Annotated in this window: 192 protein-coding genes and 1 pseudogene (2 of these 193 cut by a window edge); 129 read left to right on the forward strand and 64 right to left on the reverse strand. The window is 62.2% G+C overall.

The annotated features are described in order from the left end of the window. From ACOSV0_RS05830 to ACOSV0_RS05860, 7 genes are all read left to right on the forward strand, one after another. Window positions 1-600: the 3' portion of an ABC transporter ATP-binding protein gene (locus ACOSV0_RS05830; RefSeq protein WP_434109299.1), read on the forward strand. Its footprint begins 471 nt before the window's first position; only the last 600 of its 1,071 coding nucleotides appear in the window; its start codon lies beyond the left edge, outside the window; the stop codon is at window positions 598-600. A gap of 1 nt (window position 601) precedes the next feature. After that, on the forward strand, window positions 602-1,261 hold the full coding sequence (locus ACOSV0_RS05835; RefSeq protein ID WP_434109300.1) for a GntR family transcriptional regulator: 660 nt from the start codon (window positions 602-604) through the stop codon (window positions 1,259-1,261). A 22-nt stretch (window positions 1,262-1,283) separates the two neighbouring features. Next, entirely contained in the window at window positions 1,284-2,252 is a 969-nt protein-coding gene (locus tag ACOSV0_RS05840; protein ID WP_434109302.1) for a hydroxyacid dehydrogenase, read from the forward strand. A 38-nt stretch (window positions 2,253-2,290) separates the two neighbouring features. After that, window positions 2,291-3,091 carry an HpcH/HpaI aldolase family protein gene (locus ACOSV0_RS05845; protein WP_434109303.1) on the forward strand — a complete coding sequence of 267 codons (801 nt, stop codon included), beginning with the start codon at window positions 2,291-2,293 and terminating at the stop codon, window positions 3,089-3,091. Continuing rightward, window positions 3,078-3,887 carry a maleate cis-trans isomerase family protein gene (locus ACOSV0_RS05850; protein WP_434109304.1) on the forward strand — a complete coding sequence of 270 codons (810 nt, stop codon included), beginning with the start codon at window positions 3,078-3,080 and terminating at the stop codon, window positions 3,885-3,887. The genes ACOSV0_RS05845 and ACOSV0_RS05850 overlap by 14 nt, the downstream gene beginning before the upstream one ends. 225 nt (window positions 3,888-4,112) lie before the next feature. After that, a complete protein-coding gene (locus ACOSV0_RS05855; protein WP_434109305.1) occupies window positions 4,113-5,282 on the forward strand; it encodes a porin in 1,170 nt (389 codons plus the stop codon). A 226-nt stretch (window positions 5,283-5,508) separates the two neighbouring features. Next, window positions 5,509-6,771, forward strand: a complete 1,263-nt coding sequence (locus ACOSV0_RS05860; protein ID WP_434109306.1) for an MFS transporter — start codon at window positions 5,509-5,511, stop codon at window positions 6,769-6,771. 42 nt (window positions 6,772-6,813) lie between these two features. Here ACOSV0_RS05860 and ACOSV0_RS05865 read toward each other — a convergent pair whose 3' ends face one another. Continuing rightward, window positions 6,814-7,725, reverse strand: coding sequence for a DMT family transporter (locus ACOSV0_RS05865; protein WP_434109307.1), 912 nt, complete (start codon window positions 7,723-7,725; stop codon window positions 6,814-6,816). Between the two features lie 122 nt (window positions 7,726-7,847). On the opposite strand from ACOSV0_RS05865, the gene ACOSV0_RS05870 reads away from it, so the two are divergent. Together ACOSV0_RS05870 and ACOSV0_RS05875 are read left to right on the forward strand one after the other, a co-directional pair. Further along, entirely contained in the window at window positions 7,848-8,768 is a 921-nt protein-coding gene (locus ACOSV0_RS05870) for a LysR family transcriptional regulator (protein ID WP_434109308.1), read from the forward strand. Window positions 8,769-8,820: 52 nt separating this feature from the next. Then, the gene (locus ACOSV0_RS05875; protein ID WP_434109309.1) at window positions 8,821-8,928 is read left to right on the forward strand and encodes a hypothetical protein; all 108 of its coding nucleotides are present in this window, start codon (window positions 8,821-8,823) and stop codon (window positions 8,926-8,928) included. A gap of 122 nt (window positions 8,929-9,050) precedes the next feature. On the opposite strand, the gene ACOSV0_RS05880 is transcribed toward ACOSV0_RS05875, so the two are convergent. Together ACOSV0_RS05880 and ACOSV0_RS05885 are read right to left on the reverse strand one after the other, a co-directional pair. Beyond that, window positions 9,051-9,830, reverse strand: a complete 780-nt coding sequence (locus ACOSV0_RS05880; RefSeq protein WP_434109310.1) for a hypothetical protein — start codon at window positions 9,828-9,830, stop codon at window positions 9,051-9,053. Between the two features lie 1,185 nt (window positions 9,831-11,015). Continuing rightward, entirely contained in the window at window positions 11,016-11,999 is a 984-nt protein-coding gene (locus ACOSV0_RS05885) for a chemotaxis protein (protein WP_434109312.1), read from the reverse strand. A gap of 400 nt (window positions 12,000-12,399) precedes the next feature. Here ACOSV0_RS05885 and ACOSV0_RS05890 point away from each other — a divergent pair, with 400 nt between their 5' ends. From ACOSV0_RS05890 to ACOSV0_RS05900, 3 genes are all read left to right on the forward strand, one after another. Beyond that, a complete protein-coding gene (locus ACOSV0_RS05890; RefSeq protein WP_434109314.1) occupies window positions 12,400-12,951 on the forward strand; it encodes a DUF4142 domain-containing protein in 552 nt (183 codons plus the stop codon). Between the two features lie 289 nt (window positions 12,952-13,240). Continuing rightward, window positions 13,241-14,971 carry a tetratricopeptide repeat protein gene (locus tag ACOSV0_RS05895; protein WP_434109316.1) on the forward strand — a complete coding sequence of 577 codons (1,731 nt, stop codon included), beginning with the start codon at window positions 13,241-13,243 and terminating at the stop codon, window positions 14,969-14,971. Between the two features lie 44 nt (window positions 14,972-15,015). Beyond that, window positions 15,016-16,041 (forward strand): aldo/keto reductase, encoded by a 1,026-nt coding sequence (locus tag ACOSV0_RS05900; protein WP_434109317.1) that lies wholly within the window; start codon window positions 15,016-15,018, stop codon window positions 16,039-16,041. Between the two features lie 51 nt (window positions 16,042-16,092). Here ACOSV0_RS05900 and ACOSV0_RS05905 read toward each other — a convergent pair whose 3' ends face one another. The 3 genes from ACOSV0_RS05905 to ACOSV0_RS05915 form a co-directional block, all read right to left on the reverse strand. Continuing rightward, on the reverse strand, window positions 16,093-16,536 hold the full coding sequence (locus ACOSV0_RS05905; protein WP_434109319.1) for a hypothetical protein: 444 nt from the start codon (window positions 16,534-16,536) through the stop codon (window positions 16,093-16,095). Between the two features lie 192 nt (window positions 16,537-16,728). Further along, window positions 16,729-17,625 carry an SDR family NAD(P)-dependent oxidoreductase gene (locus ACOSV0_RS05910; protein ID WP_434109321.1) on the reverse strand — a complete coding sequence of 299 codons (897 nt, stop codon included), beginning with the start codon at window positions 17,623-17,625 and terminating at the stop codon, window positions 16,729-16,731. Between the two features lie 88 nt (window positions 17,626-17,713). Beyond that, complete coding sequence (locus ACOSV0_RS05915) at window positions 17,714-18,457, reverse strand: SDR family oxidoreductase (RefSeq protein ID WP_434109322.1); 744 nt, start codon at window positions 18,455-18,457, stop codon at window positions 17,714-17,716. Window positions 18,458-18,595: 138 nt separating this feature from the next. Between ACOSV0_RS05915 and ACOSV0_RS05920 the strand changes: the two genes are divergently transcribed. The 20 genes from ACOSV0_RS05920 to ACOSV0_RS06015 all read left to right on the forward strand — a co-directional run bounded on the left by ACOSV0_RS05920 (window position 18,596) and on the right by ACOSV0_RS06015 (window position 51,293). Beyond that, on the forward strand, window positions 18,596-19,504 hold the full coding sequence (locus ACOSV0_RS05920) for a LysR substrate-binding domain-containing protein (protein ID WP_434109323.1): 909 nt from the start codon (window positions 18,596-18,598) through the stop codon (window positions 19,502-19,504). A 263-nt stretch (window positions 19,505-19,767) separates the two neighbouring features. Continuing rightward, a complete protein-coding gene (locus ACOSV0_RS05925) occupies window positions 19,768-20,073 on the forward strand; it encodes a single-stranded DNA-binding protein (protein WP_408220842.1) in 306 nt (101 codons plus the stop codon). Window positions 20,074-21,542: 1,469 nt separating this feature from the next. Further along, window positions 21,543-23,054 carry an aspartate/glutamate racemase family protein gene (locus ACOSV0_RS05930; protein ID WP_434109324.1) on the forward strand — a complete coding sequence of 504 codons (1,512 nt, stop codon included), beginning with the start codon at window positions 21,543-21,545 and terminating at the stop codon, window positions 23,052-23,054. 342 nt (window positions 23,055-23,396) lie between these two features. Then, a complete protein-coding gene (gene uvrA / locus ACOSV0_RS05935; RefSeq protein ID WP_434109325.1) occupies window positions 23,397-29,282 on the forward strand; it encodes an excinuclease ABC subunit UvrA in 5,886 nt (1,961 codons plus the stop codon). Between the two features lie 1,017 nt (window positions 29,283-30,299). After that, window positions 30,300-30,962: an energy transducer TonB gene (locus tag ACOSV0_RS05940; protein WP_434110177.1), complete on the forward strand. Its 663-nt coding sequence runs from the start codon at window positions 30,300-30,302 to the stop codon at window positions 30,960-30,962. Window positions 30,963-31,038: 76 nt separating this feature from the next. Continuing rightward, window positions 31,039-31,944 carry a MotA/TolQ/ExbB proton channel family protein gene (locus ACOSV0_RS05945; RefSeq protein ID WP_434109326.1) on the forward strand — a complete coding sequence of 302 codons (906 nt, stop codon included), beginning with the start codon at window positions 31,039-31,041 and terminating at the stop codon, window positions 31,942-31,944. 12 nt (window positions 31,945-31,956) lie between these two features. Next, a complete protein-coding gene (locus ACOSV0_RS05950) occupies window positions 31,957-32,379 on the forward strand; it encodes an ExbD/TolR family protein (protein ID WP_434109327.1) in 423 nt (140 codons plus the stop codon). Between the two features lie 153 nt (window positions 32,380-32,532). After that, on the forward strand, window positions 32,533-32,964 hold the full coding sequence (locus ACOSV0_RS05955; RefSeq protein WP_211617340.1) for an ExbD/TolR family protein: 432 nt from the start codon (window positions 32,533-32,535) through the stop codon (window positions 32,962-32,964). 9 nt (window positions 32,965-32,973) lie between these two features. Further along, the gene (locus tag ACOSV0_RS05960) at window positions 32,974-34,179 is read left to right on the forward strand and encodes a tetratricopeptide repeat protein (RefSeq protein WP_434109329.1); all 1,206 of its coding nucleotides are present in this window, start codon (window positions 32,974-32,976) and stop codon (window positions 34,177-34,179) included. A gap of 303 nt (window positions 34,180-34,482) precedes the next feature. Next, window positions 34,483-35,058, forward strand: a complete 576-nt coding sequence (locus tag ACOSV0_RS05965) for a helix-turn-helix domain-containing protein (RefSeq protein ID WP_434109331.1) — start codon at window positions 34,483-34,485, stop codon at window positions 35,056-35,058. 378 nt (window positions 35,059-35,436) lie between these two features. Further along, entirely contained in the window at window positions 35,437-38,178 is a 2,742-nt protein-coding gene (locus tag ACOSV0_RS05970) for a TonB-dependent receptor (RefSeq protein ID WP_434109332.1), read from the forward strand. 223 nt (window positions 38,179-38,401) lie between these two features. Then, window positions 38,402-40,363: an extracellular solute-binding protein gene (locus ACOSV0_RS05975; RefSeq protein WP_434110179.1), complete on the forward strand. Its 1,962-nt coding sequence runs from the start codon at window positions 38,402-38,404 to the stop codon at window positions 40,361-40,363. Window positions 40,364-40,371: 8 nt separating this feature from the next. Further along, window positions 40,372-41,424, forward strand: coding sequence for a microcin C ABC transporter permease YejB (locus tag ACOSV0_RS05980; protein WP_434109333.1), 1,053 nt, complete (start codon window positions 40,372-40,374; stop codon window positions 41,422-41,424). Continuing rightward, the gene (locus tag ACOSV0_RS05985) at window positions 41,378-42,493 is read left to right on the forward strand and encodes an ABC transporter permease (protein ID WP_434109335.1); all 1,116 of its coding nucleotides are present in this window, start codon (window positions 41,378-41,380) and stop codon (window positions 42,491-42,493) included. Before ACOSV0_RS05980 ends, ACOSV0_RS05985 begins: the two co-directional genes overlap by 47 nt. Further along, a complete protein-coding gene (locus tag ACOSV0_RS05990) occupies window positions 42,490-44,151 on the forward strand; it encodes an ABC transporter ATP-binding protein (RefSeq protein WP_434109336.1) in 1,662 nt (553 codons plus the stop codon). The genes ACOSV0_RS05985 and ACOSV0_RS05990 overlap by 4 nt, the downstream gene beginning before the upstream one ends. Then, window positions 44,144-45,580 carry a TldD/PmbA family protein gene (locus ACOSV0_RS05995; protein WP_434109337.1) on the forward strand — a complete coding sequence of 479 codons (1,437 nt, stop codon included), beginning with the start codon at window positions 44,144-44,146 and terminating at the stop codon, window positions 45,578-45,580. The genes ACOSV0_RS05990 and ACOSV0_RS05995 overlap by 8 nt, the downstream gene beginning before the upstream one ends. Then, window positions 45,580-46,941: a TldD/PmbA family protein gene (locus ACOSV0_RS06000; protein ID WP_434110181.1), complete on the forward strand. Its 1,362-nt coding sequence runs from the start codon at window positions 45,580-45,582 to the stop codon at window positions 46,939-46,941. Before ACOSV0_RS05995 ends, ACOSV0_RS06000 begins: the two co-directional genes overlap by 1 nt. A gap of 4 nt (window positions 46,942-46,945) precedes the next feature. Then, window positions 46,946-47,527, forward strand: coding sequence for a GNAT family N-acetyltransferase (locus ACOSV0_RS06005; protein WP_434109338.1), 582 nt, complete (start codon window positions 46,946-46,948; stop codon window positions 47,525-47,527). Between the two features lie 4 nt (window positions 47,528-47,531). Continuing rightward, complete coding sequence (locus ACOSV0_RS06010) at window positions 47,532-48,080, forward strand: GNAT family N-acetyltransferase (RefSeq protein ID WP_434109339.1); 549 nt, start codon at window positions 47,532-47,534, stop codon at window positions 48,078-48,080. 12 nt (window positions 48,081-48,092) lie between these two features. Continuing rightward, the gene (locus tag ACOSV0_RS06015) at window positions 48,093-51,293 is read left to right on the forward strand and encodes a multidrug efflux RND transporter permease subunit (RefSeq protein WP_434109340.1); all 3,201 of its coding nucleotides are present in this window, start codon (window positions 48,093-48,095) and stop codon (window positions 51,291-51,293) included. A 54-nt stretch (window positions 51,294-51,347) separates the two neighbouring features. Here ACOSV0_RS06015 and ACOSV0_RS06020 read toward each other — a convergent pair whose 3' ends face one another. Further along, a complete protein-coding gene (locus ACOSV0_RS06020) occupies window positions 51,348-51,698 on the reverse strand; it encodes a DUF4148 domain-containing protein (RefSeq protein ID WP_434109342.1) in 351 nt (116 codons plus the stop codon). A 360-nt stretch (window positions 51,699-52,058) separates the two neighbouring features. Between ACOSV0_RS06020 and ACOSV0_RS06025 the strand changes: the two genes are divergently transcribed. From ACOSV0_RS06025 to ACOSV0_RS06040, 4 genes are all read left to right on the forward strand, one after another. Further along, entirely contained in the window at window positions 52,059-52,736 is a 678-nt protein-coding gene (locus tag ACOSV0_RS06025; RefSeq protein ID WP_434109343.1) for a response regulator transcription factor, read from the forward strand. Window positions 52,737-52,749: 13 nt separating this feature from the next. Then, window positions 52,750-54,147, forward strand: coding sequence for an ATP-binding protein (locus ACOSV0_RS06030; protein WP_434109344.1), 1,398 nt, complete (start codon window positions 52,750-52,752; stop codon window positions 54,145-54,147). Window positions 54,148-54,182: 35 nt separating this feature from the next. Further along, complete coding sequence (locus ACOSV0_RS06035) at window positions 54,183-54,899, forward strand: response regulator transcription factor (RefSeq protein ID WP_434109345.1); 717 nt, start codon at window positions 54,183-54,185, stop codon at window positions 54,897-54,899. A 1,287-nt stretch (window positions 54,900-56,186) separates the two neighbouring features. Then, the gene (locus tag ACOSV0_RS06040) at window positions 56,187-57,302 is read left to right on the forward strand and encodes a porin (protein ID WP_434109346.1); all 1,116 of its coding nucleotides are present in this window, start codon (window positions 56,187-56,189) and stop codon (window positions 57,300-57,302) included. Between the two features lie 247 nt (window positions 57,303-57,549). Here the strand turns inward: ACOSV0_RS06040 and ACOSV0_RS06045 are convergent, their stop codons facing one another. Both ACOSV0_RS06045 and ACOSV0_RS06050 read right to left on the reverse strand, forming a co-directional pair. Then, a complete protein-coding gene (locus ACOSV0_RS06045) occupies window positions 57,550-57,807 on the reverse strand; it encodes a DUF4148 domain-containing protein (RefSeq protein WP_434109347.1) in 258 nt (85 codons plus the stop codon). A gap of 7 nt (window positions 57,808-57,814) precedes the next feature. Continuing rightward, window positions 57,815-58,090 carry a DUF4148 domain-containing protein gene (locus tag ACOSV0_RS06050; protein ID WP_434109349.1) on the reverse strand — a complete coding sequence of 92 codons (276 nt, stop codon included), beginning with the start codon at window positions 58,088-58,090 and terminating at the stop codon, window positions 57,815-57,817. Between the two features lie 326 nt (window positions 58,091-58,416). On the opposite strand from ACOSV0_RS06050, the gene ACOSV0_RS06055 reads away from it, so the two are divergent. Beyond that, on the forward strand, window positions 58,417-59,595 hold the full coding sequence (locus tag ACOSV0_RS06055; RefSeq protein WP_434109350.1) for a porin: 1,179 nt from the start codon (window positions 58,417-58,419) through the stop codon (window positions 59,593-59,595). Window positions 59,596-59,835: 240 nt separating this feature from the next. On the opposite strand, the gene ACOSV0_RS06060 is transcribed toward ACOSV0_RS06055, so the two are convergent. From ACOSV0_RS06060 to ACOSV0_RS06085, 6 genes are all read right to left on the reverse strand, one after another. After that, entirely contained in the window at window positions 59,836-61,320 is a 1,485-nt protein-coding gene (locus tag ACOSV0_RS06060; protein WP_434109352.1) for an efflux transporter outer membrane subunit, read from the reverse strand. Further along, window positions 61,313-62,527 carry an efflux RND transporter periplasmic adaptor subunit gene (locus ACOSV0_RS06065; RefSeq protein WP_434109353.1) on the reverse strand — a complete coding sequence of 405 codons (1,215 nt, stop codon included), beginning with the start codon at window positions 62,525-62,527 and terminating at the stop codon, window positions 61,313-61,315. Before ACOSV0_RS06065 ends, ACOSV0_RS06060 begins: the two co-directional genes overlap by 8 nt. After that, a complete protein-coding gene (locus tag ACOSV0_RS06070; protein WP_434109354.1) occupies window positions 62,517-65,798 on the reverse strand; it encodes an efflux RND transporter permease subunit in 3,282 nt (1,093 codons plus the stop codon). Before ACOSV0_RS06070 ends, ACOSV0_RS06065 begins: the two co-directional genes overlap by 11 nt. Before the next feature lie 248 nt (window positions 65,799-66,046). Then, the gene (locus ACOSV0_RS06075; RefSeq protein ID WP_434109356.1) at window positions 66,047-66,721 is read right to left on the reverse strand and encodes a response regulator transcription factor; all 675 of its coding nucleotides are present in this window, start codon (window positions 66,719-66,721) and stop codon (window positions 66,047-66,049) included. A gap of 16 nt (window positions 66,722-66,737) precedes the next feature. After that, window positions 66,738-67,661, reverse strand: coding sequence for a LysR family transcriptional regulator (locus tag ACOSV0_RS06080; RefSeq protein WP_434109357.1), 924 nt, complete (start codon window positions 67,659-67,661; stop codon window positions 66,738-66,740). Between the two features lie 355 nt (window positions 67,662-68,016). Then, window positions 68,017-68,391, reverse strand: coding sequence for a hypothetical protein (locus ACOSV0_RS06085; protein WP_434109359.1), 375 nt, complete (start codon window positions 68,389-68,391; stop codon window positions 68,017-68,019). Window positions 68,392-69,155: 764 nt separating this feature from the next. Here ACOSV0_RS06085 and ACOSV0_RS06090 point away from each other — a divergent pair. Together ACOSV0_RS06090 and rfbC are read left to right on the forward strand one after the other, a co-directional pair. Next, window positions 69,156-70,151 carry a GlxA family transcriptional regulator gene (locus tag ACOSV0_RS06090; RefSeq protein ID WP_434109360.1) on the forward strand — a complete coding sequence of 332 codons (996 nt, stop codon included), beginning with the start codon at window positions 69,156-69,158 and terminating at the stop codon, window positions 70,149-70,151. A 171-nt stretch (window positions 70,152-70,322) separates the two neighbouring features. Further along, the gene (rfbC, locus tag ACOSV0_RS06095) at window positions 70,323-70,874 is read left to right on the forward strand and encodes a dTDP-4-dehydrorhamnose 3,5-epimerase (protein WP_434109361.1); all 552 of its coding nucleotides are present in this window, start codon (window positions 70,323-70,325) and stop codon (window positions 70,872-70,874) included. 29 nt (window positions 70,875-70,903) lie between these two features. Here rfbC and ACOSV0_RS06100 read toward each other — a convergent pair whose 3' ends face one another. Beyond that, window positions 70,904-71,794, reverse strand: coding sequence for an EamA family transporter (locus ACOSV0_RS06100; protein WP_434109362.1), 891 nt, complete (start codon window positions 71,792-71,794; stop codon window positions 70,904-70,906). 103 nt (window positions 71,795-71,897) lie between these two features. Here ACOSV0_RS06100 and ACOSV0_RS06105 point away from each other — a divergent pair, with 103 nt between their 5' ends. Together ACOSV0_RS06105 and ACOSV0_RS06110 are read left to right on the forward strand one after the other, a co-directional pair. Next, entirely contained in the window at window positions 71,898-72,800 is a 903-nt protein-coding gene (locus ACOSV0_RS06105; RefSeq protein WP_434109363.1) for a LysR substrate-binding domain-containing protein, read from the forward strand. A 149-nt stretch (window positions 72,801-72,949) separates the two neighbouring features. After that, window positions 72,950-73,579: a GNAT family N-acetyltransferase gene (locus tag ACOSV0_RS06110; protein WP_434109365.1), complete on the forward strand. Its 630-nt coding sequence runs from the start codon at window positions 72,950-72,952 to the stop codon at window positions 73,577-73,579. A 247-nt stretch (window positions 73,580-73,826) separates the two neighbouring features. On the opposite strand, the gene ACOSV0_RS06115 is transcribed toward ACOSV0_RS06110, so the two are convergent. Then, window positions 73,827-73,988 (reverse strand): DUF1328 domain-containing protein, encoded by a 162-nt coding sequence (locus tag ACOSV0_RS06115; RefSeq protein ID WP_434109367.1) that lies wholly within the window; start codon window positions 73,986-73,988, stop codon window positions 73,827-73,829. A gap of 416 nt (window positions 73,989-74,404) precedes the next feature. Next, window positions 74,405-74,863 (reverse strand): diacylglycerol kinase, encoded by a 459-nt coding sequence (locus tag ACOSV0_RS06120; protein WP_434109368.1) that lies wholly within the window; start codon window positions 74,861-74,863, stop codon window positions 74,405-74,407. 363 nt (window positions 74,864-75,226) lie between these two features. Here ACOSV0_RS06120 and bcsB point away from each other — a divergent pair, with 363 nt between their 5' ends. From bcsB to ACOSV0_RS06165, 9 genes are read left to right on the forward strand one after another with little or no spacing between them, the layout of a single operon-like run. Continuing rightward, on the forward strand, window positions 75,227-77,596 hold the full coding sequence (gene bcsB / locus ACOSV0_RS06125; RefSeq protein ID WP_434109369.1) for a cellulose biosynthesis cyclic di-GMP-binding regulatory protein BcsB: 2,370 nt from the start codon (window positions 75,227-75,229) through the stop codon (window positions 77,594-77,596). Between the two features lie 3 nt (window positions 77,597-77,599). Continuing rightward, window positions 77,600-78,901, forward strand: a complete 1,302-nt coding sequence (gene bcsZ, locus ACOSV0_RS06130; RefSeq protein WP_434109370.1) for a cellulose synthase complex periplasmic endoglucanase BcsZ — start codon at window positions 77,600-77,602, stop codon at window positions 78,899-78,901. Then, window positions 78,880-82,788, forward strand: coding sequence for a cellulose synthase subunit BcsC-related outer membrane protein (locus ACOSV0_RS06135; RefSeq protein ID WP_434109371.1), 3,909 nt, complete (start codon window positions 78,880-78,882; stop codon window positions 82,786-82,788). The genes bcsZ and ACOSV0_RS06135 overlap by 22 nt, the downstream gene beginning before the upstream one ends. A 32-nt stretch (window positions 82,789-82,820) precedes the next feature. After that, complete coding sequence (bcsE, locus tag ACOSV0_RS06140) at window positions 82,821-84,731, forward strand: cellulose biosynthesis protein BcsE (protein WP_434109372.1); 1,911 nt, start codon at window positions 82,821-82,823, stop codon at window positions 84,729-84,731. Next, window positions 84,731-84,937 (forward strand): hypothetical protein, encoded by a 207-nt coding sequence (locus ACOSV0_RS06145; protein ID WP_434109373.1) that lies wholly within the window; start codon window positions 84,731-84,733, stop codon window positions 84,935-84,937. The genes bcsE and ACOSV0_RS06145 overlap by 1 nt, the downstream gene beginning before the upstream one ends. Beyond that, complete coding sequence (gene bcsQ / locus ACOSV0_RS06150) at window positions 84,934-85,734, forward strand: cellulose biosynthesis protein BcsQ (RefSeq protein ID WP_434109374.1); 801 nt, start codon at window positions 84,934-84,936, stop codon at window positions 85,732-85,734. The genes ACOSV0_RS06145 and bcsQ overlap by 4 nt, the downstream gene beginning before the upstream one ends. Further along, a complete protein-coding gene (gene bcsA / locus ACOSV0_RS06155) occupies window positions 85,731-88,322 on the forward strand; it encodes a UDP-forming cellulose synthase catalytic subunit (protein WP_434109375.1) in 2,592 nt (863 codons plus the stop codon). The genes bcsQ and bcsA overlap by 4 nt, the downstream gene beginning before the upstream one ends. Before the next feature lie 13 nt (window positions 88,323-88,335). Further along, on the forward strand, window positions 88,336-89,892 hold the full coding sequence (bcsG, locus tag ACOSV0_RS06160) for a cellulose biosynthesis protein BcsG (RefSeq protein ID WP_434109377.1): 1,557 nt from the start codon (window positions 88,336-88,338) through the stop codon (window positions 89,890-89,892). Continuing rightward, window positions 89,889-90,158: a hypothetical protein gene (locus ACOSV0_RS06165; protein WP_434109378.1), complete on the forward strand. Its 270-nt coding sequence runs from the start codon at window positions 89,889-89,891 to the stop codon at window positions 90,156-90,158. The genes bcsG and ACOSV0_RS06165 overlap by 4 nt, the downstream gene beginning before the upstream one ends. Window positions 90,159-90,194: 36 nt before the next feature. Here ACOSV0_RS06165 and ACOSV0_RS06170 read toward each other — a convergent pair whose 3' ends face one another. Further along, window positions 90,195-90,830: a LysE/ArgO family amino acid transporter gene (locus tag ACOSV0_RS06170; protein WP_434109380.1), complete on the reverse strand. Its 636-nt coding sequence runs from the start codon at window positions 90,828-90,830 to the stop codon at window positions 90,195-90,197. A gap of 97 nt (window positions 90,831-90,927) precedes the next feature. Here ACOSV0_RS06170 and ACOSV0_RS06175 point away from each other — a divergent pair, with 97 nt between their 5' ends. Next, window positions 90,928-91,821 (forward strand): LysR family transcriptional regulator ArgP, encoded by an 894-nt coding sequence (locus ACOSV0_RS06175; RefSeq protein WP_434109382.1) that lies wholly within the window; start codon window positions 90,928-90,930, stop codon window positions 91,819-91,821. A gap of 190 nt (window positions 91,822-92,011) precedes the next feature. Here the strand turns inward: ACOSV0_RS06175 and ACOSV0_RS06180 are convergent, their stop codons facing one another. Then, entirely contained in the window at window positions 92,012-93,520 is a 1,509-nt protein-coding gene (locus ACOSV0_RS06180; RefSeq protein ID WP_434109383.1) for a heavy metal sensor histidine kinase, read from the reverse strand. Beyond that, window positions 93,517-94,200, reverse strand: coding sequence for a heavy metal response regulator transcription factor IrlR (gene irlR / locus ACOSV0_RS06185; protein ID WP_434109384.1), 684 nt, complete (start codon window positions 94,198-94,200; stop codon window positions 93,517-93,519). Before irlR ends, ACOSV0_RS06180 begins: the two co-directional genes overlap by 4 nt. Before the next feature lie 950 nt (window positions 94,201-95,150). Between irlR and ACOSV0_RS06190 the strand changes: the two genes are divergently transcribed. Continuing rightward, on the forward strand, window positions 95,151-95,372 hold the full coding sequence (locus ACOSV0_RS06190; protein WP_434110182.1) for a DUF4148 domain-containing protein: 222 nt from the start codon (window positions 95,151-95,153) through the stop codon (window positions 95,370-95,372). 73 nt (window positions 95,373-95,445) lie between these two features. On the opposite strand, the gene ACOSV0_RS06195 is transcribed toward ACOSV0_RS06190, so the two are convergent. Then, window positions 95,446-96,786 carry an NAD(P)/FAD-dependent oxidoreductase gene (locus ACOSV0_RS06195; RefSeq protein ID WP_434110184.1) on the reverse strand — a complete coding sequence of 447 codons (1,341 nt, stop codon included), beginning with the start codon at window positions 96,784-96,786 and terminating at the stop codon, window positions 95,446-95,448. Between the two features lie 233 nt (window positions 96,787-97,019). On the opposite strand from ACOSV0_RS06195, the gene ACOSV0_RS06200 reads away from it, so the two are divergent. The 3 genes from ACOSV0_RS06200 to ACOSV0_RS06210 all read left to right on the forward strand — a co-directional run bounded on the left by ACOSV0_RS06200 (window position 97,020) and on the right by ACOSV0_RS06210 (window position 101,455). Further along, the gene (locus ACOSV0_RS06200) at window positions 97,020-97,976 is read left to right on the forward strand and encodes a LysR family transcriptional regulator (protein ID WP_434109386.1); all 957 of its coding nucleotides are present in this window, start codon (window positions 97,020-97,022) and stop codon (window positions 97,974-97,976) included. A gap of 288 nt (window positions 97,977-98,264) precedes the next feature. After that, complete coding sequence (locus ACOSV0_RS06205; protein ID WP_434109387.1) at window positions 98,265-99,905, forward strand: purine-cytosine permease family protein; 1,641 nt, start codon at window positions 98,265-98,267, stop codon at window positions 99,903-99,905. Window positions 99,906-100,063: 158 nt separating this feature from the next. Further along, the gene (locus ACOSV0_RS06210; RefSeq protein WP_408445313.1) at window positions 100,064-101,455 is read left to right on the forward strand and encodes an NAD(P)/FAD-dependent oxidoreductase; all 1,392 of its coding nucleotides are present in this window, start codon (window positions 100,064-100,066) and stop codon (window positions 101,453-101,455) included. A 148-nt stretch (window positions 101,456-101,603) separates the two neighbouring features. On the opposite strand, the gene ACOSV0_RS06215 is transcribed toward ACOSV0_RS06210, so the two are convergent. Next, window positions 101,604-101,975, reverse strand: coding sequence for a cupin domain-containing protein (locus tag ACOSV0_RS06215; protein WP_434109389.1), 372 nt, complete (start codon window positions 101,973-101,975; stop codon window positions 101,604-101,606). Between the two features lie 226 nt (window positions 101,976-102,201). Between ACOSV0_RS06215 and ACOSV0_RS06220 the strand changes: the two genes are divergently transcribed. Next, complete coding sequence (locus ACOSV0_RS06220) at window positions 102,202-103,638, forward strand: aldehyde dehydrogenase family protein (protein ID WP_434110185.1); 1,437 nt, start codon at window positions 102,202-102,204, stop codon at window positions 103,636-103,638. A 233-nt stretch (window positions 103,639-103,871) separates the two neighbouring features. Then, window positions 103,872-104,330 (forward strand): hypothetical protein, encoded by a 459-nt coding sequence (locus ACOSV0_RS06225; protein WP_434109390.1) that lies wholly within the window; start codon window positions 103,872-103,874, stop codon window positions 104,328-104,330. 32 nt (window positions 104,331-104,362) lie between these two features. Here ACOSV0_RS06225 and ACOSV0_RS06230 read toward each other — a convergent pair whose 3' ends face one another. Together ACOSV0_RS06230 and ACOSV0_RS06235 are read right to left on the reverse strand one after the other, a co-directional pair. Further along, complete coding sequence (locus tag ACOSV0_RS06230; protein WP_434109391.1) at window positions 104,363-105,754, reverse strand: hypothetical protein; 1,392 nt, start codon at window positions 105,752-105,754, stop codon at window positions 104,363-104,365. Between the two features lie 216 nt (window positions 105,755-105,970). Continuing rightward, window positions 105,971-106,921, reverse strand: coding sequence for a LysR substrate-binding domain-containing protein (locus ACOSV0_RS06235; protein WP_434109392.1), 951 nt, complete (start codon window positions 106,919-106,921; stop codon window positions 105,971-105,973). A 118-nt stretch (window positions 106,922-107,039) separates the two neighbouring features. Here ACOSV0_RS06235 and ACOSV0_RS06240 point away from each other — a divergent pair, with 118 nt between their 5' ends. The 3 genes from ACOSV0_RS06240 to ACOSV0_RS06250 all read left to right on the forward strand — a co-directional run bounded on the left by ACOSV0_RS06240 (window position 107,040) and on the right by ACOSV0_RS06250 (window position 109,928). Beyond that, on the forward strand, window positions 107,040-108,212 hold the full coding sequence (locus ACOSV0_RS06240; protein WP_434109393.1) for a M20 aminoacylase family protein: 1,173 nt from the start codon (window positions 107,040-107,042) through the stop codon (window positions 108,210-108,212). 75 nt (window positions 108,213-108,287) lie between these two features. Continuing rightward, complete coding sequence (locus ACOSV0_RS06245) at window positions 108,288-108,473, forward strand: hypothetical protein (protein WP_434109395.1); 186 nt, start codon at window positions 108,288-108,290, stop codon at window positions 108,471-108,473. Window positions 108,474-108,575: 102 nt separating this feature from the next. Continuing rightward, on the forward strand, window positions 108,576-109,928 hold the full coding sequence (locus ACOSV0_RS06250; RefSeq protein ID WP_434109396.1) for an MFS transporter: 1,353 nt from the start codon (window positions 108,576-108,578) through the stop codon (window positions 109,926-109,928). Between the two features lie 915 nt (window positions 109,929-110,843). Here the strand turns inward: ACOSV0_RS06250 and ACOSV0_RS06255 are convergent. Together ACOSV0_RS06255 and ACOSV0_RS06260 are read right to left on the reverse strand one after the other, a co-directional pair. Next, complete coding sequence (locus ACOSV0_RS06255; protein ID WP_434109398.1) at window positions 110,844-112,097, reverse strand: MFS transporter; 1,254 nt, start codon at window positions 112,095-112,097, stop codon at window positions 110,844-110,846. Next, on the reverse strand, window positions 112,094-113,065 hold the full coding sequence (locus tag ACOSV0_RS06260) for a PRC-barrel domain-containing protein (RefSeq protein WP_434109399.1): 972 nt from the start codon (window positions 113,063-113,065) through the stop codon (window positions 112,094-112,096). Before ACOSV0_RS06260 ends, ACOSV0_RS06255 begins: the two co-directional genes overlap by 4 nt. Before the next feature lie 503 nt (window positions 113,066-113,568). Between ACOSV0_RS06260 and ACOSV0_RS06265 the strand changes: the two genes are divergently transcribed. The 4 genes from ACOSV0_RS06265 to ACOSV0_RS06280 all read left to right on the forward strand — a co-directional run bounded on the left by ACOSV0_RS06265 (window position 113,569) and on the right by ACOSV0_RS06280 (window position 116,728). Next, window positions 113,569-114,951, forward strand: coding sequence for an NCS2 family permease (locus ACOSV0_RS06265; RefSeq protein WP_434109401.1), 1,383 nt, complete (start codon window positions 113,569-113,571; stop codon window positions 114,949-114,951). A gap of 256 nt (window positions 114,952-115,207) precedes the next feature. Continuing rightward, window positions 115,208-115,615 (forward strand): ArsR/SmtB family transcription factor, encoded by a 408-nt coding sequence (locus ACOSV0_RS06270; protein WP_434109403.1) that lies wholly within the window; start codon window positions 115,208-115,210, stop codon window positions 115,613-115,615. After that, the gene (locus ACOSV0_RS06275) at window positions 115,522-115,950 is read left to right on the forward strand and encodes an SRPBCC family protein (protein WP_434109404.1); all 429 of its coding nucleotides are present in this window, start codon (window positions 115,522-115,524) and stop codon (window positions 115,948-115,950) included. Before ACOSV0_RS06270 ends, ACOSV0_RS06275 begins: the two co-directional genes overlap by 94 nt. A 43-nt stretch (window positions 115,951-115,993) precedes the next feature. Continuing rightward, window positions 115,994-116,728 carry a DUF899 domain-containing protein gene (locus ACOSV0_RS06280; RefSeq protein ID WP_434109406.1) on the forward strand — a complete coding sequence of 245 codons (735 nt, stop codon included), beginning with the start codon at window positions 115,994-115,996 and terminating at the stop codon, window positions 116,726-116,728. A gap of 107 nt (window positions 116,729-116,835) precedes the next feature. Here ACOSV0_RS06280 and ACOSV0_RS06285 read toward each other — a convergent pair whose 3' ends face one another. After that, window positions 116,836-117,018 (reverse strand): hypothetical protein, encoded by a 183-nt coding sequence (locus ACOSV0_RS06285; RefSeq protein ID WP_434109407.1) that lies wholly within the window; start codon window positions 117,016-117,018, stop codon window positions 116,836-116,838. A gap of 208 nt (window positions 117,019-117,226) precedes the next feature. Further along, a complete protein-coding gene (locus ACOSV0_RS06290) occupies window positions 117,227-118,129 on the reverse strand; it encodes an NAD-dependent epimerase/dehydratase family protein (protein ID WP_434109409.1) in 903 nt (300 codons plus the stop codon). Between the two features lie 115 nt (window positions 118,130-118,244). On the opposite strand from ACOSV0_RS06290, the gene ACOSV0_RS06295 reads away from it, so the two are divergent. The 8 genes from ACOSV0_RS06295 to hutG all read left to right on the forward strand — a co-directional run bounded on the left by ACOSV0_RS06295 (window position 118,245) and on the right by hutG (window position 127,913). Then, complete coding sequence (locus tag ACOSV0_RS06295) at window positions 118,245-119,141, forward strand: LysR substrate-binding domain-containing protein (protein WP_434109411.1); 897 nt, start codon at window positions 118,245-118,247, stop codon at window positions 119,139-119,141. Window positions 119,142-119,580: 439 nt separating this feature from the next. Beyond that, window positions 119,581-121,104 carry a histidine ammonia-lyase gene (gene hutH / locus ACOSV0_RS06300; RefSeq protein ID WP_434109412.1) on the forward strand — a complete coding sequence of 508 codons (1,524 nt, stop codon included), beginning with the start codon at window positions 119,581-119,583 and terminating at the stop codon, window positions 121,102-121,104. Between the two features lie 37 nt (window positions 121,105-121,141). Further along, on the forward strand, window positions 121,142-121,837 hold the full coding sequence (gene hutC, locus ACOSV0_RS06305; RefSeq protein ID WP_434109414.1) for a histidine utilization repressor: 696 nt from the start codon (window positions 121,142-121,144) through the stop codon (window positions 121,835-121,837). 80 nt (window positions 121,838-121,917) lie between these two features. Next, the gene (gene hutU, locus ACOSV0_RS06310; RefSeq protein WP_434109416.1) at window positions 121,918-123,606 is read left to right on the forward strand and encodes a urocanate hydratase; all 1,689 of its coding nucleotides are present in this window, start codon (window positions 121,918-121,920) and stop codon (window positions 123,604-123,606) included. Between the two features lie 2 nt (window positions 123,607-123,608). Then, window positions 123,609-124,229, forward strand: a complete 621-nt coding sequence (locus ACOSV0_RS06315) for a HutD/Ves family protein (protein ID WP_434109417.1) — start codon at window positions 123,609-123,611, stop codon at window positions 124,227-124,229. A 143-nt stretch (window positions 124,230-124,372) separates the two neighbouring features. Further along, complete coding sequence (gene hutI, locus ACOSV0_RS06320; RefSeq protein ID WP_434109419.1) at window positions 124,373-125,596, forward strand: imidazolonepropionase; 1,224 nt, start codon at window positions 124,373-124,375, stop codon at window positions 125,594-125,596. A 10-nt stretch (window positions 125,597-125,606) separates the two neighbouring features. Further along, window positions 125,607-127,004, forward strand: coding sequence for a formimidoylglutamate deiminase (locus ACOSV0_RS06325; protein WP_434109421.1), 1,398 nt, complete (start codon window positions 125,607-125,609; stop codon window positions 127,002-127,004). A gap of 87 nt (window positions 127,005-127,091) precedes the next feature. Beyond that, a complete protein-coding gene (hutG, locus tag ACOSV0_RS06330; RefSeq protein ID WP_434109423.1) occupies window positions 127,092-127,913 on the forward strand; it encodes an N-formylglutamate deformylase in 822 nt (273 codons plus the stop codon). 285 nt (window positions 127,914-128,198) lie between these two features. Here hutG and ACOSV0_RS06335 read toward each other — a convergent pair whose 3' ends face one another. Next, on the reverse strand, window positions 128,199-128,336 hold the full coding sequence (locus ACOSV0_RS06335) for a hypothetical protein (protein WP_434109424.1): 138 nt from the start codon (window positions 128,334-128,336) through the stop codon (window positions 128,199-128,201). A gap of 318 nt (window positions 128,337-128,654) precedes the next feature. Between ACOSV0_RS06335 and ACOSV0_RS06340 the strand changes: the two genes are divergently transcribed. Further along, a complete protein-coding gene (locus ACOSV0_RS06340) occupies window positions 128,655-129,320 on the forward strand; it encodes a hypothetical protein (RefSeq protein ID WP_434109426.1) in 666 nt (221 codons plus the stop codon). Window positions 129,321-129,381: 61 nt separating this feature from the next. On the opposite strand, the gene ACOSV0_RS06345 is transcribed toward ACOSV0_RS06340, so the two are convergent. Beyond that, the gene (locus tag ACOSV0_RS06345; protein ID WP_434109427.1) at window positions 129,382-129,927 is read right to left on the reverse strand and encodes a hypothetical protein; all 546 of its coding nucleotides are present in this window, start codon (window positions 129,925-129,927) and stop codon (window positions 129,382-129,384) included. Window positions 129,928-130,036: 109 nt separating this feature from the next. On the opposite strand from ACOSV0_RS06345, the gene ACOSV0_RS06350 reads away from it, so the two are divergent. Both ACOSV0_RS06350 and ACOSV0_RS06355 read left to right on the forward strand, forming a co-directional pair. Next, window positions 130,037-130,936, forward strand: coding sequence for a helix-turn-helix domain-containing protein (locus ACOSV0_RS06350; RefSeq protein WP_434109428.1), 900 nt, complete (start codon window positions 130,037-130,039; stop codon window positions 130,934-130,936). Next, a complete protein-coding gene (locus ACOSV0_RS06355) occupies window positions 130,933-132,909 on the forward strand; it encodes a DUF3857 domain-containing transglutaminase family protein (RefSeq protein WP_434109429.1) in 1,977 nt (658 codons plus the stop codon). The genes ACOSV0_RS06350 and ACOSV0_RS06355 overlap by 4 nt, the downstream gene beginning before the upstream one ends. Before the next feature lie 72 nt (window positions 132,910-132,981). Here ACOSV0_RS06355 and ACOSV0_RS06360 read toward each other — a convergent pair whose 3' ends face one another. From ACOSV0_RS06360 to glgC, 5 genes are all read right to left on the reverse strand, one after another. Further along, complete coding sequence (locus ACOSV0_RS06360) at window positions 132,982-134,133, reverse strand: branched-chain amino acid ABC transporter substrate-binding protein (protein WP_434109430.1); 1,152 nt, start codon at window positions 134,131-134,133, stop codon at window positions 132,982-132,984. Between the two features lie 495 nt (window positions 134,134-134,628). Continuing rightward, window positions 134,629-135,090 (reverse strand): hypothetical protein, encoded by a 462-nt coding sequence (locus ACOSV0_RS06365; protein ID WP_120293155.1) that lies wholly within the window; start codon window positions 135,088-135,090, stop codon window positions 134,629-134,631. 318 nt (window positions 135,091-135,408) lie between these two features. Beyond that, complete coding sequence (gene pdxY / locus ACOSV0_RS06370) at window positions 135,409-136,275, reverse strand: pyridoxal kinase PdxY (RefSeq protein ID WP_434109432.1); 867 nt, start codon at window positions 136,273-136,275, stop codon at window positions 135,409-135,411. Window positions 136,276-136,590: 315 nt separating this feature from the next. After that, window positions 136,591-138,051 carry a glycogen synthase GlgA gene (gene glgA, locus ACOSV0_RS06375; RefSeq protein WP_434109433.1) on the reverse strand — a complete coding sequence of 487 codons (1,461 nt, stop codon included), beginning with the start codon at window positions 138,049-138,051 and terminating at the stop codon, window positions 136,591-136,593. Between the two features lie 157 nt (window positions 138,052-138,208). Then, window positions 138,209-139,474 carry a glucose-1-phosphate adenylyltransferase gene (gene glgC, locus ACOSV0_RS06380; RefSeq protein WP_434109434.1) on the reverse strand — a complete coding sequence of 422 codons (1,266 nt, stop codon included), beginning with the start codon at window positions 139,472-139,474 and terminating at the stop codon, window positions 138,209-138,211. Window positions 139,475-140,051: 577 nt separating this feature from the next. Here glgC and ACOSV0_RS06385 point away from each other — a divergent pair. Next, the gene (locus ACOSV0_RS06385) at window positions 140,052-141,194 is read left to right on the forward strand and encodes an alpha/beta fold hydrolase (protein ID WP_434109435.1); all 1,143 of its coding nucleotides are present in this window, start codon (window positions 140,052-140,054) and stop codon (window positions 141,192-141,194) included. A 371-nt stretch (window positions 141,195-141,565) separates the two neighbouring features. Here the strand turns inward: ACOSV0_RS06385 and ACOSV0_RS06390 are convergent, their stop codons facing one another. Continuing rightward, window positions 141,566-142,561 (reverse strand): LLM class flavin-dependent oxidoreductase, encoded by a 996-nt coding sequence (locus tag ACOSV0_RS06390; protein WP_434109437.1) that lies wholly within the window; start codon window positions 142,559-142,561, stop codon window positions 141,566-141,568. Between the two features lie 83 nt (window positions 142,562-142,644). Here ACOSV0_RS06390 and ACOSV0_RS06395 point away from each other — a divergent pair, with 83 nt between their 5' ends. The 6 genes from ACOSV0_RS06395 to ACOSV0_RS06420 all read left to right on the forward strand — a co-directional run bounded on the left by ACOSV0_RS06395 (window position 142,645) and on the right by ACOSV0_RS06420 (window position 149,040). After that, on the forward strand, window positions 142,645-142,917 hold the full coding sequence (locus ACOSV0_RS06395; RefSeq protein WP_434109438.1) for a hypothetical protein: 273 nt from the start codon (window positions 142,645-142,647) through the stop codon (window positions 142,915-142,917). 709 nt (window positions 142,918-143,626) lie between these two features. Beyond that, window positions 143,627-144,706 carry an LLM class flavin-dependent oxidoreductase gene (locus ACOSV0_RS06400; RefSeq protein ID WP_434109439.1) on the forward strand — a complete coding sequence of 360 codons (1,080 nt, stop codon included), beginning with the start codon at window positions 143,627-143,629 and terminating at the stop codon, window positions 144,704-144,706. 248 nt (window positions 144,707-144,954) lie between these two features. Beyond that, window positions 144,955-145,734 (forward strand): class II aldolase/adducin family protein, encoded by a 780-nt coding sequence (locus tag ACOSV0_RS06405; RefSeq protein WP_434110186.1) that lies wholly within the window; start codon window positions 144,955-144,957, stop codon window positions 145,732-145,734. 61 nt (window positions 145,735-145,795) lie between these two features. Further along, a complete protein-coding gene (locus tag ACOSV0_RS06410) occupies window positions 145,796-146,800 on the forward strand; it encodes an ABC transporter substrate-binding protein (RefSeq protein ID WP_434110187.1) in 1,005 nt (334 codons plus the stop codon). A gap of 33 nt (window positions 146,801-146,833) precedes the next feature. Further along, entirely contained in the window at window positions 146,834-147,442 is a 609-nt protein-coding gene (locus ACOSV0_RS06415) for a cysteine dioxygenase (RefSeq protein WP_434109440.1), read from the forward strand. Beyond that, entirely contained in the window at window positions 147,439-149,040 is a 1,602-nt protein-coding gene (locus ACOSV0_RS06420) for a rhodanese-related sulfurtransferase (RefSeq protein ID WP_434109441.1), read from the forward strand. The genes ACOSV0_RS06415 and ACOSV0_RS06420 overlap by 4 nt, the downstream gene beginning before the upstream one ends. 79 nt (window positions 149,041-149,119) lie before the next feature. Here the strand turns inward: ACOSV0_RS06420 and ACOSV0_RS06425 are convergent, their stop codons facing one another. Beyond that, window positions 149,120-150,031, reverse strand: coding sequence for a LysR family transcriptional regulator (locus ACOSV0_RS06425; protein WP_434109442.1), 912 nt, complete (start codon window positions 150,029-150,031; stop codon window positions 149,120-149,122). Between the two features lie 275 nt (window positions 150,032-150,306). Here ACOSV0_RS06425 and ACOSV0_RS06430 point away from each other — a divergent pair, with 275 nt between their 5' ends. Both ACOSV0_RS06430 and ACOSV0_RS06435 read left to right on the forward strand, forming a co-directional pair. Then, entirely contained in the window at window positions 150,307-151,218 is a 912-nt protein-coding gene (locus tag ACOSV0_RS06430) for an ABC transporter substrate-binding protein (RefSeq protein ID WP_434110188.1), read from the forward strand. Window positions 151,219-151,300: 82 nt separating this feature from the next. After that, window positions 151,301-151,591: an acyl-CoA dehydrogenase family protein gene (locus tag ACOSV0_RS06435; protein ID WP_434109444.1), complete on the forward strand. Its 291-nt coding sequence runs from the start codon at window positions 151,301-151,303 to the stop codon at window positions 151,589-151,591. 639 nt (window positions 151,592-152,230) lie between these two features. Here ACOSV0_RS06435 and ACOSV0_RS06440 read toward each other — a convergent pair. Continuing rightward, window positions 152,231-152,800: a hypothetical protein gene (locus tag ACOSV0_RS06440; RefSeq protein ID WP_434109446.1), complete on the reverse strand. Its 570-nt coding sequence runs from the start codon at window positions 152,798-152,800 to the stop codon at window positions 152,231-152,233. Continuing rightward, on the reverse strand, window positions 152,790-153,278 hold the full coding sequence (locus ACOSV0_RS06445) for a hypothetical protein (RefSeq protein WP_434109448.1): 489 nt from the start codon (window positions 153,276-153,278) through the stop codon (window positions 152,790-152,792). The genes ACOSV0_RS06440 and ACOSV0_RS06445 overlap by 11 nt, the downstream gene beginning before the upstream one ends. 440 nt (window positions 153,279-153,718) lie before the next feature. Here ACOSV0_RS06445 and ACOSV0_RS06450 point away from each other — a divergent pair, with 440 nt between their 5' ends. Both ACOSV0_RS06450 and ACOSV0_RS06455 read left to right on the forward strand, forming a co-directional pair. Next, window positions 153,719-154,270 (forward strand): hypothetical protein, encoded by a 552-nt coding sequence (locus ACOSV0_RS06450; protein WP_434109449.1) that lies wholly within the window; start codon window positions 153,719-153,721, stop codon window positions 154,268-154,270. A gap of 21 nt (window positions 154,271-154,291) precedes the next feature. Continuing rightward, a complete protein-coding gene (locus ACOSV0_RS06455) occupies window positions 154,292-155,245 on the forward strand; it encodes a patatin-like phospholipase family protein (RefSeq protein WP_434109450.1) in 954 nt (317 codons plus the stop codon). A gap of 359 nt (window positions 155,246-155,604) precedes the next feature. Here the strand turns inward: ACOSV0_RS06455 and ACOSV0_RS06460 are convergent, their stop codons facing one another. Continuing rightward, window positions 155,605-155,844 carry a hypothetical protein gene (locus ACOSV0_RS06460; RefSeq protein ID WP_434109452.1) on the reverse strand — a complete coding sequence of 80 codons (240 nt, stop codon included), beginning with the start codon at window positions 155,842-155,844 and terminating at the stop codon, window positions 155,605-155,607. Window positions 155,845-156,734: 890 nt separating this feature from the next. Here ACOSV0_RS06460 and ACOSV0_RS06465 point away from each other — a divergent pair. The 10 genes from ACOSV0_RS06465 (at window position 156,735) to astE (ending at window position 167,587) form a co-directional block, all read left to right on the forward strand. Beyond that, window positions 156,735-157,424 (forward strand): ABC transporter permease, encoded by a 690-nt coding sequence (locus tag ACOSV0_RS06465; RefSeq protein ID WP_434110189.1) that lies wholly within the window; start codon window positions 156,735-156,737, stop codon window positions 157,422-157,424. A 4-nt stretch (window positions 157,425-157,428) separates the two neighbouring features. Further along, window positions 157,429-158,142: an ABC transporter permease gene (locus tag ACOSV0_RS06470; protein WP_408389138.1), complete on the forward strand. Its 714-nt coding sequence runs from the start codon at window positions 157,429-157,431 to the stop codon at window positions 158,140-158,142. An 87-nt stretch (window positions 158,143-158,229) separates the two neighbouring features. Continuing rightward, the gene (locus tag ACOSV0_RS06475) at window positions 158,230-159,021 is read left to right on the forward strand and encodes an ABC transporter ATP-binding protein (protein ID WP_434109454.1); all 792 of its coding nucleotides are present in this window, start codon (window positions 158,230-158,232) and stop codon (window positions 159,019-159,021) included. Between the two features lie 28 nt (window positions 159,022-159,049). Continuing rightward, window positions 159,050-160,099, forward strand: a complete 1,050-nt coding sequence (locus ACOSV0_RS06480; RefSeq protein WP_434109456.1) for a GlxA family transcriptional regulator — start codon at window positions 159,050-159,052, stop codon at window positions 160,097-160,099. A 243-nt stretch (window positions 160,100-160,342) separates the two neighbouring features. After that, a complete protein-coding gene (locus tag ACOSV0_RS06485; protein ID WP_434109457.1) occupies window positions 160,343-161,578 on the forward strand; it encodes an aspartate aminotransferase family protein in 1,236 nt (411 codons plus the stop codon). Between the two features lie 55 nt (window positions 161,579-161,633). After that, a complete protein-coding gene (gene aruF, locus ACOSV0_RS06490; RefSeq protein WP_434110190.1) occupies window positions 161,634-162,689 on the forward strand; it encodes an arginine/ornithine succinyltransferase subunit alpha in 1,056 nt (351 codons plus the stop codon). Beyond that, on the forward strand, window positions 162,689-163,726 hold the full coding sequence (gene astA / locus ACOSV0_RS06495; protein ID WP_434109458.1) for an arginine N-succinyltransferase: 1,038 nt from the start codon (window positions 162,689-162,691) through the stop codon (window positions 163,724-163,726). The genes aruF and astA overlap by 1 nt, the downstream gene beginning before the upstream one ends. Window positions 163,727-163,728: 2 nt before the next feature. Then, entirely contained in the window at window positions 163,729-165,192 is a 1,464-nt protein-coding gene (astD, locus tag ACOSV0_RS06500) for a succinylglutamate-semialdehyde dehydrogenase (protein WP_434109460.1), read from the forward strand. Window positions 165,193-165,201: 9 nt separating this feature from the next. After that, on the forward strand, window positions 165,202-166,542 hold the full coding sequence (gene astB, locus ACOSV0_RS06505) for an N-succinylarginine dihydrolase (protein ID WP_434109461.1): 1,341 nt from the start codon (window positions 165,202-165,204) through the stop codon (window positions 166,540-166,542). Then, entirely contained in the window at window positions 166,526-167,587 is a 1,062-nt protein-coding gene (astE, locus tag ACOSV0_RS06510; protein ID WP_434109462.1) for a succinylglutamate desuccinylase, read from the forward strand. Before astB ends, astE begins: the two co-directional genes overlap by 17 nt. 100 nt (window positions 167,588-167,687) lie before the next feature. On the opposite strand, the gene gstA is transcribed toward astE, so the two are convergent. Next, complete coding sequence (gene gstA, locus ACOSV0_RS06515; protein WP_434109463.1) at window positions 167,688-168,308, reverse strand: glutathione transferase GstA; 621 nt, start codon at window positions 168,306-168,308, stop codon at window positions 167,688-167,690. A 126-nt stretch (window positions 168,309-168,434) separates the two neighbouring features. On the opposite strand from gstA, the gene ACOSV0_RS06520 reads away from it, so the two are divergent. Together ACOSV0_RS06520 and ACOSV0_RS06525 are read left to right on the forward strand one after the other, a co-directional pair. Further along, window positions 168,435-169,343: a LysR family transcriptional regulator gene (locus ACOSV0_RS06520; protein ID WP_434109464.1), complete on the forward strand. Its 909-nt coding sequence runs from the start codon at window positions 168,435-168,437 to the stop codon at window positions 169,341-169,343. Window positions 169,344-169,611: 268 nt separating this feature from the next. Then, a complete protein-coding gene (locus tag ACOSV0_RS06525; protein ID WP_434109465.1) occupies window positions 169,612-170,406 on the forward strand; it encodes an ABC transporter substrate-binding protein in 795 nt (264 codons plus the stop codon). A gap of 192 nt (window positions 170,407-170,598) precedes the next feature. Here the strand turns inward: ACOSV0_RS06525 and ACOSV0_RS06530 are convergent, their stop codons facing one another. Beyond that, window positions 170,599-171,357, reverse strand: a complete 759-nt coding sequence (locus ACOSV0_RS06530; RefSeq protein ID WP_434109466.1) for an acetoacetate decarboxylase — start codon at window positions 171,355-171,357, stop codon at window positions 170,599-170,601. Window positions 171,358-171,631: 274 nt separating this feature from the next. Here ACOSV0_RS06530 and ACOSV0_RS06535 point away from each other — a divergent pair, with 274 nt between their 5' ends. Then, window positions 171,632-173,026, forward strand: coding sequence for an EAL and HDOD domain-containing protein (locus ACOSV0_RS06535; protein ID WP_434109467.1), 1,395 nt, complete (start codon window positions 171,632-171,634; stop codon window positions 173,024-173,026). Between the two features lie 159 nt (window positions 173,027-173,185). Here the strand turns inward: ACOSV0_RS06535 and ACOSV0_RS06540 are convergent, their stop codons facing one another. Continuing rightward, complete coding sequence (locus ACOSV0_RS06540; protein WP_434109468.1) at window positions 173,186-174,643, reverse strand: HDOD domain-containing protein; 1,458 nt, start codon at window positions 174,641-174,643, stop codon at window positions 173,186-173,188. A 90-nt stretch (window positions 174,644-174,733) separates the two neighbouring features. Further along, the gene (locus ACOSV0_RS06545) at window positions 174,734-176,548 is read right to left on the reverse strand and encodes a putative bifunctional diguanylate cyclase/phosphodiesterase (RefSeq protein WP_434109469.1); all 1,815 of its coding nucleotides are present in this window, start codon (window positions 176,546-176,548) and stop codon (window positions 174,734-174,736) included. A gap of 298 nt (window positions 176,549-176,846) precedes the next feature. On the opposite strand from ACOSV0_RS06545, the gene ACOSV0_RS06550 reads away from it, so the two are divergent. From ACOSV0_RS06550 to ACOSV0_RS06560, 3 genes are all read left to right on the forward strand, one after another. Further along, window positions 176,847-178,184 (forward strand): EAL and HDOD domain-containing protein, encoded by a 1,338-nt coding sequence (locus ACOSV0_RS06550; protein ID WP_434109471.1) that lies wholly within the window; start codon window positions 176,847-176,849, stop codon window positions 178,182-178,184. Between the two features lie 211 nt (window positions 178,185-178,395). Then, window positions 178,396-178,959 (forward strand): peroxiredoxin, encoded by a 564-nt coding sequence (locus ACOSV0_RS06555; RefSeq protein ID WP_434109472.1) that lies wholly within the window; start codon window positions 178,396-178,398, stop codon window positions 178,957-178,959. A gap of 102 nt (window positions 178,960-179,061) precedes the next feature. Continuing rightward, on the forward strand, window positions 179,062-179,526 hold the full coding sequence (locus tag ACOSV0_RS06560) for a hypothetical protein (protein WP_434109473.1): 465 nt from the start codon (window positions 179,062-179,064) through the stop codon (window positions 179,524-179,526). An 872-nt stretch (window positions 179,527-180,398) separates the two neighbouring features. On the opposite strand, the gene ACOSV0_RS06565 is transcribed toward ACOSV0_RS06560, so the two are convergent. The 4 genes from ACOSV0_RS06565 to ACOSV0_RS06580 form a co-directional block, all read right to left on the reverse strand. Further along, a complete protein-coding gene (locus ACOSV0_RS06565; protein ID WP_434109474.1) occupies window positions 180,399-183,698 on the reverse strand; it encodes an efflux RND transporter permease subunit in 3,300 nt (1,099 codons plus the stop codon). Window positions 183,699-183,701: 3 nt separating this feature from the next. Beyond that, window positions 183,702-186,836 (reverse strand): MdtB/MuxB family multidrug efflux RND transporter permease subunit, encoded by a 3,135-nt coding sequence (locus tag ACOSV0_RS06570; protein WP_434109476.1) that lies wholly within the window; start codon window positions 186,834-186,836, stop codon window positions 183,702-183,704. A gap of 18 nt (window positions 186,837-186,854) precedes the next feature. Further along, entirely contained in the window at window positions 186,855-188,282 is a 1,428-nt protein-coding gene (locus tag ACOSV0_RS06575) for an MdtA/MuxA family multidrug efflux RND transporter periplasmic adaptor subunit (protein WP_434109478.1), read from the reverse strand. Between the two features lie 379 nt (window positions 188,283-188,661). Then, window positions 188,662-189,498, reverse strand: a complete 837-nt coding sequence (locus ACOSV0_RS06580) for an IclR family transcriptional regulator (protein WP_434109479.1) — start codon at window positions 189,496-189,498, stop codon at window positions 188,662-188,664. Between the two features lie 793 nt (window positions 189,499-190,291). On the opposite strand from ACOSV0_RS06580, the pseudogene ACOSV0_RS06585 reads away from it, so the two are divergent. After that, window positions 190,292-190,612: pseudogene (locus tag ACOSV0_RS06585) on the forward strand (DDE-type integrase/transposase/recombinase); the annotation flags it as partial. Between the two features lie 89 nt (window positions 190,613-190,701). On the opposite strand, the gene ACOSV0_RS06590 reads toward ACOSV0_RS06585, so the two are convergent. The 6 genes from ACOSV0_RS06590 to ACOSV0_RS06615 all read right to left on the reverse strand — a co-directional run bounded on the left by ACOSV0_RS06590 (window position 190,702) and on the right by ACOSV0_RS06615 (window position 195,566). Then, the gene (locus ACOSV0_RS06590) at window positions 190,702-191,037 is read right to left on the reverse strand and encodes a hypothetical protein (protein WP_434109480.1); all 336 of its coding nucleotides are present in this window, start codon (window positions 191,035-191,037) and stop codon (window positions 190,702-190,704) included. A 44-nt stretch (window positions 191,038-191,081) separates the two neighbouring features. After that, complete coding sequence (locus ACOSV0_RS06595) at window positions 191,082-191,516, reverse strand: MaoC family dehydratase (RefSeq protein ID WP_434109482.1); 435 nt, start codon at window positions 191,514-191,516, stop codon at window positions 191,082-191,084. Between the two features lie 20 nt (window positions 191,517-191,536). Beyond that, window positions 191,537-191,941 carry a MaoC/PaaZ C-terminal domain-containing protein gene (locus tag ACOSV0_RS06600; protein WP_434109483.1) on the reverse strand — a complete coding sequence of 135 codons (405 nt, stop codon included), beginning with the start codon at window positions 191,939-191,941 and terminating at the stop codon, window positions 191,537-191,539. A 46-nt stretch (window positions 191,942-191,987) separates the two neighbouring features. Beyond that, window positions 191,988-193,151 carry an acyl-CoA dehydrogenase family protein gene (locus ACOSV0_RS06605; RefSeq protein WP_434109485.1) on the reverse strand — a complete coding sequence of 388 codons (1,164 nt, stop codon included), beginning with the start codon at window positions 193,149-193,151 and terminating at the stop codon, window positions 191,988-191,990. 45 nt (window positions 193,152-193,196) lie between these two features. Continuing rightward, entirely contained in the window at window positions 193,197-194,408 is a 1,212-nt protein-coding gene (locus tag ACOSV0_RS06610) for a CaiB/BaiF CoA transferase family protein (protein ID WP_434109487.1), read from the reverse strand. 213 nt (window positions 194,409-194,621) lie between these two features. After that, entirely contained in the window at window positions 194,622-195,566 is a 945-nt protein-coding gene (locus tag ACOSV0_RS06615) for a LysR family transcriptional regulator (RefSeq protein WP_434109489.1), read from the reverse strand. 351 nt (window positions 195,567-195,917) lie between these two features. Between ACOSV0_RS06615 and ACOSV0_RS06620 the strand changes: the two genes are divergently transcribed. From ACOSV0_RS06620 to ACOSV0_RS06665, 10 genes are all read left to right on the forward strand, one after another. Further along, the gene (locus ACOSV0_RS06620) at window positions 195,918-196,664 is read left to right on the forward strand and encodes a transporter substrate-binding domain-containing protein (protein WP_434109490.1); all 747 of its coding nucleotides are present in this window, start codon (window positions 195,918-195,920) and stop codon (window positions 196,662-196,664) included. Between the two features lie 13 nt (window positions 196,665-196,677). Then, window positions 196,678-197,358 (forward strand): amino acid ABC transporter permease, encoded by a 681-nt coding sequence (locus tag ACOSV0_RS06625; RefSeq protein ID WP_434109491.1) that lies wholly within the window; start codon window positions 196,678-196,680, stop codon window positions 197,356-197,358. A 63-nt stretch (window positions 197,359-197,421) separates the two neighbouring features. Next, on the forward strand, window positions 197,422-198,333 hold the full coding sequence (locus ACOSV0_RS06630) for a dihydrodipicolinate synthase family protein (RefSeq protein ID WP_434109492.1): 912 nt from the start codon (window positions 197,422-197,424) through the stop codon (window positions 198,331-198,333). After that, window positions 198,330-199,076: an amino acid ABC transporter ATP-binding protein gene (locus tag ACOSV0_RS06635; RefSeq protein ID WP_434109494.1), complete on the forward strand. Its 747-nt coding sequence runs from the start codon at window positions 198,330-198,332 to the stop codon at window positions 199,074-199,076. Before ACOSV0_RS06630 ends, ACOSV0_RS06635 begins: the two co-directional genes overlap by 4 nt. A 216-nt stretch (window positions 199,077-199,292) precedes the next feature. Further along, complete coding sequence (locus ACOSV0_RS06640; protein WP_434109495.1) at window positions 199,293-200,513, forward strand: porin; 1,221 nt, start codon at window positions 199,293-199,295, stop codon at window positions 200,511-200,513. A gap of 117 nt (window positions 200,514-200,630) precedes the next feature. Then, window positions 200,631-202,193: an acyl CoA:acetate/3-ketoacid CoA transferase gene (locus ACOSV0_RS06645; RefSeq protein ID WP_434109496.1), complete on the forward strand. Its 1,563-nt coding sequence runs from the start codon at window positions 200,631-200,633 to the stop codon at window positions 202,191-202,193. Window positions 202,194-202,230: 37 nt separating this feature from the next. Continuing rightward, window positions 202,231-202,872 carry a tautomerase family protein gene (locus tag ACOSV0_RS06650; RefSeq protein ID WP_434109497.1) on the forward strand — a complete coding sequence of 214 codons (642 nt, stop codon included), beginning with the start codon at window positions 202,231-202,233 and terminating at the stop codon, window positions 202,870-202,872. Then, window positions 202,869-204,026 carry an acyl-CoA dehydrogenase family protein gene (locus ACOSV0_RS06655; RefSeq protein ID WP_434109499.1) on the forward strand — a complete coding sequence of 386 codons (1,158 nt, stop codon included), beginning with the start codon at window positions 202,869-202,871 and terminating at the stop codon, window positions 204,024-204,026. The genes ACOSV0_RS06650 and ACOSV0_RS06655 overlap by 4 nt, the downstream gene beginning before the upstream one ends. A gap of 55 nt (window positions 204,027-204,081) precedes the next feature. Next, entirely contained in the window at window positions 204,082-204,540 is a 459-nt protein-coding gene (locus tag ACOSV0_RS06660; RefSeq protein WP_434109500.1) for a MaoC family dehydratase, read from the forward strand. Between the two features lie 71 nt (window positions 204,541-204,611). After that, window positions 204,612-205,469 carry an ABC transporter substrate-binding protein gene (locus ACOSV0_RS06665; protein ID WP_434109502.1) on the forward strand — a complete coding sequence of 286 codons (858 nt, stop codon included), beginning with the start codon at window positions 204,612-204,614 and terminating at the stop codon, window positions 205,467-205,469. Window positions 205,470-205,764: 295 nt separating this feature from the next. Here the strand turns inward: ACOSV0_RS06665 and ACOSV0_RS06670 are convergent, their stop codons facing one another. Together ACOSV0_RS06670 and ACOSV0_RS06675 are read right to left on the reverse strand one after the other, a co-directional pair. Continuing rightward, a complete protein-coding gene (locus tag ACOSV0_RS06670) occupies window positions 205,765-206,658 on the reverse strand; it encodes an alpha/beta fold hydrolase (protein ID WP_434109503.1) in 894 nt (297 codons plus the stop codon). 434 nt (window positions 206,659-207,092) lie between these two features. Further along, window positions 207,093-208,100, reverse strand: a complete 1,008-nt coding sequence (locus ACOSV0_RS06675) for a zinc-dependent alcohol dehydrogenase family protein (protein ID WP_434109505.1) — start codon at window positions 208,098-208,100, stop codon at window positions 207,093-207,095. 93 nt (window positions 208,101-208,193) lie between these two features. Between ACOSV0_RS06675 and ACOSV0_RS06680 the strand changes: the two genes are divergently transcribed. Then, the gene (locus ACOSV0_RS06680) at window positions 208,194-209,111 is read left to right on the forward strand and encodes a LysR family transcriptional regulator (protein ID WP_434109507.1); all 918 of its coding nucleotides are present in this window, start codon (window positions 208,194-208,196) and stop codon (window positions 209,109-209,111) included. Between the two features lie 230 nt (window positions 209,112-209,341). On the opposite strand, the gene ACOSV0_RS06685 is transcribed toward ACOSV0_RS06680, so the two are convergent. Beyond that, a complete protein-coding gene (locus ACOSV0_RS06685) occupies window positions 209,342-210,388 on the reverse strand; it encodes a 2-dehydropantoate 2-reductase (protein WP_434109508.1) in 1,047 nt (348 codons plus the stop codon). A 27-nt stretch (window positions 210,389-210,415) separates the two neighbouring features. After that, a complete protein-coding gene (locus ACOSV0_RS06690; RefSeq protein ID WP_434109510.1) occupies window positions 210,416-211,324 on the reverse strand; it encodes a LysR family transcriptional regulator in 909 nt (302 codons plus the stop codon). Window positions 211,325-211,421: 97 nt separating this feature from the next. Between ACOSV0_RS06690 and ACOSV0_RS06695 the strand changes: the two genes are divergently transcribed. From ACOSV0_RS06695 to ACOSV0_RS06765, 15 genes are all read left to right on the forward strand, one after another. Next, entirely contained in the window at window positions 211,422-212,198 is a 777-nt protein-coding gene (locus ACOSV0_RS06695) for an HpcH/HpaI aldolase family protein (RefSeq protein ID WP_434109511.1), read from the forward strand. Window positions 212,199-212,220: 22 nt separating this feature from the next. Further along, the gene (locus ACOSV0_RS06700; protein WP_434109513.1) at window positions 212,221-213,099 is read left to right on the forward strand and encodes an amidohydrolase family protein; all 879 of its coding nucleotides are present in this window, start codon (window positions 212,221-212,223) and stop codon (window positions 213,097-213,099) included. Between the two features lie 51 nt (window positions 213,100-213,150). Next, window positions 213,151-214,302 carry a DUF5624 domain-containing protein gene (locus tag ACOSV0_RS06705; protein ID WP_434109515.1) on the forward strand — a complete coding sequence of 384 codons (1,152 nt, stop codon included), beginning with the start codon at window positions 213,151-213,153 and terminating at the stop codon, window positions 214,300-214,302. A gap of 83 nt (window positions 214,303-214,385) precedes the next feature. Continuing rightward, window positions 214,386-215,705 carry an MFS transporter gene (locus tag ACOSV0_RS06710; protein ID WP_434109517.1) on the forward strand — a complete coding sequence of 440 codons (1,320 nt, stop codon included), beginning with the start codon at window positions 214,386-214,388 and terminating at the stop codon, window positions 215,703-215,705. Beyond that, window positions 215,692-216,798: a hypothetical protein gene (locus ACOSV0_RS06715; protein ID WP_434109518.1), complete on the forward strand. Its 1,107-nt coding sequence runs from the start codon at window positions 215,692-215,694 to the stop codon at window positions 216,796-216,798. Before ACOSV0_RS06710 ends, ACOSV0_RS06715 begins: the two co-directional genes overlap by 14 nt. Before the next feature lie 122 nt (window positions 216,799-216,920). Continuing rightward, window positions 216,921-218,027, forward strand: coding sequence for a porin (locus ACOSV0_RS06720; protein WP_434109519.1), 1,107 nt, complete (start codon window positions 216,921-216,923; stop codon window positions 218,025-218,027). Between the two features lie 47 nt (window positions 218,028-218,074). Next, on the forward strand, window positions 218,075-219,265 hold the full coding sequence (locus tag ACOSV0_RS06725) for a hypothetical protein (RefSeq protein ID WP_434109521.1): 1,191 nt from the start codon (window positions 218,075-218,077) through the stop codon (window positions 219,263-219,265). A 121-nt stretch (window positions 219,266-219,386) separates the two neighbouring features. Then, window positions 219,387-220,193 (forward strand): COG4705 family protein, encoded by an 807-nt coding sequence (locus tag ACOSV0_RS06730; protein WP_434109522.1) that lies wholly within the window; start codon window positions 219,387-219,389, stop codon window positions 220,191-220,193. A gap of 131 nt (window positions 220,194-220,324) precedes the next feature. Continuing rightward, a complete protein-coding gene (locus ACOSV0_RS06735; RefSeq protein ID WP_434109523.1) occupies window positions 220,325-221,428 on the forward strand; it encodes a porin in 1,104 nt (367 codons plus the stop codon). A gap of 152 nt (window positions 221,429-221,580) precedes the next feature. Continuing rightward, a complete protein-coding gene (locus ACOSV0_RS06740; protein WP_434109524.1) occupies window positions 221,581-221,829 on the forward strand; it encodes a hypothetical protein in 249 nt (82 codons plus the stop codon). A 210-nt stretch (window positions 221,830-222,039) separates the two neighbouring features. Beyond that, a complete protein-coding gene (locus ACOSV0_RS06745; RefSeq protein ID WP_434109525.1) occupies window positions 222,040-222,507 on the forward strand; it encodes a rhodanese-like domain-containing protein in 468 nt (155 codons plus the stop codon). A gap of 42 nt (window positions 222,508-222,549) precedes the next feature. Further along, on the forward strand, window positions 222,550-223,542 hold the full coding sequence (gene epsC / locus ACOSV0_RS06750; RefSeq protein ID WP_434109526.1) for a serine O-acetyltransferase EpsC: 993 nt from the start codon (window positions 222,550-222,552) through the stop codon (window positions 223,540-223,542). Next, window positions 223,539-223,814, forward strand: coding sequence for a helix-turn-helix domain-containing protein (locus ACOSV0_RS06755; RefSeq protein ID WP_434109527.1), 276 nt, complete (start codon window positions 223,539-223,541; stop codon window positions 223,812-223,814). Before epsC ends, ACOSV0_RS06755 begins: the two co-directional genes overlap by 4 nt. Before the next feature lie 108 nt (window positions 223,815-223,922). After that, window positions 223,923-224,855: a family 2A encapsulin nanocompartment shell protein gene (locus ACOSV0_RS06760; RefSeq protein WP_054040017.1), complete on the forward strand. Its 933-nt coding sequence runs from the start codon at window positions 223,923-223,925 to the stop codon at window positions 224,853-224,855. After that, window positions 224,830-226,911, forward strand: coding sequence for a family 2A encapsulin nanocompartment cargo protein cysteine desulfurase (locus ACOSV0_RS06765; RefSeq protein WP_434109530.1), 2,082 nt, complete (start codon window positions 224,830-224,832; stop codon window positions 226,909-226,911). The genes ACOSV0_RS06760 and ACOSV0_RS06765 overlap by 26 nt, the downstream gene beginning before the upstream one ends. Before the next feature lie 70 nt (window positions 226,912-226,981). Here ACOSV0_RS06765 and ACOSV0_RS06770 read toward each other — a convergent pair whose 3' ends face one another. The 5 genes from ACOSV0_RS06770 to ACOSV0_RS06790 all read right to left on the reverse strand — a co-directional run. Then, window positions 226,982-227,263: a DUF971 domain-containing protein gene (locus ACOSV0_RS06770; RefSeq protein ID WP_434109531.1), complete on the reverse strand. Its 282-nt coding sequence runs from the start codon at window positions 227,261-227,263 to the stop codon at window positions 226,982-226,984. Further along, complete coding sequence (locus ACOSV0_RS06775) at window positions 227,260-228,255, reverse strand: HEAT repeat domain-containing protein (RefSeq protein ID WP_434109533.1); 996 nt, start codon at window positions 228,253-228,255, stop codon at window positions 227,260-227,262. Before ACOSV0_RS06775 ends, ACOSV0_RS06770 begins: the two co-directional genes overlap by 4 nt. Window positions 228,256-228,319: 64 nt before the next feature. After that, window positions 228,320-229,105: an ABC transporter ATP-binding protein gene (locus ACOSV0_RS06780; RefSeq protein ID WP_434109534.1), complete on the reverse strand. Its 786-nt coding sequence runs from the start codon at window positions 229,103-229,105 to the stop codon at window positions 228,320-228,322. Beyond that, window positions 229,102-229,956, reverse strand: a complete 855-nt coding sequence (locus ACOSV0_RS06785) for an ABC transporter permease (protein ID WP_434109535.1) — start codon at window positions 229,954-229,956, stop codon at window positions 229,102-229,104. Before ACOSV0_RS06785 ends, ACOSV0_RS06780 begins: the two co-directional genes overlap by 4 nt. 83 nt (window positions 229,957-230,039) lie before the next feature. Beyond that, window positions 230,040-230,686: the end of an ABC transporter substrate-binding protein gene (locus tag ACOSV0_RS06790; RefSeq protein WP_434109537.1), read on the reverse strand. Its footprint extends 784 nt past the window's final position; only the last 647 of its 1,431 coding nucleotides appear in the window; its start codon lies off the right edge, out of view; the stop codon is at window positions 230,040-230,042.

Genomic DNA, 230,686 nt, shown 5'->3' on the forward strand with positions numbered 1-230,686 from the left:
CCTGCCTGCATTCTGTTCGATGAGCCGCTGTCGAATCTCGACGTGCTGCTGCGTGACCGCATGCGTTTCGAAATCCGCGAACTGTTGAAGGCGGCAGGTATCACCGCGATCTACGTGACGCACGACCAGTCGGAAGCCATGGTGATTTCCGACCGCGTGCTTATCATGAACAAGGGCAAGCTGCTGCAAAGCGGTTCGCCGACGGAGTTGTATACGCATCCGCGCTGCCGCTTTGTCGCGGAGTTTTTTGGTCGAACAAATTTCTTTGCTGTGGATCACGAACGTTCGCGTCCGGGGCTTGTGAAAACACAGGACGGTCTGGAGTTTGTGTGCCGGCCTGATCTGCCGGTCTCGCGTGGCTCGCTGGTGGGTTTCCGTCCGGAAGCCGTCGAACTCGCGTCCGACCGTAGCGTCTGCAATGTGTTGAGCGCGCGCACCGATCGCGCGGTCTATCTGGGTGGCGTCACGCAGATAGACGGAAAAGTCGGCAACATTCCGGTCACCGCCATGCTTGGCGGCTTGCACACCATGTCGACGGATGCACCCCTGCATCTGCGCGTGGCCCCGGAAAACATAATGATATTGGAAGGAGAACAGTAGCGTGACCAACGCTGAAATCATGAACATGCCGTCGAAGCGGCTCGTGGAACAGATCCGCGAGCAGGTTCTCGACCGGATTCTCACCGGTCAGCTCAAGCCGAACCAGGTGATACAGGAGCGTCCACTATCGGTTGAACTGGGTGTATCGCGCACACCGCTGCGCGAAGCCTTGCGACAGCTCGAAGGCGAACGTTACGTGGGCCGTCGCGAAGACGGCACCTTGATCGTACAGGGTGTGACGGTACAGGAAATCCTCGAAGTGCTGCGCGTGCGCTCGCTGCTCGAAGCCGACGCAGCACGCGCCGCGTGCGGGCAGCTCTCCGCCGATCAGCTTCTCGGCTTGCGCCAGCGTCTCATTGCTGTGCGCGACGCGGAACAACCTTCGATCGACGAGCACAAACTGATCGACGAGGAATTGCATGGCCTCGTCGCGCGCGCCGGCGGCGGTCCGCTAATGCAATCGATGATCGCCGACCTGAAGCTGCGCACACGCATGTTTTCCATGCAGCGCATCCCGTCGCGCTTCAAGCCGGTTTGCGAGGAACACCTTGCGCTGATCGACGCGCTGCTCGCAGAAGACGCACAGGCAGCGGAAGCAGCGACCCAGAAGCACATCTACAACATTCGCGAAAGCATTATCCAGTGGTTGCAACGCAGTTGATCCCGTATCAGGAGTTGTCATCTTGAAGTGTCTTCTCATTCAGCCGATTCATGCCGCGGGCACCGACATACTGCAGCAGGCCGGCATCGAAGTGTCCCTGGCAAGTGCCGCCGACATGGCAACCGTCGTGCGCGAAATCGGCCCGGTCGATGCAGTCATTACGCGTAACGCAGGCCTCGACGGCGCGGCGATGGAAGCGGCGCCGAATCTGAAAGTGCTCGGCGTGCATGGTACCGGTTACGACCGCGTGGACGTCGCGTGCGCCACGCGTCGAAATCTGCCGATCGTGTACACGCCATACGCGAATGTGCAGTCGGTCGCCGAGCAGGCGATCGCGCAGATGATGGCGATCAGCAAACGCATTCGCGAAGCGGACAGGGCGGTGCGCGACGAGCGTTTCGGCTATCGCTACGAGAGCGTGTTCCACGAGCTCTCCGGACGCACACTTGCGGTGATCGGGTTCGGCAAGATCGGCCGGCGCGTCGCTGAGATCGCGAGCACCGCGTTCCAGATGCGCGTTCGGGTGTTCAGCCCGAGCGTGCCACGCGCGGAGATTGAAGCCGCTGGTTTCAGCGCGGCCGCGAGTCTCGACGAGGCGATCGCAGGCGCGGACGTCGTGTCCCTGCATCAACGACTCACCGCCGAAACGCGTGGCTCGATCGACGCACGACGGCTCGCCAGCATGAAGCCCGACGCAATGCTGGTGAATACCGCGCGCGGTGGACTCGTCGACGCGGCCGCGCTTATCGCCGCGCTGAACAGCGGTCACCTGATGGGCGCCGCGTTCGACGTGTTCGAGCAGGAGCCATTGCCTTCCGGGCACCAGTTCATGGGCTGCGAGCGGCTTGTTTTGTCGCCGCACATCGGCGGCGCGACTGGCGAGGCGATGCGCCGTACCGCGATCGAAGTGGCGGCCCAGGTCGTTGACGTGCTCGTCGGTCGCAAGCCCAAGTACCTGATCAATTCCGACGTGTGGGCCGAGCGCGTCTGATTTTTCCTGTATCCATCCGTTCAACCGAGAAAGACCCTATGATCAAATCCAATCCACTCAGGGCGTTATGGGAGGCCGGTAAGCCGGCGTTCGGCACCTGGATCACACTGTGTCCGCATCCGCGTGTCGTCAAGATATTCGCGGCCGCCGGCTTCGATTTTGTGATCATCGAAATGGAGCACACCGATTTCTCGTTCGGGACCGTCGGCACGCTTGCGATGCTCGCACGCGAAGCAGGTCTGTGCCCGATTGTGCGGCCGCCCGGCACGTTGAAACCGCACGACCTGACACGCCCGCTCGACGCGGGCGCGCAAGGCCTGCTGCTACCGTCTATCGACAGCGCAGAGCAGATGCGCGCGATTGTCCACGCGACCAAGTACTACCCGATGGGCATGCGACCAATGAACCTGCGCGGCCCGCATACCGATTACGTGACGGCGAAGCCAGCCGAGATCATCGAGCACGTCAACAGCAACACAGTGCTCGTGATCATGATCGAGACGCAACGCTCGATCGACAACCTCGACGAGATTCTTCAGGTGAAAGGCGTCGACGCCGTGATGATCGGCCCCGACGATCTGTCGCAAGATCTCGGGATTCCCGGTGAATTGCAGCATCCGAAGCTGATGGAGGCTTACGAGCGCGTGTTCGATATCTGCCGCAAGCATGAGGTGCCGTTCGGCCTGTCCGCGCAGAACCCGGATATGGCGAAGAAATGGGTGGATAAGGGAGCACGGTGGATTCCCTACCAGAACGACGCCGCGATGGTGTTCAACACGGCGAGCGCCGCCGTTCCACAACTGAAGACGATTGGAGGTCGCAGCGATGAACTCAAGTGAACGCCCTTTGCCGCCTGGGATCGGCGTCGCGCCGCAGGCGATCGGCGGCAAGACGATGAAAGCCGTTCAGATGTATAGCCCGTACGGCTATCGCGGCAAGATCGGCTTGATTGTGCCGTCGACCAATACCGTGATTGAGCCGGAATTCAATCGCATGGCGCCTAAGGGCGTGTCGGTGCATTCAGGTCGCATCATGCTGCTCGGCAAGGCCACGGAAGAGTCGTACATCAAGATGGGTGCGGAAACCGGGCGCGCTGCCGCCGAACTTGGCACGGCCGAAGTGGACGTGATCGCCTGGGGCTGCACGTCGGGTTCATGCGTGGTGCCGCGCGAGCAACTCGAAGGTGCGATCGTTGAAAACTCAGGCATTCCCGCCGTCTCCACGATGACGGCCGTGTTCGAGGCGATGCAGGTGTTCGGCGCGAAGACGGTGTCGCTCGGCACGCCGTACGTGCAGTTTGTCAACGAGACGGAAGTCGAAGTGATCGAGCGCGGCGGCGTAAAGGTTGCGGCGTGGTACGGGCTGGAGCTCGGCGAAACGCAGGAGGAACGCCGTGGCATCGGCCGTGTCCCGCCGGAATCGTTGTTCCGTCTCGTGCGGTATATCGACCGCCCGGAAAGCGACCTGATTTTCCTCAGTTGCACGAATCTCGCGACCATCGACATGCTCGACGCACTCGAACGGGAAGTCGGCAAGCCGGTCATTTCCAGCAATCAATGCACCTTCTGGGCGAGTCTGCGCCGCCTTGGAATTAAGGATCACATCGAGGGCTTCGGCAGTCTGCTGATGCGGTGATTTTTCGCGCCGGCCGCTCGCCGCACGATAGCCGGCTGTTCTATTTGGACACAAAAATTCTTCTCGCAGCGCCGTTCGCTTCGCTGTAGGGGATCGCTTTGCCTGCTGATTTTTAACGCTGTATCTGAAATAGATTTTTCATTTGATATTTAGGGTTTTTATATTTGTTAGTACGACTATTTGAAGAAATTGGGTTGATTTCCTTAATTTGACGAGAGAAGACCGATGAAGAACAAACTGATTGGCATAGCCGCATTTGCGGCCGTTTCTGGTGTTGCGCATGCGCAAAGCAGCGTGACGCTGTACGGCATCATCGACGTGGGCCTGAACTACAACTCGAACTCGGGCGGTCACCCGAATTACTTCATGAGCAGCGGAGTGAACAATGGCAGCCGTTGGGGCTTGCGCGGCGCGGAGGATCTCGGCGGTGGTCTGAAGGCGGTCTTCGATGTTGAAAACGGCTTCGACGTGACGAATGGCAAGGCCGTACAGGGGGGGCTCGAATTCGGCCGTCAGGCTTGGGTCGGCTTGTCGTCGGCGACATGGGGCACGCTCACGCTAGGGCGTCAGTACGATTTTGCGGTCGACTATATTGGTCCGTTTGCTGTGGGCGATCAGGGCGGCGGCAACGTTGCGGCACACCCCGGCGACATCGACAACCTGAACAACAACTTTCGCGTGAACAACGCGGTCAAGTATCAGTCGCCGAAGTTCGGTGGTCTGAAGTTCGGTGCGCTGTACAGCTTTGGTGGCACCGCGGGCTCGACCGGCCGCAACCAGATCTATTCGGCAGGCGTGCACTACGCGTACGGTCCGTTCTCGGCCGGTGTCGCGTATCTGAACGCGAAGAACCCGAACATCAGCTTCTTTGGCAATAGCTCGACGAGTACGGTGACGGCCGCGGCGACCAACTTCAGCACACCAATTTACAGCGGTTATCTGTCTGCGAACACATATCAGAACATTGCTGCGGGTGCGATGTACGAGATCGGCAAGCTGAGCGTGAGCGGCACGTACACGAACATCCAGTTCCGCGGTCTCGGCGATCTGTCCTCGGGTCCGAATCCGTATCACTACAGCGGCAACGCTGTGTTCAACAATGTCGAACTCGGTTTGCACTACAAGCTGCGTCCGGACATTGAATTTGGTCTTGCCTACGACTATATGGCCGGTTCGCACGTGAATTCGAATTCGGGCGCGACGTACAATCAGGTCGCGGCGAGCGCCACGTATGCGCTTTCCAGGCGTACGGTCGTGTACGGGCTCGCGTCGTATCAACACGCGTCAGGCACGGATTCGAAGAACGAACCAGCGGTCGCGGCGATCAACCTGCAATCCGCTTCGACGTCGAATAATCAGACGTTCGTGCGCATTGGTATCCGCACCAGGTTCTAGATGCTATGGAAGGTCAGCGACAGAACCGGCTCTGATGCTCGTCGACTACAACCCTGGATAGGTTAACAGCCTGTCCGGGGTTCGACTCATCGTCCCTCAGCCACGAATCAAGCAACCGGTCGCCTGCTGTTAGACAGAAAACGCCTCCGCGCGTAAAAAACAAAACAAATAAACTTGCTCTAAACTAGCTGCCGCCCAAACCAGCCTAGTCGAGAGCAAGAAACCGATGCCCCCAGCCCCAGCCGATTCCGCCGGCGACCCAAGCTTCAGTTTGCCCAAACATCCTGCTTTCCAACGCTTCTGGTGCACCCGCATCCTCTCGTCGCTGTCGTTTCAGATGCTCGCCGTGGCCATGGGGTGGCACATCTACGCACTAACGCATAGCGCCTTCGCATTAGGCCTCGTGGGTCTCGCGCAATTTCTGCCGATGTTCGTGCTGACGCTCGTGGTCGGCCACGTCGCCGACCGCTACGACCGCCGCCGGATCGCGGCCATCTGTCAAAGCCTCGAAAGCGTCGCTGCATTGTTATTCGCCTTCGGCACCTTCGGCGGCTGGATCAGCGCGCCGGTCATCTACGTGCTGGCCGCATGCGTGGGCGCGGCGCGCGCCTTCGAATCGCCTGCGGTTGCGTCGCTATTGCCGGGCGTCGTACCGCGCGGGCAATTGCCCAAAGCCACGGCATGGGCCACCTCCGCAAATCAAACCGCGCAGATCGCGGGTCCTGCATTGGGCGGCCTGCTATATGGCATCGGTCCTGGCGCGGCCTACCTCGCGTGCACGCTGTCGTTCGCGGCCGCTGCCGCCTCTGTGTGGGCCATCCCCTTGCAGACGACGCTGGCGCGCCGCGCGCCGGTCACACTCGAGTCGGTGTTCTCGGGTATTGCCTTCATCCGTAAGGAACCCGTGATACTCGGCGCACTATCGCTCGATCTGTTCGCGGTGCTGTTCGGCGGCGCGACCGCGTTACTGCCGGTCTTCGCACGCGACATCCTGCACACAGGGCCGCTCGGTCTCGGTCTGTTACGCTCGGGCACCGCCATCGGCGCGCTCGCGGGTACCGTTTGGCTCGCCCATTTCCCGCTGCGCAACCGGCCTGGCGCCGCGATGTTCGGTGGCGTGATTGCGTTCGGCGCGGCCACTGTCGTGTTCGGCCTGTCGCATCAATTTTTTCTGTCGCTCTTTGCGCTCATGGTGCTGGGCGCATCGGACACCATCAGCGTCGTGGTGCGCCTGTCGCTCGTGCAACTGCGTACGCCGGACGAAATGCTGGGTCGCGTCAGCGCGGTCAATTTGCTTTTCATCGGGACGTCGAATCAACTGGGTGAATTCGAATCCGGCGTGACGGCAGGGTGGTGGGGCGCACAACCCGCCGTGCTGGTGGGCGGCGTTGCGACGATCGCCGTCGCCTTGCTGTGGATGCGGTTCTTTCCGGAACTCAAGCGTACGCGCTCGCTGGAGCGGGAAGAAGAGTTGGCGCCAAACCCTTGATCGAAGCGCGTGGCGCGTTGCTGGAGTGAGACGTCAAACTTGTCAGGCGCCCGCGGCGCTTACACGCAGCGCCGTCCATCGCACGGTCGCGAGAATCGATGCCGCGACGATCAACGCACCGCCGATCCACGCTGCCGTTGAAATCCGTTCACCTAACCAGATGCAGGCGAACAGCGCGCCGAAGGCGGGCTCGCTGCCCATCAGCAACGACACGCGCGTCGGGCTGCTGCGTTTGATGGCGAAGTTCTGCGCGAAGAACGCGAACAGCGTGCACGCGATTACCAGATAACCGATGTAGCCCCAGAACATGGCGTGCCCGGCGAACGACGGCACCGGCTGCCATTGCTGCGGCACGAACAGCACGGCCACCGCCGCACTGCCGAATGCCACCACCCCCGACTGAACGGCGGTCACCGACAAAGGCGGCAACGTGGAGTCGCGCATCACGCGCTTGGTCACACACACGTTCAGCGCGCGCAGCAGCGCGGCGAGCAGAATCAACGCATCGCCGGGATTGAAACTCAGCGCGCCATCGCCCGCCAGCAGCCAGGCGCCGAACAGCGAAAGCGCCACCGCCGCCCATTCGATGCGGCTCGGCCTGCGCTTGAGCAACCACCATTCGACAAGCGGCGTCAGCACCACACATAGGCTGATGAGAAACGCCGCATTGGCCGCGCGTGTCAGCAGAATGCCGAAGGTTTCGCAAAGAAAGATGCCGAGCAGCAGGGCTCCCGCGATCAGCACGCCACGCAGCGTACGGACATCGGCGGCGCGCAGATGGCGTAAGGCGGGCGACAGGATCACGAAGGTGATGCCGAAGCGCATCGCCAGTAAACCCAGCACCGGATAGAACACCAAGGCGCTCTTGACGACGCCATAACTGGTGCCCCAGACCACGGCGACCGCGAGCAGCATCAGATCGGAGAGCAGAAGCAGGCGTTCTTGTTTCGACATGGCGGACCTCCCGTACAGGTCGCGTATTGTCGAACTTTGCTTGCAAGGCGATAATTGGGTCGCTGCGCACATCATTTATGTCGCAAATGCATTAATCGGTTAAGCCCCGCGAGTACTCGACGATGAACCCAGCCGACCTTTTCGCCTTGTTGCCGGACATGGCCGTTTTCGCGCGCGTTGTCGACGCCGGCAATTTTTCGGTAGCCGCGCGTCAACTCGGCAGTACGCCGTCCACTGTCAGCCGCCAGATCAAACGGCTGGAAGACGCATTGGCGACACGCCTGCTCGAACGCTCTACGCGCACGGTGCGGGTCACGGAATCGGGGGCACAGGTGGCGCGTTTCTGCCGCGACATGGTGAGCGCCGCATCGGGCGCGGTGGATGCCGCCGGCCAACTGGCCGGCCGACCGCAAGGCAAGGTGAGCGTGAGCGCGCCGACCGCGTTCGCGAAGACGGTGATTCATCCGCTGATTCCCGGTTTCCTGCGCGCCTACGATGAAGTCGACCTGCAACTGCTTTTCACCGATCACGACGTCGACCCGCTCGCGGACGATGTCGATCTGGTCATCCGGCTGACCGAGCATCCGCCGCAAGGGCTCGCGGGACGCAGGTTGGGCGCGGTGCGCTGGCTGCTGGTTGCCTCGCCGGCTTATTTGCGTGAGCGCGGCACGCCGGCGCAACCGCGCGATCTGCTTAAGCACGATTGCCTCTACCTTGGCGAAACGACCGACGACAACCGCTGGCGCTTTCGCCGCGGCACGGAGACGCAAACCGTCGATGTGAAGGGGCGTTACATTGCCAATCACGCCGGCGCGCGGCTCGAAGCCGCGCAGCAAAATTTCGGCATAGCGAACTTGCCTGAATTTGCCGCCACCGATGCATTGCTCAGTGGCGAGCTCGTGCAAGTGTTGTCCGACTGGAAGCTTGAGGCGCGCGCTTACGTGGGCTCGGTATGGCTGCTGTATCCGCCGAACCGTTTTTTGCCGCCGAAGGTGAGGGCGTTGATCGACTATCTCGTCGAGCACATTCACGAGGAGGCTTAAGCGTCCGCGCGGCCTGTGCGCAGACGGCGCAGATGGCGCACCCGGCATTGCAGTGAAGGTTGAGGACGGCAACATTGGCGTGTTGTACGCCGTGCTTGCCGAACTGCTCACGCGGCTCGATATCGGTAGCCCTGAGCAACGTGAGCAACTGAGCAACTGAGCGCGTTTCGTGCGCTACCGATGTTCAACACCATGGGCATTGAAGTCAGCCATCTGGCATTTTCGCTTGCGCTTGATGCGCATAAGCACCGCCAGGCGTGAAGTGGCACAGGGCGGGACTCGTTATGCGTCGTCTTTCTTGAAGCGATCCTGTATGGCGACCAGTTGATCGTCGCTGGTGGCCACGATCCACAGACGGGCACGCTCGACCATCAGGCGATTGTGATCCTTCAGCGCGCCCATCGACACCGCGGTTTTCCATGCGACCGGTGCGGCGCGGCTGGTTCTTCCTGACGGCGTGCCGACCAGCAGTGCGTAGGGGCCGAGAGGCAGCGAGACGAACGGCAGGGCCGGTTTAATGCGCACGCGCCAGTCGATGAATGGCGAATCGCTGAAGAGAAGCGGCGTGGGCAGACCGTGCAGCACAGTGAAGTCATAGAGTGCGAGTTGTTCACGCATGGGCCCGTAGACCTGGCGAATATCATTGACGAGCGCCGCGCGGATTTCGTCGTCGAACATTGCTTCCTGGGTGTAGTGATCGACTGCTTGAAGCGCGTCGTGCTGATAGGCGCTGAAGATCGCCAGGTCGAGGCAATCGTGAACGGCGCGCTGGACTTCCGCGGCGGAGCCGGCTTCCTCGGGTTTGCCGAGTTGCGCGGCGCGCAGGAAGCGCGCGAGGGCGGCATCCTGGGTTGAAGGGCCGGTGGTTAGCGGATCGTCGGTGGCGTCTTTGTCTAGTGGGACGTAGAGGTATTTTTCTGCCGCGAAGCGGGACTTTTTGCCGTCGTCGAAGCTGATTTCGCCGGTGGCGCAGTTGAGGTAGCGAGTGCCGATGTGGCCGTGTTCCCACACGTAGTTTTTCAGGAAGGGACGTAGGGGATGGAGTGGGTCTGGTGGTTGCATTTCTGCTTTGCACTCCGTGCGGGTTGGGGGTGTGGTTTGGGTATGGTCACATAGAATTGGGGTTTTATTTGGGTTTTTTTGCCTGCTCGGCGCTTGTTTGTCTGCGTGCCTGCGGTATTGGTCTTTGTTTGATCTGGTTGTCTGCGCGACGCTTATTGTTGTGTGCCTATGGCGTTGGGGTTTGCTTGATTTGTTTGCCCGCGCAGCGCTTGTTGTCTGTGTTTTTATGGTGTTGGCCTTTCCTTGAATTTTTCGTGGTCTATTAGCGTTCGCCCCTGTGCGGGGCAGGCACTTACTTTCTTTGCCGCCGCAAAGAAAGATAAGCAAAGAAAGCGGCTCACACCGCCAGCTTATAAGCGGGTCCCCCGCGCAGCCACGGTAGTGGTGCATCTGGAATCCGTGCTCTCGCACATTCAACGTAAGTGACAAAGCACTCATCAGTTCCCACTTCGCACTGCGTGCGTCGCGGATGGGTCTGCTTGGGAAATCAGGGGCTTCGTTTGAATGCGGAGCGATGCCTCGTTTGGGGCAGTGGATGCCCTCGGCTTCACCTCGGCGAACTGCCCAAGCATTCAAAAACAGGCGCATCCAACAAATGGACGTCCGAAACTCGGGCCGATAAAACACCACTGCGCCACAGTTGCAATCGCAATCGCAATCGCAATCGCAATCGCAATCGCGGTGGCCTGTGGCGGCAGTGATAAGTGCTGGCAACGGCAACGGCAACGGCAACGGCAATGGCAGTGGCTGGCTACGATACTGAGCGAAACGTGAATACGAAAACGTAGTGATTGGTTTAGTGAAGTGCCCTTCGGCGCGCGTAGCGCCGCCGGAAGCATGACGGCCTTGTCACGAACGCTGAATGTGCGAGAGCACGGATTCCAGATGTACCACTACCGTGGCTGCGCGGGGGACCCGCTTAAGAGTTAGCGGTGTGAGCTGCTTTCTTTTGCCTACTTTTCTTTGCAGCAGGCAAAGAAAAGTAGGTGCCTGCCCCGCACAGGGGCGACGCTAATAAACCAATAACAAAACAAGGAAAGGCCAACGCCGTAGGCAACCAGACAAGAAAAGGCCAACGCCATAGGCAACCAGACAAGAAAGCGCCGAGCAGACAACCAGATCAAGCAAAGCCCAACACCGCAGGCATAAAGAACCGCGCCGAGCAGGCAAAAAACCCCCGTCACTTCAAACCCCAACCCCTTCCCCCACAGGCACCCCAGCCAAAACATTCCGAATAGCATCAGCCAGCTCCCCGGCTGCAAACTTCGCCACATACCCATTCGCCCCGGCATTCTTCACGTGCGCCTCATTAGCGGCGCCAGTCAAAGAAGAATGAATAATCACCGGAATATCCCGGGTCCGCTCGTCAGCCTTGATCTGCCGGGTCAACATGAACCCATCCATCTCCGGCATCTCGAGATCGGTCAATACCAGTGCAATGCTGTCCTTCACCCGTGTGCCGCTAGCCTGCGCTTCACGCGCGATCTGTTGCAACGTATTCCATGCCTCTTCGCCAGTCTTGGTCATCACGTAGTCCGCGCCGATTGCGCTCAACGCCTGCTCGATCAGCTTGCGTGCAAAACCGGAATCGTCAGCGGCAAGAATCTTCGCGCCACGGCGAATGCCAAGCGCTTCGCCTACCGAGGTCGGGTCGACGCTCGGATGCTGTGACGGAAATACGTCGCGCAGTACCTGCTCCACGTCGATCACCTGAGCGAGACGCGAGTCGCCCGTGTTGCCGTCAATGCGCGCGATGCTCGTCACCAGATTGCCGCCGGCCGCGCCCTCGGCGGAGAGCACCTGATTCCATTCGAGCCGAACGATGTCGTCCACTTCTTCGACCGCAAAGGCCTGCGTCGAGCGCGCGAATTCCGTCACCAGCAAAATGTTCAGCCCGCGCGTCGGCTCGCAACCCATCAGGCGCGGCAAGTCGATGACGGGAATGATCTGCCCGCGAATATCTACAGCACCCATGACGTAGGGCGAAGAACCCGCAATGGGCGTCACCGGCGGCATCGTCGAGATTTCACGCACTTTGAAGACGTTGATTCCGTAAAGCTCATGTGCGTCGCTGCCAGGAACGGAACCCAGCCGATACAGCAACAGCTCGAATTTGTTGGAACTCGTCAGGTTGCTGCGTTCGTTGTTCACGCGGTGATCTACTGCCATCGAAATTCTCCGGGGATTGCGGTGCGATGGTGCGCCATGCATATCTTTCGCTTGGCCCTGGCGCGAGCCCTACTTTCAGTTATCGGCGCAACTGCCGAAAAGTTCAGCGAAATCAGGGGTTTTACCGATGCTTTCCGATGATCGGCCGGTCTCTATTCGGGGCAGAAGAGAGAAGTGGGCGTACAGCAAAACGAGGTAATTCGTATGAAGGTTACCTAACGTTACAGAAGCGACAGCATGGTTTCACATGCTGGCTAACACGCCTCCTAGAATGCACAGCGATAAGAGCGCGGCGCCGTTAGCCAGTCGCAAGCGACCTGCAAGGTATCAATGCAATCGCACGCAGTGGCCAAGGCGTACACGCATCGCTGTCGTTTCGCTTCCACCTCAAGGAGAACGTATGATCCGCTTGCCTCTCGCCGCTATCACCAGTGCCTGCATGGCCAGCCTCATGGTTGTCGCCACCGCGGCCAGTGCTCAAACCGCACCGGCCGCGCCGGATGCGGCCCGTCTTCATGCCGCCGACCAGGCTTTCATCGCCGACGCCACCAGAGGTGTCGCCACTCAACGCGATGCCGCACGCATTGCCACTTCGCGCTCCAGCGACCGGGACGTGAAAGCTTTCGCGGAACGCGTGTCGAACGACAACGCAAAAATCTCGGACGCGCTGCGCGCCGCGAGCCCGCGCGGTGTCGACGTGCCGAAGAACGATCCGGACGCAGCGGTGCTTGCGAGCATCAATAACCTGCGTGGTGCCGACTTCGACAAGACCTACATCGAGCAGGTCGCGCTCGCCGGCGAACAGAAAACGCTGTCGGCATTCCAGGCGGAAATCGCCTCGGGTCGCGACGAGCAATTGAAGGACGTCGCGAAGAAGTCACTGCCGACCATCCAGGAGCATTACGCAATGGCTCAGGAGCTCGCCAAGCGTAAGCATCTGGCTGCCCAGTAAGCCGTACGCCGGACACAATCCGGCATTCAACGCGCGTCACGTTGCGGCGTGGCGCGCGTCGTCATGTAGCACCAGACAGCATCAGACAGCATCAAAAACACCTCCAGCATCAGCAGCAACCAATTCGCTAGCGGACAATCCGGGCCGCCCGCATACTGCAGACTCAATGCGTTCTTTTCGGCGATAATCGGTTTCGTTCTTTCGGGCCTGGCCTGCGCGGCTTCAGCGCAATTCAGGCAGTTCGAAAGTGGTCTCCCGATTCCAAGCGCATTCAATCAAAGCTCACCGCATGAGCAAGCCTGCCAATCTCCCGCAACAGTTGGACCATATGCTTCGGCAAGCCGTCGCGCTTCAGCAGAACGGCGCGGTCGCCGAGGCCGAAGAACTCTATCGTGAGATTCTCGAACTCAAGCCCCGTCATTTCGATGCGTTGCAATTGTTGGGCTCGCTCGCGCTGCAGGCGGGGCGTGTTCAGGAGGGGATCGATCTCCTCAGAAAAGCACTCGCCATCAATCCCAGACAGGCGCCGCTTCATTCGAATCTCGCCTATGCGCTTAACGCCTTGCACCGTTTCGACGAAGCGCTCAGGAGCGCCGATCGGGCGCTCGCCTTGCAACCCGGATTCCCGGACGCACTCAACAATCGCGGCAATGCGCAAGCCGGCCTGAATTTGCCGCGCGAGGCGCTCAGCAGCTTCGATCGTGCGATTGCGTCGATGCCGGAATTCGCGCAAGCCTGGAATAATCGCGCCTGCGTGCTGCGCGATCTGGGCCGCCCCGCCGATGCGCTCGCAAGCTGCGATCACGCGCTCGCCTTGCAGCCGAACTATCCTGACGCATGGAGCAATCGCGGCAATGCGCTCAGCGATCTGAACCAGCCTAACGAAGCGTGGCAAAGCTATCAGCGCGCGCTGGAGCTCGACCCTGCGTTTGCCGATGCCTGGAACAACCTCGGCCTGACCCAGGTCGATCTCGACGAGCACGCAGAAGCCTTGCAGAGCTATGCGCGCGCGCTGGCGATCAATCCCACCGCTGCCGAGACGCATTGGAACCAGTCGTTGTGTCTGCTGCAACTGGGGCAACTGGAAGCAGGGTGGAAGGAATACGAATGGCGCTGGGAGCGCAGCCGGATCAAAGCAGGCCGGCGCACTTTTGCGCAACCGCTTTGGCTGGGCGATTTTTCAATCGATGGCAAAACGATTCTGCTGCACGCAGAGCAGGGCCTTGGCGACACGCTGCAATTTTGCCGCTATGCGAAGATGGTGTCCGCGCTCGGCGCAAAGGTCGTGCTGGAAGTCCCGCGTGAGTTGATGCGGCTCATGTCCACGCTCGACGGTGTGGATCAATTGATCGAAGCAGGTCAGGCATTGCCGCCGTTCGATTGTCACTGCCCATTGTTGAGTCTGCCGCTCGCGTTCAAGACCGATCTCACGAATATTCCCGCAAATACGCCTTATCTGTTCGCCGACCCGCAAGCCACGCGTGAGTGGCACGAGCGCGTCGCTGCACAGGCGGAGGGGCGCCTGAAAGTCGGGCTCGTCTGGGCGGGGGGGAATCGACCGCATGTCGCCGAGCTCCGCAAGAACGACGCGCGCCGTTCGATTACATTCGAGCGGCTAGCGCCTATTCTCGATGTGCCGAACGTGCAGTTCTTCAGCCTGCAAAAAGGACCGGCCGCGTTGCAAATGCCTCGTGGTGACGCCGCCGTGAATGTCGTCGATTACACGGAAGAACTCGACGATTTCGCCGACACGGCCGCGCTGGTAGCCAACCTCGATCTGGTGATTTCGGTGGACACCTCTACCGCGCATCTGGCCGGTGCACTGAACAAACCGGTATGGATTCTGAACCGCTTCGACACATGCTGGCGCTGGATGCTTGAACGTACCGATACGCCCTGGTACGCGCAAGCAAGGTTGTTCCGGCAACCGGCACTGGGCGATTGGGACAGCGTGATTCGAAGTGCCCATGACGCGCTGGCCGTGTTGAGCGCCGAGGCACGTTTGCCCAGACACGCGTAGACTGAATGTCCGTTTATCGACGGCTAGGCCACGGAGAATCATCAATGGAATACAGACATCTGGGTGCATCCGGTTTCAAGGTGCCGGTACTGAGTTTCGGCACGGGCACATTCGGCGGCAAGGGCGAATTTTTCCAGGCATGGGGCGCCACCGACGTCGCCGAAGCACGTCGCCTGCTCGACATCTGCTTCGATGCGGGCGTCACGATGTTCGACAGCGCGGACATCTATTCGAGCGGCGCTTCCGAGTCGGTGCTCGGTGAAGCGCTCAAAGGCAAGCGCGACAAGGCGATCATTTCAACCAAGGCGACTTTCCGTTTCGACGACGGTCCGAACAATGTCGGCTCGTCGCGCTTTCATCTGATTCAGGCGGTGGACGCGGCGCTCAAGCGCCTGCAAACCGACTATATCGACCTGTTCCAGTTGCACGGCTTCGACGCGAAGACGCCAATCGCCGAAGTCATGTCGACGCTCGACGATCTCGTGCGCGCCGGCAAGATCCGCTACACGGGCGTGTCGAATTTCTCGGGCTGGCATCTGATGAAATCGCAGGATACCGCGGATCGTTACGGCTATCCGCGCTACGTCGCGAATCAGACTTACTATTCGCTGATCGGTCGCGATTACGAGTGGGAGTTGATGCCGCTCGGCGTCGATCAAGGCGTGGGTGCGGTGGTGTGGAGTCCGCTCGGCTGGGGGCGTCTCACCGGCAAGATCAAGCGCGGTCAGCCGCTGCCTGAAACGAGCCGTCTGCATAAAACCGCCGACATGGGGCCGCCGGTGCCGGACGAGTATCTGTTCCGCGTGCTCGATGCAATCGACGAGGTCGCGGCCGAAACCGGCAAGACGGTGCCGCAAATCGCGCTGAACTGGCTGCTGCAGCGGCCTACCGTATCGACCGTGCTGATCGGTGCGCGTAACGAGGAGCAGTTGCGGCAGAACCTCGGTGCAGTGGGCTGGAATCTGACAGCCGAGCAGGTCGCGAAACTCGACGCTGCCAGCGCTGTGCGTCCCGCGTATCCGTACTGGCATCAGGAAGGATTTGCGGAGCGTAATCCGAAGGCGGTTTAAGCGCGCGGGTTTGGCGTTTGCGCAGCGTAACAACCCGCTCCGGCCCGACTGCTATTTGACGAGTTCGGCTGGAGCGGCGAACAGGTCGCGGTAGTAGCGGCGGCCCGCATCGAGATGTGAGTCGAATGCGAAACCCTGTTCTAGCATTGCGTCGAAGTCGGCGCGTTCGATCTTCATGACATAGCTATGGTCGGTGGTGACGAGGCTGCAAGGCCGATCGGTCACCGCTGCGCTAAACCATTTTCCCGCACTCGCATGGCCCGCCGGATACGTATGATGGTCGTATTCGATTTGCCAGCCGCCGTCTAAAAGAATCCACATGCCCTGGTCGCGTGCGACGCCGTTTACGCCGTCGCCGCATTGTGCGACCACGGTCCCGGTTTGCGCTTCCCATTCATGCGAATGGCCGATCACCCAACGCAATTGTTCGGTCGTCAGACTCGTGAAAAAGGGCGTGTGCTTTAGCAAATGAAGGTAAGTCACTGAGGGTTTCATTTCCGTGCTCCGTGTGGTGACGGATGAGCCCGGAGGCTGCGGTTGCCCATCGCATGCCGCGATCAGAAACGGCAACATCGCGGCGCAAGCAATGAGGATTGAGGGTTTCATGAGCGCGTGTGTTCAAAGCAGTAAAAGAACGATGGGACGTCAAGGCTCGGCTATCACCTTTGACGTCCTTCGTTGCCATGCTCAACGCTTGATCTTCGCTTCGAGCAGGTCGCCCATGCCGATCCGCCTGGCAAATTCGATGCGCACGCGCTCCGAGACTTCGAGCACTTCACGCGCACCGTCGCCGACGAAGTCGATCACCGAGCGCATCGGCCGCTTACCCGAAGGCAGCGCGACGATCCGCACGATTTCATCGGCCACGGCTTGCGGATCGGCGTCGTCCGGTGTGAGTTCGGACAGACGCTCGCCGATCTGATCCATCACACCGTCATAGCGTGCATACGCGGCGGCGCGCCCGGCATCGGCAGGTTTGCCGGCGCTCGGAAAGTGTGCGGTGCCGCGCGTGAAGGCGCCCGGCACCACGATCGAGGTTTCGATACCGAAGCGCGCAATTTCGTAGGCGAGGGTGACGGCCAAAGAATCCATCGCGGCCTTTGCAGCTCCGTATGGGCCGAGGAAGGGAGGAAAGCCGCCCTTGGTCGTCGTGCTGCTGATCCACAACATCAAGCCGGCTTCCTGCCGGCGCAGATACGGCAGGACTGCACGGTTCACACGTTGAGCGCCGAACAGGTTGGTGTCGAACACCTTCACCATTTCTTCGGGCGTGAATGCCTCGCTCGGGCCGACCACAAGATGACCCGCGTTCTGCATCACCACGTCGAGGCGTCCTTGCTCGCGGACGATCGTCGAGGCGGCTGCATCGGCGGATGCTTGCGACAACACGTCGAGTTCGAGCGGATACAACGGGATGTCCTTCGCTTTGGCGAGCGTGCGTATTTCGTCGGCGCGCGGCTTGTTGCGTCCTTCGATATCGCGCATCGTCGCGTAGACGATATGACCGGCTTCGGCCAACGATTGCGCGCTGAGCTTGCCGATGCCCGTACCCGCGCCCGTCACCAGGATGACGTTCTTCTGCATTTTTCTTCTCCGATTCGTGAAAGTGATGCGACGTTCGTAAGTGCTATGAGAAAGGCTCTTTACGTGCTTTCAAGCTGGATTAACTGGCTTAAGCCACGCCGCCGTTGGCGCGCAGGATCTGGCCATTGACCCAGCCTGCATCGGGACCGGCGAGGAAGGAGACCACCGAGGCGATGTCGTCCGGTTGTCCGAGGCGTTGCAGCGGCGGCATCTTCGCGAAGGTCTGGATCTGTTCTTCGGTCTTGCCGTCGAGGAACAGCGAGGTCGCGATCGGTCCCGGCGCCACCGCGTTGACGGTGATGTTGCGGCCGCGCAGCTCCTTGGCGAACACGTGCGTGAAGGCTTCGACGGCGGCCTTGGTGCCGTTGTAGATTGCGTAGCCCGGCATGTTCAGCGCCAGCGTCGTGCTCGAGAAGTTGACGATGCGTCCGCCGTCGTTCATTCGTGCGGCCGCTTCGCGCAGGGTGTTGAAGGTGCCGCGCACGTTGATGCCGAAGGTCTGGTCGTAGAGCGCGTCGCTGGTGTCGGCGAGCGGCACTGTCTTGAGCACGCCGGCGTTGTTGACCAGCACGTCCACTTTGCCGAGTTGCTGTTCGGTGATCTCGAACATGCGACGCACGTCGTCGGCTTTCGAAACGTCGGCCTTCACCGCGATGGCCTGGGTGCCTGCCGCTGTGAGTTCCGCGACGAGCGCATCGGCTTCCGCCGAGCTCGACGCGTAGTTGACGGCGAGTGCGAAGCCGTCCTTGGCGAGGCGGCGCGCAACCGCTGCGCCGATGCCGCGGGATGCGCCGGTGACGATAGCGACTCGAGCGTTCCTGATCGTGTTCATGATTCGTTTCCTTCTGTGTGGTGAGTGGGTGAAATGAATCATGGTCGCTTTCGTCGCCGAGATAATCGGGCTAGACTTGCCATCATCATTCCATTTGCTTCAACAATTAGCCGGCAGATTGCCGTAAAGGCCGCAACCATGGATCGCTTCGAGGAAATGCGGGTGTTCATACGGATCGCCGAGCGGCAAAGCTTCACGCGCGCTTCGGATGACCTGCAGATTCCGCGCGCCACCGTCACCAATCTGATGAAACGCATGGAGAAGCGGCTCGGTGCGCGGCTTCTCGAGCGCACCACGCGCACGGTCCGGCTCACGCACGACGGCGAAGCGTATTACCGTCGCTGCGTGCGGCTGATTGCCGATATGGAGGAAGCGGAGGGGTCGTTTTCCAACATCGCGCCGAAAGGTTTATTGCGCGTGAATCTGCAGGGCACCCTGGCTCGTCACTTCGTCGTGCCGGCGTTGCCGGCGTTTCTCGCGCGGTTTCCGGACATCGAACTGACGATCGGCGAGGATGACCGGCTGGTCGATCTGGTGCGAGAGGGGATCGATTGCGTATTGCGGGCGGGCAATCTGCAGGATTCGTCGATGGTGGGACGTCGCGTCGCGCAACTGCCGCAAGTGACGGTGGCGAGTCCGGCCTATCTGGAGGCATATGGTGAGCCGGCCGATCCGGCGGCCTTGTCCACGCATCGGGCGGTTAATTACCTGTCCAGCGCGACCGGCAAGCCGGTGCCGCTCGAATTCAGCGTCGACGGCCGCGAGACTGCGATATATCTGCCGTCGGCGGTATCCGTGACCGGCGCCGATCTCTATACAGGTTCGGCGGTGGCTGGGCTCGGCATCGTGCAGGTGCCGCAATACCGGGTGGCGAGTGAACTGGCGTCGGGTCGGCTGAAGATCATTCTCGCGGACTTCCCGCCGCCGCCGATGCCGGTTTCGGTGCTCTATCCGCAGAATCGCCAGTTGTCGTCGCGTGTGCGGGTGTTTGCGCAGTGGTTGCGCGATATTTTCGAGGCGGCTGGGGCGCGGACGGGTTCGCGGTGAACGTGTGAATCTGGCGCAGGTGCGTGACGCATCGCATAGGGTGCGTGTTGCGATGGTGGCTTGAGCAATTGTGGCAATTGCAGTTATCGCGGCAATTGCGGTTAGCGAGGAGTCTGGCGTGCGGTGTGGATTGAGGGCGATTGGTGAGTAATGCGCGAGCGGTTTGTGCTTTCGTGTAAGCCGCGCTGCGTATCGTGGGATCATACGGGCCGTGCTGGGCGATATTGCTTTTTGCACGGTATGGAATAACAGGAGCGGGACCGATGATCGATGGACTGGTGGGCGGGCGCTTGTACGGCGAGGCGCAGATTCGCACGGGGCAGAATGGCAAGCGCTTTGTGACCTGCAAGGTACGGGCGGCCACCAATGATGGCGATACGATTTTCGTCAACGTGATTGCGTTTGATGATGAGGTGCAGACTGCGCTGCTTGCTCTGAGTGACGCAGATAGCGTTGCGCTTAGTGGGGCGTTGACGCCCAAGGTGTGGACCGACAAGAATGGGTTGATCAAGCCTGCTGTGGATATGGTTGCGCATAAGGTGCTTGTGGGGTATCGGGGGGAAGGGTAAGGGGTGGTTTTTTTGCCTGTGCGGCGATTGTTTGTCTGCGTGCCTGCGGTATTGGTCTTTGTTTGATCTGGTTGTCTGCGCGACGCTTATTGTTGTGTGCCTATGGCGTTGGGGTTTGCTTGATTTGTTTGCCCGCGCAGCGCTTGTTGTCTGTGTTTTTATGGTGTTGGCCTTTCCTTGAATTTTTCGTGGTCTATTAGCGTTCGCCCCTGTGCGGGGCAGGCACTTACTTTCTTTGCCGCCGCAAAGAAAGATAAGCAAAGAAAGCGGCTCACACCGCCAGCTTATAAGCGGGGTCCCCGCACAGTTGCGGTAGTGGCGCATCTGGAATCTGTGTTCTCGCACACTCCGCGTTCGTGACAAGGCCGTCATACTTCCGGCGGCGCTGCGCGCGCCGATGCGGTACCTCAGTAAATCCCCGCCCGCCGTTTCATGCGTAGCTGCACCTCACCAGCCGCATGCCGTAGTTGATGCCCGTGGCACTCCATCAGGTCGTTTGCCGTACTCGATGCCTGCGGCACTTTGCCGAGCCACTGGTCATGCTTGATGTCCGTGACATTTCGAAGGGTGGCCTGCTGTTATGAGTGCCTTGGTGCACTTCGTATGCCGTTGGTCCTCGACCCGGATACGTTGGCATTTCGCCAAGGCGAAGCCGATGGCGCCCACCGTGCTCAAAGAGGCCGTGGGTTTGCCCGATGGACCCTTCCGGCGAGCACGTAGTGCGAGGCGGGAAGCATGACTGCTGTGTCACGAACGCGGAGTGTGCGGGAACACCGATTCCAGATGCACCACTACCGTGGCTGCGCGGGGGACCCGCTTAAGAATTAGCGGTGTGAGCTGCTTTCTTTTGCCTACTTTTCTTTGCAGCAGGCAAAGAAAAGTAGGTGCCTGCCCCGCACAGGGGCGAACGCTAATAGACCAATAAGAAAACAAGGAAAGGCCAACGCCACAGGCACACAAAAAATAAGCGTCGCGCAGACAACCAAACCAAACCAAACCAAACAAAGCAAATCCCAACGCCGTAGGCAAACAACAATAACCGCCGAGCAGGCAACCAGACGAGGAAAGGCCAAAGCACCTATCTCAAGGAAATCCCAACACCATAAAAAGCAAAGCGCCGCAGGCAAAAAAAACCATCACCCCCCACCTCTCATGGCGAATCAACGGACTAAAACCGGCCCCCACACACTGCGCAATGATCAAATCGTGATAATGCGGCGACACGGCGCGCGGTATTGTCGAAGTGGCCTAGGTTCGGACGTTCTGCAGTATGGCGGCAGCCCATCTCCATGCCCTGAATAGGGGCAACGCGAATCCCCCATTACAAAATGCGGGCAGGCGTCGCCGTAAGCAAACATTTAGTAAGGACCCAGCCAGGCATAAACCCGCTATTTCGTAATTAACGACATCCGGAAGCCTCAAAAGCGTCCTAATATAGGGCGAAATAAAAACGACGGGGGGAAGCCACTATGTATCGTCATCGTTCGCTGGGCGTTGTGACAGGCGCGTCGCCACTCGCCGGCGTCGACGTGTTGAGCCGGATGACCGCGGCCTGGCGCCGGCGCGGTGCGGCCAGGCCATTCGATTTCGTGCTCGAGCCACAATCGTGGGCGGGACCGGCTTCGCCAGGCGTAGCGAGTGCGCCATTCAAGATCCACGTGCTCGACACGATTCGCGCCTTCGAGAAGCGCGGTGTCGACGCGATCGTCTTGCCGTGCTTTCTCAGTCACACCTTCATCGACGAACTGTCGGCGAACGTGACGCTGCCGATCGCCAACATCATGACGGCACTCGCGGCGCATGTGCGGCAGGCTTTCCCGTCGGTCCGCCGCATCGGCGTGCTGACTTCCGACACGATCCGCGCGAACGGTCTCTTCGAACGCTATTTCGACAGCGCGCAGTTCGACGTGCTGCATCCGCGTAACGAACTGGGCATCGACTGCGTCACGAGCGCCGTGTACGGCGACGGCGGCATCAAAAGCGGTCATCTGTATGGCCGGCCGGTCGAGTTGCTGCGCGCGGCTTGCGCGGATCTCATGGCACAAGGTGCGGAGATCATCCTGCCGGGACTCGCGGAAATCTCCATGGTGTCGCGCGCGCTCGACGCACTGGGGGTACCGTTCGTCGATACCAATCTGGTCTACGCGCGCTATGTGGCGGCAGCGCAATATTCGCAGCCGGAGCGGCGTTTCAAGGTAGGCGTGCTGGGCGGTGTCGGCCCGGCGGCAACGGTCGATTTCATGGCGAAACTGGTGCGCAATACGCCGGCGGCGTGCGATCAGGACCACATCAAGGTGATGGTCGAGCAGAATCCGCAGATTCCGGATCGCACTGAAGCGCTGCTGGGTAAAGGCGACGATCCGACACTCGCGCTCTATGCCGGCTGTAAGGCGCTCGAAGAAGGCGGCGCCGATCTTATCGCGATTCCGTGCAATACCGCGCATGCGTTTGTCGAACGGATTCAGCCTTCGTTGACCATTCCGATCGTCAATATGCTGGCCTGTACCGCCGATTATCTTCGTGAGACTTTTCCTGACCTGCGCGAAGTCGGCGTGCTGGCCACCTCGGGCACGCTTGCGAGCCGGGTCTACGAGAAGGCGCTCGACGCGTGCGGCTTTGTGCAGATCACACCGGCTGCGCCCGCCCAGATCCGGCTCATGAACGCGATTTACGGACCGGCTGGTGCCAAGGCGGGCTACAGGTCCGGCGAGTGCTGCGACGACGTTGCCGCAGCGGTAGACGACCTGGTCGCGCAAGGCGTGCAGGTCATCGTGCTGGGCTGCACCGAGTTGCCGCTGCTGCTGCACGGTTCGACGCTGGCGCGGCCAGGCGAGCGGGCCGCGCGGTTTGTCGACCCGGCCGAGGTGTTGGCAAAACGCTGCGTGGCTTATGCGCTGGGCGAAAGCGGGACGACCCGGGCCGCTTCGGCTCCGGCGGTGCCGGCGATGGGCCGGTTTAACGTGGAAAGCGTCTTCGGCTAGGCACGGCCAGATCCGCCCGATCCAGCTGGTTCCGGCTTGCGCGCGGCGCGGCGGCGCGCAGGAAAACCTTGTATTTCCCCCCCGCCCGCCGCGACTCCCTCCTGAAATGACACAACGCCTGCCGAGCGGCTGATCGGGGCGCGCTCAGCGCCGCCATGCTTGGCCCAAAGCGCTACGAGAACGCAACCGTGCCGTGTCATGGAAAACTGTATAAATATACAGTATAGTATCCCCCCTACAACCCGGTTTTTGGCGTGTCCTTCCGCTAGCCGGGTGTCCCGAACTTGCGCGGTCGCGAGGCGTCCGTGAGAGGTGCTCCACTCATTCAGACGGTCGGAAAAATTGGCATCTAACGGAATTATCCGCATTCGCGGCGCGCGCCAGCACAACCTGAAGAACATCGATCTCGACGTACGAACCGGCGAAATGACGGTCGTTACCGGTCCATCCGGTTCCGGCAAATCAAGCCTCGTGTTCGACACGTTGTACGCGGAAGGGCAGCGGCGCTACGTCGAAACCTTCAGCGCCTACGCCCGGCAGTTTCTCGATCGCATGGACCGGCCGCAAGTCGACCGGGTCGACGGCGTGCCGCCCGCCATCGCGATCGACCAGACCAACCCGGTGCGCAGTTCGCGCTCCACCGTCGGCACCATGACGGAACTCAACGATCATCTGAAGCTGCTCTACGCGCGCGCAGCCGAACTGTTCGATCGCAAGACCGCGCAGCCGGTGCGTCACGACACGCCCGAAACGATCTATGCCGAGTTGCTCGAGCGCACCGCGGAGCATGATCCGCGGCTGGTCGTCACGTTTCCAGTCGAGTTGCCGGAGACAGCGTCCGAACAGGAAGTGGAGCAATGGCTCTCCGCGAGCGGCTACACACGTGTGCAGGCGCAGCGCGAAGTCGATTCGCCCACCGGCAAGCGCAAGCTGCTCGATGTGGTGGCCGACCGCTTTCGCCTGACTTCGGTCGACAAGCAACGCGTGGTCGAGGCCATCGAGGCGTCGCTCAAGCGCGGTGGCGGCCGCGTCAACATTTACGTGCTGCCTGCCGCGCCGGAAGCGCCAGAGACGAAAGAACCCGAGCCGCAAATCTGGCGCTTTTCCACCGGCCTGCACAGTCCGGAGAGTGACCTGCGCTATGCGGATCCGCAGCCGGCGCTGTTCTCGTTCAACTCGGCTTACGGCGCGTGCGAAGTCTGCCGCGGTTTCGGCCGCGTGATCGGCGTCGACCTCGGTCTGGTGATTCCCGACGCGCGCAAGACGCTGCGCGACGGCGCGATCAAGCCGATGCAAACACCGGCCTGGAAGGAGTGCCAGGACGACCTGATGCGTTATGCGGCGAAGGCGGATATCCGCCGCGGCACGCCCTGGGGCGAGCTGACGGACGCGGAGCGCGACTGGGTCATCAACGGCTCGCCGGATTGGAACGGCAAGTGGCAAAGTCATTGGTACGGCGTCAAACGCTTCTTCGAATACCTCGAATCGAAAGCGTACAAGATGCACATCCGCGTGTTGCTGTCGAAGTACCGCAGCTATACGCCATGCGAGACCTGTGGCGGCGCGCGTCTGAAAACGGAATCGCTGTTGTGGCGCCTCGGCAGTAAAGCGAATGCGGACGAGGGGCTGGCGCCGGAAAAGCGCTTCATGCCGCGCGGCGTCGACTGGACGCGTGCGCAACTGGAGTCGTTGCCGGGTCTGACCGTGCACGATCTGATGCTGATGCCGATCGAGCGCATCCGGCGTTTCTTCGACGAAATCAGCCTGCCGAGCGCATTGCTGGACGACGCGCTCAAGCTGCTGCTCGCCGAAGTGCGTACGCGCCTCAAATATCTTTGCGACGTCGGGCTCGGGTATCTGACGCTCGACCGGCAAAGCCGCACGCTGTCGGGCGGCGAGGTGCAACGGATCAACCTGACCACGGCGCTCGGCACCTCGCTGACCAAAACGCTGTTCGTGCTCGACGAGCCGAGCATCGGCCTGCATCCGCGCGATCTGAACCGGATCGTCGAGGCGATGCATCGGCTGCGTGATGCGGGCAACACGCTGGTGGTGGTCGAGCACGACCCCTCGGTGATGCTCGCGGCGGATCGTCTGATCGACATGGGTCCGGGCCCTGGCGAGCGCGGTGGTTCGATCATTTACGACGGCGCGCCGGAGACGATCCGCTCGTCCGGCACGCTGACGGGCGAGTATCTGGGCGGCCGCCGGCATGTGGCGGACGCGGCGCACTGGTCACAACGTCCGGTGGATGACAGCACGCCGCGCATCGTGCTCGAAGGCGCGACCGAACATAATCTGCGCGATGTCACGGTTGAGATTCCGCTGCAGCGGCTCGTCTGCGTCACGGGCGTGTCGGGTTCCGGCAAATCCACCTTGCTGCAGGATGTTTTGCATCCGGCCATGGCGCGACACTTCGGTCTCGCCACCGAATCGCCCGGTGCATTCAGGAGCCTGACGGGCGCCGATCAGGTCACAGACGTGGTGTTCGTCGACCAGTCTCCAATTGGCAAGACCGCGCGTTCGAATCCGGCCAGCTATGTCGGCGCATTCGACGAAATCCGCAAGCTCTTTGCCAAGGCGCCGCTTGCGCAGCAACGCGGCTACGGCCCTGGCATGTTCAGCTTCAACTCCGGCGACGGGCGCTGCCCGACCTGCGGCGGCTCGGGCTTCGAGCATATCGAAATGCAGTTCCTGAGCGACGTCTACCTGCGCTGCCCGGATTGCGATGGGCGCCGTTATCGCGCAGAACTGCTCGAAGTGAAAATCGAGCGTGGCGAGCCGGCGCGTGCTTTGAGCATTGCCGACGTGCTGGAACTGACGGTGAGTGAAGCCACCGCCTACTTCTCGAAGGATGCCGAAGTATTGCGCGTGTTGCAGCCAATCGTCGACGTGGGTCTCGAATACGTGAAGCTCGGCCAGCCGGTGCCCACGTTATCCGGCGGCGAAGCGCAGCGCCTCAAGCTCGCCGGCTTCCTCGCGGAATCGGCGCAGGCGCGCACTGCGCGCAGCGCGAACCAGCCCGTCGCCAAGCGTCTGTTCATGTTCGACGAGCCGACCACCGGCCTGCACTTCGACGACATCGCCAAGCTGATGCGGGCGTTCGGCAAGCTGCTGGCGAGCGGCCATTCGCTGATCGTGATCGAGCACAATCTCGACGTGATCCGTGCGGCCGACTGGCTGATCGACCTCGGCCCCGAAGGCGGCGATGGCGGCGGCAGGGTGCTATGCGCGGGTACGCCGGAAGACGTCAAGCTGTGTCCGGAGTCGCACACTGGCGAGGCATTGCTGCAATACGACCGGGCCATGAACGCGGCGGCCGAACCGGAATCGCAGGGCATTCCGCTGCAAAAGGCACTGACCGCGGCGCGTGCGCGGCGAGTGATCGAAGGCGAGGACGTGGTGCGCATTGTCAATGCGCGCGAGCACAATCTGAAAGCGCTGGACGTGGATATTCCGCACGGCAAGTTCAACGTGATTACCGGCGTATCCGGTTCGGGCAAGTCCACGCTGGCCTTCGACATTCTGTTCCACGAAGGGCAGCGCCGTTATCTCGAATCGCTCAACGCCTACGCGCGCTCCATCGTGCAGCCGGCAGGGCGGCCTGAGGTCGACGCGGTATATGGCATTCCGCCTACCGTCGCGATCGAGCAGCGGTTGTCGCGCGGCGGTCGCAAGAGTACCGTGGCGACCACGTCTGAAGTGTGGCACTTCCTGCGTCTGCTGTATGTGAAGCTCGGTCTGCAACATTGCATTCACGACGGTACGCCGGTCACGTCGCAAAGCGTCGAATCGATTGCGGCGCAATTGCTGCGCGATCACAAAGGGCAGCACGTCGGTTTCCTCGCGCCACTGGTTGTGAACCGCAAAGGCGTCTATACCGACCTCGCGAAGTGGGCGAAAGCGCGCGGCAATACACATCTGCGTGTGGATGGCGAGTTTGTGCCGGTGGACCCGTGGCCGAAGCTCGATCGCTTCCGCGAGCACACCATCGAATTGCCGGTGACCGATCTTGTGGTATCGCCGGACAAAGAAGCGGAGCTGCGCCAGGCGCTCGACCAGACGCTGGAAATCGGCAAGGGCGTCATGCATCTGCTGGCGCCGCTCGACGGTTTGCACGACGCGATCAGCGGCGGCCGTCCCACCGCAAAACTCGGCACAGTAAAGGTACTGTCCACCAAGCGCGCCTGTCCGGTATGCGGCACGAGCTATCCCGAACTCGACCCGCGCATGTTCTCGTACAACAGCAAGCATGGCTGGTGCACCACGTGCGTCGGCACGGGTCTCGCATTGACCCGCGAACAACGCGCGGCATACGACGATACGGTGATGGTGGACGACAACCGCGGCCGCGAGCAGAGTCTGCCTTCCGAGGAGCAGGAACCGGAGGGCCTCGTCGACGAACCGTGTGCGGATTGTGCCGGCACGCGTCTGAACCCAACCGCACGCGCGGTCAGGTTCGGCGAGCAGGCCATTGTCGACGTCGCGCAATGGACGGTGTCAGACACGCGCGCATGGATCGACACGCTGGAGATGAGCGGCCGGGATGCGGAAATCGCGCGCGACGTGGTCAGCGAAATCGGCAGCCGTCTGCAATTTCTGGAGGAAGTCGGGCTCGGTTATCTGAGTCTCGATCGCGCGGCGCCGAGCCTGTCGGGCGGCGAAGCGCAGCGCATCCGGCTCGCCGCGCAACTGGGCAGCAACCTGCAGGGCGTGTGTTATGTGCTCGACGAGCCGACCATCGGCTTGCATCCGCGTGATAACCAGATTCTGCTCAATGCCTTGCGTAAGCTGGGCGAAAAGGGCAATACGCTGGTCGTCGTCGAGCATGACGAGGACACGATCCGGCGTGCCGATCACATCATCGATATCGGGCCGGGCGCGGGCAAGCGTGGTGGCACGCTGGTCGCGCAGGGCAGCGTGGCTGATCTGTCGGCGCAGCCCGACTCGCTGACCGGGCAGTTTCTCGCCAATCCGATCGTGCACCCGTTGCAGCCGCGCCGCGAAGTAGTTGCGCCGACCAAACGTGTGGCGGCGGTGCCGGAGAACTGGCTGACGGTGCATGGCGGCAAGCTGCACAATCTGCAGAACGTCACCGTCGGTATTCCGCTTTCACGGCTGGTGGCGGTGACGGGGGTGAGCGGTTCGGGCAAATCGACACTCGCTCGCGACGTGCTGATGGCCAATTTGCTGGATGCGGTGGGGCGCTCGGTGTTGTCGTCGCCGGCCACACGGCGTGCGCGTGCAGCGGCCGAGACTCAGCCGGCGGCGAACCGGCGTTCGAGTGTATTGGCGCGTACGGCGCCGCGCGCACCGCTGAACGTCACGCATGCATGGCAAGGGTGCGACGCGATCACAGGCTGGGAAACCATCGACCGGGTGCTCGAAGTCGATCAGACCCCGATCGGTAAAACACCGCGGTCATGTCCTGCAACCTACATTGGTGTGTGGGATGCGATCCGCAAGCTGTTCGCCGGCACGCTCGAAGCGCGTGCGCGTGGCTACACGGCATCGCGTTTCTCGTTCAATACCGGTGAAGGTCGTTGTCCCGCCTGCGAAGGGCAGGGCGTGCGCACCATCGGCATGAGCTTCCTGCCCGACGTGAAGGTGCCGTGCGACGTGTGTCACGGGCAACGCTTCAACCCCGAGACGCTGGCTGTCACGTGGCGCGGCAAGAATATCGGCGACGTGCTGACCATGGAAATCGACGAAGCCGTCGAGTTCTTCGCGCCGATCTCGAACATCGCGCATCCATTGCAATTGATGAAAGATGTTGGGCTCGGTTATCTGACGCTTGGGCAACCGTCGCCTACATTGTCGGGCGGCGAAGCGCAGCGTATCAAGCTTGTCACCGAACTGAGCAAAGTGCGCGACGACATCACGCGGCGTGGTCAGAAGCCACCGCACACGCTGTATGTGCTGGACGAACCGACTGTCGGCCTGCATATGGCGGACGTCGCGAAACTGATTCGCGTGCTGCATCGTCTCGCGGATGGCGGTCATAGCGTGGTTGTCATCGAGCACGATCTCGACGTGATTGCCGAGGCCGACTGGATCATCGATCTCGGTCCGGAAGGTGGCGTGGGTGGCGGCACAATCGTCGCTGCTACGGATCCCGAAGGACTATCTCGCGTCGCCGCCAGCCATACAGGCGCCGCGCTGCGCTCTGTACTCGCGCGAACGCAGAACGACACGACTGCGGTCGCGGGCGAAGGAACCAACGGTTGAGGCGGTGAAGCGGTGCAACGCAACGGACTTTGCGCCGCTTCACACCAATCGGCTGGGTTGTTGATTCGCACGCGCCCGCGTTACTCGAATCCAACTGCCGCCTGAATGCCATGAGCGCGTTGTCGAGGTGCCCGGAATGCCAAAGCTGGGCATTATCGATTGCGTCGGCTTTATGTAATATTTAGAATGAATTTGTAATATTAAAATGGCGTAATTGAAATGCGTATTTAGAGGTGTCGTAAATACCGCTAAAAAGAGTTTCAAACGCTGTTTTCCTTCTGCTATCTTCTCGCCGTCGACGTCGGCCTTTGGTCGGCGCTCGATCATCACACTAGACGACCTGTTCGCGATCCGCCCCGGTTCCTATGAAACTGGTGCGAAAGGCCCGCCCATCGGGCTTTTGCGCCATGTGCCGCGGGTGATCCGTCCACAGTTCATGGCGTGTCACGGAATGCCGCAACAGCCGCGGCGTCCCGATTGGCGAGCCGCGGAAGGCGCGCTCGTATCTGCTCGGCACACGCTTATTCTTTTAAAGCGACGCGAATACGGCATTAGTTAGAGTGTTCTCTCTAAACTTAGTATGCTCCCATCAAAAAAAGTTTGACCGTACATTTTTTGTCCTGCTATTGTTGCCTCCCATGAAACGCAGGTGACAATCGCGCAAAAAGTTCAGAAGCCGCAGCGCGCTTCGATCAAATTGTCTCCAGCTGTTTATGCCAGACGGAAATGAACGAGTCGAAATTAATCTATTAGTAGTTCTACTTAGATGGCCGTTCAACTACTGCGAAGTGCCGCCATGGCGTCTCACCGCCGTACCCATGCCATTGCACCAGGTTTGGGCCAAGCAGCATAAATTTTGGACTACAAATCAAAAGCCTGGTCGATGGACGCGGTTGTCTGAAGTGAACGTTGTTGCCGTATGCAAGCGCGCTGCAGTTACAGAAATGGACGGTTCACGCCGGAGGAGTAAAGGTGGGTACGAAAGTCGAAGGGCAATTCCCGGCAGCAACGGCCCGTATGGAGAGGCCAGGACGCCCGCGTGAGTTTGGGCGCAAGCAGCAAAACCCAGTACGCCGCTTCGGCGGTATCGCAGTTGTTCTTCTTCTGCACGTTGTGCTGATCTATGCACTCATCAATGGGCTTGCCACCAAGGTCGTGCAGGTCATCCAGCATCCTATTGAAACGAAAATCATCGAGCCGGTAAAGCCGCCGCCTCCACCGCCTTTGCCCACCGTGCAATTGCCGCCGCCGAAGTTTGCACCGCCCCCGCCGCCGTTCGTGCCGCCGCCGGAAGTGCAGGTTCAGACGCCGCCGCAGCCGACCATCACACATCAGGCCGCACCGGTCGTATCGGCACCCGCAGTGGCGCCCGCGCCGCCGGCACCGCCCGCGCCGAGCAAGCCTGTGAGTGCCGAAGTAGGGGTTGTGTGCCCGAACTCGGATCAGATCCGTTCGTCGATTCGCTACCCGAAGGAAGCGCAGGAAAACAACGTGACGGGTGATGTGCTGATTGAATTCGTAGTCGATCCGCAGGGCCATATTACGAATGAACGTGTTGCCAAGTCGGCGGACGATTCTTCACTCGATCGCGCTGCGTTCAACGCGGTCAAGCAGTTCACGTGCGTTTCCCAAGGCCAGGCTGTCCGTGTGCAAGTTCCGTTCTCGTTCAACTTGAACTGAATTCACAGGCTGTTCGGTACCGGTAGCGATTTATCAGTCTTAGTTTAGAAGTTGTACTAATGAACTTGGAGCAGGCATGAAGAAGCGTACTCTCGCCGCATTGGCGGCAACCATGTTGTTCGCCGTAACCACGGTGGATACCTTTGTGGCACCGCAAATGGCCCATGCGCAAGCTAGCGACGCTACCGCGTCCGCAGTTGCGCCGGCCACCGCCGCACCGCAGACGGCCGCCCCGGCCGCAGACGTTGCGGTACCGCCGCCGGCGCCGGCCACGTCCGAAACCGTCAATAACCCGTACGGTCTCGGCGCACTCTGGAAGAACGGGGACTTCGTCGCCCGCTTCGTGCTGATTCTGCTGGTGCTCATGTCGATGGGTAGCTGGTACATCATGATCACCAAGTTCTTCGAGCAGTTCCGTGCGAACCGCCGTGCAAAGAGTGCCGACGAACAATTGTGGACCGCGCCGTCGCTGGTCGAAGGCGCGAAGCTGCTCGACGAAGCTTCACCGTTCCGCTTCATCGCCGAGACGGCGATCGAGGCAGGCGAACATCATGACGAAGCACTGCTCGAAGCCGTCGATCGCAACACGTGGATCGATACCTCAGTTGAGCGTGCCATCACCAACGTGTCGAATCGACTGCAGGACGGTCTGGCGTTTCTCGGCACGGTCGGCTCGACTGCGCCGTTCGTCGGTCTGTTCGGTACGGTGTGGGGCATTTATCACGCCCTGACGGCAATCGGCATCGCCGGCCAGGCTTCGATCGACAAGGTCGCGGGCCCGGTGGGCGAAGCGCTGATCATGACCGCGATCGGTCTTGCCGTGGCCGTGCCGGCTGTGCTGGGCTACAACTTCCTGGTTCGCCGCAACAAGTCGGTAATGGAGCGTGTTCGTGCGTTCGGCGCACAACTGCACACCGTTCTGCTCGCCGGCAGCCGGCGCTCGGCACGCGCTTCGGCTCGTGAAGCATCGCTGGCCCAATAAGCGGAGTCTGTCATGGCTATGAGCGTTGGGCAGGATGATAACGACGAGGTCATCTCCAGTATCAACACCACGCCGCTCGTCGATGTGATGCTGGTTCTGTTGATCATCTTTCTGATCACGATTCCGGTGGTGACGCATACGGTGCCGGTGCAACTGCCGAAGGAGACGATCCAGCCGCTGCAGACCACGCCCAAAAGTATCGTCATTGCGGTCAACCGCGATGGTGATTTCTTCTGGAACGAGAAGCAGGTGGACGGGCCTACGCTGCTGGCACGGCTGAAAACCGTGTCGGTCATGACGCCGCAGCCGGAGGTGCACGTTCGCGGTGACCAGAGCGCGCGTTATGAATTCATCGGCCGGGTCATTACCGAGTGCGAGCGCGCCGGTATCGCCAAGGTTTCGTTTATTACCGAGCCGCCCGCACGCGGGGGCTAGCTTTGCGTGGGGCCACAGTAGGCGCAGCGTCAACTGTGGTCGACAGCTTTGCATGGGATCGGAGTAAGAGCTTTGCATGGGACCAGAGTAAGCGCTAAAGCGCTAACTCTGGCCGACAGCTAAAGCGCTAACTCCGGCCGACAGGAGATGACAATGGGGATGAACGTATCTTCGGGCGGTGGCAGTTCCGAACCGGATGTGATGGTCGATATCAACACCACGCCGCTGATCGACGTGATGCTGGTGCTGCTGATCATGCTGATCATCACGATTCCGATTCAGACGCACGCCATCAAGATGAACTTGCCGGTGGGCAATCCGCCGCCGCCGATCACGCAGCCAGAAGTGGTGCAGATCGATATCGACTTCGACGGCACCACGACCTGGAACGGTCAACCGGTGCCGGACCGCGCCGCGCTCGAGTCCAGGCTCGCGCAGGTGGCGGCTGAACCGGTTCAGGCGGAAATTCATCTGCGACCCAACAAGCTGGTGCCGTACAAGGATGTCGCGGCGGTAATGGCGTCGGCACAACGACTGGGCGCGACGAAAATCGGCCTGATCGGCAACGAGCAGTACATGCAATAGGAAAGTGGAATGCTAACGATCCATCTACGATTCAAGCACGCTGTTGTTGCTGCCGCTATCGGAGGGCTGTCCGCGCTTGCCATGCTGCCGGCCACGTCTTATGCCGCGGATACCTTGCGACCGGATGTGGCGAAGCCGCTGAACGCCGCGCAGGATCTGTATCGCGCGCACAAGTATAAGGATGCGTTGACGAAGATCGATCAGGCCGACGCAGTTCCTGGCAAAACGGCCTATGAAAGCTACATGGTTCAGGAGATGCGCGGCGCCGCAGCGGTGGCGGCCGGAGAATCCGGTGTGGCCGCTCAGGCCTACGAAACCTTGTTGAGCTCAGGACACCTGACCGGTGCTGACGAGCAGCGCACCACGGCAGCGCTCGCAGGCATCTACTTCCAGCAGAAAAACTACACACAGGCCGCGAAGGTCGCGCAGCGCTATCTGAAGTCAGGCGGCGGCGATCCCGATATGCGCACGTTGCTTGTGCAGTCTTACTACCTGTCAAACGATTGCGGCAGTGTAGTGAGCCTGCTCAAGCCTGGTGTCGACGCGGAAGTGCGTGCGGGTCGCGCACCCGACGAGTCGCAACTGCAATTGCTCGGCACATGCGCGCAGCGCGTGAAAGATGACGCGACGTATCGCAGCACGCTCGAAAAGCTGGTTGCCTATCATCCGAAGCAGTCTTACTGGGACGATCTGTTCAACGCGATCCGCAGCAAACCCGGCTATTCGTCGGCGCTCGATATCGACACCTACCGCCTGCGCCGTGCGACCGGTTCGCTCACCACCGCTGACGATTACATGGAGATGACGCAGCTCGCGATCGTGGCAGGCACCACAGCCGAAGGCAAACAGATCATCGATCAAGGCTTTACGTCAGGCGTTCTGGGCCACGATGCACAAGCAGATCGCGAGAAGCGGCTGCAGGCGCTCGCTGCGAAACGGGCGCAAGCACCGGCCGACCCCGCGAATCCCGTCGCGCCGGTCGACGTCGGTTTCAACCAGGTTTTCGCGGGGCAGACCAAACAAGGTCTGACAGCTATGGATGCGGCAATCGCGAAGGGCGGAATCGATCACCCGGACCAGGCGCAACTGCATCTCGGCGAGGCCTACTACATTGCGGGCGATAAAGCGCGTGCCGTGCAAACCTTCCGTGCGGTGAAAGGTACCGACGGTTCAGCCGACCTCGCCCGTCTGTGGGTGCTGGTGGCGTCGAAGTAACGGCATTCTGTTACCGACATGTCCAAATTTTCGAAGTGCTGTCGAGGTATTCATGCATCGAGCCGGGCGGCACATTCTCGCGGTATGGAGCGCGGGTCTTCGCAAATAGATACGCGTGGTTGCACGCGCAACCATCGCCCGGTTTTCGGCAAGGTTGGAAGTGTCCTGACGATCGCAGTGATTGAGCCACCCATCGCGGCAACTAACCAGACATCTGGCGCATGTCTTAGGGAGGATGTTGCATTCGATAAAACATAGTTTGGTTTTATCAAACTAATTTTGACTACGGGATTCTGTCTTGCTATGGTTTTGCCACTCGATAACAAGGCACAGGTCGCAGTTTCTATAGGAAGTAAAATCCGCGCGCTTCGCCAACGACTCAAGCGCACGCTGGATGAAGTGGCAACCACGGCAGGCATTTCAAAGCCCTTTTTGTCACAGGTGGAACGAGGCCGCGCAACGCCTTCGATTACATCGCTAGTTGGCATTGCTCGAGCGCTAGGTGTGACGGTGCAGTACTTCGTCGATACGCCAACCGAAGACAGGTCGGTGCGTAGAGGGAGTGAACTGAAGTACTTCGGGTTCGACGGAACCGCGAATCTTTTTGGACGGCTGACGAATCTGTCAGTCGGCAGCAAGCTGGAAGTCATTCTCGTCAGGATGCCGGTGGGGCAGAACCCGTCGGAAGTTACGACGCATGCAGGGGAAGAGTTTTTGTACGTGATGAGCGGCCAGATATCGCTCACGTTGGAAGGTACAACGTTTGTATTGCAGGCGGGTGACACCGCGCATTACGAGTCCACCGTGCCGCACGCCTGGTGCAATACCGCCCGCGAAGAAGCGGTGGTTGTGTGGGTGGGCACGCCAAGATTGTTTTAGAAGCCTTTGCTCCATGCTTTCGTTGAAAACGGTCACTCATGATTTTTAAGCATTACTTAATGCCTGGTTCTGGATTGGTCAGATGGAGCGGTACGGTCTGATTCGTCCCAGGAAGTAGTCGATGTGAAAACAATTAGAAAGCGCTGCGCATTTCGTTTGTAATAAATAAGTAGTCCGATGTTAATGTTTATGAAGTGCCCCGTCGTCCTGTCTGTATTGGGTGATTCCGGTGTGCTGTTGACCGGTTTGCCGGGTATCGGGAGGGCGGGTCAGCTTTAACGGAGCGCGGCGCAAATTCGCCGTATATCGAGTGGAGAGGTTCACAAGACCTCTCTTCACACACAGCTGTGGCCTTAATTGACGAGCGGGAAGGGGAAAATGAAACAAAGGGCATTGGCGTTGGCCATCAAAAGAATAATCTGGGCTGAACTGGCATTGTCGGCCGTAATCGCCGTACCGGCGTTTGCACAAAGCCAGCCGGCCACCACCGGGACCGCGGCAGGCGCGACGACGACGGAAAGCACGCCGGCAGCGGCTGCGACTCCGGCATCGGACGCCGCTGCGGCGCCGTCCGCGGACAACAACACCGCGACGCCGACTGGTAAAGGCGTCCAGCAACTGAAGAAATTCGAAGTGACCGGGTCGCTGATCCGCAGCTCCGACAAGGTTGGCTTCAACCAGGTTCAGACGGTTACGCAGAAAGACATTCAGAATAGCGGCGCCACGACCGTCGCCGATTTTCTGCGCGATACCTCGGCCAACTCGGCTAACAGCTGGAGCGAAGGTCAGTCCGGCAACTTTGCTGCAGGCGCTGCCGGTATCGCCCTGCGCGGCCTCAGCGAAAAGTACACGCTTGTACTGGTGGATGGACAGCGCGTTGCGCCGTTCGCGTTCTTCTCGAACAGCGTCGACTCCTTCTTCGACCTGAACACGTTGCCGTTGAATTCCATCGACCGCATCGAAATCGTGAAGACCGGTGCCGTGTCGCAATACGGTTCGGACGCGATCGCGGGCGTGGTCAACATCATCACGAAGCACGACTTCCAGGGCCTGCAACTCGACGGCAGCTACGGTAGCGCCATCAACGGCGGTGGCGGCGCCGGCACGACCAAATTCGGCGTGCTCGGCGGCTTCGGCGATCTCAACTCGGATCGCTTCAACGTGACGGCCGCCGCGAGCTACTACAAGTCGAACGGCTTCACGCTCGCAGACCGCGACTCGACACGTAATCAGGACTTTACCAATCAGGCGGGCGGCCTTTCGTTGCTCGCGCCATCGTACTGGAATATGCCCGACGGCAGCGTGCAGGCGTTGAGCGGCTGTCCGTCCGGCGGTTCGGTGCGCCCTGCAGCCAGCAACTCGCTGACAGCGGGATTGCCTGGCACGGTCTGTGGCTTCAACACCGCGGAAGGCACGTCGATCGCGCCGATGACCGAGCGTCTGAACGCGAAGATTCACGCAGACTTCAAGATCAACGACACGACGACGGCGTTCGGCGACTTCCTGGTCAGCAGCAACTCGACCACGACCAACGACGGTCTGTGGGGGAACGTGGTCGGCAATCCGCAGAACCCGACACTCGTATTGAATCCGCAGACGAAGCTGCTTACCCCGTTTAACACGGTGGTGCCGGCGAGCAACCCGTATAACCCGTTCGGGGTTGCCACACCGCTCACCTATGCTTTCCCGAACTCGGTATCGGAAAAGACGGATTCGACTTACTGGCGCGCGTCCACGGGCGTCAAGGGTTCGTTCAGCCTGCTGAACGACGATTGGGATTGGGCAACATCGATCAGCCACTCGCAAAGCACGGTATCGAATACCTACACGAACCAGCTGAACCCTACCGTACTGACCGACATTTATCAGAACGGGACGCTGAACTTCGCGAATCCGGCGGCTACGCCCAACGCGTTCAACGGGCTGTACACGGACGCGAACAATCTGGGTGTCTCGAAGCTCGATACGGTTGACGCGACGATTTCCACGCCGCAACTCTTCCATCTGCCGGCGGGTGACGTGGGTCTTGGGTTCGGTGCGCAGTTCACGCACCAGAGCGAAGTCCTCACTCCGGGTGGGCCGTTCGAAGATGGTCTGGTCATCAATCCGAATCTCCAGACGGTGAACGGCCAGCGTAACGTTGGAGCCGTGTACTACCAGGTGGACATTCCGATTGTGCGTAACCTGACGTTCAGCCAGTCGGGTCGTTACGACCACTACAGCGATGTCGGCGGTGCATTTTCGCCGCGCTTCGCACTGCGCTATCAGCCGGTTCAGGCGCTCACGATGTACACCTCGTACGACCGCGGCTTCCGTGCGCCGACGTTCGTCGAGAACAGCAAGTCGCAAACGCTGGGTATCCAGGTGGATCCGAATACCGGTCTGAACTACACCTCAATCACGGAGGGTAATCCGAATCTGTCGCCGGAGCACACGCGTAACCTCAACATCGGCTTCCAGTTGTCGCCGACCCGCACAACCGATATCGGCTTTGACTGGTACAAGATTCGCGTCGATAACGTGATCGGGCAGGGTACACCCACGCAGGTTGTCACCGACCCGACCACGGGCGACGTGTTGTACAAGGTCATTCCGTATCAGAACCTCGGCTACCTCGACACGAACGGCTTCGAAGGCACGTTCCGCCAGTCGCTGCCGCTGAAGGCCGCCGGCACGTTCACCCTGTCGGGTGACTGGGCTTACGTGAACAGCTTCAAGCTCGGCTTCGTGGACTCTTCGCCGATAAACGGCGCGGGTAACAACTTCACGCTCACGCAGCCGTTCGGCGGCAGCTTCCCGCGCTGGAGAGGCAATACCACGCTGGATTGGGCGTATCACAAGTTCGACGCTGCGTTGACGTGGCAGTTCACGGGTCCGTACGCGCAGAATCTGGCGGCCCAGCCGAACAAGGTGGGTTCGTACAGCCAGTTCAACCTGATGATGACGTACACGGGCTTCAAGCACTGGACGATTTACGGCGGCATCGACAACATCTTCAACCGTACCCCGCCGTACGATCCGATCTTTGCGAATGGTACGCTGGATCAGAATGGATATGATCAGTCGTTGTACACGTACGTTGGCCGTTTCGCGCAGATCGGCGCAACATACAAGTTCTGATATCCGGCAGTTGATCTGATGGAAGCACCGCTCCGGTTCCGTTCGTGCAAGGAACCGGAGCGGTGTGCTTTAAGCGGCGACTCATCGTACGGCGGCGCAGGCCGCCTGTCGTCGCAATGGGCCAGCGTGCACCGGAAAAGCCAACAGGCTGTACTCGTGCCGCAGGACGAATCGCGCGCAGGTCACGAGCCGGTGCGCACTGTATGGGCTGATGAAAAGAATGATGAATTCCGGACTGCTGCGCCTGCACGACGCGGTTGGATGTTGGCTCGGCGCAGTAGCGCGTCGCGCCGCGAGCGTCCTGATCGCCGTTGTCGCTATGCCTGGCCTGTTAGCGGTATGTGGAGCGATCTCAATGGCGGCGCAGGCGAAACCGTCGATCTCACAGTACGACCAGCCGAAATATCCCGCCGACTTCACGCACTTCGACTACGCGAATCCCGACGCACCCACCAACGGTTCGCTCAGTTTTGAAAACTACAACGAGCTGCAAACGTACGATTCGCTGAATCCATTTCTGGTGCGCGGCGCGCCCGCGCCCGATATCCAGAATCTGATGTTCGATACGCTGATGCAGCGTAGCTGGGACGAACTGGCCTCCGAATATCCACTGATCGCCGACGATGTCGACGTTGCACCGGACCTGACGTCGGCGACGTTCCACATCAATCCTGCGGCACGTTTCTCGAACGGCGACCCGATCACCGCCGCCGACGTCAAATATTCGTACGACACGTTGACGAGTCCGCAGGCATCGCCGCTTTTCAACGCGCAATTTTCGATTATCAAAAGCGCGACCGTAATCGATAAGAACACGATTCGCTTCGACTTCAAGCATCCGGAACGCGATGCGCCGTTGATCGCCGGTGATCTCCCGATCTTTTCACCGAAGTGGGGCGTAGGGGCCAATGGCAAACGTCTGCCATTCGACCAGATATCTTCTATTCCCCCGGTCAGCAGCGGCCCCTATCTGATCGAAGGACGCAAGAACGACAAGCAGATTTCCTATCGCCGCAACCCCGACTACTGGGCGGCGAATCTGCCGTCTCGACGCGGCATGTTCTGTTTCGAGCGCATCTCGTTCAACCTGTACCGCGACCATTACACGCAACTCGAAGCCTTCAAGGCCGGCGACGCGGACGTCATCGTGGAATACAGCGCGACGCAGTGGGCGCGTAAATACGTCGGCAAGAACTTCGACAACGGGCTGTTGAAAAAAGGCGAATTCGCCGACGGTCCCGCGCAGATGCAGGGCATGCTGATGAATTTACGCAAGCCGATGTTCCAGGATGCGCGCGTGCGTCACGCACTGACCATGGCGCTCGACTACGACTGGATGAACCGGATGATGTTCTACGGTCAATACCGGCGTACCAACAGCTATTTCGAAGCGAGTCCGTTCGGCGCCACCGGCATGCCGGGCCAGAAAGAACTGGCGCTGCTCGAACCGCTGCGCGGCAGCGTGCCGCCTGAAGTATTCGGTCCGATGCTGAAGCAACCCGACACGATTCCGCCGAATTCCTTGCGCGGCAATTTGCGCGTCGCGCGCGATCTGCTGGCGCAAGCCGGATGGCACTATCGCGACGGTGCGTTGCGCGACGCCAATGGTACGCCGATGACAATCGAAATCATGGACGACCAGCCCGGCATGGATCGGCTGATCCTGCCATATATGCAGGCACTCGGCATGCTCGGAATTCAGGCTCATATGCGCGAAATCGACAGCGCGTTGTACGAGAAGCGTCTGGATAATTTCGAGTACGACATGACCACCTTCATCTATCCGCCGGTCACGATTCCGGGCGCCGAACTGACGCGCCGCTTCGGTAGTGCGGCGGCCTCCGAAGTCGGCTCGGAAAACTACATGGGCATTCGTTCGAAAGCGGTCGACTCGCTGGTTCACTCCGCGCTTTCCGCCACCAATCTCGACGATCTGGAAGCGGCGACCCGTGCGCTGGATCGCGTGTTGATCTACTCGTTCTACCTCGTGCCGGAGTACTACGCGCCGGGCGCGCGCATCGGCTACAAGACCACCCTCGGCTTTCCGAAAACCGTGCCGAATTCCTACCTGTACGAAGACTGGGTCATCGACTACTGGTACGTGAAAGGGCCAGGCGCACACGCCGCGCCGCTAACGCCAGTGGCTGCTCAATCCGTATCCGCCACGCCGGCCGCCGCCCGTTAAGGACCAGCATGCTTACCTACATTCTCAGACGATTGCTGTTGATGGTGCCGACGCTGCTCGGCGTGGTCACGCTGACTTTTGTCGTCACGCAGTTCGTGCCGGGTGGGCCGGTCGAACAGGTGATGACGCAACTCCGCCACGGCGTTGGCCGTGGCGGAGAGGCGGGGTCGGGCGGCGGTGGCTATCACGGCAGCCAGGGCGTCGATCCGCAGCAGATCGAGCAGATCAAGAAGCAGTTCGGCTTCGACAAGCCGCCGCTCGAGCGCTACGTTCTGATGCTCAAGCGCTATGCGACGTTCGATCTCGGTCAGTCCTACTATCAGCATGACAGCGTGTGGGACGTCATCAAATCGAAGCTGCCCGTGTCGATCACGCTCGGCTTATGGACGGTGATACTCACCTATCTGATATCGGTGCCGTTGGGCATTGCGAAAGCAGTGCGCAACGGCTCGCGCTTCGACACCGTGACCAGCGTGCTGGTGCTCGCCGGTTATGCGATTCCTGGCTTCGTGCTGGGCGTGCTGTTGCTGATGCTGTTCGGCGGCGGCACGTTCTGGCAGGTGTTTCCGATGCGCGGCCTGACCTCGGATAATTTCAGCGACCTCAGCACCTTCGGCAAGGTGCTCGACTACCTGTGGCACATCGTGCTGCCGGTCACCGCTTCGGTGGTGGGCAACTTTGCGATCGTCACGATCCTGACCAAGAATACTTTTCTCGAAGAGATCGGGCGTCAATACGTATTGACCGCTCGCGCAAAGGGCGCGCCGGAGCGCGACGTGTTGTGGAAACACGTGCTGCGCAATGCGGCGATTCCACTGCTGACCGGTTTGCCGGCGGCCTTCGTCGGCGCCTTTCTGAACGGCAATCTGCTGATTGAAACCCTGTTCTCACTCGACGGCATGGGTCAACTTTCGTATGACTCGGTGATTCGCCGTGACTATCCGGTCGTGCTCGGCTCCCTGTTTCTGTTCACGCTGATCGCCCTCGTAACCAAACTCATTGCTGACGTCTGCTATGTCCTCGTCGACCCCCGCATCCAATTCAACCGCCTGGACCGCTGACGCGTCCGGTGCGGCACACGCGGCGTCGCCATCTCCATGGCGGCGCACATGGCTGCGCTTCAAACGGCAGCGGCTCGGCTACTGGAGCCTCGTGATCTTCGTATCGTTGTTCGTCATCAGCCTGCTTGGCGAGGTGCTGTCCAACGATCGGCCGTTGATCGTCCGTTATGAGGGGCACTATTACTTTCCGATCATAAAGGACTATTCGGAGAAAATCTTCGGCGGCGATTTTCCGGCGCGCGCGAACTATCTCGATCCGTATATCCGTTCGCGGCTCGAATCGAATGGCAACTTTGCGGTCTATCCGCCGAATCACTTCCACTACGACACGATCGACTACTTCGCCGCGCATCCCTATCCGGCGCCGCCTACCAGGAGCAACTGGCTCGGCACCGACCAGTACGGCCGCGACGTGCTGGCGCGGCTACTGTACGGCTTCCGGCTCTCGGTGCTGATGGCGCTGGCGCTCACGATATCCGGCGTCATGATCGGCGTATTGACCGGCGCGGTGCAGGGCTTTTACGGCGGACGCACCGACCTGATCGGCCAGCGTCTGATCGAAATCTGGAGTTCGATGCCGGACCTGTACCTGCTGATCATCTTCGCGTCGATCTTCGAACCGACGCTATGGTTGCTCTTCATTCTTCTCTCGATGTTCGGCTGGCTCGTGCTCTCCGACTACGTACGTGCTGAATTCCTGCGTAACCGCTCGCTGGATTACGTGAGGGCGGCGCGCACCATGGGTCTCTCGAACTGGCAGATCATGTGGCGCCATGTGCTGCCGAATAGCCTGACGCCGGTGATCACGTTTCTGCCGTTCCGCATGAGTGCCGCGATTCTGTCGCTGACCAGTCTCGACTTTCTTGGCCTGGGCGTGCCGCCGCCGACGCCGAGCCTCGGCGAACTGCTTCAGGAAGGCAAGAACAACCTCGACGCCTGGTGGATTTCGATTTCTGCGTTTGCCGCCCTGGTGATCACGTTGCTGCTTTTGACCTTCATGGGCGATGCGTTGCGCAATGCGCTCGATACACGTTCGCGCGGCTCGGCCTTCGGTGGAGGTCCGCGATGAGCGACTTGAAACCGAACCGGCCGCTGCTCGAGATCGATCGCTTCTCGGTGCGTTTCGGCGACAAGATCGCGGTGCACGAACTCAGTCTCTCGATTGCGCGGGGCGAGCGCGTTGCTCTCGTCGGCGAATCGGGCTCCGGCAAGAGCGTCACTGCGTTGTCGATCTTGCGTCTCGTCGAGCATGCCGATCTGAGCGGCCGCATGCTGCTCGACGGCGAAGATCTGCTGCAAAAAACCGAGCAACAGATGCGCGGCCTGCGCGGCGCCGACGTGGCGATGGTGTTTCAGGAACCGATGACGGCGCTCAATCCGCTCTTTACGATCGGCAAACAGATTGCCGAAAGTTTGCGCCTGCACGAAGGCTTGCGGCCGAACGCGGCGCGCCAGCGCGGTATCGAATTGCTTAGGCGCACGGGTATTCCTGAGCCGGAACGGCGCATCGACAGTTTTCCGCATCAATTGTCCGGCGGCCAGCGGCAGCGCGCGATGATCGCGATGGCGCTCGCGTGCCGCCCACGTCTGCTGCTTGCCGACGAGCCGACCACCGCGCTCGACGTCACCGTGCGTCAGCAGATCGTCGATCTGTTGATTGCGTTGCAGGAGCAGGAAGCGGCCGAGCGCGGCATGGCTGTGCTGCTGATCACCCACGACCTGAATCTGGTGAAGCGGTTTGCGCAGCGTGTCGCGGTGATGGAGAAGGGCGTCCTGGTCGAAACCAACACGACCGAGGCATTGTTCTCCAACCCGCAGAATCCCTATACGCAACGCCTGCTGGACAGCGAGCCGCGACGCACGGTGGAGCCGCTCGAACCGGATGCGCGGCAATTGCTCGAAGTGCAGGGACTCGCCGTCGACTACAGCACGTCCGCGAAGGGCTGGCGTTCCATGTTCGGGCGCACGACCTTCCGCGCGGTACACGACGTCGACTTGAGCGTGCGGCGCGGCGAAACGCTCGGCATTGTCGGCGAATCGGGCTCGGGCAAATCGACACTGGCGGCCACCGTGCTCGGCCTGCAGCGACCCGCGGCCGGTCAGATTCATATCGACGGCTTGCCGCTTGCCACGCTGAAAACCCAGCGTTCCCGCCGCGCGCTGTATTCGCGCATGCAAGTCGTGTTTCAGGATCCGTTCGGCTCGCTGTCGCCACGCATGACGGTGGAGCAGATCATCGGCGAAGGGCTGACCATGCATCAGCCCGACATGGACGCCAAAGCGCGGCGCGCACGCGTGGGCGGCCTGCTGGAAGAAGTGGGCATGCCCGCCGATTCGATGCTGCGCTATCCGCACGAGTTTTCCGGCGGCCAGCGCCAACGTATTGCGATTGCGCGAGCGCTCGCGGTCGAACCGGAATTGCTGGTGCTCGACGAACCGACCAGCGCGCTCGACGTCTCCATTCAAAAGCAGGTGCTGAATCTGCTGACAAATCTGCAGAAAAAGTACAAGCTAAGCTATTTGTTCATTACGCACGATCTGGCGGTGATGCGAGCCATGGCGCATCGCGTGATCGTGATGAAGTCGGGACGCATTGTTGAAGCCGGCGACACGCTCGACGTGTTGCACGCGCCGTCGCATCCTTATACCCAGTCGCTGCTCGCGTCGTCGCTGATCGTGTCGCCGGCGGGCGCAGCGGGGACTCATACGGGAACCACGAATGATTGACGAACGTTGGGCGCTAGCCGCCCGATCGCTTACGAGCCGCGCGGCGTTCTGGTCGCTGCGCATTGTCGACGAACAGATCGACGATCACGAAATCCGCAACGACGTCGCGCAACCCATGCGCACCGTGCGCGATCGCGGCGCGATGCTGATCGCATGGGTGGGCGCGGGCGCCGGCTATGCGGCTACCGCGAATCTGAGCGCCGCCGGTTTGCAGGCAGCGCTGGATCTCGCCACGGCCCGCGCTGAAGCGAGTGCGGCGTTGTCGTTGATCGATCATCGCGAGGTGGCGCGCCCCGCCGTGAGCGGCCACTATGTGTCGCCGAACGCGCAGCATGCGTTGCCGAGCCGGGCCGAATGGCTAGACCGCCTGAGCGTGGAATGTGCGGGCGCGAATCTCGATGCACGTATTGTCGAACGCGTCGCGGCCGTGCAGATCACGCACACCGACCAACTCTATATCACCGGCGACGGCGTGCGGATCGATCAGCGCTTCCAGTTCGTGATGCCGCAATTGAGCGTGGCCGCCCACGCGGACGGCGATACGCAAGTGCGGACGCTCGGCGGTAATTACGGCACCCTGGGGCAGGGCGGGTTGGAGGTGTTGGCGCGTTTCGGCTTCGAGGGCTCGGGCGCGCGTGTCGCCAATGAAGCGCTGCAATTGCTGGCTGCACCGAATTGCCCTTCGGGCAAGCGCGATTTGCTGCTGATGCCCGATCAGATGATGTTGCAGATTCACGAATCGATCGGCCATCCGCTCGAACTCGATCGCATTCTCGGCGACGAGCGCAACTTCGCCGGCTGGAGCTTCGTCAAGCAAGACATGTTCGGCTCGTACCGCTATGGTTCGGAACTGCTGAACGTAACCTTCGACCCGGAATTGCGCGAGGAAGCCGCCACCTACGCGTTCGACGACGACGGCACCGAAGCACACAAGCAATACCTGATCCGCGACGGTGTGCTCGAACGTCCGCTTGGCGGTGCGCTTTCGCAGCAACGCGCGCAGATGGCGGGCGTGGCGAATTCGCGCGCGTCGAACTGGAACCGGCCGCCGATCGACCGGATGGCGAATCTGAATATCGAGCCCGGCGAGAGTTCGCTGGCGCAGATGATCGGCAACATCGAGCACGGCATTCTGATGCGCACCAATACGTCCTGGTCGATCGACGACCATCGCAACAAATTCCAGTTTGGTTGCGAGTTCGGTCAACTGATCGAAAACGGCAAGCTTACCCAGGTCGTGAAACAGCCCAATTACCGGGGCATCTCGGCGAATTTCTGGCGCAGTCTGAGCGCGGTGGGGAATGCGCAGACGCGCGAGGTGTACGGCACGTCCATGTGCGGCAAAGGCGAACCGGCGCAGATCATCCGCGTCGGTCATGCCTCGCCGGCTTGCGTGTTCAGCAACATCGACGTATTCGGAGGTGCATGATGAGCCAATTCATGTCCTCGCGTTCCGCGCTGTCGATCGACTGGCAGCAGCATTTCACATCGCTGGCCGATGCCATCGAGCGCTTGCAGCAGGGCGCGGAAACCACACTGAGTTCTTTTGCAGGCGAGCAGTCCGACTTTATCCGCTTCAACTCGGGCAAGGTGCGGCAGATCGGCAGCGTGTCGCAAGGCAAGCTGACGTTGCGCTTGATCGACGGTGCGCGCCAGGCCTATTCGACGCTGACCGTGTGCGGCGATCTGCAACAGGATCTCGACGATGTGAGCGCGGCGCTCGCCACCTTGCGTGAAAGCCTGCGCGGCGCGGCGGATGACCCGCATCTGTTGTTCGACACGTCGCAATGGCAGCGCGCCACGCAACGCTCGGGCAAGCTGCCGGAGCCGGGCGCCTTGTTGCGCCTCGTGGCCGAATGCGCGCAAGGGCTCGATTTCGTCGGTTTTTACGCGGGCGGCACGATCGTGCGCGGCTTCGCGTCCACGAGCGGCAGCCGCGGCTGGTACGAAGTCGATAACTTCAATTTCAGCTGGTCGCTATACGACCCGAGCGGCCGCGCGATCAAAACGACTTACGCCGGAGACGACTGGAGCGACGATGTTTTCGCCCGCAAGGTCGAGCAGGCCGCAACGCGCGTCTCCGTGCTCGCGCGCACACCGCGCACGCTGGCGCCGGGGCGTTATCGCTCGTATCTGGCGCCCGAAGCGCTCGCGGAACTACTGGGCGTGACGGCATGGAATGGTTTTTCCGCACGCGCGCAGGCGAGTTCGCGCAGCGAGTTGTACAAGCTGCATGTGGGAGAAATCGTAGTCGACCCGCGCGTCACGATCAGCGAAGATCTGAATCTTGGCATCACCCCCGGATTCAACGACGACGGCTATTTGCGCGAAAGCGTCCCGTTGATCCAGGCCGGCCGCAGTGCCGAACGTCTGACCAATGCTCGCAGTGCGCGCGAATACGGTTTGACGCCCAACGGTGCGCTCGCGAACGAATCGCCGGCAGCACTCTCGATGCAAGCGGGCGATCTGCTGGAAGATGACGTGCTGGCGAAGCTCGATACCGGTCTCTACATCGGCAATCTCTGGTACGTGAATTTCTCGGACCGGATGAATTGCCGCCTGACCGGCATGACGCGCTTCGCCACCTTCTGGGTCGAGAACGGGCAGATCGTCGCGCCACTCGAAGCAATGCGTTTTGATGACAGCCTGTACCGCCTGCTGGGCAGCGAACTCGAACAACTCGGCTCGCAGGCAGAATTGCTACTGAGCGACTCGACATGGGGCGAGCGTGCCACGGGCGGCATGCAATTACCCGGCATCCTGGCGAGGTCTTTCGAATTGACGTTATGAGCCTATGGATCAAAACAAAGAAACAGGACCTGCATCTGGGCGCTTACCCGATGGCCTGACGCTGCGTGCGCTGCGCGTGACCGACGCGGAGCAATTCCACGCAATGCAGCAGTTGCCGGGCGCGGTGAACGGCAATCCGCTCGTGCCGTTCCGGACGGTTGCCAGCACGCGCGAATATCTGGAGGAACTCGCGGCCCCCGAGATCGCGATCGCCGCAACGGTCGGCGATACGCTGGTCGGTGAAGCGGAGCTCACGCCTTTCAAGGGGCGCCGCGCGCATGCCGCATCGATTGGTATCGGCGTGCACGACGCATGGCACCGGCGTGGTATCGGCAATGCGCTGATGACCGAACTGCTCGATCTGGCCGACAACTGGCTCGGTCTGCGCCGCGTGGAGTTGCACGTTTTCGCGGACAACCATGCGGCGCTTGCGCTGTATCGCAAGTTCGGCTTCGAGATCGAAGCGCATCAGCGGGGCGCGGTGTTGCGCCGTGGCGTGCTGATCGACTGCTATTTCATGGCGCGGCTGCGCGAACCGGCGCCGTGGATGTCGACGCCGGCAACCGCCAACCTCGCAGCGGAATAAGACTATGAGTGAAGAAACGTTGCAGCGCGACGTAGCGCTCGAAAACCGCATTACGGTTCGCGCGCTCGAATCGTCCGACATGGATGCATTCGCCGACATCATGAGCTTGCCCGGTGTGCGGCGCGGCACGTTGTCGGTCGGGTACCGCAGCCCGGAGCAGCTCAAGGCGTGGTTCGAGCGGCGCCTCAAAGGCGGTGTGAACGTGTGCGCGATTATCGGCGGACGCATGGTCGGCCATGCCGGACTGGACGTTCAACGCCCCAGCCGCGCGCATTGCGCGCATTTAGGATTGGCCGTGCATGACGCGTATCATGGGCGCGGTGTCGGCTCGGCGATGCTGCAAGGGCTGACCGACTGCGCGGATGCGTCGCTCGGTTTGCGCCGTATCGACCTCACGGTGTTCATTGACAATACCCCGGCAATCGCGCTCTATCGCAAGTTCGGCTTTGTCGAAGAAGGCCGTTCACGCGGTTTTGCATTGCGCGACGGCGTATTGACCGACGTGCTGCATATGGCCCGCCTTGTCGACGCGCCGCGCCTCCAGGCAATCTGAACGGACTTTTGTGTGCCATTTTTCTTTATAGACCGACCGGTCTTCGCGTGGATCGTCGCGCTCGCCATTGTGGTGGCGGGCGCGCTCGCCATTCCGCAACTGCCGGTGGCACAGTATCCGCGTCTTGCGCCGCCGCGCATCGTCATTAGCGCCATCTACCCGGGGGCGGCCACCGAGGTGGTCGACGCCAACGTGGGCAGCATCATCGAGGAGAGTCTCGATGGCGCCGACAACATGCTGTACTACGAAACGACTAGCGATAACCTCGGCAACCTCGAGATCGACGCGACCTTTGAGCCGGGCACCAATCCGGATCTGGCGCTGGTCGACATCCAGAACCGCCTGAAGCAGGTCGAGCCGCGTCTGCCGCAACAGGTCGTGCAGCAAGGCATTAGCGTATTCAAGGCGGCGAACACATTTCTGATGCTGGTCGCGCTGACGTCTACCGACGGCTCGCGCGATTCCGTGCAATTGAGCGACTACCTGAGCCGCTACGTGTTGCGCGAACTGAAGCGCGCGCCGGGCGTGGGCGCCGCGGAGTTGTGGGACGCCGACGAAGCGCTGCGTATCTGGCTCGATCCAATGAAGCTGCGCGAGTACAGCCTTGGTGCCGCTGAGGTAAATGCCGCGATCGCCGCGCAGAACGCCACAGTGACCGCCGGTACGCTCGGCGACGCGCCCTTCGTTCCGGGTCAGCAATTGACGGCTTCGGTCAGTGTGAAGGGGCAACTGATCTCGCCCGCCGAATTCGGACAGATCGTCCTGAAGGCGCTGCCTGACGGCTCGGCGGTGCGCTTGCGCGACGTCGCGCGGGTCGAACTGGGCCGCGACAATTACTCGTACTACTCGCGCCTGAACGGCAAGGCTGCGGCGACCGTCGGTATTCAACTCGGGCCGCGCGGCAATGCACTCGAGACGTCCAACGCCATCCGCGCGCGGCTTGCCGAGTTATCGAAAGGCTTGCCGCCGGGCGTCGCCGTCGAAATTCCGTTCGACAACGCGCACTTCGTGAAGATTGCGATTCGAGAAGTGCTCGTCACGCTGGCGGAAGCGGCGGTGCTGGTGTTCTTCGTGATGTGGCTGTTCCTGCGCGATCTGCGCTATACGCTCGTGCCGACAGTGGTGATTCCTGTCACGCTAATGGGCGCGTTTCTCGCGATGTATGCGTGCGGCCTGTCGATCAATGTGTTCACGATGTTCGGCCTTGTGCTTGCCATCGGCATTCTCGTCGACGATGCGATCGTGGTGGTGGAGAGCGTGCATCGCGTGATGGAGGAAGAGGGCTTGCCGCCGCGTGAGGCCACCCGTAAAGCAATGTCACAAATCGGTAGCGCGATCGTCGGCGTGACCGCGGTGCTGACGGCGGTGTTCGTGCCGATGGCGTTCTTCCCGGGCGGCGTCGGCGGCATCTACCGGCAGTTCGCGGTGGCGATGATCGCGTCGATGCTGATCTCATCGTTCATGGCTTTGTCGTTGACACCTGCGCTGTGCGCGAATCTGCTGAAAGCGCACAAGCACCCGGTTAGCCAGCGCGACGCCCGCCGCGGCCTGCTCGGTTTCGCGGCGCGTGCGGCGAGCCGTTTCACGTCCGGGTTCGATCGAGCCGCGCGCGGCTATCGTGGGCTGACCGCGCGTACGCTGCGCCGCATCGGGCCGATGCTGGCGGTTTATGCCGTGTTGGTCGGCGTGTGCGCGGCGCTCTACTGGCAGTTGCCCGGCGGCTTTTTGCCAAGCGAAGACGAGGGCCAGTTGCAGGTGATGGTGCAATTGCCGGCCGGTGCGACGCAGGCGCGTACGCTCGCGGTGGTTCAACAGGTGGAAAAAGTCCTGCATACCGAGTCCGCGGTTGCGCACGTCACCAGTGTGGTCGGCTGGAGTTTTACCGGCAGCGGTCAGAACGTGGCGATGTGCTTTGTCGAACTGAAAGACTGGGGCAAGCGCGACACCGATGCGATGGTGTTGCGCGATCGGCTTAACGAAGCGTTCGACAAGATTCTCGACGGTAACGTAGAGGCGCAATTGCCGCCTTCCGTGCCTGGACTCGGGCATTCGGACGGTTTCGTATTCCGCCTCGAAGATCGCGGTGGTGTCGGACTGGACGCGCTGAAGGCCGCGCGCGAGCAACTGTTCAAACAAGCCAAGGCGAGCCCGGTACTGGCTTCCGTGCATTCTGAAGATCTGCCGGATGCGCCGCGCGTCGAACTCATCATCGACCGCGCCAAGGCGTACGCGCTCGGCGTGTCGTTCGACCGCGTGGCGGATGTGCTGGGCAGCACCTTCGGCTCGACGTATATCGACGACTTCCCGGCCGGTGGCCGGATGCGCCGCGTGATGATCTCCGCCGACGCCGCCACGCGCATGACCGAAGATGATCTGATGGCGCTCGCTGTGCCGAATTCGACGGGCGGCATGGTGCCGCTATCCGCGATTGCGTCGCGTCATTGGTCCATCGGTCCGGTGATGCTGACCCGCTACAACGGTTATCCATCGCTCGACGTGAGCGGGCACGCTGCGCCCGGCTACAGTTCGGGCGCGGCGATGGCGGAGATGGAGCGGCTGGCGGCTTCGTTGCCGGTCGGCGTTTCGTACGACTGGGTCGACGCGGCGCGCGAAGAAACCGCGGCGGCGCGGCTTACACCGTTGCTGATCGCTTTGTCGCTGCTGGCCGTGTTCATGGCGCTGGCGGCTTTGTACGAGAGCTGGACGATCCCGCTTGCCGTGCTGATGGTCGTGCCGCTCGGCGTGATCGGCGCAGTCGCCGCGGTGTTGTTGCGCGGCATGCCCAACGACGTGTACTTCAAGGTCGGCATGATTACGGTCATCGGCCTTGCGGCGAAAAATGCGATTCTGATCGTGCAGTTCGCACGCGATCTGTATCGCCAGGGCTTGCCGTTGACGCGCGCCGTGACTGACGCCGCGGCCGCGCGCTTCCGGCCAATCGTGATGACCTCGGCGGCGTTTCTGCTGGGTGTCGTGCCCCTGGTGGTGTCGAGCGGTGCGGGGGCCGAGAGCCGCCGTTCCATCGGCACCGGTGTATTCGGCGGCGTGCTGGCGGCCACGCTCTTCGGTCTCGTGTTCGCGCCGGTCGCGTTTCATGCGGTCGCCTCGCTTACGTATAGCAGGCGGCGGCTCGCAGAGTTGCGCCACAAGCGTGACGAACGGCGCGCTCGCCGGGAGACCGCGGAGCGCGGCCGTTTGACGAATGGCCGATGACGTGACGGCGGCCACACCGCGCGTGGCCGTTGCCGTCAGTGCCGGGCGCGGTGGTCAGCCGGCCGGCTGATTCGCGGCTTGCGTTGACGCTGCACCGGCCGGCGTTTGCGTCGTGGTTGCAGACGCATGCGCGGCCGGCATGCAATCCGCGCGATATTCGGCCTGCAGTTTTTTCTCCGCCTCTTGCAGATTGCTGGGATATTCGTCGTCGTCGTCGCTGGGGTTGTAGCCGACCGCTTCCAGTTCGCCGAGTTCGTTGATCAACTGCTTGTGTGTCACTTCGCTCTTGAGCTGCCTGAACGGATAGTCGTTGCATTGCTGCTGGGTGAGGCCCGGCGACGCCATCGCCGAAGCGCTGCCGATCAGCAGAAGGGTCGTGACGAGGGTTCGGGTTGCGAGCTTCATTTTCATACCATCCACGATAAGGTTCGAGTTGGACCGCAAAGAAAGCAGCGGGATGGCAATAGGCTAGTTGAGGCTGTCTACCGAAGCGGCGTCGGGAAAATGAAATTTGTTTTATCGTTGTCCTGTCGTTTTCACTGACCCTGCGGCGAACTTAAATTTTTCTTCATGAAGCGGATATTCATCCGCTATACGATTGCGCGTAGCCTGCAGACAGGCCCTGAGGCAAAGCGGCGGCACCCGTCGAATCGCACGCCCGTACACTGAACGCGCAAGCCGAATATGGCATCATGTCTTTCTACTGATAACCGGTCGCGCCCGCCGCTTGCATTGGTAGAGCAGGCGGCGGCGCATGCAATGATCATGTCGCGAGTACTGACGATCGAAGATGATGAAATTACCGCGAATGAAATTGTCGGGGAGCTGAAAAGCCGCGGTTTCACCGTGGATTGGGTGGCGAACGGCCGCGACGGCATGGCGCGCGCGATCAGCGAAGATTACGACGTGATCACACTCGACCGCATGCTGCCGGGTGTGGACGGTCTTACGATTCTCACCACCATGCGCAGCATTGGCATTCAAACGCCGGTGCTGATGTTGAGCGCGCTGGGCGACGTGGATGAAAGAGTACGCGGCTTGCGTGCGGGCGGCGACGATTATCTGACCAAGCCGTTCGACCCCGAAGAAATGACCGCGCGTCTCGAAGTCCTGTTGCGTCGCAGTCAAACAGCAACCACGCCACTCGAAACGCATCTGCGGATCGGTTCGCTCGAACTCGATCTGATTTCCCGCAAGGTTCAGCGCGACGGCGAAGAGATCGTGTTGCTGCCCACTGAATATCGCGTGCTCGAATTCATGATGCGGCATGCCGGGCAAACCATCACGCGCACCATGCTGTTCGAAGCAGTGTGGGGTTATCACTTCGACCCAGGCACCAATCTGATCGACGTGCATATGGGCCGATTGCGCAAAAAAATCGACCCGCCTGGCGTCACGCCAATGATTCAGACCGTGCGGGGCTCGGGTTATATCCTCGCATGAGCAGATCATCCTGATGGACACAACCTTCCCGGCTCAATCTGCGCTCGGGCGGCGCTGGCATTCCACCACCTTTCGCCTGCTATCGGTCTACGCGGTTATCTTTTCGCTTTCAGTGATGCTGCTGCTGGGCTACATCGGCTGGGCCGTGACCGGCGATATGGAGCGCGAGACCGATGTAGTGATGGACTGGCAACTGGTCTACTTCGATTCGGTGCCTGACGCCGGCCTTGCCGACGCGATTCATCGGCGTATCGAGCACGAGCGCATGCACACCAATTACTACGGCCTGTTCGCTGCCGACGGCCACCTGCTGGCCGGCGACGTGCTGGTGTATCCGGCGGCACTGCCCACCAATCGCACCGGCAAGACGCTCGATCTCGCGCTTTCGATGGGACGCAACGAGCAGGCGCCGGTAGTCCGCGCCATGGCCGAGCGGCGCAAGGACGGCTCGACGCTCGTTATCGCGCGGGATCTGACGCATATTCTGCGGATTCGCGAGACCATCATCAATGCGCTGGTGGGCGGCGGAGTTGTATGCCTGCTCGCGGGTGTGGCGGGTGGACTGGCGCTGAGCGTACGACAGATGCGTCGCCTGAAAGCGATCAGGCGGGTCACGCAACGTATCGCGCAAGGCGATCTCGCGCAGCGCTTGCCGATCGGCGGACGCGATGAAGTGGATATGCTCGCGCATCTCGTGAACCATATGCTCGCGGAAGTCGAACGCCTCATGAACGAGGTGAAGGGTGCCTGCGATGGGATCGCTCACGATCTGCGCACGCCGCTTGCGCATGTGCGAACCCTGCTGGCGCATGCAGCGGAGCGCACCGATACGCTCGACGACACCGCGCTGTCGCAACTGGTCGAACGCGCGCGCATCGAAACCGATGCATTGCTCGACCGGTTTCGCGCCATGTTGCGGATCTCCGAGATCGGCACGCTGCAGCGGCGCGGCGGATTCGGCGAAATGCAACTGGAGACGTTGGTGCAGGAAGTCGGCGAGCTATATGAGCCGCTTGCCGAGAGCCGCTCGATTCAATTATCCGTGCATGTACAAGCGGTCGATGCAATTCATGGTGACCGTGCGTTGCTGTTTGAAGCGTTGAGCAATCTGGTGGATAACGCGATCAAGTTCACACCTGAGGGTGGCGTGGTGCGCATGGAACTTCGGCAGACTGCGGCGGGACCGCAGGTGGATATTGTCGATAACGGGCCGGGTATTGCCGCGGATGAACGCGATGCTGTCCTGCAACGGTTTTATCGCGGCGAGAGTACGCGGCATCTGGCGGGATCGGGGCTGGGTCTGAGCATCGTTTCAGCGGTGATGCGGGTGCATGACTTCACGATGAAGATTGGTAATGCGCAGCCTGGCACCAGGATTTCCATCGAATGCTGGTCGAGGACGCTCGCATGAGGCCGTATTCTTTTCTTGTCCAGACGGGGGGATGAATGCGCGTCCTGTTCGTTGGTCCTTCTCATCCGGAAGCCGCATGGCTGTTCAAGGCGCTGCAAGAGAGCGCCCATAGTTTGCAACGGGCCGATGATTTGCGGGACGGGGTTTTTCTTGCTTCGCAGGAGCCGTTCGATGCGATTGTTTTGATGGTGCTCGACGTTGGGTTGTATTCCTCCCTGCAGGGGTTTATTGGGGAGTTTGCTGTTGCCGGGAGTGGGGCGGCCATTGTTGCTGTGCTGGGTGCTGCTACGGCGCAGGATCGCACCAGGGTTTTGCGTGCCGGTGCGGATGCGTGTTTTTGCCAGCCTTATTCGTTTATTGAAATGCATGAGCGGATGGCCGCTTTGCAGCGGGTTGGCGGGGTTCGGGGGGCTTTGAGTGGTTCTGGTTTTGCCTCTGCTGCCGCTTCTGCTTCGGTTTTGTCCGCCGTTGGCGGGCCGTCTTTGGATGGTGCTACCCGGGAGCTGGTTTGTGGTGCCCGGCGTGTTGCTGTTACCCGGCGGGAGTTTCTTTTGCTTGAATGTCTGCTGAGGCAGGTTAATGCGCCGGTGGCGAGGGATCAGTTGATCCGGTATGCCTGGCCGGAGAAGGAGGATGTCGATCCTTCTAGCGTTAATCTTGTTGTTTCGCGGTTGAGGCGGAAGTTGCTGGGAGATGTGCCTGAGGTTCGGATTGAGACTGTTAGTCGGTTTGGGTATCAGGTTTCTATTTAGGTTTTTTTTCGCCTTTGGCGGTGGGGGTTTGGTTTAGTTGGTTGGCGCTCTCTTGCCTGGTTGCCTGCGGCGTTGGGGTTTGCCTGGTTTTTTTGCCTGCGCGGCGCTTATTGTTGTGTGCCTATGGCGTTGGCCTTTCCTTGAATTGATATTGGTTTATTAGCGTCGCCCCTGTGCGGGGCAGGCACCTACTTTTCTTTGCCTGCTGCAAAGAAAAGTAGGCAAAAGAAAGCAGCTCACCCCGCCAGCTTATAAGCGGGTCCCCCGCACAGTCGCGGTAGTGGTCCATCTGGAATCTGTGCCCTCGCACATTCAGCCCTGGTGACAAGGCCGTCATACTTCCGGCGGCGCTGCGCGCGCCGCAGCGATAATTCATCAAATTTCCTGTCACTGCCAACACTCAGCCGTCCCTTACCAAACAACGAGTTTTCGCCGACATCAGCGGCGCCTCACCAAACATCGAGTTTTTCACCGACATCGACGGTGCTTCACTAAACAGCGAGTTTTTCGCCGACATCGGTGGTGCTTCACCAAACAGCGAGTTTTTTCGCTGACATTGGCGGCGTTTCACCAAACGACAAGCTTTTGCCGATATTCAGCGGTGCCTCATCAAATTACTCGTCAATGCCAACGAAAATCACGGCACTTTCGGCGTCGCGCCGAGGCGAATCCGACGACACCCACCGCATCCAGTCGAAGCCGATGGTCCCACCACGCTCAAACAAAGCCCCTGGTTCCCGATGGACTCTTCCGGCGAGCACGTAGTGCGAGGCGGGAAGCATGACTGCTGTGTCACGAACGCGGAGTGTGCGGGAACACCGATTCCAGATGCACCACTACCGTGGCTGCGCGGGGGACCCGCTTAAGAGTTAGCGGTGTGAGCCGCTTTCTTTTGCCTACTTTTCTTTGCGGCATGCAAAGAAAAGTAGGTGCCTGCCCCGCACAGGGGCGACGCTAATAAACCAATATCAATTCAAGGAAAGGCCAAGAACCAAAAACCAAAGACCAAAGAATCCAGATCAAGGAAAGCCCAACGCCGCAGGCACACAACAATAAGCGCCACGCAGGCAACCAGACCAAGCAAACCCCAACGCCGTAGGCACAAAAAAAAACCTACCCCACACCACATTGTGGTCAACGCCTCCTTCATGAAAACCCAACAAAAAATCTGAAAGTCTGTATTGCAGATGCAGCTGTTTCTGACCTCGATATATTCACTCCGTGGTCACACAGAACTGCAAATTCTCCACAACTATCAGACATCCTTAATTAATTGAAAGGTGATTCATGAATCAGAAGATGAAGCTGACCCACCTGGTCGGGGCACTCCTTTGTGTCGGCGCCGTTTCCACCGCGCACGCGCAAAGCAGCGTCACCCTCTACGGGCTCCTCGATACGGGTATCGACTTCGCCAGCAACGTCAACGGCAACCATCTCTATCAAATGGCCAGCGGCGTCAGTGCAGGCAGCCGCTGGGGCCTGCGGGGCAAAGAAGACCTCGGCGGCGGTCTCTCCGCCGTGTTCGATCTGGAAAGCGGCTTCAATTCGACTAACGGCGGGCTGGGTAGCGGCCTGGCCTTTTCCCGCAACGCCTACGTCGGACTCGCCAGTCAAACAGCCGGTACGGTCACGCTCGGGCGGCAGTGGGACCCGGTCGTCGATCTTATCGAACCGTTCTCGCTCAACAGTACTTACGGCGGTTGGTATTTCTCCCACCCCAACGACATGGATAACCTCGATAACGGCTTTGCCATCAGCAATGCGGTGAAGTACACGAGTCCTACCATCGGTGGTTTTACAGGCGAAGCTCTCTATTCGTTCGGCGGACAGGCGGGACAGTTCTCGAATAACTCTGCCTATAGCGCGGCAGCGTCGTATACGAACGGACCGTTCTCGATGGGAGCGGGCTATCTGCGGGTCAACGATCCGGAACAGGCGATCCAGAGCTATCAGAACGGCTCGGGTTTTACCAATGCGGTGTACGGCAACTATCTGGCCAATGCGCGTAGCCAGGGCATCTTTGCTGCCGGTGCTTCTTATCAGATCGGCAAGTTCAAGGTGATGGGCAACTTTACCAACGTCAATTTCCAGCAGGGCGATGCGGGACAAGACGTCAAATTCCAGAACTATGAAATTGCCGGCACCTTTGCGGCAACCAGTCAGCTGAATCTCGCTGCTGGCTACACCTATACGGATGGCCGTGATCATGCGACCAATCAGGAGCCGAAGTATCAGCAGCTCAATCTGAGCGCGGAGTACGAATTGTCGAAACGTACCGCCATCTATGCACTCGCGGCACTACAAAAGGCAAGTGGCGGCGCCGTCGCGCAGATCGCCGGCTTCGATCCGTCATCTGACGGCAAGCAGGTCGTCGGCCGGGTGGGCATTCGACACTCGTTCTAAAGCATCGGCATCAAGTAAAAGAGCGCGCTGCCTGTAAGGGGAGCGCGCTTTTTTTGTTCATGAACCAAAATAGATATTGCAGTAACTCGGTGGGCCGACACAGTTGTCGGCGCTGGTGGGTGTCGTTGTCGTTGCGCAGCCGGATAAAAGCAGTCCGGCTGCAACAGCGGCAACGGCGAACGAAGCAGATCGTTTGATCGCGGTGCGAAGAGTCATGGATATCAGGGTGAGAGGGGGCGTATTGCGTTTAACGATAGAGCCGGTTCAGATAATTCATCTGTCCATCGTTCTCGGCTTTGATCAGTTCGCGATAAACCTGGGCCCGTGTTTTGCCGCGGCCATTCATTGCGTTCGGCGATGTCCACCCGCCGGCGGATGTCAGCGCGCTCGACCGGCTCAGTGTCCCACCCACCGGCGGCGCGGCGGCGGCCGATGTGGCCGCGGCCGCAAAGCCGGTGGCGAGAAGCAACGCTAATGCGGCGCGCGCCCGGTTGCCTGTTTTCATGCGCATCTCAGTGTGCGTAAAGGGTCGAGTTCAGATAGGCGAGCTGGCCGTCCTGCTCCGCATGCACCAGTTCCTGATAGACCTGCGCACGCGTCTTCCCACCGGTCGCCTGACCATAAGGCGGCACCCACGATCCTGCGGCGTTGACCGCGGCGGTGCTGTTCTGCGCCACTTGCATTGCCGGTGCGGCGCTCTGTTGCGCCGGAGCCGTGGTCGATTGAGCGAAAGCGGAAGCCGTTGCGGTTGCACCGATGAAAGCGATGGCGAGTGTCAGAGATCTCATGTTCGTAATCCTCATAAATAAAATTGGATGGAACCGATTCGCGAATCACGCTGCATTCGTGGATCGGTTGATGAGAAGGATAGTCACCTGGCTTTAGCGGATCGGTGGTGCGCGCATGAAAAGATATTTATCTGCAGGAGCGTCGGCAGGATAGTGATTAAAGGCGTGATCGGGTGCATGTCATGAACATAAAAAACGTTTCATGAATCGGCCGGTTTTGATCACGGGTATGTCACTCCGCAAATCTACATTGCGGCTACCCGCACGGTGTGCGGGATCGGTCCGTCAATGCGCGGACCGGCGCCTTCTCTTACCCGGAATCAGACATGAATAAAGCATTGGCAACCACACTCGTCGCCCTGGCAGGCACCTTCGGCGCGGCGGCGCACGCACAAAGCAGCGTTACGCTCTACGGCACACTCGATACCGGCATCGACTACATCAGCAATCAGAAAACGGCTTCAGGCGGGAAAAGCAACTGGATGATGGAAAGCGGCAACGTGAGTACCGACCGCTGGGGCCTGCGCGGTAGTGAAGACCTGGGCGGCGGGCTGAGCGCGGTCTTCGACCTGGAGAACGGTTTTAATATCGACAGCGGCAAGTTCTCCAACGGCGGCGATGAGTTCGGCCGGCAGGCATGGGTCGGCATCGCCAGCAAACAGTGGGGTACCGTGACGATGGGCCGTCAATACGATTTCCTCGTCGATTTCGTCGCGCCGCTTTCGGCGACCGGCTCGGGATTCGGCGGCAATATTGCCGACCATCCGTTCGATAACGACAACCTCAACAACGATCTGCGCATGAACAACGCGCTGAAATTCCGCAGCGCGACTTACGACGGCTTCACGGTTGGCGGCGCCTATGCCTTCAGCAATGCAGCGGGCGGTTTCAGCAACAACAACGCCTATAGCCTCGGCGCGCAATGGGCAGGCGGCCCGTTCAATCTGGCGGTCGCCTATTTGCAGGTGAACCAGCCGGGCGGCGTCAATCAGCCCAACAATACCGGCGGCGCGGTGAGCAGCAGCGACGGCGATGCGACCTTCACCGGCGTGCGCCAGCGTATCCTCGGCGCAGCGGGACGCTACACGTTCGGCGCGGCGACCGTCGGCCTCGTCTTTACCCGGACGATGCTCGACGATCCGCATCAGATCACGCAGGGCGGCGCGTATTCCACGCTCAACGGCGATATGCTGACCTTCAATAACTATGAACTGAACGCGCGCTATGCGATTACACCGATGTTCTCGCTCGGTGGTTCGTACACGTTCACTGACGGACATTTCAGCGACGCCGGCAAGAGCGTTGCACCGAAGTGGAATCAGTTCATGCTGCAGGCGGACTACGCATTGTCACGTCGAACCGATCTGTATCTGGAAGGCGTGTATCAACATGTATCGGGTGCCGACGGTATTGCGGTGCTTGGCAATGCGTCGATCTATTCGCTGGCGGCTTCGTCGAGCGATCGGCAGGCGGTGGTGGCTCTGGGAATACGGCATCGGTTCTGAGCGCCGTCGGCGCACCGGACGGCGCTGGAAGGTTGGCTGAAACGCAAACGTCGCCGGTGATGAACCGGCGACGTTTTTTACGTGGCGTTGGCGGACTGGCTGGCGGATTCAACCGGCGAAGTTCTGCCGGTAGTTTCAATCAACGCATTTAACCTGTGCACTCAATCGACGAATCCAACCGACAGATTCAACCGGCGGAGTTCAATCGGCAGTTTCATCCGTCACATTCAACCCTCAGCCTCAACCGCTAGAAGCAACCTTCTCGGGACGCACCCCTTGCACACTCGCCGCCTGAACGGCAGGCGCGCCCGTAGCGCCGTCCGCCGACCAGCCACCACCTAGAGCCTCAATCAGCCCCACGGAGGCCAGCAGGCGCCGCGTATTGAGGTTCAATGCATCGGTCTGAGTAGCGAGTTCGGTGGTCTGCGCGGTCACCACGTCCAGATAGCTGACCACGCCGTCGCGATAGCGCGACATCGAAAGCGTCAACGTGCGTTGCGCGGCGACGAGCGCCGCGTTCTGCTGCGTGGCTTCGTCGCCGAGATGATGCAATTGCGCGAGGTTGTCTTCGACCTGCTGGAAGGCGAGCAGCACCGCGGCCTTGTACTTCGCACCGTTCTCGGCGAGCTTCGCGCGCGCCTGTTGTGTGATCGCTTCACGGCGGCCGCCGTCGAATAGCGTGAACACCAGGCTCGGCCCGACCGACCAGATTTCGTTCGGCGCCATCAGCCACGGCGAAAGCGTATCGCTTTGATAACCGCCGTCGAGGCCGAGCGAAATGTCGGGAAAGAAGGCTGCCTTGGCGACGCCGATTTGTGCATTGGCTTCGGCGACGCGCCGCTCGGCCGCTGCAATATCGGGGCGCCGTTGCAACAGCGCCGCGGGCACGCCGGTTGGAATGGATGGCAGGTAAGCCGTTTCGATTACCGGCGCGAGTGTGAACGTCGACGCCGGCGCGCCGGTCAGGCTGGCGATCGCGTGCTCGTATAGCGCCCGGCGTGCGGCGATATCGTCGGCGGAAGCGCGCGCGGTATCGAGTTGCGTCTGCGCGCGCGAGACGTCGAGGTCGGATGCGATGCCGCCCGCGTGACGGCTTAGCGTGAGCTTGAGCGCGTGCTGGTAGGTGTCGATCGTATCGTTGAGCAATTGCTGCTGTTCGTCGAGTCCGCGCAGATTGAAGTACGCACTCGCCAGATTCGCCTGCAAGCTCAAACGTACCGACTCGAGATCGGCCTCGCTTGCCTGCATCGCCGAACGGCCCGCTGAAACCTCGTTGCGGATCTTGCCCCACAGATCGAGGTCATAGCCGATGCCGACGTCGACGTTACTGGTGTTGTACACCGATGGCTGACCCGCGCCTCGCAACGGGCGATTGTCCGACTGCCTTTGGCGTTCGACCGACGCTTCCGCGCCGATAGTCGGAAACAACCCCGAGCGGGCTTGCGACAGATAAGCGGTGGCTTCGTCGTGGCGCGCCATCGCTGCGGCCACATCGGGATTGGCGGCGGCCACCTGAACCTCGAGGCGGTCGAGCACCGGATCGCGATACACGCTCCACCACGCGTCGCGCGGCACGCGGTCGGCCGGTCTGGCGAGTTGCCAGGCGCCGCCTTCCTTGAAGGTCGTCGGGATGCTGGTGGCCGGAGCCTGGTAGGCCGGCGCGAACGAGCAGCCGCTCATCAGCGCCGCGGCCGCCAATGCGATGCAGATGCGGCGTTTATCCATGAGCGCTCTCCGCCGGGCGACGTGCGGCTAGCGACGTGTCCGTTGCACCGGCCGGATTGCCCGCGAGCCGCACTTCATCGCCCGAGGTGAGCGAGTCGGGCGGATTGTCGATGACACGGTCCGTTGGATTCAAACCCGATGCGATCTCGACGTGCGTGCCGAGATCGGTGCCGATCGAAACGGATTTGAGCACCGCATGGTTGTCGTTGCCGACAACAGCGACCTGCAAACCGTGCTGCCGGAAGATGAGCGAACTGGCCGGTATCGACAAGGCATGCGAGTCGGTCGGCAGCGCGAAATGCACCTCGGTGTACTCGCCGGGGATCAGCAGGCCATTTTGATTGTCGACCGCGAGTTGCACCAGCAAGGTGCCCGAAGAGGGCGTAATGGCATCGTCGGTGTCGACGAGTCTGGCGTTGAATTTCACGCCGGGACGTTCGGGCACGGTGAGCGTGGCGGTCATGCCGGGTTTGATGGCGGCTGCCTCGTCCTGCGGCACGCTCACGTAGACACGCAACTGACGTGCGTCGGAAACCGAGAAAAGTTCAGGCCCGTTGCCGCCGCCCGCATTGATGAGCGCGCCGATATCGGTGGTGCGCGCGGTGACGATGCCGTCGAACGGGGCTGTGATGCGTTTGAACGATTCGAGTGCTTCGAGGCGCCGCACGTTGGCCTCGGCGGCCGCTACCGTTGCCTGCTTGGCAACGAGATCGCTGGTTTTTTCGTCGGCATCCTGCTGTGAGACCGAGTCCTGCTGCAGCATCTTCGTCCAGCGGTTTGCCGTGGATGCGGCGAGTTTTTCGTTCGCCACCGAATTCTGCAGATCGGCACGCGCCTGCTGCAATTGCTGATCGAGATCGGGCGTATCGATCACGCCGAGTAATTGACCGGCTTTGACGTGAGTGCCGATATCGGCGTACCACGCATGCAGATAGCCCGACACGCGCGCGTAGATCGGCGCGTTGACGAAAGCGGACAGCCGTCCGGGCAACACCAGCGTCTGCGCGTCGAGGTCGTGTTTGGGCGTGTACGCCACCACCGTCGGCACGGCTTGCTGGGCGGACCAGGTGGTGAGCTCCTGTTTTGCATGCACGCGGCTGGCAATGCCGCTCGTCACGATGCCCGCTGCCGCCAGCAGCGCAACGATACCGGCCAGCTTCAGATGACGCAGCCGCTTCGGCGAATTGATCTCGATCTCAGTGGACATGATGGACTCCGGGTTCGGATGATGAATGATCGTGCGAGGGGTCGTTTGATGAACGGTGCGATGGATCGTGTGCGGGGCCATGACTCGCCGCATCGCGCCGATGTACGAGGCTGAACACGACCGGCACGAACAGCAGCGTGGCGAACGTCGCGCAAATCAGGCCGCCAATCACGGCGCGGCCGAGCGGCGCGTTCTGCTCGCCACCGTCGCCGAGGCCGAGCGCCATCGGCGCCATGCCGATGATCATCGCGAGCGCTGTCATCAGCACCGGGCGAAAGCGCGTGAAGCCGGCTTCCATCGCCGCGACCAGCGCGTTGCCGGTCACCGCCAGCCGTTCGCGGGCGAAGCTCACCACCAGAATGCTGTTGGCGGTCGCGACGCCCATGCAGAGAATCGCGCCGGTCAATGCGGGCACCGAAAGCGGTGTATGCGTGGTGAACAGCATCCACACGATACCGGCCAACGCCGCGGGCAATGCAGTGACGATCACGAACGCGTCGCTCCACGAATGGAAGTTCACGACAATCAGCAGATAGATCAGCAGAATCGCGCCGACCAGACCCAGCGACAAACCGAGAAACGCGCTATTCATCGTTTGAACCTGGCCGCGCAGCGTGACGATCGAGCCCTTCGGCACGTCCTTCGCGGTCGCGTGGACGATGCTCTGAATCTTTGCGGAGACGGCGCCGAGATCCTGACCTTGAGTGGTCGCAAACACGTCGTAGAGCGGCTCGATGTTGTAGTGCGAAACCACCGCATTGCCGACGCCGCGCGAGATGGTCGCGATGCCGCCCAGAATCTGCGCCTGACCGCTCTTGCCGGTCACCGGCAGGTTGCTTAGATTGGACAGGGATGTCATGCGGTATTGTGGGGTTTGCGCCACGATCGGATACGACACGCCGTTCTTCGGATTCAACCAGTACGTCGGCGATACCTGACTCGTGCCCGAGAGGCTCGCCACCACGGAATTGGTTACATCCTGTTCGGTGATCCCGAGTTGATCGGCGCGCGAACGATCCACCGATACGGTGAATTGCGGGTACGTCGAAGCCTGCTGGATGCGTGTATCGGCAATGCCGGGGATCATGCGCATGCGTCGCATCACTTCATTTGCGTAACGATGATTGGCCGCCTGGTCCGGTCCTGCCACCTGCAAGTCGATTGGCGCGGGCGCGCCGAAATTCAGAATCTGACTGACGATGTCGGCGGGCAGGAACGCGAAAGCGGTTCCGGGAAACTGGCGCGGCAGCGTTTCTCGCAGTGTGCGCACGAAGCCGGCGGTAGGTTGGTGGTTCTCGTTCAGCGAGATCAGGATGTCGCCGTCTTGCGGTCCGATCGTGCCGCTGTTGTTATAGGTCAGGTTGATGCCGCTATTGGGCAGGCCGATGTTGTCGACGATACTGCGCAGCTGGTCCGGCGGAATCGCGCGGCGCACGGCGTTTTCGATCAGATCGAATTGCTCGGCCGTATCTTCGACCCGTGTGCCGATCGGCGCTCGCACGTGGATCGCTATTTCGCCGGAGTCGATATTCGGGAAGAAGTTGCGCCCGAGCCACGGGGCGAGCAGAAAAGACGCGCCGACCACGATCAGAAACCCCGTCACGAAACGCTTGCGATGCGTAAGCGCGAGGCCGAGCACAATCCGGTACACGCTGCGCACGCGTTCGAAACGGTGCTCGAAACCGCGCTGAAAACGCACTAGCGGATTGCGCGACGGTGCCGGATGCGAGTGGCCGCCATGCGGGTCCATTACTGCCGCCAGTTCGCCGGAAGCGTGGCCGCCCGATGCATGCGGGCGCAACAGGTATTGCGCCATCATCGGCACGAAGGTACGCGAGAGAATGAACGAGGCGATCATCGCGAAGATCACCGCTTCGGCCATCGGCACGAACAGGAAGCGTGCAATGCCGTCGAGCAGCAGCATCGGCACGAAGACGATGCAGATGCACAGCAGGGACACGAAGGCGGGCGCGACGATCTGCGCGGCGCCGTCCATGATCGCGCTGCGTACGTCCTTGCCCTGTTCGAGATGCCAGTTGATGTTTTCGATCGTGACGGTGGCGTCGTCGACCAGAATCCCCACCGCGAGCGCGAGACCGCCGAGCGTCATCACGTTGAGCGTTTCGCCCATGGCGGCGAGACCCGCAATCGCCGCCAGCACCGCAAGTGGAATCGACGCCGCGATGATCAGCGTCGAGCGCCAGCTGCCGAGGAACAGCAGGATCATCAGCGAAGTCAGCGCGGCGGCGATCACGCCTTCACGCGCCACGCCACTCACCGCGCCTTTCACGAAGGTCGATTGATCGCCCATTGTCACGAGCTTCAAACCGGGCGGCAGCGTCGCTTCAACGCGCGGCAATTGCGCCTTGACACCGGAGATGATGTCGAGCGTCGAGGCAGAACCGTTCTTCAGAATACTCATCAGCACCGCGCGATGACCATCCACGCGTACCACATTGCCTTGCGGCGGATAGCCGTCGCGCACGTGAGCCACGTCGCGGATATAGATCGTTGCGCCGTCCACCGTCTTGATCGGCAGCGCGTTCAGTTCGTCGAGCGCAAGCGGACTGTTGTTCAGCTTGATGTTGTATTCGAAGCGGCCGATCTTCTCGGTGCCCGCCGGAATGATCTGATTCTGCTGCGCGAGAGCGGTGGCGACATCGTTGGCCGAGAGTTTTTTTGCCTGTAATGCTTGCGGATCGAGATCGATCTGCACTTCACGGGTCTTGCCGCCGTATGGCGTCGGAATCGCCACGCCAGGCACGCTCAGCAATTGCGGGCGAATGAAGTTGGTCGCGTAATCGGCGAGTTTCTGTTCGTCGAGGGTATTGCTGGTCAACGCCAGTTGCAGCACCGGCACGGTGGACGCGTTGTAGTTGAGAATCTGCGGCGGCGTGGTGCCGGGCGGCATTTGCTTGAGCACCGTCTGCGATACCGAGGTCACCTGAGCGGTGGCGGTGCGGATGTCCACGGTCGGCTGAAAGAAGATCTTCACGATGCCGTAGCCGCGAAACGATTGCGACTCGATATGCGCGACGTCGTTGACGGTCGTGCCGAGCGTGCGCTCGTAGTAGGTGACGATGCGCCCGGACATATCGTCCGGTTGCAGGCCGGCATAATTCCAGACCACGCTGATCACGGGAATGCGGATGTCGGGAAAGATATCCGTCGGCGTGCGCAACGCGGCAAGCGGGCCGATCAACAGGATCAGCATCGCAAGCACGATGAACGTGTAGGGCCGGGTTAAAGCTAACCGGACTATTTTTAACATCGAAGGCTGCTCCGTTCAGAGGCGCGATTGAATCTGCGCGGGCGTGTGGCGGTTAGGGCTTGCACCAATGGCATTGCCCGGTAACGGCATTCTGGAGAGCGGGTCCTAACAGTCGCGGACTAAACAAATGAAACTAGTTTTAGGAAGCCAGGATGGTGAACGCGATCGCGTCGATAATCGCGTTGCAACGGCTTTAGCGCTGCATGCAGCGCTAAAGCTCCATCGAAAAACCTGCGGGTAGAGCGGCGTCAGCCGAACAGATAGCCCGAGCCTCGAATGGTGCGAATCAACGGACGCTCGCCGGGCGTTTCGACTTTCTTGCGCAACCGGCCTACGTGTACGTCGATCAGGTTGGTGCCGGGATCGAAGCGGCATCCCCACACGGCTTCGAAGATCATTGTGCGTGTGAGCACCTGGCCGGTGTGCCGCATCATGAATTCGAGTACGCGGAATTCGGTGGGTTGCAGATCGAGTTCGCGCTGCCGGTGGGTGACTCTGCGGCGCACCAGATCGATTTCCAATGCACCGCTGCGCAGCAGCGTTTCAGCTTTGGCGTGACGTGGCCTGCGCCGCAACAGCACCTCGACGCGCGCGAACATTTCCTCGGAGGAGAAGGGCTTGGTCAGATAGTCGTCGCCACCGGCGCGCAGGCCCTGAATGCGCTGATCGACATCGGACATTGCACTCATCACGAGTACGGGCGTTTCCATGCCGACACCACGCATGGTTGCCACGATAGTCAGGCCGTCCAGATCGGGCAGCATGCGGTCGAGTGTGACGACGTCGTAGTCGCCCGCCATCACTTTCGCCATGCCTTCGCGGCCCGTGCGTGCCACGTCGACAGAGAATCCGCTCGCAGTGAGCGTGCGGACGATGTCGTGCGCGATCAACTCGTCATCTTCGATCGTCAGAATTCTGGGCATGATGGGCGAGTCCGGTTCAAGCTACCGCCCGCAGCGCGACCGGACGGTCCGGCGCGCGATACTGGCTGACCGCGAAGTCGATGAAACTGCGCACGCGCATCGACAGATAATTGCGGCCGGAGTAGAGAATCGACACCTGGCGCGGGCCGCCGTTGATTTCGAACTGTTCGAGCACGGGCACGAGCGCGCCTTGCGCGAGGTCGTCGGCAATGATCGGCAACGGCAGCAGGGCGATACCCATATGATTGAGCGCGGCTACGCGCACCATCGCGCTACTCGTGGCGGTGAGCGCGCTGCCGGTGTTGACGCGGTAGATACCGTCGTCGTCTGCGAATTCCCAGCTGCGCGACGACCCGTCGGAGACCGTCAGCAGTCCATGGCGGTTCAGCGCAGCCGGATCGCGAGGGGTACCGTGACGCGCCAGATAGGTCGGCGAGGCAACAGTCAGTTCATCGACGCTGGTCAGCGTGCGGCTGACCAGCGTGGAATTGGCGAGCCGCCGGTCGTCGGAGAAACACACGTCGAAACCGCCTTCCACCAGATCGATATGCGTATCGAACGTGGTTACGTCGAAGTCCACGCGTGGATGCAGTGTGCGGTACGCGGCCAGTAATGCGCCCAATCCGGCGGTGGCGAACGTCATCGGCGTAGCGATCCGCAGTGTGCCCTGCGGGTCGCGCGTCGTCTCGAGCAGGTTCGATTCCATCTCGTCGAGCTTTTCGATGATCGTGCGGCAACCGTCGAGATACTCGCGGCCTACATCGGTCAGCGAAAGACTGCGTGTGGTGCGGTTCAGCAAGCGCATATTCAGATGCGCTTCCAGCGTGCCGACGCTGCGCGTAACCGCCGCTGCCGACATCCCTAACTGTCTCGCCGCGAGATTGAAGCTGGCGAGATCGACCACTCGTGTGAAGACACGCATCGCTTGTAGCTGGTTCATGTTGGGACAGTAGAGAAGGACGATGGATGCATCATCGGCGATCGCAGATAAAACGGCACTGCTAGGCGGATTAAGTCTTTTTTAATTTTGTGCAATGTTCATGAACGGCGCGGACGGTCCTGCATCTCGATCCGCTCAATAACCATCAGCAAGCCTAAGCGATGAACAAAAAAAGAGCGCGGACAAAGCCGCGCTTCGGAAAGAGACCTGAATGAAAGTAGCCGCTATGACGCGGCGAGAGAAGTATAGGTGTGAGGCGCAGCGAGGTGCACACGCAATCTGAAATGCAGTGCTACGCGAAACGCAACAAGCTGCTTGAATTCGTCATCCGGTTGATCCGGTTGAGTCAGCCGCTTCAGTTGAGCATGCCGTGGACTTCGAGCGATGCTTCCAGCTGTTGTGTCAACGCGTGATGCAACCTGGCGAGGCTTTCGGTGGGGAGTGCGAAGCCGGCCCAGCCCAGGCCGGAATGCCGCAGGAACAGTACGGCACCGTCATGCAGTGGATGCTTTTCAGTGTGCCAGCACGGATCGATTTCAATCACGTACTGATGGCTGCGCAACGGTTCTTTGGGCACTTCCGGGCGCATTGTGGCGCGTAGCGCGCTGAGGTGCTCGATCACGGCGTCCAGATCGGGTGCTTCGAGCAGCACCGCACGATCCTCGATGGCGATGCGAACCGCGTTCTGTCCATATTCGTTGACTCTTTCGATGCTCATGGGGCGCGTCATGTCTCTGCTCCTTACAGCTCTCACGGTAGGCAAATTATGGCGCGGCCTCTCTTAACCAAGTCTTAAAGTGCACGATCCAGGGATGAAACTTTGTTTAAGGAAGCTGCTGGCATGATTTCCGCCGTCCCGGAGATTCGTCCGATGTTTGCCGGGGCCGGGGGCAGATGGCAAGCGCATTTATTCATATGTAAAGAGGCTGGATGTTTCAATATAGAAACATTTTTAGCCGGTTGAGAATCGGGCGCCGAAATGCTTAATCCGGAATGTTTCGGTGAATGTGCGGTTTGCCACATTCACATTGTCAATAAATTCCCGGTTTGCGAATAAAAACCCGATTGCGTGTTCATTATTTGCGATCTTTGGATTTCAGATTTGAAACATTTTCGAATGCGATCGCGGTGAGTCTCTGCCGCAAACTGGGCGGCCCACGCTGGCCCCGTATCCCGTCGTCACGAGGCTTGAAATCCAGCAAATACAAGGTTCTGCGGCATTCAGGCGGGCGGCGCTCCGGTACGATCTATCACTGCGCCGTGTCATGTTCGTACAGTCATATGAAACGAGTGATAATGTTTTTCTTCATACATTCTCTTTGCTAATGCCAATTTGTTTTTCAAATTTACTATAGCGAAGCATTACGCTAACATCACGCATAATCCGTAAGCGCTATTACCGGCAGTTTTTACTCGCCGTGATTAAATTCGACCATATCGGCCGGCCGAAGGGAGAGCGGGGTCGGCAACGTACGACAGTTCAGAGGGAACATCATGCCGCACATGCACCTGGATACTGCAAGGATCACCTGGTTACACACGCCGGCGCTCAACGTGCGTAGTGCAGCGCGCCGGATCGGCGTGTTGCTGTTCGACGGTTTCTGGCTGCTCGGGCCAGGCACGGTGGTCGAGATGTTCCAGACCGCCAACGAACTCTCCGGCTCGCGTGCCGGTGAAGGCCCGCCTTATGAAGTGCAGTTTCTGTCGATGGGCGGCGGCAGCGTAGCGAGTTCGTCGGCGGCGCGGATCTGGACCGACCGTATCGACACACGCTACGGCAGCGGTTTCGACGTGCTGTTCATTGCTGGCGGCTACGGCGCACATGAGGCCGCGCGCGACGAACGGCTGCTCGGCTGGCTGCGGTCGGTGCAAACGCGTACCCGCGCGATCGAGACGATCGGCGAGGGCCGTCTCGTGCTGGAGGCCGTGGGCTCTGCGGAGCATGACGGCCTGCAGGTGAACCGCTATCTGAACAGCGCCACGGGCGATGCCGCGTTCAACGCCGCCAATGATCGCAACGACTGCGCGCGCAGTGCGCTGATGTTCATCAAGCGCGATCTCGGCGCGGAGCTCGCGCGCAGCGTTGCCGATCGGGTCATGCCGGGCATGGCCGCCACCTGGGTGCCGCTGCCGGCTGAAGGCGGCACACTGAGTGTCGCCGAGAAAATCCGTGCGGCCGCGCGCTGGATGGAGGCGAATTGCGATCGTTCTGTATCGGTTGCGGACGCGGCCCAGGTGGCGGCGATGAGCGAGCGAAATTTTCTGCGCCGCTTCAAGCATGAAATGCACGTCACGCCGTCCGACTATCTGTTGCAGGTGAGATTGCGTATTGCCTGCAACTTCCTGACTGAAACCGAGTTACCGGTAGACAAGATCGCACGCCGCAGCGGCACCGGAAACGGCGATCGCCTCGCGAAGATATTCCGCAAGCGCATGGCGTTGTCGCCGACCGAATATCGCGCACGCAGCCGGGTGGCGACCGAAATGTAGAGTAGGACTAACGGCGCGCCTCACAGTGGATGGATGCGTGCGCAGCGACGTGCGTAGCGGCGTGTGCAGCGACGTGTGCAGCGACATGTGCCGTGCGCAACGCCATGCGCAGCGGCCCGCATATCCGCGAGTGTGGTTTCTCCGGACAGGCTTCTTACGAGCACAGTGGCCATGGGCAACAAGGTAATGGCGACGGCATTGCCAGAGGTCAAACTCATCGAGCCCGAGGTGTTTAGCGACGAATTCGGCTTCTGCTTCGAGAGTTTCAGCGCGGATGAGTTTACCGACGATGTCTCGCACGGCTTCAACTTCGTGCAGGACCGTCATTTGCGAGCAGTGCGTGGCGTGTTGCGCGGGCTGCACTATCAGGTGCAGCGACCGCAAGGCCGGCTTGTGCGCGTGGTGGTGGGGGACGTGTTCGACGTCGCGGTAGACGTGCGGCTCAACTCGCCGAACTTCGGCAAGTGGAGCGGCGCACATCTGAGCGCGGCCAATCATCGGCAGGTATGGGTGCCGCCGGGTTTCGCGCATGGCTTCGTGGTGCTCTCCGACGTCGCGGAGTGCCTGTGGAAAACCACCGAATACTGGTTTCCCGAACTCGAGCGCTGCATCTTGTGGTGCGACCCTGACATCGGCATCGAATGGCCGATCGAAATCGAACCGATCCTCGGCGCGAAGGACGCAGCGGGCCGGCGCCTTTACGAAGCGGAAAACTTCGCCTGAGCGCGGCACACGCAGCGATTCGGCACCATTTAGCGCGTTGCCACCACGGCGCCCACACTTGCGGCGACCACCAGCAGCGTGCCGGCTATCTGCAAGACACTCATCGGTTCATGCAGCACCACAAAGCCGGCCAACGCGCCGATCGCGGGTTCTACACTCATCAGGATCCCAAACGATGCGGCCGGCATGTGCCGCAATGCCACCATTTCCAGCGCGTACGGTAACAACGGAACCAGCAATGCGAGGCCCGCGGTTGCCGCGATCTGGCCCGCGGCGATGTGTATGCCGCTTTGCGCGAAACCGAATGGCGTGGCAACCAGCGCCGCTGCGATTAGCGACACCGACAATCCTTCGAGTCCCGCGAACACGGCGCCGGTCTTCTTCATCAGCACGATATAGCTGCCCCAGCCGAGCGCGGCCCCGAACGCGAGCAGTACGCCAAGCGGTTCGCCGATCCAGCCCGCACGATCGCGTGAAAGCAGTAGCACGCCGGCAATCGCCAATGCCGGCCACGCCAGTGCGCGCACACGACGCACGGCGAAAGTCGCGACCGCGAGCGGCCCGAGAAAATCGATCGCGACAGCCAGCCCCAGTGGAATCCGCTGAAGCGCCGCGAAAAAGCACAGTGTCATGCCGGCCATCGCTGCGCCCAGCGCGCCGGCCGCGAACCAATGCGAGCGCGAGTAGGTGAAAAACCGCGGGCGCACCACCAACCCAAGCACCACGGCCGCCCAGCAAAGACGCAGCCAGGTGGTGCTGAGCGAGCCGTACGTTGCCATCGTCGGCGCGGAGAGCGCGGCGCCGAACTGCACGCTCGACATGGACAGCACGCACAGGAGCGCCGCACCCGCCGCTGCGCTGGCCGGTTTCACCGGGGTTGGCGCGGAATTCAGCGCCGGTTTGATCGTGGTGTCCTGCATCGTGGCCTCGTTACCGCTCTTTCGGAGTCGTTGGACGCTATCTTATCGGTGCAAGCAGTATTAAGATAAGTTGATATTTCTTATGGTCGCTTCAATAAACGTGATGACCCGAGATCTCGACAGCAGCCTCCTGCGCACCTTCGTTACCGTTGCCGAAACCGGCGCCGTGGGCGTGGCGGCGGTGCGCCTCGCGCGCACCCAGGTGGCGGTGAGCATGCAATTGCGCCGGCTCGAAGAAGAACTGGGGCAGCGTTTGCTCGACCGTTCGCCGCGTGGCGTGCAACTGACCGAAGCGGGTCATCTGCTGCTGCCGTTCGCGCATACGATCCTCGGCGCGGGCGCCGATGCGCGGCGGGCCTTGAGCGCGGGGCAGGTGTCCGGCACGGTGCGGCTCGGCATGCTGGAAGACATCGCGGTCGGCCGGCTGCCGCGTGCGCTGCGGCGCTTTTCGATCGCTTATCCGCAGGTGGCGCTGGAGATCGTCGTCGATACCAGTGTGGCGTTGTCGAGCCGGCTTGCGGATGGCGGCCTCGACGTGGTCGTGGGGGATCCCGCACTGATCGACTCGGTGCCGCTGCTGACCTGGACGCAGCCGCTCTTCTGGGTCGGTGCGCGCGGGTTTAGCCGCGATGGCGATGCGGCGTTGCCGGTGGTTGCGTTCGGCGGCGCGTGTCTGTGGCAGCAGCAGGTGTTGACGGCGCTGCGGCGCGCGGGGATTGCGTGGCGCATTGTGTGCACCAGCACCAGTTTGCCGGCGGTGCAGTCGGCCGTGGAAGCGGGGCTCGGTGTGTCGGTACTGCTCGACGGCAATATCCGTTCGGAGTCGATGCGCGTGCTCGGTCAGGCCGATGGATTGCCCGATGCACCCACCGCCGATTTCGGGCTTTTCATGCGCGCAGTGTCCGGCGCCCAGGCGGCGGCCGTGCAGACCTTGCAGACGTTCCTCTGCGAGGAATTGCATCTCGGCTTGCGGGAAAACGAGCCGCTTATGGCATCCGCCGGCTAGTGCTCCGGCAATCTGCCGATAACGCGTTGGCATGCACATCGGCACGCTCGCATGCACGTCCCATGTGAGTTTTTACGACATTTTTTCTTGAGACGCCTGGTCGCCAAACCTACACTTCGTGCATCCCCTGATAGCGCGAGGTGTTCAACGTGAAGCGACGTGCAACGACGCAGCAATCCGTCCATATCGACTACGTATGTCACGGCGCAGGCCGTATCGAACTGCGCCGCTTCGATCCGTCGCGCGATTCGTATGTCGCGTTGACCGCACTACTGCATCGGGCTTTCACACGGCTCGGCGAGATGGGCCTGAATTGCACCTGTGTGGATCAAACGGTAGAGACGACGCGTTCACGCGCGACCCAGGGCGATTGCTACGTGGCGGTCTGCGAGGGGCGCATTGTCGGCACGATGACGCTGTATGCACCCGATCGCGAGTCGCCTTGCGAGCTGTACCGGCGCGACGATATTGCCAGCTTGCGTCAGTTCGGCGTCGAGCCGGTATGGCAGGCGCGCGGCATCGGTACGCTGTTGATCGCTTTCGCCGACCACTGGGCCGCAACGCGCGGGTTTGCGGAGCTCGCGCTCGATACGCCGCAACCGGCGGCTCATCTGATTGCGTTTTACCGGGGGCAGGGCTTTCGCATTGTCGATTTCGTACGGTTCGACGGCAAGCGTTACGACAGTGCGATCCTGAGCAAACCGCCGGTGGCGACCCGTACGCTCGCGAACTGGTCGCATAGGCTGACGGTGCCGGCGAGAATTGCGCGCGCGGCATGAGGCGTTTGCGTGGTTGGCATACTTGAAGCGTGTTGCGTGTTGCGTGTTGCGTGTTGCGTGTTGCGTGTTGCGTGTCTGCGGTAGTGCAACGCGTTCAGGATGTGCAGATGCGTGATACGTAGCCTCTTGCGTTAAAACCCCCGGCGCGGGCAGCAACTATTGCAACGCCACGTGGCAAGTATTGCAACGAGCTGCTGATTCTCACACCGGGGCGAATGTTTCTTCGCTTGTCAGGTTGATGCGGTGGTCAGCGTCGCAACACGCCCATCAGCAGGGTGACGAGGAAGATCACTACGAAGATGAAGAACAGAACTTTGGCGATTTCCGTCGCGCCTGCGGCAATGCCGCCGAAGCCGAATACCGCGGCGATGATCGCGATGATGAAGAAGATGACAGCGTATCGAAGCATGGGGCCTCCCACCGATGGATTGTTGAATTGATGTGAGCAATGGCTACTCGTTGTAGGCACTGCGTGCTCTGACGGTTTTTTGCCGGCGAACGACATTCAGCAATGGGTGTGCCCAAGGCAGGGCGAACAGGTGAAGAGGCAGGAAAGCGCGCCGCAGCAAGCAAAGGCTCAATGAAGACAACGCAGGCGCAAACGTTATCGCGCTCTTCATTGCGAGCGCTGACGTCGCAGCCGTCTTTGGTGCAGCGGCACGGCATTCGCATTTTCCCGGAATCGTGAATCGCGGAATTGGCCGCGGCTATTACGCGCTAACGTTTGCGCATTGCATTCCATCCGTACGCAAACGATTAATACGTATTACATAGAAATCACACGCAGGGTATTCACGAGACCCGCCAGGCCGTCAACATGGCAGCTTATATCTGCGCGCGGAGCCAGTGATAAACCAGCGGCCCGCACAACACGCCCCACGTCACCGCGCAGATCAGCAGTGCCATCGTCACCGCCGCACTGCCGCAGTCTTTGGCACGCTTCGACAGATCGTGCCGTTCGAGCGAAATGCGATCGATCGCGGCCTCGATGCTCGAATTCAACAACTCCACCAGCAGCACCAGCAGCACGGAAACGATCAGCAATACCCGCTCGATCGCGCTAACCGGCAGCAACAGCGCGCAAGGCAGCAGGATCGCGGCCAGCGCCATTTCCTGACGAAACGCGCTTTCCTCGCGCAACGTCGCAACAATGCCGTCGCACGAGTGCCGCAGCGCAAACAGCGCCCGTAAAGGGCCGCTGCGTTTGGCCGGCAACGGCGTCGAGGCCGGAGCCTCTGTACGGGCCTCTGAAGAGGGGGAGGAAGACCGAGTTGGATTGCTCATGATTTGCTTCGGATCAGCATGGCCGCAGCATGCCTTAATTGTCACAAATTGTCACAAACTTGTGATATCTTTGCGCCCGCCCAGCGGCGCCAATACGCCTGAGCGAGAGACTACGGAAAATAGGCGAAAGCAGGGCCCAGCACGCGATACGAGGCGCGTTTCATGTGTTGGCCGGGTCCGTCATGCTGCTCGTCACTCAAGGTTTCGCCAGATCGTCCGTATACCTTTGTAAGGGACCGTAACGCGGTTACGCCGCATTCCGTTTTTCACGTTCCCCGCAAACCTTTGCGGCAGGCCGAATTCGCAACGATATCCCGCGTAGTCATGGGGCGGATGGCCGATGTTTAACAAGCTGATCTGTCCATGAAACCTGTTGTCTCGTTTTGCCTGTCGCTGACTGCGCTCGTCGGCGCTTTGTACGCCGCCACGCTAGCCGCCGCGCCTTCCGCGCCCGTTCCGTCGCCTGCCGCTGCTGTTGCCTCGCCGTTGCCCGTTTCGTCTGGCGTCGTCGCCAACGGCACGCGTGCAATGACCACACCGAACGCTACGAACGCTACGAACGCGTCCAATGCCGCGAGCAGCGTCGCCGGCTCGACCACCGTGCACTTGCCGTTCTCCGCACTGGGTGCCTATCAGCCGCTGAACCTGCGCGGTCTCGAAGACGTGCGCGTCGTCAACGTCGGCGTGCGGCTCGATCATGTCGTGACCGCGGCGCGGCTGCGTTTGCGCTACACGTATTCGCCGGCACTGGTGTTTCCGATCTCGCACTTCAAGGTGTCGATCAACAACGAAGTTGTGGCGACCGTGCCGTTCGATCGCGAGCATGCAGGGCAGATCGTCACGCAGGACATTCCGCTCGATCCGCGTTTCCTGACGGATTACAACCAGCTTGGCCTTCGGCTCATCGCGCATTACACGCTCGACCATTGCGAAGACCCGGAAAACTCGTCGCTGTGGGCCGACGTGAGTCCGACGAGCGAGATCATTCTCGACACCTCGCCAATTCGTTTGCCTAACGATCTCGCGTTGCTGCCGGCGCCGTTTTTCGACCGGCGCGATGTGAGCCGCCTGCGTTTGCCGTTCGTGCTGCCGGCAGCCACCGACAACGCGACGCTGCGCAGCGCCGGCGTCCTGGCTTCGTGGTTCGGCGCGCTCGCCGATTATCGTCAGGCGCGTTTTCCGGTCTCGTCCACCTTGCCGTCCGACGATCATGCGGTGGTGGTCGCGCGCAGCGCGCAGTTGCCCGCGGCGTTGAAGCTGCCGCCGGTCAACGGGCCGATGCTGATCGTCACCGACAATCCGGCATCGGTCGACAAGAAGCTGCTGATCGTGACGGGCCGCAGCGCCGCTGAAGTCGATCAGGCGGCCGCCGCGCTCGTGCTCGGCAGGACGGCGATGGCGGGCCCCGCCGTGCAGGTCGCGCAGATCGACATCGGCGCGCCGCGCAAACCCTATGACGCGCCGCGCTGGTTGCCGGTCGACCGTCCGGTCGCCTTCAAGGAGATGATCGACGATCCGAACCAGTTGCAGGTGCGCGGCAGTGCGCCGGACGCGATCCGTCTGAACCTGCGCGTACCCGCCGACCTGTTCTCGTGGAACGGTGCAGGCGTGCCGCTGAATCTGAAGTACCGCTACACGGCGCCGACGGTGCAGAACAACTCGGTCCTCGCCGTGCAGATCAACGATCAACTGGTCAAGTCGTACCGGCTCGCGCCCGCCAGCGCCGACGACGCGCAGGGCCGCCTGCAATTGCCGGTGCTGTCGGCGAGCGGCAACCGTTCGAGCAGCCTGCTCGATATTCCGGCGTTCCGCGTCGGCAGCTCGAACCAGTTGCAGTTGCGCTTCAATCTCGATTCGCAAAAGACGGGGCTCTGTCAGGGCGTCGCGTCGAATCCCGTGCAGGCCGCGGTCGACCCGGACTCGACGATCGATTTCTCGAACTTCGTTCACTATGCGCAGATGCCGAATCTCGCGTACTTCGCGAATAGCGGCTTCCCGTTCACGCGTTACGCCGATCTGTCGCAGACGGCCGTGGTGATCCCGGCGCACCCCGCACCTGAAGAACTCGAAGCATTGCTGACAATGCTCGGCCACATGGGGCAATGGACCGGCTATCCGGCGCTGCGCGTGCAGATCGCGCGGCCGGCCGAGATCGCGCAACTGGCGGGCAAGGATCTGCTGGTGATCGGCGGCAATGGTTCGGCGCCGCTGCTGGACCATTGGCGTCAGGCGCTGCCGCTGACCATCGGCGCGAGCTCGAACGACGGCGCAGAGCGTGCGGATGGCGGCACCGTCACGCGCGCTTCGTTTTCGGTGAAGGAACAGTGGCGCAATGGCGCGCATCTGCCGGACGGCAGCGCGCATCTCGAACGCGACGGCGCGCTGGCCGCGTTGATGGGCTTCGAATTGCCCGGCAGCAAAGGACGCAGCGTCGTCGCACTGACGGCCACCGATCAGCATCAACTGGTCCAGTTGCTCGACGTGCTGGAAAAACCGGACCGCGTCTCGCAACTGCAGGGCGACGTCGCACTGGTGCGCGGCGGTGAAGTCGACAGCATGCGCGTCGGCGAACCGTATCTGGTCGGTTACGTGCCCTGGTATGCGCGGCTCTGGAGCAAGGCGATCCAGCATCCGATCCTGCTGGGCGTGCTCGGCGCGATCGCCGGGCTGCTGCTGGCGGTCGGCGCGTTCACCGCGCTGCAGGAACTGGCCGCGCGCCGCCGGGGAGTCTGACCGATGCGGCCGGTGAAGCGGAAAACGTCGCTACGGCAGGCGCGCGGCGGGGCGCCGGCGGATGCGCGCACGCGTCTGGCGTCGGCGATGGGCGCAGCGATTGCCACGGGCGTGTCCGCCGGTGTGGCCACCGGCGTAGTCACCCTGTTCGCGAGCGGCGCGTTCGCTGCGACCCTGCCGCTGCCGGCCACCGCAACAGGGCTTGGCAGTCCTGCGCCAGACAGTTGTGCTGCGCCCGCATGGCCGCGCTGGCAGCAGTTCAAGCGCGATTTCATCTCGCCCGAAGGGCGCGTGATCGACGTCGGCTCGGACGATTCGCGTACGGTATCGGAAGGTCAGTCGTACGGACTATTCTTCGCGCTCGTCGCCAACGACCGCCCGGCCTTCGATTCGATCCTGCACTGGACCGAGGCGCATCTCGCGCAAGGCGACCTGACCGCGCATTTGCCGGCATGGTTGTGGGGCCGCACGGATAGCGGGCAATGGGACGTGCTCGATGCAAATGCTTCGTCCGATGCCGATCTGTGGATCGCCTATGCGTTGCTCGAAGCCGGCCGCGCGTGGCAGGAACGCAGCTATACGGCGCGCGGCGCGGTCCTCGCGAAGCGTGTGCTCGACGAGGAAACCGCCAGCGTTCCCGGTCTCGGGCTAACGTTGTTGCCGGGACCCGTGGGCTTTCATCCGGCGCCGGACGTGTGGCGCGTCAATCCGAGCTATTCGCCGCCGCAGGTGATCCGCGGCATCGGCACGCACCTGCCGGACGACTCACGCTGGACGCGTCTTCTCGCCAGCACCGGCCGGGTCCTGCTCGACACCGCGCCACAAGGCTTTTCACCTGACTGGGCGTTGTACCGCGCCAACCATGGTTTCGCGCCGGATCCGCAGACCCGGGCCGGGAGCGCGTACAACGCGATTCGTGTCTATCTGTGGGCCGGCATGCTCGATCCACGCGATCCGCTCGCGCAACCGCTGCTCACGCGCCTCGCGCCGTTCGCCGGTTTTATCGCCGCGCACGGCGCGCCGCCGGAAAAGGTCGATACCACGAACGGCAGCGTTGGCGCGAACATGGGTAACGCCGGTTTCTCCGCGGCAGCCGTGCCGTTTCTCGACGCGCGCGGCCAGCGCGCGCTCGGCGACGCGCAGATCGCCCGCATGGAACAACTCGATCGCGATACGCCCCGTGGCTATTACACCAGTGTGCTGAGTCTGTTCGGCTTGGGCTGGCGCGATGACCGCTATCGCTTTGCCGCCGACGGCACCCTCAACATGCGCTGGAGCTCGCCGTGTCGCGCCGCTTCCCGCTAACGTGCGCGGCGCTGTTGCTCTGCCTCGTGGCGCAGATTGCGTCGGCAACCGCATGGGCCGGCGGCACGACCGCACCGTCGCAAAACGCCGCCGCACAACGCCTGTTCGCGACGGCCCGCATGTGGTCGACCAAACATCGCGACGATCTCGCCTTGCAGTCGATCCAGAAGGCGTTGCTGATCGCGCCGGACGATACGTCGCTGCTGGCGGAGCAGGTGCGCATCCAGTTGCGTCTTGGCGAGGCGCAGGCCGCGCAGACGACGCTGGCGCGGCTGCGGCTCAAGGCTCCCGGCACGCCGGCCACCCAGCAGATCGAAGACGAGTTCCGCGTCGCCACCAACGGCCGCGAAGAACTGGCGACGATTCGCCTGCTGGCGCGCAGCGGTCAGTCCGTTGAAGCGACGCGGCGGCTGGTTGCGCTGTTTCCGCACGGCGCGCCGTCGGGGTCGCTTGGCGCCGAGTACTACCAGATCATCGCGGGCACGCCCGAGGGTCGCGTGCAGGCAGTTGGCGCTTTGCGCCGGCGGATTGCTGCCGATCCATCGGATCTCGATTCGGCTCTGGTGCTTGCCAATTTGCTGAACGCGCGTGGCGAAACGCGTGCCGAGGCCAATCGCATCGCGTGGAATCTCGCCACGCGGCCGGATTCGGATCGTTCGGCGTCGCTCGACGCGTGGCGCCACGTGCTGCAATCCGCCGGTGCGGACCCGGCTTATCTCGCCGCGCTGCGCGCCTATCTGCAACTCGTGCCGGACGATACCGAATTCAAGGACCGCGTCGGCGTGATCGAAGCGCAGTTGGACGCGCAGCGGCAACTCGAGCGCAACCCCGACTACATCGCACAGCAGCGCGGCTTGCAGGCGCTCGCGCGTAACGATCTGACGACGGCCGAGCCGCTGCTCGCGCGAGCGGCGCAAGCCCGGGCGAACGACGCCGAGGCGGTCGGCGGCCTCGGTCTGGTCCGTATGCGCGAAGGGCGGCGCGACGAAGCCCGCACGCTGTTTCTGCGCGCGGCCGCGCTCGCGCCGGACAATCGCGGAAAGTGGGAAAGCCTCGCGCATGCCGCGCAGTTCTGGGGCACGCTGGCGCAGGGCCGTGAAGCCGCCGCAGCCGGGCGGCCGCAGGATGCCGAGCGGGCCGCACGCGCCGCGCTCGCGATGGAGCCGGCCAACGCCGATGCCAAACTGATGCTCGCCGACGCGCTGCTCGCGCAACACGATTGGAGCGCCGCGGAACCGCTGCTGCGTGACTTGCTCATGGCGCGCGAACCGAATCTGTCGGCGGTGCGCAGTACCCAGACGCTGTTCGAGAACACCGGCCGCGCGGCGCAGGTCGCGCCTCTCCTCGACGCATTGCAAAGCCGTTTCACCGCCGCCGACGACCGTCAGGGCCTCGCGCAACTGCGCGCCGACATGCTCCGTGCACAAGCTGAAAATCTGCTGCTGGTGGGCCAGCGCGGTCCGGCCGCCCAGCGCTATGAAGCGGCACTGCGGCTCGCGCCCGATGCACCGTGGACGCGGTTTGCGCTCGCGCGCCTGTACCGCGATCTGGGGCTGCCGCAACTCGGGCGGCTGGTGATGGACGACGGCCTGACCGTGTCGGCGTCGCCCGAAATGCGCTATGCGAGCGCGCTCTATCGCAACTCGATCGACGACATCAGCGGTGCGCAGGACGTGCTCGCGCCGATCGCCGGGCAGGACCGCACGGACGGCATGCGCGCGCTCGAGCGCAACCTGCAGGCGCAGCAGTGCCTCGCGAGAGCACGCGCCGCGTTCGCGCAGGACGATCGGGATGGCGCTGCACAAGCGCTCGAGCAGGCCCGCTCGCTGGCCGGCGACGATCCGAACCTGCTGGCCGCGGTCGGCTCGATGTGGATCGATCAGGGCGAGCCCGAGCGCGGACTCGCGTTGCTGCAGAACTGGATCGACACACATCCGCAGCAGACCGACGCCGACGTGCGTCTGCGTTACGGCGATCTGCTCGGCAGCGCGAAACGCAACGATCAACTGGATGCGTGGCTGACGTCGCTGCGAGGCGACGCTCAACTGAGTCCCGCACAAAACGCGCGTCTCGAGGACCAGGCATTGCGTTCGATTCTGCGACAGACCGACGCAGCGCTCGATCGCCAGGACTTTACCGCCGCGCGGCGCCTGCTCGCCCGCGTCAGCCCGGCCGGCCGGCGCGACAAGCGCTATGCGCTCGAAGTCGCCGATCTCGAACGGCTGCAGGGGCACTATGCGGCGGCGCGCGCCGCGTTGGCTCCGGTGCTGGCCGCGACACCGAACGATCCGGACGCGCAACTGGCGCTCGCCCGCGTGCTGGAGCAAAGCGGCGAGCGCTGCGCGGCGCTCGATCTCGTGCGTACGGTGATCGATGGTGCGGCGCCCGACGACATCGATACGCGGCTGTCCGCGGCTCGCCGGCTGGCGGCATTGCGCCGCCCGCAGGAAGCGGAGCAGATCACTTCGGCCTTGCGGGTCGCGTATCCGGCGCGGCCGGACGTAACCGTGCAAAGCGGACGCATAGCGCAGGATCTCGGCCAGTACGAGAACGCCGAGTCGCTGTACCGTTTGTCGCTGACCCAGGAGCGCGTGGCCGGTGTGACGGCCGGCCCCGACGGCACGCCCGCGCAAGCCGCGCTGGCCGATCTGCAGCAACGCCGCGATCCGGAGATCGAGACAGCGTGGATACCAGCCTATAAATCGGGCGACGGCGGCATTTCGCAGTTCCGCGCGTGGCAAGCGCCCGTGTACCTGCAGATTCCCTATCGCTACGACGGCCACTTTTTTCTCCACGCCGATACGGTCCATATCGATGCCGGCACGCTCGACGTCAGCGACGCGAACGCGTTTACACGCGACACATTCGGCGCGCTGGGCGCCGCCGACAAGCTCGCGCAATCGCAGAATGTGCCGCCGCAGACCGTAGCCGATGCCGCCGCGACGCTGCCTTACCTGCACCAGTCGGCCACCGGCGTCGCGCTCGGCGCGGGTTATACGTCCGATGCATGGCGCTTCGACTTCGGCACCACGCCGCTCGGTTTTCCCGTGCATTACATGGTGGGCGGCGTGCGCTATCAATTCGATGCGGGACCGGCGAGTTTTTCGATCAGCGGCTCGCGCCGTCCGGAAACGAGCAGCCTGCTGTCGTATGCGGGCATGCACGATCCGGTGAGCGGCGCGGTGTGGGGCGGGGTGCGTCGCGACGGCCTCGACTTCCATACCGCGGTCGACATCGGCAGGACCAGCGTGTTCGCCGACGTCGGCGCGGGGATGCTGACCGGCCGCAATGTGGCGAGCAACCAGGAGATCACCCTGCGCACCGGCTTCACCGTGCCGGTCTATCAGCGCGTCAACACGCTGGTGAGCACAGGGCTGGTCGGCAACGTCTGGCACTACACCAATAATCAGCGTTTCTATTCGTTCGGGCAGGGCGGCTATTACAGCCCGCAACGCTATCTGTCGGTCGGTGTGCCGATCGAGTGGGCGGGCCGGCGCGACGCGCTGAACTGGGACCTGACGGCCACCGTCGGCGTATCGAACTCGTATGAGAAGGACTCGCCGTATTACCCGAACGGTTTGCCCGCGCTGAACAGCGCGCCGGCTGCGCTCAACAGCCTGTGGAATACGGCCGCTTCGGCGCCGGGCTTCAGCAGCCTCGTCAACACGGCCAGTTCGACGCGCGGTGTCGCGTTCTCGTATGGCTTGAGCGGCATTGTGCAGTACCGCTTCAACCATTATCTGGTGGCGGGCGTGCAACTGAGCATCGACCGTTCGCATGACTACGCACCGAGTTCCGCGCTGCTGTACATGCGCTATACCTTCGACGGACGCAAGCAGGACAACAGTCTGTCGCCGAGGCCCGTGCGCCTCTACTCCAGCTTTTGAGCGGCGATGCAACGAGATCAGAGAGGCCACGCGTGAGCACCGTTTCGAATTCACTCAAGCCGACGCTGGCCGGCGCCCTGGTGCGACGCCTGCTGCAGGCTGTCCGCCGGGCGGGCTCGGATAGCGGCGCGCGGCCGGTCGGCCAGCTGGCGATCGATGCGCTTCCCGGCGAATGGGCCGCGCTCGAAGCCGGCAAGCTCTACGCGATCTACGCCGCCGCCCGCACGCCGGGTGCCGACGCGCTGCTGTGGGAAAGCGCGCGCGAGGCGCGGGCGCGCGACGTGACCGTGGTGCTGGCGCGCACACGCGCGCAGGTCGCGACGCGCCTGCGCGAACTCGGTTTCAGCGCCCACGCGCCGGCCACCGGTTGGCCGCGTAATCTGAGCGTCCTCGCGATGCCGCGAGCCGCCAGGGCCCCGGACGGTTCCGCCGATGCAGCCGTCCATGAGGTGCCCTCGGTCGCGCTTGCCGGGGTGTTCGGCGGCCTGCGCGCGCTCAAGCGCTTCGGCTTCCGTCCACGCTCGCTGTATTTCGTCGAAGGCGCCGAGCGCTGGTTCAACTGGGAGAATCCCGCCGCCCTCGCACGGGAAGGCCGAATGCTCGCGAACTGGTGCGCGGTGCGCAACATCACGCTGGTGTTGCTGCTGGGTTCGCAATCGGACGCCGATGCGGACATGGATGCCGATGCCGATTCGCTGTTTATCGAAACCGCGTTCGACGGCGCAGCGGCGCAGCAAGGCCGCAACGAATTTCACGCGGCCTGTGCGGGCGTCGCGCGGATGGAGCGCACTCATGGCGAGTTGCTGTGGCATGTGGATTTCTGGCGCTCGGATCGCACGCTCGTCACCGGCGACGTGCGCGCGCTGCGTTTTACCGATAGCGGCCGGCTGAGCGTTGCGTCCGATGTGCCCGGCAATGGCGCCGGCGGCGATAGGCTGCTGGCGCGCGATGAACAGCGGGTGGTGGTCAGCCGCGCGGTGGTGCGCGGACACGAGGCGTGGGTGCCGCCGCACTGGGAGGTGCTGGCCGATCAGCCTGCCGTGCTCGCGGCCTGCGCTGGCGCGCAGGCGGCGACCGTGGTGCTCGATTACGCCGGCAGCGCGCAGCTCGATGCGCTGTGCGCGGCGATTCATGCGCTGCGCCGCCAGGCCGGGCGCGCGCTGAAGATCGTCATCGCCGAACGGGGTGAAGTGCTGCGCCATCAATATGAACTGCTGGTGCTGACGCTCGGCGCGAACCTGGTGCTCGGTCGCGATCTGCCGTTCTCGCGGATGCAGTCGCTGCTGCAATCGTTGCAGGGACAACTGCACACGCGACCCATTGCGGCCGATTATCGAACCGCGCTCAGTGCCGCACTGAGCGAAGACGTGCTCGGCTATCTGCCGGCCGGCGTGTTCTGCGAGCGGGTGCGCGCGGTGCTTGAACGCGGCGCCATGCTGCAACTGCCGCATGTGCTCGTCAAGCTGACGCTGCTGCCGCAATGCGCGCATATCGAAGCGCTGAAAAGCTGCGCGCCGCGCCGTGCGGGCGACGTTTTCACCGCCGATGCCGCGCACCTGTACGTGTTCCTGTTCGCTTGCCGGCTGGCCGATGCGGACGCCGCGCTCGCCCGCATTTTCGACGTGCCGGTCGAGCGGATCGCGGGCGATATCGTGTATCTGGCGGAGCAGGGCATCGGCGATGAATTGAATGCGCTCGGCACAGCGAGCCGTCGCGCGCCGATCGCCGATTACAGCGATCTGTTCGCCGCGCCGTTGCGTCATCAAACCACCGCGCCGGTCATTGCCGCGCAGGCCGCCACGGTTTTGTCGAGCGGAGCGGGAAGGTCCGCGGCCGAGCAGCTCGCCGCCGTGGAGCAGGCGCTCGAGGCCGCGCGCGTGGAAGCGGCGCCGCGCCGCGCCGAGCCCTATGCGATGCCGCTGCGCAAGAACGGGAGCGAGTAATGGGATTTCTGCTGATCTGTTTTGTCACGGGTTTGATTCTCGCGATCCCGGTGTGGATCGTGTGGCAGCGCGCCGGCTCGCGTCGCGGTCTCGCGGCGATGCGCCGCTTCGATCCGCGCGATGCGGTGCCCTGCGACATCGAGCCGGTCGCGTTGCGCGCGCGCCTGCTGCCCGACGCAGAGCGTCCGGCCGGGGGCACGTCATGAAGACGATTGCGATCGTTTCCACCGCGGGCGGTAGCGGCCGCACGACACTCAGCGCCGCGCTCGCCGTGCTGCTCGCACGGCGCGGCCGTCCCGTGGTCGCGCTCGATTTCGATCCGCAGAATATGCTCGGCGCGCACCTCGGTCTCGATTGCCTCGCGCCGGCCGGCCTCGCGCAAGCCATGCTCGACGAGAACGAAGCCTGGCATGCGCACACGTGGCGCAATAGCGAGGGCGTGCTGTTCGTTCCGTACGGCACGGTGTCGCTCGAACAAAGCGCGCGCTGCGATGCGCGCCTCGCGGCCGAACCGCGGTGGCTCGCGAACGCGCTCGCGCAACTCGATCTGCCGCAGGATGGCGTCGTGCTGATCGACACGGCGCGTTACCCGTCGCAGCAAGCCGGGCAGGCCGTGCAAAGCGCCGATCTCGTGCTGTGCGTGATGCCGCCCGAACCTGCCGCCTGCGCGACCCTGGTCGCGCGACTCGACGGGTTGCGGCGCGGCGGCGCGAACCTGCGGATCGTCGTCAACCGGCTGAATCCGGCGCGCGACATGCAACGCGACGTGCTGGCGATGCTGGGCGCCGCGCTCGGCGACGGCCTGCCGCTCGCGCAGCGCGTGCATCTGGACGCGGCCTTGCCCGAATCGTTTGCACGCGGCACGTGGTTGTTCGACGACGCACCGCATTCGCAGGCATCGCACGATCTGCAGGGCCTCGCGAACTGGCTGCATGCGTGGCTCGCGGCGGCGCCTTCTGATGCGCCGGCGGCAAACGCGCGCCGCGCGGGTGGGCGGCCATGAACGAAGCCACATCTGCCGGCAGCATTGACGGTAGCGGGCGCACGCTACGCCAGCGCGCGTTCGACCGGCTCGCGCGTGGCCTCGGATTGCCCGCCGAGCGCACGGCGCTCGACTGGTTTGTGCGTGTGTTCTTCCAGCCACCGGCCTCTGGCAAGGCGGATGTCCCGCTCCTGTGGATCCAGGCCGCCCTGCTGCATCTGGCCGCCCGGTGGGGCGTGCGTGAACCGCATCGCCTGCGCGCGTGGTTGTGGCGCGCGTTTATCCGGGCGCCGAAGCCGCATGCCCAGGCGGCCGCGGCCAAAGTGCGCGCGGTGCTCGCATGGATCGATCGCTGGCTGGTGCCGGTGCTGCTGCGCTGGCGGCGCGTGCGCCGGACCGTCGAAGCGAGTCTGCCGAGCCTGCCGTGGCAACGCTGGGGCATGCAGCTCGAAGCCGGCACCCAGCGCGTCGGCCACATTCGATGGCTGCTGCCGTTCCTGGTGGCGGCGGGCGGCGTGTTGTGGACCATGATCGGCACCTCGCCACTGTCGACGGATGGCCAGTTCGAATTCTTCGCGGTGCTGGTGGTCGTGGCGCTCGTGGTGCGCCGCTTCCCCGGCCGCATGTCCGCGCTGATCCTGACGACCCTGGCCTTGCTCGCGATGGTGCGCTACGTCTGGTGGCGCGTCACGCAGACCCTGTCGTTCCAGACGCCGGGCGAGGCGATTCTCGGCTATCTGCTGTTCGGCGCCGAAGCGTACACCTGGGTCATTCTGCTGTTCGGCTTCGTGCAGACCGCATGGCCGCTCAATCGTACGGTTTCCGAACTACCCGCCGATTCGTCGGCTTGGCCGAGCGTCGACATCTATATTCCGACCTATAACGAACCGTTGACGGTGGTGCGGCCGACCGTGTTCGCCGCCCAGGGCATCGACTGGCCCGCCGACAAGCTGCGGGTCTATCTGCTCGACGACGGCCATCGCGAAGAATTCAGGAATTTCGCACGCGATGCCGGCATCGGCTACATCACGCGCGACGACAACCAGCATGCGAAAGCGGGCAACATTAACCGCGCGATCGAAAAAACGCAGGGCGAGTACATTGCGATTTTCGATTGCGATCACGTTCCGACGCGCTCGTTTCTGCAAACCACGATGGGCACCTTCCTGCGCGACGCCCGCTGCGCGATGGTGCAGACGCCGCATCATTTCTTTTCGCCCGATCCGTTCGAGCGCAATCTCGGCACGTTCCGCCGCGTGCCCAACGAAGGCAATCTGTTCTACGGGCTCGTGCAGTCCGGCAACGACTTGTGGAACGCATCGTTCTTCTGCGGCTCGTGCGCGGTCATCAAGCGCTCGGCGCTCGTCGAAGTGGGCGGCGTGGCCGTCGAAACGGTCACGGAAGACGCGCACACCGCACTCAAATTGCACCGGCGCGGCTATACGACCGCGTATCTGCCGACCGTGCAGGCAGCCGGTCTCGCCACCGAGAGTCTCGCCAGCCACATCAAGCAACGTACCCGTTGGGCGCGCGGCATGGCGCAGATTTTCCGCATCGACAATCCGTTTCTCGGCCGCGGTCTGAGTCTGTTCCAGCGCCTGTGCTACGGCAATGCGATGCTGCACTTCTTCTACGGTGTGCCACGGCTCATTTTCCTGACCATGCCGATGGCGTACCTGTTCTTCCAGATGTATTTCATCAACGCGTCCGCGACCACCATCGCGGGCTTCGTGCTGCCGTACATCGTGCTCGCCAACATCGCGAACTCGCGGATGCAGGGCAAATTCCGCCATTCGTTCTGGGCCGAAGTCTATGAATCGGTGCTCGCGTGGTACATCGCGTTGCCCACCACAATCGCGTTTTTCAGCCCGAAGCATGGCAAGTTCAATGTCACCGACAAAGGCGGCCGCATCGACGAAGGCTACTTCGACTGGGCGGTGTCGAAACCGTATCTGGTGCTGCTGGCGCTGAACGGCTGCGCGCTGCTGGCGGGTGTGTACCGGCTGACATTCGGGCCGGGCGGCGAGACGGCGACGATCCTGATGAACGTGTTCTGGACACTCTACAACCTCGTGATGCTCGGTGCGGCGGCGAGCGTGGCGCGCGAAGCGAAGCAGGTGCGCGTCACTCACCGCATTTCGATGCGGGCCGCGGCGACGCTGCTGCTCGTGGACGGCACGACCGTGGCGTGCATCACCAGTGACTATTCGACCGGCGGTCTCGGTCTCGAAGTCGATCCGGCGTTGAAGCTCGCGCCCGGCGACAGCCTCGGCGTATGTCTGAGCCGTGGCGACCGGCAATTCCATTTTCCGGTGCATGTGAGCCGCTTTGTGGGCCCGAACCTCGGCGTGCGCTTCGACGATCTGACGCTCGAACAGGAACGGCAGATGGTGCAATGCACGTTCGGCCGCGCCGACGCGTGGCTCAACTGGGACGAAGATACGATCGAGGACGCGCCGCTGCGCGGCCTGAAGGAAGTGCTGACGATGGGCATCGAAGGTTATTCGCGGATGCTGAGCGGCGCGCGGCGCGCGGCGCGCTTTTCAGTCGCTGCTCGCGCTGGACCGTACACGCTATTAATGCCGGCGGCGCGTGCGTCCGGCCAATGAGAGAACCCCAAGCATGACTTTGTGGAACCTGTATTTCATCATCAAGCTGTACCTGTTCGCGGGCGGGCATCTGCAGCCGGTGTGGCTGGCCAACATCGTCTTCGCACTGGCGCTGGCGGCGAGCGCGACGCTGCGCCACCGCGGGTGGCGCGTGCTGCGCAACCTGCTCGGTCTCGCGATCGGCATTCCGCTGATGTATCACGAAGCAAATGTGCCGCCGTTCTCGCGTTTGACCGAAGAATTCGGCAATCTCACCACGTTCAGTTTCGGCTACTGGCTCGAACTCGCGCAGCGGTTCCTGCCGCCGATGCTGTTGCTCACCGCGCTCGGCGGCCTGGTCGGTTATCTGATCGTCAACCGCTGGCTGCGTGTGGCGACTTTCGTGCTGATCGCACTGGTCGCGATTCCGCTGTGGCAGCAGGGCAATGCGATGTATGCGCGGCTGCAGATCGGACCGGCCACGGCCGCATCCGCGTCCGGCAATGCGCTTGCCGCGCAGCCACTCGATCACAATGCGGCGCTGTCGGCCTTCCGTACGCAGGAATCGCAACGGCAAGTCAGCTTCGGCCATCTCGGCACCGATGCGAACACGCAGTTCGATGTGATCGTGCTGCATATCTGTTCGTTGTCGTGGGACGACCTCGACGCGGCGAAAGCACGCAATCATCCGATGCTGAGCCACTTCGACTATCTGTTCACCAACTTCAGCACCGCCGCCAGCTACAGCGGACCGGCTGCGATTCGCGTCCTGCGGGCGAGCTGCGGACAGGAATCGCACGCGGATCTGTACAAGGATGCGCCGCAGCAATGCCACCTGCTGGCCGATCTGGCGCAGGCCGGCTACACGCCGCAGACGATGCTGAATCACGACGGTCACTTCGACAACTTCCTGCAACTGGTGCACGACAACACCGGTATGCCGAATGTGCCGATGATCTCGAACGCGAACGTGCCGGTCGCGATGCATGCTTTCGACGGCTCGGCCATTCACGACGATTACGCGACGCTTGCCAACTGGTATGCGCAGCGCGCAAGCACGCCCGGCCCGGTCGCGCTGTACTACAACACGATCAGCCTGCACGACGGCAACCGTCTGCCGAATAGCAGTCTGTCGAGTATCGACTCGTATCCGCAGCGCGTGAACAAAATGATGAGCGACTTCGACCGTTTTGCGGATCTGATCGCGGCCTCGGGGCGGCGCGCGGTGATCGTGTTCGTGCCGGAGCATGGCGCGGCGCTGCGCGGGGACGCGAATCAGGTGGCCGGTCTGCGCGAAATCCCGACGCCGCGTATCGTGCATGGACCGGCAGGCGTGCGGCTGGTCGGTTTCCAAGGCAATCATGGACCGACCACGGTGATCGACAATCCGACGAGTTTCCTGGCGGTTGCCCAACTGCTGTCGAACCTTGTCTCGAACAGCCCGTTCAAACCGGGCGTGACGCTTGCGCAATACGCCGCCAATCTGCCGCAAACGCAGATGGTTGGCGAGAACGAAGGCACCGTGACGATGAAGACGGCGTCGGGCTACGTGGTCAAGACGCCGGACGGCGTATGGGTGGACGGCAAATGACAACAGCCAATCCTGAAGTGAAGGCCGCGTTAAGCGGTTGGCCAGTGGACGATATCACCGGCCTTGGACGCCGCTTGCCAGAAGTCGATCCGGCCAGGTATTTCGATGAACAGGCACGGGAGTCGTATCAGCTGTCGCTCCTGAAGTGGCCGGTGCTCGCGCGGTTGATGAAGCTTGTGCCGCTCGACGAGGCTGTGGCGCCCGCGATGTCCGTGACTACGGCGCCGGCTTCCAACGAACCCGTGCAAGCGGCAGCCGCCGATTAAACGCCCGAAAGCGTCCCCACGCGGACTGCGCGACGCTCACCGCAATTGCGTCACTGCCAGCAGCAGCACCATGCTGCCAATCGCGCCATCCAGCACGCGCCACGCCGTCGCGCGGCGGAACAGCGGCGCCAGTGCACGGGCGCCGTAACCCAGACCGACAAACCAGATTCCGCTCACCGCCATCGCGCCGAGCGCGAACGCCACTCGTGCGCCGTCCGGTTCGCGCGCGCCGGCCGTGCCGATCAGCAGGAAGGTGTCGAGATACACGTGCGGATTGAGCCACGTAAAGGCCAACGTCATGAGGATGATCGGCATGGCGCGTTGCGCAGATGCCGCGTTCGCGCCCGTTGCCGGACCGCCTGCTTTGGCGTCCAGCACCGCATGGCCCGGCCGCACCGCACGGCGCAGCGCGTTGATGCCGAACCACGCCAGATAGGCGAGCCCGACATACAGCATTGCGTGGACGAACACCGGATAGCGTTCCACCAGAACCGACGCACCGCCCACGCCCGCGCCGATCAGGATGAAGTCCGACAGCGCGCACAGTGCGACGATCTTGCCGACGTGCGAGCGCATGATGCCCTGACGGAGCACAAAGGCGTTTTGCGCGCCGATCGTCACGATCAGCGACGCGCACAGGGCGGCGCCGTGGGAAAAAGACAGCCAATTCATAATCGATCCAGTAGACGGGGAAAGCGAACGAGGCTAGTCTGCAGTTTTGCTTCCCATAAGAGAAGCTAATTTACTTAATGCGGATTAAGGAGCGCTAATGCTCGACTATGCGTTGCTCGACGCGCTGGCCGCCGTGGTGCGGCACGGCTCGTTCGACCGTGCGGCCGGCGAACTGAATGTGACGCCGTCAGCCGTCTCCCAGCGGGTCAAGCTGCTGGAGGAGCGGGTGGGCAGCGTGCTCGTGAAGCGCGGCCAGCCGTGCGTCGCGACCACCTCCGGCGCGCTGCTGTGCCGCCATACCGAACGCGTGCAATTACTCGAGGCGGAGCTGAGCGGCCGGCTGCCCGCACTGCCTGGCGCGCTGGTCGAACCGTGGCCGGCGCTGCGCGTGGCCGTCAACGACGACAGCGTCGGCACCTGGTTTATCGACGCGGTCGCTCAGTTCTGCGTGGAGCGGGAGATGCTGCTCGATCTGGTGATCGACGATCAGGATCACACCGCGCAGCGGATTCGCGACGGCAGCGTGCAAGGCGCAGTCACCACGCAAGCGGAGCCGGTGCAGGGCTGCCGCTCGACTCGTCTCGGGCGGATGCGCTATCTGGCGGTATGCACACCGGCGTTTCGCGAGCGTCATTTTGCCGATGGCGTCACGCGCGAGTCGCTGGGGCGCGCGCCGTGCATCGATTTCAATCCCAAGGATCAGTTGCAGAAGCGCTTCATGCGCCGCATCACGCGGGCGGAACTCGATCCGCCGCTGCACTGGATTCCGCACGTCGCCGGTTTTCTGCGCGCCTGCGTGACGGGGCTGGGCTGGGGCATGTGCCCCGAACGGATGATCGCGCCGCATCTGGCCAGCGGCGAATTGGTGGACATGGCGCCCGGCAAGCATATCGATGTCGATCTGTACTGGCAGAGCTGGCGGCTGTCGATTGGCTGGCTCGACGATTTCGGCGCGGTGCTGCGCAAGCGGGCGACGGAGTTTCTCGATTGAGACTGTTGCCGCTGCGGGTTCCGCTGTTGGTTTCACTGCTGCCGGTTCCACGTTAACGGCGCGCCGGCCACTGCTTGTAACCGAATCTCTCCATGAATGATTTGCATACCGAAGTTGCATTCCAGTATGACCAATTCTGCATGAAGAGGCATAAGCCGACGGTGACCGCGAGATGCTAATTCCGTCATCTTCATTCATTTTCGTGCTGTTTCCTGAGTATTCTTCGCTGCGCTTTAAGTGTCGGTAAGGCGGTGGGCTGCTTCGGAAAGCGCAAGCTGAAAGTGGTGTGCACGTGTGGAATGCTCTCGACGCTGCATTCGCCCTGGTGTTCGTTCATGATCGACTTGACGATGGCAAGGCCGAGCCCGGTTCCGCGCGCCGAGTTGTGGCGCGCCGGGTCGACGCGATAGAAGCGGTCAAAGATTCTCTTCAGATGGGGTTCAGTGATACCGGCACCGCTGTCGGATACGGACAGTTGGGCGTAGTGGACCCGCTCGGCGCAATGCAGTTCGACCATGCTGCCGCGCGGCGCGTGCGTCAATGCATTCGACACCAGATTGCTCAGTGCGCGCTGCACCAGCAGCACATCGCCTTCAAAGCTCGCATTGCCCGTGACGACGATCTCCACGCTGGCGTCGGCAGCCATGCTTTCGTAGTATCCCGCGACCCGCAACGCTTCGCTGCGCGCGTCCACCTGCTGGAGCGACAAGCGGTGTTGTGCGCTATCGGTGCGGGCAAGGAACAGCATGCTGTCGATCAGGCGCGACAGACGCTGGAATTCGTCCACGCTCGACTCGACCACTGCGCGGTAATCGTCGGCGGAACGGGGCTGCGAGAGTGCGACTTGCGCTTCCGCCAGCAAGTTGGTGAGCGGTGTGCGCATGTCGTGCGCGAGATCGGAGGAGAACTGCGTGAGACGTGTAAAGGATTCGTGCAGCCGCGCCAGCATCCGGTTGAAGGCGTGACTCAATTCCTTGAGTTCGCCGGGCATGTCACGTTCGGGCAACGGCTGGGCAAGACGGCTGCTGGAAATCTGCTCGGCGCGGGCGGTCAATCGGGCCAGCGGACGCAGGCCGAAACGCGCGATCCACCAGGCTAACAGTGCGTTCATGAGCGTGCCGATCACACTCGCGAACAACACGTTGAGCGCGTAGGCGCTTAGCAGGGCCGCTTCAGCGCTGGCATCGTATTGCACGACTACGCGCACGCTCGCGCCGGATAGACCGCCGAGCGGCGCCATGGCCACCAGAAAACGCATTGGCCTGCCTTCCACCTTCACCTGTACGGGGGCAAGCCCGGCGTGCACCGCCAGCGATTCGGCGTTTGGCCGATAGTCGTTGGTACGGACCAGCGGTGCGCCATGCGCATCGAACAATGCGATATCGAGATTCTGGTGGCCGTGCAGATGGTCGTACCAGATCTGACGATCGGCGCGGACCGAGTCTAATCCGGTCATGGTTTTCAGACTCAGTTGCAGGGCGCTGAGCGTCGCTGTCATCTCGCGTGTGGAGGTCGAATCGAGACGCGTCTTCAAACCGTGATACAGCAACACGCCATTGAATACGAGCAATAACGAGGTAGAGACCGCGAACAGGATCGAGAGCCGTGCCCGCAATGTGTGCGGTATGAGCGGCGCGAACGGCTTCACGAGCCGTAGCGTCACCGGCGCGAGGATAGCGCGGGGCAGGCGCCATCTCATCGTGGCGCGCCGCTGCGTTCTTCGAGTACGTACCCCATGCCACGCACGGTGTGGATCAGTTTCGGTTCGTAGTTGTCGTCGACCTTCGCGCGCAGGCGCCGGATCGCGGCGTCGACCACGTTGGTGTCGCTGTCGAAATTCATGTCCCACACCTGCGAGGCGATGGTCGAGCGCGGCAGAATTTCGCCGTGACGACGCATCAGCAGCCATAAGAGCGCAAACTCCTTGGCGGTCAAAAGGATCGTATTGCCTTGACGTGTGGCCTTGCGGCGCGTCAGATCGAGCGCCAGATCGCAGACGTGCAGCGAGCCGGTGTCGCGCGCATGGCCGCGCCGCAAGATGGAGCGCACGCGCGCCAGTAATTCGGCAAAGTCGAAGGGTTTGATCAGATAGTCGTCGCCGCCCATTTCAAGGCCGCGCACCTTGTCGTCCAGGTCGTCGCGTGCGGTGAGCAGCAACACCGGAGTGGAGCGTATGTGGCGCAGATTTTTCAGTACAGTCCAGCCGTCCTGGCCGGGCAGCATCACGTCGAGAACGATCAGGTCGTAGTCTTCGGTCAGCGCCAGATGCTGACCGGTCACGCCGTCTTCCACCCAATCGGCTACAAAGCCCGCTTCTGTCAGACCCTTTCGGAGGTAGGTACCGGTTTTCGCTTCGTCTTCGACGATCAGAATTCGCATGGTCTTGCTCCTGGTGACGCCCGTCGCGCCGCGCTAACGGTTGGCATATGACGGATCAGCGCGTAATGCTGTGCTGGCGCCGTGAAGCTTTTTTGTATAGCGAGGCTTGCATGGAACCAGCATCAAATCAGCGATTATTTTTGAGACGAACAGGCACCGAAATATGGTAGGAGAATTTGTAATGTTCTCCTGAATGTATTTGCCATTTATACCATGGCACGATTCAAAGTTTTTTCATTCCCACGAGTCGAAAACGGTGCCTGGTTGGCACCTTCCTCATGTCGGACGGCCTACTGAAAGTGTCAGCGCGCGATTGGGTGGTTGTTGCATCCGCTGCGCACGCGAGTATTGCTGGAAGCGGGAGACGTTACTGAAAAGCGCCACGGCTCGCAGCGCTCATTTGCGCCTGCGTCACGACGAGGCGTTTGTTTTGGCGAGTTGCGCTGCATTGCGGAAAACAGTTCGAGCGATAACAAGCCGTGCGTAAGCGAAGGACTGTTCCGATTCAGCGGCGCTGCGATTGCGGAGGCAGAAGACGACGAACCGCCGTTGAACAGATAAGCAGGCTGGTTTAGCCAGAACGCGAGCGAGCCGATCACAATGGCTACCAGACTCGCTGCCAGAGAGAGCGTCTCGACTTTGCACGTGAAGAACCGTTTCCAGAAATTCGACACACACGTTCGTGCGCTCGAAGCTCGCGTAGCCACGCATCGCATTGGTTGAACAGGTCGCATGGGATTCCGGTTCAAGGTCGAGAGTGTCATCGTATGAATGCGTGGCCGACATCACGATGAAAACAACATGACAATTCCGTCATGTAGATCTTAAGCGCACATCGCGCGGATACCCGGTGTGGATGACGGCTCTGTCATGCGGCGCTCACGTTTGTGCAGCAAGCCATGGCTAGCATGGAAGCTTAGTCAAACGGAGAACCGAACATGCGAAATGCAATGTGGTTGGCAGGATTCGCGCTGAGTTGCGCTTGTGTGAGCGTGACTGTGGCCGTCGATACTGTGCCGTTTCCGCAGGGGAAAACACGCGACGAGGTAAAGCGCGAACTTGCTGCCGCGCGCGCGTGGGGCTGTATGGATGTGCTTGACAGTCAGTACCCGCAGCCGTGTCCGACATTTGGCCGTACGCGCGTGATGACGGACGTTTTTCAGACCGAGTAGCGCGATATGCAGGCTGTAATGCGCACGAGCCGAATCCCAGGCGGGGTTCGGCTCGCGCGCAATTCGAATGTTCTCAATGCAGCAGGATCACCGGATGCACGCGTCGGCGCAACCAGTGGCTCGCCGAATCGAGTGCCATGCGTGCGAAGCCTGTCAACGTCATCACGTGGCGGCGATAGATGAGCTTGTAGACGGCGGTCGCCAGCCAGCCGTCGACGAATACCGGCTGCGTCAGCAAGCTGTTGCTCAGGCTGCCGATCGTGCCTTCGCGGCCGAAGCCGACCAACGTGCCGGCGTCGCGATAAACGAACTCAGGCAAGGGCTCTCCCGCTATCCTGCACCTTAGCGCACGCGCCAGAAACAGCGCCTGCTGATGCGCGACCTGAGCGCGCGGCGCCAGAAACGCGTCCGCGTTTTCAGAGGAAGGGCAGGCTGCACAATCGCCGAGTCCGAATATGTTCGCGTCGTTCGTGCTTTGCAGCGTGCGGTTCACCTGCAACTGCGTGTTGCGATTCACCGCGATGCCGTCCAGCGTGCGCAACACCGGCGGCCCCGCGATGCCTGCGGTCCAGATGGCGATGTCGCTGGCGAGCGGCGCGCCTTTGTTAGTCAGCACGGCATCGGCGCGCACTTCGGTGACGCGCGTGGCGTTCAATACGTCGACACCCAGACGGCCGAGCATCTTCTGCGCGCGCGCCGAAATCGTTTCAGACAAGGCGGGCAGTACGCGCTCGCTGCTTTCGATCAGACGGATGCGGAAGTCGCGCACGGGGTCGAGTGAAAACGGGCTATAGCGGTTCAGCAGGCGCACTGTATCGCGCAACGCGGCGGCGAGTTCGACGCCCGTTGCTCCGGCGCCGATGATGTTGATCGACACCGGTGTGTCCGCTTCGGCAGTTCGGGCGCGACGCGCATGGTTCGCACGCAGGCAGGCGTCGAGCAGCTTGCGGCGAAACGCCTCCGCATGCGCGACCGATTCGAGCGGCAGTGCGTGTTCGGCCGCGCCGGGCACGCCAAAATATTGCGTGACGCTGCCCATGGCCAGCACCAGCGTATCGAAAGCAAGCTGCCGTGACGGCAGGATTTCGCGGCCATCGGCGTCGTGGAGCGCATTCAGTGTGATGTGGCGGTTCGCACGATCGAGCGCGGCGAGTTCGCCCTGTTCGAATTCGAAGCCGTGCCGTTGCGCCTGCACCGCGTATTGCAGTTGATGCGTGGCCGGATCGAGCTGGCCCGATGCGGCTTCATGCAGCAAGGGCTTCCAGAAATGCGTGGGCCAGCGATCCACCAGCGTGATCTGCGCGAGACCGGCGCGGCCGAGCGTTTCCGACAGCCGCGTCGCGAGCCCAAGCCCGCCCACTCCGCCGCCGACGATCACGACGCGATGCGCCGCCGCTTGCGCGGCTCGTGCCATTTGTGCCGCTTGTGTCGTATGCGGCACGCGCTGTGTGCGATGCGCGTCAGAGGTTGTTTGCTGATCGGTTGCGGCCATGATCCGTATCCTCCTGAAGTTAACTGTGCCGAGCCGGTGAAAGCGTTTCCGGGCTATGTCGGGTATTCATCGGGCTCATCTGTCAGGGGCAGTATAGAATCGGCGGAAACAGCAGAACAATTTAATGTTTATACAGAACATATAGGTTTTCACTTATGTTAAAAGCCGCCACGTTCCGTCAATTGAAAACCTTGCATACGATCGCGAAGCTCGGCAGCGTGTCGCGTGCGGCCGAAGAATTGAAGCTCACGCAGCCGGCGGTATCGCTGCAGGTGCGTCTGCTCGAAGAGGCCGCGGGCGCGCCGCTATTGCAACGGGTGGGCCGTGGCGTGCAGTTGACCGCGGCGGGTGAAATCCTCGCGCGTTATGCGCTGGAAATCCTCGATCTATGGAACGGCGCGGCGGATGATCTCGCCGCGTTGCAAGGCGAGCAGGGCGGCACGTTGCGCATCGGCGCGATCACGACTGCGGAATATCTGATCCCATCTTTTCTGGTGCGCTTCACCGGATTGCGCCCGCAAGTGAAGGTGCAGTTCAAGGTCGGCAATCGTGCCGACATCATCCGCATGCTGGCCACACACGAAATCGATCTCGCCGTCATGGGCAGCGCACCGCGCGAATTGCGCACGGTGGCGACCGCCTTCGCGAAGCACCCGATGGCGTTTGTCGCCTCGCCTGCTCATGCGTTGATGAAGAAAAAGCGCCTGTCGCTGGACGATCTGCAAACGGCGAATCTGTTCGTACGCGAGCGCGGTTCGGGCACCCGCTCGACTGTCGAGAATCTGTTCCGGCTCGCCGGTCACAAGCTGCACATCGGCTCCGAGCTCTCGAGCAACGAGGCGATCAAGCAACTGGTCGAGGCGGGTCTCGGCATCGCGTTTCTGTCGCTGCATGCGTGCTCGCTGGAGTTTCAGGCGGGCTTGCTGGCGCTGTTGCCCTTGCCCGCGAATCCGATCGAGCGTGACTGGTACGTGATGCATGTGTCCGACAAACGTCTGCCGCACGTCGCGAGTCTGTTCCGCGATTTTCTGATCGAGCACGGCATGTCGGGCTCGGTACCGGTGCCGCTACCGACCGTCGCCGCCGCGAAACGGCGCCGCCAGGCGCAATAGGCTTGCTCGGTCCCGGTTTGAGACGCGGATTCTCGCTATTCGCTTCGACGTTTGCGCGCTACAAGACTTGAAGGAACTCCTCGCGGAGCCTTCTGTTGTGTCAGAAAAGCCTTATGGGACGGGCGTTTCAGGTTACATCGTCCGAGATCGAAGTAAAGGTTGGGCGGGCGATATTTTTGCCCACGCCGATTGTCTTTACAGTGACGTCCAGACATCAGAGAAAAGTGGACGCCGCATCCCCGTGGCGAGCCATTGTGATTGACCTGGCCGTTACAGGAGTCGGAGACAATGAGCAGTAACAGCATCACTCAAGTCGAAACATTCGGTTTTGAACGCATTCCGGATCGCTCGCGTTACGCGCGGCCGATCGATCTGTTCCGCTTGCTGTTCGGCGGTTGCAATACCTTTTCCACCTCGGTGCTCGGCAGCTTTCCGGTGCTGCTCGGTCTGTCGTTCAAGGCGGGCGTTTATTCGATCGTGCTCGGCGTGGTGATCGGTTCGTGCATCCTTGCGCCGATGGGCCTGTTCGGCCCGCGCAACGGTACGAGCGATCCGGTTTCGTCGGGTGCGCATTTCGGTATTCATGGCCGGATCGTCGGCTCCTTTCTTGCGGTGTTGACCGCGGTCGCATTTTTCTCGCTGGCAGTGTGGAGTTCGGGCGACGCGCTGGTGGGCGGCGCGAATCATCTGCTCGGCTTGCCGGTCAACTGGATGACGCTGAGCTTTGCGTACGGTCTCTTCGCGGTGCTGGTGCTGACCGTTTGTGTCTACGGTTTCCGCTTCATGCTGTGGGTCAACAAGATTGCTGTGTGGGCGGCGAGTCTGCTGTTCGTGGTCGGCATTGCGGCGTTCGCCGGGCCGTTCAACAGCGCGTACGCCGGCAAGGTGGCACTCGGCTCTGTGGGTTTCTGGCCGGCGTTCGTGAGCGCCGTGCTGGTTGCGATGAGCAATCCGGTGTCGTTCGCCTGCACGCTCGGCGACTGGGCTCGCTATATTCCGCAGAACACGCCGAAAAAACGCACGATTTTCGCGGTGATGCTGGCACAACTGGCCACCTTCGTGCCGTTCTTCTTCGGTCTCGCTACCGCAACGATCATCGCCAGCAAGGCGCCCGATTTCATCGCGTCGAATAACTACGTGGGCGGCCTGCTGGCGATCTCGCCGAACTGGTTCTTTCTGCCGGTGTGCCTGATTGCGATTATCGGTGGAATGTCGACGGGCACCACGGCGCTTTATGGAACCGGGCTCGATATGTCGAGCATGTTTCCCAGATTTCTGAACCGCGTGCGCGCCACGCTGCTGATCGGCAGCCTTGCCATCGGTTTCATTTTTCTCGGCCGCTTCGCATTCAATCTGGTTGAGAGCGTGTCGACGTTCTCGGTGCTGATCAACGTCTGCAGTTGTCCGTGGATGGTGATCATGATCATCGGCTTCGTGACGCGGCGCGGTTTCTATCTGTCCGACGATCTGCAGGTGTTCAATCGCGGCGGTCGTGGCGGTCACTACTGGTTCACGCATGGCTGGAACTGGCGCGCGATGGGCGCATGGATTCCGAGCGCGGTGATCGGCCTGTGCTTCGTCAATTTGCCGGATCAGTTCGTCGGTCCGCTCGGGCAGCTCGCCGGCGGTCTCGACATCAGCATGCCGGTTTCGCTGACGCTGGCCTGCGCGTTGTATATCGCGTTGCTGCAGTGCTTCCCTGAACCGGATGGCGTGTATGGGCCGCGTGGCCGCCGTTGGTTGCGTAGCGGGTCGCAACGCAATGCGATCGTGCATCCGGTGGTGCCGGCGACTAGGCTTAAGGCGGGCGGGGCGCAATCAAAGACGCAAATGACGCCGGAAATGAAGGCACATACGAGGTCGTCACCGGTGTCGCAACCGCAGCAACGCGAACGCGAAGAAGTGCTGGACACGCAGGACGCAGGTTGACTGGTGTGAGCCGGGGGCGCGCAGGGCAGGCACGGTCAGATTACGCCGAGGCAGCATCGAGGTGGCATTGGACGCCGCGTCGAAGCGACACCAAGGCCGCACCGAAGCACCCATCACGCAGTCAATGCAATGGTATTCAAGTTGAGTAGGCAAACAAGATGAGCGAGTCAGTAAAGCGCGCGTTTGAAGGGGTAAAGCTGTTTCCGTTCTGGCTGGACAATCCGCGCGCACCGGCTGTCGAACGGGAATTGATCGGGCCGACTTCCGCGGATCTGGTGATCGTTGGCGGTGGGTTTACCGGATTGTGGGCAGCGATTCAGGCGAAGGAAGCCGATCCTTCGCTCGACGTCGTGCTGGTCGAAGCAGGGAAAGTGGCCTACGGCGCATCGGGCCGTCCGGGCGGGATCATTTCCACCTCGGTGATGCATGGTCTGCCGAACGCGACGCGGGTTTTTCCGCAGGACCTCGACGTGCTGGAAAAGCTGGGCCAGGAGAATCTCGACGGCTTCAAGGAGTCGTTGACGCGTTACGGCATTGAAGCGGATGTCGAATGGAATGGCGAGATGACGGTTGCCGTCGATCCGGGCCACCTCGATCATCTCAAAGGCGATTACGAGTTGCACGTCGCCCACGGACACGACGTGGTGCTGCTCGACAGCAAGGGTGCCCGCGAACAACTCGATTCACCGTTGTTTGCAGGCGCGATGTGGTCGCGCAATCGCAGCGGCACGATACATCCGGCGAAACTTGCATGGGGGCTGAAAGCGGCCGCGCTGAAACTCGGCGTGCGTTTGCATGAACATTCGCCGATCACGCGCATGGAAGATCTCGGCGCGACGATGATCGTGCATACACAGGCGGGCCGCATCGAAACGCCGCGCGTGCTGCTCGGCACCGGCACGGCGGACGTGGGCGTGACCGACATCAAGCGCCGCGTGATGCAGGTGCGCGATCACATCATCGCCACCGCGCCTTTGAGCGACGAACAGATGGCGCGCATCGGCTGGAACAATCGCCAGGGCATCTACGATACGCGTACGCAGCTCAATTATTTCCGTCTCACCAAAGACAACCGGATTATCTTCGGCGGCCGTGTGAGCTATCACTTCGGCGGCGATCCGAATCCGGCTGCGGATCGTGACGAAAGTACCTACTACAAGCTCGCCGAAGCGTTCTATCGCACGTTCCCGCAACTGGACGACGTGCGCTTCACGCATGCATGGGGCGGCCCGATCGACTACTGCTCGCGCGGCGCGGTGTTCGCGCGCCGCTATCACGGCGGCAAGAGTGTGTTCGTCGCGGGTTATACGGGCTTCGGCGTGGCGGGCAGCCGCTTTGGTGCGAAGATGGGTCTCGACATGCTGTGGAATCGCGAGACGCTGATTACGTCGCTGGATATTTCGCGCAAAGGGCCGTCGTACATTCCGCCGGAACCGCTGCGCTGGATCGCCGCGAAGATCACCTTCAATGCATTCGACGGCGCCGACGATCGCGGCGGCTGGCGGCGTCTCTGGATCAATTCGATCAAGGCGCTGGGCTTTCCGATGTAGTCGTTGTCGTTGCTGCTGTCGCGATCGATATGTCTGGCGGTTTTTTATTCATTGCCGCCAGAATAAAAAAACCGCACCTTAATGGGTACCGCACCCTAAGGTGCGGGAGTGCGGTTCCTGATGAAGCAACGCTGTGATGCAGTATGAATCAACCGCAGTACACGATGCTGTACTTCTTGGTCGCCACCGGCATGTGCCACGTGCCCGAGAAGCCCTTGTGCAGGATGAAGGCGTCGCCGGCGGCATAACGGTCGCTGCGGCCGTCGTCGCTGGTGATGACGACTTCGCCTTCGATCAGCACGCAGACTTCGTGGATCGGCAGGTCGGCCAGCTTCAGCGTGCCCGCATCGCATTGCCATACGCCCGCGGACAGCATGTTGCTTGCATCGGAGAAGGCGTTGAGGGCGTGCGGCGCCTTGGCGCCTTCCAGAATGACGTCGGCGGGATCGTGCAGGGCCGGGTTCAGACCGGAAGCGCCAGGGCCTTTAGCGTCGATGCGGGTGAAAGTGATGGTGCTCATGTGTCTCTCCTGGTTAATCTGGTTCGATGAAGTGGTTCAATGAAGTCGTTCGATGACGGGACCGAAGCAGAACCGGAGTCTGAGCCAAAGCTGCGTAGCGATGAATTTCGATTTGAAGACATTCAGATTGAGCGGCGTCGATGTAAAGCCTTCGATACCGCCGGGGGCGCGATCTGCGGCCCATTGTCTGACCTAACACATTCATGTAAAGGACTAAGCCATGCAACTGCAACACGCCAGGCAGTTTTATATCGACGGCCAATGGGTCGACCCGCAAGACCCGGCCAACTCCGCCACGCTCGACGTGATCGATCCGTCTACCGCCACCGCGTTCGCGCAGATTTCACTCGGCAGCGCGGCTGATGTGGACCTTGCGGTGGCCGCTGCGAAGCGTGCCTTTCCGGCCTACAGCGAGACCACGATCGCGCAGCGCATCGACTTGCTGCAAGCGATCCTCGACGTCTACCGCAAGCGCTACGACGACATGGTGCATGCGATCAGCCGCGAGATGGGCGCGCCGCTGCAATATGCGAACGACGCGCAGGCGTGGACCGGCGTCGCGCATCTGGAGACGATGATCCGCACGCTCGATACGTTCGAGTTCGAGTACGTGAAGAGCAGCATTCTGATCCGCAAGGAAGCGGTCGGCGTGTGCGGGCTGATTACGCCGTGGAATTGGCCGGCCTTGCAGATTGCCACCAAGGTCGTGCCCGCGCTCGCGGCCGGCTGCACGATGGTGCTCAAGCCCTCGGAACTGGCGCCGCTCTCCGGCATCATCTTCGCCGAGATCATCGACGAGGCGGGTGTGCCGGCCGGCGTGTTCAACCTCGTCAACGGCGAGGGCGCGACGGTGGGCGAGGCGATGTCGCGTCATCCGGACATCGACATGATGTCGTTCACCGGTTCGACGCGCGCGGGCGTACAGGTTGCAAAAGCCGCGGCGGATACCGTCAAGCGTGTCCATCAGGAACTGGGCGGTAAATCGGCCAATCTGATTCTCGAAGATGCCGATCTGAAGCAGGCCGTGATGCGCGGTGCGCGTGCCTGTTTCGACAACAGCGGCCAGTCGTGCGATGCGCCCACGCGCATGTTCGTGCCGCGCGCACGCCTCACCGAGGCATTGGCCTATGCGAAGGAAGCGGCTGAGGCCCTGGTCGTCGGTCCGGCGGATGCCAAGGGCATCGATCTCGGGCCTGTTATCAGCGAGCAGCAGTTCGACAAGATCCAGCGGCTGATCGGCGTGGGCGTTGAAGAGGGCGCCACGTTGGTGGCCGGTGGTTTGGGCCGTCCTGAAGGATTGAAGGCGGGCTACTTCGTGCGCCCGACGGTGTTCGGCAACGTCACGCCGAACATGACGATCGCGCGTGAAGAGATTTTCGGACCGGTGCTGTCGATCCTCGGCTACGACTCCGAAGATGAAGCGATCGCGATGGCCAACGATAGTCTCTACGGTCTCGCGGGCTATGTGCAATCCGCGTCGATCGAGCACGCGCATGCGGTGGCGAAGCGCCTGCGTACCGGCACGATCTATCTGAACTACGCGGACTACAGCCCCGATGCGCCGTTCGGCGGCTTCAAGCAGTCGGGCAATGGCCGCGAGTACGGCGAGTTCGGTCTCGAGGACTTTCTGGAAATCAAGGGCGTGGTCGGCTATGCGGAGTGAGGCCGCGTGGCGGCCGGTTGTCGACGCGCCTCGGTGATGTAACTCAGTGATGTAATTCGGTGATGTAACCCGGTGATGTCCCAGGCCGCGCAAGCATAACGAAAGTTGTGCTGGTGATGAGCGGTAAGGGATGTCGCCGCGACGACAGCTTTCCGATGGCCGTTCCGAACCTGCGGGTGCCGGTTGAGGGCGACTATAATCCTCACCGGAATTCGCCATCGGATCTTCGACCTGTGAAAACAACTATCGCTATTGCGCTTGCCGCGCTTGCCCTGAGTGGCTGCATGTCCGCCGAAAAGCAGGAGGCGGAGGCGCGTGATTTCACCCGCTCCGAAAGCCTGCTCGATACCGCGCAGCGTAACGCCTCGGTTGCGTGTGCGGATCAGACGCAGTGCGACAAGGCCTGGTCGCTCACGAAAGATTACGTGGCGGCGCATTCTTCCACATCGATTGTTCGTGCGGACGCGGTCGCGATCGAGACGGACGTTCCGAGCCGTTCGGGCAAGGCGGTCTATTCGGCCACGCGTGTGGCCAAGGGCAGCGGATCGACGATCACGCTGTATGCGCAATGCCGTGGCATGTATGGTCAGGATCGCGCAATGGGCGCCGACTACGATGATTGCGTCAAGCAGATCGGTCCGACGCAAAACGGCTTCGTGCCGTTTCTGAACCAGCATCTATCCGGCCAGTAACCCGCAGCCCGTAGCCGGTAACGGGCCGGCGTTCAGGCTGCCGGATGGCGCGACATCATCCGTTCGAATGCATCGACGATACGTTGAACGTACGGATTCTTATGGGCGAGGATGCCGGTCTCACGCTCGAAGTGCGCGAGCATGGTCGCGTTCGCTTCGAAGATCAACACCTGTCCGCCAGGCAGCAACGTGAAGTCGATGCCTCCATAGTCGAGATCGAGCCGCCTGCCGATTGCCGCGATCGCACGCATCACACGCTCGCCGAGCGCGGCGTGCGGATTGTCGAGGAAGCGCCGCTCTTCCTCCCGCTTCCACGCGTGTTGTTCCATCCCGGCCGAGTAGTAGTGCACCATCCAGTGCGGTGAAATCGCCAGGTGGTAAGGAAACGGCTCCCGGTCGACAAAAATGATCCGGTATTTGCGGTAGAAACCGTCCGCGCTGCGATAGTCGCGAAACGCCGTCATATAGGACATCCCAACTTGTGCCGACCGCCACGCTTCGAGCGCGCTGAGGTTCTCGCATAACGTCAGTCCTTCGCCGCCGTGTGTAGCGGCGGGGCGCGCCAGAACAGGGAAGTCGATGCCAGCCTCGACAAGCAGGGCGTCAAGCGCGGCGCGTGAAGCCGCCGCGGCATCGCTCTGCACGCAAGGGGCCACCTGCACGTCCGGCAGTCCGCCGAACAGATTCGCGATACGGTGCCGTTGGGTTCGGGCGACAGCATCGGGCGGATTGAGCACGGGCCGCGCGCAGTGCGAGACGAAGCGCGCGAGCCGCGCGGCGAGCGGGGCGGCGACATCCGCGTCGCCGATTGCATTGAACACGAGATCGTAGGCCGGCAACTGCTGATCCTCTTCGTCGGCGGCGTAGTCGATCGCGTACTTGATGCGGCAGCAGGTCGTGCTGGGCAGCAACGCATCGAACGGGACATTGCCGGACGCGTGTGCCGCGCAGAGGATCAACACGCGGCGCTGCTGAGTGCCGGTTCCCTCGATAAAGACGCGCTGGATCCGGTAGGCGCGGTCCCGATACGCGGTGGCTTCATCCATGTGTCCAACGCTTGCGAGGATGGCAGCCAGATTCTGCCAGGCAATCGCCACATGCGGATCGAGCGTCAGAACGAGGCGGTACCAGTACCCGGCGGTCACGTGGTCGCCTGTCATGAAGTAGCCGGTCGCGACATCGCAGAGATTCGAGATGTTGGCACCGGGTGCTTCGGCGGCGTAAGCGTCCAGTGTGTGGGCGGCGATCAGATGCGCGACGGCGCCCAGTTCGTCGCCAGCCGCGCGCCGGGCTTCAGCGAGGGCGCGATGACGGGCGGGGTCGAGCGGGGCGCTGTCTTTATCGCTCGCGCCGGCGCGCTGCGTTGACGCGCCCGGCACCTGTGTGTCGTAGTCGGCTTCGTGGTTGGGCGGAGTCTGCTTCATGGTCGCACGGAGTGGGTGCAGGGCGGCGCGCCGCTGCGCACTCGAAGCATAGTGGGCGCGCATGCGATTCAGCTTACAGCCCGCCTGTCTGGCGACGAACGACATGCATGCGTCGCCTGTTTGAATACGACGCTATGAAGTTGAGACGAGATCTCGTTCGACGAATCCGGCGATGCCGGCAGGGTGTATTACCCGTCGCTTTATCGCGGCACTTTGCTACAGCAGCAGTTCGATCGAATGAAACAGGCGGCGCAGTTCCGGGTCTTGCGAGCGCGCGCCTTCGTCGATGACTTCACGCAAACAGTCGAGAAAACACGTGGCCGCCGGACTGGTCGGCGCCCCGCGGCGTGAGGTGATGCTGACGATGGTTTCATCCACCGTTTCGCGCAACGGCAATGCCCACAGATTTTCTTTCGCGAGGGTCACTTCGACGAGCGGCCACGGAAAAATGCTGAGCATGTCCGTTCGCGCGAGAAGGCCGAGTACGACCGCGAGCGAATGCGCGAGATGGATTGTGTGCGGTACCTTCATGCCGCGCTTGCGGAACAGATTGTCCGAGATCGACTCGCGGCTTGCCGGGTCCCAGTTCAACACCCATTCGGCGTCTTCCAGTTCGAGCAGCGTGCGGCAACCCGCCTTCGGATGATCGCGCCGCGCCACCACCGCCGAATGCGTCGAAAACAGCGGGACGTTGTGAAACTCCGATTGCGGCGAAGCGGGCGGAGGACGGCCAATCGAAAAGTCGAGGCTGCCGTCACGCAGACGTGGTTGCACCACCGCCAGCAAGCCTTCGAAAAATTCCAGCTGGACTTCCGGCATGCGCTGCCGGAAGCGCTGCACCGTCGGCGGCAGAAACGTCAGCGCGACCCACGGCGTGACCCCGATCGACAGTTTGCCGGCCGCCGCGCCGCGCATTGCTTCGATCTCCGCTTCCGCGCGTTGCAACTGGCCGAGCACCAGCCGCGCATGCACGACCAGAGCGCGCCCGAACTCGGTGAACGCCACGCCGCTTGCGCCGCGCACCAGCAACGGTGCATGCAGATCCGCCTCCAGTTCGCGCATGGCCTTGGTCACGGCGGCCGGCGAAAGCTCGAGCGAACGGGCCGCGGCCCGGATACTGCCGGTATCCGCGATGGCCGCTAAAGTGCTGAGCTGATGCAGTTTCATCTGGAAAACCCGTAGAAAGGTGGCAACTGCTGGTTGCCGCCGCAACGATTTTACGCCTGCCGCTGGAAAATCGGCGTCGTTATGCTGGGTTCACGCATTCATAGACGGAGACGACATCGTGAACACCATGGCTATCCCGGCGGGCATCGCCGAACTCGAAGACGAAATGATCGCGCTGCGCCGTCGCATTCACGCGCAGCCGGAGCTTGCCTACGAAGAGTTCGCCACCGGCGATCTGGTCGCTGAGCGCTTGCAGGAGTGGGGCTACACGGTGCATCGCGGGCTGGGTCAAACCGGCGTTGTCGGTCAATTGAAAGTCGGTAATGGCACGCGCAAGCTTGGCCTGCGCGCCGACATGGACGCATTGCCGATTCACGAAACAACCGGTCTGCCGTATGCGAGCACGGTGCCGGGCAAGATGCACGCATGCGGTCACGACGGCCATACGGCGATGCTGCTGGCCGCCGCCAGGCATCTGGCTCAGGAAAAGAATTTCGACGGGACCTTGAATCTGATTTTCCAGCCGGCCGAAGAAGGTCAGGCCGGCGCGAAAAAAATGCTCGAAGACGGCCTGTTCGACAAGTTTCCGTGCGACGCCGTCTTCGCGATGCACAACATGCCGGGCTTTCCGACCGGCAAGTTCGGTTTTCTGCCGGGCTCGTTCATGGCGTCGTCCGATACGGTGATCATCAAGGTGACCGGTCGTGGCGGTCACGGCGCGGTGCCGCATAAGGCCGTCGATCCGGTCGTGGTGTGCGCGCAGATCGTGCTGGCGTTGCAGACCATCGTCTCGCGCAATATTGCGCCGCTCGATATGGCGATCATCACGGTCGGCGCGATTCACGCGGGTGAGGCGCCGAACGTGATTCCCGAAACCGCGGAGATGCGCCTGTCCGTGCGCGCGCTGAGGCCCGAGGTTCGCGACCATTTGCAGGAGCGCATCACGGCGGTTGCGTGCGGGCAGGCGGCCGTGTTCGGCGCGCAGGCGCAGGTCGATTATCAGCGCCGCTATCCGGTGCTCGTCAACGATGTGGAAATGACTGGTCTCGCCAGGCAGGTGGCCGTCGACTGGCTTGGCGAAGACGGCTTGATTGCCGGCATGCAGCCGCTGACCGGCAGCGAAGATTTTGCGTTCCTGCTCGAGCGTTGCCCCGGCAGCTATCTGATCATCGGCAATGGCGACGGCGAGGGCGGCTGCATGGTCCACAACCCCGGCTACGACTTCAACGACGATTGCCTCGCGACCGGCGCGGCGTATTGGACGCGGCTCGCGCAGACGTTTCTTGTCTGAGGCAAGCGGTATCGGATCGAACTGACAGCGTGCGAGGCGCTGAAGGACACGAAGGATACGAAGGATACGAAGGCCATGAAGGCCATGAAGGCCATGAAGGCCATGAAGGGCACGAAGGCCATGAGGGCCATGAGGGCCATGAGGGCCATGAGGGTCATGAGGGTCATGAAGGTCATGAAGGCCACGAGGGTCATGAGAGCCTTGACGGCCATCGAGGCCATCGAGGCCATCGAGGCCTTCGGGGCCCTCACGGGCCGTTAAGGCCTTCAAGTCCGTACGGGGATCAGCCAGGCTACGCAGCGCTTTCAGGCGCACAAAGCCGCCGAGCCGTGCAACAGCAGGAAGGACACCATGGAGACAAAGATGGACTATTCCGCCACTCCGCAACCCGCGGGCGCCGACGTGTTGAACATGCAGAACGTGCCGGCCGCGCAAGCCGGGCGCGTGAGCCACGCCAAAGCGATTGCGGCGATCACGCTCGGCAACGGTCTCGAGTTTTTCGATTTCACGATCTACAGTTTCTTCGCGACGATCATCGGCAAGCTGTATTTCCCGGTGGAAGGGCAGCTTGCGCAATTGATGCTGGCGGTCGGCACATTCGGCGTGGGATTCATCATGCGTCCGGTGGGCGGTATTTTCCTTGGCGCCTATGCCGACCGCGCCGGCCGCAAGGCCGCGATGAGTCTGACGCTGTGGCTGATGACGCTCGGCTCCGCGATCATCGCGTTTGCGCCGACTTACGCGGCGATTGGCGTGGCCGCACCGCTGCTGGTGATCCTTGCGCGCCTGATTCAGGGGTTCGCGCTGGGTGGCGAGATCGGCGCATCGACATCGTTACTGCTTGAATATGGCAGCGACAAGACGCGTGGATTCTACGGAAGCTGGCAGTTCGTGAGTCAGGGGTTGAACACCGTTTGCGGATCGCTGCTGGGTGTTGCGCTGGCGGCGGCGCTGTCCACTGCCGCGTTGGAGAGCTGGGGCTGGCGCGTGCCGTTTGTGATCGGCATGGCGATGGGGCCGATTGGGATTTATATCCGGCGTCACCTGAATGAGACCTTGCCGGGCGTTGAAGACGGCAAGGGTGACGCGGAGCCAGTGCCGGCTGCGCAGCCGGTGCGCGAGCTGTTCCGCGAGCATTCGCGGGTGATTACGACGGGCGTGTTGACGACGATTGGCGGCACGGCGGCGAACTATATCGTGCTGTTTTATCTGTCCACCTACGCGATTCGGATTCTGCATTTGCCGATGTCGTCGGCGCTGTGGGCCGCGTGGACCGCGGCGGTGGTGACGGTGATCTGTTCGCCGTTTGCTGGAGCGCTGTCCGATCGTGTTGGACGTAAGCGGGTGTTGTGGGTGTCCCGTGTTTTGCTGATTGTGGCTGTGTACCCGGCTTTCATGATTATCAATGCGTCGCCGACGGTGCCTGTGCTGTTATCGGTTGTTGCCGTGCTGGCTGTTTTTGTCGCGTTTACCGCAGTGCCCAATATCGTCATGTTGCCGGAGATGTTTCCGCGCGAGATTCGTGCTACGGGGATGTCGATTGTTTATTGTTTGGGTGTTTCTATTTTTGGTGGTTTTGCGCAGTTTTTCGCGACCTGGTTGATTCAGGTTTCCGGGAGTAATCTGGCTCCGGCCTGGTATCTGATTGGATGTGGGCTTGTGTCGTTGTTGCCGTTGCCGTTTATGCGAGAGACTGCTGGGAAGGTCATTGATTAAGGGTCTTGCGGGGCGCTTTAGGTTTGTTGTTTGCCTGTGGCGTTGGCCTTTCCTTGAATTCTTATTGGTTTATTAGCGTCGCCCCTGTGCGGGGCAGGCACCTACTTTTCTTTGCCTGCTGCAAAGAAAAGTAGGCAAAAGAAAGCAGCTCAAACCGCTAATTCTTAAGCGGGTCCCTCGCACAGTTATGGTAGTGGTGCATCTGGAATCGGTGCCCTCGCACATTCGGCGTGAGTGACAAGGCGGTCATACTTCCGGCGGCGCTGCGCGCGCCGACGCGCATTTCATAAAACCTCCCGCCGCGTTTTACCCTCGTATTTCACTCAGTATCGTGGCCCGCCACCGCCACCGCCATTGCATGACAACCGCGGGTTTTTGGCTTGTGGTTTCGTACGTTGATTCGCACGGGGAGTTCGTCTTTGAGATACGTGGGCATTTCGCCGAGGCGAAGCCGATGGCGCCCACCGTGCTCAAACGAAGCCCCTGGTTTCGGATGGACCCTTCCGGCGAGCACGTAGTGCGAGGCGGGAAGCATGACGGCCTTGTCACTCACGCTGAATGTGCGAGGGTACCGATTCCAGATGCACCACTACCGTAACTGCGCGGGGAACCCGCTTAAGAATTAGCGGTGTGAGCCGCTTTCTTTGCTTACTTTCTTTGCGGCGGCAAAGAAAGTAAGTGCCTGCCCCGCACAGGGGCGAACGCTAATAAACCAATAACAAATCAAGGAAAGGCCAACGCCACAGGCATACAAAAAATAAGCGTCGCGCAGACAACCAGATCAAGCAAAGCCCAAAGAACCCAGATCAAGAAAACCCCACCGCCACAGGCAAAGAGGCAAGCAAACAGGCGGACAAGAAAGCGCCATCACAGGCAAAAAACCCAAGCAAACCCAAACGCCGTAGGCAAAAAAACTCACCTAACAGCCGACTTCCCATCCCCCACAGCCGCAGCCCCTTCATCCGCAGCGGCATCCCGCGTCTCGGGCATCGCCGCCCACACCAGCAACACAGCAAGCGCGCCCGCAGCGGCGAGTCCAAAGAAACTCACCGCATTACCGAAATGATCGGCCACAAATCCAGCAGCCGTCGTGCTCAACGTCGCGCCAATCCCCGCAGCCAATCCGAACAACCCAATACAAAGGTTATACCGCCCCTTGCCTCCGGCGACATCGGCGGCAATCAGCGGCAGCATCACGCCAAACACCGCCGCGCTCAGGCCGTCCAGCATCTGCACCGGCACCAGCAAATAAGGGCTGCTGATTCCGGCAAACAACAACGCCCGTATCGGCAACGCCGAAAAGCCCAGCAGCAGAATCGGCCTGCGTCCCCATCGCTCGGCGGAGCGCCCAACCCACGGCGACATCATCGCCACGATCGCCTGCGGCACGATGATGCACGCGGCAATCACGAGCTGCACGTTGTCGCCCATGCCGGCCGTCACTTCGCCCGCGGCAAGATTCAACATCGCCGCATTCGATAAATGGAACAACACAATGCACGCTGCAAACAGCAGCATGCGCTTGTCGCGCAGCAGTTCGCGCAGACTCTCGCGTCGTTCGATCTGCTCTGGCGTCGGGCCGGATTTCGGCAGTTCGATCGTATCGGTGCGCTGGATCATCGTCAGCGCAAACAGCGCGGGAACGGCCAGCGCCGCGGTCAGCCAGAACACCGCGCGTGGGGAATAGTATTCGCCGAATACGCCCATCAGGCCGGCCGCCACGGCGCTGCCGATCGACGCCCAGCGGGCATTGCGTCCCAGCCGGTCGCCGAGGTTCGCGCGTCCCACCAGTGCAAACGAGATCGCGGCCAACGCCGGCGTCAGCATGCAACTGGCAAAGCCGTGGAACACCTCGGCGGCAATCACCGGCAGCACGGTCGGACTCACGGCGAGCAGCACGGCGCTCAGGATGATCGCCAGAATCGCCCATGCGGCTGCGCCTTTTTTGTTGCGCAACGCGTCGACGGCAGCGCCTCCCGGCACCTGGCTCACCATCGCACTAATGGTGCCGACCGAGAGCGCCATGCCGATCTCACCCTGGGTCCACTTGTGCGAGGCAAGGTAGGACGCAATGAACGGCCCGAAACCCGTCTGCACGTTGGCGACGAAAAAATTCAACCAGTCGAGTGCGCGCAAACTGCGCGCGGTTACCAAGGTGCGGCCTATCATCGGGCCGCCCGTGCGTTGGAACCCGCCGTAACGGCGGCGGCCGGCGCAGCGGAAGCCGCAGCGGCGGGAGCAGGCGCCGGAGCGGGTGCCGGCGGTGGCGCCGGAGATACCGCGCGGATCGGTTTGCCGCTGGCATACGGCGGCGTCGCATTGATCTGCGCATCGCTCAGATCGATCAGCGGATGCAGTTCCTTGTCTTTCGTAACGAAACGCAGCGCCGACCAGTTCGCGGCAATCGTGCGCCGCTCGGTGCTGACCATGCCGTTGACGTCGAGCACGACGGCCTGCGGCTGGGCATTGGCGTCGATCAGCACGTCGATCACGCGGCCGACCTTGGCGCCGTTCGAGCGCTCGACATCGGTATCGATCAACGGCAATTGCACAGCCGTGGACTTTGCCGCAGGAGTCGGCACGGCCGCGGCATTGAGCGTGATCGGCGCGGTCTTCGCGGTCGGTGCGAAGCGGAACGAGTTCCACGGGAAATTGACCTTGCGATCGCCGACGCCGAGGAAGCCTTGCAGATTGACCACCATCTCGCGCGGCTTGCCGCTCGCATCCGCGATCATATCGACCGCGCGGCCAACCACCTTGCCGTCGGGCTTCTGCACTTCGCTATCGAGCAAGGCATGCGCGTCGCTGCGCTCGATCGTGCGCAGCACGATCAGCGGCGGTGGCGGCGGTGGCGGCGGCGCGGGTGTCACAACCGGCGGCGGCGGTTCGACCTTGCGCGGCTTGACGACCGGCTTCTTCGGTTTCTTCTGCTGTTCGGGCTCGGCCGCTTCAGTCTCGACCGGTTCCGGCGCGGAGGCGGCCACGGGGGCGCTCGCGGGTTCGACGGGCATCACCGTGGCGTCGACGATCGGCGCCTGTCCGGGGCCCCACAGCAGGCTGCAACCGGACAGCGCGAATAGCGCGAACACAGCAAGAATCAGAAGACGCCAGGCAGGACGCGAAAAACCGCCACTCATCGAGAAGAACTCCATCGGCCAGTGCGGACGGGCGCTGTGGGCCGCCGCAATTAAGTCGGGTAAGGGCCAGAGTGTAACCCGCGGCGTCGGGCGGCCCGGTTTTGAAGGGTTTCTGACAGGTGCCTGCGACGCAAGGCGCATGCCGCGTTGCGAACGTCTGGTCGCACTCCAGCCTCGTTGTGACGCGTTGAACCCCTCAAAACCCTTTCACAGCTTGATGACAAACCGTAGGTGTAAACGCGCGGAACGCCCGCGGGGTTTGCCGTCCCTTAAACGATATAAGCGTCACGACATGTCGGGCATGCCATTCATGCGATGGGAGACATATTTGTGTTGCCCTACATTTCGAGACAGCAAAAGAAGAACGGATAGCGGGTTGTCCGGACGCATCGCAAGCCGACGTTCAAACCTTGCCACACGACATTAAATCAACGCAACGAGACGAACCTGATGGCGGCCGGAATACCGGCCGTTTCAGCACGCTGATAAAGGAGGCACTCATCATGATGGAACCCCACGCCCAACCGATTTCCGAAGTCGGCGCCGAATCATTCGACGGAAAGGGCTTTCTCGACCGCTACTTCGAAATTTCTTCACGCGGCAGTTCGCAGCGTACGGAAATCGTCGCGGGCATCACGACCTTCCTCGCGATGGTCTATTCCGTGTTCGTCGTGCCGGGCATGTTCGGCAAAGCGGGCTTCGACACCAGCGCGGTGTTTGTCGCGGTGTGCCTGACCACCGCGTTCGGCTCGCTGCTGATGGGTGTCTGGGCGCGTTTGCCGATCGCGATCGGCTGCGCGATTTCGCTGACCGCTTTCACCGCGTTCGGCCTCGTGCTCGGTAAAGGTCTGCATCCGAATGTCGCGCTCGGCGCGGTGTTCCTGATGGGCGTCGTCTTCACGGCGATCTCCGTGACGGGCGTGCGTTCGTGGATCCTGCGCAATCTGCCGACGGGCATCGCACACGGCACGGGCATCGGCATCGGCCTGTTTCTGCTGCTGATCGCCGCCAACGACGTGGGTCTGGTCGTGAAGAATCCGGGCGCGGGCCTGCCGGTCGCGCTCGGCAATATCACGGCCTTGCCGGCGATCATGTCGGTGGCGGGGCTGGCCGCGATCTTCGGTCTGGTGCGCCGTCGCGTGCCGGGTTCGATCCTGATCGTGATCATCGCGATCTCGGCGATTGCGCTCGTGATCGATCCGGCGGTGGCGTTCCACGGCGTGTTTGCTCTGCCGTCGCTGAGCGCGCCGGGCCACGCTTCGCTGATCGGCGCGATGGACATCAAGGGCGCGCTGTCGATGGCGGTCTTGCCGAGCGTGCTGGCTCTCGTGATGACCGCCGTATTCGACGCCACCGGTACGATTCGCGCCGTTGCCGGACAAGCCGGTCAACTCGACGAAAACGGTCGCATCATCAACGGCGGCCGTGCGTTGACAGCGGATTCGCTGAGCTCGATTTTCTCGGGCCTGCTCGGTGGCGCACCGGCGGCCGCTTACATCGAATCGACGGTGGGCGTGGCAGCCGGCGCAAAGACGGGGATGGCCGCAGCGGTGGTCGGTCTGCTGTTCCTCGTGGTGATGTTCTTCTCGCCGCTGGCCAGTCTCGTGCCTTCGTATGCAACGGCTCCGGCGCTGATGTACGTGGGGCTGCTGATGCTCTCGAACGTGAGCAAGCTGCACATGGACGACATGGTCGACGCGATGTCGGGCCTGATGTGCGCCGTGTTCATCGTGCTGACCGCCAACATCGTGACGGGCATCATGCTCGGCTTCGCGACGCTGGTGATCGGCCGCGTGGTGAGCGGCGAATATCGCAAGCTGAACGTGGGCACGGTGGTCATCGCTGTCGTGCTGGTCGGCTTCTATCTCGGCGGTTGGGCGATCTGATTCTGTTGCATTGCGGTTGACGCGATTTGCTGTAACGCAAGAGTAGAGCGGGCTTTTTGTGCCGCTTTGCTCGAACGTGTAGTCGGTTGTTCTCCACCTTGACGCGGCGTATTGCAGGGTTTTATCTGCGGTGCGCCGCGTATCTTTTTGTAGCGTCCCCTTCGCATCTTTCTGCACGCTTTGAGAAAAGTACGCACCCGTCCTTGACATCCTCAAGTGCGTTTCTATACTTAACCTCATGGTTAAGTTTAATGAAATGCTACTCGATCGCACCTTTGCGGCGTTGTCCGATCCGACGCGGCGTGCGTTGCTCGCGCGTTTGTCCGAACTAAGCGATCTGTCGGTCAGTGAACTCGCTGCGCCGTTTGCGATGTCGTTGCCCGCGGTGATGAAGCACCTCGACGTGTTGTCGGAGGCCGGTCTCATCACGCGCAGCAAAACCGGCCGCACCGTGGCGTGCCGCCTGTGTGCCGGACCCATGGAGGAAGCGATGGAATGGCTCACCCGCTATCAGCGCTTCTGGTCCGGATCACTCGATCGGCTTGCCGCTTTCGTCGAAGAGGAAACACCATGTCCGCCAAACCCAGCCTCACCCTCCAGCGCCGGATCAACGCCGCGCCCGCCAAAGTCTTCCGCGCCTGGACGGAAGCGGCGCAGCTCATGAAGTGGATGCATCCGAGCGACGCCGACGTGGTCCGCGCGGAACTGGATGCGCGCGCCGATGGGCGCTTCACGATCGTGTATCGCAAGCCGGATGGCCGGGAAATCGAGGTTGGCGGTCAGTATCTGGAGGTGGTGCCCGACGCCAGACTTGTGTTCACATGGAGATGGCGTTCGAGCCCGGAGCAGGAGTCGCTCGTCACGGTGCTGTTACGGCCGGACGGTAACGGCACCTTGCTGACGCTCATGCACGAACAGTTCGTCGACGAAGAAACACGTGACCTGCATCAGGCCGGCTGGAGCGGCGGCCTCGATTCGCTGGAACGCTACTTCGCGTGATTTTGTTCTGTCTAACCTGCACGACGCAGAGAAGGAGACGCACATGGATCCGCAACACCGGGTTGGGACGAGGGAAGAGTGGCTGACCGCCAGCAAGGCGCTATTGGCCGAAGAGAAAGCATATACACGTGCCGGCGACGAACTCGCCCGCAAACGTCGTGCGTTGCCGTGGGTGAAGGTCGACAAGACCTATGTATTCGATACGCCGCAGGGCAGTAAGACACTCGTCGATCTGTTCGGCGGACGCAGCCAGTTGATTGTCTATCACTTCATGTTCGGCCCCGATTGGGAAGAGGGCTGCTTCGGCTGCTCGTTCGTGTCGGATCATATGGACGGCATCCTGACGCACCTTGAACACCACGACGTATCGTATGTAGCGGTTTCGCGTGGGCCGCTCGCGAAGATCGAGGCTTTCAAAAAACGGATGGGCTGGAAGTTTCCGTGGGTGTCGTCGAATGAAAGCGACTTCAATTTCGACTATCACGTGTCGTTCTCGCCGGAGGAGATTGCCGGCAAAAAGGCGTTCTATAACTTCACCGAGCAGGATGTCGGCATCGACGAGCTACCCGGTCACAGCGTGTTCTACAAGGACGAAGCGGGCGACGTCTATCACACGTATTCCACCTACGGCCGCGGCGGCGAGCAGTTCCTCAGCACCTACGCGCTTTTCGACGTCACGCCGAAAGGCCGCGACGAGAAGAAAAATATGGGCGAATGGCTCAAGCATCACGATCGCTATGAAGAAAAGACGGGCGGTTGCGCCGCGTGCGGATCGTGATGGGGAAGTGTGCGGCGGCGCGATGTGAAGCAGGATGTGAAGCGGGATGTGACGCGTGACGTGAAGCGTGAGCCGGACCTGACGACGCTGCTTTGCGCAGCGTCGAATCAAAGCGACATATCGAAAGCGGGCCTGAGGAACAGCTCGATCGCCATCACCACAAGGCCCATTGCGGCCGCTGACAGCGTCAGCGTGCCGTATTCGTCGTAGCGTGAATCGTAGAGGCACGCTATGACGAAAATAATCGCTAGCAGGTTGGTTAGCCAGTCGAAGTTCAGCGCCAAGTTCATCGATTAAATCCGGGCTCGCGCGCGACTCGTATCGTCGAATCGCGCTGTTACGTGAGGCGGATTCTAGCGAGTTGAGCTTACGGATTCGCAACGACTGTGCTTACACAAATTACGCCCCGGAGGAGGTCCCCTTGGGTGGCGCCCCAAGGAAGTTCTCTTGACGTGTGTCCCGAAAGAGGTCCCTTGGGGTGCGCCCCGAAAGAGACGGCTAGGCGGACATCATGTCGTGCTCGATCCAGTCGATCACCGAGGTGCGTTTGGGCTGCCAGCCGAGCAGCTTGCGTGCGCGCTCACCGCGCACACGGCTATTCGAACCCAGCCCGTACGAAGCCATTTCGTAACCCCATTCCTTCTGCGCTTCTTCGAGCGGCCAGTCTTGCGCCTCGCCGAGTTTCATCACGCGGGCGATCGCGGCGCTCATGTCGCGAAACGACGCTTCGCCGCTTTCGACGAAGTAGAACACGCCCGCCGGCGTCTTCTCCAGCGCGAGGCGATAGAGTTCGGCGACGTCGTCGATATGTACGTTCGACCAGGTGTTGCCGCCGCTGCCCACATGCCGCACGACACCGCTCTTTTGCGCCTGCCGCACGAGTCGCGGCAACTGCACGCTTGCGCTGCCCGGCACCGCGCCGTGACCATAGATCAGCGTATTGCACAGCACCGCCGAGCGGATGTTCTGCTGCGCCGCGTCGAGTACGAGTTGATCGATGGCGACGCGCGCTGCTTTGTCCGCGGTTGGTTCGGGCAGGGCGTCTTCGTGATAGATGCGTGCCGTGCCGGCTTCGCCGCCCGATGCATCGCCGACGATGCTCGAGCCGCTCGTATGCAGAAACGGCTTGCCGGAACCGGCCAGGCCGTCGATCAGCGCCTGCACGGCGCCGCGATGGTCGCTGCTCGCGGCGTTGATGACCGCGTCGGCGGCTTTGGCTTCCGCGATCAGCAGTTCGCGGTCGTCGAGCGTGCCGATGACCGGTTCGATACCGAGGCGTTGCAATTCGGCGCTATGTTCAGGTTTGCGGATCAAACCGCGCACCTGATGGCCGGCGCGTACGAGGTGCGCCGCGATCGAACCGCCGATAAAGCCGCTTGCGCCAGTAATGAAAATCTTCAAGACGTTCTCCCAAGGTGGAAACACCGGAAACACGATGACATGCACGCAGTATCCACCGTCTTGATTCTCGCAAAAAGCGTGTTAGTCTCAAATCAATCTTGATTTGAAATCAACAATGAAAACTTCGACTGACGAATTGCTGGTGTTCGTCATGGTGATCGACAGCGGTTCGATCACCGCGGCGGCCGAGAAATTGGGGCAGACCGTTTCGGGTGTCAGCCGGGCGCTTACGCGCCTCGAAAAGAAACTCGACACGGCGCTGGTAAGGCGCACGACGCGCCGTCTGCAACTGACCGAGGAGGGCGAGGCGTTTCTGCAGCGGGCCCGGGCGATTCTCGATGCGATGGAAGAGGCCGAAGAATCCGTCACGCGCGGGCGCGAGCGGCCCTCGGGGCGCTTGCGTGTCGATGCGGCGTCGCCATTCATGCTTCATTGCGTGGCGCCCCATATGAAGGCGTTTTCGGCGCTGTATCCGGAGATTCGTCTGGAGCTGACCAGCAACGAGCGGATCGTCGATCTGCTTGAGCAGAAGGTGGATATCGCGATCCGCATCGGCGCGTTGCAGGATTCGACCTTGCACGCGCGCACCTTGGGCAGCAGCAAGTTAAGGGTGCTCGCCAGTCCGGCGTATCTGGCGGAATACGGCGAACCCAGGTCGGTGGAGGCGTTGCGCGAACATCGCCTGATCGGCTTCACGGCGCCGGAGCATCTGAATCGCTGGCCATTGCGAAGGGGCGGGAAAGGCAAATCCGAGCCGCTGAAGATCGCGCCGGCGATCACCGCATCGAGCGGCGAGACGCTGCGCCAGTTGGCGCTGTCGGGATGGGGCATCGCCTGTCTCGCCGATTTCATGACCGCCGCCGACGTGCGCGAAGAGCGGCTGGTGCCGATTCTTGGCAACGTGCTGGTGGATGAGCGGCAGCCGGTGAGCGCGGTGTATTACCAGAGCGCATCGCTGGCGGGGCGCGTGCAGTGTTTCCTGGACTTCATTGCGGCGCGGGTGAGGCTTTAGCGAATCCTTCGCCAGTCATGCGTTTAATCGAAGCCCGCGGCTCCTGTGAGTGCGCGGGCTTTTTTGCGTCGGCGGCGCGCTCTCCTATAACTCTGGAAGAGGCACATCGAGATTGCCGGGCAGCGCGCATCGGCGGGGAGGAGGGCGGGCGCATTGAGCGGCCCGGCCCGCCAACTGCTCCAGTCGGCGGGTTGAATTTTTTTGTCCGCTTGCCGCTCTGCATTTTGAACGTGTATATACAAGTTATCCGTTACGACGAACGAACGCGATGTGGCAGGCCCGGCCATCCAACGCCGCAGCCTAACCGGCATGTATGCCTCGTCAGCGTCCGGTTCTAATGGAAACCCCTAGGCCGGAAGCTGCAAAAACAAGTTGTATATACAAGCAGGCGCCGCTAAACTTCTTCTTGAATTGTATAGACAAGACAGGACACAACACCATGATGATTCTGAAGCCCGGCTACCTGACCCTCCCGCAACTGCGCCAGATCGCCCGCGAACACGTCGCGCTGCAACTCGATCCCGCCAGCCACGCCGCCATCGACGCCTGCGCCAAAGCCGTCGCCGATATCGCCGCGAAGGGCGAGCCGGCATACGGCATCAACACGGGTTTCGGGCGCCTCGCCAGCACGCACATTCCGCACGATCAGCTCGAACTGCTGCAGCGTAATCTGGTGCTGTCGCACGCGGTCGGCGTGGGTGAGCCGATGTCGCGTCCCGTCGTGCGTCTCCTGATCGCGCTGAAGCTGTCGAGCCTCGGCCGCGGCCACTCGGGCATCCGCCGTGAAGTGATGGAAGCGCTGATCACGCTGTACAACGCCGACGTGCTGCCGGTGATTCCGGTCAAGGGCTCGGTTGGCGCATCGGGCGACCTCGCGCCGCTCGCGCATATGTCGGCCACCTTGCTGGGCGTCGGCGACGTGTTCGCGAAGGGCGAGCGCATGTCGGCCACCGAAGGCCTCGCGCTGGTCGGCCTCAAGCCGCTCACGCTGCAAGCGAAAGAAGGTCTGGCGTTGCTGAACGGCACCCAGGCTTCGACCGCGCTCGCGCTCTACAACATGTTCGCCATTGAAGACCTGTACCGCACCGCACTGGTGGCGGGCGCGTTGTCGGTGGATGCAGCAGCGGGTTCGGTCAAACCGTTCGACGCGCGCATTCACGAACTGCGCGGCCATCAAGGTCAGATCGACGCGGCCGCTGCTTACCGTTCGCTGTTGCAAGGCTCGGGCATCAACGTCTCGCACGCCGATTGCGACAAGGTGCAGGACCCGTACAGCCTGCGCTGCCAGCCGCAAGTGATGGGTGCGTGCCTGGACCAGATGCGTCACGCAGCCGACGTGCTGCTGCTGGAAGCCAACGCCGTCTCGGACAATCCGCTGATTTTCCCGGACACGGGCGAAGTGCTGTCGGGCGGCAATTTCCACGCTGAGCCGGTTGCCTTCGCGGCCGACAACCTCGCGCTGGCCGTCGCTGAAATCGGCGCATTGGCCGAACGCCGCATCGCGTTGCTGATCGACGCGACGCTGTCGGGCCTGCCGCCGTTCCTCGTGCGCGATGGCGGCGTGAATTCGGGCTTCATGATTGCTCACGTGACGGCCGCGGCGCTCGCCTCCGAGAACAAGACGCTCGCGCATCCGGCTTCGGTCGATTCGCTGCCCACTTCGGCAAACCAGGAAGATCACGTTTCGATGGCCACGTTCGCCGCGCGCAAGCTCGGCGACATTGCTGAAAACGTCGCGAACATCCTGTCGATCGAGTTGCTCGCTGCCGCGCAAGGCGTCGACCTGCGCGCGCCGCACAAGACCAGCCCGAGCCTGCAGAAAGTGATGGACGTGGTGCGCAAGGACGTCGCGCATTACGAGCTCGATCATTACTTTGCACCGGATATCGCGGCCGTCACGCGTCTCGTGCAGAACGGCACGATCGCGAAGCTGAGCCCGTTCTCGTTCACGTCCGAGCAATAAGCTCGAACACCACGTTTCACGTACGCTAATCAAGCCAATGAACGCACCGGCCTATCAGGGCATCAAGGACTTCATCCTCGGCCGCATCCATGCGGGCGAATGGGCTGAAGGCGACCAGGTGCCCTCCGAAAACGAGCTTGCGCGCGAATTCAACGTCGCACGCATGACGGTCAACCGCGCGCTGCGCGAGTTGACCTCGGAGCAGGTGCTGACGCGTGTGCAGGGCTCGGGCACGTTCGTGGCCCGGCCCAAGTATGAATCGACGCTGGTGGCGATCCGCAGCATCTCCGACGAAATCGTCGCGCGCGGTCATCGTTATCAGGCGAAGGTATTGCACATCGGTGCGAGCATCGCGGACGAAGCGCTTGCCGAAGAAATGCAGGTGAGCGAGGGCAGTCCGGTGTTTCATTCGCGTGTGCTGCATTTCGAAAACGACGAGCCGGTGCAACTCGAAGAGCGTTGGGTCAACCCGGCGGTCGCGCCTGAGTACGCGTTGCAGGACTTCACGAACACCACGCCGAATCAGTATCTGGTGCGTGTGGCGCCGCTGCAGCGCGTCGAGTACCGCATCGAAGCCCTGGCTGCGGATGCCGGCACACGCGAGTTGCTGACCATGGATGAACTCGAACCGTGTCTCGTGCTGCATCGGCGCACGTGGTCGCAAAGCCAGGTCGCTTCGATCGCCAATCTCTGGCATCCCGGCAGCCGCTATCGCTTCACCGGCCACTTCTGATTCCGCCGCTTTTTAAGAACCGTTTAAGACTCGTTTCCGACTCATTTTCCCGAACATTTTCACGCATCCCGAGGGCCACCATGAACAACCCGAAACACATCGACCCGCGTCTGGACCCGACCCGCACGATCCGCGCACCGCGCGGCGCGGAAAAGACCTGCAAGACCTGGATCGCGGAAGCCGCGTACCGGATGATCCAGAACAATCTGGACCCGGAAGTCGCTGAGCATCCGCACGCGCTGGTTGTGTATGGCGGTATTGGCCGTGCCGCGCGCAACTGGGATTGCTTCGATCAGATCCTCGCCTCGCTGAAAGACCTCGAAGAGAACGAGACGCTGCTGATTCAATCGGGCAAGCCGGTCGGCGTGTTCAAGACGCATGCGGACGCACCGCGCGTGCTGCTGGCGAATTCGAATCTGGTGCCGCATTGGGCGACGTGGGAGCATTTCCACGAACTCGATCGCAAGGGCCTGATGATGTACGGGCAGATGACGGCGGGCAGCTGGATTTACATCGGCAGCCAGGGCATCGTGCAGGGCACTTACGAGACGTTCTTCTCGGTGGCGAACCAGCATTTCAACGGCGATCCTTCGGGCCGCTGGATTCTGACGGGTGGCCTCGGCGGTATGGGCGGCGCGCAGCCGCTGGCGGCAACCATGGCCGGCTTCTCGATGATCGCGGTGGAATGCGACGAGACGCGTATCGACTTCCGCCTCAAGACCCGTTACGTCGACAGGAAAGCGAAGACGCTCGACGAAGCGCTCGCCATGCTCGACGAAGCGAAGAAGACCGGCAAGCCGGTGTCGATCGGTCTGCTGGGCAATGCGGCCGATGTGTTCGCCGAGTGCGTGACGCGCGGCATCACGCCGGATTGCGTGACCGACCAGACCAGCGCGCACGATCCGATTCACGGTTATCTGCCGCAAGGCTGGAGCGTCGAAGACTGGCGCGAGCGCATGAAGACGGCGCCGGACAGTATCGTGCTGCCGGCCAAGCAGTCGATGGCCAAGCAGGTTCAAGCGATGCTGACGCTGCAGGAACGCGGCGCCGCTACGCTCGACTACGGCAACAACATCCGCCAGATGGCGCTGGAAATGGGCGTGGAAAACGCATTCGATTTCCCGGGTTTCGTGCCGGCGTACATCCGTCCGTTGTTCTGCGAAGGCAAGGGCCCGTTCCGCTGGGTCGCGCTGTCGGGCGATCCGGAAGACATCTACAAGACCGATGCGAAGGTCAAGGAATTGATTCCTGACGATCCGCATCTGCACAACTGGCTCGACATGGCGCGCGAACGCATCGCGTTCCAGGGTCTGCCGGCGCGGATCTGCTGGGTCGGCGTGAAGGATCGTTATCGTTTGGGGCAGGCGTTCAACGAAATGGTCAAGAACGGCGAGCTGAAGGCGCCGATCGTGATCGGCCGCGATCACCTCGACACCGGTTCGGTGGCGAGCCCGAATCGCGAAACCGAATCGATGAAAGACGGCTCGGACGCGGTCAGCGACTGGCCGTTGCTCAACGCACTGCTGAACACGGCAGGCGGCGCGTCGTGGGTCTCGCTGCACCACGGCGGCGGTGTGGGCATGGGCTTCAGCCAGCACTCGGGCGTCGTGATCGTCGCTGACGGCACGGATGCCGCGAAGGAACGCCTCGGCCGCGTGCTGTTCAACGACCCGGCAACCGGCGTGATGCGTCACGCGGATGCAGGTTATGAACTCGCGCAGGAAACGGCGCGCGAGGCAGGCCTGAATCTGCCGATGCTGGGCCGCTGATCGTGGCCGCATCGCCGGCATTCGAAGGCACAACGCTCATTCGTGGCGCCGACCTCGTGGCGGCGCCGTGGAAGAACGGCGGCGGCGTCACGCGTGAAATCACGGCGTTTCCCGAAGGCGCCGGGCTCGATGCATTCGCGTGGCGCGTGAGTATTGCCGACGTGGCGCAAGCGGGGCCGTTCTCGCGTTTCGCGGGTATCGATCGCACACTCGTGTTGTTGTCGGGCGCAGGCATGATGCTCGATGAAACAGACGACACTGACGCTCACGCCGTGAAGACGCATGCGTTGACCCAGCCGCTCGATATCGCGCGGTTTGCGGGCGAAGCGCAAATCGATGCACGCCTCGTCGATGGCGCCACGCGCGACTTCAACCTGATGGTCCGCCGTGGCGCGGCGGTGGGCGAGACCGAAGTGTGGCGCGGCGCTACACAACACACTTTGTCCGCCGATGTGGTGCTGTTGTTCTGCGCAAGCGGTTCGGTTTCGGTCACACTCGGTGGCGACGCGCAACCGCGTGTGCTTGAAGCCGACGACACACTGCGTATCGGCGCGCCGAACGCGCTGTCGTGCACGGTCGCGGGCACGGGCGCATTGCTCGCGATCAGCATCCGCTATGCGTGACCAACCTCCACGATGACGACGATTCGCGCACGCGCTTAAATCCTGGCAACCGCCTGGCAAAGCTTCGGCGAAGGCCAGGCAAAGGCCACACAAAGCGCGCCGCGAATCACCACAGACACGCAACAAGCTGCAAAGAGCACGCGATGAAGCAAACCGTCTGGCATCACCTGAAACTCTGCCCCGAGGGCGATCCCCAACACACGCTGCCTGATGCTGCGATTGCCGTTGAAAACGGCAAGATCGCATGGCTCGGCGCGGCGTCCGAATTACCCGCCGGGTACGCCGCGTGGCCGCGTGAAGATCTGCACGGCGCGTGGGTGACGCCGGGTCTCGTCGATTGTCATACGCATCTGGTGTATGGCGGCCAGCGCGCGGATGAATTCGCGCAGCGCCTCGCGGGTGTCAGTTATGAAGAAATCGCGCGGCAGGGCGGCGGCATTGTCTCGACGGTGCGCGCCACGCGTGCCGCTGACGAAGACTCGCTGTTCCGCCAATCGGCTGCACGCCTCGAACCGCTGCTCGCCGAAGGCGTCACGGCGGTCGAAATCAAATCCGGCTACGGCCTCGATCTCGCGAGCGAGCGCAAGATGTTGCGCGTCGCGCGCCAGTTGGGCGAGCGCTATCCGGTGTCGGTCTATACGACGTTTCTTGGCGCGCACGCATTGCCGCCTGAGTTCGCCGGGAGAGCCGACGCGTATATCGACGAAGTCTGCAACACGATGCTGCCCGCGCTCGCCGACGAAGGCCTGGTCGACGCCGTCGACGTGTTCTGCGAGCGCATCGGTTTTTCGCTGGAACAAAGCGAGCGTGTGTTCAAGGCAGCAGAGCGCTACAAGCTGCCGGTGAAGATGCACGCCGAGCAGTTGTCGAACGGCGGCGGCACGGCATTGGCCGCGCGTCACCATGCGCTGTCCGCCGATCACCTTGAATTCCTCGACGAGGCCGGCGTTGCCGCGATGAAAGCCTCCAGCACGGTCGCCGTGCTGCTGCCCGGCGCGTACTACTTCATCCGCGAGACGCAATTGCCGCCGTTGGACTTGCTGCGGCGCTATGAAGTGCCGATCGCCATTTCCACCGACAGCAATCCCGGCACGTCGCCCACCACATCGTTGCTGCTGATGATGAACATGGCGACCACGCTGTTCCGCATGACTGTGCCCGAAGTGCTGCAAGGCGTGACCACGCATGCGGCGCGTGCGCTCGGCAAGGCAGACCGGCATGGCTCGCTGCAAGCCGGACGCGCGGCGGATTTCGCGGTGTGGTCGGTGGATTCGCTTGCCGAGCTGGCTTACTGGATTGGGCGTCCGTTGTGCGCGAGCGTCGTGCGCGCGGGCGAGACTGTTTATACGCGGCGTGATTTGAGCTAGGGCCTGAGAGATGATGCAATCAAAACAATCACTATTCGCCGATCACGCTTATCTGCCTGACGGCTGGCGCCGCAATGTGCTGCTGGAATGGGATGCAAACGGCACGCTGACTTCGGTTACGCCCGATACGGTGTTAGTTCCTGACGGTGTGCAAAAAGCCGCCGGCCCGGTGTTGCCTGGCATGCCGAATCTTCACTCGCATGCGTTTCAACGCGCGATGGCCGGCCTTACCGAGTACCGGGCTGCATCTGGCACAGGGGCCACCGACAACTTCTGGAGCTGGCGCGACCTGATGTACCGCTTTGCCGCGCGCATCACGCCGGAAGGGCTCGCAGCGGTCGCGCAGTGGTTGTACATCGAAATGTTGAAAGCGGGCTACACGTCGGTCTGCGAATTCCATTACGTGCACCACACGCCGGATGGCAGCCGCTATTCGAATCAGGCGGAACTGGCGCAGCGCGTGGTGGATGCGGCGTCGGCAAGCGGCATCGGCATGACGATGCTGCCCGTGCTGTATCAGTACAGCGGTTTCGGTTCGCGCCCCCCGCGCGAAGATCAGCAGCGCTTCATCAATACGCCCGAGAGTCTGCTCGATCTGCTCGGCACGGTGCGCGCGGCACGTCCTGAGAGCGCGGCGTTGCGTTATGGCGTCGCGCCGCATTCGCTGCGAGCGGTATCGGCGGATTCGTTGCGTGCGTTGCTGAGCGGTATCGATAGCAGCGCACCGGTCCATATTCACATCGCCGAGCAAACCGCCGAGGTCGACGCCTGCCTCGAAACCGAAGGGGCGCGGCCGGTGCAATGGCTGCTCGATCGCTTCGACGTCGACAGCCGCTGGTGCCTCGTGCATGCGACGCACGTCGATGCGAACGAAACGTTGGCGCTCGCAAAGAGCGGCGCGGTCGCCGGTTTGTGTCTGACCACCGAAGCCAATCTCGGCGACGGCATTTTTCCGGCGCACGAGTATCTCGATGCGCACGGGCGCATCGGCGTTGGGTCGGACAGCCATATCGGCGTCGACTGGCGGGCGGAATTGCGTTTGCTCGAATATGGGCAGCGTCTTACGCGTCGGCAGCGCAACGTGCTGGCTTCGGCTCACGCCACGCACGTGGCCGACCGTCTGTTCGACGCCGCGCTCGACGGCGGCGCGCATGCAACCGGTCGTGCGGTAGGCGCATTGCAGGCAGGGCGCCGTGCCGACTGGCTGGTGCTCGATGCGGATCATTCGAGTATCGCCGAGCACGCGCCGCACGCGTGGCTCTCGGGCGTTGTATTCTGCGAGCATGGCGAGACGCCGATTCGCGACGTCTATGCAGGCGGCGACAAAGTGGTCGACAACCGCCGTCATCGCGATGAAGAGGCCGCGTACGCGCGCTATCGCGTGGCGCTCGCCGATTTGCTCAAGTGAGTTGCTGAAGCGGCTTACCGAAGTGAACTGCTTGCGTGAATTGCTGGGTAAACTAGCGTCTTCGACTTTTATCGATCCCGGACTGACATGACTGCTTCGTCTACTGCAACACCGCCGCCGGTTTTATCGCTGCATCGGGGAAGCCTACCGCTGCTGATCTCGATTCCGCATCTGGGCACGCAAATCCCCGCCGATATCGCCGCAACCATGACACCGGTCGCGCAGCGCACCGACGACTGCGACTGGCACCTCGACCGTCTCTACGCGTTTGCGAAACGCATGGGCGCGTCGATCCTGTCGCCCACGTACGCGCGTTATGTGATCGACCTGAACCGTCCGCCCGACGGCGCGAATCTGTACCCGGGGCAGGACACCACCGGTTTGCTGCCGGTCGATACCTTCGACAAGGAACCCTTGTACCTCGAAGGCCATCTGCCGACCGACGCCGAAGTCGCACGTCGGCGCGATGCTTACTGGAAACCCTATCACGACGCACTGACGGGCGAGATTGCCGCGCTGAAGGCGAAGCATGGCAAGGTGCTGCTCTGGGAAGCGCATTCGATCCGCTCGCATGTGCCGCGGTTCTTTGAAGGCCGTCTGACGGATTTCAACTTCGGCACGTCGAACGGCGCCAGCGCGGTGGCCGGATTAGGCGAGGAACTGGCTGCTGTGGTCGAGCGCCATGGCGGTTATTCCTCTATTGCCAATGGGCGCTTCAAGGGCGGGTATATCACGCGGCAGTACGGGCAACCGTCGCAGGGCGTGCACGCGGTACAACTCGAGTTGTCGCAGATTACGTATATGGAGGAACAGATGCCATATGCCTACGACGAGACGCTGGCCGCGAAAATCGAGCCCTTGCTGGAAGAGCTGGTGATGACGGCGCTGGAGCGCGTCAAGGCCGCCTGATTGACCGGTCGCGCGCCGGCCAGGTCGGCGCGCCTGTGGTTGCTTTCCATCTGATGTCCTCTACCGCATTCATGGCGCTTCGCGTTCCGCGAGGCCGCCGTGAGTCGTCCCATTGCACCGCAAAGGTGTAACAGCATGTGTCCGTGATTGCATGCTGCCGGTTTCGCGCAGAACTTATAGAGCGTTGAAGAATCTGCGCGGAACGCAACCCCAGGCGGCCACAAAAAAAAGCCCCGCATAACGCGAGGCTGTCCCATGTTCACCCTCGCGGGCGACACGTGGCAATCAATGGCAGCGGTTTTCCCAGTGATGGTGGACGCGTACCTTGTGGCATACCCTGTGATGATGCTCGTCGGCTTGGGCGGGGGTGATCGCGCTGAGGGCGACTACGGCTGCAGCAAGGGCAAGAATGACTTTTTTCATTACAGAATCCTTAAATCATTGAAGTGGTGCCGAGTTACAGCACAAGACGTGCCGCAACGATACGGAAGGATGCCATACATCGCGTGCGCAGCGAATGAACGCTGCGCCGAATGCATGGGTCAACTCAAAACGCGGCGCTTCATGGCGTTTTATCCCGCTGGCAGCGGCGCACGGTAGCGTGTAATTTCGGCAATTTAACAGTCGCAAGATGCGCGCGCGGGCATTGCGCACCGTGCGCTCAAGCGGCTACCCTTTCAGAACGATGACGTGTGTGAGCACGTCGTCCATACATCGGGCAAAAAGATGGAAGACCCAGCGATGGAAGATTCCGACGAATTGCTGCTCCCGGTCTGGCGAGCGAACCTGGTGCTGCTGACCCGCGAGGTGGGCGCAGCAACGCGTCTGGCGCGCATGATGACCTTTTCCGCCAGCTACCTGAAGCTGATGTTGTCCGGTCAGCGCGAATTCAGCGAAGAGTTCGTGCGCGGTATCGAAGCGGTCACCGGCTTGCCGAATGGCTGGATGAACGCATCGCATACGGAGCAGGACATACCGGCCAAGGCGCGCGAGGCGATCGACAACGAACAGCCGCTTGCGCGGTTTCGCGGCACGGCGCATCCGGTGCGCAAGAAGACGGTGTTGCGGCCGCCTGAGCCGATTTTCGGCCAGGCGGGTCCGGCCAAACGCGTGGAGGAAGAGACGCTCGACGCGGAAGCGCATCGGCGTCAGGCCCATTTCCGCAAAGTTCGCGATCTGGCGATGCAGGACGTGCGGCGCTTCGAGCGGCATTTGAGTCATGCGCCGGTGGATCTCGCCGCGATGCGGTCGAAGGTGGAGGACGTGATCGCCGCAGCCGATCTCGACGACCCGATTCAGGCGGACCTGGCCGGGCGGCTGGAGCAGATCGAAAAGCACCGGCATTTACTGCTCAGGCATGTGGAGCGCTTGCAGGCTTTGCTCGGGCAAATCGGGGACGGGGATTGATGCGTGCAGCGGGGTTTGCCGTTGTACGCAGGCTTGAGCCCCCTGATTGCCAGGCTGCCCGCTAACGCCTGCGGCGGGCGTGAAATTCCGCCTCGAGCGTCCACGTTACGCCGTCCTGCGCCAGCGCGACCCCGGTCCAGCGGAACGAATCCTGCGTGATATCGGTGAAATTCCATCGAATCGGTGTGCCGTCGGCGTGCGTGCCGATCTGTACGAGATCATGGCCGACGCGCCGGCCTATCAGTTCATCGCGCTGACCGGTCTGCGGATTGATGTAGGTCACGCGCCACGCCCGCAGTGCCGGGTCCCACACCCGCAGTGTGGTGCCGTACATCGTGTCGCCCGCGTCGGGCCCGGTGTGGCGCTCGCTGCGTGGCGGCATGATCCACACGTCCTGCACGGCGCGGCCCTCCAGTACCCAGCCGAAATGAATTTCGCCACGGCGGCGTGCGCTGCCGAGGTCGACGCGGTAATGCAGCACGTCCATGTCCCAACTGCCGATCAGCCAGCCGTAGGCGTCGTCGGCGGCCTCGATGCCGGCGGCGCGCGCCGGAGCGGCGAGAGCGGCGTGAAAGCCGTGGTCGAGGGTGTCGTCCAGCATGTTCATCGTGTGTGCTCCTTCGGGTGTGCTGTGAAAGCGCCAGCGCCGGAACGGGCAAAACCGCGCCGCCCGCCGATGTGCTAAAACCACGATACGGACTCAGCCGAGGTGCATCTTGGGGAAAATTGCCGTCACTCTGCCGCAGGCGCTCGCGCAACGGGTACAGGAGGGCGCGCGCGGCAGCATCACCGCGCGCCCATTGGCCCAGGGCGAGAACTGGGATGTCGCGGACATCCTTTGTACCTTCGGGCCACGCGACCAGCCGTTCGAAGAACGGCACGCGGGCATGTGCATCGCGATGGTGGTCGCCGGTTCGTTCGGCTACCGGGCAGGGACGGGGCGCGAGTTGCTCACTTCCGGCGCGCTGCTGCTCGGCAATGCGGGTGACTGTTTCGAATGCGGGCATCGCCATGGCGCCGGCGATCGCTGTATTTCCTTCCGCTATGCGCCGGCGTACTTCGAGCGGCTTGCCGCGGACGCGGGCATCGCGAGCGGCAATCTGAACTTCCGGCGTGCGCGTATTCCGTCGCTGCCGGCGTTGTCGCCGTTGATCGCGCGAGCCTGTGCGGGCGCGTCGGATGTGGGCGACGCGGTGTGGGACGAACTCGCGGTCGAACTGGCGGTTTCGACGCTCAAGGCGGCGGGGGCATTGACGCGCGGGGAGCCGCCTGCGAGCGCTGCGGCCTGGTCGCGCGTTGCGCAGACAGCGCGTCTGATCGACGACACGCCTGGCGCGCCGCATACGCTTGCGAGCCTCGCTGCCGCGGCCGGCCTGAGCGAGTTCTACTTTTTGCGCACTTTCCAGCGCGTGACCGGCGTGACGCCGCATCAATACGTGTTGCGGGCGCGTTTGCGCGCGGCCGCGCTGCGCCTTCGGGAGGATAGCGCGAAGGTCGTCGATATCGCGCTCGATTGCGGCTTCAACGATCTGTCGAATTTCAATCACGCGTTTCGCGCGGAGTTTGCGTCGAGTCCGCGTGCGTGGCGCGCGCGGGGCAGGGCGCGGCGCGCATGACGCGGTGCATCGCGTGGATGAAGCGGGCTGCCGCGTTGACGCTGGTTGCGTGCGCAACCGCCGCGCATGCCGCCGGCAGTGCGGCGAGCGGTGCGATTACCTCTGGAGCCTCAAGTACCTCTAGCACGTCAGGCACCTCAAGTACCTCAAGTACCCTAGGTACATCCAGCACCGCCAACGACGACCTCTCCCCCTCGACCACGGAGCGCGACGTCCATCTCTTTGTCATTCAGAAAGACGGCTCCGTCGAAGAACACGACGACACGGTCATGCGGGCCAACACGACGAGCGGCGTCGACGATATCGCGCAACGTTACGTGTGGTTCAACAAGGACATCGAGCAGGTGCAATTGCTGACCGCGGAAACGATCGACCCGAGCGGCGTCGCGCATCCGGTCGGCCCCGAAGCGATCCGCGACGTGCAGGAACCGCGCTCGGCGGGTGCGCCGAGCTTCGAAGACGGCGTGTTGCGCACGGTGATCTTTCCGGGCGTCGAACCGGGCGCGCGCGTGCATCTGGCGTTTCGCAAGACGCGCACGAAGCCCCTGCAGGCCGGTACGTTCGCGTACCTGGTCGAGCCGACGCGCGACCCCGTCGAGATGCAGCGCCTGATTTTCGATTTGCCCGCTGACGTCCCGCTCCATGCCGATGCGCGTGGCTACGTTGCGCTACCGCCGGTGACGGCAAACGGACGCACCCGCTACGAATTCGACTATCAGCACGGCCCGTATGCGCCGCTCGAAGCGGGCGCGGTGGGCTATGCGAACTGGGGCGACCGGCTGATGGTGTCGACGGTGCCGGACTTCGCGAGTTTCGCCGCGCGTTATCGCGAGGCCGCTAAGGACGCGACCATGAGCGACCCCGCGATCGTCCAACTCGCACAGGGCTTGACCGGGGAGGCCGCCGATCCACGCGCGAAAGCGCGGATCCTGTACGACTGGATGCGTATGAATATTCGCTACGTGGCGCTGTTTCTCGGCGAGACGGCAGCGGTCCCGCATAAGGCAATCGACATCCTGCACAACCGCTATGGCGACTGCAAGGATCACGTCGCGTTATACAGCGCGCTATTGGCCGCGGTCGGCGTCCGCAGCGAGGCGGTGCTGCTCAACCTCGGGCCGTACTACAGCTTGCCGGACGTGCCCGGCTACGGCGCAAGCGCGATCAATCATGCAATCATCTGGATTCCTGAGCTATCGTTATTTGCCGACACCACGGCGGGCGGCATCAGTTTCGGTTATTTGCCGCCGGGCGTGATGGACCGGCCGGTGTTGCTGGTCGACGAAGGCGTGCTGGCTCGCACGCCGGCCACCCAGTTGCGCGAGCGCACAGCGCGCCTGCAAATCGAGGTCGATGAGAGCGGGGCGGCGAACTACGCCTATCGCGTGGAAGATGCCGGCTATACCGCGGAGCTCGAACGCAATACGTTTCGGCGGGCAACGCGGCAGCGCACGCAACAGATTGCCGCGAACCGGCTGTTGTTGACCGGACTGCATGGCACCGCGCAATTGCACACCGGCGACGTCGCCGCTATGGACGGGCCTTTTTCCACGTCGATGCAAGGACGGGTGGCAAATTTCGTGTGGACCGATGGAACGACTGCTGTGCCTGCCCTGACGAGCTTGTCCGGCGGCATGGGCGGGCAGGTGCAGATATGGCTGGCAGAGCCTTCAAGGACGCAGCCGTGGGCGTGCATCGGCGGAACGTTCGATGAGACGCTGGAAATGACGCTGCCGGCCTTCGTGCGCGTAACGGACGTGCCGCCGGATGCCACGGTGAAGGACCGTTTCTTCGAGTTTTCTTCTCGCTACGTATTCGATCCTGTCGCGCGGATCTTGCAGGTGAGGCGACAGCTTCGAGCCGCGTTTGGGCACCAGATGTGCTCTGCCGATGAATTTGCCGGCGTGAAGGACGATCTTGTCCGGATCGAGCGGGATCTCGATTCCGAGGTGGTGGTGAAGGTCGTCAAGTAGGCGCACGTGGCAGCAGCGGCGGTAGAAAAGCACCGCCGCTGCTGTACGAACAACGATCCCGTTACGGGCAGCTTAACTCCCGCTCTTGGTCACGATCGGAACCCACGCCCCGCTCTTGACCTGATACAGCGTGGAAGCGCCGCTCTTCAGCGCGCCGGTGCTGTCGAAAGAAATTTTCCCGGTCACGCCGTCGAAGTCGATCGCTTTGAGCACCGGCCGGTAGACCGCCGGCGAGTTGGATTTCGCCTGCTGCATCGCCTTGATCGCGGCCCATGCCCCGTCATAGCCAAACGGCGCGTACGAGAGGATATCCACCCCGAACCGCTTCTTGAACTTCGCGGAAAAGTCCTTGCCGCCCGGCAACTGCGCCAACGGCCGGCCGTATTCCCAGGCCATCACGCCTTCGGCGGCATCGCCTGCGAGCTTGATGAAGTCCTGGTCCATCACGCCGCCGCCGCCCACCAGTTGTGCGTTCAGCCCCAATTGCTTCATCCGCTTCGCGAAACCCGCGGCCTGCGTATCCAGGCCGCCGAAGAACACCAGATCCGCATTGGTCCCCTTGATCTTGGTGATCTGCGTGCTGAAGTCCACCGCGTGGTTGTCGGTGTATTCGCGCGTCACGATGCTGCCGCCATGCGCTTTCACCGCCTTCTCGAACTCGTCGGCCTCGCCCTGGCCGAACGCGGTGCGGTCGTCGATGATCGCAATGCGTTTGGCCTTCGTCACCTCGACGGCGTAGACGCCCGCGTTGCCGGCGTTCTGCGCATCGGTGGAAATCACCATGAAGGTGTTCGCAAAGCCTCGTCCGGTAATGATCGGATTGGTGGCCGCCGGGTCGATCACCGGAATGCCGGCCTGCTCGTACACCTGAGAGGCCGGAATCGTCGTGCCCGAATTGAAGTGGCCCACGACTACCGACACGCCCGCGTCGACCAGCTTCTGCGCCGCCTGCACGCCGATGCGCGGGTCGGCCTGGTCGTCCTCGGCGACGAGCTGGAACTGGGCGACCTTGTCGCCGATCTTGATCTTCTGCGCGTTGGCTTCTTCGATCGCAAGCTGGACGCCGTTCTCCAGATCCTTCCCGTAGCCGGCGTTGGCGCCCGTGAGCGGCGCGGCGAAGCCGATCTTCACCGGCAGGTCGTCCGCGAAACTGGTCAGCGGCGCGATCGCGACGACGGCGCCAACGAGCAGTGCTAGCGGTTTCAGCGTGTTGCGAAGACTCATGGTCTCTCTCCTCTCCATCGACAGTTTCAGGTGTGAAAGCGGCAAGGCGGTAACGCTGGATCGACGCGCCAACATGGGTTGGATTCCGCATGGCGCGCGTCATCAAGGGTACGGACGATCGGGCGCTGTGAACAATGCTGGAAAACGCCCGGTCGGAAGTCCCCGCTCCAACAGAAATCCCTCACCCCGAAGGAAACCCTCTGGGGGATCGGGGCGCGCGCCGCGACGTCCACATGGCGGTCAATCTGGCGCGAATATAGAAAGCCAAATTGCACGCGTCTTGGCAGTTCACGGCGCTTTGAATGAGCATTTCGGCATAGCCCGAGCAACGCCTTGGCTGTCAGCCTGTCAGTGGCGGTGTGTGGATGCGGGTTCCGGCACATGCTTAAGAAACAGGCGCGCCGGTATCCGCTGAAGAGGCAATGGAGAGGCGGCGTGGGGAAGCCGCTCGGGAAACCGGCGCGAACGCGACGGCTTTACTGCAACACAATGACCTCAGTGCTCGCCTTGCTGGCGCAGCAATTCTTCACGCAGACGCAGGAGAGGCGCCTTGGTTTCTTCGTCGGCCCAGGTGTCGAGATCGTCGATCGCGCGCTGGCAGCCGTCGAGCACCAGATCGAGGTCCACCGGCACGCCGTTGTTCAACGCGAATTCGATGGTCTCGGCGAACTGCTGGCACTCGTCCTCGCCGTATGAAATGTCGAGATTGTCGGCGATCACTTCGGCGATGTTGCTGCGCGCCTTGTCGTCGGGCGTCACCATGTCGACGATGCCGCGTGCCACTGCCGGCGAATAGTAAAGCGCGATGTCGAGCCATTGTGCGGGATCGAAGTCGGCCTGGTCGAACTGGCTCTCGAAGTACTCGATCGCTTCCTGCTCGTGCGCTTCGTCCGCGTCGACACTCATGCACAACTGCTCAAAAAATTCTTCCCGCTCGCTGCGGATATAACCGTCCATCGATGCCTCGTCTGCTGAATGCCGGATGTCTGACGCCCGGATGCCGGACCGGATGCGCGGACGCTGAATGCCCGTATGTCCGAACGCCGGATGCCCGTATGCCGGATGCCCGTGTGCCGTATGCCCGTATGCCTGAAAAATGCGGTGTGGGCGGCCGACTGCCTCACCCACGCGGCACGCATTATAGGATGGCCGGCTGACAAGCGCGTGTCACGTGCTCCACGGGCAAATCGTGCGGGGCCGGCGTACCCGAAGCAGTACGTCTTCGGGCAGGCCGTGACGGGATCGCTCCGTGCAACCGAAGTTTTCTCCGCCGGCCTACGCCGAGTCCGCCACCCAGGCGTCGAACCATTCGCGCGGTTGTGCGATTTCGTTCTGCGCGGCCACCAGTTCCAGCTCATAGCGACCGGCTTGCCAGGTCGCTTTCACCACCGCGTTCACGGCGGCGAGCGTGTGCTCGAAGGCCGAGCGGATCGAATCGCCCAGCAGCGTGCGCGCGACAAACACGGCGCTCGTCAGATCGCCGACGCCTACCGGCTGCCGCGCGAACGGGTAGAGCGGACGCTGCCCCATCCAGGCCTCGCGCTCCGTGACGACCAGCATATTGAAGCGGTCCGCGGGACTGTTGCGATCGAGCAGGTATTTGACCAGCATGAGCTTCGGCCCACGGGCGATGACCTCGCGGCACGCGGTCACGGCTTCTTCGAGCGTCTCGATCTCGCGGCCCACGAGGCGTTGCAACTCGGTATGGTTCGGCGCCATCGCGTCGGCGACCTCAGGCATGGTGCGCACGAGAAATTCCTGGATGCCCGGTTCGACCTTGCAGCCGCTCGTGGCGCCCATCACCGGATCGCAGAAGTACCATGCGCGCGGATTGGCGGCCTTCACGGTCTTGACGATTTCCACCACCGATTGCGCTTGCTCCGGCGTGCCCAGATAACCGGACAGCACGGCGTCGCAGCGTGGCAGCATGCCGATCGCGCCGATCCCTTCGACGAGATCTTCCATCTGCGAAGCCTCGATCGCACCGCCCGTCCAATGGCCGTATTGCGTGTGATTCGAGAACTGGACGGTATTGAGCGGCCAGACATTGACGCCGAGTCGGCGCATCGGAAACACGGCAGCGCTGTTGCCGGCGTGTCCGAAGACGACATGTGACTGGATGCTCAGAACGTTTTTCGTCATGGTGTAGCCCGCGCAAACGGACAGGCGCGATTAATGAAAACGGATGGATGGCCGCGGCGACGAACCGGCTTGGGCCGGGCGCCTGAAGCGGCGTTACTGTTTTAGATAGTGCAAGAAAAATGCGCAATCTGCATAGTCAGGAAACAATACATGAGTTTGTCACGCGCGAGTCGATCCGTCCCCGTGTTGTTGCGTCGAACCATCAAACGGGGGCGGGAGGCGACGCTTGGGTGAAGGCTTGCGCAAGGGCGCCGGCCGCGCGAAAGCCGGCGCACAGCGACTCGGACAGGTGCTGAAATGGTGCGCGGCAGCGATTCAGGCGAGTTCGCGATACAACGCCAGATATTGCTCGGCCGAGGCGCCCCAGCCGAAATCCTGATGCATCGCGCGACGTTGCGTGGCCTTCCACTCGGCGCGCCGGTCATAGAGTGCAAAGGCGCGGCGGATTGCTGCGGCAAGGCCCTTCGGCTCGAATCGTTCGAACACGAAGCCGGTGGCGAGATCGTCGGCGAGATTTTCGAGCGACGCGTCGACCACCGTGTCCGCGAGGCCGCCGACGCAATGCACGAGCGGCAGCGACCCATAGGCGAGCGCATACAGTTGCGTCAGCCCGCAGGGCTCGAAGCGCGACGGCACCGCGATCACGTCGCTGCCCGCGACGATGGTATGCGCGAGTGTTTCGTCGAAACCCAGCTCGACCGCCACCGATTCCGGATGCGTGTGCGCCACGCGTTTCAACCCGTTTTCGAGCGCCGGGTCGCCGGTGCCGAATACCACCAGCTGGCCACCGCGTTTAACAATTTCAGGGACCGTCTCGAGCAGCAGGTCGAGGCCTTTCTGCTCGGTCAAGCGGCTCACCACGCCGAACAGCAGCGCCTCGCTTTTCTGCGCGAGGCCGAAGCGCTTCTGCAGCGCCTCCTTGCACGCCAGTTTGCCGGCCAGACGGGTTGAGGTGTAGTGATCGTCGAGCAGCGCGTCTGTCGCGGGATTCCACACCGAGTAATCGACGCCGTTCAGGATGCCGCTCAGATCGTGCGAGCGATGGCGCAGCAAGGCGTCGAGCCCGCCGCCCTGGGCGAGTGTCTGGATCTCGCGGGCGTAGGTCGGGCTGACGGTGGTGATGCGGTCGCAGTAGTAGAGCCCGGCCTTGAGGAACGACAACTGCCCATAGAATTCGACGCCGTGCATGCTGAAGAAGTCGTCCGGCAGCGCCAGTTGGCCGAACTGATGCGCCGGAAAAACGCCCTGATACGCGAGGTTATGCACGGTGAAGACGCTGCGCGCGAACGAGCGCCCGTGCTGCCGTTCGGCTGCCTTCAGATAGGCGGGCGCGAGCCCGGCATGCCAGTCGTGTGCGTGCACGATCTGCGGCGCCCATGCGGGGTCGAGGTGCTGCGCCAGTTGGGCGGCGACCCAGCCGAGCAGGGCGAAGCGTTGCGCGTTGTCGCCGTACGGCACGTGTTCGTCGTTCAGATAGGGGTTGCCCGGCCGGTCGTACAGCGAACCGGCGCGGATCACGTAGACGATCAGGCCGTTCGACGGCAGCGTGCCCTGTTCAAGCGTGACGCCGGGCGAGTCGAAGCGGCGGCCCAGTTGCGCGACCGGCCGCAAGTCGGTCAAGCCGGCGACCACCGCCGGAAAGCCCGGCAGCAGCACCCGCACATCGGCGCCGCGCTCGATCAGCGCGGGCGGCAACGCACCCGCGACGTCGGCGAGACCGCCTGTTTTGAGGAGGGGATACAGCTCGCTGGCGACGTGCAGGGCGCGAATCGTCATAGGCTCGGTCTCGTTCCTGTTAGTGCGGGGTTGGTCTGCATCATTACGTGTGCGTCAGGTGCAAACCCGGCGTGCATCAGGTACGCACCGGGTTTGCATGAACGGCAAGACGGGCGGCGGCTTCGCCGGCCCGTTCGTGTTGCCGTCCCGGCGAGGCTTACGCCTCCTTCTGCCGCAACGCCTCCGGCGTGACCAGGACCACGCCGTCTTCGGTGCGATAGAAGCGTGCGGCGTCGGCCACCGGATCTTCGCCGATCACCGTGCCGTCCGGAATGGCGCAGCCGCGGTCTATCACCACTTTCTGCAGCCGGCAGCTCGCGCCGACGGTGACCTGCGGCAATAAGACTGCCTCATTGATGTTACAGAACGAACTCACTTTCACATTCGACGACAGCACCGAGCGCGAAATCTGCGAACCGGAAATCACACAGCCGCCACAGACGATCAGATTGTTGCCGGTGCCTTGCAGACCTTTCATGTCGCGGACGAACTTGGCGGGCGGCAACTGTTCCTGATACGTCCAGATCGGCCAGTTGCGGTCGTACAGGTCGAGCGTCGGGATGGTCGAGGCGAGGTCGAGGTTGGCCGCCCAGTAGGCGTCGATCGTGCCGACGTCGCGCCAGTACGGCTCCACGCTCGGGTCCGACGACACGCACGACATGCTGAACGGATGCGCGATCGCCGTGCCTTGCGTGACGACGCGCGGCAGGATGTCCTTGCCGAAGTCGTGATCCGTGTCGACGCTCGAGATGTTCTCTTCGAGCAGCGAATACAGGTAATCGGCGCTGAATACGTAGATGCCCATGCTGGCGAGCGCCGAATCCGGGCGGCCCGGCATGGCGGGCGGATCGGCGGGTTTCTCGACGAAGCCGGTCACACGGCGGTTTTCATCCACGGCCATCACGCCGAAGGCCACGGCGTCCATGCGCGGCACCTCGATACAGCCGACCGTGCAATCCGCGCCGCTTTCCGCGTGGTCCGCGATCATGCGCGTGTAGTCCATCTTGTAGATATGGTCGCCTGCCAGCACCACCACGTATTTCGGCCGGATCGAGCGGATGATGTCGAGGTTCTGGAACACCGCGTCCGCGGTGCCGCGGTACCAGTGGGCGCCTTCCACGCGCTGCTGCGCCGGCCACAGGTCGATGAATTCGCCGAATTCGCCGCGCAGAAACCCCCAGCCGCGCTGCAGGTGACGCAATAGCGAGTGGGCTTTGTATTGCGTGACCACTGCGATGCGGCGGATGCCGGAGTTCAGGCAGTTGGAGAGCGCGAAGTCGATGATCCGGTATTTGCCGCCGAAGTGCACCGCCGGCTTGACGCGCTTGTTGGTGAGCGGCCCGAGCCGCGTGCCTCGTCCGCCTGCAAGGACGATGGCGAGGGTAGTGCGTTGCAGATCGTTCAGCCGTGCCGGCGTTTCCATGTCTGTCTCCTTTTTGTCGACCGGAGTTAGCGCTTCAGCGCTTACTCCGGTCCCATGCATCGCGTCGACCTGGAGTTAGCGCTTCAGCGCTTACTCCGGTCCCATGCATCGCGTCGATCTGGAGTTAGCGCTTTAGTGCTTACTCCGGTCCCATGCGTGGCACTTACTCCAGTCCCATGCAAGATCGTTGCTGATTAGTATGCCCCCGGTGGTCCTGTGTTGTCTGCGCTGTTGATTCGTGCTGCCAGGCGGCTTCGTCTTCACGGGCCGTCTGCTAGTTCTAGCACCGATTTGCCGCAGGCAAATAGTGAATTGTGCGGATGCCGCTCGCGCGGCCACCTGGCAAACGATCAACCCTTGCCCGCTGAGCATCCGTGCGCCACGACACATTGAGCGTAAGGTGAGCTACCGCAATATGCGTGCCACACCAGCCAGTGCCGTCATGCGTTTGCGCGCGCGGCAGCAGAGTCTGGCGGCGCATCGTAGAATCATCGGCTCTGAAAGTGGCCCTGCGGTTGGTTTGCCGACGCGTGGCCTGCACCATTCCCGCTGATTTCTCTTTGCAAGAACACTATCGATGAATTTTCGCCGCGAGTCTTTGTTCGCCATGTTGAGCGCCTGTGTGCTAGCCGCTGCGCCAGGGGTTTTCGCCGCCACGCCGTCCAGCGCTGCCTTGGCGAATGGTTCTGTTAGTCCGGGCAGCTCGGGTGTTCCAGGTAGCCAGCCCGGCTCCACGGCTGCCGGCGCCGCGCCAGTAGCCGTCGACAACAGCGGTCCCGCGTACGGCCCGGAGTTGCAGGGCTTCGACTATCCCGCGCCGGTCGAGCAATACGACTTCACCTCGCAAGGCGTGGCGCTGCATATGGCATACATGGACATCAAGCCGGAGCACGCCAACGGACGTACCGCCGTGTTGCTGCACGGCAAGAATTTCTGCGCGGCGACGTGGGACGCGACCATCCATCAATTGAGCGACGCCGGTTACCGGGTGATCGCGCCGGACCAGATCGGCTTTTGCAAATCGAGCAAGCCTGAGCACTACCAGTACAGTTTTCAGCAACTGGCACGCAACACGCACGCGCTGCTCGAATCGCTCGGCGTGACCGACGCGACCGTGATCGGCCATTCGACCGGCGGCATGCTCGCGATCCGCTACGCGCTGATGTATCCGCACGCGACCCAACAACTGGTGCTGGTCAATCCGATCGGCCTCGAGGACTGGAAGGCGAAGGGCGTGCCGTCGTTATCCGTCGACCAATGGTACGAACGCGAGCTGAAGACGACCGCGGACAGCATTCGCCGCTACGAGCAGGCAACCTATTACGCCGGCCAGTGGCGCGCGGACTATGAACCGTGGGTGCAGATGCTCGCGGGGATGTACCGCGGCCCTGGCAAACAGATCGTGGCGTGGAATTCCGCGCTGCTGTACGACATGATTTACACGCAGCCGGTGGTGTACGAACTGGGCCACCTGACAATGCCGACGCTTTTGCTGATCGGCCAGAAGGACACCACCGCGATCGGCAAGGACGCCGCGCCGCCTGAGGTGCGCGCGAAGATTGGCCATTACCCCGAGCTCGGCAAGGCTGCGGCGAAGGCGATTCCACACGCGACGCTCGTCGAATTCGCCAATTTGGGGCACGCGCCGCAGATGCAGGATCCGCAGGCGTTTCATAAGGCGCTGCTCGAGGGGCTGGCGGCGGTGCCGGCGAATCGGTGAGTTGGGAGATCGGTGAGTTGGTATATCGGTGAGACGGTATATCGGTGAGACGGTATATCGGTGAGGCGGTGGATAGGTGAGGCGGTGGATAGGTGGGACGGTGATTCAGTGGGACGGTGGATCTGCAAATCTGCAAGTCGGCGGATTTTAGCGTGCGTTTCGGGCCTGGCCGAACTCAGGGTCAGGGCGTGAGCTTGAGTGTGAGTTGACGTTTGGGATTACGGTGGAACTCACATTGCCTGACCGGGCGGAGCGAGGGTCGCGGCAGGGCAACCTGATGCTTACGCATGCAGGATAGCCAACTGATCGATGAAGAAAGAAGGGCGGCCTTTGCTGATGCAGGCCGCCCTTTTTGTCACTCGCCGGCGTGATTACTTCCCAGCGCCCAATTCTTCGCGCACTTGCGCACCGATCTCGAACGAGCGCAGCCGCGCTTTGTGATCGTAGATCTGCGCGGTCAGCATCAATTCATTTGCGCCGGTTTGATCGATGATCGACCGCAGCCCTTCGCGTACGACGTCGCGATCACCGAGCACGGTGCAGGCGAGCGAATGGGCGACGCTGCTTAACTCCATTTCCGACGCTTCGAGCCGCTCGACCGGTGGCTGCAACTGACCGGGCGTGCCGCGCCGCAAATTGATGAACTGTTGCTGCAGCGAGGTGAAGAGACGCTGCGCCTCCTCATTGGTATCGGCTGCGAACAGATTGACGCCGACCATCGCGTACGGCTTGTCGAGCGTCGCTGACGGACGGAAGTGCTCGCGATAGACGCGCAGCGCGGTGAGCATATGATCCGGCGCGAAGTGCGACGCGAATGCGAACGGCAGCCCAAGCGCCGCGGCCAGTTGCGCGCTGAACAGTGACGAGCCGAGCAGCCAGAGCGGCACATGCAGGCCTGCGCCTGGAACGGCGCGAATGCGCTGGCCCGGCACCGGGTCGGCGAAATAGCGTTGCAACTCGACGACGTCATCCGGGAAAGAGTCCGCGCTATTTTGCAGATCGCGGCGCAGCGCGCGGGCGGTGCTCTGATCGGTGCCGGGGGCGCGGCCGAGGCCCAGGTCGATGCGGTCCGGATAGAGCGAAGCGAGGGTGCCGAACTGTTCCGCGATGACGAGCGGTGCGTGGTTCGGCAGCATGACGCCGCCGGAGCCGACGCGGATTGTCTTCGTCCCACCGGCGACGTAGCCGATCACCACTGACGTGGCCGCGCTGGCGATGCCGGTCATGTTGTGGTGTTCCGCTAACCAGAAGCGGCGGTAATTCCAGTTTTCCGCGTGCTGCGCGAGGTCCAGCGTGTTTTTGAACGCGTCCGCGGGGGTGGCACCTGCGATGACGGGCGATAGGTCCAGGACCGAGAAGGGGATCATTTTCTGTTCATGTGCTGTTTCGGGCGCTTTCGCGCGATGGGGCATTGTGGCAAAGGTTTTGGTTTTCTGCTGATGGGTGGGGGATGTCCACTTTCGTGGAAGGGTTTGGGGTTGGTTTTGCCTGTTCAGGCGGGGGGCCTGTGCGGCGCTTGTTTGCCTGTTTGCCTGTTTGCCTGTGGCATTGGTTTTTGTTTGAGCTGGTTGTCTGCGTGATGCTTTCTTGTCTTTGTTTTTATGGCGTTGGCCTTTCCTTGTTTTGTTATTGGATTATTAGCGTTCGCCCCTGTGCGGGGCAGGCACCTACTTTCTTTGCCGCCGCAAAGAAAGTAGGCAAAGAAAGCGGCTCACACCGCTAATTCTGAAGCGGGTCACTCGCACAGCCACGGTAGTGGTGCATCTGGAATCTGTGTTCTCGCACACTCCGCGTTCGTGACACAGCAGTCATGCTTCCCGCCTCGCACTACGTGCTCGCCGGAAGGGTCCATCCGAAACCGGGGGCTTCGTTTGAGTGTGGTGAGGGCCATCGGCTTCGCCTCGGCGACATGCCGAATGAAGTGCGAATGCGAAACACGGAAGTCGGTTCCATGAAGTGCGCGTCGGCGCGCGCAGCGCCGCCGGAAGTATGACGCCCTTGTCACTCACGCTGAATGTGCGGGAACACAGATTCCAGATGCACCACTACCGTAACTGCGCGGGGGACCCGCTTATGAGCTAGCGGTGTGAGCCGCTTTCTTTGCTTATCTTTCTTTGCGGCGGCAAAGAAAGTAAGTGCCTGCCCCGCACAGGGGCGACGCTAATAATCCAATATCAATTCAAGGAAAGGCCAACGCCGTAGGCAACCAGACAAGAAAAGCCCAACACCACAGGCACACAGACAAACAAGCGCCGCGCAGGCAAAAAGAAAAAGCCCCTCCGTTACATGCAAACCCGATATAGATATGGCCGATCAATATTTAACAACCGCATGTAGCGCTGCTACCTTAAACCCCTCGAACCCAGCAATGCATCCAGCGAAGAAAGCCACCGCCCCGTCGGGCAAAAAAACCATCCAGGGAGACACACACCGTGTCCATCGAATTCATCGGCATGATCCAGACCCGCAAGGTGTCTGAAACCCACGCACCGCAAGGTCCGGTCATCGATATCGACTACGTGGAACAATTCGCCCGCGCACACGAAGCCGCCGGCTTCGATCGCATCCTCGTTCCGCATCATTCGACAAGCCCCGACGCGCTCCTCACCGTCGCTCACGCGGCCAGCGTCACGAGCAAAGTGCATTTCATGCTCGCGCATCGCCCGGGCTTCGTTTCGCCGACGCTCGCCGCGCGTCAACTGGCAACGCTCGATCACTATTCCGGCGGCCGTCTCGCCGTCCACATCATCTCGGGTGGCGACGACGCCGAACAACGCCGCGACGGCGACTACCTGTCGCATGACGAACGTTACGCCCGCACCGACGAATACCTGCACATCCTGCGCCGCATCTGGACCGAAACGAAACCCTTCGATCACGACGGCCAGTATTACCGTTTCGAACAAGGCTTCTCCGAAGTGAAGCCGGTGCAGCAACCCCATATCCCCGTGTACTTCGGCGGCGCGTCGGCGCCCGCGCTCGAAATCGCCGGCCGTCATGCAGACGTCTACGCGCTGTGGGGCGAATCGAAGGCGCAGGTGCGTGAACAGGTGACCCGTGTGCGGGCCGAAGCCGCCAAACACGGTCGCACCGTGCGCTTTTCGGTGTCGTTCCGCCCCATTCTTGCCGCGACCGAAACGGCGGCCTGGGAACGCGCGGAGCACATCCTTGAAGAAACGAAGCGGCTGCGCGCGGCGCAAGGGCTGGGCGTCGGCGGCCCGGCGCAAAGCGAAGGGGCGCGGCGGCTGCTGGCGGCATCGGGTGAATCGGACCGAGTTGATGAACGTCTGTGGACCGGCATCGCCAAGGAAATCGGTGGACGCTCGAATTCGACCGCGCTGGTCGGCACGCCGGAACAGGTCGCCGAGACACTGGCCGAGTACTATGCGCTGGGCGTCTCGACCTTCCTCGTGCGCGGCTTCGATCCGCTCGAAGACGCGATCGACTACGGCCGCGAACTGATTCCAGCCACCCGCGAACGCATCGCGCGTGTCGAACGCGTAGCTGCCTGAACGGAGCGACGATGACTGATCTGTCCGCTCCGCTGCAAAGCGCTCCGGTGCTGCAAAACACCCCGGCACAACAGAACACCGCAGCGCTGGAAAGCGCGCCCACGCGTCAAAACGCTCCGGCCCAGCAAGGCGCCACGGCGCAGCAAGGCACCACGGCGCAGCAAGGCACCACGGCGCAGCAAGGCACCACGGCCCAGCAAGGCACCCCGGCACAGCAAAGCGCCCCGGCGCAACAAAACACGCCACCCCTGCACCGTCACGCGCCGCTCCGCAAATTCTGGTTCGACGACGTCCCGCCGCGCGAAAGCATCGCGGCTGAACGGCGTTATCGGCAGGAACGGCTCGCCGTGGCATTTCGCCTGTTCGCCCGCTACGGTTTCGATCAGGGTCTCGCCGGCCATATCACCGCGCGCGATCCTGAATGGCCCGATCATTTCTGGGTCAATCCGTTCGGCAAGCACTTCAGCCGCATTCGCGTGTCCGATCTGCTGCTGGTGAATGCCGAAGGGGAGATCGTAGTCGGCGAGGGTCCGCTGAATCAGGCGGCCTTCGCGATTCACGCGGCGATTCACGAGGCGCGCCCCGATGTGGTCGCCGCCGCGCACACGCATTCGCTCTACGGCAAGGCATGGTCGACGCTCGGCCGCACGCTCGACCCATTGACGCAGGACTCGTGCGCGTTCTATCAGGATCATGCCCTGTTCGACGACTTCCGCGGTGTCGTGCTCGATATCGATGAAGGCGCGCGCATCGCCGCGGCGCTGGGCGAAAGAAAAGCAGTGATCCTGAAGAATCACGGCATCCTCACGGCCGGTCCAAGCGTCGAGGCCGCCGCCTGGTGGTATATCGCGCTCGACAATGCCTGCCATGCGCAACTGCTCGCCGAAGCCGCCGGCACGCCGCAAGCTATCCCGCACGATGTCGCCACGCTCACACACGAGCAGGTAGGCCGCCCCGGCGGTGCGCTATTTGCGTTCCAGAGCTTGCTGGAAGGGCTGGTCGAAGCCGAGCCTGACGTCCTTACCTGAACGCATTCATACGATGACCCAACGTTTCGAATCGCCGGTTTCGCTCCGGCGCCGCCAACTCATGTCCGCGCTGCCGGCTGCCGTGTTGCTCGGCACAGCAGGTTCAGGCCTGATGTCGACAACAGCCGTTGCAGCCGCACCGGCAGCAAGCGGGAAAGCCGATCCGCACGTCGATCTCAGCAAGGTCCGCTTGCGCGTCGCAACCTACAAAGGCGGCGACGCCACGCTGCTGAAAACCGCCGGCCTCGCGGACACGCCGTACACCATCGACTGGTCCGAATTCCAGTCCGGCAACGCGATGGTCGAGGCGATGAATGGCGGCTCGCTCGATATCGCCTCGGGCAGCGAGATCCCGCCGATCTTCGCGCGTCTGCAGAATGCCCAGGTGCGCGTGATCGCCGTCTACAAGGACGACGTCAACAATCAGGTCGTGCTGGTGCCGAAGGGCTCGACGATCCGCTCGATCGCCGATCTGAAGGGCAAACGCGTCGGTTATCTGCGTGCGACCACGACGCATTACTACCTGCTGCGCATGCTCGAAGAGGCAGGGCTGTCGTTCAACGATATTCAGGCCACCTCGCTCGCGCCGCGCGACGGCTTCGCCGCTTTCAACGCCGGCTCGCTCGATGCGTGGGCGATCTACGGCTACAACGTGCCGCTCGCGATCTCGCAAGCGGGGGCGCGTGTGCTGAAAAATGCCAACGGTTATCTGTCCGGTAACTATCTGTACTACGGTCATCCGTCGGTGCTCGTCGATCCGCAACGGCGCGCTGCGTCCGCGGATCTGCTGGTGCGGCTGCAACGCGCCTGCACGTGGTTCGGCCAGAATCAGGATGCCTACGCGAAAGTCCTGTCCACGGAGTTGCGCGTGCCGGAAGAGGCGATCCGTTCCCTGTATCGCAACCAGAGCCAGGCGCGCCGCGTCACCGGCGTCACGGCGGCGGACATTGCCAGCGAGCAGCAGGTTGCCGATACGTTCGCGCGCGCCGCGGTCATCGACCGGCATGTCGACGTCGCACCGTTATGGACCGACACCTTCAACGCCGCGCTCGCCCGCGGTGCGTGACCGATTCACGTCAATCAACTTTGTGAACATTCGATGACTCAAGCTTTGAGAACGGACCGCCTGCGCGCGTTCGTCGGGCGGATTGCGTCGCTTGTCGACGAGCGTGCGCCCGAAGCGCATCTGCTCGAAGCCGGCGGTGCCGCGCTGGGCGAGTTGATCGCCCACGACGACTGGTTGCCCGACGCCTTCGCGCAGCCCGACCCCGAGCGCTATCAGCAATTCCTGCTGCACGCCGATTCGCAGCAGCGTTTTTCAATTGTCAGTTTTGTATGGGGACCGGGCCAGTCGACACCGGTGCACGATCACACCGTATGGGGCTTGATCGGCGTGCTGCGTGGTGCGGAACTTGCTCAGGGATATCGCATCACGCCGGACGGCGCGTTGGAGGAGGAGGGCGCGGCAAAGCGCCTCGACACCGGCGCGGTGGATGCCGTGTCGCCGCGCATCGGCGATATCCATCGTGTGAGTAATGCTTTTCATGATCGTGCGTCGATCAGCATTCACGTGTACGGTGGAAATATCGGCGCGGTGACGCGTTCCGTCTATCCCGCCGGCGGAGGCCGCAAAACCTTTATCTCCGGCTACTCGAACGACGTGTTGCCGAATATCTGGAATGTTTCGAAGGAGTCCCTGATCTCATGAGTTTCGTTAAAGAGTTCCGTATCCGATCATTCGAAGACGTGCGCCGCGCACTGCTCGAGCGCGAGGAAATCGCGCTTGTCGACGTGCGCGAGGAGGATCCGCACGCGCGCAGTCATCCGCTGTTCGCCGCCAATCTGCCGCTCTCGCGTCTCGAACTGGAAGCGCCCGTGCGCTTGCCGCGCCGCGCCGTGCCGGTTGTTCTGTTCGACAATGGCGAAGGGCTCACCGAACGCGCCGCGCGCCGTTTGAGCGAGCTGGGCTATACCGATGTCGCGCTGCTCGAGGGCGGTTTGCAAGGCTGGCGCAAGGCCGGCGGCGAGTTGTTCCAGGACGTCAACGTGCCGAGCAAAGCCTTCGGCGAATTAGTTGAAAGCGAGCGTCATACGCCCTCGCTGGCAGCGCCGCAAGTCCTGACGTTGCTCGATCGCGAAGCCGACGTGGTGGTGCTCGACGCGCGCCGCTTCGACGAATATCACACCATGAATATTCCCGGCAGCATCAGCGTGCCGGGCGCGGAACTGGTGCTGCGCGCGCGGCAGCTCGCGCCGGATCCGGCCACGCGGATCATCGTCAATTGCGCGGGGCGTACGCGCAGCATCATCGGTGCACAGTCGCTGATCAATGCGGGCGTGCCGAATCCGGTTGCCGCGCTGCGCAATGGCACCATCGGTTGGACGCTGGCCGGTCAGGCGCTGGCGCACGGCAGTTCGCACCGCTTCGAGCCGAATGTCGACGACAAGCTGCGTCTTGCCGCCGCGGATTCCGCGCGCGCAGTGGCGGATCGCGCAAAGGTGGGCCGCACCTCGCGCGACGAAGCGCGTCGTTGGGCCGACGAAGCGGTACGCACGGTCTATCGTTTCGACGTGCGCACGCCGGAAGAATACGAAGCGGGCCACGTCCCGGGTTTTCGCAACGCGCCCGGCGGTCAACTGGTGCAGGAGACCGACATGTTCGCGCCAGTGTGCGGCGCGCGCGTGATCCTCGCGGACAACGACGGCGTGCGAGCAAACATGACCGCGTCGTGGCTGGCGCAGATGAACGTCGACGTGTATGTGGTGGACGGCCTGGGCAACGCGGACTTCGGCGAAAAAGGCGTGGCGCCCGCTGCGCGCAATGCGCCCACACCATCTGCCGTCGATGAGATTACGCCGGCCGAACTGGTTACGCTGCTGCAATCGCCCGGTACCGTCGTGCTGGATTTCACCACCAGCGCGAACTATGTGAAACGCCATATTCCAGGCGCGTGGTTCGCGATTCGTGGGCATCTCGACGAAGCGTTGCGCAAGCTGCCGGATGCGCAACGTTACGTGGTGACATGTGGCAGCAGTCTGCTTGCGCGCTTCGCCGCGCCCGAGCTGGCGGCGTTGACGGGGAAGCCGGTGCAGGTGCTGGGCGGCGGCACGAACGCGTGGATTGAAGCGGGCCTCGCCGTGGAGAGCGGCGAAACGCGACTGGCATCGCCGCGCATCGATCGATATCGTCGTCCGTATGAGGGAACCGACAACGCGCGCGAAGCGATGAACGCGTATCTGGAATGGGAGTATGGCCTTGTTGCGCAACTTGGGCGCGATGGGACGCACGGCTTTCGCGTGATCTGAGGTGCGTAGCTGAGGACAGTGGAGGAAGCGGGCGGATTAGCCGAAGCGGTCGAAGCAGCGGAAGCAAACAGCGTGCGGCTCAAGCCGCGCGCTGCACGCGTGCTTCCTTGAATTGCCGCTCGATCGCGGCGCCGAACCGCTCGACCGGCTGTTGCAGCTTACCCAGCACGCGCGGATGCACGAGCCAGATATCGATGAGCGGTTTGAAATCGCTCAGCGAGACGATATCGAGTGCGTCTCGCTGAGCGCTGGCCTGCAGCAGTGGTAACGGCACGAGGCCAAGACCGTTACCGTCGGCGACCAGTTGCAATTGCAGTTCAGTGCCGAGCGTTTCCAGATTGAGCTTGAGCGCGAGCCCGAGACCCGTCAGCGTGCGTTGCAGGCCGTCACGAAAGCCGCATCCATCCGGATTCAATACCCACCCGATCGACTGGCATTCCGCCAGCGTATGCGCGCGCTTTTTCAACATGCCTTTCTGCGCGACCACCGCCAGTTTGATGCGGCCGAGCGAGCGTGCCGATAACGCTTCGTCGAAGGTCTTGTTGGTGGGCAGCAGGATCGCGGCGGCGTCGAGTTCGCCCTGCTTGACGCGTTGCAGGAGCTGGCTGCCCCAACCGGTCGACGCACGCGCCTGCAGATCGGGGTAGGCCGCCTTGAGGCCGCGCATCGCGTCGGTCAGCGCGATATCGGCAATCGTTTGTGCGACGCCGAGGCGCAGTGTGCCGACCGGCGGCGTGTCGGTGGCGACGATCTCGCGCAGTACGTCGAGTTCGCGCTGAATTACGCGGCACTGTTCGTAGACGATGCGGCCCGTTGCCGTTGCTTTGAGTGGACGCGTATTGCGATCGAGCAGTTCGACGCCGAGTGCCTCTTCGAAATTCTGCAGGCGGCGCGTGATGGCCGGTTGCGTGAGGCCAAGCGAGAGCGCTGCCTGTTGCAGCGACTGACAGCGAATGACGGTGACATATGCGTCGATTTCGTCGATCTTCATGATGAGCGATGATTAAATGAGTGCGCAACGAGGCGCAAGATTCGTGCGTTCGATCATACCCGTACCGACGTGCGAACATGCCTTGTCGCTCAATAAAATTCGCATATTTGCTTAGCAGAATAATGCGTTTGTCTTATACAGATGCGTGCCTTATCGTCGATGGCACATCACCAGAATGCCACGACGTAACCGCCGCCATGACGACCTCCCGTTCTTCTTTCTCTATCCCGTCCGCCTTGCAACGTGCATTGCTCAAGCCGCTCGGCGCGGCAGCAATGCTTGCACTGTGTGCTGCAGTTTTCGCAACGCAGTCCTATGCGGCGGATTTGCCGGTGCTCAAAGTCGGTGACCAGTCGTTGCAAACACGCGGCATTCTCGAGGCATCCGGTCAATTGAAAGACCTGCCGTACAAGATCGAGTGGTTCAACTTTCCAGCCGCACAACCGCTTGGCGAAGCGCTGAATGCCGGCGCCGTGGATGTCGGTGGCCTGGGCGATGCGCCGTTGGTGTTTGCGCTCGCCGCCGGTGCACGGGTGCGCGCGGTCGCGGCAACCCGGTCGAATCCGCTGGACCTGGCGATCGTCGTCGGCGCGCAATCGCCGTTGAACGATGCAGCGAGCCTGAAGGGCAAACGTATTGCCACAACGCGCGGTTCGATCGGCCACTATCTCGCGCTCGCCGCGTTGAAGAAAGCCAACGTGCCGCTTACCGACGTTTCGTTCGTATTCCTCGCACCGGCCGATGCGAAGGCGGCGCTTGCGTCGGGCAGCGTCGATGCATGGTCGGTGTGGGACCCGTATACCGCGCTCGGCGAAGCACGCGATCACGATCGCATCATCGCCAACGGCGTCGGTCTATCTGAAGGGCTCAGCTATCAGGTTGCAACCGAACGCGCGATCGCGGACAAGCGCGCGCAACTCGCCGACTTCCTGCGACGTGTAGCGATCGGCCAGCGTTGGGCGCTTTCGCATCCCGACGAGGTGGCGGCGATGCAATCGAAAGTCACGGGCTTGCCGACCGATGTGCTGAAAACCGTCTATCAGCGTGGCCAGGTGCATCCGGTGGCCATCGACGACAGCGTCGTCGCCGCGCAGCAGCGCACCGCCGATACCTACGAAGCCGCCAACGTGATTCGTGCGCATCTCGACGTACGCACGAGCTTCGATCGCAGCTTCCCGCTGCCTTGATTCTCGATCCTGGATGCGGCTTGCCGGAGTCCTCGTTTGACTTTCGCCCCGGCCTGAAGGTCGAGGTTTCCCGGAGACATTGATGAACGCCCCGATTGCCGAAAACGCGGTGACGCGCCGTCATCCACCCCTCGATAGCGATGCGTTCGACGCATTGCTCGCGCGGCTGACCAGCGAGTTCGCTGCCGGCGCGGCTCACTACGACCGCACGGCGGAATTTCCGCATGCCAATCTGGCGCGCCTGCACGAATTCGATCTGCTCTCGTTGACGGTGCCCGCTTCGCTTGGCGGCGCGGGTGCGAGCTTGCCACAAGCCTTGAAAGTGGTGCGCGCGGTGGCGCGCGGGTTTTGCAAGTGGGGCAATTTGCGCTGATTGCGTTGGCCTTGATGGGCTGCATGTACCCGTGAGGAAGGTAGCGCATTCACTGCGCTCACGAAGAAGGTGGGGCATCTTCGCCGCGCCTGCGCTGAAGGGAACGTTTCTTCGCTGCGGTTTGTCTCGCGGGTATGAGGTAGCAGTGACCATTGCGCAAGCCGCGTGCATTGCCAGTGCCGTGGACCGCGAATCATCTGCCGATTCGGTGTAAACGCGCTCTCGTTTAAATTCGCCAATCCGTTTAGATTAGCTGCACTTGGAAGGCTTATCGAGGGACCAGGGCGGCCAAACAAGCAGCGGTCTGCCATTCCGGCGATGGCGCAAGGTCAGAGGCCAAGGTCTCTCACCGCTTTGCCCGGGAGCAGGCCGCTGCGCGTCGTCCGTGATGCAGCGGTTTTTTTTGCGGCTGCTTTGGCCGCTGATTTGACCGTATTTGACCGATTTGGCGACGCTTTGCACGGCGTCGCTTTTTGTTTTTGTGGTGGTGGGTTTTCGTTCATTTGTTAGCGAGCGTCGCGCGATTCAGGGACATTCAAGCAGCACCCGGGATGCACTTTATGGCTAACGCCTGTTTGTACGGATCCAAAGCGTACGAATGTTGGAGCCGCTTCGCGACAGATTCACCACCTATTAAACTTATGCCGGTGCGAGGGCGTCGAGCGCTTCCTCTTCCCGCGGAGGCGTGTGGGTTTGTCGGATTTGCTCGATCATCCTGGTTAAGACATTGAAGGCCGTTTCCGGTGTGGCTTGCGTCGGGGTTGGCCTGCTTGGGTTTTGATGTGCGATCCAATCGCGATATTGCTTGATTTGCTTCACTTGACCGATGAGATCAGAGCCAACTTCGCCCTTGAAAAGGTTGAGAATCTCACCAAACCGCCAGTACTCGACTTCACTTTCGAACTTTTCTGCCAGCTTGTTGGCATACTGCTGGGGATATCCTGCGGCCAGTAGACGGTTCGCCGTTTGCAGATGCTCGATGACGAACCGCTCGAATGTCGCGAACAGTGCCAAAATGGCAAGATCAGCTGCTTGCTTTGCTGCGTTTTCAAGCGCGGTATTTGCTTCCTCCGGAGTTGCCCCAATGAACTGTGTGCGTCGGATGAGTTCCTCGTGCTGGATTTGAATCGTGCGCGTGGCGACCTTGAAGCAATCGTTCGCTACAGCAAATGCCTTATAGACGGGATCCAGTGGGTTATTAAAATTCATAGTCGGAAACATCCGTGAGCAGGTCAAGAAACAGACTTTCTTCAACGCGCTTTGCCCGACGTACTCTGGCCTCGATCCAGTACCAGCCATCTCCGTCGACTCCAGAAAGCATGGGTGTCGACGATGAGGTTGTCGTTTTTTCACCGACGATAGTTTGCGTCGAAAACGCCGAACCTTTTCCAACATAGAAAAGGAACGCATGCCTCGTCACACGACCGATCAGATCCACTCTCCCGCGCGCGCCGATGATTTTTGATCCGACAGGCAGGATCTTGGCCACTGACACTCCGTCCTTCGATATGTAAAGGCTCGGCACATCATATTGGGTCATTAACTCTTCACTGAGCGTTACAGCGTCGCGCTCCACGGTTAGACCATGGTCCCTGCACCAGCCACTCACTTCCTCTAAAAAGGTCGTGACGCGCTGCACATACTCGGCGGAAGAAAAGCCTGCGTCTTCAGTTTTCGGTTCAGCCACTGCCTGTCCTTGTCTTGTCACGATGCGCCCACTGCGGCGCGCCGACGCCTGCCGGCACAGTCGATATATTTGCCGCTATCAGTGAGATATGAGCAGATGTTCCCGTTCTCACATCTGAGGCTTCAGCGTACCACTGAATCCGTCGCAAAATCTGCGAGGCTAGCATGTCGCCGGTTCCTTTCACAACGGCCTTCGGTGCTAGAGATGAGCTTCCTGATCACGACGACATGCAACAACTGGGTCCGTGCCGCATCGGGAGTTGGTGCAGAGGCCGGACGGAACGCCCAGCCCCCAGCCCCATTGCGCGTTGCGCAAACCCGTCCACAGCCGCTTTGCCGCCCTCGCTCGCGGTTTTTCCCGTGCGCGGTTATCCTTGTAGTACACCCTACACAACGGGATGCGGGCGGATTGCCGTTTCGCGTCCGTACAGGAAATTCGCTGTGAGCCCCAAACTGCTTACTGTCGCGATGCTGGCCGCGTGCGTTGCACTGACCGGTTGCGACGACCAACAGAGCGACCGCGCCGTGCAAAAACTCAAGGAATTCTTCAACGCAGTCAAGCCGGATGCCTTGCTGCTCAAGAATATGACGCCGGGCATTACCACCGAGGCGCAGATCCGCAATCAGATGGGCAAGCCGGAAACCGAGCGCACGTTTACCGACGGCTCAAAGCGCTTCGAATATCCGCGCGGCCCGCAAGGACTGAACACGTACATGGTCGACATCGACCGTGACGGCAAACTGCAAGCTATCACGCAGGTGCTGACCGCCGAGAACTTCGGGAAAATTCGCATCGGCATGACCGAGGACGAAGTGCGCCGCCTGCTCGGCAAGCCTGGCCAGATCGCCGTGTTTCCGCTCAAGCCGGAAACCGTATGGAGCTGGAAATGGCGCGAGGGCGGCGTGACCGAAGAAGGGATTTTTAACGTGCACTTCGATCAGTTTCAGAAGGTGTACACGACATCGCGCTCGGACGTGATACGCGGGCGATAGACGATAAAAGGTGGGTAACCCATGATACATCGACGTCGATACAGCCGGATCGGTCTGGTGTTGGGCGGCGGCGCTGCGCGCGGCTGGGCGCATATTGGCGCGATTCGCGCGTTGCTCGATGCGGGCATCAAACCGGATGTGGTGTGCGGCACGTCGATCGGCGCGCTGGTCGGCGCCGTGTATGCAAACGGCGATCTCGACTGGCTTGAAGAATGGGTGTCGAAGCTGACCTGGCAGACGGTGGTGCGGCTGCTCGATCTGCGTTTTTCGGGCGGCTTGCTCGGCGGGCGCAAGGTGATCCAGATATTCGCGGACAAGTTCGATGGCCGCTCGATCGCGCAGTTGAACGTGCCGTTCGCGGCAGTAGCCACCGAACTCGATTCGGGCCGCGAGAGCTGGTTGCAGGACGGCAGCGTGGTCGACGCTGTGCGTGCCTCGATTGCGATTCCGGGGATTTTCACACCGGTGTTTCACAACGGGGTGTGGCTGGTTGACGGTGGCTTGAGCAATCCGGTACCGGTTTCGGTGGCGCGCGGCATGCGGGCGGACTGCGTGATCGCGGTCGATCTGAACAACGATATTCTGAATGGCCGCGATTTCGGCGGCGCGGCGGTCGAGACGCCGGCGCTCGATCCGGATGCGCCGCCGCCGGTCGCACTGCGTCGGAACGGCAAGCCTTGGCCGCGCTGGCTTGCCCCTGCAGAAGGGCGCGCTTCCGACGATGTGCGTGTCGCGCCGGCGCCAAGTGCGCGCGTGCCGTCGATGTTGAGTTCGGTCGCGCAGAGCATCGACATCATGCAAGTGAGGATTTCGCGGAGCCGCCTTGCCGGTGAGCCGGCGGATATTCTGATTCAGCCACGGCTGGGCGGGATGGGGATTTTTGATTTTCATCGGGCCGGCCCGGCGATCGAGGAGGGACGCGCGGCGGTGGAGGTTATGTTGCCGGCTATCCGGGCTAGATTAGGGATGGGGTAGGTTTTTTTTTCTGCCTGCGCGGCGCTTGTTGTTGTTTGCCTACGGCGTTGGGCTTTGCTTCGTCTGGTTGCCCGTTCGGCACTTATTGTTGTGTGCTTCTGGCGTTGGCCTTTCCTTGAATTGATATTGGTCTATTAGCGTTCGCCCCTGTGCGGGGCAGGCACTTACTTTCTTTGCCGCCGCAAAGAAAGATAAGCAAAGAAAGCGGCTCACACCGCCAGCTCATAAGCGGGTCCCCCGCACAGTCACGGTAGTGGCGCATCTGGAATCCGTGCCCTCACACATTCGACGTTCGTGACAAGGCCATCATACTTCCGGCGGCGCTGCGCGCGCCGAAGGGCGCTTCACTAAACCGACCACTACGTTTTCGTATCCACGTTTCGCTCAGTATCGTGGTCAACCATTGCCATTGCCATTGCCATTGCCATTGCCGCCGCTACTATCATCAGCACCAGCACCAGCACCAGCACCAGCACCAGCACCAGCACCAGCACCAGCACCAGCACCAGCACCAGCACCAGCACCAGCACCAGCACCAGCACCAGCACCAGCACCAGCACCAGCACCACCAGCACCACCAGCACCACCGAGGTTGTCATTGTGATTGCATGACAACCACGGATTTTTGGCTTGTGGTTTCGTACGTTGATTCGCACGGGGAGTTCGTCTTTGGGATACGTGGGGCATGTCGCCGAGGCGAAGCCGATGGCTCCACCACGCTCAAACGAAGCCCCTGGTTTCGGATGGACCCTTCCGGCGAGCACGTAGTGCGAGGCGGGAAGCATGACAGCCTTGTCACCAGGGCTGAATGTGCGAGAACACCGATTCCAGATGCACCACTACCGTGGCTGTGCGGGGGACCCGCTTATAAGCTGGCGGGGTGAGCTGCTTTCTTTTGCCTACTTTTCTTTGCAGCAGGCAAAGAAAAGTAGGTGCCTGCCCCGCACAGGGGCGACGCTAATAAACCAATAACAATTCAAGGAAAGGCCAAGAACCAAAGCCCAAAGCCCAAAGCCCAAAGCCCAAAGCCCAAAGCCCAAAGCCCAAAGAATCCAGATCAAGGAAAGGCCAACGCCGTAGGCAACCAGACAAGGAAAGGCCAACACCAGAAGCACACAACAATAAGTGCCGAGCGGGCAACCAGACCAGGCAAACCCCAACGCCGTAGGCAAACAACAAAAAAGCGTCGCGCAGACAACCAAACCAAGCCCCCCCCAAACCCTATCGAAAAAGCGACCCAAAACTTGCTAAATCGCGGCAGCGCCCACGGCGCACTTGCCACCTTACAAACCCATATTCCCCACAAAACCAAGCCCTGCAAGCGCCCAGCCGCGGCAACCGGCGCATTGCTGCACCGCACCATACCACTCACCCCTTCTTTGAGAAATTTATTTTCGCTTGCGAGACTCCGCGCCATGCCGGATGAGTCGGGCAGGCATACCCCGACCCCATCCATGACATCCTCAATGAAACCTGGATGGAGACACGCGTGTTCCTTTACGGCTTTGGTCCGGTGCTGCTGGCCGGCACGATCCAGACGATCGAGCTGTCCGTCCTCTCGCTGGCAGCCGCCGTGCTGCTCGGCCTCGCGGGCGCGGCGGCGAAACTCTCGTCCAACCGCCCGCTGCGGGCAATCGCAACCGGTTATACGACGCTGATCCGCTCAGTGCCCGACCTCGTGCTGATGCTGCTGCTGTTCTACAGCATCCAGATCGCGGTCAACAATCTCACCGACGCGCTCGATCTGCCGCAGTTCGATATCGATCCGTTCGTGGCCGGTGTGCTGACGCTCGGCTTCATCTACGGTGCGTATTTCACCGAAACCTTCCGCGGCGCGTTTCTCGCGGTGCCGCGCGGCCAGCTCGAAGCGGGCAGTGCGTACGGCATGAGCGGCGCACGCGTGTTCACGCGCATCCTGTTTCCGCAGATGATGCGCTTCGCGCTGCCGGGTATCGGCAACAACTGGCAGGTGCTGGTCAAGGCCACGGCGCTGGTGTCGATCATCGGTCTCGCCGATGTCGTCAAGGCCGCCCAGGACGCGGGCAAGAGCACCTTCAACATGTTCTTCTTCATCCTGATCGCCGCGCTGATCTATCTGGCGATCACCACCGCGTCGAACCTCGTGCTGATCTGGCTGGAAAAGCGCTATTCCATCGGCGTGCGTCACGCGGAGCTCTAAGACCATGATCGACATTCTCAATCAATTCTGGCGCGCGTTCCTGTACTGGGACGGTCAGCGTATGTCCGGCCTGGCGGTCACGCTGTGGCTGCTGGTGGCGTCGATCGGGATCGGGTTTTTTGCATCGATTCCGCTTGCGGTGGCGCGCGTATCGAAGAAGCGCTGGCTGTCGACGCCGGTGCGTCTCTACACCTACGTGTTTCGCGGCACGCCGTTGTACGTGCAACTGCTGCTGATTTACACCGGCATGTACAGCCTCGAATTCGTGCGCTCGCATCAACTGCTCGACGCGTTTTTTCGCAGCGGTTTTCACTGCGCGATTCTCGCCTTCGCCCTGAACACCTGCGCGTACACCACCGAGATTTTCGCCGGCGCGATCCGCTCGACCTCGCACGGCGAAGTGGAAGCGGCCCGGGCTTACGGCATGAGCTGGTTCACGATGTACCGCCGCATTGTGATACCGTCCGCGCTGCGCCGGGCGCTGCCGTTGTACAGTAACGAAGTGATCCTGATGCTGCACGCCACCACGGTCGCGTTTACAGCCACAGTGCCGGATATCCTGAAGGTGGCCCGCGACGCAAATTCGGCCACGTATCAGTCGTTCGATGCGTTTGGTCTGGCGGCGCTGATTTACCTGGTGGTGTCGTTCGCGCTGGTGGCCCTGTTCCGCCGCGCCGAGCGTCACTGGCTGGGTTACCTGGCGGTGCGCACGCACTGAGCAGGCCTGTTTCTTCGATGCAGCGGCGCGGCTGGCCCGCGCCGTCACGTAGATTGATTTGATCCGTATTTTCAAAGGGAGAGCATCTTGCTCCACACGACTCAAACCGAAGCTTGCAAGCTCGCCGTGCAGGACATCCACAAGCGCTACGGCGACAACGAAGTGCTCAAGGGCGTGTCGCTGAACGCGAACAAGGGCGACGTGATCAGCATCATCGGTGCGAGCGGGTCGGGTAAAAGTACCTTCCTGCGCTGCATCAATTTTCTGGAGCGGCCGAACGCGGGGCAGATCGTCGTCGATGGCGAAATGGTTAAAACCAAAGCCGACCGCGCCGGCAATCTGGAAGTGGCCGATCACAAGCAGCTGCAACGCATCCGCACGAAACTCGCGATGGTGTTCCAGCACTTCAACTTGTGGGCGCACATGAATGTGATCGAGAACATCGTCGAGGCACCGATTCACGTGCTCGGTTTGCCGCGTCGCGAAGCCGAAGAACGGGCGCGCGAATACCTCGAGAAGGTGGGTCTTGCGCCGCGTCTGGAAAAACAGTATCCGTCGCATCTGTCGGGCGGTCAGCAGCAACGCGTGGCCATTGCGCGGGCGCTGGCGATGAACCCCGACGTGATGCTGTTCGACGAGCCCACTTCCGCGCTCGATCCCGAACTGGTCGGCGAAGTGCTGAAGGTGATGCAGAAGCTCGCCGAAGAAGGCCGCACGATGATCGTCGTCACGCACGAAATGGGTTTCGCGCGCAACGTGTCGAACCACGTGATGTTCCTGCATCAGGGCCGCACCGAAGAAGAGGGCTTGCCCGCTGAAGTGCTGAGCGCACCGCGCAGCGAACGGCTCAAGCAGTTCCTGTCCGGCAGCCTGAAGTAACGCGCGGTTCGCGTTTTACTCATCCGTGATGGCTCGCACGTCCAACCCGGCTCGCACCACGCAGGTCGCCATCGTCGCCTTGCCGCCGGTGTCGATGACGGGCGTCGGGCCGATCGTCGACGCGCTCAATCTCGCCAACGAAATCGACGGCAGGGCGCTGTACCGCGTGCAGGTGTGTTCGTGGGACGGCCGCGCGGTGCCCTTGTCGGGCGGCGCGCAATGGCCGGCCGACGCCGCCTTCGGCGATGCGATTTCGTGCGACTGGCTGATCATCGTCAGCGAACGGTTCCAGCAATTCGCCGACTACCGGCTGTTTCTGGCAAGTTTGTCGCGCGTCGGGCAGCGCACGCCGCTCGTCACCGGCATTCATCACGGCGTCTGGTGGCTTGCGATGGCGGGGCAGTTGTCCGGCTATCGTGTGAGCGTCAACTGGGAAACCTATCAGCAGTTCTCCGAGCAGTTCGAGCGCTCGATCGTCACCCAACAGATTTTCGAAATCGACCGTGATCGCGCGACCTGCGCGGGCGGTCAGGCAACCGTCGACTTTATGCTGGCGATGATCGGCCGCGATCACGGCCCGGAGCTGGCGGACCGGATTGCGGACACGCTCGGCGTCGGCGTGTTGCGCGCGGGCGAAGAGCGTCAGCGGATTCCGTTCGTGACCGCACCGGGCGAGCGTCATCCGCGTCTGAACGATGCGCTGATGCTGATGGAAGCGAATATCGAAGACCCGCTGACCACCGATGAAATCGCCGGCCTCGTCGGTGTCTCGCGGCGTCAGTTGGAGCGCCTGTTCCGTCAGTATCTCGGCTCGATGCCGTCCAAATACTATCTGGGACTGCGGCTTTCGAAAGCGCGCACGCAGTTGCAGCGCACCAGCAAATCTGTGGTGCAGATCAGCCTGGCTTGCGGATTTTCGTCGGCGGCGCACTTTTCGAATGCTTATCGCGAACGTTTTAATGTCACGCCACGCGAGGATCGTCGTAACTGGATCGACAAGCAGACCGGCGTAACCGGCGCTGCGGCCAGCGAGCCGCGGCCGGCCGCGTTGATCGAGCCGCCCGATACGGCGGAATAGGCTAGTCGGACAAGTAAGCTGAACAAGCGCGAAATGAACAGCCGAACCGGTAAGTCAGCGAGGCAAGCAAGCCGACCAGGCGAAATAAACGGCCGGAAAGCGCGCTGTTTGCGACCTGCCAGTGACATGCCGCGCGGCGTATCCGCCCGGAAGCTCATAGAAAGCGTCGCGTATGCGCAAGACGTATCGCGTGCGGTTTCCTACACTACGTGTATTACCTCTCACCTGTAACGAGGATTTGCCATGAACGACCTGACTGTGACACGCCAGACCTTCGACGAAGTGATGGTGCCGGTGTTTTCGCCCGCCGCCTTCGTGCCGGATCGCGGTCTCGGCTCACGCGTCTGGGATACGGAAGGCCGCGACTATATCGACTTCGCCGGCGGTATCGCCGTCACCGCGCTCGGTCATGCCCATCCTGAACTGCTGAAAGTCCTGCACGACCAGGGCGGCAAGCTGTGGCACATCGGTAACGGCTACACCAACGAGCCGGTGCTGCGTCTCGCCAAGCGCCTCGAAGACCTAACTTTCGCCGACCGCGCATTCTTCGCCAACTCGGGCGCGGAAGCGAACGAAGCGGCATTGAAGCTGGCCCGCCGCGTCGCATTCGAGCGCCATGGCGCCGATAAGATCGAAATCATTTCGTTCACGCAGTCGTTCCATGGCCGCACGTTTTTCACGGTGAGCGTCGGCGGCCAGCCGAAGTATTCGGAAGGCTTCGGCCCGGTGCCGGCCGGCATTATCCACTTGCCGTACAACGATATCGACGCGGCGAAGAAGGCGATCGGAGCGAAGACTTGCGCGGTGATCGTCGAACCGATCCAGGGCGAGGGTGGTGTGATCCCGGCCGATCCGGCGTTCCTGAAGGCGCTGCGTGAAGCCTGCGATGAACACGGCGCCCTGCTGATTTTTGACGAGGTACAAACGGGTGTGGGCCGCAGCGGCTACTTCTACGCCTATCAGGACACCGGCGTGACGCCGGACATCCTGACCACCGCGAAGGCGCTCGGCAACGGTTTCCCGATCGGCGCGATGCTGACCACCAAGGAACTGGCCGCGCACTTCAAGGTCGGCGTGCATGGCACGACCTACGGCGGCAATCCGCTGGGCACGGCGATCGCGGAAAAGGTGGTCGAACTGGTCAGCGATCCGAAGGTGCTCGAAGGCGTGCGTACGCGCGGCGAAGCATTGAAGGGTCAACTCGCAAAGCTCAACGAACGCTTCGGTTTGTTCAAGGAAGTGCGCGGCAAAGGTCTGTTGATCGGTGCTGAGTTGACCGATGCATTCCAGGGTCGCGCAAAAGATTTCGTCACCGCCGCGGGTCAGCACGGCGTGATCATGCTGATGGCGGGTCCGGACGTGCTGCGCTTCGTGCCGTCGCTGATCATGCCGCTCGACGATATGTACGAAGGTTTTGCGCGTCTGGCAAAGGCGATCGAAGAGGTCGTCGGCGCAAAGACCGAAGCCGCGTCGAAGTGAACCACGGTACCGAGCTCAAGCACTGAATCATGCGTCACATTCAACAGGAACGATGATGCTCTTCGTACGCCCCGGCCGCCTCGCCGATCTCGATGCGCTCGAACATATGGCGCGCACCGCGCAACCGGTGCTGCATTCGCTGCCGCACGACCGGCATGCGCTCGAAGCGCGCGTCGCGCTGTCGGAAGACTCGTTTCGCGCGGAGGTCGATTTTCCGGGCGAGGAGTTCTATCTGTTCGTGCTCGAGGATGCAGAGAGCGGCAAGCTGATGGGCACGGCGAGTATCGTCGCCGCAGCCGGTTATTCGGACCCGTTCTACGCGTTTCGCAACGACGCGCTGATTCATGCGTCGCGCGAGCTGCACGTGAATCGCAAGATTCACGCGCTGACCATGTCGCATGAATTGACCGGCAAGAGCCGGCTGGCGGGCTATTACATCGATCCGTCGCTGCGCGGCGATGCGGCCGCGCATCTGATGTCGCGGGCGCGGATGATGTACATCGCCGCCAATCGCAAGCGCTTTACGCCCGAGGTGTTCTCGCTGCTGCTCGGCGTGACCGACGATTCGGGCGTGTCGCCGTTCTGGGAAGCGGTGGGGCGCAAGTTCTTCGGCCGCAATTTTGCCGACATCGAAATCGAATCGGGCGGCCGCAGCCGTACCTTTATCGCCGAAGTGATGCCGACCTATCCGATCTATGTGCCGCTGCTGCCGGAAGCGGCACAACGCGTGCTCGGCGAGCCGGATTCGAAGGCGCTGCTCGCGTATGAGATTCACCTCGAAGAAGGCTTCGAGACGGATCGCTTTATCGACATTTTCGATGCGGGTCCGGTGCTGACCGCGCAAGTGGACCGCAGCGCCTGCGTGAAACGCAACGAAACGCGCGTTGTGCACGAAGACGGCGCGGTTGCCGACGGCTCGACGTATCTGATCGCACATAACGGTGCGGACGGTGAGTTCCGTTGCGTACTCGGTGAATTGCCAGCCGGTAAGGCAAGCGGCGCGTCGTTGTCGCATGCGGCGCGCGCCGCGCTCGGGGTGCAGGAGGGCGACGCGGTACGCTGCGTGCCGCTGCATGAACCGCATCAGGAAGAATTGACGGGAGACGCATAATGATCGTCGTTCGCGTTGTGCAACGAGGCGATGTGGACGCGCTCATGCGGCTCGCGCAGGAGACCGGCCCCGGTCTCACCACTTTCAAGCCGGATCGCGATGCTCTCGCGGCGCGCGTTGAACGCGCCCGCCGCACGATGGAAGACAAGGCCGAGCCGCACGAAGCCGGTTACTTCTTCGTGATGGAAGATACCGACACCGGCGACGTGGCCGGCGTATGCGGCATCGAAACGTCAGTCGGTCTGCAGCAACCGTTCTACAACTATCGCGTGAGCACGGTCGTGCACGCGAGCCAGGACCTCGGCATCTGGACGCGCATGCGCGCACTGAACATTTCGCATGACCTCACGGGTTACGCCGAAGTGTGTTCGCTGTTCCTGAGCCCGCGTTACCGCACGAGCGGCGTCGGCGGTTTGCTGTCGCGTTCGCGCTTCATGTTTCTCGCGCAGTTCCGCGAGCGCTTTCCGCAGCGGTTGTGCGCGGAATTGCGCGGCCATTTCGATGCGGAAGGCACCTCGCCGTTCTGGCGCGCGGTCGGCTCGCATTTCTACCAGATCGATTTCAACGCGGCGGACTATCTGAGCTCGCATGGCCGCAAGGCGTTTCTCGCCGAGCTGATGCCGCGTTATCCGGTGTATGTCGAACTGCTGCCGGACGAGGCGCAGGAATGCGTCGGCCTCACGCACAACGACACGATTCCGGCGCGCCGCATGCTCGAATCGGAAGGGCTGCGTTACGAGAATCACGTCGATATTTTCGATGCGGGCCCGGTGCTCGAATGCCATATCGCCGACTTGCGCACGGTGCGCGAAAGCGTGGTGGTGCCGGTCGAGATCGCCGACGTGCCGGCGGGCGCGCCGCAGGATGCACCGCGTTCGATGATATCGAATACGTCGCTGGGCGATTTTCGCGTGGGCGTGGCGGCGGGCGTGCCGCAAGACGGCGTGTTCCGCATGAGCGCCGCCGAGGCGGCCGCACTCGACGTCAAGGCAGGCGACCCGGTTCGGGTGCTGCCGCTGAAACACAAACAAGGATGATCATGAGCGAGCTTTTCATCGACGGCGAATGGGCCGCCGGCACAGGACCCGCATTCGCGTCGCGCAACCCGGGTACGGGCGCGACGGTGTGGGAAGGCAATAGCGCCTCGGCAGACGACGTCGATCGTGCAGTGCGCAGCGCGCGCCGTGCGTTCGCGGCGTGGTCGGCCTTGAGCCTCGACGAGCGTTGCGGCGTGGTGCGCCGCTTCGCCGCGCTCGTGACGGAACGCAAGGAAGCGCTGGCGGAAGCGATCGGCCGCGAGACCGGCAAACCGCTGTGGGAAGCGCGCACTGAAGCGGCTTCGATGGCGGCGAAGGTCGAGATTTCGATTCAGTCGTACAACGAGCGCACCGGCGAAAAGCGTTCGCCGATGGCTGACGGCACGGCCGTGCTTCGGCATCGTCCGCATGGTGTGGTGGCGGTGTTCGGGCCGTATAACTTCCCGGGGCATTTGCCGAACGGGCATATCGTGCCGGCGCTGATCGCGGGTAATGCCGTTGTGTTCAAGCCGTCCGAACTCGCGCCGGGCGTGGCGGCCCTCACGGTGCAGATCTGGCGCGACGCGGGCTTGCCCGCTGGTGTTTTGAACCTCGTGCAAGGCGAGAAAGAGACGGGCATTGCGCTCGCCAATCATCGGCAGATCGACGGCCTGTTCTTCACCGGTAGTTCGGATACCGGAACATTGCTGCACAAGCAGTTCGGCGGCCGTCCGGAGATCGTCCTCGCGCTGGAGATGGGCGGCAACAATCCGCTCGTGATCGGGCCCGTGGCCGATGTCGACGCCGCCGTGCATCACACGATTCAATCGGCGTTTCTGTCGGCGGGGCAGCGTTGCACGTGCGCGCGCCGTATTTTCGTACCGAACGACGCGTTCGGTGACCGCTTTGTCGAACGCCTGACCGAAGTGACGTCGCGCATCAGCGTCGGCGAATACAATGCCGATCCGCAGCCGTTCATGGGCGCGGTGATTTCCGCGCGTGCGGCTTCGCGCCTCGTCGCGGCCCAGGAGCGGCTCCTCGCCGACGGCGCGAAAGCGCTGCTGAAAATGGAGCAACGCGATCCGACACTCGGCTTCGTCACGCCCGCGATTCTCGACGTGACCGCTGTGAAGAATCTGCCGGACGAAGAGCATTTTGGACCGCTGGCGCAGATCATTCGCTACGGCACGTTCAACGAAGCGCTCGAGAAAGCCAACGACACCGAGTTCGGCCTCTCCGCCGGCCTGCTCGCCGACGACGAAGTGCTCTGGACGCATTTCCAGCGCACCATCCGCGCGGGCATCGTCAACTGGAACCGGCCGACTAACGGTGCCTCGTCGGGCGCTCCGTTCGGTGGTCCGGGACGTTCGGGCAATCACCGGCCGAGCGCGTTCTATGCGGCCGACTACTGCGCGTACCCGATGGCCTCCGTCGAAAGCGCGCAACTGCAAATGCCCGCGAGCGTCTCGCCGGGCCTTCAATTCTAAGGATCGACGATGCAAGCCACTGAAGCCAATTTCGACGGTCTCGTCGGCCCGACCCACAATTACGCGGGGCTCTCGTTCGGCAACGTCGCGTCGCAGAACAACGAGAAGTCGGTTGCCAATCCGAAGGCTGCTGCCAGACAGGGCCTGCGCAAGATGAAGCAGTTGGCCGATCTCGGCTTTCATCAGGGCGTGTTGCCGCCGCAGGAGCGTCCGTCGATGCGCCTGTTGCGCGAGCTCGGCTTTTCGGGCGACGACGCGACAGTGATCGCACGCGTTGCCAAAGACGCGCCCGAGTTGCTGGCGGCGGCGAGTTCGGCGTCGGCGATGTGGACCGCCAATGCGGCGACGGTGAGTCCGTCGGCCGACACGCACGACGGCCGCGTGCATTTCACGCCGGCCAATCTGTGCAGCAAGCTGCATCGCGCGATCGAGCATGAATCGACGCGCCGCACCTTGCGGGCGATTTTCAGCGACGCGGATCGTTTTGCGGTGCATGAGGCGCTGCCCGGCACACCGGCACTCGGCGACGAAGGCGCGGCGAACCACACGCGTTTTTGCTCGGAATACGGCGCACGTGGTGTCGAATTCTTCGTGTACGGCCGCAGCGAATATCGCCGCGGACCGGAGCCGAAGCGCTTCCCCGCACGTCAGACCTTCGAGGCGAGCCGCGCGGTCGCGCATCGTCACGGTCTGGCCGAAGCGGCCACGGTGTATGCACAGCAGAACCCCGACGTGATCGACGCGGGCGTGTTCCATAACGACGTGATCGCGGTGGGCAATCGCAACACGCTGTTTTGCCATCAGCTCGCATTCGTCGATCAGAACGCGGTGTACGACGAGTTGCGCACCAAGCTTTCCGGGCTGAAAACCGAGTTCAACGTGATCGAGGTACCCGACGCGCAAGTGAGTGTGTCCGACGCGGTCACGTCGTACCTGTTCAACAGCCAGTTGCTGACGCGCTCGGACGGCAAGCAGGTGCTGGTGGTGCCGCAGGAATGCCGCGAGAACGCGCGCGTGGGCGCCTATCTGGACGATCTGACTTCGCACACCGGCCCGATCGACGACGTGCTCGTATTCGATCTGCGCGAAAGCATGAAGAACGGCGGCGGTCCGGCATGTCTGCGTCTGCGCGTGGCATTGAACGATGCGGAGCGCGCGGCGGTGACGCCTGGTGTGTGGATCGACGACAAGCTGTTCGGCCGCCTCGACACGTGGATCGAAAAGCACTACCGCGATCGCCTCGCACCGTCCGATCTGACGGATCCGCAACTGCTCGCCGAGTCGCGCACCGCGCTCGATGAGTTGACGCAGATTCTCGGTCTGGGTTCGCTGTATGACTTCCAGCGCTGAGCACGGTATGCCGGTTCCGATGCTCGATGACTTCCTCGCCTACACGTTGGCGGGGACGCGGCCTGGCGCGCAGGAAATGCAGGGCGCGTGTGCTAACAACAACAGCGTGCGCTGGTCCTGGCTCGACGAGGGCGTTCTGCAACTCGAGCCGGCTTCGCATGACACAACCGTTCGCAGCGTACTCGTTTCCGCCGGTGTGCATGGCGACGAGACAGCGCCGATCGAACTGCTGTCACACCTTGTGCATGATATTGCGCAAGGCAGCGCCGCGCTGACATGCCGCCTGCTGGTGATTCTCGGCAACGTCGACGCCATGCGCGACGCGTGCCGTTATCGCGACGACGATCTGAACCGTCTCTTCAGTGGACGTCATGCGCAGGTGCCGCACAGTCACGAAGCGCCGCGCGCGGCGGCGTTGGAGCGTGCGGCAACGCAGTTCTTTGCCGCTGCATCACAGGAGCAGGGCGCGCGTTGGCATATCGACATGCATACGGCGATCCGCCCCTCGGCTTTCGAGCAATTCGCCTTGTTGCCGCACACCGACAAGCCATTTTCGCGCGCCATGTTCGAGTGGCTTGGCGAAGCGCGCATTAGCGCCGTCCTGCTGCACACCACCAAGGGCAACACGTACTCTCACTTCACCGCGCACGCTTGCGGCGCGGAAGCGTGTACGCTGGAACTCGGCAAGGTGCGTCCGTTCGGCCAGAACGATCTGACGCGTTTCGCCGGCGCGGACGAAGCATTGCGTCATCTGCTGGCCGGTACAAAGAACGGCAACGTGCCCGCGGCGATGCCGCGCGTGTTTACCGTGATCGACCAGCTCACCAAGCAAAGCGACGCATTCGAATTGCTGGTTGCAGCGGATGTGCCGAATTTCACGCCCTTCGTGAAGGACACCGTGCTCGCACGCGACGGCGAGTATCGCTACACCGTGCGTCACGATGAGGAACGTCTCGTGTTTCCGAACGCGACGGTCAAGCCTGGCTTGCGCGCGGGTTTGCTGGTGGTCGAGACGACGCAGGACACACTGTCCAGTCTTGTGTAACCGCGCGCTGTAGTGAAACGTTGGGCACCTCGGCGCGCAACGTTTCACAGTGCGCACGCCTCGTGTAACGCAGGTAGTTTGGGTAACCTGGTTAAGCAGCTTAAGCCGCGTTCGCCCGCACCAAACCTTCCGCTACCATCGCTTCACGCACTTTCGGCCGCGCCGCGATGCGCGCCAGGTACTCACCCAGATGCGGATACGGGCTCAGATCCACCGACAGCATCCGCGCCCAGCTCAATACCGTGAACGCGTACGCATCGGCGGCTGAGTACTGTCCGGTGAGATAGTCGCGCGACGTGAGTACGCCCTCAAGTTCGCTGAAGCGTGTAGCGAGTTTCGCCAGGCATTTGGCCTTCGTCGATTCGGCAGTCTCCTGATGCCAAAGCCAGGGGCTGAAGGTTTTGTGCAACTCCGTGCTGATATAGGTGAGCCACGCGGCCGCTTCGAGACGCTGCAGCGTCCCGGCGGGCGGTAACAAGGCGCGCTCCGGCGCGAGATCGGCGATGTATTGCAGGAGCGCCGCGCCTTCGGTGTGACGTGAGCCGTCGGCGAATTCGACGAGAGGCACATAACCGCGCGGTGAGATCGCATAGTAATCGTCGCCATTGACGAGCTTGTGCGTTTGCAGGTTCACCTTGACGGTTTCGAAGTCGAGCCCGGCTTCGAGCAGGACAATGTGAACGGCCAGCGAGCAGGAGCCCGGCGAATAGTAGAGTTTCATGGTGTCACCGCTATAAACGAGAGTGAAGTCCCGGCAGATGCCGGTGGCAAGGCTCGTCGGCCGACAAGTCGATGTGGTAAAAGTAGCCCGGATCGCATTCAGAATAAACAGGCGGCTTGCCAAACCATGCGTGCAAAAACGCAATACGAACTGACTTCGGCGGATACCCAGACCATTCTCGCGCTGGTGCGCGCCGGCACGCTGGCGGAAGCGGCGCAGCGTCTGGGCGTCGACGCATCGACGATTTTTCGCGCCGTGCAGCGGATCGAACGCGGGCTTGGCCAGCGCCTGTTCGAACGCTCGCGCAGCGGTTATCGCGCGACACCGCTCGGCGCGCAACTGGCGCGTCACGCCGAGCGCATCGAAAGCGAGCTGGCGGCGGCGCGCTCGACGGTGCAGGCGAGCAGTGACCGCGTGTCCGGCAGTGTTCACGTAACGACCACCGATACCGTGCTCTACGGACTCCTGCTGCCCGCGCTGCATGATTTCGCGGCTCTGCATCCGGCGTTGTCGTTCGAGTTGACGGCGACCAACAGCCTCGCGAGCCTGACCAAACGCGACGCCGACATCGCCGTGCGCGCCACGCGCCGCGCGCCGGATCATCTGGTGGGCAAACATGTCGGCTCGTTGCGTATCGCGGTGTTTGCGGCGAAGGGGAGTGGCATCGACGCGAGCGACGCCGATGCGCTGTCGCGCTGCGATTGGGCGGCGCCGGACGGCTCGCTCGGCGATCATCCTTCGGTTCTATGGCGCAAGAGTCATTACCCGACTGTCGAACCGCGTTACAGGACCAACAGCGTGATGGCGGTGTTCGAACTGGTGGCGCGTGGCTTCGCCGTTGGCATCCTCCCAACCTTTCTCGCGCGCGGCCGGAACGATCTGGTGCAACTGACCCCGCCGCTCGACGAAGCCGAATCGCAGGTCTGGGTGCTCGCGCATCCGGAATCGCGTCATTTGCCGCATGTCGCGGCGGTCTACACGCATCTGTCGCAGCAGCTCGGCAGCGATTTCGCGGCCGGCGACGGCGCGGTCTAACGTGCATCAAACCGCATGCCGGCTTGCCTGAGCGCGACACGAAGTTGCACCTTCAAGCGCGCGTTATCCGGTTCGCCAAACAAGCTGGACCAAGGGGCGCCCGCAGGGCCGCCTGCAGGACCGGAATACGAAGCCTGTACAATCCCGCCCTCGCGGCTGTTGCGCTGCACCACATTGGCCGCACGAGTTTGAATCGCATTTTTGGCGCGGCAATCATGCTCGCCGGATTCGGCTCCGTCTTATTCAATACCGTAGAGGAACACCCGTAATGAAGATGAATTGGCGAAACATGGCCGCGCTCGCGCTGTTCGCGACGGCAACGATCACGGCAGGCACCGCCTCGGCAGCGGATATCAAGGAAGTGCGCTTCGGCGTCGAGGCGTCGTATGCGCCGTTCGAATCGAAGTCGCCGTCAGGCGAGCTGCAAGGTTTCGATATCGACATCGGCAATGCCGTGTGTGCAAAGCTGAAGGCGAAATGCGTGTGGGTCGAGAATTCGTTTGACGGCCTGATTCCGGCATTGGAAGCGCGCAAGTTCAACGCGATCAACTCGGACATGACGATCACGGAACAGCGCCGCCAGGCCATCGATTTCACCGATCCGATCTACACGATTCCGAATCAGATGATCGCGAAGAAGGGCAGTGGCCTGCTGCCCACGGCGGCCTCGCTCAAGGGTAAGCACGTCGGCGTGCTGCAAGGCACGATCCAGGAAACCTATGCGAAGGCGCGCTGGGCGCCGGCCGGCGTCGACGTCGTGCCGTATCAGACGCAGGACCAGATCTACGCCGACCTCGCGTCGGGCCGTCTTGATGCCGCGTTCCAGGACGCGGAAGCGGCTTCGAAGGGCTTTCTGAAGAAGCCGCAAGGCGCGGGCTTCGACTTTGCCGGCCCGGCCGTCACCGACGAGAAACTGCTCGGCGCGGGCGTGGGCTTCGGCATCCGCAAGGGCGACAAGGCCTTGAAGGACGCGTTGAACCAGGCGCTCAAGGAATTGAAGGCCGACGGTACGATCGACCGCTTCGCGGCGAAGTACTTCGACGTGAAGGTTGTGTTGAAGTAACGCGTTATGTATCTCGCCTGATGCAAACGGCCGCTGATGCGGCCGTTTGCATTTTGGGCGACGCCTGAAGCGTCATCTGCCTGACGCGTGTCCCAGCCTTGCTTGATGCGCTTTAGGTGCGCTTTAGGTGCGCTCCATCTGCGCTTCATACACGCGCCGTGCATGCCCAGTACGCCACACCGTGACGGCCGGTCAGCGAACGTTGGCTTCGGGCTGAACGAGATAGTCGAACACCACTTCACCGAGTCCGAGCGTCAGATCGGCAAGCAGATGCCGCGCCTCGACGATTTCCAGCACCGGCAATTCCGCGACCGGCGCCAGCGCATGGTGTGCAAGCTCGAGCGAAGCAGGGCCCGTCCATGCGCCTTTAAGGGTGATGTCCTGCAGGTAGTAGCGCACCAGTTCGCAAATGCGCGGCGTGCCGTCCACGTGCGGAATCACCTTCAGCAGGAAGTTCGGCGTTTCCAGACGCTTCTGTTGCTGCGCCAGATCCAGTTGCCGATGCTTGTAGCCCATCGTGCCGGTGGCGATGCGCACAGGGCCGTAATCGAGCGTGCCGACGAGCGTGTCGGTATGGACTTCCAGCACCGGTGCGGCGAGCTTCTTCGGAAAGCCCCACAGTTCACGGCCGCCGGCGATCGGCGGATGGTCGTCCAGATACATGGCCAGCGTGTAGCCGCCTGCTACGCCGTTGTACGACACCGGGATCACCTGACCGCTTTCCGTGTAGTCGCCGAAGCCGGTCGAATCCGGCATGCGAATGAATTCGTAATGTACGAGGGGCTCGCCGATCTGGAGCGGCTCGGGCACCACGGCGCGCAGTTTGTCCGGATCGGTGCGGTAAGTGATGATCAGGAATTCCCGGTCGACGAAACGATACGGACCCATCGGAAACGCCGGGTTCGTGATCGGCATCGCGAAGGCATTTGACAGCACGCTTTTGACGTCCATGATTTTCCTTGATGGTTAAAGGCGGGGTGGCACGGGTGGAACGCTTCTGCACTGCACCAGAGTATCGTCGATTCTTTCCAGGTCTTCAGCGAGACGGGTAACCAATTATTTCGAGATATTGCGGCGTTGACATGTCCGCGCGCAGTGGCCTGAGCTAAAATCGCCGGGCGCATCGCAGATGCCACGGGCCGCAGAGCCTTGGGCGCACGTTATCGGTGCAGCAAAAACCAAATACAGCAGTGAGCGCCAGGGCGGCGCTTAGCGGGGGAATGGAATGACCACCATCGCAGTCGAGAATCCGAGCCACGCGGGTGCTGCGGACGATGCGCAATTGAAAGCCAGCTTCGCGCGTCAGCCGATTCTGAACCGGGACGGCATGCTGTGCGGCTATGAGATCAAGGTGCGCGCACCGGCGCTGCCGGCGGGCGCCGACCCTGACGCGGCCCCGGTTGCGGGGCATGGCGCGGATCCGGGCGCCGGCGCCGATGTCGATGCCGATGTGCTGCCGGGCCGCGCGCCCGACCCGGCGCAACTGGTGGTCCGGGCCGTGATTCGCGGTCTGGCGCAGAGCAATGTGCGCGGTGCGCTCACCGGGCATCCCGCTTACGTCGATGTCAGCCGCGAGATGCTGTTCGACGACTCGATTGAGCGGCTGCCCACCGAGCGCTTCATGTTCGAATTGTCGCCGACGATCGAGGTGGACGACGCACTGATCGAGCGCATCATTCAATTGCACGGCCGGCGCTACCGCTTCGTACTCGACGAAGTGACCCAGCCCGACGAGACGTTCGCGAAGCTGCTGCCTTACGCGGATGTCGTCAAGATCGATTTCGCGCGGACCTCGGATGTGCTGCTGCCCAAGCTGACGGGCGTGCTCAAGTCGGCGGGCAAGCTGCTGATCGCGCTGGGTATCGATGCGCAGGCCGATTTCGAAGTGGCGCATGGTCTCGGCTTCGATCGTTTTCAGGGCTACTACTTCGCGCGTGCGCAGACTTCCACGACGCGGCGTGTCAGCGCGCCGCGGCACGCATTGCTGAACCTGCTGCAACTGCTGTCAGGCGAGCCGACCGTCGCGCAGCTCGAAGCCGAACTCAAGCTGAATCCCGTGCTCGTCATGCATCTGATGAAGCTCGCGAATTCGAGCGGCCTTGCCGTCGGTCACAAGGTCACGACGCTGCGGGAAGCGATCAACGCGACCGGCACGAACCGGATCGCTCGCTGGACGCAGTTGCTGCTCTACGCGGACGGCCGCAAGGTCGCGCTCGAGGACGATCCTCTGCTGCAACTCGCGGCGAGCCGGGCGCGTTTCATGGAACTGGCGATCGAGCGCTTGCCCGAAGCCGGGCGCGACGAATCCGATGCGGCGTTTCTGACCGGCGTGTTTTCGTTTGTCGATGCGGTGTTCGGCGGCTCGCTCGAGAGCACGCTGAATGTGCTGACGTTGTCGCGGCCGATCCAGGCGGGCATTCTGCATCGGCAGGGCGTGCTGGGGTTGCTGCTGACGGCGGTCGAAGCCCTGGAGTGCGGCGCGTGGGACGAACTCGAAGCCTTGTGCGCGCGCTTGCAGCCGTTGACGGTGGAAGAGATCGCGCAGCTAGGCTTGGCGGCAGGCGCGTGGGCCGGGGTCGCGGATCGGAGCGCGGAAGGGTTGGAGCGGATTGAGGATTGAATATTGAAGGGGGCGGGGCCGAGGTTCGAGGCTTGAAGCGAAAAGGCCGGCATGCGTTGCATGCCGGCCTTTCAACATCCAGAATTCATGACTCGCGACGTAGGGCAAATACAGAACCGGTGAGTGTGAAGCAGGGTGATCAACGATCACGCCACGTCTTCACATCGTCTCCATTTCCTGCATCTGCCCCAGGCCGAAAAAACGTCCTAACTCCTTTGCCAGTTCATTCAACGCGCTCATTTCCTTTTGAGATATCCGGCGTGGCTCGTGCGTATGAGACCAGTCGCCGTATAACAGCGCCACCGTCTGATGAGTTTCGTCGACGACCGGCAACAGCACGAAGGCGCGGGCGTCGTCGAACGAACGGCGGAACCATTCCGGCAAGCGCGCGATCATCTTCGGGTCGCGTGCGTTCTCGATAAAAATACCGACCGAGTTCGCGATCGCGAGATGAAACACGTCGGGTTCGAAGGCGGTGTTGAACGACAGCTTCGGCATTGCCGCGTCGATCTTCGGACCGAGTCCGAGGCGCGCCTTGAAGGTGCCGTTGCTATGCTTGACGAATACCACCGTGCGCGCGAAGCCGAGCGCCGCCAGCACGGTTTCCGCGGCCAGCGCCAGCGCCGGCGCGAGCGCGCTGCCGTCGGGCAGGCCGCGCAGATCGCCCACCCCCGCCGCAATGCGCGCTTCCGGGTTGAGCGCCTCGCGCGCGATCGCGTCCGCATTGGCGCGCAACTCGACGATCTCGCGCATCACGCCGTCGCCGCCTTCTTCACGGGCGAGCGCGACGCTCATGTCGAGCAGCACTTCCGGGTCGGTGTTCAGCGCGCGGCTATAGGCCTGCGCCAGTTCGGTGATGCGTTCTTCGCGCTCCCAGTCCGGCATATTCTGCTGGGTCAGCACGTCGGCGACCGCCGTCGAATAGTTGGTGATGGCGCGCAGCCACTGCACCTGGCGCGGCTGTTCCATATCCAGCGGATCGAACTCGCCCATGCCGGCGCGGATCATGTCGGGCAGACGCCAGCGCACCGCTGCTTCGGCGCCGATTTCGTCGAACGTGACGCCGAGCACCAGCACGCAGGCATCGGCTTCGAGCGTGCCGTCTTCGATATGCCGGCGGATCTGATCCCACTCGGCGTCGAGATAGAACACCACCAGCAGCTTGCCGATCTGCCGCATCAGCGTGCAGACCACGGCTTCTTCGCCGGCGCGCAGATCGCCGCGCTCGGTCAGCTTGCGCGCGACGCAGCCCGACAGCAGCGTGCGGTTCAATTCGAGTTTCGCGTCGATACGGCGCGGCGCACTGTGATGAAAGTGATCGACGATTTTCAGGCCGACCACCAGATGGCCGACCGCGTCCATGCCGAGCACCATCAGCGCGCGCGACACGGTGGTGATGTTGCCGCCGAACGCCATATACATGGCCGAGTTGGCAAGCCGCAGCACCTTTTGCGTCAGGGCGAAATCCGACAACACGACCTGCACGAGGCCGGTGAAGTCGAGATCGTCGTTGTTCATCGCCGCCATGGTGGTACGCAACGACTGCGACAGCATGGGGAAATCGCCGCGCTCGCTCATTCGCGTCCAGAGCCGGTCGAGCACCGCCGCCTTTACCATGTGAGTCCCGCAAAAGCCATACATGTTCCAATGAGTGCCACACCGGCACGAGGCCGGCATTTTCCGCTGCGCACGAGGTTTGCCCGCATGTTATGCGGTATGCAGATGAAGCGTGCGCGCTTCGAAACGTTGTGCAAGTTCCTCGGAGGGCAACGCCTTGCAGACGAGCCATCCCTGTATGTGGTCGCATCCCATCTCGGTGAGCAGGGTGCGTTGTGCTTCCGTTTCGACGCCCTCGGCAACCAGTTCGAGATCGAGTGTTTGCGCGAGTCCGACCACCGCGCTAACGATTGCCTGATCGTTCCGGGAGGTTAGCAGATTCTCGACGAAACTCCTGTCGATCTTGAGTTTGGCCAAGGGGAATCGTTGCAGGTAGGCCAGACTCGAATAGCCCGTGCCGAAATCGTCCACGGCAAAGCGGATGCCCATCGCGGTCAGTTCTTCGAGCAGAACCTTGGCATGCGCCGGGTCGTGCATCAGCAGGCTTTCGGTGATCTCGAACACGAGGCGGCGCGGGTCGATGCCCGTCAACTCGATCGCTTCGCGCACGGCGTCCTTGAAACGCGGATCGCGGAACTGTTGCGGCGACACGTTGACGGCGACGTACTGCAATGAAATGCCCTGCGCGTCCCACTGGATCAACTGCATGCACGCGACCTTCAACACCCAGTTGCCGAGGAAGTTGATCAGGCCGATCGATTCCGCGAGCGGAATGAACATCGAAGGGGGCACCAGACCGTGCACCGGATGCGACCAGCGGATCAACGCTTCCACGCCGACGACGCCATGCGTGCGGCTGCTCGTGATCGGCTGGAAGTGCAGCGAGAACTCGCCGTTGCGCACGCCGTCGTAGAGGTCGGCCTCCAGCTTCAGGCGCTCGGCGTCGGCGGGATTGTCGTCCGGTACGTAGAAGGCGAGTGTGTTGCCGCCGGCCGCCTTGGCCTGCAGCAAGGCATGGTCGGCCCAGCGCAGCAGGTGGGTGTCGTGGGCGGCGTCGTCGTTGGCGTGGCGCACGTCGGGATAGAGCGCAATGCCGATGCTCGCCGACAGATGCACCTGCTGGCCGTTGAACACATAGGGTTGCTGGATCGCGGTCAGCAGGCGGCGCGCCAGCGCTTCGGCTGCGGCGGCCGCGTCGGTGCGGCTCGCGGCAGGCTTCACGAGGATCGCGAATTCGTCGCTGGCGATGCGCGCCACCGTCTCGCTCGGGCTCGTCATATTCAACAGGCGCCGCGCGGTGTCGCGCAACATCTCGTCGCCGGCATCGTAGCCGAGCGCGCGGTTCACGCGCTGATAGTCGTCGAGGTCGAGCAGCAGCAGGGCGGCCGGTGTGCCGTGGGCGTCGGCTTGCTGTTGCGCTTCGAGCAGCGAGGGGATCAGCGCCGGCTGATTGGGCAGGCTGGTCAGGCGGTCCAGATGCAGCGCCTGGGTCAGGCGTTCCTCGGTGGCCCGCCAGGCCGACACGTCGAAACCGGCGATCGCGTAGCCGTCGATGCCGTCGTGGCTGCCGTGCATCACGCGCAGCTCGACGGTGATCGGGTAGGTCAGCGACTTGATGAGACCGAGCGTGGCCTTCTCGACGTTGCCCGTGGCGACGGCGCGCGTCAGCAGCGCGTCGAGGCGCGGCACGTCGGCGGGTTCCACGAGATCGTGCAGCGTGATGGTCTCGAGATATTCACGGTGATAGCCGATGAAGCGCAGGCTGGCGTCGGAAACATAGAGGAAGCGCAGTTCGTGATCGACGTGCGCCAGCAGGTCGACGGCGCCGACCACCTGTTCCAGTTGCGCGGTGCGGCTGGCGCGTGCCTGCGGTTTGCCGTGGGCGCGCCGGCCGAACGCACGAAACCGGTCGATGACCGTGCGCAAGGAGCCCCGGCGGGGCGCGGTGATCGTGTTCGCTTCCATGTATGTCGCTGGCAACCTGTGTTCGTCTGCAGGCGGGGCGGCTCACTGCCCGCCGTGTCCGGGCGGTCAGGAGGTATCAGGCCGCCCCATCAGAACGAGATAACGACCGGCGGCGGGAAATCTTTAGTGCCTGCTGTAAAAAACATATGGTAAGGAAGTGGCCCTGTGGCCTGGCCTCGCCACGGGAGCGATTCGGTTAAAGTGCAATGGCTTGCCATCCGTTAACACGACAAACCTGTTGTGCAGTGCCGGCTGTGACGTCGCTGCGCAGCCTCCCGAACTCTTGCACCGATGATCCATGCCTGAACGTCACTTTGTCAGGGCCCGTCCCCGACACGTCGAGGTGCTTGAGCCATGTTCCGAAGACGCCGACCAGACGTCCGGGGGACAGTTCGTCTATCTGGGCCGCCAGCCGATTCTCGATCGCAATGGCGGGCTCAAGGCTTACGAATTATTGTTTCGATCCAGCGCGCATAACTATGCCGAGGTCAGCGACAACGCCCAGGCGACGGCGCAGGTCGTGGCTCGCGCGATCGGCGGGATCGGCGTGGGGGCCGTACTGGGGCCGCACCGCGGCTTCGTCAACATCGACCGCGGGCTGCTTTTCAACGACATCGTGCATCTGATGTCACCCGAGCGCTTTGTGCTCGAGATCCTCGAAACCGTCGAGTTCGACGCGCATCTGGTCCGTCGCCTCACCGAGTTGCGCCGCGCCGGCTTCCAGGTCGCGCTCGACGATATCTGCGAACTGTCCGACGAGCTGCTTGCCGTGCTGCCGCACACCGACATCGTCAAGATCGACTTCCTGCAGACCGGGCGGTCCGAGCTTGGCCGGTTGGCGTCGACGGTACGCAGCCACGGCAAGATACTGCTCGCCGAGAAGATCGAGACGCGCGAAGATTTTGCGATCGCTCGCGACCTCGGCTTCGATCTGTTCCAGGGATACTTTTTCGCACGGCCGCAGGTGCTGGCCACGCCGCGCAATCGCTCGCTGCGGCCCGGTCTGTTGCGCCTGCTGGCGCTGTTGTCGCGCGATGCAGGGATTGTCGAGCTCGAAGCGGAGCTCAAGCTGAACCCGGGTGTGGTGGTGCAACTGCTACGCCTCGTCAATTCGAGCGCGTTCGGGCTGGGGCGCAATATCGCTTCGCTGCGCGAGGCCATTATCGCTACCGGCACGCGGCAGATTGCGCGTTGGGCGCAACTGCTGCTGTACGCGGACAGCGGTGATTTGCCGTGGCGCGCCGATCCGCTGGTGCAACTGGCCGGCACGCGCTCGCGCTTCATGGAATTGGCCGCCGGCTGGCTGCGCCCGTCCGATGACGACTTTGCCGACGCCGCTTTCATGACCGGGATTTTTTCCCTGGTCCACGTGGTGCTTGGCAGCACACCCGCGTCCGTCCTCGAGAAACTCGGCCTTGCGCCGCAGATTCGCGACGCGATCGTGACGCGCCGCGGCGCGCTCGGCACCTTGTTGCGGATTGCCGAAGCGGCCGGCGAGGGCGCCGACACCGCCGCGATCGCAGCCGGACCCGATGCGCCGCCCGGCTTCGCGGCGCTCACGCCCGAGGTGCTGGCCGAGCTGAACCTGTCCGCGGCGGCGTGGTTCGGCGCGCATGTCGAAGAAGCGGCGGCCTGATGGTGGCGTAGTGCTGGCCTGGCGGTGGCCTGGGGTGGTCTTGTGGCGATCTGCCATCGGGCCGGCGCGCGTTTGCATCCTTTCCGCAGATTCTGACGTATCTTGTCCGTACGTGGTCCAATAGCGAGTGGAGATTGCCGGGGTTGGGCTGAACGCCGCAACCTTCGGTTCATTGCGCCAACCGCGTGCACTAACGTTCGAGGGATTGGAAATGAAGAGAAAACTCATACCGATGGCGCTGGCTGCCGTCCTGTCAGTGGGATTCGCGATGCATTCGCTGACGGCCTCGGCCACGCTCAAACCGGGCGATGCCGCGCCGCCGTTTACCGCGCAGGCTTCTCTGGGCGGCAAGACCTACACCTATTCGCTTACCGACGAGTTGAAGAACGGACCGGTGGTGCTGTACTTCTACCCGGCGGCCTTCACGAAGGGCTGCACGATCGAAGCCCACGAGTTTGCCGAAGCGGTCGACGAATACAAGAAATATGGCGCGACGGTGATTGGTGTGTCGCACGACAACATCGACACCTTGACGAAGTTTTCGGTGAGCGAATGCCGCAGCAAATTCCCGGTGGCCGCCGATGCCGATTCGAAGGTGATCGGCGCCTATGATGCCGGCATGCCGATGCATAGCTCGATGGCCAATCGTGTGTCGTACGTGATTGCGCCGGATGGCAAGATCATTTACGAGTACACGAGTCTTTCGCCGGAGAAGCACGTTGAGAATACGCTCAAGGCGGTGAAGGATTGGGCGGCGACGCATAAGCAGCCGTAGGGTTTGGCATGCGCGCGGCGGCGCGTTTTTTTGCAATGGGTTGTTGCTCTGCGATTAAGGGTCGCGCCGTGCTAGTTTGATTTTTTGTCTGGCGGGTTTGCGATGCCGATTCTTGTTGCGTTCATTGCGCTGATCGCGCTGGTGTATGGCGCAGTGCGGGCTTTTTATGCCTTGCAGGCGGCTTTGGGTCTGGCCGTTGCGGTTGGGGTTGCTGTTCTTGTTGTTGTGCTTTTGATTGCGGCGGTTGTTTATTGGTGGCGGCGTCGAAAGGAAGTCGCTCCCAATATTCGCGATGGCGATTGGACGCATGAACTCAAGGGGAGCTGGGGGGCGGTTCGGTTGGCCGCAGGCAAGCGGTTATGTGAGATTCGCCTTGGCGACGAGCAGGGGGCGTATATTTTTGCCGATCTGCGGGGGGCGGAGGTGCAAGGTCATGATGCTCAATGGCAGGTCGCTGTGAAGGTTAAGGACGCGAAGCGTCAGGGTTGGGTTTTGCCCATGGTGGGGGAGCGGCAGGCCAGGCAGTGGGCGCGGATTTTTTTGCTTGCAGCGGATCAGAGGCTTTAGGGGTGGGGGTTTTTTTGCCTGCGGCGGTGGGGTTTGCTTGGTCTGGTTGCCTGCGTGGCGCTTTGTTTGTCTAGTTGCCTGCGGCGTTGGCCTTTCCTTGTTTTGTTATTGGTTTATTAGCGTCGCCCCTGTGCGGGGCAGGCACCTACTTTTCTTTGCCTGCCGCAAAGAAAAGTAGGCAAAAGAAAGCGGCTCACCCCGCCAGCTTATAAGCGGGTCCCCCGCGCAGCCACGGTAGTGGCGCATCTGGAATCCGTGTTCCCGCGCATTCAGCGCTGGTGACAAAGATGTCATCAGCTCCCACTCCGCACTGCGTGCGTCGCGGACGGGTCCGCATGGGAAACCAGCGGCTTCGTTTGGGCGCTGTGGAGGCCATCGGCGTTGCCTCGCCACGGACGTCTGCGTGGGAAGCGAGCCGCGGCGTCGGGTGAGTCCCACACAAAAACGATCAGAGGGTTCCAGGAACTATGTGTCGGCGCGCGCAGCGCCGCCGGAAGAATGACTGCCTTGTCACGAACGTCGAATGTGCGGGAACACAGATTCCAGATGTACCACTACCGTGACTGCGCGGGGGACCCGCTTAAGAGTTAGCGGTGTGAGCTGCTTTCTTTTGCCTACTTTTCTTTGCAGCAGGCAAAGAAAAGTAGGTGCCTGCCCCGCACAGGGGCGACGCTAATAAACCGATAAGAAAACAAGGAAAGGCCAACGCCGCAGGCACGCAACAATAAGCGCCGCGCAGGCAACCAAACTCAAGCAAAGCCCACCGCCGCAGGCACACAACAACAAGCGCCGCGCAGGCAACCAAACTCAACCAAACCCCACCGCCGCAGGCAAAAAAACAACCACCGCCGGAGGCAAAAAACCACCGCCCCTCAAGACGCCGCCATCCCCCTTCTCCGAGCCTTCCTCGACTCCCACCGAACCCGAATCCGATCCATATAGAGATACACCACCGGCGTGGTATAGAGCGTGAGCATCTGACTAACGATCAACCCACCCACAATAGAAATCCCCAGCGGCGCCCGCAACTCAGCCCCTTCCCCCTGCCCAAAGGCAAGCGGCAACGCCCCAAGCAGGGCGGCACAAGTCGTCATCATGATCGGCCGGAACCGCAGCATGCAAGCCTGATAAATCGCGTCCCGCGACGATAACCCCTGCCGGGAGGCCTCAATCGCAAAGTCCACCATCATGATCGCGTTCTTCTTCACGATGCCGATCAGCAGAATCACCCCGATCAACGCGATGATGCTGAACTCGGTCTTGAACAGCAGCAAAGCCAGCAACGCACCCACACCCGCGGAGGGCAGTGTGGACAGAATCGTCAGCGGATGGATATAACTTTCATACAACATCCCCAGCACGATATACACCGCCGCCAACGCGGCCAGAATCAGAATCGGCTGGTCGGACATCGACTGCTGGAACGCCTGGGCCGTGCCCTGGAAACTGCCGTGGATCGTGCCCGGCATGCCGATCTGCGCCATCGTGTCGTAGATCGCCTGCGTTGCCGTCGATAAAGACACGCCCGGCGGCAGATTGAACGAAATCGTCGAGGCCACGAACTGGCTCTGGTGATTCACCGACAACGGCGTATTGCCCGGCCCGAAGCTCGCGATCGCCGACAACGGCACCATCGTTTCCTTCGACGTCGACACCGCCGCGCCCGACGAAGCACTCGACTTGCCGCTCGCCGCAATCGAATTGATCGCCTGATTGCGCGCGGAATCGGCCGCGATGCTCGCTACGCTCGATGCAGTGGTGCCCGCCGTGCCGCCGGTCGTCGCGCTCGTGCTGGAGGTTGTAACCGTGCCGGCCGGTGCGTTGGTGGTCTGCGCGCCGCTCGCGCTGCCGCCCGAGGTGCTGATGTAAATCTGGCTCAGCATGTCCGGGCTCTGCCAGTACTTCGGCGCCACTTCCATCACGACGTGGTACTGGTTCAACGGGTTGTAGATCGTCGAGACCTGGCGCTGGCCGAACGCGTCGTACAAGGTGTTGTCGATCTGCGCCGGCTTGATGCCGAGGCGCGACGCGGTTGCGCGGTCGATCGTCACCATCGCCTCGAGGCCGCCCTGCTGCTGGTCGGAATTCACGTCGGCGAGTTCGGGGCGCGCCTGCAGCGCCTCGGTGAGCTTCGGTCCCCACAGATACAGATCGGGCGTCGAATCGGCCAGCAGCGTGAACTGATACTGCGCGTTCGATTGCCGGCCGCCGACGCGAATGTCCTGCACCGCCTGCAGGAAAGTCCGCGCGCCGGCCACGTCGCCGAGCGGGGCGCGCAGTTGCTGGATCACCTCGTCGGCGGATAGCTTGCGCTCGCTCTTCGGTTTCAGCGAAACGAACATGAAGCCGGAGTTGGTCTGCCGCCCGCCGGTGAAGCCGGCCACGCTGTCCACCGCGGGGTTCTTGCCGACGATCTCCATCATTTCCGCGAACTTGCCCTTCATCGCCTGGAACGACGTGCTCTGGTCGGCCTGAATACCGCCGATCAGCCGGCCCGTGTCCTGCTGCGGAAAGAAGCCCTTCGGCACGATGATGTACAGCCAGACGTTCAGTCCGATGGTCGCGATCAGAATCGTCACGATCAGACGCGGATGCAGCAGCGCCCAGCCGAGCGTGCGTTCATAACCGCGATGCATCGCCGTGAAGCCGCGCTCGAGCCAGAGGCCGAACCGTCCTTCTTCCTTTTTCTCGTGCGGCTCGCGCAGGAGGCGCGAACACATCATCGGCGTCAAGGTCAGCGAGACGAGCAGGGACACGCCGATCGCCAGCGACAGCGTCAGCGCGAACTCGCGGAACAGCCGCCCGACAATGCCGCCCATCAGCAGAATCGGCAGGAACACGGCCACCAGCGAAATGCTGATGGACAGCACCGTGAAGCCGACCTCGCGCGCGCCGAGGAACGCGGCCTTCATGCGCGGCACGCCATTTTCGATATGCCGTGAGATGTTCTCCAGCACCACGATCGCATCGTCGACCACGAAACCGGTCGCGATGGTCAACGCCATCAGCGACAGGTTGTCGATCGAGAAGCCGAGCATATACATCGCGCCGAACGTGCCGATGATCGAGATCGGCACGGCGATGCTCGGAATCAGCGTTGCGCGCCAGTTGCGCAGGAACAGGAACACCACCATCGTGACCAGCGCGACCGCGATGATCAACGTGTGCTCGGTGTCTTTCAGCGACGCGCGGATGGTGGTGGAACGATCGGCGGCCGGCGCGATGTCGACGTCGGCGGGCAGCGATGCGTGCAACTGCGGCAGCATCCCCATGACGCGGTCGATGGTGTCGATAATGTTCGCGCCGGGCTGGCGGTACAGAATCACCAGCACCGAACGCTTGCCGTTGAAGAGGCCCAGGTTGCGCAGATCTTCGACGGAATCGACCACTTCCGAGACGTCGGACAGTTTCACCGCCGCGCCATTGCGGTACGCGATGACCAGATCCTTATACTGCGACGCCTTGCTCGCCTGGTCGTTCGTATAGATCTGCACGCGGTTCGGGCCGAACTCGATCGAGCCTTTCGGGCTGTTCGCGTTGGCCGCGGCGAGCGCGGCGCGCACGTCTTCGAGACCGATGCCGTAGTGGGACAGTGCATGCGGTTCCAGTTCGACACGCACCGCCGGATTGGCCGAACCGCTGACATCCACTTCGCCGACGCCGTCCACCTGCGACAGCGACTGCTGCAACACGGTGGCCGCCGAGTCGTACAACTGGCCGGCGGTCAGCGTCTTCGACGTGAGCGCCAGAATCAGGATCGGCGCGTCGGCCGGATTCACCTTGTGATACGTCGGATTGCTGCGCAGGCTCGCCGGCAGATCGGCGCGCGCGGCATTGATGGCCGCTTGCACGTCGCGCGCGGCGCCGTCGATATCGCGGTTCAGACCGAACTGCAGCGTAATGCGCGTCGAGCCGACCGAGCTCTGCGAGGTCATTTCGGTCACGTCGGCGATCGAGCCGAGATGCCGTTCGAGTGGACTGGCAACGCTCGTCGCCACGGTGTCCGGACTCGCGCCCGGCAACGTGGCCTGCACCGAAATGGTCGGAAAATCGACCTGCGGCAGCGGCGCGACCGGCAGCTTGGTGAACGCGAAAATCCCGGACAGCGCGATGCCGATCGCCAGCAGCGTGGTGGCGACCGGGCGGGAGATAAACGGACGCGACAGGTTCATCGCTTAGTTCCCTGCATCGGTGGCGGGCGGCGTCGTGCCTTTGGAAGCATCGCCGCGATTGAAGCGCTCACGTGCGCGGCGGGCGAGCGAGTCGAAGCCGAGATAAATCACCGGCGTGGTAAACAGCGTCAGCAACTGGCTGACAATCAGACCGCCGGCAATCGCAATACCGAGCGGGCGGCGCAACTCCGAGCCCGCGCCGGTGCCGAGCATCAGCGGCAGGGCGCCGAGCAGGGCGGCGAGCGTGGTCATCAGGATCGGGCGGAAGCGCAGCAGACACGCCTGATAGATGGCCTCGCGCGGCGGCTTGCCTTCCTCGCGCTCGGCGTAGAGCGCGAAGTCGATCATCATGATGGCGTTCTTCTTCACGATACCGATCAGCAGCACGATCCCGATGATGCCGATGATGTCCAGATCGTGCCCGGTGATCAGCAGCGCGAGCAAGGCGCCGACACCCGCCGAGGGCAGCGTCGACAGAATCGTGATCGGGTGGATGAAGCTCTCGTACAGCACGCCGAGCACGATATACATCGTGACGATTGCCGCCAGGATCAGGAACAGTTCGTTCGACAACGACGCCTGGAACGCCAGCGCCGCACCCTGGAAGCGCGTCTGGAACGACGCCGGCAGCCCGACGTCCTTCTCCGCCTGGGCGATCGCCTTCACTGCCGCGCCAAGCGACGAGCCGGGCGCGAGATTGAACGAAACCGTCGTGGCGGGGAACTGGCTCAAATGCGTGACCAGTAGCGGCGCGGGCTTCTCGATGAACTTTGCGATCGACGACAACGGCACCTGGCCGCCCGACGACGTGGAAGAGGGTAGATAGATCGAGTTCAGCGACTCGGTGTAATGCTGCATTTGCGGCTGCGCTTCCAGAATCACGCGGTACTGGTTCGATTGCGTGAAGATGGTCGAGATAATCCGCTGGCCGAAGGCGTCGTACAGCGCGCTATCCACGGTAGCCGGCGTGATGCCGTAACGCGACGCGGTGGCGCGGTCGATTTCAATGTAGACCGACTGGCCGTTATCCTGCAGGTCGGTGGCCACGTCCGCCAGTTCCGGCGACTGCTTCAGCCGGTCGATCAGCTTCGGCACCCACGTGGTGAATTCGCTGATGTTCGGGTCGGTCAGCATGAACTGGTACTGCGTCGGGCTGACCGTGGAGTCGATCGTCAGATCCTGCACCGGCTGCATGTACAGCGACGCGCCCGGAATATGCGCGACGTCCTGCTGCAACTGGCGGATCACGTCGCTCGCGGTGTTGCTGCGGTCGTCGCGCGGCTTCAGGTTGATCAGCATGCGACCGCTGTTCAACGTGATGTTGCTGCCGTCCACCCCGATGAACGAGGTGAGGCTTTCCACGTCCGGGTTCTTCAGGATCTGCGCGGCGAGTTCCTGCTGACGCTCCGCCATCGACGCATACGACACCGACTGCGGGGCCTGCGTGATCGCCTGGATCACACCGGTGTCCTGCACCGGGAAGAAGCCCTTCGGAATGAACACGTACAGCACGCCGGTCAGCACGAGCGTGAGCAGCGCAACGACCAGGGTGGAGCGTTGCCGGTTCAGCACCCACGTGAGTGCGACCGCGTAACGGGCGATCACCCAGTCGATAGCCTTGTGGGCCTTCGCTTCGAAACGGTGGCTTTCATGCGGCGGCGTATGGCGCAGCAGCTTCGCGCACATCATCGGCACGAGCGTGAGCGAAACGATCGCCGAGATCACGATGGTCACGGCCAGCGTGATCGCGAATTCATGGAACAGGCGCCCGACCACGTCGCCCATGAAGAGCAGCGGAATCAGCACGGCGATCAGCGAGACCGTCAGCGAAATGATCGTGAAGCCGATCTGTTTCGAGCCCTTCAGCGCGGCTTCCAGTGGCGACTCGCCGTCTTCGACATAACGCGCGATGTTTTCGATCATCACGATGGCGTCGTCGACCACGAAGCCGGTTGCGATGGTCAACGCCATCAGCGACAGGTTATCGAGCGAGAAACCGCACAGATACATCACGGCCAGCGTGCCGATCAGCGAGAGCGGCACCGACAGGCTCGGAATGATGGTTGCGTAGACGTTGGCGAGGAACAGGTACATCACCAGCACCACCAGCACGACCGACATCAGCAGTTCGAACTGCACGTCGCGCACGGAAGCGCGGATCGTGGTGGTGCGGTCGGTGACGATCTCCACGTCGAGCGCGGCGGGCAGCGACTGTTGCAGTTGCGGCAGCAGCGCCTTGATGCTGTCGACCACCTGGATCACGTTCGCGCCCGGCTGGCGTTGCACGTTCAGGATGATCGCCGGCGTGTTGTTGACCCACGCGCCGAGCTTGGTGTTCTCCGCGCCTTGCACGATGTTGGCGACGTCCGTGAGCATCACCGCGCGGCCGTTCTTGTAGGCCACCACCGCGCTCTTGTACGCGTCGGCATCGGTTAGCTGATCGTTCGCGTTGATCGTGTAATTGCGCGTGGGGCCGTCGAAATTGCCCTTCGGCGTGTTGACGTTCAGGTTCGAAATCGTGGTGCGCAAATCGTCCAGATTCAGGCCGTATGCGGCGAGCGCGCGCGGGTTCGCCTGAATCCGCACGGCCGGGCGCTGACCGCCCGACAGGCTCACCAGACCCACGCCCGCCACCTGCGAAATCTTCTGCGCGAGACGCGTGTCGGCCAGGTCTTGCACCTGCGTGAGCGGCATCGTTTTCGACGTGATCGCGAGCGTGATGATCGGCGCGTCGGCGGGATTGACCTTCGCGTAGATCGGCGGCGCGGGCAGGTCGGACGGCAACAGGTTGCCCGCTGCGTTGATCGCCGCCTGGACTTCCTGCTCGGCGATATCGAGCGGCAGGTCGAGGCTGAACTGCAGCGTGATGATCGACGAGCCTGCCGAGCTTTGCGACGACATCTGATTCAACGACGGCATCTGCCCGAACTGCCGTTCGAGCGGCGCGGTGACCGACGAGGTCATCACGTCCGGGCTCGCGCCCGGATAGAAGGTCTGCACCTGGATCGTCGGATAGTCGACCTCGGGCAGCGCGGAGAGCGGCAGAAAGCGCAGCGCGACGAGACCGACCAGCATGATCGCCGCCATCAGCAGCGCGGTGCCGACGGGGCGCAGAATAAAGGCGCGGGATGGATTCATGCGGTAGTTGCCGTGCCTTTATTGCGAAGCTTGCGCCGCGTGTTTGCCGTGATGTGCGTGTGCACCCGATGCACCCGAGGCCGCCGCCGCGCCGCTTGCGCCACGCGCGCCCGAAGCGCCGCGCGGCCTGTCGGCCGGAATCGTGATCTTCGCGCCTTCCTTCAGCCGGTCCGAACCGTCGATCACGACGCGCTCGCCGACTTGCAGGCCGGATTTGATGCTGGTGCGCTCGCCGTCCACCGGGCCGACCTTGACCGGACGTACCGTCACGGTGTTGTCCGGCTTCACGACATACACGAACTGACCCATCGAGCCGTTCAGCACCGCCGGCGTCGGTACGATCACCGCGTCCTTGATCGTGTCGACGAGCAGGCGGGTGTTCACGAACTGATTCGGGAACAGCAGGTTCTTGCTGTTCTGGAAGATCGCGCGCAGCTTGACCGTACCGGTGGTGGTGTCGATCTGGTTATCCAGTGTTTCGAGCGAGCCGCCTTCGAGCGAGGTGGTGTTGCTGCGGTCATACGCGGTGACCGAGAGCTTCGCGCCCGTCTGGGTCTGCTGGATGATCTGCTGCAGATTGTCTTCGGAGGTCGTGAAGATCACGCTGATCGGCTGCAACTGCGTAATCACGACGAGGCCGTTGGTCAGGCTCGGCGTCACGTAGTTGCCCGGATCGACCTGGCGCAAACCGACACGGCCCGACACCGGCGCGGTGATGCGCGCATAGACGAGGTCGAGCTTGTAGGTATCGATGTTCGCCTGATCGGACTTCACCGTGCCTTCGTACTGCTTGACCAGCGAGGCTTGCGTATCGACCTGCTGGCTGGCGATCGAGTCTTGCGCGAGCAGCGTCTGGTAACGCTTCAGATCGAGGCGTGCGGTTTGCAGCAGCGCCTGGTCGCGCGCGAGCGTGCCCTGCGCGTTTTCCAGCGAGATCTGATAGGGGCGCGGGTCGATCTGGGCAAGCACATCGCCCTTCTTGACCATCTGGCCTTCCTGGAAGTACACGTCTTGCAGCACGCCGCTCAACTGCGGCAGCACGGTGACGTTGGCGAGCGGCGTGACCGTGCCGAGCGCGGTCAGCACCACCGGCATCTCACCCTGGGTGGCGGTTGCCACGTGAACAGGCTGCGGCATGTTGGCGAAGGCGCCGGGGCCACCGCGCCCCCCACGGCCCGCGTGGCCGCCACTGGCGCCGCTCGCACCGGCGGCCGCGCTCGCGCCGCCAGCGGACCCGCCCCACGGATGCCAGCGCCACAACACAATCCCGAGAATGACGAGCGCCGCCACGATCAGTGCGATATTGCGGCCGCGATGACTTTTTGCCGCGGCCGGTTTATTCCCGGGGCTGCCAGCAGGGCCCCCGGCGGCGGGCGGTTGCGAACCGGGTTGGGAAGCCGGCGTGGTAGGGCGTGTGGTTTCCGAATGCTTTTGTTGTTCGTCCATCGGTTCGGTCAGGTGGCTGGCTTTGATGTGAGCCGCTCGTGCGATCGTGCCGCTTCGACAGTTCGGCGGACCGGCACGCAGGCGGCATGACAGGCGGTTTCGACAGCGGACGCGCCGCGAATGTTCAGCGCGATGCTACCCGAGGCGCGGGTCAAAGATGTTAACGCGATGCGCCATCATGGCGGGCCGGCCGAAACGTTATCGAGGACGATAACGGCAAGCCGGGCCAGCGTCCCGCCACGGGAATGCATGATCCTACGTCGCGGGCTCTGTAACAGTCCACCCGTGTTTTTTTCTTTTGATTACGAAGGTTACAGGATGAACGACAAATGACAGGTTGAACATGCCGTGGCCGCCGACCGGCGAGCGACTGCGTGTTTCAGTTGTCCAGGCGGCGCCCGGGTGTGCCGCCGATCTCGAGCATGATCTTGCTGACGCATTCGAGCAGGGCCGGCGCCGCGCGCGATATCAGCCAATCGCGTGGGCACTGGTCCGCGGCCCCGCCGCAATTGACCGCATAGCGCTCGCCCGAGGGGCCGATGAACCCTGACGCGATGGCGTTCAGGCCGTCGTACCATTCACCCGTGGCGATCGCAAAACCTTGCTCGGCGGTTTCCCGCAACGCGGTTGTCAGACGGCCGCTGACGTGGCCCCAGTCGTCGCCCTCGGCGGCCTGCAGGCCGACCAGCAATTTTTCCCGTTCCGGTTCGGCGAGTGCCGACAAGTAGGCGCGGCCGACCGCGGTACGGCTGAGGTTCATGCGCGAGCCGATTTCGAGGCGCGACACCAGCACCGCCGAGCGTGGCCGGATCGCGTCGATCACCACCATGTCGAGGCGGTCGCGTACGGCCAGATGCACCGACAACGCGGTGCGTTCGGCGAGTTCGATAAGGAAAGGGCGCGCCCGGGCCCGGATGTCGAAGTTGCGCAGAAAGCCATTGCTCAACTCCAGTACCGACGAGGTCAGCACGAATCGCTCGCTGTCGGGCAAGCGAAACAGGAAGCCTGCGCTGACGAGCGTGGCGGTAATCCGCGAGACGGTGGGTTTCGGAATGCCGGTCAGCTCGGTCAGTTCGCGATTGCTGAGCGGCGCGTCGGCTGCGGCGATCGAGCGCAGCACCGTCAAACCGCGTGCTAGCGCGGTGACTTCGTCGCCCGAGCCGTCTTTATCTTTGGCGGAGCCCGCGGCAGTTGAGGAGGGCGTTGGTTGGTTCATGTCGTTTTTCTGGAACTATATTTCAGTTTTCTGTTCACCTAGCCTGCTAGCAGGCGTTCCGAAAAGGCTGGGCGAAGGCCCCAAAATGGGGCATAAATTTCTATCCACGCTTGAAGATTCATTGTATCGGAATATTTTTCCGCAATGAATGAAGCCTCTTGAGATTTTGCTTGACTTAGTCAGCATAACCATAAAAAATGGAATCTCATTTCGAAAGACGGTTTCAGGTTCTGTATTTTGAAATTTTGAACCAACCGTAGTCTGCGGAGTGCCTGCTCGAGTCCCCTGTCAGTCCATGCAGCATCTGTCTCGCGGCCAATCTCGCGCCGGCCCCACTTTCGAATCCCGTCTCTCAGGTTCTAGCACGGCCCTCGGAATGGCTAGAACTTTTTAAGGCGTCACGGCAACGTGACGCCTTTTTTTTCGTCTCTATCGGCGCACAACAAAGTCTGCTGGAACGTAAGATTCGCCGTTCGGGTACAACAAAGTCTGCAGCATAGGGAAAATTCGGTGTGCGGCGCACAATTTCGAGCGCGTTATGGAGATTGCTAACAGGCTGTCAATAGTCGGCGGGCTGTTTGTGTACGGGTACTCCTGCTGATTGACTTGCAACAAGCGATTGATCATCCGAGTTGGGGGAGCGCGAAATAACCCGGATGCCGAGCGGCAAGTCAGCCGATTGCTTGTCCATTGACGCAGCCAAGGTTGGCCGGTAACCTGGGTTTTCAAACTTGGCTCGTTGCTGACGGCTGCTTCACGTTCGCCCGGACCGACTGGAACGGGACGCCGCGAAGCGCCGAAGACCATCACGCTCGATGGTTATGCAGCCTCGCACCGCGCGGTGCGCGAAATGAAAGTCGATGGGCTGCTGCCGGAGGGTACCGCGATACGATCCTCGAAGTATTTGAATAACCTGATCGAACAGGACCATCTTAACGTCAAGTCCAGAACGGACGTCATGCTCGGCTTCAAACGTTTCGGGAACGCTGCGAACACGATGTCAGGGATCGAGTTGATTCATCACATTCGCAAAGGACAATTTGGTCTTGCCAGCCTGCGACGCAAAGATACGGCTGCCCCCGATGTCTGGAATGTCATCCTCTCTTATCAATAAGATATCCTATCTATAGAAATAATATCGTCCCGACCGGCCATTTGCACCAGAACCACCACACGTTTGCCGATGCCGAGTGAGGTCTCTCGTTACCGTGCGACTGTCGCCAGCGGCGCCAGTCGCAAGCGGGTGAAATTCCGCACGTGCGGTGTGAATTCGCCGAAGCCCTTGACCGAGAGGAATTCCGGCGTCTCGTAGACCCAGTCGCCGGCAACCGTATACATCGCCGCATAGACCGGTCCGCCATCGATCGCGACGAATCGCGTGCCACTGAGCCAGCCGGGGCACGCAAGAATCGCCGGCAGATGCACGGTGTCGTACCAGTGGTTGAACGCGGCGTCGACCTCGGGGTCGACGTCGACTCGCACGATATGAATAAACGGGCCGGTGCAGCCGGCCGGAATGCTGTCGTCGGGAAATCGCATGGTCGGGATTGGGGAGAACGAGGGTCGCGGACCGGATAGTCGGATCAGGCGGCCGGACGTGGCCGCGGGAATTTCAGCGTCGCTTCGGCCTTGAGGACTTCGCGGCCGTCGGCGTTTGTCGCGCTCGCGCGCCAGACGACGGTCCGGCTCACGGCGTCCATCGCGTCGATCCACACGCGAAAGCCGAGCGTATCACCGTAAAACACTGCACCTGTGAACCAGAAACGATCCTCGATCGACACGCCGAGCGTGCCGACGAGGTCCGACGTCAGCACGCTCGTGCAGATGCCGGCGACCATGATTCCTGGCGCGAGCCGCTTGCCGAAACGCGTTCCCGCGGCGTAGCCGTCGTCGATATGAATCGGCCCGAAGTCGCCGGTCGCCGCGATGTACAGCGCGCCGTCCGCCTCGGTGATGGTCTTGTCGATTCGCACCTCGTCGCCGACGCGCAGGCTGTCGAACGTTTTCACTTCATACATGATCGGCTCCCTTCGTGGATTCAGTCGTTCACTGGCACGAGCGTCGCGCGGCCGGTAACGACAACGCCCCGTTCGTCGGCGGTGCAGGTGACCTGGCACTCGATCGCGCGATCCGTCGCGTCTACCACGGCCGCTGATGCGGCGATTGTCGTGCCCACCGTCGCCGGCGAGGGGAACACGAGGTTCAGCGCGCCGATCCGCCAGCCGGGGCCGGCCAGACGGTTCAGGCAGGTCGTCGCGAGCGATGCGACGGCGAGTTCGAAGCAGAGCGGCGCGTCGAATCCGGACGCGCTCGCGGCGCGCGCGTCGACGTGCAGTGTCGCGAGATTGCCGCTGATACCGGTGAAGAACGCCTGTTCGGCCACGGTCATGGTCTTACGGAACGTCGTTTCGGTACCGGCGGGTACGGGCGGGTGAGTCGTCATGGTTGGGGTCCGTCGTGGAGGGTGAGCAGGCCGGCAGGAAACCGGATCACAGGGTGAGGCCGTGCTTGATCACGCTGCGCGCGATCAGCATCCGATGGATTTCCGAGGTGCCGTCGTAGATACGGGTCACGCGGCTGTCGCGATAGATGCGTTCGAGCGGCATCTCCTTCGTGAAGCCCATGCCGCCGAACACCTGAATGCCGCGGTCCGCGACACGTCCGATCATCTCGGACGCGTACAGCTTCACCATGGAGACCTTGTCGCGGACGTCGCGCGACTGGTCGAGTTCCCATGCGGTATTCAGCACCATCATCCGGGTCGCGAAGATCTCGGTCGCCGAATCGGCGATCATCTGTTGAATCATCTGGAACTCACCGATCGGCTGCCCGAACTGATGTCGTTCGCCCGCGTGCCGACGCATTAGCTCGAGTACGCGCTGCGCCATGCCGCACGCACGCGCGCCGATATGGGCAAGGCGAATTGACGACACGCTCGACATGATTAGCCGGAAGCCATTGCCGACGCCGCCGAGCACTTTCGATGACGGCACCCGGCAGTCCTCGAACACGAGCTCCGCGTGACCATAACCGCGATGCCCCATCATCGGCTGGACGCCCGTCATCGAAAATCCCGGGGTGCCTTTGTCGACGAGAAACAGCGTGATCCCGCCGCGCGCGCGCTTGTCCTTGTCGGTGACGGCCATCACGATCACATAGTCGGCGATATCGCCGTCGCTGATGAAATGCTTGCGCCCGTTGAGCACCCAGTCGCCGCCGTCGAGGCGGGCGGACGTCGTGATCGACGCCGCGTCGGACCCGGCGCCCGGCTCGGTGATCGCCATCGCGCAGATCCGGTCGCCGCGGACAGTGGGCAGCAGATAGTCGTCGCGCTGGGCGCCCTCACAGGCGAGCAGCATCGGATAGACCTGGCCGAAGATCCGTCGGATCAGCGCGTCCGACGTCTTGCCGAGTTCCTCCTCGACGAGGCACATATCGACATTCGACAGGCCGCCGCCGCCGACGTCTTCCGGCATGTTCATCGCAAACAGCCCGAGGGCTTTCGCCTGATCGCGGACACGGTGCAACGGCTCCGCGGGGATCTGACCGAGACGTTCCGTATCGGCTTCGAGCGGCTGGACCTCGTTCGTGACGAAACGGCGAACGGTGTCGACCAACTGCTGGCTCTCGTGGGGAATCGAAAAATCAATCATCGTGATCGGGTGTCAGTGGAAGTGGGAAGGCGCTGCGCGTTCGCGTCACGCGCCGGACGGAATGGGTGCCGTCTGCATGACGATTCGCTGTGCGCTCAGGGACGCGATCTCGTCGTCGCCATAGCCGAGTTCGCGCAGGATCTCGGCGGTCTGTGCGCCGAGCGATTGCGGAGCAAGCCGCACCGGCAGCGTCTCGCCGTCGAAGCGCATCGGATTGCCGAGCAGTGTCACGTCGTCGCCGGCCTCACCGCGGACGGTGCGGAACACCTCCAGGTGCCGCAGTTGTGGGTCGGCCAGCAGGTCGTCGTAGTCCTGCACGGGTGCATGCCAGATGTCGTGTTCGTGCAGCACGGCGAGCCAGTGCGCGGTGACGCGCGTCTTCAGCCTGTCGTGAACCGCACGTGCAATCACGTCGCGCGCACGGTACGCATCCACGTCGTCGAGCGCGTCGAGTTCGGGCAGGTCGAGCGCCCGGGCCAGCGCGCGCGGCGATGCGATCGCGATCGCGAGATGACCGTCTGCCGTCGGATGGATGCCGTAGGCACCGCCGCAGAACCAGGCCGCGAGCCCGTGCCCGGCGCGTGGTGCGGAGTCGCGCGCGCCGTTGAGCCACGCGGTCAGGGATTCCGCCTGCAGATCGATCGCAGCCTGCAGCAGGTTCACTTCGACGAGGCGGCCCTTGCCGGTGCGTTCGCGATTGAACAGCGCCGCGAGAATGCTCATCGCGTAGAGCGTCGATGCGTGCTGGTCGACGACGACGGCGCCGACGGGCGTCGGGCCGCCGTCTGCGGACCCGGTTCGAGCCGCGAGGCCGGACAGCGCCTGCAGCAGCAGGTCCTGCCCTGGGCGGTCGACATACGGACCGCTCGAGCCGTAGCCCGTCGCGCTCGCATAGATCACGCGCGGATTCGTCGCGCGGATGTCATCGTAGCCGAGCCCGAGACGGGCCATCGCGCCCGGCCGGAAATTCTCCATGACGACGTCGGCCCGCTCTACCAGTTGTCTTGCCAGCGCGAGTCCCTGCGGATGCTTGATGTCGAGCGCGAGGCTGCGCTTGTTGCGGCCGGTCGTCAGCAGATTGACGCTTTGACCGGCGACGAAATGATCGGCGACCGCCCAGTTGCGATGGAACGCGCCTTGCAGCGGTTCGATCGCGATCACATCGGCGCCGAGATCGGCGAGCGTTTGCGCGGCCATCGGCCCCGCATGGAAATGGTTGAAACTGACGACGCGTATACCGTCGAGCAAGGTAGACATGAACACTCCGGGAACGGAAAATCTCCCGTCGCGGGGCGGCGTCGAGCCGGATGATTCCGCAACGGATCAGCCAGTTCAGAATATCAAGGATACCTTGACGATAACGCGTGGGCGGCTATTAAATGCCGGTCGGCAACTATAAGCCGAGGGCATAAACCGGGGCGGCCGGTCGCTCGCGACAGGTGGCGCCGCGAGCGGGAGGAAGGACGTGGATCAGGCGGTGTCGGGCCGGACCCGCGCGATTTCGCCGACGACCGCGCGCACGTGCCTGATGAAGCTCTCGGCGAGGCGCTGCCGCGGCCGGTTGCCGGGCAGCAGCGCCGACAGCGGGACCGGCAGCCTCGGCCGGAACGGCCGGACCACGAGCGAGTCCGGCGGCTGCGCGTGGATCGACAACTCGTCGACGAGCGCGGTGCCGAGCCCTTCGCGTACGAGCCGGCACGCAATATTGGAGAAGCGGACTTCGATGTCGGCGGCGAACCAGCTACCGTTCGCCTCATGTCCGCGCTCGATTAGCCGCCCGAGTGGGCTGCCGGCGGGCGGCCCGATCAGCCGGCGCCCGTCGAGGTCGCCCGGTGTCACGCAGGTGCACGCGGCGAGCGGGTCGCCGGGCGGCACCGCGCACATGACCTCGAATTCGGCCAGCAGTTCATTGACGAGGCTTGCGGGCGAGGGCGCCATCATCGCGAGGCCGATATCGGCCATGCCCGAATCGAGATTCTCGATCATGCTGTCGACCCGCAGCGTCTCCAGATAGATCTTCGCGCGCGGATGATCGAGCGCGAAGCGCGACAGCACTTTCGGTACGAGCCATTCGGACAGTTCGGCCGTCGCGAAGATGCGCAGCACACCCGCGCGGCCGGTACGCAAATCCCATGCTTTCTGCTGGATCGCCTGGTGCACGAGGAACAGCGGCTCCGCGTCGTCGAGCAGCAGTTTCGCTTCCGCGGTCGGAATCAGGCGATTGCTGACCCGGTCGAACAGCGGAAAGCCGAGCTTCGCTTCCGCGAGCCGGATCGCATTGCTGACGGCCGGCTGCGACATGCCGAGCTCTTCGGCTGCGCCGATCGTGGTGCGGTAGCGCATCACGGCGCGTAATACCTCGAGTTGCCGGAGATTGATCAACACCCGGGCGGAGGCGCCGGAATTCGTCTGCATACCTGTACCTGTCTGCGTGTCTGGGGCTGCCTGTGCAGGGCATTGTATCCAGCCAAAAATTGCGGGACACGGGCATCGCGCGCGTGCGGCCGGCCGCTCAGTCCGTGCGAGACGGCGCCCGGAGGCTATAACAGCCATTTATAGTCGGACATTTTTTTCTGCTGGTGCGAGATGCGGAGAAGCCGGTAACGTCGCAATCGAGAGCGTTCGCATGAGCGGGCGCGGTTATTACCCGATTCCGGAGGTTCCATGTTTGCGCCGCGTTTCACTTCGTGTTGCTCCGTATTCCTGGCAGCCACCCTGCTGACGTTTGCACATGCGGCACCTGCCAGCGCCGCATGTGCAAACGGCTTGTCCGCGAACCAGCTCGTCACGGCGGGTCATCTGTCGATGTCGACGAATCCGACACTGCCGCCGCTTCAGTATGTCGATGCGGACGGCACGCTGAAGGGGATGAACGTTGAACTCGGCGAAACGATCGGCAAGCGGCTGTGCCTGCAGGTCGATTTCGTCCGGATGGACTTTCCGGCGATGATTCCCGCACTCAAGGCTGCACGGATAGACGGCATCAATACTGGAATGTTCTGGACCGAAGCGCGCTCGAAGATGATGTACACGGTGCCGTATGCGATCTCGACGCTCGACGTCGTCGTCTCGCCCAGGCACGTGCTCGCAGTGCCGGACGTCAAGGCGCTGCGCGGCCACGCGGTCGGCGTCGAATCTGACTCGTACCAGGAACACTGGCTGCGCGATCTCGCAAAGACGGTGGACGAGAAGGACGCTCCGATCGACGTCCATGCCTACACGACGGCCAGTGACGTGATGGCGGCGCTACGCGCGGGGCAGATCGACATGGCGGTGCTGCCGAGCTACACCGCGATCGATATCGTGAACCGCAAACAGGCGGTGATGGCGCTGTCGGGGCTCGGGTCGACGCAGACGACGCTCGCGTTTCGTACCCGCGCCGTCGCCGAGGCGGTCGCGGCCGCGCTGGACCAGATGCGGGCGGACGGCAGCTACGCGAAACTGCTGACCCGCTACGGGATGACGCCGCTGCCCGACGCGAAGATCACGATTCGCGGCACAGGCCCGGCCTGAGGCACGATCCGTCATGACCCTGTTCGATTTTCCGGATTTCATCGGTTACCTGACGAATGGTTTCCTGCTACGCGGCGCGCTGGTGACGCTCGCGCTGACCCTCGTCACGGTACTCGGCGGCCTCGTGCTCGGGATGCTGCTCGCCTTGCTGCGGATGTCGAAACAACGGCTCGTCGTTGGCGCGGTGCGTGGCTACGTCTGGGTTTTCCGCGGCACGCCGCTCCTGATCCAGCTCGTGATCATCTATACCGGCCTGCCGCAGCTCGGCGTGCGTTTCGGCGTCGTCGGCTCGGCGCTGCTTGCCCTGATCCTGAACGAAGCCGCCTATCTCGCGGAAATCATCCGCAGCGGCTTCATGGGCGTGCCGCGCAGCCAGTACGAGGCGGCCGAGGCGCTCGGGCTGCCGACATGGCTCGCGCTATGGAAAGTGACGCTGCCTCAGGCGTTCCGGCTGATGCTGCCGTCGCTCGGCAACTCGATCAACGGGCTGCTGAAGTCTACGTCGATCACCTCGGTGATATCGATGGAGGAATTGATGCGGCGAAGCCAGATGGTGATGCAGGAGAAATTCGAGGTGCTCGAGGTGTTCTGCGCGGCAGCGATCTTCTACCTGCTGATGACGACCGCATGGGGGGTGATCCAGCAACACCTCGAACGCCACTTCGGTGCCGCGCATGCGGCGCAGCGCGGCTGACGGCCCGCCGCCGAATCGACAGGGGAAAGACGCAATATGACATCGAAGAAGTCTCCGACAGGCGTGGTCGCCGCGACGGTGCTGCCGTTCGACGACGCGCAAGCGATCGACTGGGCGAGTTACGAGCGTGTGCTCGCGCACTGCGCTTCGGCCGATGGCATCCGCGCGATCTTCGTCAACGGTCACGCGGGCGAGGGCGGTGCGCTCGACGCCGGCGAACGGCGCGACGTACTGCGGTTCACCCGCGAGCGAATCGCCGGCGGGCGCGCGTTGATCGCCGGTATCCTCGCGCAGTCGACACGCGAGGCCGTCGCCGAGGCCCGCGTCGCGGCAGACGCCGGGGCGGACCTGCTGACCGTGTTTCCGCCGGCGACGTTCGCCGGCGCGCGCACCGCGATGGTGGTCGACTACGTGCGCGCGATCGCGGACGCCGCCGACCTGCCGGTGATCGTATTCCAGTATCCGCTCGGCTCCGGGTTCGGCTATTCGACCGAGACGCTCGTGCGGCTGGCCGAGTTGCCGTCCGTCGTCGCGGTGAAGGAGGGCAGCGACTCGATACGCGCGTACGAGGACAACTATCGCGCGCTGAAAGTGGCGCGCCCGGATTTCGCGGTCCTTGCGTCGAACTTCGACTGGTTTCTCGCACAGCTCGCGAGCGGCAGCGATGGGATCCTGTCGGGGCTCGCGAGCCTGGCCCCGCGGCCGCTCGCCGATCTGTGGCAGGCATCGCAGCGCGGCGACATCACCGCGATGCGCGAGACGAGCGCGCGCCTGCAGCCCCTCGTCAGTGCGATCTATGCCGCTCCCCGCAATGAAATGTATGTCCGGATCAAGCATGCGCTGCGCACGCTCGGCGTCATTGCCTCGGCAAAGGCTCGCGCACCGTTTCCGTCCGTCGACGCCGCGACCGCGCGCGCGATCGACGCGGCACTCGAACAAACCGGGATCACGATGCTCGCGGGAGAACGGGGATGAGTGAAGCCCTCAAACCCGTCATCGTCGAATTCATCGGCGTGAATGCGTGGTATGGCAGCTACCATGCTCTGAAAGACATCGACCTTGCGGTGCGCCAGAGCGAACGGATCGTCGTCTGCGGGCCCTCTGGCTCCGGCAAGTCCACGCTGATCCGCTGCGTGAACCGGCTCGAGACCTATCAGCAGGGGCAGCTCGTCGTCGACGGCTACGAGCTCAACCGGCATAGCCGGCACATCGCGACGATCCGCCAGGAGGTCGGGATGGTGTTCCAGCAGTTCAACCTGTTTCCTCACATGACGGTGCTCGACAACCTGATCCTCGCACCGATGTGGATCCGGAAACTGTCGCGCGCGGAGGCAATCGATCTCGCGATGCACTATCTCGAACGCGTACGGATCCCGGAGCACGCGGCGAAGTATCCCGGGCAGTTGTCGGGCGGGCAGCAGCAGCGCGTCGCGATCGCACGCGCGCTGTGTCTGAAGCCTCGCGTGATGCTGTTCGACGAACCGACCTCGGCGCTCGATCCGGAAATGATCAAGGAAGTGCTCGACGTGATGGTCGGACTCGCGCAGGACGGCATGACGATGATCTGCGTGACGCACGAAATGAGCTTCGCACGCATGGTGGCTGATCGTGTCGTGTTCATGGACAAGGGTGAAATCCTCGAGATCGCGCCGCCGGATGTGTTCTTCTCGCAACCGCGCGACCCGCGTGCTCGCGAATTCCTGAACAGCATCGCGTAGCGGACGCACGGCGCCGCCGTCTGCCAGCGGACGGCTGGCACGACAGCGGTCTATTCACGGCGGGTATACACGCATCATGATTCGGAATACAGAATAAATTTATACGAATTACGTCCGGCTTAGGATGAGATGCCGATAACGAATCGAGTGCTTGAGCAACGCGATCGATCCGTCGGCATCGACACTTGGCTAACGACATTCGCGAAAGGACAGAACATGAAGCATTGGCGTGGATACGTGGCGGCACTGGCGGTACCTTCGGCGCTCGCGCCGTGGACCGCGGCGCATGCGCAGAGCAGCGTTACGCTGTACGGGATCATCGACACCGGGGTTGCGTATCAGAGCAACGCGACGACACTCGGTTCCGGCAAGGCGGGGCATTCGGTCGTCAACATGATCAACGGCGCGTGGGCCGGCAGCCGCTTCGGACTGAAGGGCGCCGAGGATCTCGGCGGCGGCACGCAGGCAATCTTCCAGCTTGAGGAAGGCTTCAACAGCGCCACGGGCGCGCAGGCGACGTCGGGGCTCGCGTTCAACCGGCAGGCGTTCGTCGGGATGACCAATCCGGTGTACGGGACGTTGACGGCGGGACGCCAGTACACCGCGTATTACACGATGCTCGCGCCGTATAGTCCCGCGTCGAAGCTGACCGGCTTTTACGGCGCGCATCCCGGCGATATCGATTCGCTTGATACCGTCTACCGGGCGAACAATTCGCTCGTCTATACGTCGCCGCGCTACCACGGCCTGACGGCCAGTGCTAGCTACGCGCTGGGTGGCGTGGCCGGCAGCTTCGATGCCGGCTCGACGTGGAGCGCCGGGCTTCAGTACATCGGCGGTCCGCTCGGTATCGCGGTCGGTTTTCAGCGGATCAACAATTCGACGCCGGGCGGGGGCGCGTGGGGTTCGTCGTCGACAGCGTCGAACGCGGGCAGCGAACCGGGCGTATCGGCGATCAATGTCGGGTACCAGACCGCGAAGGCGCAGCAGCGCTTCGCGGTCACGGGCGGCTATCAGATCACGCCCGCGTGGGACGTGTCGGTATCCTACTCGAACGTCCAGTATGTGCCGGGTCAGAACTCGTCGTTCGCGAATCTCGCGATCTTCAATACCGGCGGCCTGGTGGTGCACTACAGGCCAGCCATGCAGTGGGACCTCGCGGCCGGCTACAGCTACACGCTGGCGACGCGATCGAACGGCATCACGTCGGCCGCGCGCTATCAGCAGTTCAATATGTCGGAGTACTACGCGCTGTCGAAGCGGACCGGCCTGTACGGTCTGCAGGGTTATCAGCGTGCGACCGGACGGACGCTTGGCTCGTCGGGCGCGGGCGCGATTGTCGACGCGACCGCGTCGATCGGCGACGGCGTGAACGGCGCACCGTCGTCGGGTCGCAGCCAGGCCGTCGCAGCGGTCGGCATCGTGCACCGGTTCTGAGGTTGGTATTGCCGCGACGGTGTCCTGCCCGTGCTGTCCCGCCGGATACCGGCGGCTGGCATAGGCAGGGCCGATTCCAGTGGCAAGGTTTTCGACGAGTTTCTTTAGGGAGTTGACGTGATCCACTGCATTTCCCCGGACGACGCGGCCGCGCTGGTCTCCGACCGAGACTTCCTGATGGTCGGCGGCAATACCGGTTCCGGCGTTGCCGAAGCGGTTCTCGAGGCGCTCGAGCGGCGCCATCTACGCGGCGACGGTCCGCGCGATCTGACGCTGTTCCATGTAACCGGCATCGGCGCGGTTCACGAGAAGGGCCTGTGCCGGCTCGCGCATCCGACGCTCATCCGGCGCGTGATCGGAGGCAACTACGGGATGCAGGTGCCGTTCATGAAGTTGATCCGCGAGAACATGATCGAGGGTTACAACTTCCCCCAAGGCGTGATGACCCAGTTGTGCCGGGCGATGGCGGGCCGCCAACCGGGCCTGATCTCGCGCACCGGCCTGCGTACCTACATCGATCCCAGGCAGGATGGGGGCCGCATGAACGAGCGGACCACGGAACCGATGGTCGAACTGCTGACACTCGCCGGCGAGGAGTGTCTGTTCTATCGCGCGCCGGGCGTGCCGAAAGTCGCGATCATTCGCGGCACGTCGGCCGACGAGGACGGTTACGTGAGCATGGAACACGAGGCGACGACACGCGAAGACCTGTCGATCGCGCAGGCAGTCCATAACGCGGGCGGCATCGTGATCTGCCAGGTGAAACGCGTGGTCCAGCGCGGCAGCCTGCATCCGCAAATGGTCAAGATTCCGGGTTTTCTGATTGATCATTTCGTCGTCGATCCGGAACAGATCCAGACCTATACGACGAAATACGATCCGGCGCGCTGCGGCGAGACACGGCTGCCGACGTCGATGATCGAACCGGATCCGCTGACGGTGCGTCGCGCGATCGCACGCCGCGCCGCGCTCGAGTTGCGGCGCGGCGACATCATCAATCTTGGCGCCGGGCTGTCGGCGATGATCCCGAACATCGCGGCGGAGGAGGGCATCGAGGATCTCGTGACGATGACGGTCGAGTCGGGCGTCGTAGGCGGCGTCCCCGGCCACACGCGCGAATTCGGTACCGCGGTGAATCCGCGTGTGATTCTCGACCAGGGTTATCAGTTCGATTTCTACGACGGCGGCGGGTTGACCTGTGCGTTTCTGTCGTTCGCACAGGTCGACCGCGATGGCAACGTCAACGTGACGCGTTTCGGCAAACGCTATGACGGGTCGGGCGGCTTCATTAACCTGACCCAGAACACACGGCGCCTCGTCTTCAGCGGATCGCTGACAGGCGGCGAGCCCGATCTGGATCTCGTCGATGGCATGCTGCGAATCCGGCGCGACGGCGCGTTCGACAAATTTGTCGAGCGGGTCGACCAGATCAGCTTTTCGGGCACCCTTGCCCGCGAGCGCGGTCAGCAGGTGATCTATGTGACAGACCGGGCGGTGTTTGAGTTGCACGCGCGGGGGCTCGTGATGACCGAGATCGCGCCCGGCGCGCGGCTGCAGGAAGACGTGCTTGCGCGCATCGGTTTTCCCGTCGAGGTGAGCCCTGATCTGAAAACGATGGACGCACGGCTGTTCCGGGCGGCGCCGATGAACCTGTACGAACGGATGATCCAGCGCGGATGAGCAAGAGGCCCACCGTCGGCGGGACGGCGAACTGTCAGTGAAGAACCTGATTACGGAATCCCCCGGCAATGAAAGTGCGGGTTCCGGTAAAGCGAGTGGCCGGCTACAACGACCGAGCCTGCGGCTACCGGCCGCGGCATGCCACTTCGCCGCGATTCAATCGTTATCCTTATTTACCAGGCTTATAGTTCTGGCCCGAAACCTGATAGCGCCAGTTGCGCCGCGTCGAATATGGCACCGCTATGCTGTTTCTCCAGGACGACTGCCGAACCGGATCAGATATTCGCCTGACAGGATTGCCATGCCCTACCTCGAAGTCATTGCGCCCCCTTCCGATGCCGCTCGGCGCGACGCTTTTGTTCGTGCGAGCACCGCCGCGTTGATGACGCTATTCGGCGTATCCGCCCAAACGGTGACCGTCTATTTTGTTCCGATCCCGGTCGACGGCTACGGCCACGCGGGCGAGACGATCCGTTATGACGGGCCGGATGTGCGCGTGCTGATCAAGGTTCACGCATACCGGCGCGAGATCGATACAAGACGCCTGGCCGCGGCGGCGCTGACCGACGCGTTCTCGACGGCGTGCGGCGTGCGCCGCGAACGAATCGCCGTTTATTTCTTCGACCGCGCACCCGACGAAGTCGCTCACGCCGGCCGCCTCAGTTCCGATGCCGAATGAACCACACCACGATGGATACCTTTCTGACTGAAGACCATATCGCGCTGCGCGATGTCGTGCGCCGCTTCGCCGAGGTCGAGGTACTGCCGCGCGCGGCAGCGATCGACCGCGATGACCGCTTCGACCGCGAACTCTATGCGGCACTTGCCGGGCTCGGCATGTACGGGCTGATGCTTCCGGAGGACGCGGAGGGGGCAGGCCTCGGTGCGATCGCTGCTTGTGTCGCGATCGAGGAACTCGCGCGCTGTTCGGGCGCGATCGGCAACCTGTTCGCGATCCCTGTCGAAGCCGCGCTATTCCTGCATGAGCACGGTAACGACGCGCAACGCGAGCGGATTCCGACGATTCTCGACGGTTCGTCGATTTTCGCAACGGCGGTCACGGAGCCCGATCACGGCTCGGACGTCGCGAGTATCACGACGTCCGCGCGCCGCGATGGCGATGGCTGGGTGTTGAACGGAACGAAGGCATGGGTGACGCTCGGGCAGGTTGCGGACTGGCTGATCGTGTTCGCGCGCACCGGCGACGCACCGGGCCATCGGGCGATCAGTTGCTTCCTCGTCGACGCGGCGTTGCCCGGCATCAGCCGCGGGCGCAACGAAGCATTGCTCGGAATGCACGGTCTCGAAGACTGCCAGATCATGTTCAGCGACGTGAGCTTGCCGGCAGGTTCGCTGATCGGCGAGCTGAACGGCGCGTTCAAGATGGCGATGCGCAATTTCGACTTCAGCCGGCTGCTGATGTCGTCGATGGCAGTCGGCATCGCCCAGGCGGCGATGGAGGATGCGCTGGATTATGCCAGGCAGCGCAAGCAATTCGGCACGCCGATCCTGTCGTTCCAGGCGATTCAGTTCATGCTCGCCGACATGTCGACCGAGATCGATGCCGCGCGCCTGCTGATCCGGCACGCGGCAAGCCTGCACGAGGCGGGCCGCTCGATTGCGCGCGCGGGCGCGGAAGCCAAGTTGTTCGCGACTGACATGGCGGTGCGCAACGTGTCGAATGCGCTACAGATTCACGGGGGTAACGGCTACTCGCGCGAATACCGGGTCGAGCGTCTGTTCCGCGATGTACGGTTGACGCAGATCTACGAGGGAACCAACCAGATCCAGCGCCTGATCATCGCGCGCCAGCTCGACAAGGAGGCGGCATGACGCGCGCGACATCCCGCCAGCCCGGCGTCCCGCACGTTTTGACCGGGGGAGTCCGATGAGTGCGCCGAACCTGTTCTACGAAGACATCGAGCTGGGCGCGAGCTTCGTCACGCCTGCGCATACGGTGAGTGCGGACGACATCCGCCAGTTCTGCGACCTCACGCACGACCATTTTCCGTTGCATACGGATGAAGCCTATGCACAGCGTTGCGGCTTCCGGACCGTTATCGCCCACGGCCTGTACGGTCTGTCGCTGATCGAAGGCCTGAAAACCCGGCTCGATCTGTATCGCGACAGCTCGCTTGCATCGCTTGGCTGGGACAAGGTCCGGTTCCGGCATCCGGTGTTTGCCGGCGACACGGTGCACGTCGAGTTCAGGTTCGTCGACAAGCGGCCGTCGTCGAAACCCGGGCGCGGAATCGTGACCGAAGCGCTGCGACTCGTGAATCAGGACGGCGTTGTCGTGATCGACGCCGAGCATGTCGCATTGTTGCGCGCGCGAGCCGACACATGACGCGTGCGGTGCCTCCGTCGAAGTAAGACCCGATCGATCACGTCTGTCTCTCTGTCCAAAGGAATCTGACCATGCCCGCATTCGCTCTCCGCACGACGCTCCGTCGTGCGATACCGGCGACGATCGTCGCGCTGTCGCTGTGTCTTGTGGAACCCGCGATCGCCGCCTGCGACTCGCCGATCGCGAGTTCCCACCTCGTCACGCCCGGCGTGTTGCAGATGTCGACCAACCCGACGCTGCCGCCGCAACAGTATGTGACCAGCGACGGCGAACTCGAAGGACTGAACGTCGATCTCGGCAGGGATATCGCGAAGCAACTGTGCCTGAAGCCCGAGTTCATCCGGATGGATATGCCGCCAATGATTCCCGCGCTGAAAACGGGGCGCTTTGACATGATCAACACCGGGCTGTTCTATACCGACGAACGCTCGAAGATGTTCTACATGGTGCCGTATGCGCAGCAGGCGCTGAGTGTCTACACGACGCCGTCGAGTCCGCTGAAGATCACGCGCTTCGAGGACCTTGCCGGACTGCGCATCGGAGTCGAGATCTCGACCTATCAGGAGAAGCACGCGAGGGCGATCAGCGACGAGATGGTCAGGCGCGGTCTCAAACCGATCCAGTTCTTCACGTTCACGACCGTGACGGATACACAGGCCGCGCTGCGCGCCGGGCAGATCGATGCAGCGATCAATATCGACGAGACGGCCGCCGATCTCGCGCAACGCGGCCTCGTGAAAATCTGGCTGCACGGCCTGTATGGCACCGATATCACAATGGCATTTCGCGACCGCGCGGTGGCCGAGGCGGCAGCCAACGCGCTAAACCGGCTGAAGGCGAACGGTGACTATGACCGGTTGTTTGCCAAATACAGGATGACGCCGCTCCAGACCGGTACGTTCGCGATTCGCGGGTCCGGACCGGGTTGATGCGGGTCTGGCTTGCGTCGCGCGTATGGGTGGAGTCAACCGTGGTTGATCCCGGCTATGGCCCCGCGTCGGCGTCGTTCCAGGATCCACACCGTGTGTACGGGCGACTCTGGTCACGAAGGCGATGGAGGTCCGATCCGATGGCATCGGCATGCGATGTCGTCGGCAACCAGCCGACGCTGGCCACCGCGCTGCACGAGTTCGGTCACCGGCACCACTATCGAAGTCTAGTCACGATGCTGCTCACGTGCTCGCCAGTGACATCGAGGGACACGCCAACGGCATGCATTTAACCTCAAACGGTCCATGCGTCGATATCGAGAACTGAGTCGGCAAACGCTTCTGGCGCCTCCTGCGGAAGATTGTGACCTGCATTAGCCACGACCCGGTTCTCGTGACGTCCAGTGAAGCGCTTCGAGCTTGCTTTTCTGCCACCAGGCGGCGAAACACCATCGGCGTCCCCCTCCAGCGTGATCGTGGGCACTGTGATTGACGGCATCGCAGAGAGGTTGAGTTCGATATTTTCAAACCGAGGATCGCCGTCGACCAGCCCGAAACGGTGTCGGTAAGAATGGACTACCACGTCGACGAAATCGGGATTGTCGAACGCTTCGGCCGAACGCGCGTAGACGTCGTCGTCGACGCGCCATGTCGGCGACCATAGGGACCATAGAAGACGACAGAACGCGCGCCGGTTCTCGATCAGCCCGGCCCGGCCGCGCTCGCCATGAAGGTAGTACTGATACCACATTCGGTATTCCTTTTCGGGATCGGCTGGCTGTAAGGCGTTGGCTATGTTCTGGATGTTGTACCCGTTGACCGAAACCAGCCCCCGTGCTCTCGATGGATAGAGCGCCGCCACAATACATGCCGCCCGGCCGCCCCAGTCGTATCCGCCGAGTATGGCTTGGCCGATCTGAAGCGCATCGAGCAGGGCCAGCAGGTCTGCCCCAAGCGCCGCCTGCTGGCCCGAGCGAAGTGTGGTGGGCGAAAGGAAGCGCGTCGGCCCGTATCCGCGGAGGTAGGGGGTAATGACCCGGGCGCCCTCGGACGTCAGGCGTGGCGCCACTTCGTCGTATGCGTGGATGTCGTAAGGGAAACCGTGAAGTAGGACTACCGGCCATCCGTTGGGATCGCCCTGTTCGACATAGGCGATGTCGAGCAATTCGGTTGCGATATGTTTGAGCATGGAGCAGAAGGATAGCTATCTTGGAGTGGTTCAACAAACCAGAAAAATTGCCGGATCGCGTCAGAAAAACTCTCGCAAATGTGTTCATGAATGGAGGCGACCGCCGATGCACGCAGCGCGGGCACCCTTGATGATGAAATTTGTAAATGTTCGCTTCGAGTATTTACCACCGCCAGCAATGACCATTGTGCTCGGAACCCGAGCATTCACATCGAGAGGCGGCGGATGGCTCCACTGGGTCGATCAGCAACTGTCGTCATCCGGCTCTGTGCGGCCAGAAGGCGACCTTCCTCCGACGAGTCGCGAGGAAGGTCAGACGGCAGTTCCATTCCACGAGCGGTCATTCGATCGTCGGACGCCGGCGTCGCGTCAACGGCCGAAGCGGTCGACGAGAGGCTGTTTTCGGAATGGCCGTTCAGGGATAAAAAGCTGCCTCAGGCATCTAGATCGATCACCACTTTTCCGAAATGAGCTGCACGTTCCAAAAACCGGTAGCCTTCGATCGCATCCTCAAACCCGAATACACGGTCCACGACGGGCTTGATGGCCGCCGTTGCCATCGTACGCGCTGCATCTGCCAGGTTCGCCGTTGATCCCGTGTTGTTACCAACAATTGTTAAGGTCTTGAGATTGATGGGAAGGATGGGAATCGAGAGTTCCATGCCGCCGATAAAGCCCACGACAAAGATTGTCCCAGCGATGGCTGCTGCGTTCAGGGAGCGTGGAAACGTGCTTGCTCCGATCGTCTCGACGATCAGGTCCGCGCCGACCCCGTTCGTCGACGAGAGCACAATTTCGTCCCAAGCCGGCGTCGATTGATAATTAATCGTCAAATCTGCACCTAGCGCGCGAGCACGTGCCAGCTTTTCGTCCGACGACGAAGTAATGATGACGCGCGCGCCTGCCGCCTTGGCAAACTGCAATGCGAACAGGCTGACCCCGCCCGTGCCGAGCAGAACGACCGTGGATCCCGGACGAACACGCCCCGTGACAATTGCATTCCATGCGGTAGTTGCAGCAATCGGAAGCGTGGCGGCTTCTGCAAAAGTGAGTTGATCGGGAATCGGGACCAAAGACGTCGCGGGCACAACAGCATAGTCCGCGAGTGATCCAGGTATGGTCACACCCCGCATGCGTTTCGCTGCCGCAGAGGTAAGCGGTCCGGCAGCCCAGTCGACCATTAGTCCAGGGACGACCCTGTCGCCGACTGTCCAACCGTCTACGCAGCTGCCGATCTCAATTATTTCGCCCGCGCCATCCGTGCCAGGAATAAAGGACGTGCTGCGACTTCCCAATCGCCCCCACGCGACCATCAGGTCGAGATAGTTCAGGCTCGCAGCGCGCAAGCGAATCAAAACTTCGTGTGGCTCCGGGCTTGGCACAGGCATATCGACACGCTTTAAGGAATCAAGCGAATGGTCAGTTAGATTGAAGGCGCGCATCGAAATCTCCGGTTAGGAATGGACTCGATCGTAGCAGCGCCTGGCCGCTATAATTTATCGCTAGAACACAACATTACTGCATGTGGCGCATCAATGACCAGTATCGAAGCAGATCAGACCGAAGCCTTCCTTGCCGTTGCGGAATTGGGAAGTTTCTCCGCGGCGGGACGCAAGATTGGCCGTGACGGCTCGGTGGTCTCCCGTCGAATCGCCGCACTCGAAGCGCGTCTCGGAATACGCCTGCTTGAGCGGTCGACCCGCCGTGTCGCGCCAACCGAAGCGGGCATCCGTTTCCGGGATCGGGTCCGTGAAGCAATGGACATGATGCGAACCGCCGAAGACGAGGCCAGGGCCATGGCTGCGTCGCCCACGGGTCTCTTGCGCGTGAGCCTGCCTTTGGCCTTCGGACGTATGTGGATTGCACCGCGGTTGCCTGAATTTCTTTCGCGATATCCGGCACTTCGCGTCGACGCGAGCTACTCGGACAGATACGTTGATCTTATCGCCGAGGGATTCGACGCCGGGGTCCGGCTCGGTGAGATGAAAGATAGTCGGCTGATCGGACGTCGCATTGCGGTGACGCGCCGGCTAATCTGCGCGACGCCTTCCTATCTTGACCAACATCCTGTGCTGAAGGAGGCGGATGATCTGCTGCGCCACGACTGCGTTTCCTTCACACGGCTCACCACTCATCCGGTTTGGCACTTGCAACGCAACGGAAAGCGCCGCGCTGTACGTGTCTCGGGACGCCTTGAGACCGACGACGCTGAAGCAGTCGTCCAGGCAGCGCTTGCCGGCATGGGTGTCATCATGGCGACTGACTGGCTCGTGGCGCGCGAACTCGCTGATGGCCGACTGGTCCCGGTGCTGACGGACTGGACGGTGAGCGGTGAGGCCGGCGTTAGCGTCGTGCGGGCCTCTGTCCAGCATGAGCCGGCCAAGAGTCGCGCGTTCGTGGAATGGATCGCGGAAGTCTTTACAACGCCGCCGTGGCAAGAAGCAATCGGATGAGCAACGCTCACAGAGTTTGCTTTGCCGTGTCACCTTGCGCTCCATTCGTCGGTAAGGCGATTGTTGCAGTATTCGGGGAGCAACACACGTTATTGAGCAGGCCGGGTATCGGCCGACCCATCAATACGTCTCTATCGGCGCACCACAAGGTTTGTGCCGGCAATGCAGGACGGTTCAGCTTCATCCCTGTCCTGAAGCGGGACGATTCAACGGAGCGGGGCGGTTCAATCTCATGCCTGCCCAGCAGAGTGCGCATTCCGGTCGTTCCGCGCCGCAAGCAGTTCCGTCAGCAACGCTTCCCCTGACCACGCCGGGCGAACTGAACCCTGTTCAGCCTCGCGCACCAGCGCACACAGGCGCGCATTCACCGGCGCGCGCCGTCCGCAGCGTTCGGCCAGACGCAGCACTTCGCCGTTGATCCAGTCGATTTCAGTTACGCGTCCCGCCGCCAGGTCATCCGACATGGAAGAGCGGGCTAACGGATCGATTGCCAACATCTTCCTCGCGAGTCGTTCGAACAGTGCATCAGGTGTGTTCAGGAGACGGGGAATCCAGTTGGCCGGTAATGACGTCAACCTGGTCGGCCGTATGCCGGCTTCGGCGAGTAGCGCGAGCGCTTCGGTTTGCGCGAGAGCAAGGCAGTGCCGATAGGCACGCTGCGAGAGCTCCTCCTTCAGCGGCCGGTTCGAGAGTGCGTTGATCGCGTTGTTGAGGTTGAGCAGGAGTTTCGCCCATTGCACGGCCAGGATGTCAGCATGCAGCGTGAGCGGCAAGCCTGCATCACGAAAGCCGGCGGCAAACGGGAGTAAAGCCGGAGCTGTCTGAACGGCCAGATCACCTGTCGATCCCTGGTGAAATGCGCCTCGTCCGTCGCCTACTACATTGAACGGCACCATGCCGGCCAGAACAGTATGCCGAGGCAAGGCGGCACGCAGGACATCGGCATTGCTCAAACCATTCTGGAAGCTGACCACGAGCGCGTCCGGCCGGAGCACGGCCGCAAGCTCAGCCGCCGCCACAGGTGTGCCTGCTGACTTCACTGTCACCAGGACGAGGTCCGCTGTCGCGGCAGCCGCTGCATCGGTCGAATAATCGATGCGGGACGGCGGCACATGCCAGTGTCCCGAGCGATAGTCGGACAGCGCGAGGCCATGCTCGCGCAGTTCAGCGCCGGCACGCGCACGGCCGACAAAGTTGACGCCGCTTCCCGCGGCCAGCAGCCTGCCGCCGATATAACAGCCGACCGAGCCGGCGCCATACACACAAATCGTCGCCATGAGACTCTCGCGTAAGGGGAGATGCCATTATGTGCGATGCGAAGTTTCGTCCCGAAGCCCTCGCGCCAGCTCTACAAACTGCATCGCGCGGGCGTTGGCGTCGCCGTGACGGTGAGCGATGTAGAGCGTAGTGACGGTGTCTGTCTCGTCCAGGTGTCTGAATACAACCCCCGGCACCGCGATGGTCTGCAGCGTCGAAGGCACGAGCGAAATGCCAAGACCGGTGGCGGTCAGTCCGATCAGAGTGGAAGCCTGTTGGGCCTCCTGCACGACCTGCGGTTCGAATCCGCGCTTTGCGCATAACGCGACAATCTTTTCGTAAACCGCGACCCCTGCTTGCCGCGGATAGGCGATGAACGGCTCGTCGCGCAGATCCTTGAGTTTGATCGATGGAGCACTGGCGAGCCGATGCCGCGCATGCATGGCGAGCAGTAGCGGCTCTTCCATCAGCGGTGTGAACACCACGTCGTTGGGGGGCACGCTTTCGGGCATCCGCAGCAAACCGACGTCGATTTCACGCTGCTCGATCGCCTCGATCTGCCGGGACGATGACAGCTCCAACAGCGTGATGTTGACCTTCGGACGCTGCGTCCGGTATGCGTGAATCAGTCTCGGGAAAAGCGGCGACAGCGTTGACGCATTCGTAAAGCCGACCCGCAAACGCCCAACCTCGCCGCTGACAGTCTCCCAGACACTTTCCTTTGCGTGTTCGATCCGCGCGAGGATCGCGCGTGCGTCGTCCAGCAGCGCCAGGCCGGCCTCGGTCAGTGCGACGGTGCGGCGCGTGCGGTGGAACAGCCGTGCGCCCAGTTCCGCCTCCAGCGACTGGATCGCAAGACTCAACGGCGCCTGCGTAATGCCCAGCCGGTCGGCGCTGCGGCGGAAATGCAGCTCCTGCGCCAGCACCACGAAAAATTCCAGATGGCGGATATTCATTGATTTGCTCTGTAAATCAATAAGCTTGATTTGGAGAATAAATCAAAACTGTTTCCGGGGCGATACTGTCTTCCACCAACACAACGACGGAGACAGCATGAACGGTGCGGAACTGGTCGAACGCCTGCGAGCGCGACATAAGATCATTGCGCTGGGAATTCGCGCCTCGCGCACGACGGATGCGGTCCGCTGGGCCAAAGCGGCCGGTTACGACACGATCTGGGTGGATATGGAACACAGCTCGCTGCCGGTCGATACGGTGTCGCAACTGTGCTCATGCGCGGTCGACCTCGGCCTGATGCCATGGGTGCGCGTGCCGGAACGCGATTACGGCACGATCAACCGCGTGCTGGATGGCGGCGCGCTCGGCATCATCGTGCCGCGCGTCGAGACCGCCGAGCAGGCGCGCGACGCCGTGATCGCCACGCGCTTTCCGCCGCTCGGCCAGCGTTCGCAACTGGCGACGCTGCCCTACGTCAACTTCGAGAAACTTCCCGCTCGCGAACTCAACCGGCGTCTGAACGAGGCGACCGTGCTCAAGGTATTGATCGAAAGCCGCGCCGGCGTCGAAGCCGCCGATGCGATCGCGGCGATCGAAGGCGTCGACGTGCTCGCGCTCGGTTGCAACGACCTCTCCGCCGATCTGGGCCACACCGGCGAATCGGCGCATCCCGAAGTCGTGGCTGCGTGCCGCAAGGTGATCGCGGCTGCGCAGCGGCACGGCAAGGTGGTGATCGTGGGCGGCATGCCGGAGTGCGAGGCGCTCAACGAATTGCGCCGCGAGGGCGCCGCGCCGTTTGTCTTTGCCGGCATCGACAGCGATGTTTATCTGGCCGCGTTGCGCGAGCGCGTCGAGCAGGCACGTCAACTTTAATTCGAACTTCTACTTTCAGATCATGGCAGAAACCCCGCTGATTTCCACGCCGATGCGTGACTACGAAACCCTGTCGCGCCCGTCGTTCACAATGCCGGCGCTCGCTTGCGACGCGCACATGCACGTGTTCGGCCCCGAGGACAACTACCCGAAAGTCGAGCATCCGCACTACACGCTGCCGGACGGCAAACTCTCGCACTATCTGCAGATGATGAGCGCGCTGCACCTGAAGCGCTTCGTGATCGTGCAGCCGAGCTTCTACGGTACGGACAACCGTTGTCTGATCGACGCGCTGCACGTGGCGGGTTCGATCGCGCGCGGTGTCGTGATGATCGAGGAGGGCACGGACGCGGCGACGCTCGACCGCTTCCATCAGTCCGGTGTTCGCGCGGTGCGCCTCGATCTGTTTGCGCGCTCGGGTTTGCCGACCGCCGAGATCCAGCAGTACATCACGCGAATGGCCCGCTTGTGCGCAAGCCTCGGCTGGCACGTGCAGTTCTATGCGCCGGGCTGGGTGGTGCGTAATCTGATTCCGTTTCTCGCTGATGTGCAGACCGATTTCGTCATCGATCACATGGGCTACATGCTCGAAGAAGACGGCCTCACGCAAGCGGATTTCGATCGTCTGCTCAGCTTGCTGAAAGACGGCCACTGCTGGCTTAAACTCAGTGCGCCGTACCGGATCGCCAAACACCGCGGCTATGAAGCCGTGGCGCCGATGGCCGAGGCGATCATCAAGGCCGCGCCGCAGAAAGTGATCTGGGGTTCGGACTGGCCGCACATTCCCGATTCGACGCGCGACACCGGTGAATTGCTGAACCTGCTCGGCGCATGGACCCACGATCCGGCGGTGCACAAGTTGATTCTGTCCGATAACCCCGCGCGGTTGTTCGATTACTGAGCGACGGTTTGCGCGATAACCGAACGATTATTGAGGCAATACCCACCCACTATGCCCTACCAACCCAACGCAGCGTTTGCCGGTCTCTTTCGCGCGTTCACGTCGGACCCGCAGAGCATCGGCGCGCATCTGACCGGGCAGATGGCGCGGCTGCAAGCGGACGATCCGTTGCTCGTGTCGACCGGCAGCGATATCGTGCTGTTTCCCGGCGGAGGACGCGCGCCGACGATCGAGAGCTTTCGCAAATCGACGCGCGGCTTCATCGAATTGACCGCGGTATCGCATCTGCCGCTGGCGCTGGCTTACCTTGCGCGGATGCGTGAACTGTCGCCGCACGACGACACGTGGCAACGCGGCGCGTCGAACCTGCGCAACCATGCTGCGGAAACCTGCGCGGCGAATTCGTTAGCGCTCTGGCGCGATCATGTCGCGGTGGAGAGTTTCGCGGGCCACGAGCAGAAGATCGCCGATCTCGTCGACTACACCTGTGGCGTGACGATCGATCTGCTCGATCGGGCCCAGCACGATCACTCGCTGCTGAGCTTCGAGCGCCTGAATGACGAGTACTTCGCCGCGCCACGCACGAGCGCGTTTCCTGTGCCGATGAACGACGTGATGTTCGCGACCTTCGGGCTCGCGTTTCTCGACATCGTCTATCGCATCGGCAACTGGTTGCGCGCGCAGGCACTCGACTGGAGCCGCCTGATGGTGCTCGTCAGCGGCCGCTCGGGCAGGCCGACCGCCGGTGTGACGTGGGCGTCGAACAACATGTGCTATCTGGTGTGGTGCGCGTCGAATCGCGTGTTGCTGCCGGAACGCGTGTTCGTCGCGCCGCACGCGCCGTCGTTCTCGGTCGCCGAGTTGCCGGATGCCGCGGGCATGGCGGAACTGGAACGCACGTACCGGGCGTTGTGGCTCAACACCCGTTCGAGTATCGATGTCGCGCGCTCGTTGTTTCCCGCGCAGCAACCCTATCGGTTCGATCCGGCGCCGGCCGATGGCATGCCGGCCATCACGTCGGTCGACGACCGCGATGCGACCACGGCGCGTCTGCGCCGCATCATGGAAGATCCCACGCAATTGTTGTCCAACTGCGTCGCCGATTACATCGTCGATCAGTTGTACCGCAACGGCAATCAGCCGCAAGACGTTGAGATTCCTGGTTTTACGAATGTGACTTTCCCCAGCACCGCGCAATCGTAGCGACGGCTGCCGGATCAATACCCGCGCGCAAGGGCATCCGCGCGGGTCATAAAAAAACGCCCTTGATGAAGGAGACAGGCTTCATGAACTCATTTGCACAAGAGCCGCCGGCGGGTCCGCCCGTCAGCAACGTGCTGCGCATCACGCTGGTGTGCTTCGCGGTGTCGATGATCGATGGCTTCGACACGCTGATGTTGTCGTTCGTCGCGCCGTTGCTGGCGAAATCGTTGCAGATCGATCACGCAACCCTGGGCCGCGTGTTTGGCGCGGGCTTTATCGGCACCGTGCTCGGCTCGCTGATTGTCGGGCCGCTGGCAGACCGTTTCGGTCGACGGCCGATGCTGCTGCTGGCGCTTGCCGTAACCGGCATTTTCACGCTTGGCTGTGCTTTCTCCACCTCGGCGACGATGCTGGCTACGCTGCGGTTTATCGGCGGCCTCGGCATGGGCGGCGCGATTCCGCCGGTGGCGGCGATCACTGCTGAGAACAGTTCGCCGCAACGCCGTTCTTCGCTGGTGATTCTGATGTTCATCGGTTTTCCGCTCGGCGCGGTAGTGGGCGGCGCGATCACGGCAGCGTTGATGGTGCGCTTCGGCTGGCCGTTCGTATTTCTGATGGGCGGCACGTTCGCTTTGCTCGCGCTGATCCCGGTGCTCCTCGTGATTCCGGCGCAAACAGTTAGCCGCGCCGAACGGGCGGCAGCCCGGCAGCACGCGGCGGCGCGCGGGCTAAGTGTGGTCGGCGACATGTTCACCGGCGGTCGGCTCCCGGCGACGCTGGCGCTGTGGGTCAGCGTGTTGTCGAGCATGATCCTGTCGGGCTTCCTCGTTAGCTTCATGCCGACCATTCTCAACATGAACGGTGTCGAGCCTGGTCGTGCCGCGCTTGGTTCGGTACTGCTCAATCTGGGGGCCATCGGCGGCGCGCTGGTGATTTCGACCCTCGTCGGCAAACGGGGGCTATTTGTACCGGTGGCAATTTCGTTTCTGGGCGGCGCGGTGTTGACGGTGGCCCTGGGCCAGATCATCGGTGCGGGCAATGCGGCGCTGGCGATGTTGTTCGCCGTCGGCGCGTTTCTGGTCGGCGGACAGTTGACGTTTCCCGCCATTGCCAGCTATCTCTTTCCAGCGAATGTGCGGGCGGCCGGCGTCGGTTGGACGTTGGCGATCGGACGCATCGGCTCGATCGTCGGGCCGGTGATCGGCGGCATGCTGTTGTCGCAGCATCTATCGTTCGAAACACTTTTCGTGCTGGCGGCGATTCTCGCGGTAAGCGCCGCGTTAGGTCTTTGTCTCGCCAACGTGCTGCGGCCGCGAGACAAGGAAGGGGGAGCGCTCCCGCCGGCTGCGTCTTTTGCGATCACGGGTTCGGAGTTGGGAGAGGCGGGACATGGCAAAAACTGAATTGGGCGCGGGGCTGCTCACGGTGCTGCAGAAGTTGCCCACCAGCGGCGCGCGCGCAGTCGAAGTCTTTACGACCGACGAGGGCACCTTTCTCGGCGTGCCGCAACTCGCGCGCGATGTGCCGGGTGAGGCGCCCTATATGAACGCCGGCGACAGCGACATTGAAGCGCCGATCTACCGCTGGCAGGACGGCCGGTTCGTCGAGCACGAAGCGCTGTCGCTGCCCGGCGGCGAAGACCTCGAGTACTTCGAGATCGACGGCCGGCGCTTTCTCGCCGCAGCCGGGATTCGCAGCGGCAAGGGACCGTACGATCTCGACACCGATGCGGTGGTGTATGAACGCGTCGCCGGCGCATGGGCGCCCTTGCAAAGCTTTCCGGTATTCGGCGCGAAGCAGTGGACCGCTTTTTCGTTCGACTCGCGTCATTTTCTCGGCTTGTCGCAAGGCGTGGTGGTCGACGGTGTCGTGCCGAAACATCCGCGCGAATCGTGCCTGTTCGAGTGGAATGGCGAGCGCTTCGTGCCGTTTCAGAACTTCAACGGACAGTGGGGCTACAACTTCGCGTTCGTGTCGTTCGGTGACGAGCACTACCTCGCGTATGCGGACCATGTCAGTGGATCGTCGGTGAATCGCTGGGATGGCGAGAAGTTTGTCCCGCTGCAAATCTTCGACGAAAACGGTGGCCGCGCGTTCCGCTTTTTCGAAAGCGACAGCGTGCTGTGGATGGTGCACGCGAACCTGCTCAAACACACCACGCTTTATCGATTCGACGGTGCGCGGTTCGTCGAGATGCAGATGCTGGGCGGACCGGGCGGACGCGAACTGTGTCTGGTCGACGGTAAAGAGGGACGCTATCTGGTGCGCGCGTGCTTTATCACCGGAACGCCCAAAGCCCCGGTTGTCGTGCCGCACTCGGAGATTTTCCTCTGGCGGGATGGATGTTTCGAACTGGTGGGCGACTTCGCGACATCCGGTGCGACGGATGCCGCCAGCTTCGTCGAAGACGGTCAACGCTATCTGGTGGTCAGCAATAGTCTGAGCGACGAGATCCGCTTTCGCACTGATTCGACGTTATACCGGTTCGACGGTTAGCGGCTAAACCTCGATATCCGCTGCGCCCGTCGACCCGCCGGGCCCCCACGTTCGGAAACAGCGATCCCTCCTGCGAGGGAGGGCATCGTTTTGCCTTAAAAAATAAATAGTGGAGACAATGAATGAACAAGCTCGCTCTGAGTGCAGCAACATTGTTTGCGTTAATGAGCCAGGCTGTCCACGCTCAAAGCACTCTCACGCTGTACGGCAGAATCGACGAAGGTCTGACGTTCGTGGACAACGAGGGAGGCGGTCATAACACGAAGCTGGATAGTGGCGTGCTGTACCCGAACATTTGGGGCCTCGCCGGTCACGAGGACCTGGGTGGCGGTAACACGGTGGTGTTCAAGCTCGAAGGATTGTTCGATCTGAACAGCGGAAAAATGCTTCCCGCCAATACGGAATTCGCACACCAGGCTCTGATTGGTCTGGAGACGGATTACGGGAGGATCACCATGGGTTACCAGTACGACATGGCCTTCGACTTTTTCAACCAGTTCAACGTTAGCGCGCTCGGCAGTGGCTATGCGATCCATCAGGGGGACTTCGACCACACCAACAACGACCGGATGCCCAATTCCGTCAAATACACCAGTCCGACCATCAAGGGATTTCAGTTCGCCGCGATGTATGGCTTCAGTAATACGGCGGGAAGCTTCCATAACGGTAGCGCGTGGAGTGTGGGCGGGCAGTACGCAAACGGTCCCCTGACGATCGGCACGGACTATACATTCGAGGCCACGCCGACGTTGGACCCGTACGCGCAGATCGGTTTGCGTACCTTCTTCGGCGTTCCGACCGTGACGGGAACCGGCAATTCGGCCACCGACCTCCAGCCGGCCTTCACGCTCCATTCGTTGGCCACGTTCGGCATCGGCGCTTCGTATGCGATCGGCGATTTCACCCTCTACGGCAACTTTACCGACACGACGCTGAAATACCAGGGCGAGGTTTCCGTGATGCACGTGTATGAGGGTGGCGCGACGTATCAGGCTAACCCTTTTTTGCAGTTTGTCGTCGGCTATCAGCACACCGGTTTCCAGGGCCACAACTGGAATCAGGTAACGGCGGCGGCCAACTATGCCCTCTCCAAGAGGACACAGATTTATATCTCATCGGACTACCTGAAAGCATCGGCCGGCGTCGATGCCGTTCTCGGCGAGGCCTTTACGCCATCGTCGACAGGTCAGCAAGCCGACGTTCGCATCGGTATCGTCCACTCCTTCTGAATACATCGATTCGCAGATAAATCGCGTTGGGAAAAATTGACTCAGGGATGAAATTCCAGCCTTGCACGTGGCTGAAAACCGTAACAACTGATAGGAGATATCAACACATGAAACGAACTTACGCTGCAATTGCACTAACGGGAATCCTGGCGATGGTGGCTCATGCATGGGGCAACGAGGCGGCAGACAGTTTGCCAAAGTGGTCTGCCAACATTCCCGTAAAGGTGGCGACACACTTTGCCTTCGACACAAGCGCGACCGCAGACGGAAAGTACTATCTCGCCGACGGATCGAACGGTGCGCTAGATGTATTTGACGCTAAAACCATGACGCTGCTTGCGCAGATTACCGGGGATTTTGCCGGTGTCGGCAAGAGCTTCGATACCTCCTCGCCGGCGGGGGTGACGCCGGTCCCGGGTACGTCATTGGTCTACGTGGGAGACGTCAATTCGGTCAAGCTGATCGATGTGTCGGAAAAGAAACTGGTCAAGACGATCGCGGTCAGTACGACAGGTATTCGCGCCGACGAAGGGTGCCTCGACCCGGAGCACCACGTCGTGATGTACTCGAGCGGCGGCGAAAAACCACCGTTTGCGACCTTCATCGATACCCGGACTCAAACGATCGTCGGCAAACTTTCTCTGCCTGACTCCACCGGTCTCGAGGCGTGCGCGTATGACCCGAAGAACAGAAACTTCGTGCTGAACAACGATGGAACGAAGGCGAATCCGAAAGGCGAGGTCGATGTCATTCCTGTTGCGTCCGTTCTTGCAGGAAAGCCCGTTGTTGCAAAGGTGTTTGCGCTCAAAGGGTGCGGCGCACCGACCGGCATCGCAATCGGACCGGGCAACGATGCGCTGATTGGGTGCGATCCCGATGAGGGGAGCAAGCAGCTGACGTTGATCATCGACCGCAGCAGCGGCAAGACACTTGCTGAATTGCCGTTCGGCGGTGCGGACCAGGTCGCCTATGACCCGGTTTCGAAGCGCTATTTTCTTCCCGCCGGCCACCACTCCGCTGACGGTATTTCTCAGGTCGGTCGGAAAGACGCGAAGTTCGACTCGGCGCTCGGCGTCGTCGACGCGACCACACGGCACTTTCTTGGCAGCGTTCCCGCCGGAATTCATGCGCACTCGGTTGCGGTAGATGGTGAGTTGCACCGGGTATTCGTGCCGCACGCGGGCGGCGTGTCGGCTGAATTTTCCAGCCCAGGGGTATCGGTATTTGCCACGCAGTAAGCGCGTGCCCGGCAAAGGCTGCCCGCTCTCCATTCAGGGGGCGGGCTCTTCCGATCAGCCTGCAGGGGTTGCACCGGCTATGTGCCGTACGTATCAAGGCACCTGACAAAGGAACCATGTGATGAGCAGCATTCAGGATTCAGATCAGCGTCGCGAGACCGATCCCGCCAGTAAAGTCCCGCAGATCACCTTGATGTTCTGGGTGGTCAAGATACTCGCGACCACGGTCGGCGAGACCGGCGGTGACGCCCTTTCGATGACGTTGAAACTCGGTTATGCGATCAGCAGCATCATCCTCCTCGCATTTTTCTTCGTCACGCTGACGGCCCAGATCGGGTCTAAACGGTATCACCCCTTCGTCTATTGGCTCGTGGTGGTCGCCACAACGACCGTCGGCACGACGACCTCGGATTACCTCGATCGCACCGTCGGCCTTGGTTACGTGAAATCGTCCTTCATGCTGTTTTGCGGTGTTCTGCTGATCCTTTACATCTGGCGGCGCGTTGCCGGAAAGGTCGAGTTCGAGAACATCTCGACGCGAAAGGAAGAGGTGTTTTACTGGCTCACGATTCTGGTTTCCAACACGCTCGGGACTGCACTAGGCGATTTCGTCGCAACCAGTGCGGACCTGGGCTTTGACGGCGGCGCGCTGGTGTTCGCCGGCCTGATTGTCATTGTGGCCGCGGCGTACTTCTGGCTAAAGAAGGTCCCACCCGGCGCGCTGTTCTGGGCTGCGTATATCCTCACTCGCCCTCTTGGCGCCACTCTTGGCGATACGCTCACCAAACCCTATAGCGAAGGTGGACTGGAACTGGGCCGAATCACTTCTTCGCTGGTCATTGCGGTGTTCATGATAGTGGGGATCGTCTTGATGTCGAGAAGTCAGCAACGGCGTGCTGTTCGATCGGGGCAGGCCTTGCTGGACTGAGTTAATAACGAACGTCCGGATATCGGAAATGCCGGACGATCCGCACGGCGTACCCCTTGGCGAACAGATATTCCTCCTTGAGGGCGGAGGCATTCTTTTGCGTGGAAAAAAATAAATACTGGAGACTGGCAATGAGAAAGTTTGCGTTGAGTACAACGCTCTTACTGGCGTTGGCGAGTCCGCTCGCTTACGCACAAAGCAGCGTGACGTTGTACGGCATTATCGATGCGGGCATTACCTATTTCAGCAACGTGAACGGCCATTCGAATTTCGTCGCCAACGACGGTTCGATCCAGTCGAATCGTTGGGGTTTGCGCGGCGTGGAGGATGTCGGCGGTGGTACGCGGGTTGTCTTCGACCTGGAGAACGGTTTCAATCTCTACTCGGGCACGATGGTGCAATCAGGCGTGCTGTTTAGCCGTCAGGCGTGGTTGGGTGTTGAAAATCAAACCTACGGCCGGTTCATGCTCGGCAAGCAATACGACTTCTTCTGGGACAACCTCACGCAGTTTGCAATGGGACAAGTCGCGGGTCAGTACTCGTGGCATCCGGGCGACTTCGATCACCTGGCGGGCACGCTGCACATCAATAACGCGATCAAGTACACGTCGCCGAATTACGCGGGACTGCAGGCCGGCGCACTGTATGCCTTTCCTTCGCAATCCGTATCGGCAGGAACCGGGCGGGTGATCGCATTTGGACTGCGCTATTCGAACGGTCCGCTGAACCTCGGCGCTGCGTATACCGATACCCATGATCTCGGCCTGAATGGACCGAGCCAGGCCGGCACGACCTTCTTCCCCGATCTGCCTGGCACGCCGGTACTCGCGAGCAGCGTCAGCAGTTTCGGCGTGGGTGGTAGTTATCGCTTCGGCCGGAGCCTGACACGGCTATTGTTCACCGACACGCACTTCCGCATCGGTCACGACAACGGTTCGATGCCGACCTATGAAATCAACGAAGTATTTCAGTTGACTCCCGCCACGACGCTGATGGGTGGCTACTGGTACAGCAAGCTCGGTTCGCAGAAGTGGCAGAACGGCACGCTGCTGCTCGACTACGCGCTGTCGAAGCGCACCGATGTCTATACGAGCGCGACTTATTTGCGCGCCTCGGGGGGCGCGGCGCCGGTTTTCCTCGGCGGCGGCGCAGCACCGGTGTTTACCCATGGCGTGTACGTCTGCACGGGGCAGTCGTCGACGGCGGTGCGGGTGGGGATCCGCACGCTGTTCTAGCCGCTGGCACATACCGTGAGCGAATGCGCAGCGGATTCGCTGCTGATTAGGGTTTGAGCCGTTCTCCGAAAACCAATCCACAAAAGCTTGTTTGCGATTCCGTATCCAGGTCGCTAGATTCATTCATATAGCAATGAATCGACGGAGGCCGCATGGCCACACTTTCAGCGACGCTTATCTGGGGCGGACTGCGGCATCCGTTGCGAAGCCTGCAGAAGCCATTCTCAAAACGCACGCCGGTCTCGTCTGAGCAATCTTCAGGCGAGACGGCTGCCGCGACCTATCGCCCCCAATCGCCTGAGCAGCTCGAACGCATTGCGGCTTACGCGCGCTGCGGCTATTTCCATATGGAATACACCGCGGGCATGTTTGTCGTTCCGCTCAGGATTCCGCCGGAATAACCGGCGGGTCAGCGGCGATGCGGCTGGGCGCACGTAGCGGGTCAACTGCAAGCAGGAGCGACCGAACTGCTGCTTCTTTAGAAATCACAATTTATTGGTTCGGCTTCGGCCGGCTCTCTTTCATAGTGTCTCCTGATGGCTATAGGCGGTTGCATTCGCAGATGGCTCAGACCCGCGCCTACTGATTCGCGCGATATCGAAGGAGACGTTATGACGCTTGAACTCGCAGAACGACCCACCCACGCGTTGCTTGAAGCCGCCCGTGCGGCTGCCGTCGAAGCCGGTTTGCCCTATGCCGGCGGCCTGTCGCCGCGCGATGCGTGGGCGCTCGTCCAGGCAGGCGGCGCCGTGCTGGTGGACGTGCGCACCGCCGAAGAACGCAAATTCGTCGGACTCGTGCCGGACAGTTTGCATGTCGCGTGGGCGACGGGCACGAGCCTGACGCGCAATCCGCGCTTCGTGCGTGAACTGGAAGCGAAGACTGGCAAGGATGCCGTCTTGTTGCTGCTGTGCCGCAGCGGCAACCGCTCGGCGCTGGCCGCCGAAGCCGCGGCGAAAGCCGGCTTCACGCAGGTCTTCAATGTGCTGGAAGGTTTTGAAGGGGAGCTGGACGGCGCGCAACGGCGCGGTGCCAGCAATGGCTGGCGTTTTCATGAGTTGCCGTGGATTCAGGACTGACCGCCTGATCGCCAACGCTGCACTTTACGGGGAGTAACCGCTGTGGCTGTGTTTGATGTCGATGAGATTGTTCACGCGCTTCAGACAGTCCGCCAGCAATGGCGCGAAGTGCAGAAACGCTCGCTTGAACCGGGCGGGCGCGAATTGCCGGGGCGCGAAGCGCTTGCGGAGGTCGTCGACACGCTGAAGGGCGTGCTTTTTCCGATGCGGCTCGGACCACCCGATCTGCGCCAGGAAAGCGAGAACTTCTATGTCGGTCACGCGCTCGACGCCGCTTTGCATGCGTTGCTGAGTCAGGCGCGCCTCGAGCTTCACTACCGCAGCCGTCATCAGCCGCCGCCTGCCGCCACGATCGAGGCTCAGGCCGGCATCGCGGTGCGTGCGTTCGCGGCACGGCTGCCGGCGATTCGCAGCCTGCTCGATAGCGACGTATTGGCCGCGTTCCACGGGGACCCGGCGGCGGGCAGCGTGGATGAAGTCCTGCTGTGCTACCCGGGCGTGCTGGCGATGATTCACCATCGGCTTGCGCACGAGCTGTACGGTTTGGGACTGCCGCTGCTGGCGCGAATCATCGCCGAACACGCGCATGCGCAGACCGGCATCGACATTCATCCTGGGGCGCGGATCGGCGCGGGGTTCTTCATCGATCATGGGACGGGGGTGGTGATCGGCGAAACGGCCATCATCGGCGAACGCGTCCGGGTCTATCAGGCCGTTACGCTGGGCGCGAAGCGTTTTCCGCGCGACGCGCAGGGGCATCTGGAAAAGGGCCATGCGCGTCATCCGATCGTCGAGGACGACGTCGTGATTTATGCGGGCGCCACGATTCTTGGACGCGTCACGCTGGGGCAGGGCTCGGTGATCGGCGGCAATGTGTGGCTCACGCAGGATGTCGCGCCGGGTTCGCATGTGACGCAGGCCGTGTCGCGCAACGAAGGCACCGGAGCCGGTGCCGCCGCCACTGCTGCGGTTCGCGATCGCACGCCGCGCGAGTCTGCCGCCGCGGAGCCTGCCGTGGCCGGAGCGGTTCGATGAGCGTGCTCGTTCGGGATTTCGGCGCCGCAGTGCGGCGCTTGCGCGAGGCGTCCGGCTGGTCTCAGGAGCAGTTGGCCGAGCACGCCGGACTCAACCGGTCTTATGTCGGCGAGATCGAGCGTGGCTCTGCTATCGCGTCGATCGTCACGCTCGACAAGCTTGCCCGTGCATTCAACGTGCCGGTCGAACGCCTGCTCTGTCACTCGTCCGGCAATGTGGATGTCGCCGCGCTTTCGCATTCCGCTGCCGTCGATCAGGCATCCGCACTTTAGCGCTCCTCGTTGCCGTCTATAGCATGTTGAACGGCCAGGGGCGCCTTCCCATAATCACTTGCATTCATAAGCTTTCCCGTTTTTCTTCTATCAATCCTGGAGCAACAGATGACAGCAACAGTCGGCGGCCTGACGGCGCTCGGCGATACCGCAGCACGGCAACTAGCCAATGCCACCAAAACCGTTCCGCAACTCGCCACGATCACGCCCCGCTGGCTTACTCATCTGCTGCAATGGCTGCCGGTCGAGGCGGGCATCTATCGTCTGAACCAGGTGAAGAATCCTGAAGCCGTGAAGGCAGCCTGCACCGCGCGCGAAGACGAAAGCATTCTGCCGCGCACCTTCGTACCCTACGAAGAGCAACCGCGTGAGTACTTCCTGAATGCGGTCAGCACCGTGCTCGACGTGCACACGCGGATCTCGGATCTGTACAGCAGCCCGCACGATCAGATCAAGGAACAACTGCGCCTCACGATCGAGACGATCAAGGAGTTGCAGGAAAGCCAGTTGATCAACAACCCGGACTACGGCCTGCTCGCGAACGTGGCTGAAGAGCAGCGCGTGTTCCCGCTGACCGGCGCGCCGACCCCCGACGATCTCGACGAATTGCTCACCAAGGTATGGAAAGAGCCGGCGTTTTTCCTGACGCATCCGCTCGCGATCGCTGCGTTCGGTCGTGAATGCACGCGCCGTGGCGTGCCGCCGCCGACCGTCAGCCTGTTCGGCTCGCAGTTCCTGACGTGGCGTGGTATTCCGCTGATTCCGTCGGACAAGGTGCCGGTTGCCGACGGCAAGACCAAGATCCTGCTGCTGCGCGTGGGCGACAAGCGCCAGGGCGTGGTCGGCCTGTTCCAGCCGGGCGTGGCCGGCGAGCAGGGTCCGGGTTTGTCGGTCCGCTTCATGGGCATCAACAATCATGCGATCGCGTCGTATCTGATCTCGCTCTATTGCTCGCTCGCGGTGCATTCGCCGGACGCGCTGGCAGTTCTCGATGACGTGGAGATCGGCAAGTACCATGACTACCCAGACACCTACAAGTAAGCCCATGGATAGCGTCCTGCCGCACGATGTGCCGACCGGTCCGCCCGCGGGTTTGCCTGATCCGGTGACGTTAGCGTCGCTGGCCAATGCATTTTTCTCCGCGTTGCCGGGTAATGCGCCGCAGCCAGGCGGCGCGCGCAGCGTGGCCGCCACGCTGCCGTTCACGGCGCCGGTGACCAGCGAGATCAGCAACCCGGCACCGGCCGGCTCACCACTCGCGGGTCCCGGTGGTACGGGTACCGGTGTGCCTGGCGCAGCCTTGCCGCAGGGACATGTGCCCGGCGGCAACCTACTGCCTTCGGCGCCTACGCACGTTCTTTCGCTGGGGAATCGCGCGCCTGCGCTGGCGCCCCATGCCGCTGCACAGAATGGTTTGCCCGATAGCGCAGTGACCGTTGCGCCCGCACTCGATCCGCGCTTTGGTGGCGCGGCGCTTGGCGTGCCTGAGGCACATGGCGCGCAGCGTCCGTCTGCGGGCGGTGCGTCGCCTACGTCGGCGGGCTCGCCTGGATCTGCGTCGCCTTATTATTTTCTGGGCGAAACGGCACAAGCCCGGACATCGACGGTTGCGTCGCCGGATATCGTCGTGCCGGGTTGGAACGAAGTCAGTGCGCAATCGCTCGGACTCCCTGGTGTCGATGAGCCGCTTGCCGAACAGCGTTTCCCGTACGACAGGCCGGCCGCATCGCAGGCGGTGCCGGGTGCCGGACCGGCAGATCATGCTGGCGGCTCACATTATTTTCTGAATCTGAACGACGCGTCGCGCTATCCCGGGCAAACTCCCGGGCAAACGACTGGCGCGAGAGACGGCGTGCCGCATGCGGGGCCGTCAGCCCACCCGCCGTTCGATGTGAATGCGATCCGCCGCGACTTTCCGATTCTGCAGGAGCGTGTGAACGGCCGTCAGCTGGTGTGGTTCGACAATGCCGCGACCACGCATAAGCCGCAGGCGGTGATCGATCGGCTCGCGTATTTCTACGCGCACGAAAACTCGAACATTCACCGGGCTGCTCACGCGCTGGCCGGCCGCGCCACCGATGCCTACGAAGCCGCACGCAGCAAAGTGCAGCGGTTCATCGGCGCGGCGTCGCCGGAAGAAATCATCTTCGTGCGCGGCACCACCGAAGCGATCAACCTGATCGCGAAAACGTGGGGCGTGCAGCATGTCGGCGAAGGTGACGAGATCATCGTCTCGCATCTGGAACATCACGCGAACATCGTGCCGTGGCAGCAGCTTGCCGCACAAACCGGCGCAAAGCTGCGCGTGATTCCGGTCGATGACAGCGGCCAGGTTCTGCTCGACGAATATCGTCGTCTGCTCAATGACCGGACGAAGATCGTGTCGGTCACGCAGGTATCGAACGCGCTGGGCACCGTGGCGCCGGTCAAGGAGATTGTCGAGCTTGCGCACCGGGCAGGGGCGAAAGCGCTGGTCGACGGCGCGCAATCGGTGTCGCACATGCGGGTGGACGTGCAGGCGCTCGACGCGGACTTCTTTGTGTTCTCGGGTCACAAGGTGTTCGGCCCGACCGGCATCGGCGTGGTCTACGGCAAGCGTGCGATTCTCGAGGACATGCCGCCGTGGCAGGGTGGCGGCAACATGATCGCGGACGTCACGTTCGAGCGCACCGTGTTCCAGCCGCCGCCGAATCGCTTCGAGGCGGGCACGGGCAATATCGCCGATGCCGTGGGGCTCGGTGCGGCGATCGATTATGTTCAGCGCGTGGGCATCGAGAATATCGCGCGCTATGAACACGATCTGCTGGCGTATGCGACGAGCGTACTGCAGCCGGTGCCTGGCGTGCGGCTGATCGGCACGGCGCGCGACAAAGCCAGCGTGTTGTCTTTCGTGTTGAAGGGCTACGAGACCGAGGAAGTCGGGCAGGCCTTGAACGAAGAGGGTATTGCCGTGCGCTCGGGGCATCATTGCGCGCAGCCGATCTTGCGTCGCTTCGGCGTTGAAGCCACGGTGAGGCCGTCCCTAGCGTTCTACAACACCTGCGATGAAGTCGATGCGCTGGTGTCGGTGGTGCGGCGGCTGTCTTCACGACGTTGACGATACGCTGACGAAAAGCGGCGGCCGATCACGGTCGCCGCTTTTCCATGCCTGTATTCATCAGGCCATATCAGGCAATACCCGCCAGATAGTCCCACGGATAAATCCCCTGCGCGTGTCCGTCGCTGAACACGATCTGCACGCCATAGCCCATCGGCTGCACGTCGACAATCGTGACGCGTGACTCGATTTGCGTCGCGTTGCCCACATGTGCCAGACGGCGGCATGTCGAGCAAGGGCAGCGTTCTCGCAGCGTCGCGTTGTCGATCCATTGCGTGTGTCCGTCAGTCCACGTCAATGACAATCGCCCGCTCGCCGCGTGAACCGTGATGTGTTCGGGCGCATTCATCATTGCGCTTTTTCAATTTGCGTCAGCGCGATACGTGCGGCCTTGCGCACTTCCGGATCGGTATCGGCCGCGGCTGCGTGCAAGGCGGGCAACGACGCTGCGTCGCCCAGTTCGCCAAGCGACAATGCCGCCTCCTTGCGCAAGTTGCTGATCGCATGCGTGAGCAGCGCGGCGACCGCCGTGCTCGCGCTTGCTTCGCCGAGTTTGCCCAGCGCGCGGACCGCTTGCAAACGGACTTGCCAGTAGTCGTCGTCAAGCGCTGCGATCAGTGGATCCCGCGCGCTTTGCGCCCGCAGTTTGCCGAGCGTGGCCGCCGCTTCTTCACGGACCTGCCACGCGGTATCGCGTAACGCGCTCAACAATGCGACGACGGTTTCCTCCGTCGCCGCTGCGCCGATACCCAACGCGCCGATCGCCGCTCGCCGCACGGCGGCGTTCGGATCGTGCGCGGCGACTGCGGCAAGAGGGCCAAGTGCACGCTCGCTCTTCAACCAGCCGAGCACGCTGACAGCTTCGAGCCGCACGATGTCTTCGCTTGCCGCCAGTGCGGTTAGCGCGGGTTCCAGCGCGCCTGTGTAGCGTAATTCGCGCAGACCACGCAGCACGGCCTGGCGCACAAACGGATCGCTATGCGTGGTCCACGGCGCGAGCAACGGTCCCGAATCCGTACTCTTCAGATTGGACAGACTCTGCGCGGCCGCGTCGCGTACCGCTTCCGCTTGATCCGCCAGTGCTTCACACAGCGCCTCCACCGCGTCGGCGCGCTCCCACGCACCGAGCACCTCGGCGGCTTGAGCGCGAACGTCGGAGGACGTGTCGGTGCGCAAGGCGGCGACAATCGGTCCGAGCACGGCTTCGTCTTCGAGGTCGGCGAGCGCGAGGAGGGCGATGCGGCGCACGGCGGCATCGGTGGACGCCAGGCGCGGCAGAATTTCGGCGGCTTCCGGATCGAGTGAATCGGGGTCGAACGTAAGCGGAAGCGAAATATCGGTCATGAGTTGAATGGTGTCCGGGTTGAAACAGATGCGTTCGATTCGTATGACAAGCAAGTCACGCGTGTTATGCCGCCGCGCGTAGCAGCGCAAGGCAGTGGCGCTTGATCTCGATGAATTGCGTCTCGGTCGTGGTCTCGTCGTCGCGAGGGCGCTCGAACGTAATGCGCAGATCGGCGACGATACGCGCGGGCCGCTGCGACAGCACCAGGATGCGGTCGGCGAGAAACAACGCTTCGTCGATATCGTGTGTAACGAACAGCACCGTCGTGCGGATTTGTGTCCATACGTCGAGCAGCAGCGTTTGCATCATGCGGCGCGTTTGCGCGTCGAGCGCGCCGAACGGTTCGTCCATCAGCAGCACGCGTGGCCGGTTGATCAGCGCACGCGCGATCTCCACGCGTTGTTGCATGCCGCCCGACAACTGCGCCGGATAGCGTGTGCCGAAGCCGCTTAGACCCACGAGATCGAGCAGCGCGCTCGCTTGCCGGCGCCGTTCATCGGCGGGGAGGCCTTTCATCTTCAGGCCGAACGCGACGTTGTCGATCACGCGTTTCCACGGGAATAGCGTGTGTTGCTGAAACACGAGGCCGCGCTCCGGATGCGGGCGCACGACCCGCTCGCCGTCGACGACAATCTCGCCCGCGCTGGCCGCCACATGGCCGGCAAGCGCTGCCAGCAGCGTCGATTTTCCGCATCCCGACGGTCCTAGCACACAGACGAACTCGCCCGGCTCGACGGTGAAGTCCAACTGCTCGAGTGCGGTGAAACGCTGCTCGCGCACGCCGACCTGCACGCTCAGCGCGCGCACGTCGATGCGGCCGGACGGTTTCGATTGCAATTCGGTGCTCATCGCTGCGACGCCTCCATCCGGTACCACGGTATCAGCGCTAACCCGGCGCGCCGCACCAGCACGCTGCTGCCCATGCCCAACGCGCCGATCAGCAGCATGCCGACGACGATGTCCGCGTAATTCTGCAAGGTGTACGACTCCCAGGTGAAATAGCCGATTCCGTATTGACCGGCGATCATCTCGGCCGTGACGAGACAGAACCACGCGGTACCCATGCCGATCGACAAACCCGTGACGATGGCGGGCGCCGCGCCCGGCAGGATCACTTCGCTGAACAAGGCACTGCCGCGCGTGCCGAGCGAGCGCGCTGTGGCGACAAGCCGAGGATCGACACCTTCCACGCCGTGGATCGTATTGAGCAGAATCGGAAACAGCGCGCCGATGAACGTGATGAACATCATGCTCATTTCCGACGAGGGAAACATCAGGATGGCGAGTGGAATCCACGCAACCGCGGGAATCGGCCGCAACACTTCGAGCGGCGGCAGGACGGCGTCCTCGAATGCCCGATAGCGCCCGATGGCGAGCCCCAGTCCGATACCCACAACACTCGCCGCGACAAAGCCCACCAGCACACGCATGACGCTGGAAAACAGGTGCATCGGCAGTTTGGGCGAGTGGAGCAGGGCCCAGGCCGCCGGCACGACATCGCTTGGCGCAGGCACGTTCGCGAACGTCACCACGCCGAACGAGACATGATGCTCGGCGAGCATTTGCCAGATACCGACGCACGCCAGCACCGAGACGAGTCTGGCCAGCACGCGGGCGAGACGTGCGGGATGCCAGATCCGTTGGATGGCGGCGCTACGCCGGATGCTTACACTTTCCGTGGCTTCGAGAATGGCTGACATCGAGGACTCCCGTGATTGTGAACGCGGCAGGCTAATCAGCTAACACGCAGTTAGCGCGCAATTAGCACGCAGCTAGCGCACAGTTAGCGCGAGGCAACGGCTTGCGTTGCATCGGTCTTCGCGGCGGCGAAATCCACGACGCTGCCGTCCACCTGTTTCGCGTAGCTATCGGCGCTTTCTTTCAGCAGGAATGCGCTGATATTGCCCTTGGCGTCCTTCACGTACCACGCCTGATTGGCGAACAGTTTCAGTCCGCTCGAACGATCCTGGACATACACGACGCGCGCTTTCTTGCCGCCTTGTTCGAGCGTATTGAGCGCCGCGAACGCTTCCTGGGCCGACGCATAGTCGCGCACCTTGCCTTCACCGTCGATCCAGACTTGCGTCACGCTGCGGAAATCGGTGATGCGTTTGCCCGTTTGCGCGTCATTGGCGACGAGCGGCTGTTTCGCGTAATTCTTGAGCGCGACGTCGTAGTTCAGGCCGGACTGTTTGAACGCTTCGCGGATATAACGATCGTCGATGAACGTGTTGACGTCCAGATCGACGTCGGTCTTTTTCAGCAGCTTAAGTGTGTTGATGGCCGTGACAGCGGCTTGCCGGTATTCAGGCTTCCATGTCAGATCACGCGTCTGCAAACCGAGTGGTCCGTGGAACAGGTAATTGACTTCGGCGTCGATGCCGGTCACTTTCTGGATGAGCTGGCTGTATTTCTCCGGGTCTTGCGCAA

Origin of the sequence: Paraburkholderia caffeinilytica (assembly GCF_051027425.1) — a bacterium.
Lineage (GTDB): Bacteria > Pseudomonadota > Gammaproteobacteria > Burkholderiales > Burkholderiaceae > Paraburkholderia > Paraburkholderia caffeinilytica_A.

Bases quoted from the DNA above. Each gene is read 5' to 3' on its own strand.
- ACOSV0_RS06555 (WP_434109472.1), top strand. From the start codon at position 178,396: ATGAAGAGAAAACTCATACCGATGGCGCTGGCTGCCGTCCTGTCAGTG.
- ACOSV0_RS06635 (WP_434109494.1), top strand. From the start codon at position 198,330: ATGAGTGAAGCCCTCAAACCCGTCATCGTCGAATTCATCGGCGTGAAT.
- ACOSV0_RS06760 (WP_054040017.1), top strand. From the start codon at position 223,923: ATGACAGCAACAGTCGGCGGCCTGACGGCGCTCGGCGATACCGCAGCA.
- ACOSV0_RS05870 (WP_434109308.1), top strand. From the start codon at position 7,848: ATGAACCCAGCCGACCTTTTCGCCTTGTTGCCGGACATGGCCGTTTTC.
- ACOSV0_RS06325 (WP_434109421.1), top strand. From the start codon at position 125,607: ATGATGCAATCAAAACAATCACTATTCGCCGATCACGCTTATCTGCCT.
- ACOSV0_RS06670 (WP_434109503.1), bottom strand. From the start codon at position 206,658: ATGCTCAAACATATCGCAACCGAATTGCTCGACATCGCCTATGTCGAA.
- ACOSV0_RS06345 (WP_434109427.1), bottom strand. From the start codon at position 129,927: ATGAACATGCTGGACGACACCCTCGACCACGGCTTTCACGCCGCTCTC.
- ACOSV0_RS05985 (WP_434109335.1), top strand. From the start codon at position 41,378: ATGTCCTCGTCGACCCCCGCATCCAATTCAACCGCCTGGACCGCTGAC.
- ACOSV0_RS05885 (WP_434109312.1), bottom strand. From the start codon at position 11,999: ATGGCAGTAGATCACCGCGTGAACAACGAACGCAGCAACCTGACGAGT.
- ACOSV0_RS06755 (WP_434109527.1), top strand. From the start codon at position 223,539: ATGAGCGTGCTCGTTCGGGATTTCGGCGCCGCAGTGCGGCGCTTGCGC.
- ACOSV0_RS06030 (WP_434109344.1), top strand. From the start codon at position 52,750: ATGGACACAACCTTCCCGGCTCAATCTGCGCTCGGGCGGCGCTGGCAT.
- bcsQ (WP_434109374.1), top strand. From the start codon at position 84,934: ATGAAGACGATTGCGATCGTTTCCACCGCGGGCGGTAGCGGCCGCACG.
- astE (WP_434109462.1), top strand. From the start codon at position 166,526: ATGACTTCCAGCGCTGAGCACGGTATGCCGGTTCCGATGCTCGATGAC.
- ACOSV0_RS06560 (WP_434109473.1), top strand. From the start codon at position 179,062: ATGCCGATTCTTGTTGCGTTCATTGCGCTGATCGCGCTGGTGTATGGC.
- hutI (WP_434109419.1), top strand. From the start codon at position 124,373: ATGAAGCAAACCGTCTGGCATCACCTGAAACTCTGCCCCGAGGGCGAT.
- ACOSV0_RS06425 (WP_434109442.1), bottom strand. From the start codon at position 150,031: ATGAAGATCGACGAAATCGACGCATATGTCACCGTCATTCGCTGTCAG.
- ACOSV0_RS06255 (WP_434109398.1), bottom strand. From the start codon at position 112,097: ATGATAGGCCGCACCTTGGTAACCGCGCGCAGTTTGCGCGCACTCGAC.
- ACOSV0_RS06235 (WP_434109392.1), bottom strand. From the start codon at position 106,921: ATGAAACTGCATCAGCTCAGCACTTTAGCGGCCATCGCGGATACCGGC.
- ACOSV0_RS06360 (WP_434109430.1), bottom strand. From the start codon at position 134,133: ATGAGTCTTCGCAACACGCTGAAACCGCTAGCACTGCTCGTTGGCGCC.
- ACOSV0_RS05925 (WP_408220842.1), top strand. From the start codon at position 19,768: ATGATCGATGGACTGGTGGGCGGGCGCTTGTACGGCGAGGCGCAGATT.
- ACOSV0_RS05950 (WP_434109327.1), top strand. From the start codon at position 31,957: ATGGCTATGAGCGTTGGGCAGGATGATAACGACGAGGTCATCTCCAGT.
- ACOSV0_RS06625 (WP_434109491.1), top strand. From the start codon at position 196,678: ATGACCCTGTTCGATTTTCCGGATTTCATCGGTTACCTGACGAATGGT.
- ACOSV0_RS06090 (WP_434109360.1), top strand. From the start codon at position 69,156: ATGCCGCACATGCACCTGGATACTGCAAGGATCACCTGGTTACACACG.
- ACOSV0_RS06020 (WP_434109342.1), bottom strand. From the start codon at position 51,698: ATGAAGCTCGCAACCCGAACCCTCGTCACGACCCTTCTGCTGATCGGC.
- ACOSV0_RS06180 (WP_434109383.1), bottom strand. From the start codon at position 93,520: ATGAGATGGCGCCTGCCCCGCGCTATCCTCGCGCCGGTGACGCTACGG.
- ACOSV0_RS05890 (WP_434109314.1), top strand. From the start codon at position 12,400: ATGATCCGCTTGCCTCTCGCCGCTATCACCAGTGCCTGCATGGCCAGC.
- ACOSV0_RS06565 (WP_434109474.1), bottom strand. From the start codon at position 183,698: ATGAACCTGTCGCGTCCGTTTATCTCCCGCCCGGTCGCCACCACGCTG.
- astD (WP_434109460.1), top strand. From the start codon at position 163,729: ATGAGCGAGCTTTTCATCGACGGCGAATGGGCCGCCGGCACAGGACCC.
- ACOSV0_RS06545 (WP_434109469.1), bottom strand. From the start codon at position 176,548: ATGGAAGCGAACACGATCACCGCGCCCCGCCGGGGCTCCTTGCGCACG.
- bcsZ (WP_434109370.1), top strand. From the start codon at position 77,600: ATGCGGCCGGTGAAGCGGAAAACGTCGCTACGGCAGGCGCGCGGCGGG.
- ACOSV0_RS05990 (WP_434109336.1), top strand. From the start codon at position 42,490: ATGAGCGACTTGAAACCGAACCGGCCGCTGCTCGAGATCGATCGCTTC.
- ACOSV0_RS06080 (WP_434109357.1), bottom strand. From the start codon at position 67,661: ATGAACCAGCTACAAGCGATGCGTGTCTTCACACGAGTGGTCGATCTC.
- ACOSV0_RS05975 (WP_434110179.1), top strand. From the start codon at position 38,402: ATGAATTCCGGACTGCTGCGCCTGCACGACGCGGTTGGATGTTGGCTC.
- ACOSV0_RS06365 (WP_120293155.1), bottom strand. From the start codon at position 135,090: ATGGACGGTTATATCCGCAGCGAGCGGGAAGAATTTTTTGAGCAGTTG.
- ACOSV0_RS06460 (WP_434109452.1), bottom strand. From the start codon at position 155,844: ATGACAACCTCGGTGGTGCTGGTGGTGCTGGTGGTGCTGGTGCTGGTG.
- gstA (WP_434109463.1), bottom strand. From the start codon at position 168,308: ATGAAACTCTACTATTCGCCGGGCTCCTGCTCGCTGGCCGTTCACATT.
- ACOSV0_RS06660 (WP_434109500.1), top strand. From the start codon at position 204,082: ATGAGTGCGCCGAACCTGTTCTACGAAGACATCGAGCTGGGCGCGAGC.
- ACOSV0_RS06275 (WP_434109404.1), top strand. From the start codon at position 115,522: ATGTCCGCCAAACCCAGCCTCACCCTCCAGCGCCGGATCAACGCCGCG.
- ACOSV0_RS05980 (WP_434109333.1), top strand. From the start codon at position 40,372: ATGCTTACCTACATTCTCAGACGATTGCTGTTGATGGTGCCGACGCTG.
- ACOSV0_RS06230 (WP_434109391.1), bottom strand. From the start codon at position 105,754: ATGAAGCAGACTCCGCCCAACCACGAAGCCGACTACGACACACAGGTG.
- ACOSV0_RS06720 (WP_434109519.1), top strand. From the start codon at position 216,921: ATGAACAAGCTCGCTCTGAGTGCAGCAACATTGTTTGCGTTAATGAGC.
- ACOSV0_RS06105 (WP_434109363.1), top strand. From the start codon at position 71,898: ATGACCCGAGATCTCGACAGCAGCCTCCTGCGCACCTTCGTTACCGTT.
- ACOSV0_RS06685 (WP_434109508.1), bottom strand. From the start codon at position 210,388: ATGGCGACGATTTGTGTGTATGGCGCCGGCTCGGTCGGCTGTTATATC.
- ACOSV0_RS06340 (WP_434109426.1), top strand. From the start codon at position 128,655: ATGGAAGATTCCGACGAATTGCTGCTCCCGGTCTGGCGAGCGAACCTG.
- ACOSV0_RS06435 (WP_434109444.1), top strand. From the start codon at position 151,301: ATGAACGCCCCGATTGCCGAAAACGCGGTGACGCGCCGTCATCCACCC.
- ACOSV0_RS06640 (WP_434109495.1), top strand. From the start codon at position 199,293: ATGAAGCATTGGCGTGGATACGTGGCGGCACTGGCGGTACCTTCGGCG.
- hutG (WP_434109423.1), top strand. From the start codon at position 127,092: ATGACTGCTTCGTCTACTGCAACACCGCCGCCGGTTTTATCGCTGCAT.
- ACOSV0_RS06100 (WP_434109362.1), bottom strand. From the start codon at position 71,794: ATGCAGGACACCACGATCAAACCGGCGCTGAATTCCGCGCCAACCCCG.
- bcsB (WP_434109369.1), top strand. From the start codon at position 75,227: ATGAAACCTGTTGTCTCGTTTTGCCTGTCGCTGACTGCGCTCGTCGGC.
- ACOSV0_RS06050 (WP_434109349.1), bottom strand. From the start codon at position 58,090: ATGAGATCTCTGACACTCGCCATCGCTTTCATCGGTGCAACCGCAACG.
- ACOSV0_RS05865 (WP_434109307.1), bottom strand. From the start codon at position 7,725: ATGTCGAAACAAGAACGCCTGCTTCTGCTCTCCGATCTGATGCTGCTC.
- ACOSV0_RS06725 (WP_434109521.1), top strand. From the start codon at position 218,075: ATGAAATTCCAGCCTTGCACGTGGCTGAAAACCGTAACAACTGATAGG.
- ACOSV0_RS06035 (WP_434109345.1), top strand. From the start codon at position 54,183: ATGCGCGTCCTGTTCGTTGGTCCTTCTCATCCGGAAGCCGCATGGCTG.
- ACOSV0_RS06430 (WP_434110188.1), top strand. From the start codon at position 150,307: ATGCTTGCACTGTGTGCTGCAGTTTTCGCAACGCAGTCCTATGCGGCG.
- ACOSV0_RS06710 (WP_434109517.1), top strand. From the start codon at position 214,386: ATGAACTCATTTGCACAAGAGCCGCCGGCGGGTCCGCCCGTCAGCAAC.
- ACOSV0_RS06025 (WP_434109343.1), top strand. From the start codon at position 52,059: ATGTCGCGAGTACTGACGATCGAAGATGATGAAATTACCGCGAATGAA.
- ACOSV0_RS05920 (WP_434109323.1), top strand. From the start codon at position 18,596: ATGGATCGCTTCGAGGAAATGCGGGTGTTCATACGGATCGCCGAGCGG.
- ACOSV0_RS06530 (WP_434109466.1), bottom strand. From the start codon at position 171,357: ATGGACGTCAAAAGCGTGCTGTCAAATGCCTTCGCGATGCCGATCACG.
- hutC (WP_434109414.1), top strand. From the start codon at position 121,142: ATGAACGCACCGGCCTATCAGGGCATCAAGGACTTCATCCTCGGCCGC.
- ACOSV0_RS06610 (WP_434109487.1), bottom strand. From the start codon at position 194,408: ATGTCTACCTTGCTCGACGGTATACGCGTCGTCAGTTTCAACCATTTC.
- ACOSV0_RS06590 (WP_434109480.1), bottom strand. From the start codon at position 191,037: ATGCGATTTCCCGACGACAGCATTCCGGCCGGCTGCACCGGCCCGTTT.
- ACOSV0_RS06775 (WP_434109533.1), bottom strand. From the start codon at position 228,255: ATGACCGATATTTCGCTTCCGCTTACGTTCGACCCCGATTCACTCGAT.
- ACOSV0_RS06675 (WP_434109505.1), bottom strand. From the start codon at position 208,100: ATGCGCGCCTTCAATCTAACTGACCATTCGCTTGATTCCTTAAAGCGT.
- ACOSV0_RS05905 (WP_434109319.1), bottom strand. From the start codon at position 16,536: ATGAAACCCTCAGTGACTTACCTTCATTTGCTAAAGCACACGCCCTTT.
- ACOSV0_RS06265 (WP_434109401.1), top strand. From the start codon at position 113,569: ATGATGGAACCCCACGCCCAACCGATTTCCGAAGTCGGCGCCGAATCA.
- ACOSV0_RS05995 (WP_434109337.1), top strand. From the start codon at position 44,144: ATGATTGACGAACGTTGGGCGCTAGCCGCCCGATCGCTTACGAGCCGC.
- ACOSV0_RS06045 (WP_434109347.1), bottom strand. From the start codon at position 57,807: ATGAAAACAGGCAACCGGGCGCGCGCCGCATTAGCGTTGCTTCTCGCC.
- ACOSV0_RS06680 (WP_434109507.1), top strand. From the start codon at position 208,194: ATGACCAGTATCGAAGCAGATCAGACCGAAGCCTTCCTTGCCGTTGCG.
- ACOSV0_RS06595 (WP_434109482.1), bottom strand. From the start codon at position 191,516: ATGTATGAAGTGAAAACGTTCGACAGCCTGCGCGTCGGCGACGAGGTG.
- ACOSV0_RS06145 (WP_434109373.1), top strand. From the start codon at position 84,731: ATGGGATTTCTGCTGATCTGTTTTGTCACGGGTTTGATTCTCGCGATC.
- ACOSV0_RS05970 (WP_434109332.1), top strand. From the start codon at position 35,437: ATGAAACAAAGGGCATTGGCGTTGGCCATCAAAAGAATAATCTGGGCT.
- ACOSV0_RS06765 (WP_434109530.1), top strand. From the start codon at position 224,830: ATGACTACCCAGACACCTACAAGTAAGCCCATGGATAGCGTCCTGCCG.
- ACOSV0_RS06210 (WP_408445313.1), top strand. From the start codon at position 100,064: ATGAGCGAGTCAGTAAAGCGCGCGTTTGAAGGGGTAAAGCTGTTTCCG.
- astA (WP_434109458.1), top strand. From the start codon at position 162,689: ATGATCGTCGTTCGCGTTGTGCAACGAGGCGATGTGGACGCGCTCATG.
- ACOSV0_RS06600 (WP_434109483.1), bottom strand. From the start codon at position 191,941: ATGACGACTCACCCGCCCGTACCCGCCGGTACCGAAACGACGTTCCGT.
- irlR (WP_434109384.1), bottom strand. From the start codon at position 94,200: ATGCGAATTCTGATCGTCGAAGACGAAGCGAAAACCGGTACCTACCTC.
- aruF (WP_434110190.1), top strand. From the start codon at position 161,634: ATGCTCTTCGTACGCCCCGGCCGCCTCGCCGATCTCGATGCGCTCGAA.
- ACOSV0_RS06165 (WP_434109378.1), top strand. From the start codon at position 89,889: ATGACAACAGCCAATCCTGAAGTGAAGGCCGCGTTAAGCGGTTGGCCA.
- ACOSV0_RS06420 (WP_434109441.1), top strand. From the start codon at position 147,439: ATGAGTTTCGTTAAAGAGTTCCGTATCCGATCATTCGAAGACGTGCGC.
- rfbC (WP_434109361.1), top strand. From the start codon at position 70,323: ATGGGCAACAAGGTAATGGCGACGGCATTGCCAGAGGTCAAACTCATC.
- ACOSV0_RS06655 (WP_434109499.1), top strand. From the start codon at position 202,869: ATGAACCACACCACGATGGATACCTTTCTGACTGAAGACCATATCGCG.
- ACOSV0_RS06455 (WP_434109450.1), top strand. From the start codon at position 154,292: ATGATACATCGACGTCGATACAGCCGGATCGGTCTGGTGTTGGGCGGC.
- ACOSV0_RS06260 (WP_434109399.1), bottom strand. From the start codon at position 113,065: ATGAGTGGCGGTTTTTCGCGTCCTGCCTGGCGTCTTCTGATTCTTGCT.
- ACOSV0_RS06700 (WP_434109513.1), top strand. From the start codon at position 212,221: ATGGCAGAAACCCCGCTGATTTCCACGCCGATGCGTGACTACGAAACC.
- ACOSV0_RS06695 (WP_434109511.1), top strand. From the start codon at position 211,422: ATGAACGGTGCGGAACTGGTCGAACGCCTGCGAGCGCGACATAAGATC.
- ACOSV0_RS05955 (WP_211617340.1), top strand. From the start codon at position 32,533: ATGGGGATGAACGTATCTTCGGGCGGTGGCAGTTCCGAACCGGATGTG.
- ACOSV0_RS06740 (WP_434109524.1), top strand. From the start codon at position 221,581: ATGGCCACACTTTCAGCGACGCTTATCTGGGGCGGACTGCGGCATCCG.
- ACOSV0_RS05895 (WP_434109316.1), top strand. From the start codon at position 13,241: ATGAGCAAGCCTGCCAATCTCCCGCAACAGTTGGACCATATGCTTCGG.
- ACOSV0_RS06170 (WP_434109380.1), bottom strand. From the start codon at position 90,830: ATGAATTGGCTGTCTTTTTCCCACGGCGCCGCCCTGTGCGCGTCGCTG.
- ACOSV0_RS06410 (WP_434110187.1), top strand. From the start codon at position 145,796: ATGTCCGCGCTGCCGGCTGCCGTGTTGCTCGGCACAGCAGGTTCAGGC.
- ACOSV0_RS05930 (WP_434109324.1), top strand. From the start codon at position 21,543: ATGTATCGTCATCGTTCGCTGGGCGTTGTGACAGGCGCGTCGCCACTC.
- ACOSV0_RS06570 (WP_434109476.1), bottom strand. From the start codon at position 186,836: ATGAATCCATCCCGCGCCTTTATTCTGCGCCCCGTCGGCACCGCGCTG.
- ACOSV0_RS06060 (WP_434109352.1), bottom strand. From the start codon at position 61,320: ATGGATAAACGCCGCATCTGCATCGCATTGGCGGCCGCGGCGCTGATG.
- ACOSV0_RS06285 (WP_434109407.1), bottom strand. From the start codon at position 117,018: ATGAACTTGGCGCTGAACTTCGACTGGCTAACCAACCTGCTAGCGATT.
- ACOSV0_RS06440 (WP_434109446.1), bottom strand. From the start codon at position 152,800: ATGAATTTTAATAACCCACTGGATCCCGTCTATAAGGCATTTGCTGTA.
- ACOSV0_RS05945 (WP_434109326.1), top strand. From the start codon at position 31,039: ATGAAGAAGCGTACTCTCGCCGCATTGGCGGCAACCATGTTGTTCGCC.
- ACOSV0_RS06010 (WP_434109339.1), top strand. From the start codon at position 47,532: ATGAGTGAAGAAACGTTGCAGCGCGACGTAGCGCTCGAAAACCGCATT.
- ACOSV0_RS06390 (WP_434109437.1), bottom strand. From the start codon at position 142,561: ATGATCCCCTTCTCGGTCCTGGACCTATCGCCCGTCATCGCAGGTGCC.
- ACOSV0_RS06075 (WP_434109356.1), bottom strand. From the start codon at position 66,721: ATGCCCAGAATTCTGACGATCGAAGATGACGAGTTGATCGCGCACGAC.
- ACOSV0_RS06665 (WP_434109502.1), top strand. From the start codon at position 204,612: ATGCCCGCATTCGCTCTCCGCACGACGCTCCGTCGTGCGATACCGGCG.
- ACOSV0_RS06200 (WP_434109386.1), top strand. From the start codon at position 97,020: ATGTTAAAAGCCGCCACGTTCCGTCAATTGAAAACCTTGCATACGATC.
- ACOSV0_RS06205 (WP_434109387.1), top strand. From the start codon at position 98,265: ATGAGCAGTAACAGCATCACTCAAGTCGAAACATTCGGTTTTGAACGC.
- ACOSV0_RS06085 (WP_434109359.1), bottom strand. From the start codon at position 68,391: ATGACGCGCCCCATGAGCATCGAAAGAGTCAACGAATATGGACAGAAC.
- ACOSV0_RS06480 (WP_434109456.1), top strand. From the start codon at position 159,050: ATGGCTCGCACGTCCAACCCGGCTCGCACCACGCAGGTCGCCATCGTC.
- glgC (WP_434109434.1), bottom strand. From the start codon at position 139,474: ATGGAAACGCCGGCACGGCTGAACGATCTGCAACGCACTACCCTCGCC.
- ACOSV0_RS06730 (WP_434109522.1), top strand. From the start codon at position 219,387: ATGAGCAGCATTCAGGATTCAGATCAGCGTCGCGAGACCGATCCCGCC.
- ACOSV0_RS06280 (WP_434109406.1), top strand. From the start codon at position 115,994: ATGGATCCGCAACACCGGGTTGGGACGAGGGAAGAGTGGCTGACCGCC.
- ACOSV0_RS06000 (WP_434110181.1), top strand. From the start codon at position 45,580: ATGAGCCAATTCATGTCCTCGCGTTCCGCGCTGTCGATCGACTGGCAG.
- ACOSV0_RS05855 (WP_434109305.1), top strand. From the start codon at position 4,113: ATGAAGAACAAACTGATTGGCATAGCCGCATTTGCGGCCGTTTCTGGT.
- ACOSV0_RS05880 (WP_434109310.1), bottom strand. From the start codon at position 9,830: ATGCAACCACCAGACCCACTCCATCCCCTACGTCCCTTCCTGAAAAAC.
- ACOSV0_RS06715 (WP_434109518.1), top strand. From the start codon at position 215,692: ATGGCAAAAACTGAATTGGGCGCGGGGCTGCTCACGGTGCTGCAGAAG.
- ACOSV0_RS05965 (WP_434109331.1), top strand. From the start codon at position 34,483: ATGGTTTTGCCACTCGATAACAAGGCACAGGTCGCAGTTTCTATAGGA.
- ACOSV0_RS06735 (WP_434109523.1), top strand. From the start codon at position 220,325: ATGAGAAAGTTTGCGTTGAGTACAACGCTCTTACTGGCGTTGGCGAGT.
- glgA (WP_434109433.1), bottom strand. From the start codon at position 138,051: ATGACGATTCGCGCCCTGCACGTCGCCAGCGAGCTGTATCCCCTCCTC.
- ACOSV0_RS06615 (WP_434109489.1), bottom strand. From the start codon at position 195,566: ATGCAGACGAATTCCGGCGCCTCCGCCCGGGTGTTGATCAATCTCCGG.
- ACOSV0_RS05845 (WP_434109303.1), top strand. From the start codon at position 2,291: ATGATCAAATCCAATCCACTCAGGGCGTTATGGGAGGCCGGTAAGCCG.
- ACOSV0_RS06245 (WP_434109395.1), top strand. From the start codon at position 108,288: ATGAAGGCCATGAAGGCCATGAAGGCCATGAAGGGCACGAAGGCCATG.
- ACOSV0_RS06065 (WP_434109353.1), bottom strand. From the start codon at position 62,527: ATGTCCACTGAGATCGAGATCAATTCGCCGAAGCGGCTGCGTCATCTG.
- ACOSV0_RS06470 (WP_408389138.1), top strand. From the start codon at position 157,429: ATGATCGACATTCTCAATCAATTCTGGCGCGCGTTCCTGTACTGGGAC.
- hutH (WP_434109412.1), top strand. From the start codon at position 119,581: ATGATGATTCTGAAGCCCGGCTACCTGACCCTCCCGCAACTGCGCCAG.
- ACOSV0_RS06485 (WP_434109457.1), top strand. From the start codon at position 160,343: ATGAACGACCTGACTGTGACACGCCAGACCTTCGACGAAGTGATGGTG.
- ACOSV0_RS06175 (WP_434109382.1), top strand. From the start codon at position 90,928: ATGCTCGACTATGCGTTGCTCGACGCGCTGGCCGCCGTGGTGCGGCAC.
- ACOSV0_RS06575 (WP_434109478.1), bottom strand. From the start codon at position 188,282: ATGGACGAACAACAAAAGCATTCGGAAACCACACGCCCTACCACGCCG.
- ACOSV0_RS05860 (WP_434109306.1), top strand. From the start codon at position 5,509: ATGCCCCCAGCCCCAGCCGATTCCGCCGGCGACCCAAGCTTCAGTTTG.
- bcsG (WP_434109377.1), top strand. From the start codon at position 88,336: ATGACTTTGTGGAACCTGTATTTCATCATCAAGCTGTACCTGTTCGCG.
- ACOSV0_RS06190 (WP_434110182.1), top strand. From the start codon at position 95,151: ATGTGGTTGGCAGGATTCGCGCTGAGTTGCGCTTGTGTGAGCGTGACT.
- ACOSV0_RS06770 (WP_434109531.1), bottom strand. From the start codon at position 227,263: ATGATGAATGCGCCCGAACACATCACGGTTCACGCGGCGAGCGGGCGA.
- ACOSV0_RS05940 (WP_434110177.1), top strand. From the start codon at position 30,300: ATGGAGAGGCCAGGACGCCCGCGTGAGTTTGGGCGCAAGCAGCAAAAC.
- ACOSV0_RS05910 (WP_434109321.1), bottom strand. From the start codon at position 17,625: ATGCAGAAGAACGTCATCCTGGTGACGGGCGCGGGTACGGGCATCGGC.
- ACOSV0_RS06195 (WP_434110184.1), bottom strand. From the start codon at position 96,786: ATGGCACGAGCCGCGCAAGCGGCGGCGCATCGCGTCGTGATCGTCGGC.
- ACOSV0_RS06705 (WP_434109515.1), top strand. From the start codon at position 213,151: ATGCCCTACCAACCCAACGCAGCGTTTGCCGGTCTCTTTCGCGCGTTC.
- ACOSV0_RS06355 (WP_434109429.1), top strand. From the start codon at position 130,933: ATGACGCGGTGCATCGCGTGGATGAAGCGGGCTGCCGCGTTGACGCTG.
- ACOSV0_RS06115 (WP_434109367.1), bottom strand. From the start codon at position 73,988: ATGCTTCGATACGCTGTCATCTTCTTCATCATCGCGATCATCGCCGCG.
- ACOSV0_RS06780 (WP_434109534.1), bottom strand. From the start codon at position 229,105: ATGAGCACCGAATTGCAATCGAAACCGTCCGGCCGCATCGACGTGCGC.
- bcsA (WP_434109375.1), top strand. From the start codon at position 85,731: ATGAACGAAGCCACATCTGCCGGCAGCATTGACGGTAGCGGGCGCACG.
- ACOSV0_RS06540 (WP_434109468.1), bottom strand. From the start codon at position 174,643: ATGGTAAAGGCGGCGGTGCTCGACCGGCTCTGGACGCGAATGAGCGAG.
- ACOSV0_RS06535 (WP_434109467.1), top strand. From the start codon at position 171,632: ATGACCACCATCGCAGTCGAGAATCCGAGCCACGCGGGTGCTGCGGAC.
- ACOSV0_RS06415 (WP_434109440.1), top strand. From the start codon at position 146,834: ATGACTCAAGCTTTGAGAACGGACCGCCTGCGCGCGTTCGTCGGGCGG.
- pdxY (WP_434109432.1), bottom strand. From the start codon at position 136,275: ATGACGAAAAACGTTCTGAGCATCCAGTCACATGTCGTCTTCGGACAC.
- ACOSV0_RS06055 (WP_434109350.1), top strand. From the start codon at position 58,417: ATGAATAAAGCATTGGCAACCACACTCGTCGCCCTGGCAGGCACCTTC.
- ACOSV0_RS06070 (WP_434109354.1), bottom strand. From the start codon at position 65,798: ATGTTAAAAATAGTCCGGTTAGCTTTAACCCGGCCCTACACGTTCATC.
- ACOSV0_RS06250 (WP_434109396.1), top strand. From the start codon at position 108,576: ATGGACTATTCCGCCACTCCGCAACCCGCGGGCGCCGACGTGTTGAAC.
- ACOSV0_RS06335 (WP_434109424.1), bottom strand. From the start codon at position 128,336: ATGAAAAAAGTCATTCTTGCCCTTGCTGCAGCCGTAGTCGCCCTCAGC.
- ACOSV0_RS06520 (WP_434109464.1), top strand. From the start codon at position 168,435: ATGCGTGCAAAAACGCAATACGAACTGACTTCGGCGGATACCCAGACC.
- ACOSV0_RS06215 (WP_434109389.1), bottom strand. From the start codon at position 101,975: ATGAGCACCATCACTTTCACCCGCATCGACGCTAAAGGCCCTGGCGCT.
- ACOSV0_RS06295 (WP_434109411.1), top strand. From the start codon at position 118,245: ATGAAAACTTCGACTGACGAATTGCTGGTGTTCGTCATGGTGATCGAC.
- ACOSV0_RS06605 (WP_434109485.1), bottom strand. From the start codon at position 193,151: ATGATTGATTTTTCGATTCCCCACGAGAGCCAGCAGTTGGTCGACACC.
- ACOSV0_RS06005 (WP_434109338.1), top strand. From the start codon at position 46,946: ATGGATCAAAACAAAGAAACAGGACCTGCATCTGGGCGCTTACCCGAT.
- ACOSV0_RS05915 (WP_434109322.1), bottom strand. From the start codon at position 18,457: ATGAACACGATCAGGAACGCTCGAGTCGCTATCGTCACCGGCGCATCC.
- ACOSV0_RS05850 (WP_434109304.1), top strand. From the start codon at position 3,078: ATGAACTCAAGTGAACGCCCTTTGCCGCCTGGGATCGGCGTCGCGCCG.
- astB (WP_434109461.1), top strand. From the start codon at position 165,202: ATGCAAGCCACTGAAGCCAATTTCGACGGTCTCGTCGGCCCGACCCAC.
- ACOSV0_RS06395 (WP_434109438.1), top strand. From the start codon at position 142,645: ATGTCCACTTTCGTGGAAGGGTTTGGGGTTGGTTTTGCCTGTTCAGGC.
- ACOSV0_RS05900 (WP_434109317.1), top strand. From the start codon at position 15,016: ATGGAATACAGACATCTGGGTGCATCCGGTTTCAAGGTGCCGGTACTG.
- ACOSV0_RS06525 (WP_434109465.1), top strand. From the start codon at position 169,612: ATGAAGATGAATTGGCGAAACATGGCCGCGCTCGCGCTGTTCGCGACG.
- ACOSV0_RS06120 (WP_434109368.1), bottom strand. From the start codon at position 74,863: ATGAGCAATCCAACTCGGTCTTCCTCCCCCTCTTCAGAGGCCCGTACA.
- ACOSV0_RS06270 (WP_434109403.1), top strand. From the start codon at position 115,208: ATGCTACTCGATCGCACCTTTGCGGCGTTGTCCGATCCGACGCGGCGT.
- ACOSV0_RS06385 (WP_434109435.1), top strand. From the start codon at position 140,052: ATGAATTTTCGCCGCGAGTCTTTGTTCGCCATGTTGAGCGCCTGTGTG.
- ACOSV0_RS06550 (WP_434109471.1), top strand. From the start codon at position 176,847: ATGCCTGAACGTCACTTTGTCAGGGCCCGTCCCCGACACGTCGAGGTG.
- ACOSV0_RS05960 (WP_434109329.1), top strand. From the start codon at position 32,974: ATGCTAACGATCCATCTACGATTCAAGCACGCTGTTGTTGCTGCCGCT.
- ACOSV0_RS06580 (WP_434109479.1), bottom strand. From the start codon at position 189,498: ATGAACCAACCAACGCCCTCCTCAACTGCCGCGGGCTCCGCCAAAGAT.
- hutU (WP_434109416.1), top strand. From the start codon at position 121,918: ATGAACAACCCGAAACACATCGACCCGCGTCTGGACCCGACCCGCACG.
- ACOSV0_RS06745 (WP_434109525.1), top strand. From the start codon at position 222,040: ATGACGCTTGAACTCGCAGAACGACCCACCCACGCGTTGCTTGAAGCC.
- ACOSV0_RS06785 (WP_434109535.1), bottom strand. From the start codon at position 229,956: ATGTCAGCCATTCTCGAAGCCACGGAAAGTGTAAGCATCCGGCGTAGC.
- ACOSV0_RS06690 (WP_434109510.1), bottom strand. From the start codon at position 211,324: ATGAATATCCGCCATCTGGAATTTTTCGTGGTGCTGGCGCAGGAGCTG.
- ACOSV0_RS06040 (WP_434109346.1), top strand. From the start codon at position 56,187: ATGAATCAGAAGATGAAGCTGACCCACCTGGTCGGGGCACTCCTTTGT.